A 222,917-nucleotide genomic window follows, 5' to 3' on the forward strand; every position below is an offset into this window, starting at 1 on the left:
ACCCGAACGATCCAGGCTGACACCGTCACCCACCCCACGGAGGCGGAACGAGCAACGGCCAATCAACCAAACAAAACATTTGGCATCAACAAACATGGCACACTATTGAGTTCTCAAACAACAGACCAAGAACCAGACCCCCAAGGCCCAGAACTCGAAGAAAAGAAACCGCCCAGCACCACGATTCCTCGCGGCCGCCGAAGCAACCTGTCCAGCTTATCCGTTCCGCATCCCTGCTGCAACCGGCGGTTCCCGCTCAGCGGGCACCGGCTCGTTGCGACCGGATGGGTGGTTCGCCTGGATCGGCGGCGTCGGACCGGGGCGATTTCTCGCGTCCCCTGCGGCGACTCGGAGTACATTACACACGCTCCGCGGGGGCGTCAACAGCACGGAAGGAAGCCGGGCGGCGGCCGCCGGGGGCGGCTGCGCTGCGGGGACCGCGACGGTGCTCCGGCGGCCGGCGCACGCGGTGCGCGAACGGCCCGGCCGGGACCCGGGCACGGGCCCGATCGTGCGTAGGCTGATGGAACACCGTATCCGCGACCCGAAAGGACAGCAGATGAGCACCTCACCGGAAGAACTGCCGGAGACTCCCGACACCTACGAGGGCGCCGCCGAGCTGGACCCGGACCACTGGCGCGACGACCCGCTCATCGAGGGCGAGGACGCCGAGGAGTCGGAGGAGCCGGCGCGCGTGGACCTCGACCACCCGGACGTGCCCAGCGAGCAGGAGGAGCGCGACGAGATGGAGGAGGACCGCTACGAGCAGGGGGAGGAGCAGATTCCTCCCTACGAGCCGCGGATGGGCGAGGCCCTCGCGGACCTGGACGTCCCGGAGAACCACGCCTTCGAGGACGAGATCGACTCGAGCAACGACTCGTTCCACGCCGGCGGTGACCCGCTGGACTGAGTGCCGGCGGTGCGCCGCGCGCTGCGAACGGGCGGGGCCCCCGGTCGGATCTGCCGACGGGGGGCCCCGCCCGTTCGTGCACCGGCCGCTCAGGCGAACGCGGAGAGCCCGGTGATGCTGCGCCCGATGATCAGCGCCTGCATGGTCTCGGTGCCCTCGTAGGTGTGCAGGGCCTCGATGTCCGCGAAGTGGCGGGCCACCCGGTTCTGGATGAGGATGCCGTTGCCGCCCATGAGGTCCCGGGCGTTGGCGGCGATCGATCGGGCGGCGCGCGTGGAGGTGTACTTCGCCAGTGACGCCTGCTCCCCCGTGAGGCTGCCCGCCTCCTCCCGCTCGGTCATCCGCGCCACCAGCACCTGGATCTGCGTGAGCTCGCTGAGCATCCGGGCCAGCCGCTCCTGGACGATTTGCGACGCCGCCAGGGGCCGGCCGAACTGCACGCGCTGCTTCGCGTACTGCACGGCGGTCTCGTAGCAGGCCTGGGCGTGGCCCACCGCGCCCCACGCCACGCTGATGCGGGTGGCGAAGAGGACCTCGGCGGTGTTCTTGAAGGAGCGCGCGGCGGGCAGGGCGTTCTCCGCGGGGACGAAGACGTTCTCCAGGCGGATGTGCGCCTGGTGGATGGCGCGCAGCGCGAGCTTGCCGCGGATCGTCGTGCCCGTGTACCCCCCGCTCTCCTGCGGGACGACGAACCCGCGGACCTGGCCGTCCTCGTCGGAGCGGGCCCACACCACGGTGATCCCGCCCATGGACCCGTTGCCGATCCACTTCTTCTCGCCGTTGAGCACCCAGCCCCCCTCGGCGGGGGTCGCACGGGTCTCGAGGCTCACCGAGTCGGACCCGTGGGTGGGCTCCGTGAGGGCGAACGCGCCGAGCAGCTCCCCGGTGGCCATCCGCGGCAGGTACCGCTGCCGCTGCTCCTCGGACCCGCACACGGCGATCGAGCGCATGGCCAGCCCGCCCTGGACCCCGGAGACGGTCGCGATGGAGCCGTCCCCGCGGGAGAGCTCCATGCTGACCAGGCCGGCGGCGGTCTTGGACATCGGCCCGTACCCGTCGACGGCCACGCCGTCGCGCAGCAGGTCGAGCTCCCCGAGCCGGCGCACGAGGTCGAGGGAGTACTCCGACCGGTCCCAGTGCTCGCCGATCACGGGCAGCAGGTCCTCCTGGACGAAGGCCCGGGCACGCATCCAGTGCGCGCGGTCGGCGTCGGAGATCGCGTCGAACGCCCCGGCGGCGTCGGTGCCGAGGGCCTCGCCGAGGACGTAGTCGGGCTCGACGGTGCCGGCGGGGAACAGGTTCTCGCCGGTCTCGGGGAAGGCGCTCATGTGAAGGATCCTTCGTTGTGCGGCGGTGCTGCCGTCGGGCTGCGGTGGTGGTGGTGCGGGAGCCGGTCAGTGCTGGTGGAAGCGCCGGCCGGTGACGCGCTCGGCGGCGCCCACGCGGTCGAGGTACGGGGTGATCCCGCCCAGGTGGAAGGGGTAGTTGGCCCCGAGGACCATGCACAGGTCCACGTCCTCGGGGCCGGCGACGACGCCCTCCCGCAGCATCGCGGCGATCTCCTCGGCGAGGGCGTCCTGGATGCGGACGAGCAGGCCCGCGGCGGAGCCCGGCGCGCCGGCGGCGCGCTCGGGGTGCGCCGTCCGGGTGCGCTCCAGCAGCGCGGCCGCCCCGGCCGCCAGGTAGCCGTCGGCGCCCGTGGCGGGCTCCTGCTCGGTGGGCAGGACGTGCGTGAGGCCCGCCCCGACCACGGCGTCCAGCCACGGGGAGCCGGCGAAGCGGTCGGGGTAGGCCCGGCGCATCGTCTCGCCCACGTGGTGTTGCACGGCCGGGCCCACGAAGTCGAGCAGCTGCAGCGGGGTCATCGGCAGGCCCAGGGGGTCGGGGGCGTGGTCCGCCTCGCGCACGTCCGTCCCGGCGTCGACCGCCCGGACGACGACGTCGAACAGCCGGGTCAGGACCCGGTTCACCACGAACCCGGGGGCGTCCTGCACCCGCACGGCCGTGCGGCGCAGCGTCGCGGCGAGGCCGAAGGCGGTGGCGAGCGCGACGTCGCCCGTCCGCTCCCCCGCGACGATCTCCAGCAGCGGGGTCACCTCCACCGGGTTGAAGACGTGGAAGCCGACGACGCGCTCGGGGTGCGCGAGGTCCCGGGCCATCGCGGTCACGGACAGGGAGCTGGTGTTGGTGGCGAGGACCGCGTCGGGGCGCACGAGCTTCTCCCACTGGGCGAGGACCGCCTTCTTGACCTCGAGGTCCTCGAAGACGGCCTCGATCACGAAGTCGGCGTCCGCGAGGTCCTCGGGCCGGGTCGCTCCGGTGACGAGGGCGGAGAGTTGCTCGGCCTGCTCCGCGGTGATCCGGCCCTTGGCGGCCTGGGCGGCGAAGCGGTCCCGGGTGCGCTGCACGCCGGCGGTGAGCCGGTCGTCGTCGAGGTCGGTCATCACCACGGGGATCCGGGCGCCGCCCGCGATGAGCGAGGCGAGCTGGCCGGCCATCAGACCGGCGCCGATGACGGCGGCCTTGCGGAGCGGCCGGGGCTCGGCGTCGGGCACGTCCGCGGCCCGCCGGGAACGGGTGGAGACGAGCTCGAAGGCGTAGAGGGAGGCCTTGGCGACGTCCCCGCGCACGAGCTCGGCGAAGGCGCGCACGGCCTTCCCGCCGTTCTCGGTGCGGGACTCGGTGCGGGCGTCGGCGACGAGGTCGACGGCCACGAGGGGGGCCGGGGCCGCGCCGTGCCAGGTGCGCTCCGCGCGGTCCCGGGCCCGGGCGACGGCGTCGGCCCACTCCCGCTCGCCCGTGCCGCCGGGGGTGCCGGCCCGGCGGCGGGACTCCCCCGCCTCGAGCGCCCCGAGCCGCCCGGCCACCCACTGCTGCCAGCCGGCCTCCCAGTCCTCGGTCCCGGGGGCGGCGTCGAGCACCGCGTCCACGAGGCCGAGCTCGAGCGCCTCCGGCGCCTTGAGGTGCTTGCCCCGCATGGAGTCGAAGACGATGATCCGCAGGGCGGCCGCCGGGCCGATCAGGTGGGGCAGCAGGTGCACCCCGCCCCAGCCCGGGAAGAAGCCGAGCCGGCACTCCGGCAGCCCGAGCGGTCCCGTGCGGCGGTGGGCGACGCGGTGGTCGGTGTGCAGGGCCAGCTCCAGGCCGCCGCCCAGGGCCTGGCCGGTCACCAGGGAGAACGTGGGGACGGTCGCGTCGGCCAGGAGCCCGAAGGCCTCGTGGCCCAGGCCGACGTAGCGGTCCGAGTCGCCGCCGAGCTGGGCGGAGCGGATCTCCTGGAGGTTCGCCCCGGCCCCGAACGACCGCTCGTTGCCCGTGACCACGATCGCCTCGACGGCGGACTGGTCGATGGCCCCGACCGCCTCCCGGAACCCGCGCAGCGCCTCGGAGCCCCAGATGATCAGCCCGCCCGGCGTCGTCGAGTCCAGCCGGACCAGGGCGACGGGCCGGTGGCGGCCGGGGAGGACGGGGTGCTCGACCCGGACGGTGACGGTCGAGGGGAAGGACGCGGTCTCCGCGGTGGGTGCCATGGACGGACTCCTGGTCGGCGTGTGATGGACACCACTGTCGTTGAGACTCAGTCTCATGTCAAGGCATTCAGTCTCAAAGTCCTTGTGCGGCCTCCGCCGCCGCAGGGAGGCCCGTTAGTCTGGGTGCTGATGATCGACGTGCTGCCTCCCCAGACCGAGCGCCTGGCGTTCCGCCGCTTCGACGCGGCCGACGTCGAGCCCATGTACTCCTACCAGAGCCGTGAGGACTACGCGCAGTACGCGTGGCGCGGCCCGCGCACGCGCGGGGACTGCGAACGGGCCGTGGCCGACAACAGCGGGCTGCGCCCGTGGGACCGCGACGGCGACCACGTGCGCTTCGCCGTCTCCCCCCGGGGCTCGCGCGAGCTCGTGGGCGAGATCGTGCTGACCCTGACGGACGCGGGAGCGGCCCAGGTCGAGATCGGCTGGGTCGTCCACCCGGACCACGCCGGCAAGGGCTACGCCTCGGAGGCGGCCCGCGCGGCGCTCGAGTTCGCCTTCGCCGAGCTGGGCGCCCACCGCGTCCGCGCGAGCCTGGACGCCCTCAACACCGGCTCCGCCAAGGTCTGCGAGCGCATCGGGATGCGCCGCGAGGCCACCCTGCGGCAGAGCCACCGCCAGCTGGGCCAGTGGCGGGACGAGCTGGTCTACGCGGTCCTCGCCGACGAGGTCTGAGCCCGCCCGTCCAGGGCGTCCCGCACGGAGGCCACGACCGTCTCGGTGTCGGCGCCGGGGTCCAGGACGGTGACGACGACGGCGGGGCGGGCCGCGGCCTGCCCGCTCGTCCCGGCCCGGCCCGCGGCGTCGTCGAACCCGGCCAGCAGCGTGCGGGCGAGGCGCTCGGTCTGCGCGGCGAGCTCGGCGGACGGGTCGGTGCCGGGCGCGCGCAGCCAGCCGCGCAGGTGGGCGTTGTGCACGGCCACCGCCGCCGCGGGCAGGGCCGTGGCGACGGTCTCGCGGTGCGGGCTCTCCGGCAGGACGCGGCGCAGCCAGCCGCGGAAGACGCGCTCGTAGCGGTGGGATGTGATCAGCTCGCGGTCGCGCAGCTGCGGCACCTGCCGGAGCAGGGCGTGCCGGGCCAGCGTGCGGTCACGGTGGTCGAGGTGGTGGCGGAAGACGAGCAGGACGCCCTCCCGCAGCACCGCCGCGGGGTCGGCCCCTGGGTGGGAGAGCAGCCGCTCGAGCGCCGCGAGGTTCGCCGCGTGGTCCGCGAAGACGATGTCCTCCTTGGACCCGTACTTGCGGAAGAACGTGGCCCGGCTGATCCCGGCGGCCTGGGCGAGCTGGTCCACGGTCGTGGCCTCCCAGCCCTGCTCGGCGAGCAGCCGGATCGAGTCGGTGACGACGTCCGGCGGCGGGCCGGGGGTCTGGGTCATGGTGCCTCCTCCGCTCGATCGTAGACGCCCGCACCCCGGCGACCGGCGCGGCCGGGGTGCGGGCGGGGTGCGGGCGGGGCCGACGGTCAGCCCGCGGCGCGGTCCGCGTTGGCGTGGATCGCGTCCCGCACGTACTGCGCGAGGCCGGGCTCGAGGTCCTCGTAGGTCCGGGTGAACCGGGGGTCCGCCACGTACAGGTCCCCCAGGTGGCGGTGGAACTCCGGCGTGAGGTCGTAGAAGCGCTCGTGGATCTGGCGCCGGGCGGCCTCGGCGGCGTCCATCGCCTCGGCCGAGGTCGCGGGCCGTCCCGCCCGCTTGGCCTCGGCGAACCGGCGGTTGAGGGCCTGGGCCTCCTCCGTGATCCGCCGCCAGTCCGCCTCGGTGTAGCGGGAGGCCCGACGGCGGGACTGCTCCCACGCGTCGGTGCCGCCCCACCGCTGCTCGGCCTCGGCCGCGTACTCGTCGCTGAAGCCCTCCCCGAACAGCTCGCGCTGCTCCTCCGGGGTCAGGTCGGTTCCGGTCATCTCTGCCTCCAGTGCTCGGTCGATCGCGGCGACGAGGTCCTCCAGCTCGGTGAGCCTCGCCCGGACGGTCTCGCGCTGGCGGCGCAGGTGCACGACGACGGCCTCCTCGTCCTCGGCGGCCAGGATCCGCTCGATCTCCCCGAGGGAGAAGCCCAGGCGGCGGTAGACCACGACGTGGCGCAGCCGCAGCAGGTCCGCCGCGGTGTACAGGCGGTAGCCGCCCGCCGACCGCTCGCCGGGAGTGAGCAGGCCGACGTCGTCGTAGTGGCGCAGCGTGCGCACGGTGACGCCGAAGCGCTGTGCCACCTGCCCCACGGTGAGCCTTTCGTCCGCCGCCGGTCGTGTTCCGTTCATGTCCTCCACTGTGGACCCTCCCGTGGCGTGAGGGTCAAGGCCCCGGCCGGAGCGGGGGCTCAGCCCGCGAACGGCAGCACGGGCAGTCCCGGCACGGCCACCCCCACGGCGAACAGGGAGCCGGCGGCGGGGTCCTCGTCGGCGTCCAGGTTCTCCCGGGAGGTGGTGATGTAGAGGGTCCGCAGGTCGTCTCCGCCCAGGCAGCACGCGGTGGTCTGGCGCGCCGCGACCTCCACCACGGTGTCGAGCTCGCCGTCCGCCGTGTAGCGGTGCATCTGGCCGGCGCCGTGCAGCGCCACCCAGACAGCGCCCTCGGCGTCCACGGTGAGCCCGTCGGGGTGGACGTCGCCCTCCTCCAGCTGCGGCACCACGAAGGTCCGCCGGCCGGTGAGCCCGCCGGCCTCGGACCAGTCGAGGACGTCGACCTTCCCGGTCGGCGTGTCGTTGTAGTAGGCGCGGGTGCCGTCCGGTGACCACGCGATCCCGTTGGAGACGGTGACCCCCTCGAGCACGGGCTCCCACGTGAGGTCCGGGTGCACCCGGTAGAGGGTCGCCGCGCCCTCGGCCTGGTCGTAGGCCATGGACCCGGCGTACAGGCACCCGTCGGGGCCCACGCCGCCCTCGTTCATCCGGATCCCGGGGCTGTCCCAGAGCAGCTGGGCCGGGTGCACGGTGCCGTCGGGGTCCTCGAGGGCCACGCCCCGCTCCACGGCGAGCACCGCTCCGCCGGTGGCTCGGGGCCGCACGCACGCCACGACGTCGCCCACGTGGGTGCGCAGCACCCGGCCGTCGGCCCCGAGGGACAGGACGTCCCCGGCGAGCATGTCGACCCAGCGCAGCCCGCCCCAGCGCTCGGACCAGCAGGGCCCCTCGGCGTGGTAGGCCACGGAGTCGGTGATCCGTTCGGCGGTGAGCCGCTGCACGGTCATCTCAGGACCTCCGCTCGCGCGCGGCCGGTTGGGCCGTGCCGGGGGTCCGGTCCGGGTGGGGGATGATGTCCTGGGTCGTCATGGCTCCACGATACCGAGCGGACCCGCCGGGGCCGCGGAGCGCTACAGGTCGACGACGCCGCGCGCCACCGCGCCCACGTGCCCGCCGACCCAGACGGTGTCCGCCTCCCGCCGCACCGCGATGCGCCCCGCGCGCCCGAGCACGGTGCCCTGGGCGGCGACGTAGGCGTCCGGGGTCCACCCGTTGTCGGTGAGCCAGCGGCCCATCCCGGCGTTGAGGCTGCCGGTCACGGGGTCCTCGACCACCCAGTCCCCGACGAACGCGCGGACCTCGACCGCGCACTCCGTGCCCTCCGGGTGCGCGCCGACCACGCCCAGCTTGAGCCCGTCCATGGCCGCCCAGTCGGGCCGGATCCCCAGCACGGTCGCGGCGTCGGCGACGCGGGCGCCGATCCAGCCGGGCCCGTTGTCCAGCCACGACACGTCGAGCAGCGCCGCCGGGTCCAGCCGCAGCGACCGGGCGACCCGCTCCAGCAGCCCCGGCTCCGCCACGGGCTCGTAGCGCAGCAGCGGCGGGGCGGCGAAGGCCAGCTGCCCGCCGCTGCGCCGGACGGTCACCAGCCCTGCCCCGCACTCCTGGACGAGGTCCTCCCCGGCGGGCTCGCCCCCGAGGGCCAGCCACGCGGAGGCCGTGCCGAGGGTGGGGTGCCCGGCGAAGGGCAGCTCCCCGCCCGGGGTGAAGATCCGCACGCGGTAGTCGGCGGCCGGGTCCTCGGGGTCGAGCAGGAAGGTGGTCTCGGACAGGTTGGTCCAGCGCGCGAAGCGGGCCATGGTGTCCTCGCCGAGGTCGCCGGCCCCGTGCACGACGGCGAGCGGGTTGCCGCCCAGCGGCACGGTCGAGAAGACGTCGACCCAGCTGATCTCGTGGCGGGCCACGGCTCAGAGCACCGGGCCCCGGCGGGTGCGCCGGCGCGGCCGGGCCGGCTCGGAGCGCCGGCCGTTGCGCGGGGCCGCTGCCCCGCGGGCCACGGCCCGGTCCCGGCGCAGCCGGCGCACGACCATCCCGACCAGGGCGGAGCCGGCGGTGCTCAGGACGAGGGGCAGCACGGAGCTGCGCTGCTTGCTGTTGTCGTACACGGCCGGGCCTCCTGCCGGAAGGCGGCGCGGGGCGCCGCCGGGTTCGGTGCTTGGCATCCTACGCAGGAGCGCCGGGCTCCGGCCACACACCGGCGCTGCCGCGGCGGTGGCTGCCCACCAGGTGCGTGTCCACCATGCCGACCGCCTCCATCAGCGCGTACATCGTGGTGGGCCCCACGAAGCGGAAGCCGCGGGCCCGCAGCGCCCGGGACAGTGCCTCGGACTCCGGCGAGCGCGTCGGGATCTCGGCGAACGTGCGCGGGCGGGGGGTGCGGGCCGGGCGGAAGGACCACACCAGGCCGGGCAGCCCGCCCTCGGCGCGCAGGGCGACGGTGGCCCGGGCGTTGCCCACGGCGGCCTCGATCTTGCCGCGGTGGCGCACGATCCCGGGGTCGCCCAGGAGCCGCTCGACGTCGTCCTCCCCGAACCCGGCCACCGCGTCCGGGTCGAAGCCCGCGAAGGCGGCCCGGAACGCGGGGCGCTTGCGCAGGATCGTGGCCCAGGACAGTCCGGCCTGGAAGCCCTCGAGGCAGATCCGCTCGTAGAGGCCGCGCTCGTCGCGCACGGGCAGCCCCCACTCGGTGTCGTAGTACTCGCGCAGCAGCGGGTCCGACGCCGCCCAGCGGGGGCGGGCCAGGCCGTCGTCGCCGGCCACGAGGTCGGGGGCGGGGCGGGGATCGGGGCTCATGACGGCATGGAACCACACCGGTGACCGCCGGGACACCGCACCGCCGCCCGCCCCGGGGGCATAGCATGGCCGTCATGCACCCGACGGACGGCGCGGCGGACCGGCGCGCCCTGCAGCGGCGGGTCGTGCGCGTGCTGGCCCTCGGCCAGGTGCTGGGCGGACTGGGCGTGGGCGCGACCCTGGCCCTGGGCGCGCTGCTGCTCACCGAGGTCTCGGGGTCCCCGGCGTGGTCCGGGATGGCCGCCACCATGAACACCCTGGGCGCGGCCCTGCTCGCCGTGCCCCTGGCGCGGCTGGCCCGGGCGAGGGGCCGCCGGATCTCGCTGGGCACCGGCGCCCTGGTCGCCGTGGCGGGGGCGGCGCTCACGGTCGGCGCGGCGGCGCTGGCCAGCTTCCCCGTCCTGCTGGTGGCCCTGGCCCTGCTCGGGGCGGGCTCGGCGCTGGGCCTGCAGTCCCGCTTCGCGGCCACCGACCTGGCCCGCGACGACACGCGCGCCCGGGACCTGTCCCTGGTGGTGTGGGCGACGACGCTCGGCGCGGTGGCCGGGCCCAACCTGTTCGGGCCGGGCGAGGCGATCGGCCGGGCCCTGGGGCTGCCCGGGCTCACGGGCGGGTTCGTCATCGCCCTCGTGGCCCAGGCCGCGGGCGCCCTCCTGTACTTCACGGCGCTGCGCCCCGACCCCCTGCTGGTCGCCGTCGCCGACGGGGAGGCCGCGGGGCGGGGCCGGCCGTCGTCCGCGGGAGGTCTCGCGGTGCTGCGCGCCTCCCCCGGCGCCCGCCGGGCGGTGCTCACCGTGGCGCTGAGCCACGCCGTGATGGTCGCCCTGATGTCGATGACCCCGGTGCACCTCACCGGGCAGGGGGCGTCGCTGGGCGTCGTGGGCCTGACGATCAGTCTGCACGTGGCCGGGATGTACGCGCTGGCCCCCGTGTTCGGGACGCTCGCCGACCGGGTGGGGCGGCGCCCCACCGTCCTGCTCGGCCAGGCGCTGCTCGTGGGTTGCCTGGTCCTGTCCTGGCTCGGCTCCGGCTCCCCCGTGCTGGTGACCGCGAGCCTCGTCCTGCTCGGGCTGGGCTGGTCCGCCTCCACCGTGGCGGGCTCGGCGCTCGTGGCCGAGGCCGTCCCGCCGGCGCAGCGCCCGCCGCTGCAGGGCGTCTCCGACCTGTTCATGAACCTCGCGGGCGCCTCCGGCGGGGCGCTCGCCGGTCCGGTGCTGGCGCTGATCGGCTTCGCCGGGCTCAGCGCGGCCCTGCTCGTCCTCGTGGCGGTCGTCGTGCTCGGCCACCGGGCGCGGCCGGCCGCCCCGGCCCGGGCGGCCGGCGGGTGAGCCGGTCCGGGGGCTAGCGCAGCACGGGCAGCTGCATCGGGTAGCGGTAGACCTCGCCCCGGTTGGCCTTGGCGATCGCCAGGACGTGGCACACGACGAGCGCCACGAAGGCGACGATCCACAGCACGATCGCCACCGGGATGAGCAGGATCGTCGCGAAGCACACGAACGCGGCCGCGTTGAGCAACCACATGGACAGGTTGAAGTTGAAGGACCCGGCGGCGGTGGCCCGCAGGAACAGGTTCCTGTCCCTGTGGACGAGCCACACCACGAGCGGGCCCACGAAGCCGAGCCAGCCCAGGGAGAACAGCGCGCCGACCAGTCCGGAGAGGTGGGTGAGGATCGCGATCGTACGGTCGTCGCTCTCCACCCGGTACTGCGGCTGCGGTGCTGACGGAGGCAGGTAGGACATCGGGGTCTCCTGGTCGGGAACGGGGCCGCATCGGCGCGGTGCTGCCAGCGTAGCGGGGCCCGGGGCCCGTCCGGTATGGGGGTTGACCGCACTTCGCGGGCACGGTCGCCCGCCGGGGCAGGTCCGCTCCGGGACGGGTCACCGGACCTCCCGGCGGGCGGGCGCCGGGACGGCCGTCCTGGTCTACGATTCTCGGCAGACCGTTCCCGGCCCGCCCGCGCGGGCCCCGTCCCCGAGGAGGGACCGTGGCCCTGCCGCTGCGCCCCAGCAAGCACGCCTACCGTGCCATCGTCTTGGCCGGGCTGGCCGCCACGAAGCTCTTCCGCGTGCCCGTGCTCGCGTCCGGCGAGGAGCACCTGCCCGCCGGCCAGCTCGTGCACGGGCTGACCCGCGAGGTCGTCCCGGGCCGGGGCGCGGTCGTGGCGGTCACCCACTTCGGCTACCTCGACTTCGTGTTCGCCCAGCTGGTGATCTGGCGCCGGCTGCGGGCCCACTCCCGGTTCCTCATCACCCGCAAGCACACCGGCAGCGCGTTCGTCACCGCGGTGTGCCGGCTGTGCGACCACGTCGTCGTCGACCGCGCGAACGGGGCCCCCGCGTACGCCGAGGCCGTCACGAAGCTGCGCCGCGGCGAGTTCGTCGCCGTGTTCCCGGAGGGCGGCGTCAGCCGCAGCTACACCGTGCGCCCCCTGCGCACCGGGGCCGCGCGCATGGCCGCCGAGACCGGCACCCCGATCGTCCCCGTCGCCGTGTGGGGCGGGCACCGGATGCTCACCCGCGGCCGCGGCGGGATCCGGCTGCGCGACGTGTGGCGGACCCCCGTGCGGGTGCACGTCGGCCCGGAGCTGCACGTGGGCCCGGGCGAGGACGTGCTCGCCGCCAGCGCCCGGCTGCGGGCGGCGCTGCAGGCGGGGATCGACCACTGCATCGCCACCTATCCCGAGGCCCCCCCGCCGGGCGCGTGGTGGATGCCCGCGCACCTGGGCGGCGGGGCGATCACCGTCGCGGAGCAGGTCGCCTACGACCAGCGCGAGCGCGAGTCCTACCGGACCACGGGCTGAGGCCCCCGGCGCTCACAGGGCGCGGGCGCGCAGCACCAGCTCGAGCTCGAACCTCGCCTGCGGGTCGTTGAGCGCCTCACCGAAGATCTCGCGCAGCTGGTTGACCCGGTAGCCGACCGTCTGCTCGTGGATCACCAGCTCCGCGGCCATCGCCGCGCGCTGGCCGTGGTGCTTGAGCCAGGACAGCAGGGTCGCCACCAGCCGCTCCTGCTGCGCGGGCCGCAGCCGCTCCAGCGGCGCCAGCCGCTGGGCGCCCAGGTCCTCCACCACGGTGCGCTCCCCCAGCAGGACGAGCTCCGCCAGGCGCTCCGAGACCCACAGCGGCCCCTCCCCGTCGGGATCGTGGGCCAGCAGCTCCCGGGCCATGACGGCGAGCCGCAGGGAGTCGGGGGCCGCCTGCCAGGGCCGTCCCGGGCCGACCACCGCGGCCCGCCCGGCCAGGACGCGCCCCAGCTCCTGGCGCGCCGTCGGGGAGGCGGGCTCCGGCACGACCGCCACGACGTCGCCGGGGCGGGAGGTGAGCAGCGCCCGCCGGCCCAGGCGGGAGCGCAGCCCCATGCGCCGGTCCGCGGGCAGGGTGACCACCACCACGCGCTCGGGCAGGATCCAGCCGGCCGCGTGCACGGCCGCGCGCACGGACTCCTCGTCGGCGTTGCCGCGGATCAGCATCTCCGCCACCGTGTCCAGCAGCCGGTCCCGCTCGCCCGCCCGCTCGGACTGCTCGGCGGCGTAGCCCTCGGCGCTGGCGGCGGAGAGCTCCTCGATGTAGGCGAACACGGACTCCGCCAGGCCGATCAGCACGGAGGCCTCGAAGCCGGCCTCCATGGCCACGCGGGACAGCGAGCGCAGGGTGGTGCGGGCGCCCGAGCGGTAGGCCGCGAACAATGCGTCCATGGGCCGGCCCTCGCGCACCTCGCCGCGGCCCAGTCCCTCGTAGACCCGCCGGTCCTCGTCCTGCAGCGCCGGCTGGTGCGTGCCGGGCAGGTGCAGGAAGCGGGTCAGGGCGACGTCGACGCCCTGGCGGATGCCGTCCCCGAACAGGCCCTCGAGCGGGCGGGCGTAGACCGGCACGTCCTCGCGCACGGCGTCCAGCAGCTCCTGCGTGACCTCGGCCAGGTGCGGCATGAGCAGCGGGGTCAGCGACGGCGGCAGCGACGTCCACGGCTGTTCTCGGTCCATCTGCTGCACCGTCTCCCTCTTTCATGCCCGCACGATAGTTGTTCGGCTGAAAGAGTACGCGAGACCACGAGAAATCTCCTGAGAATTGCGGGAGAGTGATCACGTGGCCCCGATACGACTGATTTCCCGCCTGGCTTCGGCCTTCACGACCCCGTTCTCGCCGGAGGACTTCCTCCGCCTCGTCGACCCCCTCGCCAGCGCCCGCCAGCTGCGGGCCCTGGTCACGGCCGTCGAGCCCGAGACGGCGGACTCGGTGACCATCCGCTTCCGCCCCGGCAAGGGCTGGAACCCGCACGAGGCCGGCCAGTGGGCGCGCATCGGCGTGGAGATCGACGGCGTGCGCCACTGGCGCTCCTACTCCCTGAGCACCGGCGCCGGCCAGGACCCCGCCATCACCGTGAAGGCGATGGGCACCGTCTCGGGCGCCCTGGTCCGCGGCACGCGGGTGGGGGACGTCCTGTTCCTCGCCCCGCCCGAGGGCGACTTCGTCCTGCCCGCGCACCCGCGGCCCCTGCTCATGCTCACCGCCGGCAGCGGGCTCACCCCCGTGATGTCGATGATCCGCACGCTGGTGCCCCGCCGCGCGGACGCCGACGTGGTGCTCGTGCACTCCTCCCGCGCCCCGCAGGACGCGCTCTTCGCCGAGGAGCTGCTGGAGCTGGCGGACCAGTTCCCCGGCTTCCGCCTCGTCCACTGGTTCACCGCCGAGCGGGGCCGCCGCCTCGACCTCACGAGCACCTCCGACCTCGACGCCGCCTGCCCGGACTGGCGCGACCGGGCCGCCTACGCCTGCGGGCCCGCCGACTTCCTCGACGCCGCCGAGTCCCTCTGGGACCGGGAGGAGGGGCAGCTGCGGGTCGAGCGCTTCGCCCCCGTCGTCGCCCCCGGCCCCGCCGGCGAGGGCGGCCAGGTGACGTTCGAGAAGTCCGACAAGGACGTGGACGCCGACGGCGCCACGACCCTGCTCGAGGCCGGCGAGGCCGCCGGCGTGCTGCTGCCCAGCGGGTGCCGCATGGGCATCTGCCACTCCTGCGTGAAGCCCCTCGTCTCCGGGCGGGTCCGCGACACCCGCACCGGCGAGGTGCACGGCGAGCCCGGGCACCTGGTCCAGACCTGCGTGTCGACCGCCGCGGGGCCCGTGAGCCTCGACGCCTGACCCGCACCCCTGCCGTCCCCCACTTCCCCGTCCCCGTTCCCGAAGGAGCGACCATGACCGTCATCACCCCCTTCCTCGTCGACGGCTCGCGCCGGCCCCGCCCGCCGAAGCCCGAGACCGCCGCCCACCTCACCGACGCGCAGATCGAGGAGCTCGGCCGCGAGCTCGACGCCGTCCGCGCCGCCGTCATCGAGGTGCGCGGCGCGGAGGACGCCGCCTACATCCGCCGCGTCATCGCCGTGCAGCGCTCCCTCGAGCTCGCCGGGCGCACCGCGCTGCTGTTCTCGAAGCACAAGCCCGCCTGGGTCGCGGGCACCGGGATGCTGACCCTCGCCAAGATCCTCGAGAACATGGAGATCGGCCACAACGTCCTGCACGGGCAGTGGGACTGGATGCGCGACCCCGACATCCACTCCACCACCTGGGAGTGGGACTTCGTGACCCCCGCCAAGGCGTGGCAGCACACCCACAACGACCTCCACCACACGTGGACGAACGTGCTCGGCAAGGACCGCGACGTCGGGTACAACATCTTCCGCGTGGACAAGGACCAGCCGTGGCAGTGGTGGAACCTCGGCAACCCGCTCTACAACGCGCTGCTCGCCCCGGTCTTCGAGTGGGGCATCGCGATCTACGACCTCGAGCTGGACGAGTACCGGGCGGGCAAGAAGCCGAAGGCCGAGCTGGTCCGGGGCCTCAAGGCCCTCGGGGCGAAGTTCGTGAAGCAGGCCGCCAAGGACTACGTGGCCACCCCGGCCGCCGCGTCCCTCACCGGCTCCGGCAGGCAGGCGCTCGCCGCGACGCTCACCGCCAACGCGGTCCGCAACGTGTGGGCCCACGCCGTCATCTTCTGCGGGCACTTCCCCGAGGGGGCGGACACGTTCACCGAGGAGCAGATCGAGGGCGAGACCCGCGGGGACTGGTACCTGCGCCAGATGCTGGGCTCCGCGAACATCTCGGGCTCCAAGCTCATGCACCTGATGACCGGCAACCTCTCCCACCAGATCGAGCACCACCTGTTCCCGGACCTGCCCTCGAGCCGCTACGCCGAGGTCGCCGTGAAGGTGCGCGAGATCTGCGGGCGCTACGGCCTGCCCTACACCACCGGCCCGCTGCCCAAGCAGGTCGGCTCCGCCTGGGCGAAGATCTTCCGCCTGGCGCTGCCCTGATCCGCCTCCCCCGCGGACGCACGCGCGAGGCCCGCACCCGATCCGGGTGCGGGCCTCGCGCGTGCCGCCCCCGGACGGGGACGGTGTCGGTGGGCGTTGGTAGGCTCGGCGCAACCGCACGAAAGGCCGGCCCGTGACCTCCTCCCCGCGCGTCCTCATCACCGGTGCGACCGGCTACGTCGGCGGGCGCCTCGTGCCCCGCATGCTGGACGCCGGCCATCCCGTGCGGGTGGCCGTCCGCTCCCCGCAGAAGCTGCGCTCCGTGCCGTGGCGGGACGACGTCGAGATCGCCGCGACCGACCTCGGGGACCTCGAGGCCGTGACGGCCGCGTGCCGGGGCGTGCACACCCTCTACTACCTCGTGCACTCCATGGGCAGCTCCCAGCACTTCGAGGAGCAGGAGGCCGCGATGGCCCGCACCGTGGCCGAGGCCGCCGCGCGGGCCGGGGTGCGCCGCATCGTCTATCTCTCCGGCCTGCACCCGCAGGGCGTGGAGCTGTCCCAGCACATGCGCTCGCGGGTGCGGGTCGGCGAGATCCTCCGGGCCGGGGAGGTCCCGGCCGTCGTGTTCCAGGCCGGGGTGGTCATCGGCTCCGGCTCGGCGTCCTTCGAGATGATCCGCCACCTCGGCGACACCCTGCCCGTGATGCCCGCGCCCGCCTGGGTGACCAACCGGATCGAGCCCATCGCCGTCCGCGACGTCCTCCACTACCTGGTCCACGCCATGGACCTCCCGGAGGGCCTGGACCGCACCTTCGACATCGGCTCCCGCGACGTGATGACGTACGCGGACGCCATGCGCCAGTACGCCCGGGTCGCCGGGCTGCGCCGGCGCGTCGTGTTCCACCTGCCCCTGCCCGCCCCGCGGCTGTCGGGCTACTGGATCGGGTTGGTGACGCCCATCCCCCTCGGGCTGGCCGTCCCGCTCGTGCAGTCGCTGCAGCACGAGGCCGTCGCGGCCGAGCACGACATCGACGCCTACATCCCGCCGCCGCCCGAGGGGCTCACCGGGTACCGGCGCGCCGTCGCCCTGGCCCTGAAGAAGATCGAGGACAACAACGTCGAGACCACGTGGGACGTCCACGCCGACCCGGCCACGACGGCCGCCGACCCCCTCCCCTCGGACCCCGACTGGGCCGGGCGCACCGTCTACGTCGACGAGCGCAGCCGGGCCGGGAGCGCGCGCCCGGAGCAGGTGTGGCAGGTGATCGAGTCCATCGGCGGGCGCAACGGCTGGTACTCCCTGCCGCTCGCGTGGCGGATCCGCGGCGCCATGGACAAGCTCGCGGGCGGGGCCGGGCTCAACCGCGGCCGCCGCGACCACACCGACCTGCAGGTGGGTGAGTACGTCGACTGGTGGCGCGTGGAGGACATGGAGGAGGGGCACAAGCTGCTCCTGCACGCCGAGATGAAGGCCCCGGGACGGGCCTGGCTCGAGCTGTCCGTGGAGCCCGAGGGCGAGGGCAGCCGGTACCGGCAGCGGGCCATCTTCTTCCCGCGGGGCCTGCCCGGGCGGCTCTACTGGTGGGGCGTGTGGCCCTTCCACGGGTTCATCTTCCCGTCCATGGCCCGCAACGTCCTGGCCCGCGCGGCCACGCTCGAGGTGCCGGAGGGCACGCCCGCGGCGGGGACCGCCGCGGGCCGGGTCCCGGACCCGCGCAGCTGATCAGGCGGGGCCCTCCACCGGCCGCGGCCCCGGGCGCCCCCACTCGCTCCACGAGCCGTCGTAGACCGCGACGTCCTCCCGCCCCGCCAGGTGGGCGCCCAGCGCGAGCACGCACGCCGTGAGCCCCGACCCGCACGTGGTCACGATCCGCTGCCCCTCCGGGGCGGCCGCGGCGATCCGCTCCCGCAGCAGCGCCGGCGGCAGCAGGCGCCCGTCCGGGCGCTGCAGCTCCGTGTAGGGCAGGCTGACCGCCCCGGGCATGTGCCCGGGGCGCAGGCCGGGCCGCGGCTCGGGCTCCGTGCCGGCGAACCGGCCGGCGGAGCGGGCGTCGAGGACGGCCGCCCCCGGGTCCTCGAGGGCGCGGGCGACGTCGTCGGCGCCCACGAAGAACCCCTCCCGGGGGACGAGCTCGACGTCGCCGGGCTCGGCGGGCGGGTCCGCGTGCGGTCCCGCGGGCCGCCCGTCGGCGGTCCAGGCGGGCAGTCCGCCGTCGAGCACCGCGACCCGCTCGAAGCCCGCCGCGCGCAGCATCCACCACACGCGCGCGGCGGCGAAGAGGCCCTTGCCGTCGTAGGCGACCACGGTGCTGGTGCGCGAGATGCCCAGCGCCCGGGCCGCCGCGGTGAGCCGGCCGGCCGGTGGCATCGTGTGCGGCAGCCCCGAGGAGGGGTCGGCGAAGGGCCCGTCGAGGTCCAGGAGCAGGGCGCCCGGGATGGCCTCGTCGGTGCGGTTGAGCGTGGAGCTGGCGTCCACCAGCACGAGCCGGGGGTCGCCGAGGTGCTCGGCCAGCCACTCGGTGCCCACCACCGGGCCGGGCGGCCCGAGCGGGGCGGGGACGTCATCGTGCTCGTGCGGGTGCGCCATGCGTCCCAGGCTAGTGCGGACGGGTCCGGCCTACGAGGAGGCGGCGAGCGCCCGCTCGAGGTCGTCGAGCTGGTCCTCCACGTCCTCGATCCCCACCGACAGCCGCACGAGGTCGGTGGGCACCGCGAGCGGGGTGCCCTTGACCGAGGCGTGCGTCATCTCGGACGGGTAGCAGATCAGGGACTCGACCCCGCCGAGGCTCACGGACAGCGAGTACAGCTCGGTGGACTCCGCGACCGTGCGCGCGGCGGCCTCGCCGCCGGCGAGCCGGAACGAGACCATGCCGCCGAACCCGCGCATCTGCGCGGCCGCGAGGGCGTGGCCGGGGTGGTCGGGCAGGCCCGGGTAGAGGACGCGGGCGACCTCCGGGCGCTCGAGCAGCCACTCGGCGACGGCCTGCGCGTTGGCCTGGTGGCGCTCCATCCGCAGGCTCAGGGTCTTGAGCCCCCGCGCCGCGAGGTAGCTGTCCTGCGGCCCGGCCACGGCGCCCGCGGCGAACTGCTGGAAGCCCACGGCCTCGGCGAGGGGGGCGTCGCGCCACTCGGCCGTCCCCACGACCACGGCGCCGCCGAGGACGTCGGAGTGCCCGCCGATGTACTTGGTGGTGGAGTGCACCACCGCGTGGGCGCCGAGGGCCAGCGGGTTCTGCAGGTACGGGGACGCGAAGGTGTTGTCGACGACGAGCAGCGCCCCGGCGTCGGCGGCGACCTGCGCCCAGCCGGCGACGTCGGCGATGCCGAGCAGCGGGTTGGACGGCGTCTCCAGCCACAGCACCTTGGTGGTCCCGGGCCGCACGGCCGCCCGGACCGCGCCGAGGTCGGTGATGTCCACCGGCGTGTGCGCGATCTCCCACGGGGCGAGGACCTTGGTGATCAGCCGGTTCGTGCCGCCGTAGCCGTCGGCGCCGAGTACGACGTGGTCGCCCGGGCGCAGCACGGCCCGGAGCAGGGCGTCCTCCGCGGCGATCCCGGAGGCGAACGCGAAGCCGCGCTCCCCGCCCTCGAGGGCCGCGAGCTGGTGCTCGAAGCCGCTGCGGGTGGGGTTGGAGCCCCGGCTGTACTCGTGGCCGGCCCGCAGGACGTTGATCCCGTCCTGGGCGAAGGTCGAGGTCTGGTAGATCGGCGGGATGACGGCGCCGGTCAGCGGGTCGGGCTCATGCCCGGCGTGGACGGCGGCGGTGGTGAAGCCCCGGTGACGGGTGCTGGTGGTGACGGGCTGGGTCATCGTGGGCTCACTTCCCGGGGGTCTGGACGGTCTCGAGGACGCCGTCGAGGGCCTGGCGCAGGTCGGCGACGAGGTCCTCGGGGGACTCGAGGCCGATCGAGAGCCGGATCGTGGTCTCGGCGATCCCGCCGGCGGCCCGCTGCTCGGGGGTCAGCCGGCAGTGGGTCATCGCGGCGGGGTGGGCCACGAGGCTGCGGGTGTCCCCGATGTTGGCCACCAGCTTGAACAGCCGGAGGCTGTCGATGAACGGGCCCACGGCGTCGCCGGGGGCGGCGAGGTCGAAGGAGAACACGGATCCGGTGCCGCGGGGGAAGTCCCGGGCCGCGATCCCCGCGCCGGGATCCCCGGGCACCGCGGGGTGGTGGACGCGGGCGACGGCGGGGTGGCCGCTCAGGAACTCCGCCACCGCCACGGCGGAGGCGGTGTGGCGGGCGACGCGCAGGTCGAGGGTCTCGGTGCCCTGCAGGATCTGGCTGGCGTTGAACGGGGAGAGGGTCGTGCCGAGGTCGTGCACGTACTTCGCCCGCACGAGGTGCAGGTAGGGGCTGGCGCCGGCGCACTTGTGGACCAGGCTCTGCCCGCCCCAGCGGGCCCGGGCCGCGGTGAACTGCGGCCACCTCCCCGGCTCGGCGGACCAGTCGAACGTCCCGCCGTCCACGACCGCCCCGGCCAGCGCGTTGCCGTGCCCGCCGAAGAACTTGGTGGCCGAGTGCACGACGATGTCCGCGCCCTTCTCCAGCGGCCGGTACAGCACCGGGGAGGCGAGGGTGTTGTCGACGACGACGGGCACGCGCGCGGCCCGGGCGACGTCGGCGATCCCGGGCAGGTCGGGGAGGGTGGCCAGCGGGTTGCCGATGGACTCCAGCAGGAACGCCCGGGTGTCCGGGCGCACGGCCGCGGCCCACGCGCCGGGGGTGGTCGGGTCCACGAAGGCCACCTCGACGCCGAGGTCGGCGAGGGAGTCGGTGAGCAGGTCCACGGTCCCGCCGTAGAGCTTCTCCGAGGCGACCACGTGCTTGCCGGAGCCCTGGCCGAGCAGGGCCAGCAGGGCGACGGCCACGGCGGACTGGCCCGAGCCGGTCGCGACGGCGCCCGCGCCGCCCTCGAGGTCGGCGATGCGCTGCTCGAGGACGGCGACCGTCGGGTTGCCGGTGCGCGTGTAGGTGAAGCCCGGCCGGGTCTGCGCGAACATCTGCTTCGCGGCCTCGTAGTCGGGGAACTCGAACGCCGCCGACTGGTAGATGGGCACCGTCAGGGTGCGCTGGGTCAGGTCGTTCTCGGTGCCGGCGTGGATCTGCCGGGTGGAGAGGTCGTGGTCGGTCACGGGGACGGACATGGCGATGCTCCTCGCACTTGCTCTTACCCGCATCGGTCACCGGCGGTGCCACCACCGGGATGCGGGCCGCTTCCTCATCCGAACCACCCAATGAGCATGGGGTTGGTGCGCGACCAAGTCGGAGCTTGGCGGTCACGTCTCGTGAAGCTGGGACAACACTATGCGCAGAGGTAATCGGCGTCGTTCCGTGACGGAAGATGACGAACATGACGCACGCCGCCGTCATGTTCCGTCCCGTCCCCGCCCCTCCTCCCCGCGGGGCGGGTCAGGACCGCGTGTCGACGTCCTCGAAGATCAGGAACGTCTGGGTGTCGACGACGCCGGGCAGCTGCTGGATCTGCTCGAAGATGACCTGGCGCAGGTGCACGGTGTCCACGGCGCGCACGAGCAGCATGACGTCGAAGTTCCCGCCCACCAGGGCGATGTGGTGCACGTCCGGGATCGCCCGCAGCTGCCCGCACAGCTCCCGCCAGGTGTTCTGCTGCAGCTTGAGCGTCACGTAGGCCGAGGCCTGCAGCCCGGCCCGCACCGGGTCGATCACGGCGCTGAAGCGCAGGATCACCCCCTCCTCCCGGAGCCGGTTGATCCGGGCGTAGGCGTGGGCCCGGGACACGTGCACGGCGGCGGCCACCGCGGTCACCGACTGTCGGCAGTCGCGGGAGAGCTCCGCGAGGATCTTGCGGTCGGTCTCGTCCAGCGGCACGGGGGTCGAGGGCACGGGAGCTCCTGGGTGGATCGGGGCGGCCGTGGCCGCCTTGAGGTGTCGGACGAATCCGTGTGTTACACCTCACATTAGTCGATTTCGTCCACGCTGATCGGGCTTCTGCGACCACTCTTCTGCACTTCCCCCGGAACCTGGATACGAACGTTCGCGGTTTCCCATACTTGGCGGACAGAACACCTCCAGCCTTTCCGCCTCCCCGGGCCGCAGCCGGTCCGGGGGACCACCGAGGGGGAACCCATGAGCCAGACCGTCGAGAACGCGGAGAACCCGATCCTGCGGGCGTGCCGGAGCTTCGGCATCACCCCGGAGCAGTACATGCTCCCCGCGCGCGGCGAGATCCGGATGGTGGACTCCGGCGGCCGCCTGCGGCCGCCGGAGGAGCAGGGCACGGGGCCCGGCCACGAGTACCCGCTGCCGCCCCGGGACGTCCTGCTGTCCGCCTACGAGAAGCTCGTGGTGGGCCGCCGGGTCAACGACCAGAACTCGGCCCTGGTGCGCCAGGGCCGGATGGCGGTCTACCCGTCCAGCCACGGCCAGGAGGCCTGCCAGGTCGCGGCGGCACTGTGCCTGGCGGAGGGCGACTGGCTGTTCCCGACCTACCGGGACACCGTGGCCGTGATGACCCGGGGCGTGGACCCCCTGCAGGTCATGTCGATCTTCCGCGGCGAGTGGCACGGCGGCTACGACCCGTACGAGCGCCGGGTGGGCATCCAGGCCACGCCGCTGACCACCCAGCTGCTGCACGCGGTGGGCGTGGCCCACGCGGCGAAGCTGCGCGGCGAGGACACCGTGGTCCTGGCCATGTGCGGCGACGGCGCCACGAGCGAGGGGGACTTCCACGAGGCCCTCAACTTCGCGGCCGTGTTCAAGCTGCCGGTCGTGTTCTTCGTGCAGAACAACGGCTATGCGATCTCCGTGCCCCTGTCCCAGCAGTCCGCCGCGCCGACCCTCGCCCACAAGGCGGTCGGCTACGGGATGGCCGGCGAGCGCGTGGACGGCAACGACCTCGTGGCCCTGCTCGCGACCCTGGGCCGGGCCGTCGACCTCGCCCGCACCGAGTCCGAGCCCCTGCTCGTGGAGGCCCACACCTACCGTATGCAGGCGCACACCAACGCCGACGACGCCACGCGCTACCGCGACGACGCCGAGGTCCAGGAGTGGATCGCGAAGGACCCCGTGACCCGGATGCGCGCGTGGCTGCGCGGCGAGGGCCTGCTCGACGACGCGGCCGAGGCGCGCATCGCCGCCGCCGCCGAGGACGTCGCCGCGGCCCTGCGGGACGGCATGAACGCCGAGGTGAGCGTCGACCCGCTGGAGCTCTTCCGCCACGTCTACGTCGAGCGGACCCCGCAGCTGGCCGAGCAGGAACAGCTCCTCGCGGCCGAGCTCGCCCGAGAGGAGACCGACCAGTGAGCACCCTCGAAGCCCCCGCCCCGGCCGCCGAGGTCCCGGCGCAGCGGCCCGTGACCTTCGCCCAGGCGCTCAACTGCGCACTGGCCGACGCGCTGGCCGCCGACGACGCCGTCGTCGTCTTCGGCGAGGACGTCGGCACCCTCGGCGGCGTCTTCCGCATCACCGACGGGCTGACCCGGCGCTTCGGCCGCACCCGGTGCTTCGACACCCCGCTGGCGGAGTCCGGGATCGCCGGGATGGCCGTGGGCATGGCGATGAACCGGATGCGCCCGGTGATCGAGATGCAGTTCGACGCGTTCGCCTACCCGGCGTTCGAGCAGATCGCCTCCCACCTCGCGAAGATGCACAACCGCACCCGCGGCGCCGTGCGCCTGCCCGTCGTCGTCCGCATCCCCTACGCCGGCGGCATCGGCGGCGTGGAGCACCACTGCGACTCCTCCGAGGCCTACTACGCCCACACCCCGGGGCTGAAGGTCTTCACCCCGGCCACCGTCGAGGACGCCTATCTGATGCTGCGCGAGGCCATCGACTCGGACGACCCGGTCGTGTTCTTCGAGCCCAAGAAGCTCTACTGGTCCAAGGCGCCGGTGGACCTGGCCGAGCTCAAGGAGCGCTACGAGCACCGGGCGCCGGAACGGCGGGAGGGCCGCGCCGTCGTGGCCCGCACCGGGGAGGACGCGACCATCCTCACCTACGGGCCCTCCGTGCCGACCGCCCTCGCCGCCGCCGCGACCGCCGCGGCCGAGGGGCGCTCGCTGGAGGTCGTGGACCTGCGCAGCATCGTGCCCTTCGACGACGAGACCGTGGCGGCGTCGGTGCGCAAGACCGGCCGCGTGGTCGTCGTCGCCGAGGCCCCGGGCTTCGCGTCCGTGGCGGCCGAGATCGTGGCCCGCGTCCAGGAGCGCTGCTTCCACTCGCTGGCCGCGCCCGTGCGCCGCGTGACGGGCTTCGACATCCCCTACCCCGCTCCCAAGCTCGAGGAGCACTACCTGCCGAGCGTCGACCGCATCCTCGACGCCGTGGACGACCTGCAGTGGGAGGACCGGCCATGACCGTGAAGACGTTCGCCCTGCCCGATCTCGGCGAGGGCCTGACCGAGGCCGAGCTCGTCACCTGGCTCGTGCGGGTGGGCGACACCGTCGCCGTGGACCAGCCGATCGCCGAGGTGGAGACCGCCAAGTCCGCCGTGGAGGTGCCCTGCCCCTTCGCCGGGACCGTGCAGCAGCTGCACGGCACCTCCGGGCAGACCATCGACGTGGGCGCGCCGCTGATCTCGGTGGACACCGCCGCCGACGGCGGCACGCCCGCACCGCAGGGCGGGGGGCCCCGCGGCGGGCAGTCCTACCGCGAGGAGGAGCGCGCGGGGGCGGATCCCGCGACGGCCGCCGAGGCCGGGACCGTGGCCGCGGGCTCCGCCGGCGGCGCGGCCGGGGAGGGCGGGTCCGGCAACGTGCTCATCGGCTACGGCACCCCCGCCGGCGGGTCCGGCGGACGCCGCCGGCGGCCCCGGCAGTCGTCCTCCGTCCCGGCCGCCGCCCCGGCAGCCGCCCCGGCAGCCGAGGCCGCCCGCGACGCCATGGCCTCGGCCCCGCGCCTGGCCCCGACCGTCATCTCCCCGATCGTGCGCAAGCTCGCCAAGGACCTCCGGCTCGACATCAGCACCGTGCGCGGCTCCGGGCCCGGGGGGCTGGTCCTGCGCCGGGACGTGGTGGCCGCGAGCACGGCCGCCGCCGCGGGGACGCCCGCGGCGCCGTCCTCGCCCGCGCCCGGGACCGCCGTGCCCGGGACCGCCGCGGGCACTGCTGCCGTGGACGCGCGCACCGGGCTGGGCGTCGCCGAGCGGGTGCCCGTGAGCGGGGTGCGCAAGGCCGTCGCCCAGGCCATGACCCGCTCGCGCACCGAGATCCCCGAGGCCACCGTCTGGGTCGACGTGGACGCCACACGGCTCGTGGAGCTGCGCGCCGCGCTCAAGGCCCAGGACCCCGCGACCGCGCCGGGGCTGATGGCCCTGGTCGGCCGGTTCGTGCTGGCCGGCCTCGCGCGCTACCCGGAGCTGGCCACGCGCCTGGAGACCCGCGAGGACGGCGGCCAGGAGATCGTGCGCTTCGACGGCGTCAACCTCGGCTTCGCCGCCCAGACGGACCGCGGGCTCGTGGTGCCCAGCATCCGGGGCGCCCACCGGCTGAGCGCGCGGGGGCTGGACGCCGAGCTGCGGCGGCTCACCGAGCTCGCGCGGGCGGGCAGGGCCTCCCCGGCCGAGCTGTCCGGGTCCACGTTCACCCTCAACAACTACGGGGTGTTCGGCACGGACGGCGCCGCGGCGATCATCAACCACCCGGAGGTCGCGATCCTCGGGATCGGGCGGATCATCGACCGCCCCTGGGTGGTGGACGGGCAGCTCGCGGTGCGCAAGGTCACCCAGCTCTCCCTCGCGTTCGACCACCGGGTGTGCGACGGCGGGACCGCCGGCGGGTTCCTGCGCATGGTGGCCGATGCGGTCGAGGACCCGGTGTCGGTGCTGGCGGACCTGTAGCGGCCCGCGGCCGCCCGGGTCCCCGGCCGGTGTTCGCCGTCGCCGGCCGGGCTCAGCGGGCCGGGGCGTCGGCGGGGCCCAGGAGGATCCTGCCGCCGGTGTCCCGGGTGATGTTCCACGCCCACTGGAGCGCGCCGGCCCGGGTGCTGGCGCGGAGGCCGGTCCACCGGGAGCCCGGGGTCCGCACCTCCCACCCGCCGTGGGGACTGGGGATCACGAGGCGGTCGGCGGACGTCGACATGGCCGGCACCTCAGTCGGTCTCCGGGCCGGAGCAGTACGGGCAGTCCTGCTCGACCTGGGCCCACCCGTGCTGCCGGCCCGCGGGGAGGCGGGACGGGTGCGTGCGGTCCGCGGTGCGCTCCGCGCGCACCGGGGCCGGCGCGGAGGGGCGGGGACGAAGATCGACGGTCATGGTGGTGTCCTCCGGGGAAGGTGGGGGCCGGCCGGTGATCGTCCGGTCCCCCCAGTATGAGACAGATCACCTGTGAGGAAAATCAATGATCCTCGACGATAACTCGTTAGTAGATCCGTTCTCTTCCGTGCGCCCGGGAGGGAGTCCGGACGGCGCGCCGGGAAACGCCCCGGAAGCGGGGGAGGACCGGTCTCAGAGAGCGGTGAGGACGTCGAGGGAGGTCCGCAGCCCCTCCTCCTCCCGGACCGCGCGTCCCAGGCGCCCCGCGCGGTCCCCGCGGGCGAGCGCCTGGCCGAGGGCGGGGACCAGCGTGTCCACCGCCAGCTTCCGGTAGGGGACCGGGGCCGCGGCGATCCCGAGCCGGTGGAGCTGCCGGCCCCAGAACGGCTGGTCGGCGAGAAAGGGCACCACCACGGACGGCACACCGGCGCGGGCCACCGCGTGCACGGTTCCGGCCCCGCCGTGGTGGACCGCCACGGCGGCGCCCGGGAGCAGGGCCCCCAGCGGCGCGGACGGCACGACCAGCACGTCGTCGCCGCCGCTGTCCTCCGGCAGGGCCAGCCCGCCCCACCCCGTGAGCAGTAGGGCCCGCAGACCGTGGGCGCGCGCGCTCTCGACGACCGCCCTCCCCCGCGCGTGCGCGTCCCCGGCCGACATGGAGCCGAAGGTCGCCACCAGGTACGGTCCGCCGCGCACGAACCTTGCCGCGGCGGGGTCCACCGGTGCGTCCGCGCCCGCCGCGTGCCAGGCGCCGGTCAGGTGCACCTTGGCCGGCCAGTCGGCAGGCCTGGGCAGCAGCTGCGGGCTGACCCCCATCAGCGTGGCCCGGGACCTCGAGGAGGGCGACGGCGCCCGGCCGCCGGGCAGCTGCCGGCACGCGTGCTCCACGCCGGCGCGGAACAGCACGGTGCCGCTGCGGGGGACCGCGTAGGTCGCCCGGTTGAACCGGCCGAGGTCCGAGGCGACCGTGGGCCCGCCGGGTGCGGAGAACTCCCGTGTGGGCGTCGCCACGGGGACGAACTCGGCCAGCACGCGGGGGACGCCGAGGGAGTCCGCCACGGCCGGTGCGGTGAGGACCAGCGGGTGGTGCAGCACCACGTCCGGGTCGAACGCCAGCGTCTCCCGCACCGCGGCGGAGAACATCTCGCGCATCCCGGGACCGACCTCGGAGCGGAAGTGGCGCACCGCCGTCCGCGGCGAGCGCCCGGGCACGCGCATCAGCCGGTGGAAGTCCACGCCGAGGCCCACGGTGTCGAGCCCGGCGAGGTCCACGCCGGAGTTCTCCGGCAGGCCCAGCCGGACCCGGTGGCCCCGGGCGGTGGCGTACCGGGCCAGGGCCGCGAACGGCTCCACGTCGCCGCGGGTTCCGGAGGTCAGCAGCATCAGGCGCACCCCCACAGTCTGCCCGTGGCGGGACGCAGCACGGAAGGACCGGCGGCTGGCGCCCGGGCCGGGCTCCGTCGCGCCGCTGCCCGAACCGACGTAGTGTGGGGCGCACCCGGGCTCCCCGGGTCACCTGTCGCCCGAGGAGGACCACCGCTGTGCCCCAGGCAGGACCCGCCCCCGCGCTCCGGAGGATCCTCCACATCTCCCGGCCGGTGCTCTGGATCAACGCCCTGGGCACGGGTGTGGTGGGCATGTGGCTCGCGGGGGCGCTCTGGCGGTGGGAGGCGCTGCCGCTCCTGCTGTGGCTCACCCTCCCGTTCAACCTGCTGATCTACGGCGTCAACGACGTCTTCGACCAGGACACCGACGCCCTCAACCCGCGCAAGGGCTCGCTGGAGGGCGCGCGGATCAGGTCTACCGAGGTGCGCACGATCCGGGCCTGGGTGCTCGTCACCAATGTGCCGTTCCTCGCCTGGTTCGCCGTCTCCCTTCCAGCGGCAGCGCTGGGCTGGATCGCGCTGTACGTCCTGGTCTTCGTGTTCTACTCGGCCCCGCCCGTGCGCCTCAAGGCCCGGGCCTTCCTCGACTCGCTGAGCAACGCCGCCTATGCGTTCCCCCTGGTCTTCGTGGCCTACGCGCTGGGAGAGACCCCGGTGTGGCCCGCGGCGCTGGGCCTGATGGCCTGGAGCGTCGCCAAGCACGCGTTCGACGCCGTCCAGGACATCGAGGAGGACCGCGCCGCGGCCATCACGACGACGGCCGTCCGGCTGGGCCCGGGCGGCGTCGCACGGTGGAGCGGTGCCTGGTGGGGCGTCTCCACGCTGTGCTTCGCGCTGGTCAGCATCCCGGTGGCCCTGGTGAACGCGCTCATCGCCGGGTGGCTCGTCGTCTGCCTGGGGCGGGACCCGACGCCGGACACCGGGCACCGGCTGTACAGGCACTCCATCGCCTTCCCCTACGTCGCCGGCGCCGTGGCCGGGGTGCAGCTGACGCTCGCGCTGTACTTCGGGCTGTACCCGTGAGCCGCGTCGTCGTCGTGGGCGGGGGCATCGGCGGGCTGACGGCGGCCGCCCTGCTCGGTCACGCCGGCCACGGCGTGACCCTGCTCGAGGCCGCCGACCACCTCGGCGGCAAGAGCCGCCGCCTGGAGGACGCCGGGCAGCGCATGGACACCGGGCCGTCGCTGTTCACGTTCCCGGGCGTGTGGGAGGAGTTCCTCCGCCGCCTGGACGGGCTGCGCGCGGCGGGCACGCCCGGCCCCGCGCCGCGTGCGCCGAGCGCCGAGGAGACCGCGGGGCTCGTGCTGGAGCGCCTCCCGGGCGTCGGCACGTACTACTACCGCGGCACCCGGTGCGAACTGCCCGTTCCGCCGGGGCATCCCTGGCACGCGGCCTGGGTCCGCTTCGAGGCCGAGCACGGCGGGCTGGGTCCCGACGTCACGCGGCTCCTGACCGCCGGGCCGCTGGAGAGGCGGTCCCACTCCGCGCTGGCGAAGCTGGGGCGGCTGTACGGGCGGCGGCTGACGACCCGCAGCTACCTCGACAGCCTCACCTGGATGCCGGACGGCCTGCGCGAGGTCATCGCCATCCACACCCTCAACGCCGGCGTCGGCCCTGCGCGCACTCCGGCCCTCTACGCGAGCATGCCCGCCGTCATGGCCCGCGACGGCGTCTGGGTCCCCAGGGGCGGGGTGTACGAGCTCGTCGAGGCCCTGCAGCGGCTGGCGGTGGGCGCCGGGGTCGAGATCCGCACCGGCGAACCGGCCACCGCCATCGCCCGCCGCCGCGTGGTCACGGACCGGGGCACCTACCCGGCCGACGCCGTCGTCAGCGGGCTCGACGCCCACCGCCTCGACGGCCTGCTCGCGGGACGGGCTCCCCGGCGGCCGCGCAGGCTCAGCTGCTCGGCGATCGCGATCTACGCCGTGCTGCGCTCCGAGCTGCCCGCCGGGACGCCCCGGCACGGCGTCGTCCTGCCCGACCGTCCCGCCGAGCTCTACGCCGGCCTCGAAGCCGGCACCGAGCCCGCGCAGACCATGGCCTTCGCGAACTACTACCCGGCCCACGGGGTCTACCCGAACAGCGCCCCCACGCTCGCCCTGCTGCTGACCGCACCGGCCAACGGGAGGTCGTACGACCTCGAGGACCCGTTCGTCGCGCGCGAGCTCGAGCGCGTGGCGCAGGTCCTCGGGCTGCCGGGCCCCGTCACGGACCGGTTCCGCAGCGCGAGGATCCTGGATCCGGCCTACTTCGCCGCGCACGGGTCGGAGGGCGGGGCCCTGTACGGCGCGGTGCGTCCGTCGTGGCGCAGCGGCCCGCTCCACGCGCCGTCCCACACGAGCCTGCGCCGGCCGTGGCTGTGGCGGGTGGGGGCCTCCGTCCATCCGGGCGGCGGCCTGCCCGCGGTGCTGGGCGGCGCCATGATCTCCACGGACAAGCTGATCAAGCACCTGCGCTAGGGCCCGGGGGCGGCACCGCCCGATCCGTGCTCGAGGATCCAGGCCCAGTTCAGCAGCAGCGTCACGAGAGCGCCGGTCACGTAGTTCAGCCACAGGAACCGCCTCCACCCCCGGTGGGCGCGCTCGCAGTCGGCGTCCGTGACGGACAGGTACGGCACGAGGTTGGCCAGGTAGGGCAGCACCAGGAGGGACGCCACCGGCCCGGGCCAGGGGACGAACAGCAGGAGCAGCCCGGCGGCGAGGTAGAACGCCGCGGCGGCCCACACCGTGGGGCGGGCGCCCAGGACCGTGGCGATCGACCCCAGTCCGGCCTCCCGGTCCGCCCTGACGTCCTGGACGGCGCCGAACGCCTGGGAGGCCATGGACCACAGGAAGAACCCGGCGCACAGGGCGACGGTGCCCGCCGAGCCGTCCGCCCCGGCGAGCACGAGGCCGTAGACGGCCGGGGACACGAAGTGCGTGGCGGAGGTCGCCGAGTCCAGGAACGGGACCTCCTTGAACCGCAGGCCCTTGAGGCTGTAGGCCGCCACCGCGAAGAGGCTGACCACGAGCACCCACGCCGCGGCGGCCCCGCCGACCGGGAACAGGAACGCCAGGAACGGCAGGGCGAGCAGCACGGAGCCCACGAGGATCATCCGGTGCTCGGAACGGTCCACGAGCGCGCCCTCGGCCCCGCCCTTGCGGGGGTTGAGGAGGTCGGACTCGTGGTCGAAGACGTCGTTGATCCCGTACATCAGGAGGTTGTAGGGGAAGAGGAAGAACAGGGTCCCGACGACGAGGGGCAGGTCCAGCCGGCCGGTCGTCATGACGTAGGCCGCCGCGAACGGGAAGGCGGTGTTGACCCAGGAGACGGGCCGGGACGTGGCCACGAGCGTGCGCACCGTGGCGGCGAGCCGTCCGCGCTCGGCCAGCCCCCACCACAGCGAGGGCAGCAGGAGCAGCCCCGCGAGCGGGTAGGCGAAGTCCTCGACCGGCACGAGGCCGACCCGCAGCCCCGTGATGTGCCCGGCCCCGTAGTCGAAGAACCCGGCGGCGATCATGAGGTTGTCGAACACCGCCGTCAGCACGGCGAGCACCGCGAAGGAGAGGCCGAGCACGGCCAGGGCCCGGCGCCGCGGGGGCGCCGGGGAAGGCTCACGGACCAGCAGGGTGGCCGGTGCCAGGGCGAGCGCGAGGAACACCGGGATGATGAGCGCGTAGGTCACGGGGCGTCCACCTCCCGGCGGGGGGGACCGGCCGCGGCGGAACGCCGCGCCAGCACCTTCTCGGTCAGCCGGACCAGGTTCATGGTGAGGTAGCACAGGAACGCCAGGAACACGACCTCCTCGACCGGTATCTGCGGGGCGAGCATCCAGCCGGTCGCGTAGCTGCTCCGGCTGTGCAGGAAGATCCCCAGGCTGATCCCGGCGAGGTCCCAGGCGAGGAAGAACGCCACCCCCGCGAGGAGCACGAGGGACGCCCGGCGGGGGTCGTGGGCGAAGAACAGCTTCTCCCGCACGTCCAGGAGCACCATCCCGGCCAGGCTGAGCAGGAGGAAGCCGAGGTACGCGAAGCTCATCCGCGCGGCACCGGTGGTTCCGCCAGGGGCCCGGTGGAGGTGTCCCCGCGCAGGTCCTTGAGCAGGATCTCCGCGCTGATCAGGCACATGGGGAGGCCGATCCCGGGGATGGTCGAGGCACCGCAGTAGTGCAGGCCGGCGACCTTCCGGCTGCGGTTGGACCCGCGGAAGAACGCGGACTGCCTCAGGACGTGGGCGGGGCCGAGCACGTTGCCGCGCCAGGCGTTGAAGTCGCGACGGAAGTCCTCGGGCCCCACGGTGTGGCGCACGACGATCCGCTCCCGCAGGTCCGGCACGCCCGCCCACGACGCCACCTGGTCGATCACCCGGTCCGCGACGGCCTCGACGGCCGGGGAGCCGGTGCCGTCGGGCCCGCCTGCGCCCAGCGACGGATCGGCGGGGACGGGGATCAGGACGAACAGGTTCTCGTGCCCGTCCGGGGCCACACTGGGGTCGGTGGCCGAGGGCTTGCACACGTAGACGGACGCGGGGTCCGGGACGCTCGTGGGCTCCTCGAAGATCGCCCGGAAGTTCGTGTCCCAGTCCTCGCTGAAGAACAGGGTGTGGTGCGGGAGCCGGGGCAGCTCACCGCGCACCCCGAGCATCACGAGCACCGCGCCCGGGCCGGACTGCCGCTTGTCCCAGTACCGCTGCGGATAGCTCTGCAGCTCGCGCGGGAGCAGCGCCGTCTCGGTGTGGTGCAGGTCCGCGGCCGAGACCACGACGTCCGCGGCGAGCTCGTGCTCCGCCCCGTCCGCGTCCCGCCACACGACACCGGTGGCCCGGACCGGGCCGTCGGGGGCCGGGGAGGTGCGGATCCGCACGACGTCGGCCTCCGTCCGGATCCGCGCGCCGTGGGAGAGGGCGAGCCGTTCGACGGACTCGACGACCCGGCGGAACCCGCCGCGCGGGTACTGCACGGAGTCGGCGAGGTCCATGTGGCTCATGAGGTGGTAGAGCGAGGGCGTCATCCGGGGCGCACTGGCCAGGAAGACGGCCGGATAGCCGAGCACCTGCCGCAGCCGGGTGTCCTGGACCGTCGCGGCGGCGAGATCGTGCAGGGACCCGGTGAGGTGGCGGGCGAGCTCCGGCAGCCGCCGCAGGACCGCCCGGGTGAGCAGCGGGGCGAACGAGGCGTAGGACGTGTAGAGGAAGTGGTCCACGGCGAGGTCGTAGGTCCGCTGCGCCGAGGCGAGGTACGTGCGGATCCGGGCGCCGGCGCCCGGCTCCACGGCCTCGAACTGCGCGACCGTGTGCTCGAGGTCGGAGCGGACGTCGAGCGGCTCGGCGTAGTTCTCGCCGTACACCCGGTAGGCCGGGTCGAGCCGGACGAGGTCGAGCTCGTGGGCGGCGCTGGAGCCCATGAGGCGGAAGAAGTGGTCGAAGACCTCCGGCATGAGGTACCAGGAGGGCCCGGTGTCGAAGCGGAAGCCGTCCCGCTCGAGCCGCCCGGCGCGCCCACCCGTCGTCGTCCCGCGCTCCAGGACGGTGACGTCCCAGCCGTCCTTCGCGAGCAGGCCCGCGGCGGCCAGGCCGCCGATCCCGGCGCCGACCACCACGGCGCGCCGGCCCGCGGGCCCGGGGGCCCGGCGACGGGCGCGCGCCTTCGCGACGGCCGCCGCGGCGAGCGCGGCCTTGCGGGGGTTGGGGACGCGGATGCGGGAGCTCAGCAGCTCCCGGGCGGGGGTGGCTCGGATGCGCACGGACAGCTCCCGGAACAGGTCGTGGGCGGCGAGGACGGCCGCGCGGGAGGAGGAGGGCAGGCCGCCGATCACCGCGCGGGCGGCGGAGAGGTCGGCGTCGATGTCGTCGAGGAGGCGGTTCTTCTCGGTCTCGGAGAACTGCCCGGGCTCCACGCCGGGGAAGTACACGCGGCCGAGCTCGCCGTAGTCCTCGGCGAGGTCGCGCAGGAAGTTGACCTTCTGGAACGCCGCGCCCAGGCGGCGCGCCCCGGCCTCGAGCTCCGCCCGCCGGGCGTCGGGGACGCTGCGCCCGGCCAGGAATACCTGCAGGCACATCAGCCCCACGACCTCGGCGGAGCCGTAGACGTACTCGTCGAGGGAGTCGGCGCTGTGCCGGTCCTCGCTGAGGTCGGCCCGCATCGACGCGAAGAACGGCCGGACGAGGTCCTCGCCGATCCCGGCGTGGCGGGCGGTGCGGGCGAAGGCGTGCACCACGAGGTTGCTGCTGAACCCGCGCCCGATCGCGGCGAAGGTCTCGGCCTCGAGGGAGTCCAGCAGCTCACGGGATCCGTCCGGGGAGATCCCGGCACCGGCGCTGGCGCCGTCGACGATCTCGTCGGCGATCCGCACGAGGGCGTAGACGGCATAGACGTGGGCGCGGATCTCCGGGCCCAGCAGCCGGCAGGCGAGGCCGAAGGAGGTGGAGTAGCGGCGGATGACGGTCGCGGCGGCCTGCCGGGCGGCGTCGTCGTAGCGGGCGGCGGCCTCGGCCGGGGACCCTGCGTGCTGGGCCGCGGTCACCGGATGCGCTCCGTGGCCCCGCCCACGATGCGGCGCAGGTCCCGTTCGAGGGCCTCGGGCAGCACCGCGCCGTCGAGCAGGGCCCGGGCCTCGGCCGCGCACTCGGCGACCATGTCCTCGACCTCCTGGCGCGCCCCGCACTGCTCCAGGAGGTCCCGGGCGCGCAGGGCCTGCTCCCCGCTGATCTCGTGGCGGCCCAGGATCGCGTCGAGCTCCTCGCCCGCGGACGTCCGCTGCGCCGCGGCGACGAGCATGGTGCGCTTGCCCTCCCGCAGGTCGCTGACCACGGACTTGCCCGTGGTTTCCGGGTCCCCGAAGACCCCGAGCAGGTCGTCCACCAGCTGGTAGGCGGTGCCCACGGTGCGGCCCAGCCGCCCGAGCACCTCGACGTCCCCGTCCGGGGCCCCGCCGAGCACCCCGCCGGCCTGCAGGGGGGTCTCGAAGGAGTAGACCGCGGTCTTCAGGCACGTGGCCGCGAGCACCTGCTCGCGGCCGGGCCGAGCCCCGGGCAGCGTGTGGTCGACGTCGAGCAGCTCCCCCGCGGCGGAGGAGAAGAGGGCCGCGTCGAGCAGGTCGAGGAGGCGGGGCAGCCGGTCGGGGGACAGCCCCGAACGGGCCACGAGCCGGTAGGCGCCGGCCAGGGCGAGGTCCCCGGCGATGACGCCCACGCTCGCGCCGTACTGGCGCGCCTGGTCGCGCCCGGAGCCCGCCGCGGACGCACGGGAGGCCGCGGCGGCGTTGATGGTGGGCTGGTGGCGGCGCTGGTCGTCCTGGTCGATGACGTCGTCGTGGACGATGAGGGCGGTGTGCAGCAGCTCGAACGCGGCTCCCACGGCCTCGACCACGCGCTCCGGCTCCGGCTCGGGATAGGCGCCGGCCACGAGGCGGACGAGCTGGGGCCGGATGCGCTTGCCGCCGGAGCTGAGCCGGGCGACCTCCCCCCACAGCCGCCCGAACCCGGGGTCCACCGCCTCGGCGCGGCCGGTGGCCTCCGCGAGGAACTCGTCCAGCACGGGGACCTCGGCGGAGCCCTTTCCACCGTCCCTCCCGGCACGTGTCCCGGTGCCCGGACGGGCGCTGGAGAATGCCGAATCGCGCGAGAAGACCGTCACCATGTCCCCATTCCACCACAGTCCTTCGAAAACCGAACCAATTTCCCCGTCACGCCGCGCTCGGAGCCGGTCCGGCCTCCGCCCGGGCCCCCTCCTCCGGCGATGTGTCCTCGGCCGCCCTCCGGCCCGCCCGGCGGACGGCCTCCGTGAGCTGGGGCAGACGCCGCCGCAGGACCTCGACCTCCTCGTCCGTGCAGTCGTCGAGCACGGCCAGGACCTCTTCGGTCATGGCCGAGAACATCCGACGGCCGGAGCGGTAGGCGTGCTCGGTGGCCCGGAGGCTGATCTCCCGCCGGTCGTGCGGATCGACCGCCCGCACCAGGTGGCCCGCGGCGACGAGGCGCTTGATGACCGTCGTGGTCGCCGAACCGCTCAGCACGAGCCGGCGGGCGATGTCCCCGGCGCGGACCGGCCGGCCCTCCCGGTTGGCCTGCATGACCTCGTTGAGCGCGTGGACGTCCTTGTGCGCCAGGCCGAAGCGGCGCCGGACCTGGTCCGCGTAGCGCTCGGCCTCGGTGCTGAAGAGCTGGAGCAGGAAGAGGACGTCGAAGCCCCTCCGCCCCCGGTGCGCGCTTGCCTCCGCACCCCTGTCCGGCACCGCGGCGCCGGGCGTGCTGATCGTGCCCTCGTCGGCCTGCATGTCCCGATTCTAGGGTGCGGGCGCGGGAGAATGGGGCCCATGACCGACAGCGAAGATGAGACCGTCCCGGCCCTCCCGCCCCCGGGGGGCCCCGGCACCCCGGCCGTGTCCGTGGTGGTGCCGGCCCGTGACGACGCCGCCCACCTGGCGCGGTGTCTGCGGCTGCTCGCGGCGCAGACCCGTCCGCCGGACGAGGTCGTGGTCGTGGACAACGCCTCGAGCGACGCCACCGCCGAGGTCGCCCGGGCCGCCGGGGCCCGGGTGGTGTTCGAGCCCGTGCGGGGCATCCCCCAGGCGGCGGCCGCGGGCTACGACGCCGCCCGGGGGGACGTCGTGGTGCGCTGCGACGCCGACAGCGCCCCCGGCCCCGAGTGGATCGCGGGTCTGCTCGCAGCGCTGGACCACCGTGCGGACGCGGTCGCCGTGGCCGGCCCGGGGCGCTTCTACGGCCTTCCCCCCGGGCTCGGCGGGCTGCTGTCCGCCCTGTACATGGGCCTGTACGTGCTCACCACGGCCGCGGCGCTGGCCCACCCGCCCCTGTTCGGCACCAACATGGCGATGCGCCGGGACTGGTGGCTCGAGGTCCGCAACCGGGTCCACCGGTACGACCCGGAGCTGCACGACGACCTCGACCTCAGCTTCCGCCTGGGCCCGGGGTGCCGCATCCTCTTCCGTCCCGGCCTGTCGGTGGGCATGTCCCCGCGGGCGCTGCGGGGAGGGCGCCCCGCCGTCCGGCGGCTGGGACGCGCGTTCCGGACCATCCGGCTCAACTGGGCCGAGGAACGCCCGTGGGAGCGCTGGCGGGCACGCCTGGGCCGCCGGGCCGGCCGGTGCCGGCCGTGAGGGGGATCGTGCTCGCGGTGCGGTGGGCCGGCCCGCTCTCCGCGCTGCTCACCGCCGTGTTCTTCGACGTCGCGGGCGCCGCCGTGATGATGCTGGTGTGCCTCGGCATCACGATCACGTGGCGGGCCCGGCTGCCGAGGGCCCTGGAGCTGGCCACCGACCTGCTCCTGCTGCTCGCTGCGTGGAGCTCCGTGTTCCTGCTCTACGAGCGGCTCGCCCACTGGGACCTGGTCGTCCACTTCGCGGCGACCGCCGTGCTGGCCGAGCTCGCGTTCCGCGCCCTGGAGCGCTGGGGCCGGCTCCGCACGCCCGGGCCGGTGACCCATGTCCTGGTGGTCACCGCCCTCGGCACGGCCCTCGCGCTCGTCTGGGAGTACGTCGAGTTCGCGGGCTACGCGATCGTCGACCCGCGCGTCCAGGTGGGCTACACGGACACCATGGGAGATCTCGCCGCCGGCAACGCGGGCTCCCTGGTGGCCGGGATCCTCGGCGCCTGGGCCCGGCTCAGGGCGGAGGCCCCGGCCGCGGGCCGCTCGGGACTCCACGCGCACGACGACGGCGCCGCCCACCCCGCGGGGTGAGCGGCGCCGTCGGGCGGGAGCCGGCGGGTCAGCCGGCGGAGGCGACCGTCCACCACTGCGCGGGCAGGGCGCCGGGGATCCAGCGGGCCTCCTGGCCGGAGGAGCGCACGATCCAGCCGGTCTCGAACTCCTGGAAGCACGGGCTGCCGCCGAGGGCGCACAGCTCGCGGGAGACCGGCTTGCCGGTGCTGGCGCCGATCCGGCCGTGGAGTCGGCCGATGACGTCGCGGGTGGTGAACGGATCGCCGCCCTGCGCCGCGATCACGGCCGAGACCGGGTCCACGATGCCCGCGCCGCAGCCGGGCGCGCAGCCGCCGGGGGCCTGGCGGGCCGTGGTGGTCAGCGCCGCGCGGACGCCGTTCGCGTCCAGGCCCGGCGCGGCCTGGCGGACCAGCGCCACGGCGCCGGCCACGGCCGGCGCCGCCATGGACGTGCCGTTGCCGTCTGTGTACGAGGCCGCCCCCGGCTCCTTGGCCCCGTCGTTGCCCGTGGAGTGGATGCCTGCCCACGGGTCGCCGCCGGGGGCCGCGACCGTCACCGAGCCGAAGTTGGAGTAGGAGGCCAGGGCGCCGGAGACGTCCGTGGCAGCGACCGAGATCACCCCGGCGCAGTTGGCCGGCGCGGACCGGGCGGCGTCGACGGCGTTGTTGCCGGCGGCCACGACCACGGAGACCCCCCGGCCGACGGCCTCGTCGATGGCCGACTGGAGCACCGGCGGGCACTGCCCCACGACGCCGAGGCTGAGGTTGATGACGGTGGCGGGCGTCGGGTTGGCGGGCGCGCCGGGCACCGCGGCGCCGGCGGCCCAGGCCACGCCCGCGGCGACGTCGGAGATGTAGCCCTGGCTGCAGGCGCCCACGACGCGCACCGGGAGGATCTTCGCCGCGGGGGCGACCCCGGAGATGCCGATCCCGTTGCCGCCCTCGGCCGCCGCGATGCCCGCGGTCTGCGTGCCGTGCCAGGTCGAGGTCGCCGGCATGGGGCTGTTCGGGCACAGCACCGCGTCGGGGTGGTCGCCCGCGTCCGTGGGGTCGGCGTCCCACCCGTTCCCGTCGCGGCCGTTCGGGGCCGCGGAGACGAAGTCGTAGCCGGGCAGGACGTTGGCGTCCAGGTCGGGGTGGGCGGTGATGCCCGTGTCCACGATCGCGATGGTCTGCCCGGCGCCGGTGGCCCGGTCCCACGCCAGGGGCATGCCGAGGCCGGCGGGGTCGTCCCACAGGCTCCACTGCCGGGCGCGGTACGAGGGGTCGTCGGGCTCGGCGGCCGTGGTGGCCAGGAGGTCCGGCTCGGCGTACTCGACGGCGGGGTCCTGCTCGAGGGCGGTGGTCAGCGCCTCGAGGTCCGCGCCCGCCAGCTTCTCCTCGGTCCGCAGGACGGTGGCCCCGCCGGCGGTGGGCGCGGCCTCCGCGAGCTGCGCCCCGGCCGTGCTGGAGCGTGCGGCGGCCTGGCCGTACACCGCCCCCGGGGAGCCGCCCGGGGCCGCCCCGTCCCGGAACTTCACGACGACGCGGTCCGTGGCCGCGCTCCCGGCGGACGCGGCGGCGGTCTCGGGGGCGGGGGCCGGGGCGGTCTGCCCGGGGTCCGCCCCCGCGACGGCGAGCGGGGCGAGCGCGAGGGCCGCCGCGAGGGCGAGGGCCGCGGCGGTGCTGCGGGTGGACGTCAAGGGTTCCTCCGGCCGGTCGGGCGGGAGCGAGCAGTGCAGCACGCGGTCCTGCCCCCCGGGGACCGGAGGGCGGGCCGGTCCCCTGCGCGCAGGCCCGGAAGCGCCTGCAGGAAAGGAGCCCCCACTCCTGTGCACTGCTCAGCGTAGGAACGGGGCCTGCGTGTTACCGAATGCGAAGCCTCCCGGTGGGACGGGGGCGCGGGCGATCCGGACCGCCACCGCGATCAGCGGCAGCTGCAGCGGCAGGCGCCCCCAGGCCACGGCCTTCCGGGCGGGCGACGCGCGGCGGGCGCGCCACGCCATGGTGAGGTTGCCCGGCCACACGGCCACGAACAGCGCGGCCGCCGCCCAGCCGCCCGCCCGCCGGGTGCGCGGGTGCAGCAGCAGCGCCCCGACACCGAGCTCCACGATCCCCGAGCCCAGGGTCCACGCCCGGGGCGGGCCGGGCAGGACGCGGGGGATCAGGCCGTCGAACGGCCGGGGGAACAGCAGGTGCAGGGCGCCGGTCCCCAGGAGCGCGGCCCCCGTGCGCACGGCGGCCCCCGGGTGCTGCGCGGCCCCGGCCACGTCAGCTCCGCACCGCGCGGTAGCGGGAGCCGTCGGCGGAGCGCTCGGCCAGGCCCGCGTCCACGAGGTGGCGCCGCAGCATCGCCACGTCGTCGTGCAGGACGACGAGCCGGTCGTTGACCCGCTCCTCCGTCAGGGTCTCGTCCCCGCGGAAGACGCGGTCCCGCACCCACTCCAGCAGCTGCACCCGGTCGGCCGGGCCGGCCGGCATCTGCACGACCCGCCCCTGGTCCAGGAACCGGTCCGGCCCGGCGGTGCGGCGCGGCGCGGCGCCCTCGGCGAGCGCCCGCCGGAACGCGGCGGGGTCCACGGCGCAGCGGCCCTCGTGCTCCACGACCACACCGAGGCGGATCCAGGACTGCAGGGCGCGCCGCTCGCGGGCGGGCCACGCCTCGGCGCCCACCACCGGGACACCCCCCAGCGCGACCCGGGCGAACACGGCCCGGGAGGCGTCGTTGGCCAGCGCGGCGAGCAGCGGCTTCCAGTCGGCGGCGGGGCTCACCGGGGCGTTCGCGTCGTCGGCGTGCATGGCGCCAGCGTACGTCGCCGGGAACGTGGCGAACACCACGTCGGGCACGGAATGGACCGGGGCACCGCGTTCGTTGGCATGTACAGATCCACATCCTTGAATCCGAAAGGACCGACATGGCCCCCGACGCCCTGCAGGACCAGCTCGCCCTCGACGCCGCCACCGCGGACCTCCTCTTCCGCGAGGCGCGCACCGCCACCGAGTTCCTCGACGAGCCCGTGGACGACGCCCAGCTGCGGGCCGTGCACGAGCTGGCCAAGATGGGCCCCACGGCCATGAACATCCAGCCCCTGCGCGTCACCTGGGTCCGCTCCCCCGAGGCCCGGGAGCGGCTCGTGCAGCACATGGCGGAGGGCAACAAGGCCAAGGTCGCCGCCGCCCCCGCCGTCGCCGTGCTGAGCTACGACGTCGACTGGCACGAGCAGCTCCCGGTGCTCTTCCCGCCGGCCGCGGGCAACCAGCAGGTGTTCGCCGCCAACGAGGAGCTGCGCGCGCAGATGGGCCGGGACAACGCCCACCTGCAGGCTGGGTACTTCGTCCTGGCCGTGCGCGCGGCGGGCCTGGCCGCCGGGCCCATGGGCGGGTTCGACCCGGCCGGCGTGGACGCGCAGTTCCACGCCGGCACGAACCGCCGCTCGGTGCTGGTCGTGGCCGTCGGCCGGCCCGCCGCCCCGCGGCACGAGCGCCTCCCCCGGCTGGACTTCGACGCCGTGACCACCGTCGTCTGAGCCGCGCCGGGCCCGTGCCGCGGCGCGGCGCGGGCCCGGCGTGGCTTTCACGCCCGCGGAGCCGGATACTGGGTGGGATGACCCCCGCACTCCTGTCCCTCGGCACGGCGGTCCCCCCGCACGTCCTCGAGCAGACCGCGGCCCGGGACCTGTACCTGGGCCAGCCCGGCACGGACCGGCTCACCGAGCGCCTCGTCCGCACCGTGTTCGGGGCCTCGGGGGTGGGCCGCCGGCACACCGTGCTGCGCGAGCTGGTCGACGACGGCGCCCGCACGGCCTCCCCCTACATCGGCCCGGGCGGGCAGATCCTCAACCCGCTCACGGGCGTCCGCAACCGCACCTACGTGAGCGAGGCCCCCCGCCTCTTCGCGGCCGCCGCCCGCGACGCCCTCGCCGGCTGCCCCGGGCTCGACCCGGCGGGGATCACCGACGTGATCACCGTCTCCTGCACCGGCTTCTTCGCCCCCGGCCCCGACTACCAGCTCGTGCGGGACCTGGGCCTGAACCCGGCCACCCGCCGGTCCCACATCGGGTTCATGGGCTGCCACGGAGCGCTCATCGGGCTGCGCCAGGCCCGCGCGATCGCGCAGGCGGACCCGGAGGCCGTCGTGCTGCTGGTCGCGGCCGAGCTGTGCAGCCTGCACCTGCGCCCGGCCCGGGACGCCGACGCCATCCGCGGGGCCGCCCTCTTCGCCGACGGCGCCGCGGCCGCCGTCGTCAGCTCGCGGCGGCCCGGCGGCGCGGAGCCGCTGCTCGGGCTCGACCGCTTCAGCACCCTCGTGATCCCCGACGGCGAGCACGACATGGCCTGGACCATCGGTGACGAGGGCTTCGAGATGGTCCTCGGCGCGGCCGTGCCGAAGGTCATCGAGGGCAACATCCACACGGCCGTCGACGCGCTCCTCGGGGGGCCCGGGGGCGCGGTGCCCCGAGGAGCGATCACCGACTGGGCCGTCCACCCCGGCGGGCGCAGCATCCTGGACAAGCTCGAGAACGCCCTCGGCCTGTCCCCGGAGGCGCTGCGGGAGTCGCGCGACGTGCTCGCCGCCCGTGGCAACATGAGCAGCGTGACCGTCCTGCACGTGCTGCGCCAGGTGATCGACGCCGCCCCCGCCGACGAGCCGCGGACGGTGTGCGCGCTCGCGTTCGGGCCGGGCCTGACCGTGGAGTCGGCGCTGTTCAGCATCCCGGTCCGGGCCGCCGGAGCGCCCGGACCGCGGCTCGAGCCGGCCGCAGCCCCCCTGTCCCGCTAGGAGGATCCCGTGGACCACGACGTCGTGATCGTCGGCGCCGGCCTCGCCGGCCTGCAGTGCGCCCGGCTGCTCGAGCAGCACGGCCTGGACGTGGTGGTGCTGGAGGCCTCCGACGGCGTCGGGGGCCGGGTGCGCACCGACGTGGTCGACGGCTTCCGCTGCGACCGCGGCTTCCAGGTGCTCAACCCCGCCTACACGGAGCTGCGCCGCAGCGTGGACGTCCCCGCCCTGGGGCTGCAGAAGTTCGACGCCGCGGCCGGCGTCCGCCGCGGCGACGGGATCGACGTCCTGGCCGACCCGCGGCGCGTGCCCTCCCGCCTGGCCGGGACCCTGGGCAGCCCGCTCGTGGAGCTGCGCCGGCTGCCCGCCCTGCTGGCGTGGCTGGCGCCCGTGCTCGACCCCCGTGCGGCGCACCGGGAGGAGCTGGACCGCCCGTGGCACGAGTCCCTCGACGCCGCGGGGGTGCGCGGGCCGCTGCGGGACCTCGTGCTCGAGCCGTTCCTGGCGGGCGTGATCCTCGAGGACGGGGGCCGGACCTCCGCGGCGTTCGTGCGGCAGCTGGTCGGCTGGTTCCTGCTCGGCACGCCCGGCCTGCCGGCCGGGGGCATGGGGGCGCTGCCCGAGTGGATCCACGACGGCCTGCGCGCCCGCGCCGTCCTGGGCGCCCGCGTCGAGACCCTCGAGCGCACCGCCTCCGGCTGGACGGTCGGCGCCGGCGGCGGCTCGTGGCGGGCCCCGTCGGTGGTCGTGGCCACGGACGGCCCCGCGGCCGGCGGGCTGCTGGACCTGCCGGCCGTGCCGATGAAGGGCGAGGCCACGTGGTGGTTCGCCCCGGACCGGGCGCCGTCGGACCTGAGGTCGCTGGTGCTGCCGGGCGAGACCACGGGACCGCTCATCGACACGGCCGTGGTCAGCAACGCCGCCCCCAGCTACGCCCCCGCGGGCCGTGCACTGGTCCAGGCGTCCGCCCTGCTCCCGCGCGGAGCCGCACTGCCCGCCGAGGCCGACGTCCGCCGCCAGCTGTCCGGGATCTGGGGCGCGGACGCGGGCGCCTGGGAGCTGCTGACGGTGCACGAGGTCCGTGACGCCCTGCCCGAGCAGCTGCCCCCGTTCGTGGCGGAGCGCCCCGCCGCCCTCGGCGACGGCGTGTTCGTGTGCGGGGACCACCGCACCACCGGCTCCAGCCAGGGAGCGCTGCGCTCCGGGCGGCGGGCCGCGGAGGCGCTGCTCGCCTGAGCCGCCGGCGAGCACGGCGACGGGCCTATCCTGCGACGCCGAGGCTGAGGATCGCGGTGACGCCCGTGAGGACCAGGCCGGTGGCGAAGATCGCCGCGACGACCATGATCACGCCCAGGGTGGCCACGGCCGTGATGCGACGGAACCGGCCGGCCACCACCACGGCCGACTGGGCGAGCAGCACCATGAGCAGCACGGCCACCGCCATCAGCACCACCCCGAAGAGGATCATCGCGCCCACCTGCCGTGGGCGCCTTCGGGCCTCGACATGGCTTCCTCCCCCGATTCCGCCCTGTCCCGGAGCCGGCCACCGCCCTGCGCCCACCCCGGGAACCGGGTTCCCGCACACCACGAGAGCACCGGGGGCGGACGCCCCGCAACGATCCATGCAAAGGCGCTATCACGAGCCGACACAATGGTGTGCCGGCGCGAAGCCCCTGGTCGCCCCGGCAGTCAGTCCCGCAGCATCTGCCCCACCCGGCGGACGCCCTCGGCGATGTCGGCCTCGGAGGCCGCCGAGTAGGCCAGCCGCAGGCTCGTGGAGGGACGGCCGTCGGCGTAGCAGGCCCCGCCCGGCACCAGCGCCACGCCGTGCTCGACGGCCCGGCGCAGCAGGTCGCCGTGCGGGAGGGCCCGGGGGTCCAGGTCCAGCCACGTGAAGAAGCCGCCGGCCGGGCGGGTCCAGCGCACCCCGTCGGGCATGTGCGCCGCGAGGGCGTCCATCATGGCCGCGCACCGGGAGCGGTACAGCGCCACCGCCCGGTCCAGCGCGGGCCGCCAGTGCTCCCCGCCCACGTACTGCGCGGCGAGCTCCTGGCCGAGCACCGAGGGGTGGATGGTCACGGCCTCCGCCGCGATCTGCAGCCGCGCCCGCACCGCGGGCACCGCGGCGATCCACCCGATCCGCAGGCCCGGGGAGAAGATCTTCGAGAAGCTGCCGAGGTGGATCACCGTGTCCGGGTCCATCGAGTACAGCGACGGCGGCCGGTGCTCCCGGTCGAAGCCGAGCAGCCCGTACGGGTCGTCCTCGAGGATCAGCACGCCCCGCTCGGCGCACACCTGGACGAGCCGCCGGCGCCGGGCCTCGGTGAGGGTCACCCCGGTGGGGTTGTGGAAGTTCGGGATCGTGTAGAGGAGCTTCACGGTGCGCCCGGCGGCCCGCAGCGCGTCGATGCGCTCGGCCACCGCCTCGGGGTCCAGGCCCTCGTCGTCGACGTCCACGTGCTCGACCTCGACCTCGTAGCTGCCGAACACACCCAGCGCCCCGACGTAGGTGGGACCCTCGGCCACCACGACGTCGCCCGGGTCGCAGAACAGCTTCGTCACCAGGTCCAGGCCTGCCTGGGACCCGGCGGTGATCTGGATCCGGTCCGGGGTGACCTCGGTGCCCTGCAGGCGCATCAGCTCGCAGACCAGCCCGGGCAGGCGGCCGATGCCCGCCCCCGAGCCGTACTGGAGCACCTCGGGCCCGCGCTCGGCCACGATCCCCCGGGCCAGCTCGGCGATGAGCTCGTGCGGGAGCACGCTCATGTCCGGGTTGCCGCCGGCCAGGGAGATCATCCCCGGCTGCAGCGCGATCTCGAACACCGCCCGCACCGGGGAGGGCCGGAACTGCCCGGAGCGCCGGGCGAAGAGGGAGGCATGGTCGGGACGGGGGGCCGCGGAGGCCCCCCCGCTCACGCGCCCTCCCGGCCCGGCCCGTCCGCTGCGTCCGCCGGCCGGCCGTAGACGTGCCCGGCCAGCCCGTAGGCGGGCCCGCCGGGGGCCGCGCCGGGGCCCATGGCCAGGAGGGTGATCAGCTCGTAGGCCACGTGCGCGGCGGCCACCCCGGTGAGCTCGGCGTGGTCGTAGGCGGGGGCGACCTCGACGACGTCGGCCCCCACCACGTTCGTCCCGCGCAGCCCGCGCAGGATCTCCAGGACCTCCCGGCTCGTCATCCCGCCGGCCTCCGGGGTCCCGGTGCCCGGGGCGTGGGCGGGGTCCAGCACGTCGATGTCCAGCGACACGTACAGCGGGCGGTCGCCGACGCGCTGGCGCAGGTGCGCGACGACGGCGTCGACCCCCAGCCGCATGACGTCGGCGGAGGAGACGATGCCGAAGCCGAAGCGGGCGTCGTCGTCGAGGTCCTCCGGCCCGTAGAGCGGCCCGCGGGTGCCCACGTGGGAGACGGCGTCGGTGTCGAGCAGGCCCTCCTCGTACGCGCGGCGGAACGGGGTGCCGTGGGTGTACTCGGCGCCGAAGTAGGTGTCCCACGTGTCGAGGTGGGCGTCGAAGTGCAGCAGCGCGACCTTGCCGTGGCGGGCGTGCACGGCGCGCAGCAGGGGCAGGGCGATCGTGTGGTCCCCGCCGATGGCCACCAGCTGGGTGGACTCCCCCATCAGCTCCTTGGCCTGGGCCTCGATGGAGGCGATCGCCTCGCCGATGTCGAAGGGGTTGGCCACGATGTCCCCGGCGTCGGCGACCTGGACCCCGGCGAACGGGGAGACGTTCTGGGCGGGGTTGTACGGGCGCAGCAGGCGCGAGGCCTCCCGGACGTGGTTGGACCCGAAGCGGGCGCCGGGGCGGTAGGAGACCCCGGCGTCGAAGGGCACCCCGACCACGGCGATGTCCGCGTGCTCCACCTCGTCGGTGCGCGGCAGGCGGGCGAAGGTGCCCAGCCCCGCCCAGCGCGGGGTCAGGGCGGCGTTGACGGGGCCGAGGACGGGGGTGCCGTCCGGGGTGGAGCCGGTGATGCGCTCGGTGGTCATGGTGTGCGGTCCTCTCGGTGGGCGGTGCGGAGCGGAAAGGGACGGAACGGGACGGAACGGGCGGGTCAGGAGCCGAGGATCCACAGCAGGACGGCGTCCTCGTCCCCGGGGTTCTCCCAGGTGTGGGGCTCGGAGCCGGGGAAGGTCACGGTGTCCCCGGCGACCAGGTCGAAGGTCCGGTCGGGGACCTTGAGCCGGAACCGGCCGCTGATCAGGTGCAGCACCTCCGTCTCGCAGTCCATGCTGTACATCGCCTCCTCCCCGCGGCCGCCGGCGGCCACGCGGGCGCGGAGGACCTGGACCTTGCGCTGGGCCGCGGGCGTGACGAGCTGCTCCTCGATGCCCTCGCCGCCGAGGTCGATGTGCGGGGCCTCCTCGAGCCGGACGAGCTCGACGTCGGCGGGCCCGGCGAAGAGGTCCCCCACGTCGATGCGCAGCACCTCGCACATGCGCACCAGCGAGTCCACGGAGGGCGAGGTGATGTCCCGCTCGACCCGGCTGACGAAGCCCTTGGTCAGCCCCGCCGCCGAGGCCAGCTGGTCGATGGTCATGTGGTTGCGCCGGCGGTGGTTGCGCAGCCGCGAGCCCACGGCGGCGGAGCGCCCGGAGCTCTCGATGGGCAGTGCTTTCACGACGACCTTCTTCCCCGCACGGCTTTACCCGCCCGTAACGGCGCGGACCTGTTCCGAAAACATGACCCACATCATACTATGTGGGACAACTTTTGTTTCTCATCGAGCAACTCGACGGGAAACACGGCGAACGACCCAGGGGTCCGCAGGGCCCCGAGGAACGAGTGACCCATGAACGTGCTGATCATCGTGCTCTACCTGGTCGCCATGGTGGCGATCGGCCTCCTGGCCAGCCGACGCGCCCACAACGCAGAGGACTACCGTGTGGCGGGACGCCGGCTCGGCCCCGGCTTCTACACCGGCACCATGGTGGCCGTGGTCCTGGGCGGGGCCTCCACCGTGGGCGGGGTGGGCCTGGGCTACACCTACGGCGTCTCGGGGATGTGGCTGGTCGTGGCGATCGCCGCGGGCCTGGCCGTGCTGAGCCTGCTCTTCGCCTCGCGCATCCAGTCCCTGAAGGTCTTCACCGTCTCCCAGATGCTCCAGCTGCGCTACGGCGAGCACGGCGGGGCCAAGGCGTCGTCGTTCGTGATGCTCGCCTACACGGTGATGCTGTCGGTGACCTCCACCTCCGCCTACGCGTCGATCTTCTCGGTGCTGTTCCCGATCGACCGGACCTGGGCGATCCTGCTCGGCGGGCTGGTCGTCGTGGGCTACTCCGTGCTGGGCGGGATGTGGTCGATCACCCTCACCGACATGATGCAGTTCCTGTTCATGACCGTGGGCATCTTCCTGGTCCTGCTGCCCTTCTCCCTCTCCGCCGCCGGCGGCTGGTCCGGGCTCACGGGCCGCCTCGACGCCACGTACTTCACGTGGAACGGGATGGGCACCCAGGCGATCATCACCCAGTTCGTCGTCTACGGCTTCGGCATCCTGATCGGCCAGGACATCTGGCAGCGCGTGTTCACCGCCCGCTCCCCGCAGGTGGCCCGCTGGGGCGGGCTGTCCGCCGCCGCCTACGTGGCCCTCTACGGGCTCGCCGGGGCCGTGATCGGCATGACCGCCGCGGCCCTGGCCCCGGGCCTGGACTCCGCCGACGACGCCTTCGCCACCATGGCCCAGCAGCACGTGCCGACCGGGCTGGGCGGGGTGGTGCTCGCCGCCGGCGTCGCGGCCATGATGTCCACCGCCTCCGGGGCCCTCATCGCCTCGGCCACCGTGGCCCGCGTCGACGTCGTGCCCACCCTGAGGTCCCTGCTCGGGCGGAGCACCGCCCCGGCCGGCGGAGGCGCGACCGCCGAGGACGAGGCCGCGGAGCTGCGCGCCGACCGGCTCTACATGCTGGTCTTCGGCGTGGTCATCACCGCGATCTCGGTCTTCGTCACCGACACCGTCACCGCCCTCACCATCGCCTACGACATCCTGGTGGGCGGCCTGCTCGTCGCGATCCTCGGGGGTCTCGTGTGGAGGCGGGGCACGGGGCTGGGCGCCGCCCTGTCGATGCTCGTCGGCTCGGTGGTCGTCCTGGCCTCCATGGCGCTCTTCGGCGTGCTGGCCAACGCCCCCATCTACCTGGGCCTGCTGAGCTCCGCGGCCGTCTACGTCGTCGTCTCCCTGCTGAGCCGCCCCACGCACGAGGGCGTGCTGCGGCACTGGAACGAGCGCCTCGCCGGCTCCCGCCCGGCCGGCGCCGACCGCCCGGAGGCCCGCCGGTGACCGGGGCGCCCGGCGCCCGCGGAGCGGACGCGGCCCCGGCGCGCAGGCCCGCTCCGCTGACCCGCGAGGAGGTCGAGCGGGCCGCCGCCGCCCTGGTCGCGGCGTTCGTCCGCACCACCACGGAGACCGGCGGCGTGGCCGAGACCACGGCCGAGCGCGAGACCATCGTCTTCCACCGGACCGCGGACGGATCCGTCAGCGCCGTCCACGAACACCTCTCGCCCGTTCCGCCGACCCCTGAGGCACGCCCATGACGACACCACGCCACACCGCCGACGGGCCCCGGTCCGCCTGGTCCCGGCTCTCGGACCACCTCGACGAGAACTCCGAGGGCTACGGCCCGCTGCGGGGCACGCTGGGGGCGGGCCGGGTCGGGATGATCTGGCTCGCGGCGAACCTGGTGGTGACCACGCTCCTGACGGGGACGCTGTTCGTGCCCGGGGTGCCCTGGTCCACGGCCCTGGGCATGATCGTCCTCGGCACGCTGATCGGCGGGGCGGTGCTGGTGCTCGTGGGCAGCATGGGCACGCGCACGGGCCTCGCCACCATGTCCCTGACCAAGGGGTCCTTCGGTCTGCGCGGCTCCTTCCTCCCGGTGGCCGCGAACGTGGTCATCCTCATGGGCTGGAGCTGGGTGCAGGCCATGCTCGCCGGTGTCACCGTGAACTTCCTGGTGGAGCAGGCGACCGGCTTCTCGAGCCCGGTGCTGTTCTCGGTGCTCTGCCAGACGCTGGTGGTGGCGCTGGCCGTGTTCGGCCACGAGGGCATCGCCCGGGTGGAGCCGTGGCTGGCGGTGGTGATCCTGGCGATCATGGCCTGGGTCTTCACGGTGGCGTTCACCTCCTACCCGGTGGCCGACTTCGCCGCGCTGCCCGCGGACCCCGCGGCGGGCTGGTCCGGCATCGCGGTCCTGGACGTGGTCATCGCCACGGCCATCTCCTGGACCGTGCTCTCCGCGGAGTTCAACCGCCTCGCCCGGACGCCGTCCGCGGGCGTGGTCGGCTCCGGCGCGGGCTACGTCCTGTCCACGGTCGCGGCCATGAGCCTCGGGGCCACGGCCGTCGCCTACGTGGTGCTCGACGGCGGGGAGGCGGTCGGCTTCGACCCGACGGTGCTCGTCGCCGCCTTCGGCGCGCCCCTGGCCGTGGTGGTCTTCCTGTCGGTCATGGCCACCAACACCATGGTCGTCTACGGCATGGTGTCCTCCGTGGTGAACCTCACGCCCTCGCGGAGACTGCGGTTCCTGCCCACCGCCCTGGTGCTGGGGGCCGTGTCGATCCTCGGGTCGACCTGGCTGGGCCTGCTGGACCAGTTCACCAGCTTCCTGGTCCTGATCGGCTCGCTGTTCATCCCGGTCTTCGCGATCATGCTGGTGGACTACTACGTGGTCAAGCGCGGCTCCTACGCAGCGGACATCCTGCGCGGGCGCGGTGGCCGGTACTGGTACCGGGGCGGGGTCAACCCCGCCGCCGTCGTGGTGTGGGTGGTCGGCGCGGCCTCCTCCCTCGTGCTCACCTACGTGCTGCCGAGCCCCGTGGGCGCGACCATCCCCACGTTCGTGGTCTCCGCGGCGCTCTACCTGGGCTGGGCCCTCGCGGCCCGCCGGATCGTGGCGGGACGCCCGGTGCAGCGCCACCTCGCCGACGATCCCGGGGCTCCCGGTGCGGCCGGTGCGCCGGCGGAGGCCGCCGATGCGCCTCGTTGACCTGAGCCACCCCGTGGAGGCCGGCATGCAGGTCTTCCCGGGGGACCCGGCCGTGGACTCCCGGCTCGCGGCGTCGTTCCCGCAGGACGGCTTCCAGGTGGCCGAGCTGCACCTGGGCACGCACAGCGGGACGCACGTGGACGCGCCCCTGCACACCGTGGACGGGGGCTCGCCCGTGGACGAGATCGACCTCTCCCGCCTCGTGGGACCGGCGCGCATCGTGCACGTGCCCGCCCTCCGGGAGCACGACCTGATCCGCTGGGAGCACGTCCGCGCGCAGCTGGAGGACCTCCGGGCCGGCACGATCGTGGTGTTCCGCACCGACTGGTCCCGGCACTTCGGCACGCCGCGCTACCTGGCGCACCCGGTGCTCGACGTGGAGATCGCCCGGCGCCTGCTGTCCGCGGGCGTGCGCGTGCTCGGCGTGGACACCCTCAACCCGGATCGCACCCCGGACGCGTCCTCGACCGGTCCGTCCGAGCTGCCGGTGCACGCGGCCGTGCTGGGAGCGGGCGGGGTGATCATCGAGAACCTGACGAACCTCCACGCCGTCACCTGGCGCGACCCGCTGCTGAGCGCCCTTCCGCTGCGGCTGCGCGGCCTGGACGGCTCCCCGGTGCGGGCGGTGGCGATGCAGCTGTGAGCCCTCACCCGCGCCCCGAACGCCCCGACGTCGTCGACGCCCCACCCCGTCCCCGAGGAGACCCCACCATGACCACTGATCCCCGCGCCACCGCCCCGTCCCCCTACCGGTCGGTCAATCCGGCCACCGGTGAGGTGGTGGCGCAGTTCCCCGCCGCCACCGACTCCCAGGTGAGGGAGGCGGTGGCCGCCGCCGACGCCGCCTACCGCTCCTGGCGTGCGGTGCCCATCGCCGAACGGGCGGCGGTCGCCGCCCGCGTGGGCGAACTGTTCGCCGAGCGGGTCGAGGAACTGGCCGCGATCGCCACCGAGGAGATGGGCAAGCCGCTCTCCGAGGCGGTCGGGGAGGTGGAGTTCAGCGCGGAGATCTTCGCCTACTACGCCGCCGAAGGCCCGGCCCTGGCCGCCGACCAGCCCCTGCCCACCCCCGCCGGCGGTCGCGCCGTGCTCCAGCGCCGCCCGGTGGGGGTGCTGCTGGGGATCATGCCCTGGAACTACCCCTACTACCAGGTCGCCCGCTTCGCCGCCCCCAACCTGGTACTGGGCAACACCATCGTGCTCAAGCACGCCGAGTCCTGCCCCCGCACCGCCCTGGCGATCCAGCAGCTCATGGAGGAGGCCGGGGTCCCGGCCGGGGCCTACACCACCCTCTTCGCCTCCCACGCCCAGGTCGCCGACATCATCGCCGACCCGCAGGTGCAGGGGATCTCCCTGACCGGCTCCGAACGCGCCGGGGCGGCCGTGGCCGAGACCGCCGGGCGGCACCTCAAGAAGGTCGTGCTCGAGCTGGGCGGCTCGGATCCCTACATCGTGCTCGACACCGACGACGTGGCGGCTTCGGCCCGGGCGGCGCTGGCCACCCGGATGGGCAACACCGGCCAGGCCTGCAACTCCAACAAGCGCATGATCGTCACCGCCGGGATCTACGAGGAGTTCGTCGCCGAGCTCACCACCCGGGCCGCCGCCCTGGTCCCGGGGGACCCGGCGGTGGACGCCCCGGGGACCTACGCCCCGCTGTCCTCCCGGGCCGCGGCCGAGGGGCTGGCCGCCCGGATCCAGGCCGCGGTGGCCGCCGGGGCGCAACTGCACACCGGCGGGGTGCTGCTGGAGGGGCCCGGGGCGTACCTGGCCCCGGCGGTGCTCACCGGGATCACCCCGGACATGGCCGCCCACCACCAGGAGCTCTTCGGCCCGGTCGCGGTGGTCTACAAGGTGGGCAGCGACGAAGAGGCCCTCGCGCTGGCCAACGACACCCCCTACGGGCTCGGCGGGGCGGTGTTCAGCACCGACCCCGAGCGGGCGCGCCGGCTGGCCGAGCGGCTCGAGTGCGGGATGGCCAACGTCAACGCCGCCGAGGCCGAGGGCGCGGGCATGCCCTTCGGCGGGATCAAGCGCTCCGGCTACGGCCGCGAGCTGGGCCCGCTGGGCATGGACGAGTTCGTCAACAAGCGCCTGCTCTACACCACCGACTGACACACCCGACCCGCACCGGAACGGACCGGCACCACCACGCCGCCCCTGCACCGCACCATCGTGCACCCCACCACCCCGAGGGAGATCCGTCCATGACCGCACGCAGGACCACGGCCCGGGCCGTGCTTGAGACGCTGAAGGGCTACGGGATCGACACGGTCTTCGGGATCCCCGGCACCCACTCGCTGGAGTTCTACCGCCCGCTGCGGGAGCTCGGCATCCGCGCGGTCACGACCCGCCACGAGCAGGGGGCCGCGTACGGGGCCGACGGGTGGAGCCAGGTCTCCGGGCTGCCCGGGGTCGTCATCACGACCTCCGGGCCCGGCCTGCTCAACTCGCTGTCCGGGGCGGCCACCGCCTACGCGGAGTCCCGGCCGATGATCGTCCTCTCCCCCGGCCGGCCGGTGGGCCACGACTTCCGGGACATCGGCTCCCTGCACGAGACCAAGAACCCGTCCGCCGCCGTCGGCGCGATCGTGGGCCGCAGCCGGCGGGTGACCAGCGGGGCCGAGGCCGTGACGATGGTCCACGACGCCTTCCGGGACTTCACCCACTCCCGCCCCCGCCCCGTGCACATCGAGATCCCGCTGGACATCCTCGAGGCGGAGTTCGACTACACCGACCGGCAGGTGGCCCCGCGCCGGCTGGGCGCCCCGCAGCCGGCACCGGCAGACGACGTCCGGCGCGCCGCCGAGGTCCTGCGCGCGGCCCGCGCCCCCGTGATCCTGGCCGGCGGCGGCTCGCTGGCCGCCGGGGAGCGGCTGCTCGAGCTCGCCGAGCTGCTCGAGGCCCCGGTCATCACCACGACCAACGGCAAGGGGGCGATCCCGGAGCGCCACCGGCTCTCCCTCGGCGCGGACCTGCGGCTGAGCACCGCCCACGAGTTCCTGCGCTCCGCCGACGCGCTGCTGGTGATCGGCTCCAAGGTGGGCGAGGCGGAGCTGTGGGGCGGGGACATCGTCCCGGCCGGGCCGATCGTGCGCGTGGACATCATGCGGGACCAGATGCTGTGCAACCTCGACCCGGACGTCGAGCTGCCCGGCAACTCCGCGGCCGTGGTGCCGCAGCTCATCGAGGCGCTCGGCCCGCCGGCGCCCCGGGCACCGCGGGACCTGAGCGAGGTCTTCGCCCGGATGGACGACGAGGGCCGCCGGTGGGCCCCCGAGCTCGCGGCCCTCAACGAGGCGATCATGGCCGTGGTGCCCGAGGACACCATCATCGGCGGGGACTCCTCCCAGGTCACCTATCTGGGCTCCACCACGTTCTTCCGCGCGCAGCACCCCCGCTCCCTGCTGTACATGGGCACCTACGCGACGCTGGGCTACGGGCTGCCGGCGTCGATCGGCGCGAAGCTCGCCGCTCCCCACCGGCCCGTGCTGTGCGTCGTGGGCGACGGCGCGCTGATGTTCTCGGTCCAGGAGCTGATGACCGCCGTGGAGCTCGGGCTGCGCCTGCCGGTCGTCTGCGTGGACAACGGGGGCTACGGGGAGATCCGGCAGAACATGGTGGAGCGGGACATCGACCCGCTCGCCGTGGACCTGCGGCAGCCGGACTGGCCGGCGCTCGCGGCGGCGTTCGGCGCCGTCGGGCTGGAGGCCACCCAGGAGACGCTCGCCGCGACGGTCGTCGAGGCGCTGGCGATCGAGGGGCCCAGCCTGATCCACCTCAGGATCTGAGCCCGCCGGCGGACCCCGGGCGGCCGGCGGAGCCGCTCAGCGCGGGACCTGGTGCTCGGGCAGCTCCGCCACGGGGGCGAGCACCACGTCCTCGATCTTCCAGTCCAGGTCCGCGCAGCGCTTCCGCGCCGCCGCGAGCTGCTCGAGCGTCGGCGTCGTCCCCGCGACCGGGACCACGAAGCCCTCCACGTGGAAGACGTGGCCCTCGTCGCGCATGCGCACGCCGGCGTCCCGGACCCACGGCTGCTGGCGCAGCACCGTCTCGACCTGCTGGACGAGCGGGTGCGGTCCCGCGTCGTCGTAGGTGGTGGGCCGGGCGTCGGCCAGTCCCGCCACGGCTCCCTTCAGGTTGGCCACCCCGTCCCTGAGGATCGACGTGGAGACGAGCAGCGCCGCCGCGGCGTCGGCCCACCACAGGCCCGCCCCGATGCCGAGGACGCCGGCGACCGTGGCCAGCCCGGTCATCCAGTCGGCCTTGTTCATGTCCGCGTCGGCGTAGAGCACCTTGTCGTGCAGCTCCTCGGCGAGCCTCATCTTCATCCGGCCCAGGACCACCGGCGGGATGCTGGTGAGGCCCATGGCGGCCACCATGAGCCACCCCGACCACACGGGCACCCCGAACAGGCTGGTGACGCCGATCGGCGGCCGCTCCCCGGTGATCAGTCCGGAACCGGAGTCGACCACCAGGAAGGTGCCCATCGCCAGCAGGGCGACCGCGGCGACGAGGTGGCCCACCCCCACCGACCGGTGGTAGCCGTAGGGGTGGCTCGGGGTGGGGCGCCGTCCGGCGATCCGGGCGGCCACGAGGAAGGCGACGGGCGGCAGGAGGGACAGCGAGTCCTCGATCCAGGCGACCTTCATGGCCTGGGACTGCCCGGCGACGAGCGCCACGACGGTCACGGTCACCAGGAGGGTGCCGATGGTGATCCTCTCCAGGCGGACCGCGCGGCCCAGGGTGCGGGCCTGGCCGTCGCTGAGCTCGGTGGACCCGAACCGCGCCTGCGCCCCGGACCGGGTCACGACCGCTCCTCCCGCTCCACGAGGAACGTCTCCAGCTCGGTGAGGAAGCCGTTCTCCCCGAGCCGGGTGGCCAGCACCATCTTCTCGGTGCGCCCGTCCGGGGTCGCGATCTCGGCGTACGGGCGGGTGAGGGCGGCGTGCTTCTCCCACGGGGCCGTCTCGGTGAGGCCCGCGGCGACGACGTCGAGCTCGCCGCTCTCGAGCGAGCGGATCAGGTGGCTCTCGCTGCCGGGGACCCACACGACCTCCGCGTCGAGGCGCCGGGCGAAGTCCTCGACGAGGTCCACCTCGATGCCGGAGGGCCGGCCGCTGTCGGGGACCTCCGTCCACGGGGGGCTCTCGACCACCCCGGCCCGCAGCTCACCGCCGCGGACGCGCTCGAGGGTGCCCTCGGGGTCCCGGGGGAACCCGGAGCCGCACCCGGCCAGCAGGACCACGGCGAGCGCGCCGGCCGCCCAGCGGCCGCCTCGGAGTCCCATGGTCGTCTCCTCCCGGCCGGGCCCGGCAGCCGGCGCCGGGACGTTGCTGGAGCGGTCGCGCTCCACGACCACTCTACGGAGGTCCGCGGCGGAGCAGCTCCGCCTCGTGCAGCCCCAGGTAGTCCCATCCGCGGCGGGCGGGGGCCGTGACCACGGGCAGCAGCGCCAGGGGTGCCGTCGCGACGAGCCAGGGGGCCGCCGCGGGGGCCAGTGCCGAGAGGGCCCACACCACGACGACCAGGGCGGGCAGGACGAGCACGAGCGCCTCGAGCTCCTCCGCGGCCCCCACCGCGCACACCCGGCGCCACGCGGGGTCCTCGGGCAGGCGCCCCTCCGCCACGGCCTGCCGGATCCGGCGCGTGACGGCGGGACGGTCCCGGGCGGAGGCCAGGGACGGCCGCCGCCGCCGCAGCGGGACGGAGACCACGAGGACGAGCACGAGGAACAGGCTCACCGTGCTCAGGGCGAAGCCCCTGATGCCGAACGTCACCTCGGCCGTCCAGTAGACGAGCGTGAAGCCGGTCGCCGTGGCCGCCCCCGTGCCCACCGCGTCGCGCAGGATGCGGTGCCGCCCCGGGAGGGGGCGCTCGCCGTGGGCGGGCAGGGGCGGCTCCGTCGCGACGGTCATGGCACCTCCTCGAGCCGCCGGCGCGGGCGTGCTGATGTGAGTCGTACCACACCGGGACCGTGGGAGGAAGGGGCCGCCGACGGCGGCCCGGGGGACCGCGCGCGGCGGGCCGGTGCCCCGGCCGGGCGGGTCCGCCACGTCCCGGAAACACGGGAAGAACCTGCTCGTAACATGACCGCCATACGGTGACGGGGACCACCCAGCGCCTGCCCGCCGTCCCCGAGGAGAACCGTGCACCTGACACCCCGCGAACAGGAGAAGCTGCTCGTCGTCGTCGCCGGCGACCTCGCGCGCCGCCGCCGGGAGCGGGGGCTGAAGCTCAACCACCCGGAGGCCGTCGCCCTGATCACCGCCGAGCTGCTGGAGGGCGCCCGGGACGGGCGGACCGTCGCCGAGCTCATGTCCTGGGGCTCCACGGTCCTCGCCCGCGAGGACGTCATGGAGGGCGTGCCCGAGATGATCCACTCCGTCCAGGTCGAGGCGACGTTCCCGGACGGGACGAAGCTCGTCACCGTCCACGACCCCATCCGCTGACCCGACGGCAACCCGACAGGAAGGAGCAGCCGTGATCCCCGGAGAACACGTCCTGCGGCCCGAGCCCGTGGTGATCAACGCCGGCCGGCCCACGGTCGCGCTCGACGTCGTCAACCGCGGCGACCGGCCCGTGCAGGTCGGGTCCCACTTCCACTTCGCCGAGGCCAACGCGGGCCTGGAGTTCGACCGGGACGCCGCCCGCGGCTTCCGCCTCGACATCCCTGCGGGCACGGCCGTGCGCTTCGAGCCCGGGGACCGCAAGCGGGTCCAGCTCGTCGCCCTCGCCGGGCGCCGGGAGGTGCACGGGCTGGCCAACCGGGTGAACGGCCCCCTGGACGACCCCGACCGCACCCCGGAGGAGCCGGCATGAGCCATGAGATGTCCCGCGCCCAGTACACGAGCCTCTACGGCCCCACCACGGGGGACCTGGTGCGCCTGGCCGACACCGAGCTGTTCCTCGAGGTCGAGCACGACCTCACGGTCCCCGGGGAGGAGGTCGTCTTCGGCGGCGGCAAGGTGGTCCGGGACGGCATGGGCCACAACGGCCGGCTGACCCGGGACGACGGCGTGGTGGACACCGTGATCACCAACGTGGTGGTCCTCGACGCCACCGGGATCTACAAGGCGGACGTCGGGCTGCGCGACGGGCGGATCAGCGGGATCGGCAAGGCCGGCAACCCCGACATCATGGACGGCGTCACGATCCTGATCGGGGCCTCCACCGAGGTGATCGCGGGCGAGGGCCGGATCCTCACCGCCGGTGGCGTCGACTCCCACATCCACTTCATCGGCGCCGACCAGATCGGCACGGCCCTGTCCTCGGGGATCACCACGATGATCGGCGGCGGCACGGGCCCGGCCGAGGGCTCCAACGCCACCACGATCACCCCGGGGGCGTGGCACCTCGCCCGGATGTTCCAGGCCCTGGACGGCTACCCCATGAACTTCGGGCTGCTCGGCAAGGGCCACGCGTCCGCGCCCGAGCCGCTCGCGGAGCAGATCCGGGCGGGGGCCGTGGGCCTGAAGATCCACGAGGACTGGGGCGCCACGACGTCGGCCATCGACACCGCCCTGGCCGTCGCCGACGAGCACGACGTGCAGGTCGCCATCCACACCGACACCCTCAACGAGTGCGGCTTCCTCGAGGACACGGTGGCCGCCATCGCCGGGCGGGTGATCCACACCTTCCACACCGAGGGCGCCGGCGGCGGGCACGCCCCGGACATCATCCGCATCGCCTCCCTCCCCCACGTCCTGCCCTCCTCGACGAATCCCACGCTGCCGTTCACGCGCAACACGGCCGAGGAGCACCTGGACATGCTCATGGTCTGCCACCACCTCAACCCGGACATCCCGGAGGACGTGGCCTTCGCCGACTCCCGGATCCGGCCCGAGACGATCGCCGCCGAGGACGTCCTGCACGACCTCGGGGTCTTCTCGATGACCTCCTCCGACTCCCAGGCCATGGGCCGCGTGGGCGAGGTCGTGCTGCGCACCTGGCAGCTCGCCGACCAGATGAAGCGGCGCACCGGCCCCCTGCCGGAGGAGACGGGCCGCGGGGACAACGCCCGGCTCAGGCGCTACGTGGCGAAGTACACGATCAACCCCGCGCTCGCGCACGGGATCGCCGACGTCGTGGGCTCCGTGGAGACGGGCAAGTTCGCGGACCTGGTGCTGTGGGACCCGGTGTTCTTCGGGGTCAAGCCGCACGCGGTGCTCAAGGGCGGGCAGATCGTCCACTCGCTCATGGGCGACCCCAACGCCTCGATCCCCACCCCGCAGCCGCAGCTGATGCGCGACGCGTTCGGCGCCAAGGGCACCGCCCCGCACGCCAACTCGATCACCTTCATGTCCCGCGCCGCCGTCGAGGCGGGCGTGGGCGAGCGGCTGGGCCTGCGCAAGCGGGTGCTGCCCGTGGGCGGGATCCGCACCCTGTCCAAGAAGGACATGCGGCACAACGACGCGACGCCGCGGATCGACGTGGACCCGCAGACCTACGAGGTGCGGGTCGACGGCGAGCTCGCCACGTGCGAGCCGGCCGCGGAGCTCGCGATGGCCCAGCGCTACTTCCTGTTCTGAGACCCCAGTTGTGACACCCCCAGTTGCGAGACCCGTGGAGGAAGACCCCGTGATCGTCGAAGCCGTCCTCGGCAACCTGGCCGAGCTCACCGAGCAGGAGCGCGCCGGCCTGCACCTGGAGCGGATCGCCCTGTCCGGCGCCGAGCTGCGCAAGCGGGTGCAGCGGGTCGTCACCGACCACGGCACCGAGGTGGGGATCCGCCTCGCGCAGCGGCACGAGCTGCGGGACGGGGACATCCTGCACCGGGAGGGCCGCAACGCCGTCGTCGTCTCGACCCTGCCCACCGACGTCCTCGTCGTCGCGCCGGCCACGATCGAGCAGATGGGCTTCGTCGCCCACTCCCTGGGCAACCGGCACCTGCCCGCCCAGTTCCTCGCCCCCGGCACGGAGGTCGAGGGCCTGCCGGGCCACGACGGGCTCATGGTCGTCCAGTACGACCACACGGCCGAAGCCTTCCTGCGGGAGACCGGCGTGCGCTTCGCGCGCGTCGAGCGGCAGATGGAGGTCCCGTTCCGCCATGCCGAGCACACCCACTGAGCCGCGCGGGGCGGTGATGCTCGCCGTCCTGCAGCTGTGCGACTCGGCCCTGCCCACCGGCGCGTTCGCCCACTCCCTCGGGCTGGAGACCTACGTCGACGACGGCACGGTGGACGACGAGGCGAGCTTCCTCGCCTGGGTCCGCCACAGCCTGCACCACCAGACGGTGCCCGCCGAGGGCTGGGCCGTGCGCGCGGTCGCCACCGCGGCCGCCGCCGACGACGTGTGGCGCGTCGACGACCTGCTGCACGCGCAGGCGCTGCCCGTCCAGGTCCGGGACGCCGCCTCGGCCATGGGCCGGCGGATGGCGGAGATCGGGGCGGAGAACTTCCCCTCCCCCCGGCTGCTGGCCTACGCGGACCGCCTGCGGGCGGGCACGAGCCGCGGCAGCCCTGCGGTGGCCTTCGCGCTCGCCGGCGCGGGCCTCGGCGTGGGCTGGGAGCCGCTGGCCAGCGCATACCTGTTCTCCACCGCCACGTCCCTGACCCAGAACGCCGTGCGCGGCATCCCGCTGGGGCAGAGCGCCGGCCAGCGCGTGCTGCGCGCCCTGCACGACGACGTCGCCCGCGGCGTCGGGCGGATCGCCCGCATGGGCCTCGACGAGTTCGGGGCGACCAGCCCCGGGCTGGAGATCGCGCAGATGCGCCACGCCTGGCAGCGGGCGCGCATGTTCATGTCCTGACCGCCCACCGTCCTGACCGCCCACCGTCCCGACCGCCCACCGTCCCGACCGCCCACCGTCCCGACGGCCCCGCCGTCCGACCCCGAGGAGTTCCCACCATGACCAGCACCGGTCCCGTCCGCATCGGCATCGGAGGCCCCGTGGGCGCCGGCAAGACCCAGCTCGTGGAGCGGGTGACCCGGGCGCTGATCGACGAGGTGTCGATGGCCGCGATCACCAACGACATCTACACGATCGAGGACGCCAAGATCCTGGCCCGCAACGGCGTGCTGCCGCTGGACCGGATCGTCGGCATCGAGACCGGCGGCTGCCCGCACACCGCGATCCGCGAGGACACCTCGATGAACGAGGCGGCCATCGCGACCCTGTGCACGGCCCACCCCGACCTGCAGATCGTCTTCGTCGAGTCCGGCGGGGACAACCTCTCCGCCACGTTCAGCCCCGAGCTCGTCGACTTCTCGATCTACGTCATCGACGTGGCCCAGGGCGAGAAGATCCCCCGCAAGGCCGGCCAGGGGATGATCCGCTCGGACCTGTTCGTGATCAACAAGATCGACCTCGCCCCGCACGTCGGCGCGGACCTCGACGTCATGGCCGCCGACTCCCGCGTCTTCCGCAAGGACAGGCCGTTCTGCTTCACCAACCTCAAGACCGACGAGGGCCTCGACGCGGTCCTCGACTGGATCCGTCACGACGTCCTCATGCTGGACATGCAGCCGTGACCCCCGCCGCGGCCCCCACCGGCCGGCTCGAGCTGGCCCTGGCGCCGCGCGGGGAGCGGACCGTGGCCGTGCACCAGTACCACTGCGGGGCGCTGCGCGTGCTGCGGCCGCACCACCTGGACGACTCCGGGCAGCCGTGCTTCGTCGTCGTCAACCCGGGCGGAGGCTACCTCGGCGGGGACCGCTACGAGCTCGACGTCACGGTCGCCGCCGGGGGGACCGCCCTGGTCACCACCCAGTCCGCGACCAAGGTCTACCGCACCCCCGCCGCGCCGGCCCGGCAGGAGGTCCGCCTGGTGCTCGGGCCCGGCGCGGTCCTCGAGTACCTCCCGGACCAGCTGATCGCCTACGAGGACGCCGACTACGTCCAGTCCACCACGGTGTCGATGGACCCCACGGCGTGCCTGGTCGCCGGCGAGGTGGTCACCCCCGGCTGGGCGCCGGACGGGACCGCGTTCCGGTACCGCAGCGTGGCGCTGCGCACGGAGGTGGAGATGGCGGGGCGGACGGTGGTGCTCGACAACCTGCGGCTGCGCCCCGCGGAGGACGCCGTCGCGGGTCTCGGCTTCCTGGAGGGCCGCAGCCACCTCGGGTCCCTGCTGGCCGTGGACCCCCGGGTGGACCGGGCGCTCGTGGACCGGGTGCAGCAGCTGCTGGCCGCCGCGGAGGACCGGGTGCCCGGCCTGCGCTGCGGGGTCTCGGAGCTGCCCGTGCCGGGGCTCGTGGTCCGGGCCCTGGGTCCCGGCTCCGACGAGCTGACCGCGCTGCTGCTGGACGTCACCGCGCTGCTGCGCGCGCAGTGGAGCGGCCGGGGACGGCCCGCGCTGCGCAAGTACTGACCCCGGAGCGGGGAGGGCGGATCCGGGCACCCCACGAGGGAGGGCGTCCGGACCCGCCGCCCGGGGCGGCGACCCCGGGCACCTCTACCTTACCGAGCAGTAGACAATTCGTCGACGCCGGGCGGAGTCCCGTTCCGGCTCCGTCTGCCGCCTCTAGTGGGGACACGCCCGCGGTTCCCCTCCGTGTGTGCACCTGCACATGATGGATCGGGGCGGGGACGGCCCCGGTCCGCGGATCGTCCAGCAGTGCCGCAGGGGGTGCGGCCGGCGACCGCGCAGCGAGGGGGAGAGCGACGTGACGGGTTCCGTGGTCCTCGACGCCGATCAGCTGGTCAAGGCCTACGGGCAGGGCGCCGACCGCTTCGAGGCCCTCCGGGGCGTGAGCGTGCGGATCGAGCGGGGCGAGTCCGTCGCGATCGTCGGGAAGTCCGGCTCCGGGAAGTCCACGCTGATGCACCTGCTCGCGCTCCTGGACGCCCCGACCGCCGGCACGGTGGCCCTGGAGGGCCGCCCGGCGGAGTGTCTGTCCGCCCGGGAGGTGAACCGGCTGCGCAACGCCACGTTCGGCTTCGTCTTCCAGCAGTTCTTCCTCACCCCGCACCAGACGGTCCTCGAGAACGTGGTGCTGCCGCTGAAGATCGCCGGCGTGGGCGGTGCCGAGCGCCGGCGCCGGGGCCTGGAGGTCCTGGAGCGGCTCGAGCTCGCGGACAAGGCCACCAGCCGGGCGGCCGACCTCTCCGGCGGGCAGAAGCAGCGCGCGGCGATCGCGCGCGCCCTGGTCAACGACCCGCTCGTGATCTTCGCCGACGAGCCCACGGGCAACCTCGACTCGGCGACCGGCGCGGTCGTCGAGGACATCCTCCTCGGCCTGCACCGGGAGCGGGGCATCACCCTGGTCGTCGTCACGCACGACGAGGACCTCGCGGCCCGCTGCGGCCGCCGGGTGCACCTGCGCGACGGGCTCGTCGTGGGCCCCGCGCCGCGCGCCACCGGGCGCGCCCCGCGCGCCGGGGAGCTGGTGCGGGCCCAGGACGCCGGCGTCCGGACCGCGGGAGTCGTGCTGTGACGGGGGCGGAGCTGCTCCGGAGCGCCGTGGGCAACACGTGGCGCGCCCGGGCCCGGGCCGTGCTCACGGTGCTGGCCGTGTTCATCGGCGCGTTCGCGCTCACCCTGACCTCCGGGATGGGCACCGGGGTGAACCGGTACATCGACGACACCGTGGCCGCCTTCGGCGACGCCGAGTCGCTCTACGTCCAGCGCTCCCACCCGCTGGTCGAGATGTCCGCCGGCTCCCGGCCCCGGGTCTACGACCCGGACACCACCCGCGTCCAGACCGGCTTCGGGGTGTCCTTCGAGGGGCTCTCCCCCGAGGACGTCGAGCTCATCGAGGCGATGGACGGCGTGGCGTCGGTGGAGCCGATGTACTCGGTCACCCCGACCTATCTGGAGTCCGCCGGCGGCGACCGGTTCCAGCTCTCCCTCGGCATCCCCGTCGACGCCGAGGGGCTGCAGATGGTGGCCGGGCGCATCCCGGCGACCGGCGAGGACGAGATCGCCGTGCCCGACAGCTGGGTCCAGGACCTGGGGTTCCCCTCGGCCGGGGCCGCCGTCGGCGCGACGGTGCAGGTCGTCATGACCAACATGGCCGAGCAGGTCCGGTCCTTCCCCGCCACGGTCTCCGGGGTCACCCGCTCCAGCCTCGCCGGCACAACCCTCTACCCCATCCCCTCCACGTCCTTCAACGAGCGCCTCCACGACTTCCAGGTCGGCGGAGGCCCGCACCCGGTGCCGGAGAGCTATCTGATGGCCACGGTCACCGTGGAGGAGCTGTCCCGCGCCGCGGAGGTCCAGGCGCGGCTGGAGGAGGAGGGCATGGTGGGCTCGACCGTGGAGGACAAGCTGGGCATGTTCCGGGCCGTGATCAACGGCATCGTGTGGATCCTCAACACCTCCGCGGTCGTCGCGCTGCTCGCGGCCGGGCTGGGGATCGTCAACACCCTGCTGATGTCCGTGCAGGAGCGCACGCGCGAGATCGGGCTGATGAAGGCCATGGGCATGGGCGGCGGCAGGGTGTTCGGCCTGTTCTCGCTGGAGGCCGTGTTCATCGGCTTCCTCGGGGCCACCCTCGGTGCGGTCGCGGGCGTCACCGTGGGCTCCTTCGCCAGCCGGGCCCTCGCCGGGGGCCTGCTCGCCGGGCTGCCGGGGCTGTCCCTGTTCGCCTTCGAGGCGGGGAAGGTCCTGCTGATCGTCCTGTCCGTCATGGTGATCGCGTTCCTGGCCGGCACGATGCCCGCCGTCCGGGCGGCCCGAAAGGATCCCATCACCGCGCTGAGGCACGAGTGAGCACGACCGCCGGCACCGGACCGCCGCAGGAGATCCCGCCGGGACCTGCCGGCGGGCGCGCTCAGACGGCCTTGCCGGGGTTGAGGATGTCGTGCGGGTCGAGGACGGCCTTGATCCGGTGCTGCAGGTCCCGGGAGAGCTCGCCGACCTCGGCGGTGAACCAGTCCCGCTTGAGCAGGCCCACACCGTGCTCGCCGGTCAGGGTGCCGCCGAGGCTCTGGGCGAGCTCGAACATCCGGGCCAGGGCGGTCTTCGGGGCGCCCTCCGTGATGGACCCGTGCGGCCCGACCACGATGACGGGGTGCAGGTTGCCGTCGGCGGCGTGGGCGATCGTGCAGATCTCCACGCCCGTCTCCCGGGCGATCTGTTGGATGCCGGTGACGGCCTCGGCGAGCCGGTTGCGCGGCACGCCCACGTCCCCGATGGAGGGCCGGCCCAGCTTCTCCAGCGAGGGGATCGCGTCCCGGCGGGCCTGGAGCAGGGCCTCGGCCTGCAGGGGGTCGTCGGCGATCAGGATCGAGTCCGCGAAGGGCTCGACGGCCCGGAGCACCACGTCGCGCTCGATCCCGGCGCCGAAGCCGTCGGTCTGCGCGAGCAGGAAGGCCTCGCCGCGCCGGCGGTGGTCGGTGCCGGTGGCGAGGTCGATGGCGCCGAGGGTCGGGCCGTCGACGAGCTCGAGCACCGAGGGCGTGGCCCGGGCCGCCACCACGGCGGAGGCGGCCGCCGCCGCGGCGCCCACGTCCCGGAAGTAGGCGGCGAGGGTGGCCGTGGCCACCGGCGCCGGGCGCAGCCGCAGCGTCGCCTCGACGACGACGCCGAGGGTGCCCTCGGAGCCGATGAACAGCGCGTTCAGGTCGTAGCCGGTCACGGCCTTGAGGGTCCGGGTCCCGGTGACCAGCACCCGGCCGTCGGCGAGGACGACCTTCAGCCCGAGCACCGCCTCGCGCGTCACGCCGTACTTGGCGCAGCGCATGCCCCCGGCGTTGGTGGCGATGTTGCCGCGGAGCAGATGGCGGTGCTGGCGGGGTCCGGGGCGTAGAACAGGCCGTGTTCGGCCGCCGCCGCGTTGAGGTCGGCGTTGAGCACGCCCGGCTCCACGACCGCGGTCTGCTCCACCGGGTCGATGCCGAGGATCCGGTTCATCCGCTTCACGTCGAGGACGATCTCGCCGGCCCGCGCGGCGGCGCCGGCGGCGAGGCCCGTGCCGGCCCCGCGCGGGACGACGGGGATGCGGTGCTCGTGGGCCAGCCGGAGGGTCTCGACGACGTCCTGGACCGACTCGGCCCGGACGACGCCGTCCGGCAGCGTCGGCGGGACGTAGCCCGACCGGTCCGTGCGCACCCGCTCGAGCTCCGCGGGCTCCTGGGTGAAGCGGGGCAGCGCGGCCAGGACCTCGGACAGGCGGTGGGCGGGGCTGTTGCTGGTCATCGGTCGCCTCCTTGCGACGACGGGCGCCGCCGCCCGGTCCCGCGGGACGCGCCGGCCGGTCAGTGCGACCGTAGGCAGTGGTGTGCTCCGGAGCAACGACCCGGCTCAGATGTGGCGCCGTGTTGCAGCCGCTCCCCCGGCCGGGACCCGGGGGCCCCGCACGGCGCCGCCCCGCAGCAGCGCCACCGCCGCGGCCGTCAGCACCGCGCCCGCCAGGACCAGGCCCGGCGAGAGCCACCAGCTGATCTGCAGGAACGGCGGGACGAAGCCGAGCAGCACCGCGAGCGCCACGCGCGGCGCGGCGGGCGCCCGGCGCCCCGGCCCAAGCGCCGTCGGGGCGCGCTCGGCGCGCACCAGGGGCACGCTGAGCGCGGCGAGCACGGCGCCCGCCGCCACGCCCAGCGGGACCCGCCAGGCCCACCAGGCGGCCGAGCCGGGCTCCGGGTCGGGACCGCCGAGGAGGAACCACCCCGCCGCCACGGCCACGATCACCGGCAGGTGCCACAGGTAGACGGTCATGGCGCGGCCGCCCACGAGCAGGGCCACGAGCTGGGCCGGCCGGGCGCGCATCAGCCGCGCGAGCGCCGGCGCGGCCACCTGCAGCAGGCACGCCTGCGCCACCCCGAGCAGCACCATGCAGACGGTGGCGGGGTTGAGGTTGGTGAGCATGTCCGGGGCGTACCAGCCGGCACGCACGAGCAGGCCGAGCGCGAGGACGCACCCGGCCGCGACGGCCAGCAGCCACGGCACGGGACGGCGCGCGAACGCGCCGTCGGCGCGGAAGAAGCCCAGCTGCTGCACGAGGGGCCACACGAGGACGAGATTGGCCAGGCCCACCCAGGCCGCGCCGGTGGTGATCCGCAGGGCGTCCACGGCCACGACCCCCGCCAGCAGCACCAGCACGGTCCCCCGCGGCGCCCGGTCGTGCCACCGGGCCGCGAGGGGCAGCAGCGCCTGGCACGCGAGGTAGGCGGCGAGGAACCACAGGGGCATGCCCACGCCCTGGAGCACCATCACCAGCAGCTCCGGCGGGGCGCCGGCCACGAGGGCGGCCCCGCAGGCGAGCGCCAGCACGGTCCACAGGACCAGCGCGGGGCGCAGGAGGCGCAGCGCCCGGAGGCGGACCCAGCCGGGGCCGCCCCCGCCGCGGGCGGCGTGCCGGCGCCAGGACAGCACCGACGCGTGCCCGCCCACGACGAAGAACAGGGGCATCACCTGGAGCACCCAGGTGGCCCACCAGTACCAGGGCTGCCGGGTGGGGACCATGACGGTGGCGGGCTCCCCGGTCGCGGGGTCGGCCGTCACCGTGACCATGAGCAGGTGGATCAGGACCACGGCCAGGAGGCATCCGGTGCGGGCGGCGTCGACGGCGGGATCCCTTTCCGCGGGCGCCTCCGCGCCCCGGGCGGAGGCGCCGGCGAGGGCGGGCTCAGCCACGCCGTCGGGCGCCGGCCGCGCCCACGACCACGGCGAGGACCGGCAGCGCGGACGCCGCGAGCGCGAAGGCCACGAGGGCGAGCAGCACGAGGACGGCGTCGCCGGGCGTGACCGCGAGCATCCCGGGCCGCTGCCCGGCGCCGGCCAGCGTGCCCGCCGGCAGCGCCGCCTGGGGCACCAGGACGGCCGTGAGGGCCACGCCCGCCCACAGCACCACCGCGGGCGCTGCGGGGCCGCGGCGCCCGTCGAGGAACGCCCAGGCGACGGCGAGCAGCCCGGCGGCGAGCAGGCCCGCCGGGAACGCGTCGACGCCCGTCCCGCCCTGCGCCGCCCCGAGCCGGCCCACGAGGGCGGCCACGGCCACGCCGGTCAGCAGGACGGCTCCGGCCTGCAGCAGCAGCCACAGCCCGGTCCGCCCGGTGCCCGCGGGGTGTCGGTGCGCGGGGGGGACGGCGCCGCCCGCCGGGAGGTCTGCCGTCATGGTGGGTCTCCTCGCCGGGGCCGACAGTGCTGAGCGAAGCATAAGCACCCGGGCGCCGTTCGCAGGAGAGAACGCGGAGAGGACGACACGCCGCCGGGTCCTGCGGACGGGCGGAGGACCGGGCGGGCACGCGGCGCCGTGCGGTGGGCACCGGCCCGCCGCACGGCGCCGTCCCCCGGGTGGACGACAGCCCCTGCGCGATCAGGTAGTGTATTCCCTCGGCTCCTGCTGGAGCCACGAATGCGGCAGTAGCTCAGCTGGTAGAGCGCCACCTTGCCATGGTGGAGGTCGCGGGTTCGACTCCCGTCTGCCGCTCTTCCCGTCCCACCGGCAGCCTTCGTCCCGCGCCCGCCCGCGGCGGACACCCCGCCCGCACGGATCCCGGCCGCGCCCGCCACGGCCCCCGGGCCCCGCAGCGGCAGGACAGGTCGCAAGCGGTGATGGAAGGCTGGTGGCATGACGGCGAGCTACCGATACGACGTGGAGGTCCTGCACCTGCTCGTGTCCCCCGCGCACGCCTACTTCGGCCGCGCCCGGGACGGCGCGGCCGACGTCCCCAGCACGGACGCCGAGCGCGTCGAGCTGGTGGCGGGCAAGGGCATCGTCGGCGACCGGTTCTTCGGCAAGGCCGCGCACATGGACGCCGCGGTCACCCTGCTGGCGGTCGAGGCGCTCGAGGCCATGGCCGGGGACCTCGGCGCCGGGCCCTTCGACCCGCTGCTGCCGCGGCGCAACGTGGTCCTCCGCGGCGCGCAGCTGGCTCCGCTGCTGGGCGAGGAGTTCGCACTGGAGTCCCGCGGGGCTCTCGTGCGGCTGCGGGGCGGGCGGCCCGCCCACCCCTGCGCCTGGATGGACCGGGTGCTGGCCCCGGGTGCGCACGCCGCGATGCGCGGGCGGGGAGGCATCCGGTGCCGACCCCTGTCGGACGGGGCCCTGCACCGCGGGCCCGCCGTGCTGCACAGCCCGGTGCCGCTCGAACCGCAGCGCGCCGGTGCCGCCGTCCTGCGCCGGCCGGAACGGCTGCCGTAGCACCCACGGCGGCGACCGGAGTCACCCCGTCCCCCGACCACGCCCACGACCACGTCCCTGCGGGAATAGCGACCGTGCCTGCACGGTTGTCCGCTGGGCACGAACGCCACAGCGGCGTCCAGCGAAAGGAACCCAAGAACCCATGGCCACCGATTACGACGCCCCGCGCGTCACGCCGGAAGACCAGCCCGCCAACGAGTCGCTCGAGGCGATCCAGGCCCAGCGCAGCGCGATCACCCAGACCGCGGTGATCGACGCCGAGGACCTCGACACGGCCGAAGGCATCGACCTGCCCGGCGCCGACCTCTCGCACGAGGAGCTCACCGTCCAGGTCATCCCCGAGCAGGAGGACGAGTTCACCTGCGCCTCCTGCTTCCTGGTGCGCCACCGCAGCCAGCTGGCCCGCAACACCGACGGGCACAAGTACTGCAGCGACTGCGAGGCCTGACCCGCCCCGCTCCCCCGGGGAGCCGTCGTCCCCCGGCCGCAGGGGCCGGCGGTGGGGAAAACCGCAGCCGTAACAGGTGGAGAACGTCGCAGTCGGGAGCAGGCCGCCGACCGTAGCGTGAGTGCCATGAGCACACCGCACGACACCCGGCCCCTGCCGCCCGCCCCGTGGAACCGCTCCGGGAGCACGGGCGCCCCCGGCGACGACGCCCACCACCCCCCGGCCGACGCCGGGCCCGCCCACGGCCCTGCCACCGGCCCCGGCGCCACCGCCGCCGGCCCCGGCGCCCCCCGCAGCGGGTTCCGCGAGTGGGGGCCGTGGTCGCCCAGGACCCTGTTCTTCGGCTCGACCGACCTCGTGGTGGACGCCGCGCTCGGCACCCTGTGGCTGACCGCGCTGTTCTCCCTGCTCGCCGCGGCCATCGCCTCCCTGCCCGTCCTGGTGGGCGTGGTCCTGCTGGTGGCGGCGGTCTACGCGGTCCGCGGGATCGAGTGGATCGAGCGCCGCCGCACGCAGGCGGCGTTCGGTCTCCACCTGCCCGCCCCCCACCGGCGCCGCTCCCCGCGCCCCGACGGCTGGCGCCACCTGCACCAGCTGTGGCTGGACGTCTCCGACGGCGCGTTCTGGACCGGACTGCTGCACCTGGCCCTGACCACGGCCCTGGGCTGGGTCGCGGTCGGCGCGCTCGCCGGGACGGGCGCGGCCGTCGCCCTGGCCTTCGCCCCGCTGTACGCCGCCGAGAACAACCCCGTGTGGCCCTCCGAGGTGCTCGGCACCTGGCCCGCCTGGGCCGTGGTCCTCACGGGGATCACCCTGGCGCTGCTCGGCCTGCTGGTCGCCCTGCTGTGCACGGCCGCCCACCGGGGGCTGTCCCGCCTGCTGCTGCGCGTGGACGAGGCCTCCGAGCTGCGCCGCCGCGCCGCGGCCGCCGCCGCCGCCCGCGAGACCGCGGTGCGCGGCGCCCGCACGGAGCGCTCCCGGATCGAGCGGGACCTGCACGACGGCGTGCAGCCCCAGCTCGTGGCCGTGGCCATGAACCTGTCGATGGCCCAGCGGCGGATCGACGACGACCCCGCCGCCGCGAAGGAGCTCATCGGCGAGGCCCACGCCACGACCAAGGCAGCGATCACCGGGCTGCGCCGCCTCGCCCGCGGCTTCCACCCCGCCGTGCTGGAGGACCGGGGCCTCGACGCCGCCCTGTCCGCCGTCGCCGCCCAGTCCCCCGTCCCGGTGGCCGTGGACGTGCAGGTGCCGCGCCTGGCCCCGGAGACCGAGGCCGCGGTGTACTTCGCGGTGGCCGAGGGCCTCGGCAACGTGGTCAAGCACGCCGGGGCCTCCGCCGCCTCCGTCCGGGTGGTCCTCGAGCACGACGCCGCGACCGGCGCCCCGCGCGTGGTCGCCCGGATCGCCGACGACGGCCGCGGCGGCGCCGTCGTGGTCCCCGGGGGCGGGCTGTCCGGGATCGCCGACCGGATCCGCTCCGCCGGCGGGCGCTTCCTCCTCGACTCGCCCGCGGGCGGGCCCACCGAGCTGACCGTCGAGCTGCCCGTCGCCCCGGGGGGTGCGTTCTGATGCGCATCGTCATCGCCGAGGACGCCGTCCTGCTGCGCGCGGGCCTCGTGCGCCTGCTCACCGAGGCCGGCCACGACGTCGTCGCCGACGTCGACACCGCGGAGGGTCTCCTGAAGGCCGTCGAGCAGCACGGCCCGGACTTCGCGCTCGTGGACGTGCGGCTGCCGCCGACCTTCACGGACGAGGGCATCCGCGCCGCCGTGCTGCTGCGCTCCCAGCACCCCCGGATCGCGGTGCTCGTGCTCTCCCAGTACGTGGAGGAGCGCTACGCCTCCGAGCTCATCGCCTCCCGCCGGGACGGGCTGGGCTACCTGCTCAAGGACCGGGTGGCGGACGTCGACCAGTTCCTGGAGTCGGTGGAGACCGTGGGCGCCGGCGGCACCGTCCTGGACCCGGAGGTGGTCTCGCAGCTGCTGGTCCGCTCCCGCCACCGCCGCGACCTCGACCTGCTCTCCCCGCGCGAGCACGAAGTGCTCGGGCTGATGGCCCAGGGCCTGTCCAACGCCTCGATCGCCGCGAACCTGTTCCTCACCGAGTCCTCCGTGGAGAAGCACATCCGCTCCGTGTTCACCAAGCTCGGCCTCGCCCACGAGGACGGCGGCAACCGCCGCGTCCGCGCCGTCCTGCGCTACCTCGGCTATCCCGACCCCGGGCCCGGCCACCCGGCCGCGCCCCACCCGATGTCCCGACCGACCGACACGACCCAGGAGTTCCGGCCATGACGTACCTTTCTCCCGCCGACCCCCGGGCCGCCGCGCCCGGCCCCTCCCGGGACACGGTCGGCGCCGGTGAGCGCACCGCCTGGCTCGTCCCGACCGCCGTGCTCGGCGGCATCGGCGCCCTGCTGCTGCTGGGCGGCGGCGGGGCGGCGATGGCCGCGTCCCTGTCGGTCGAGCAGCGCACGATCGACGCGACCGTGGCCGAGGCCGTGGACACCGTCGTGGTCGACGGGCACTCGGCCGTGGTGGAGGTCGTCACGGCGGACGTCCCCGACCTGCGGGTGGAGGCCGTGTACGCCGGGATCGGCCTCGACCGCGCCCCGGAGCCCCGGGTGCAGGACGGCCGTCTCACGGTCGACGCCCTGCCCTCCGGCCGCTGGCCGGGAACGGGCACGGGGATGCAGGTGACGGTCACCGTCCCGGCCGGGGACGAGCCCGTGGACCTGCGGCTGAGCAGCGACGCCGGCACCCTGCGCGTGGACGGGGACTTCGGCGACGTCGGCGTCACGACCGACGCCGGAGTGGTCCAGGTGAGCGGCAGCGCCCGCAGCCTCTCGGCGGTCTCGCAGGTCGGCACCGTCCTCGCCGAGGACGTGCGGGTGCGCGAGGACCTGGACGTGCACACGGAGTTCGGCGCGACCGAGGTGGAGGTCCTCGGCGACGCCCCGCGACGGTCCTCCGTGACCACGCGCACCGGCGCCATCGAGGCGGCGCTGCCCGAGGCGAACTACTGGCGGCCCACGGTCGCCGGCGCCGACGACCGGGACCCCGAGGAGCTGACGACGGCCACGGTGTGCGCCGCGGCCCCGGCGGAGCGCCCGTGCCTGTACGTGTCCTCGGCCGTGGGTGCGGTGGAGCTCACCCAGGGCGACCGGAGCCCCGCTGCCGGCGGGGAGTAGACTGGCAGCGTTGTCCGGGTCGGGCGCGCCGGGAGGGGGGACGGTGCGCACAGCCTTCGAGGACGCCCGTGAACCCCCTCACCACCTCCCGCACCCCTCCCACGGTGGAGCAGCCCGCCGCTGACCGGCCCCTGGCCGGGCGGTCCCCGGCCGCCGCTCCCGGGACCGGGCATAGCGCCCGCCGCACGGCCCCGCCGTCCGGCGGGCGCTACGCCCGGCTCCCGCAGCTGGCCGGCCGCGGCTTCCTGCCGATCGCCTTCCTCGCCCGCCTGCCGCTGGCCATGATCACCGTGGGCGCCCTGACCCTGGCGACCGCCGTCACCGGCTCCTACGCCGCCGGCGGGCTCGCCGCGGGGGCCGTGGGGATCGGCTCCGCCCTGGGCGGCCCGCTGATGGGCCACCTCGCCGACCGGGCGGGTCAGCGCGCCGTGCTGCTGGCCTCGGCCGTCGTCCACGCCGTCGCCGTCGCCGTGCTGCTGGCGGCCGCGTACGTGCCCCTGGCCCCCGGCGGCCCGGCCGTGCCGGCCCTCGTGGGCGCCTGCCTGCTCGTCGGCGCCACCTGCCCGCAGGTGAGCCCGCTCGCCCGCGTGCGCTGGCGGGCCCTCACCGGCGGCCGGCGCGAGGAGCTGGACACCGCGCTGTCCTACGAGTCCACGGCGGACGAGCTGACCTTCGTCCTGGGCCCGGCCCTCGTGGGCCTGCTGGCCTCGCTCGTCACCCCCTGGGCGCCCTTCGTCCTCGCGGGGGTCCTGACGCTGACCATGGTGGCGCTGTTCGCCGTGCACCCGACACATCTCGCGGTGCCGGCCGCCTCCCGCGAGGCCCGGCGGCGCGCGGCCGTGCGCTCCACGGCGCGGGAGCGGGTGCTCGTGCTGCTGCCGGTGCTGGGCATGGTGGCCATGGGCACGTTCTTCGGCGCCGTCCAGAACGCGCTCAACGCCTTCGGGGGCGCCCTCGGCGCGCACAGCGCGGCCGGCCTGCTCTACGCCGTGCTGGGCATCAGCTCGGCGGCGGCGGCGCTGTCCGTCGCGTGGTGGCCCCAGCGCTTCCGGCCCGCCGCCCGCTGGGTGGCCGGCGCCGCCGCCATGGCCGCGCTGAGCCCGCTGCTCCTCCTGCCCGGCGGGCTCGTCCCGATGCTGGCCGTGCTGCTGGTCGTGGGCGTGCCCGTGGGCCCCACCATGGTCACCGTCTACACGATCGGCGGGGACGTGGCCCGCCCGGAGCGGCTGGGCACGGTGATGACGCTGCTCGCGAGCGGCGTGGTGCTCGGCACGGCCGTGGGCGCGACGCTGGCCGGCGTCCTCGCCGAGTCGGCCGGGCACCGGGGCGCGTTCGCGGTGGCCGCCGGCGCGGCGCTCGCGATGACGGCGATCAGCGGGGCGGCGGCCCTGCTGGTGCGCCGGGACCGGGGGCCCGCCCTAGACGAGCGGTGACCTCGTCCGGTGCTCGGGGTTGCCGAGGCCCTCCCGGCCGTCGAAGCTGTCGACGAGCTGGCGCAGCGCCTCGAGCGAGCTCACCGTCTCCGACCAGCCCGTGACCTCCCGGATCCGGGTGGTGTCCATGAGCGGGACGGCGTCGGCCAGATCGATCCACCCGGGATCGGTGGGCTGCAGCCGCAGCCGGTAGGTGATCGCCACGAGGGCCCGCACCAGGGCCGGCGGCACGGGCAGGATCCGCTTGGCGCCCAGCACCTGGGCCACGCCGTCGGGGCCGACCACGGGCTCGGCCGCCACGTTGAAGATCCCCCCGGCCCGCTGCTGGATGACCCGCCAGAACGCGTCCGCGACGTCGTCCGTGTGCAGGACCTGGAAGCGGAACCTCTCCGGGAAGGGCAGCACGGGCAGGCGCAGCCGGGCGATCAGCCGCCGGGGCACCAGCGAGCCGAAGAAGTAGTCCCTGATCTCGGGGGCGGCGTCCGCCTGGAACAGGAACCCCGGCCGCAGCCGGGTCACCAGGACCTCGGGGTGGGCGGCCTCGAAGCGGTCGAGGATCGTCTCCGCCTCGGCCTTCTGCACGTTGTAGTGGGAGGTCTCGACCCCGCCGACGGGCCAGGACTCGTCCACGGGCCGGTCCTTGGGGCCGCGGCTGTAGGCGCCGAGGGACGAGGGGTAGACGACGTGGGGCACCCCCGCGAGCACCACGGCGTCCAGCACGTGGACCAGGCCGTCGACGTTGGCGGCGTGCATCAGCGCGAAGTCCCGGTTGGGCCTGATCAGCCAGACCAGGTTCACCACCGCGTCCGCCCCGCGCAGGATCCCGGCCAGCTCCGCGGTCGACTCCCGCGCGGCGATGTCGACGGTGTGCCACTGCACGCCGTCGTAGGGCTCACCGTCCCGCTCGGGGCCCTCGCGGGAGACCCCCACGATCTGCGTGACCTCCGGGGCGGCGTGCAGCCGGCGCAGCAGGGCGGTGCCCACGTTGCCGGTGGCTCCCAGGACGACGATCTTCACGGTGCTCTCCTCCCGTCCGGGCGGACCGGGGCCTACTGGTCCTGGACCCGGTCGCTCTTGCCCTGCAGGCGGTCGATGTGCTTGGAGGCCTCGGCCTTGGTGAGGTCGGCGGGCAGCTCCTCCCCGGCCTCGCGGGCCAGGGTGTCCAGGTAGCTGCGCTGCGCCGCGGTCATCGGCTCGTCGCCGGTGGCCCACTCGTCGGGATCGCGGTCGAGGCCGCTGCCCGGCTCGGGGCTGGACGCGCCGATGGTCTCCTGCTGGTCGGGATCCGGCGTGCCGTTCGCGTTCTCGCTCATGCGCCCATGATAGTCATATCGCTTACGATCTCTCTCGTGTTGCGGCCGGGCCCCCGGTGCGCCTGCCGCGGACCGGGCCGAGTCAGTACGCTGAGGAACCAGGCCGCAGGTCCCCCCGGACCGGCGGGGAGCGCACCGGAGGAGAAGCAGATGAGCGAGCACCCGCAGCACAGCACCGACAGCGCCGGGGCCCCCGCGGCCGCCGCGGTCCAGGCCGACAAGCTCGAGGCCTACATGCTGGGGCACTACATGGGCGCCCTGTCCGGGGTGCGGCTGTTCGACGAGGCCCGCCGGACCTGGGCGGGGACCCCGTACGAGGGCCGGTTCGCCGCGTTCGTGGAGGACATCCAGAACGACATCGTGCACCTCGAGTCCATGCTCGACCGCCTCGGCTCCTCCCGCCGGAAGCTGGTCAAGGGCCTGGGGACGGTCACCGGCGTCGCGTCCCGGCTCAACCCGCTGAGCCGGATCCGGGAGCGCGCCGGGATCGCCGCGCACGGTGAGCTCGAGATGCTGCAGTCCCTGGTGGTCGCCAAGCGCAGCATGTGGGTCACCCTCCTGGAGCTGGTCCCCGCGGAGCCGCGCCTGGACGCCGGGGAACTGCGGAAGCTGGAGTCCGACGCCGCCGAGCAGTACGACCGGCTGCGGGCCATCGCCCGGGAGACGGCGCCCGGCCGGTTCCTCGCCGGGGGCTGAGCCCCGTGGCCGAGCCCCCGCGGAGGGCGGGCGGGCCCGACGACGACGCCGGAGCCGCCGCGGCGTGGGACGAGCTGCTGGCCGGCCGCGTCCCCCCGTCCCCCGCCCGGGGAGGGGAGCTCGCGGAGCGCTACGGCCCGCTCGTGGCCCACCGGGGACCGCTCGTCATCGCCCAGCTCGGCCAGAGCCTGGACGGGTTCATCGCCTCCCGCACCGGCCACGCCCAGTTCGTCACGGGGCCCGAGGACCGGGCGCACCTGCACCGCCTGCGCGCGCTGGTGGACGCCGTGGTCGTCGGGGCGGGCACCGTGACGGCGGACGACTGCCGCCTGACCGTCCGCGCCGTGCCGGGCCCCCACCCGGTGCGGGTGGTCCTGGACCCCACCGCGAGGACGCCGCCGGCGTCGGCGGTGCTCACCGACGGCGCCGCGCCGACGCTCTGGGTGGTGGGCGAGGACGCCACCGTGCCCGGGGAGCCCGCGCCGCACGTCGTCGTCGTCCGCGTTCCCGCCCCCGGGCGGCACCTGCTCCCCGGGGACGTGCTGGCGCAGCTGGCCGCGCGCGGGCTGGACCGGGTGCTCGTCGAGGGCGGCGGGCGGACCGTCTCCCGCTTCCTCGCGGACGGCGCGCTGCACCGGCTCTACCTGACCACCGCGCCCATGCTGATCGGCGACGGCGTCCCCGGGATCCGCTTCCGCGGCACCGACCACCTCTCCGGCGCCCTGCGGGGCCCGGTGCGCCGGTTCGTGCTGGGCGAGGACCTCTGCACCGAGCTCGTCCTCCGTCCCTGACCCGCCCCGCGCGGCGGCCCCGGGCACGGCACGGGGGCGGGCTACCCTCAAGCCACTCGTACAGACCCTCAGCACGGACCACCAGCACAAGGAGGACCGACGTGCGCATCGTCGTCGCCCCGGACAAGTTCAAGGGCTCCCTCGAGGCCCCCGATGTGGCCGCGAGCCTCGCCGCCGGGATCCGCTCGGCGGATCCGTCGGCCGAGGTGGTGGTCCTGCCGGTGGCCGACGGCGGGGAGGGCACCCTCGAGGCCGCCGTCGGCGCCGGGTTCACCGCGCACGCCGTCACCGTGACGGGTCCCGTGGGGGAGCCGCTCGGGGCGCAGTTCGCCCTGCGGGGCACCACCGCCGTGGTCGAGATGGCGCTGGCCTCCGGGCTGGCGGCCCTGCCGGTGGACGAGCACGGGCAGCCCGTCCTCGACGCCCCCGGCGCGACGAGCCGCGGCACGGGCGAGCTCGTGCGCGCGGCCCTCGACGCCGGGGCGACGCGCGTGGTCCTCGGTGTGGGGGGCAGCGCCTGCACCGACGGCGGGGCCGGGCTGCTGCAGGCCCTGGGAGCCCGCCTGCTCGACGCCGACGGCGAGGAGCTCGGCCGCGGCGGCGCCGCCCTGGCCCGCCTCGCGCGCGTGGACCTCACCGGCCTGGACCCGCGCCTGACCGGGACCGAGGTGGTGCTGGCCGCCGACGTCGACCACCCGCTGCTGGGCGAGCGGGGCGCCGCGGCGGTGTTCGGCCCCCAGAAGGGCGCCTCCCCCGAGCAGGTGCGGGAGCTCGACGCCGCGCTGACCGTCCTGCGGGACCGGCTCGCCGACGCCCTCGGCGGACGGGCCCGGGACGCGGCCGAGGCGGCCGGGGCCGGGGCCGCGGGCGGCGTCGGCTTCGCCGCGCTCGCGGTGCTGGGCGCGCGGCGCCGGCCCGGCGTGGAGGTCGTCCTGGAGTTCGTCGGCCTCGCCGAGCGCCTGACCGGGGCGGATCTCGTCATCACGGGCGAGGGCAGCCTCGACGAGCAGTCCCTCGGCGGCAAGACCCCGCTGGGCGTGCTCGGCACGGCCCGCTCCGCGGGCGTGCCCGCGGTGGCCGTGTGCGGGCGGACCACGCTGGAGCCGCGGCTCCTGCGGGAGGCGGGCTTCCTGCGGACCTACGCCCTGACCGACCTCGAGCCGGACCCCCGCACGTGCATGCGCGAGGCCGGGCGGCTGCTCGAGGACGTGGGGGCCCGGCTGGTCCGCGAGCTGCCCGGGCTGCTGGCCGGGCAGCACCCCGGCCCGCAGGCGGCGGACCGCGCCCCCGGCCCCACGGCGGCCGGCGACGGCGCCCGGCAGGGCACCGCGTGACGGACGCCGCGGGCGGGCTCCCCGGCGGCTGCCCGACCCGCAGGGCCACGCCGGCGAGGCCGTCGTCCCCTACCGGGGCGGGGCACTGTCCGGGACGGTGCGCCGCACGTTCCTGCGCGGGGCCCCGGTGGACTTCACGACGCCGCGGGGCCGGCTGATCCTCCGCGGCGAGAACCGGCGCGGCTCCCGTCGCGGCCGCCGGGCGGGGCGGGCCCCGGGCCGTGGGCTCCGGTGCCCGCCGTCGGCCGCCCCGTTCCCGCACGGCGCTGCGGGGGCACGGCCCCGGGATCCCCCGGGCGCAGCCACCGGGCCAGCAGCACCGCCCCGGGCAGCGCGGAGACCAGTGCGAGCAGGCCGTAGCCGAGGGAGATCGCGAAGCCGGTCTCCGCCGGCAGGCCGTGGGCGAGCGCGGCGAGGGTCGTGCTCCCCTCACGGGGGCCCCAGCCGCCCACGCCCAGCGGCACGGACATCCCCGCCAGGCCGAGGACCGTGGTGGCCCACAGCGCGCCGGGGGCCGCGTCCGGGGCGGTGCGGAGCCCCGCCACCAGGAACAGCCCCTGGTAGCACGCCCACGCGAGCACCGACAGGGCCCACACCGCCGCCCGGTCCCGGCCGGGGGCTCCGGCCGTGGCGCGCCACGCCACCGCCCCCACCGCCAGCGCTCCGACGGCGAGCGCCACCGCGAGCCACGCCCCGACGGCCAGGGCCGGGACCACGCCCACGGCGAGCAGGATCGAGGTGCCGGCGAGCCGCTCCCCGGCGACGGCGACGCCGGCCTCCGGCAGGGTGTCCCCGCCGCGGCGGCGGCGCAGCACGCGCACGGCGTCCCCGGCCACGCCCCCGGGCAGCAGGAGATTGACGAGCCCGGCGGCCCAGCACTCGCCCAGGGCTTCCCGGAAGGGGATCCGCACGCCGCGGGCCCGCGCCACGAGCCGCCACCGCTGGGCCTGGGCCGTGGTGGCCACGAGGCCCGCGGCGAGCGCGAGGACGACGGTGGCGGGGCTGAGCACCCCCAGGGCGCCGCCGAGGGCCCCGGGGCCCAGCGCCCGGAGCAGCGCGCCGAGCACGGCCAGTCCGGCCAGGGACCGGACGACGGCCCTCAGGAGCCGGCGGCCCGGGGGGCGCCGCGGCGGGCCGGCGGTGCTCGGCACGGGCGCCGCCTACCGGCCGCGCGCGGGTGCCGCCGGCTCCGGCGCGGCCCCGAGCCGCCGGCCCACCCACCGGGCGACGGGCCCGGGCTCCCACCGGCCCACGCCGTCGACGTGCGCCACGGGCACGGCGCCCCGCAGCGAGTTGGTGACGAACAGCTCGGTGGCGCCGGCGAGCCCGTCGAGGCCCACCGGGTGCTCGTGGACGGTGCGCCCCCCGGCGCGCAGGGCGTCGATCGTGCGGGCGCGCAGCACGCCGGGCAGGATCCGCCCGTCGGCCGGCGGGGTGAGCACGCCGTCGCCGGTGACCACGAAGACGTTGGCGCGGCCGGTCTCCAGCAGCTCCCCGTCCGCCTCGACGAGCAGCGGGTCGCAGCTCGGGGACCACAGCCCCGGCGCGGGCGCCCACTCGAGCGCCCGGCGGTCCACCCACTTGTGCCCGCCGAGGCCTCCGGGCAGCACGAGGGGCACCAGCCGCCAGGCCTGCGCGGGCGAGGGGGTCAGCGCGGCCGTCGTGAGCTCCGTGCGCACCGTCCCCCCGCCGGGGACCGCGGTGATCCGCAGCCGGTGGGGCCCGGACAGCGCGTCCGCGCGGGCCCGGACCTCCTCCGGCAGTCCGGCGGGCAGCGGGGCGCCGTAGCAGGCGAGGGTGCTGGCCTCCAGACGGGCCAGGTGCCGGGCGAGGTCGACCGGCACCCCGGAGCGGATGAGCAGGGTCGTGAAGACCCCCCGCCCCGGATCCGGCGGCGGCACCGGCACCACGGGCAGCCCGCGCGCGGAAGGCTGCGAGCGCTCCGCCCACTCCGCGGCCAGCGGCGCGTCGAACCGGGCGCCGACGGCGCGCAGCAGGGGCCGGGCCTTCACGAGGGTCTCGTGGGCCTCGTCGACCGGGTCGGAGTCGGCCACGATCCCGCCGCCCACCCCCAGCCGCACCCGGTCCCCCGCGAACTCGAACGTGCGGATCGCGACGTTCAGCGCCAGCCCCGACGGGCCCGCGTAGCCGATGGCCCCCGTGTAGACCTCCCGCGCGGCGGGCTCGAGGGCGTGGATGATCTCCATCGCCCGGATCTTGGGGGCCCCGGTGCACGAGCCCGGGGGGAAGCTCGCCCGGAGCAGGTCGGCGTCGTCGAGGCCGGGGCGCAGCCGCCCGTGGACGTCGGCCACCAGGTGGTGGACACCGGTGTGGGCCTCGACCCGGGGCGTGGCCGGGGCGCGCACGCTCCCCGGGACGCAGGTGCGCGAGAGGTCGTTGCGCATCAGGTCCACGATCATGACGTTCTCGGCCCGGTTCTTCGCCGAGGCGTGCAGCGCCGCCGGGTCGGAGCTGCCGGGAGCGGTGCCCTTGATGGGGGAGCTCAGCACCTCGTCCCCGGTCCGGCGCAGGTAGAGCTCCGGCGACAGGCTCGCGACCGCGCCGCCCGGCAGCCGCAGGAAGGCCGCGAACCGTGGCCTGAGCGTCTCGTGCCCGGCGCAGAACAGGTCCAGGGGGTCACCCTCGAAACCGGCCTCCAGGCCGCGGCACACGTTGGCCTGGAAGATGTCCCCGTCGCGGATGTGGCCCAGCGCGGCGGTGACGGCCGCGGCGTGCTGCGCCCCGGAGGCGTCCGCCGAGAACGGGCCGCACCGGTAGGGCTGCGCCCCGGCGGGCGCGGCCAGCGCCGCGGCGACGATCGCCGCGCTCTCGTCCACCCGCGCGGGGTCGGCGCCGGGCAGGGCCTCGAGGACCCACTCCCCGGTGCTCGCCCGGCGGCGCAGCGCGTGGTCGTAGTGGGCGAGGTGGTGGTCGGGCAGGCCACCGGCGTGCGGCGGGGGCGGCGGCAGGACCTCGAGGCTCCCGGCCAGCTGGTAGCCGAGGTAGCCGATCCAGCCGCCGCCGAACGCCTCGCCGGCCCCGGTGCGGATCCCGTCCCGGCCCGCCGCCCCCAGGGCCGCGAACGGGTCCTCGTCGGGGGCCAGCACCCGGGTGGGGCGGAAGGCGATCAGGGCGTCGCCGTGGTGCCAGTCGCCGAGCAGCGCCGCCAGCCCGGGCTGGTCCCGCAGCGCCTGCAGCATCCGCACCGGTGTCACGGCCGCCGGGGCGACCACCCGCGGGCGCTCGGTCGGGCAGTGGTTGTCCATCGTTCCAGTCTCCCCCATCCGCCGGGTCCCGGGGAGCGGATTGACCGCCCCGCCGCGGCCCGGCCAGGATGGAGCACCCGATCCGGAGGAGGACCCGATGCCCCTGGCCCGCCCCGCCGCCCCGCGGTCCTCGGCGCGCCGGGACGGGCTGGCCGCCGTGCTCGCCACGGCGGCGGCCGTCGTGCTCCTCGCCCTCCTCACCGGCGCGGGGGCTCCCGTGGCGGCGGCCTCCGCGGTGCTGGGGCTCGCCGTGACCGGCGCGGTGGTGCGCAGCACCGTCCGCCGCCGCGACGAGCCCTACGGCCCGGCCGACCGGGTGACCGTGGCCCGCTCCGTGCTCGTCGCCGTGGCCGCCGCCCTGCTGCCGCTGGGCCTGGCCCCCGGGCCGGCCCAGGACGCGCTCCGCCCGGCCGCCGCCTGGTGCTGGGGCCTGTTCGCCGTGGCGCTGCCGGCCTGGCTGCTCGACGCGCTGGACGGCCGCGTCGCCCGCCGCACCGGCACCGCCACGCGCGCCGGGGCGCGCTTCGACCAGGAGGTCGACGCCGCCCTGATCCTGGTCCTGTCGGTGGCCGTCGCCGCGCGGATCGGGCTGCCGGGAACCGCCTGGGTGCTGGTCATCGGCGCGCTGCGCTACCTGTTCCTGCTCGCCCTGCGGCTGCGCCCCGCCTGGCGCCGGCCCCTGCCGCCCAGCGGGTACCGCCGGACCACGGCGGGGATCCAGGGCGGGGTGCTGCTCGGCGCCCTGCTCCCCCTCGTCCCGCTGCCGCTCGCCGCCGGGGCCGTGGGGCTCGCCCTGGCCCTGCTGCTCGTCTCCTTCGGCCGCGACGTCGTGTGGCTCCGGCGGCGGGCGCGACCCTGAGGGAGGAGACGGAGCGGAGCAGGACGCCTAGCCCCGGCCCTGCCCCCGGGTCGCAGCCCGGGGCAGGGCCAGCAGGTCCGCGTGCCCCACCGTCGCCCGCAGCCTCCCCCGGGCGACGTCCACCAGGCGGGTGCGCAACCACGCATGGGCCTCCGGCGTGAGGTCGGGGCGGTGCTCCACGGCGGCGTCCGCGCGGTCGGCGAGGAACCGCTCCAGGAGGGGCCGGGCCCACGGCTGGTCGGCCACCCACCACGGGGTGGGCACCACGTCCACGGCCATCCCGCACTCCCGCAGCGCGGTGGACGCCAGCCCCACCGCCTCCGGCCCGGCGAGCGCGCCGCGCTGCTGGTGGTCGTCGAAGGCGCCCAGCACGGGGGCGTCGAAGTGGTGGGGCGGGTCGAGCACGACCTCGCCGTCGACGGTGAGCGCGAACAGGCCCGGGACGCCGGCGGCGCACAGCACGCGGGCCAGCTCCCGGATCTGCTCGTGGGAGAGCAGGTCCAGCAGCGCGGAGCACGTCACGAGCCGGCGGGCGGCCGGGTGCTCGGCGAGCACCCGCTCCAGTGCCTCCACCCCCGCGAGGACGGGCACGACGTCGGCCCCCTCCTCGCGCGCGACGGCCACCGCCCGGTCGAGCAGGTCGCGGTCGTGGTCCAGCAGCACCCAGCGCTGGGGGCCCGGCAGGAGCGGGGCCAGCCACGCCCGGTTGGCGCCCGTGCCGGCCCCGAGGTCGACGACGACGACGGGCTCGGCCTCTCCCGCCGCCCCGCCCGGCCCCACCGCCGGCGCGGACTCCGTCCAGTGCCGCACGAGCCGGTCGGTGAGGAACCGCGCGTCCTCGCGGGCCTCGGCGTCGGCGGGCGCGCGCAGGGCCAGCCAGTCGCCGGCCACGGGGCGCTGCGGTCCGGCCGTGTCGTTCGTGGTGCTGTCCATGGTCGTTCTCCTCCGGTCGTGGATCGGGTCAGGGGATGTCGGCGCCGAGGGCGGCGAGGACGTCGTGGGCGGTGTCCTGCCACGTGCGCAGGCTGCTCCGGCGGACGAGGGCATTCGCCCGCCGGCACGCGCGCAGGGCGGGGTCCGTGAGCCAGGCGCGCAGGGCCCGGGTCCAGGCGGCCGGATCGGCGTCGAGCACGGCGCCGGCGCGGGCCGTCGGCGCGGGGGCCGCACCGGGGACGCCGTCGAGGGCCTCGACCGCACCCGTCCCCGCCGGCACCAGCGCGGGGATCCCGTGGGCGAGGGCCTCGGTGACGACCATGCCGTAGGTCTCGGTGGCCGAGGGCAGCACGAGCAGGTCGGTGGCCGCCCACTGCTGCTCCAGGGCCGCGCCCGTGAGCGGGCCGGTCCGGCGCACGCGTGCGGGGTCGGGGAACGCCGCGACCGCCGCCTCCAGCGCCCGGGCGTAGCCGGCGGGACCGGGGGCGCCCACGAGGTCGAGCGACCACTCCAGGTGCACCAGCGGGGCGAGGGCCTCCAGCAGCAGCGCCTGGTTCTTGCGGGGGGTCAGCGACCCCACGCAGGACAGCCGCGGCGGCACCGACCCCTCCGCCACGGGGGCCCGGCGGGTGCCGGGCACCGCCACGGCCGCGTCCCGGGTCCCGTAGCGCTCCCGCAGGTCCCGGGCGGCCCAGCGGCTGGTCACGACCACCCCGGTCGCGGCCGCGAGCGCGGCGGCCTCCCGCCGTGCCAGCAGCCCGGACTCGGCGGGGTCCAGACCGGTCTCGGCCGGCAGCGGCAGGTGCACCAGGACGTGGACGGGCACCCCGGAGCGCACGGCGTCGGCGACCACGTCCGGCGCGGCGCAGCCCACGAGGCCGTCGAGCAGGACGGTGCGCCCCGGTGCGGGCCCGCCGAGGGCGGCGCGCAGCCGGTCCCGGGCGGCCGCGTCCGGACGGGGCCAGGCGCCGGCGACGGGCACCGTGCGGGCCGAACGGCCCAGGCCCCGCAGCGCTGCCACGAGCCGGAGGTCGTAGAGGGACCCGCCGGTCGGGCGCCCGTCGTCGGGCACCACGACCTCCAGGACCCCGCCGCCCCCCGCGCGCGCGCTCATCGGGCGGTGGCCGGCCCGCCGCGCTCGCTGAGCACGGGCAGCTCGAGGGTGTAGGAGGCCCAGGCGTCGGGGGTCTCGCGCAGGGTCACGGTGAGCCGCTCGAGCCCCGCGATCCCGGAGGCGCCGGCGGCCAGGCGCTCGGCGACGTGCTGGGCGAGGACCTCCGTGGTGGTCAGCCGCCCGGCGAAGTCGGGGTGCTCGTCGAGGTTGCGGTAGCGCAGCCCGGCGAGCACCCCGGAGAGCATCTCCGTGGCGGCGCCGATGTCCATGACCACGCCGTGCTCGTCCAGGACGGGCCGGGCCCAGGTGGTCTCGACCGCGTAGGTGGCCCCGTGCAGGTTCTGGGCCGGGCCGAAGAAGGGGTCCGGCAGGCTGTGGGCGATCATGATGTGGTCGCGGACGGTCAGCGTGAACACGGGGCTCCTCGGGTCTCGGGACGGGCTCGTCAGGCGTAGGTCACCACGTGGCACAGCGCGCCCGGGGGGCCCTCGGCGAGCCGGGCCATGGTCGCGGGCAGCTCCTCGAAGGACGAGGACCCGGTGAGCAGGGCGTCGAAGCGGGGGTCGCGCAGGGCGTCCAGCGCCGCGGCGCGGCGCTCGGCGGTGCTGCGGCGGGCGCGCCGGGCGGGGGCGACGACCCCCACCTGGCTGGCGCGGATCTGCAGGCGACGGGCGTGGAAGTCGGCGCCCAGGGGAACGGCGGGGTCGTCGTCGCCGTACCAGGACATCTCGATGAGCTCGCCCTCGTCCCCGAGCAGCTCGAGCCCCCGGGCGAGCCCCGCGGCGGTCGAGGAGGCGTGGACCACGACGTCGCACTCCCCCGCCGCGCCCTCCGGAAGCACGTGCTCCACGCCCAGGCGGCGGGCGAGCTCGGCGCGGACGGGCTGGGGGTCCACGAGCTCGAGGCGGGCGAGCGGGAACCGGGCCAGCAGCGCGGCGACGCAGGCCCCGATCATCCCGGCGCCCACCACGGCCACCCGGTCCCCGAAGCGGGGCGCGGCCTCCCACAGCGCGTTGACGGCGGTCTCGACCGGGCCGGCGAGCACGGCACGGTCGTCGGGCACGTCGTCGGGCACGGGCGTCACGGCGGAGGCGGGGACGACCCAGCGGTCCTGGTGGGGGTGCAGGCCGAACACGCGCCGGCCCACCAGCTCCTCGGGACCGTGCTCGACGACGCCCACGGCGAGGTAGCCGTACTTCACCGGGCCGGGGAACTCGCCCTCCTGGAAGGGGGCGCGCATCCGTTCGCGCACCCGCTCCGGGACGAGGCCGCGGTGCACCAGCGACTCCGTGCCGCGGCTGATCCCGGAGCGCAGGGTCCGGACCTCGACGTCGTCCGGGCCCGGCGCGGGCAGGGGCCCCGTGCGCAGCTCCCCCCGGCCGGGCGCCACCGTCCAGTAGGAGCGGCAGGCCCGGTCCCCCGCAGGCAGCTGGGCGGCGTCGGTCATGGTCCCATTGTGTCCATCCCGCCGCGCGATGGACAGACGCGGCGCGCCCGCGCGGACGGTCAGGCCCTCGGGCCGGGCGGCTCGTCGTGCAGCTCGGACAGGGCACGGCGCAGCTCGCCGTAGCGCCGGGTCCCGAGCCGCGCACGCCACTCGGCCTCCACCCCGGCCACCACGCCGGCGGCCACCGCCTGGGCCGCCCGTCCCCGCTCGGCGATGGTCACGAGCCGGGCCCGGGCGTCGGCCGGATCCGGGCGGCGCGCCACGTAGCCCTCCTGCTCCATGGCCTGCACGAGCACGCTGGCGGTCTGCTTGGTCACGCGGGCCTGCTCGGCGAGGTGGACCAGGCGGGTGCCGGACGGGCCGATGCGCTGGAAGATCCGCGCCTGGGCGAAGGAGAGGTCCGCGAAGCCGGCGGCGTGCAGCGCCGCCATGACGCGGTCCTCCATGTCCCGGTAGGGGTAGTAGAGCAGCAGCCCCGTGTTCGTCGCCGCGAGCGCGTCCGCCTCGTCCTGCATGCCACCCCTTGACGTCGAGCCGCCCACGGCCGGAGAATTTAGTCAGGAAAGCTGACTGCTTGGGGGAGACTACCATGGACCGCGACGCCGTCTGGAACGCCATCCAGCAGGAGCGGGCCGCACTGGCGGACCTGCTCGAGACCCTCACCCCCGAGGAGTGGGAGCACCCGACCCTGTGCCCCGGTTGGACCGTGCGCGACGTGGCCGCCCACGTCATCTCCTCCCCGCAGGTCGGGGTCGCCGACCTGATCGTGATCCTGTGGCGGGGCCGCGGGAACTTCGACCGGTCCATGTACCTCGACGCCCGGAGCCGGGGGCGGCAGCCGGTCGAGGCGATCGTCGCCGACTACCGCCGGCTGGAGGGCTCCCGGCGCCACCCGGTGACCACCAGCATCCGCGAGCCGCTCGTGGACGTCCTCGTGCACACCCAGGACATCGCCTTGCCCCTGGGCCGGCGCCACCCGATGCCGCCGGAGGCCGCGCGCACCGCCGCGGAGCGGGTCTGGTCCACGTCCTTCCCGTTCCGGGCCCGCCGGCGGCTGCGCGGCCTGAGCCTCGTGGCCACCGACGTCGACTGGCGCGTGGGCCGCGGCCCGGAGGTCCGCGGCCCCATGGAGGCCCTGCTCCTGCTGCTGACCGGCCGCACGGCCGCCCTCGGCCGGCTGGAGGGCCCGGGGACGTCCCGCCTGGCGTCCGGGGCCCCGCAGGGCGCCCCACCGCCCGCCCCGGGCCGCGCCGGGCACCCTTGACACCCCGCGGACACGGCGGGGACGCTGGTGGACAGCGGCGCACGCCGCGGCCCCCCTCTGCCCCGAGGTGCCCCATGGTCCACCGGATCCTCTTCCTGCACGGCGCGGGCCCCCAGCCCGCCGCGAACCCGCTGCTGCAGGCCGTACGCCGGCAGTGGCCGGACGCCGACCTGATCGCGCCCGCCCTGCCCAGACCGGAGGACCCCGATCCGGACCTGTGGCAGGAGGCGATCGGCCGGGTGATCCGCGCGATCCCGGACGAGCCCTGGGTGATCGTGGGCCACTCCCTGGGCGGCTCCGAGGCCCTGCGGTTCCTCTGCCACCGCATCCCGACGCTGCTGCAGCGGGTGGTCACCGTGGCCTCCCCCGCGTGGGACCCCGAGGACCCGGGGTGGAGCGAGCCCGGGTTCGCCCTGCCGCCCACGGCGGGCCGGACCCTCGCGGACCTGGAGATCGTGGTGGTCCACGCCGAGGACGACGACGTCGTCCCGCCCGAGCACGCCCGCAGGCTCGGCGAGCGCCTGCCGTCGGCGCACGTGGTGATGCTGCCGAGCGGCGGGCACCTGCCGACCGGGTGGACCGGCCGGGGGCTGATCTGCTGACCGCGAGGGGCCTGCGGGCCGGGCCGGGCACTCAGACCGGGGTCGGCAGGACGTTGTGGTTGAGCCGGAAGAGGTTCTGCGGGTCGTAGCGGTTCTTGAGCGCCACCAGGCGGTGGTGCTTCTCCCGCCCGTAGGCCCGGCGCGCGGCCTCCACCGGGTCGTGCGCGTCCTCGGCGCCCAGGAAGTTGACGTACTCGCCGTGCTCGGCGAAAGGCTGCATCCGGGCGTAGACCTGCCGGGCGAAGGCCGTGAGCCGCTCGTCCTCCCCGGGGTCGCGCCAGAAGCCGTAGACGTTGAGCCAGAACCGCGCGGAGCGGTTGGGGAAGGCCGTGGCCTCCTCGGGTACGCGCCCGAAGGCGCCCTCGAGGTGGTGGACGTCGATGCCGGTGCCCCGCCAGGTGATCCCGGACGCGAGCTCCACGAGGACGCCGACGACCTCCTCGTCCAGCCGGGAGAAGGACACGTTCTTCCAGTAGCCGCGCGAGCCCCGCGGGAAGACGCTGTCCATCGCGGACTGCCACACCGGCCACGGCGTGGGCCCCGCTTCCTCCGCGTCCGGCGGCGCCGCGGAGCGCAGCCGGTCGACGAGCGCCAGCCCGGCCCTGTGGTCCTCGGAGATCCACGCGAAGCCCACCGTCATCCACGGATCGTCCCCCATCCCGAACTCGGGCGGCAGGACCATGAACGTGACGATGGGAGTCATCTCGTCCGGCAGCGCGTGGGCCCATCCGGCGAACGCGCTCAGGGCGCTCTCCCAGCGGGGACGGCGGTAGAAGAGGTTGCCGGCGAGCACCAGGGACGGCAGCCGGCGGGCGCGGAAGGTGAAGGAGGAGACCACGCCGAAGTTACCCCCGCCGCCGCGCAGCCCCCAGAACAGCTCGGCGTTCTCCTCCTCGCTCGCGTGCAGGTGGTCGCACGCGGCGGTGACCACGTCGGCGGAGTCGAGGTTGTCGAGGGTCAGCCCGTCGCTGCGGGTCATCCAGCCGATGCCTCCGCCCAGGGCGAGTCCCGCGACGCCCGTCGCGCTGACCACACCCGACGGGACGGCGAGCCCGTGGCGGGTGGTGGCGCGGTCGAGGTCCGCGAGGGTGGCGCCCGGCTCGACGCTGACGAGCTGGTTCGCCGGGTCGACGACGACCCCCCGCAGCTCGCCCAGGTCCAGGACGAGCCCGTCCTCGACGGTGCCGTGACCGGCGATGTTGTGCCCGCCGCCGCGCACCGCCAGCGGCAGGCCCGTGCGCTGCGCGGCGGCCAGGACGAGGTCGATGTCGCGAATGCTCCCGGCGCGCGCGACGGCCACCGGGTGGACGTCGATCATGCCGTTCCAGACCCGGCGGGCCTCGTCGTAGCCGGCGTCCCCGCGCTCGACGAGCCTCCCGGTCATGCGCTCCCGCAGCTCCTCCAACGCCCGGGCGGTCATGGCGCCCGGCCCGTCATGGTCCGTGGTGCTCATGGTCCTCGCCCCCGCGCGGATGAACCTACAGGTCAAAGCCTGATTCTAGTCCTCCCGCCCCACGGCGGCAGGTGGCCCCGGGGTCACGCCTGCGTAACTCCGGGGACCGGTTCACCCGGCCGGCGCGGGGGACGTCGATTCCGGGGCCGGAGCGGCCGGAGCCGTCGCCCCCGGGGCCGTCGTCCCCGGGGCCGGTTCCTGCTCGTCCGGCACACCGTTGCCGTCGGCGTCCGGGTCCTGGGCGTTCAGCAGGCCGTCGCCGTCCCGGTCCTCGTCCTGGGCGTTGGGGATCTTGTCCCCGTCGAGGTCGTCGTCCTCGACGTTGGGGATCCCGTCACCGTCCAGGTCCGGATCCTTGACATCGAGGATGCCGTCCTTGTCGGTGTCGCGCGTGGCGTCCGGCGTCGGCACCACCGGCTTCGGCGTCGGCACGGGCTCCGGCTTCGGCGTCGGCTCCGGCTTCGGCACGGGGTCCGGCTTCGGCGTCGGCTCCGGCTTGGGCGTCGGCACGGGCTCCGGCTCCGGCTTCGGCGTCGGCACGGGGTCCGGCTTCGGCGGCGGCACCACCACCGGCTTGGGCGTCGGCACGGGCTCCGGCACCACCACCGGCTCCGGCTTCGGCTTGGCGGCAGGCTTTTCGACCTGCTCGGCGGCTTTCTCCTTCGCCTTCTTCTCCGCTGCCTTCTGCTCTGCGGCCTTCTGCTCTGCGGCCTTCTTGGCCTGTGCTGCCTTCTGCTCGGCCGTCTTCTTGGCCTCCGCGGCCTTCTGCTCTGCGGCTTTCTTCTCTGCGGCCTTCTTCTCTGCGGCCTTCTTGGCCTGTGCAGCCTTCTGCTCGGCCGCCTTCTTCTCCGCGACCTCCTCTTCGGCCGTCTTCTGCTCGGCGGTCTCCTGCTCGGGGACCTCGAGCGAGTACTTGCTGCGGGAGGCGGGGATGACGCGCGTGCCGTCGATCCAGTCGAAGGACTGCGGGTCCACGGCCTTGCCGTTGATCCAGGTCTCGAAGTGCAGGTGCGGGCCGGTCACCCGGATCCCGGTCTGCCCCACGGACCCGAGCTGCTCGGAGGCGGCCAGCCGGTCTCCCACCTGCACCCGGACGTCGTCGAGGTGGTTGTAGGTGGTCTTCAGGCCGTCCGCGTGGACGACCTCCACCCGGTTGCCACCCCACACGTCCCAGAACACGGCCGTCACCACGCCGTCGAGAGCGGCGACGACCGGGAGCCCCTGGGCCGCGGAGACGTCGGTGCCGTTGTGGAACTCCCGCCCGCCGCGGTCGGGCGCGATCCGCCAGCCGAAGTCGCCCCCGGACAGGACGACCCCCGGGCTGGTCGGGGCGATCAGGGTGTTGACGGGCAGCTCGCCCACGTGCAGTGTCGGGGCACGACGGCCCGGACGGACGGTCGAGGCCTGCCCGCGGTCGGCGCCGTCACCACGGCCCAGCCCCTGCCGCCACGACCCGTCACCGGCGGCTCCGTCACGGACGGGGGACGGGGAGCGGCCGTCCCGCAGCGGAGCGGACGGCGGGCTCACCGGGTCCGGCCCGGCCGCGAGCAGGCTCGGTCCGGCGCCCGGCCGCTCCCCGGAGGTCACCGGGGACCCGAAGGCCGAGCCCTGGCCGGCCCCCGTCCCGGTCTGCGCCCCGGGTTCCATGCCGGAGCTCACGACCACGCTCAGGGCCACGAGAGCCGAGAAAGCGGAGAGGGCGACCACCGGCGAGGAGGCGCGGCGGCGCAGGTCGGGTCCGGATGGGCGGCGCGTGAAGTCGCGGGGCATGGCGGCATTTCCCCCAGGGAGGCGCGAGGTGCGACGGAAAGGGCGAGCAGGAGTTCGAGATGCTGGCGTCCAGCGTGCCCAGCTTAAGCGAACGCCGCATGTCGGCCGAGGAAACGTCCGTCCCCACTTCGGCGCGATGTCACATGATGACTCAATGCAGATTCAACGAAGGTGGGCGCGCGAGCGGCCGGACCACGGGGCCTGCACCGGGGCGGCCGGCACCCCGGCCACCGGGGCAGGATCAGTACGGCCCGGACCACCCGTCCTCGACCAGCCCCCGGGCGTAGGCGGCCTGGCCGACGTGCTGGGCGGCGTCGTCGACCGTGCTCACCAGCCGCACCCCCCGGGTGACGGGCGGGTCCCAGCTCCGGTCCACCACGTCGTCGAGCTGGGCGGCGGTGAGCCCGTGCACGTACGCCACGACGTGGTCGACCACGGCGTCGAGGTAGCCGCGCAGCAGCTCCGGGGAGCTGACGCGGATCCTCGCCACGTCCTCGGGCCCGTCGCCGAAGCCCGTGGGCGAGCCGGGGACGTCGAGGCCGAAACGGGCGCTCCAGCCCTGCGCGGTCCACACCTCCGGCGTGCCGGCGAGGGCGGCGACCTGGGCGTCCTGCTGGCGGGCCGCGTGCCACACGAGCCACGCGATGGAGTTGGCGGTCCCGCCCGGCATGGCGTGCAGCACCTCCGGGCGGATCCCGTCGAGGACGTGCGCCGCCACCTGGGACGGACGCCGGGCGGCGTCCTCGAACAGCTCCTGCGGGGTCATCGTGGTCGCTCCTCCGGGATCGCCGGGGCCGGGTGCCCCTCCCCCGCCGAGCCTACGTCCGGACGGGCGGCGGTGCGCCGGTCAGCGCGGAGCCGTCCGCAGCACGCGGGCGACCGTGAGCGCCGCCACCACCACGAGGCCCGTCATCACGACGGCCGTCCAGTGCATGCCCGCCGTGAACGCCGCGAACGCGGCCTCCTGCACGGCCGGGCCGAGCGCGCCGGCACCGTCCGCGACCTCGACGGCCGCGCCGAGCGTCTCGTGCGCGGCGGCCGCCGCCCCCGGGTCCAGGGCCGCCGGCAGCTCGAGGTGGCGCTGGTAGAAGGCCGTCAGCAGCCCGCCCAGGACGGCGGTGCCCAACACGGCCCCCACCTCGTAGCCGGTCTCTGAGATCGCCGACGCCGCACCCGCCTTCCGGGGCGGCGCCGCGGCGAGGATCAGGTCGTTGGAGAGGGTCTCGGCGAGCCCGATGCCGGCGCCGACCAGGCAGAACCCCCCGAGGACCACCAGGGGCCCCGCGGCGGGGTCCGCGAGGGCGACCACGAGGAACCCGGTGGCCGAGACGGCCATCCCGGCCACGATGACGGTCCGCGCCGCCAGCCGGCGCACCGCCCGCACGGCCGCGAACCCGGAGAGCACGGTCAGGGCCAGGCCCGGGACCATGGTCAGCCCCGCGGTCATGGGGTCGAGGCCCACCACGAGCTGGAGGTACTGGGTGAGCATGAACAGGAAGCCCATCAGCCCCACGTTGCCCAGCACGTTGACCGTCACGCCGCCGGTGAAGCCGGGGTGGCGGAAGAGGCCGAGGTCCAGCATCGGGTGCTCGAGCACGGCCTGCCGGCGCGCGAACAGCACGCCGAAGAGCACGCCGAAGGCCGTGCTGAGCAGGCCGTCGAAGAGCTCCCCGGAGGCGGTGAGCGCCTTGATCCCGTAGACGACCGGGGCCATGGCGAGCATGGCGAGCACCACGGAGGGCACGTCCACGGGCCCGGGCCGGGGGTCGCGGGACTCCGGGACCAGCAGGGGGCCCAGCACCAGCAGCGGGACGAGCACGGGCACGGCCATGAGGAAGACCGAGCCCCACCAGAAGTGGTTGAGCAGGAAGCCGCCGACGATCGGGCCGAGGGCCGCCCCGCCGCTGAAGCCGCCGGCCCAGACCGCGATCGCGATCCGGCGCTGGCGCGGGTCGAGGAAGATGTTGCGCAGCAGGGACAGGGTGGCGGGCATCAGCATCGCCCCGAAGAAGCCCATGGCGGCGCGCCCGGCCACGAGCAGCTCGGCGGTGGGCGCGAAGGCCGACGTGGCCGAGACGGCCGCGAAGCCGGTGCCGCCGATCAGCAGCAGCCGCCGCCGGCCGATGCGGTCGCCCAGGCTGCCCATGGGGATCAGCAGGCCCGCCAGCACGAGGGCGTAGACGTCCACGATCCACAGCAGCTGCGTGCCCGTGGGGTGCAGGGCCCGGGAGACGGACGGCAGGGCGAAGCTCAGGGCCGTGTTGTCGACCGACACGAGCAGGACGGGGAGCATCAGGACCGCGAGCGCGGCCCACTCCCGCGCACCGGCCGTGGGACGGGACGTCAGCAGAGTGGTCATGGTTCACCTCCGGGAGAACGTGGGGGACGGTCGGCCTCGATAACTGTACCGTCTAGACGGTACAGTTATCGGTCGCCTGGCACAATGGGGCAGCAGTCCGAACCAGGGAGGTCTTCCTCACATGCCGCGCCGACCCGTGGCCCGGGACAAGCTCCTGGCCGCCTTCGAGCAGATCGTCCTCGACGACGGCGAGCGCGCCGCCACCCTCGACGCCGTGGCCGCGGCCGCGGGGGTGTCCAAGGGCGGGCTGCTCTACCACTTCCCCCACCGCCAGTCGCTGGTGGACGCGACCCTGCAGCGCCTCGAGGAGCTCATGCACCAGGACCTCGAGGCGATGGCCGCCGCGCAGGACGGCGCGGCGCGGTACTTCCTCACCACGTCCCTGTTCGAGGACAGCGAGCTGGACCGGGCCCTCATCGTGGCGTCCCGGCTGGTCCAGTCCGGCGACGAGAACGCCCGGACGGCCCTGAAGCGCCTCGAGGAGGCGTGGTACGAGCTGATCCTCGCGGACGTGGGCGACGCCGTGGTCGCCACCGCGGTGCAGCAGATGGGCGACGGGCTCTACCACAACGCGTCGATCGGGCTGCTGCCCGACGGCTCGCCGGAGCGCCACGCGATCCTGACGTCCCTGCTGGCGGTCGTGGACCGGCTCAGCCCCCGGTCATGAGCGCGCCGCGGCGGCGGCCGTGCGCAGCGCGACGAGGATCCGCCGCCGGGTCTCCTCGCGGCGGTGGCCGTTGCGCAGCGACGGGTGCGGCACGCCCAGCACGGGCAGCAGCCGCGGCGGCTCCTCGACGGTGAGCAGGCGCATCATCCCGGTCAGGGCGGGGGCCCCGACGGTCACGACGACGCGCAGCTGCGGCAGCGCCCCGACCAGCGCCCGCAGGGCCGGCCCGGCCTCGACGAGGTCGTCCGTCCTCGGCGGCCGGTGCCGGCCCCCGGCGTCGCGCAGGGCCCACGGCACCACGTTCCAGCGCAGGTAGTCCCCGCGCGCGAGGCCGGAGGCCTCCCGCAGCTGCCGGAAGGCCCGGGCCGTGGGGTCGGCGTTGTCCTCGGAGCTGAAGCCGAGGTCACCGGCCGCGACGGTGGCGGGCCCGGGCGCCTCCATGAGCACGAGCACGCGGGCCGCGGTGCCGCCGCCGTCGGGGTCGATCCACGGCACGAACCGGTGCTCCGCCCGCCACGAGCGGACCAGGGCGTTGAGCGGGGCCACGTGCGCCTCGTCCACGCGGGCGCGCTTGTCGGCCGGGGAGCCCACCGGGTCGGTCGTCGGCAGGCTCACCGGGACGGTCCCCCGCGCCCCCGGTCCCACGGAGCCCGCGGTGGCGTCCGGACGTGCTCGGGACGCAGGCCCAGGCCGATGAACCGGCCGGTCAGGTGCGGCAGGAACGGCAGCGCGCGCACCAGCCCGAGCGGCACCGGAGGCTTCGGCCGGCCCCCGGACCGGGGCGGGACGAGCCGGCGCGCCAGCACCAGCTGGAACAGCTGGGTGACCCGCGCGGGCCAGGCCCGTCGGCGCTGCACGCGGGCGAGGTCCCGGTCCCGGACCTCGCCGCGCAGCAGCCGCGGCCCCAGCTCGTTCGCGGCCGCGACCGCGTCCTGGATCGCGAGGTTGATCCCCACCCCGCCGGCCGGGGACATCGCGTGGGCCGCGTCGCCCAGGAACAGCAGCCCCGGCCGCCACCAGCGGCGCAGCCGGTCCACGCGCACGCGCAGCAGCTTCACCTGCTCCCAGTCCTCGATCGCCGTGAGCCCCTCGGCGAGGGGCGGCGCCACCCCGCGCACCCGGGCGCGGAAGGCCTCCAGCCCCCCGGTCCGCAGCTGCTCGTACTGCCCCGCCGGGATGATCAGGGCGGCCTGCCAGTAGTCCGGCCGGGGCAGCACGACCACGGCACCGTCGCCCGCGTTGAACAGGGGCATCTGCTGCCCCGGCTCCCGGGGCACCCGGAACCACAGGACGTCGATCCGCGAGCGCGAGGCCACGGGCGCCAGGCCTGCGGCCTCCCGCAGCACGGAGTCCCGCCCGTCCGTGGCCAGGACCAGGTCCGCCCGCACGTGCACGGGCGTCCCGGCGCCGTCGTGCGCGACGACGCCGGCGCACCGCCCGTCCTCGACGAGCAGGCCGTCGACCGGGGTGGAGCGCAGCAGCCGGAACGCGGGCAGCTCCGCGCCGCGGTCGGCGAGGAAGTCCAGGAAGTCCCACTGGGGCATGAACGCGATGAAGGGGCACCGCACGGGGAGGCGGTCGAAGCGGCCGACGACGATCTCGCCCCCGTCGCCGGTGACGGAGATGGTCGCCCGCTCGACGCGCGTGTGCGGCAGCCGCAGGAACTCGTCGAGCCAGCCCAGCTCGGCCATGAGCTCGGTCGTGGAGGGGTGGATCGTGTCGCCGCGGAAGTCGCGCAGGAAGTCCGCGTGCTTCTCGAGCACGACCACGTCCACGCCCTGCCGGGCGAGCAGCACCCCGGCCATCAGCCCGGCGGGGCCGCCGCCCACGACGCAGCACGTGGTGGTGAGGACCGTCGGATCCACCATGAGAGCCTCCCGCCTGTGCCGGACGGACCGGTCGCCTGTGCCGACGATCGCACCACGACCCCTGGCAGATCAAGAGCCACGAGGGGCTAGACTCACCGGCAGTGGCACGGGGTGCCCGCACCGGGGTTCGGCGGCGGGCTGAGAACAGACCCGTCGAACCTGATCCAGTCAGCACTGGCGGAGGGATGTCACGCGGTGGAGGTCCGTCGTCGCGTTCGCCCCCGCCCCGTTCAAGGGAACGCCCATGCGAATCGCAGAGCAGATCGTCCTGGTCACCGGCGGCGGCCGCGGCCTCGGCCGCCGCATCGTCCAGGCCTTCGCGGCCGAGGGCGCGAAGGTGGTGATCAACCACCGGACGAGCGGGGCGGCCGCGCAGGAGCTCGCGGACCGGCTGACCTCCGAGCGGGCCGTGGCGCTGCCCGCCGACGTCACCGATCCCGGGCAGGTCTCCGCCATGCTCGAGCGCGCCCGGGACCACTTCGGCGCCCCGGTCACGACCGTGGTCAACAACGCGCTGGCGGACTTCTCCTTCAACGGCGACGCCCGGTCGGGCGCCGCGCAGATCGGCTGGGACGAGTTCGCCGCCCAGTTCTCCGGCAGCGTCCGGGGGCCCTCAACACGACGCAGGCGGTCCTGCCGGGGATGCAGGAGCAGGGCTCCGGGCGGATCGTCAACGTCGGCACCAACCTGTTCCAGAATCCGGTGGTGCCCTACCACGACTACACGGCGGCCAAGGCGGCGCTGCTCTCGCTGACCCGGACCCTGGCCAAGGACCTGGGCCGGCACGGCGTCACGGTGAACATGGTCTCCGGCGGGCTGCTGCGCACCACGGACGCCAGCGCGGCCACCCCCGAGGAGGTCTTCGACCTCATCGCCTCCTCCACCCCGCTGGGCCGCGTCACCACCCCGGAGGAGTTCGCCGACGCCGTCCTGTTCTTCGCGTCGCCCTGGGCGCGCTCGGTCACCGGGCAGAACCTGGTGGTCGACGGCGGACTGGTCATGGGGTGAGCCGGGCCCTCGTGCGCACCGATCGGCAGCTGCACCTCAACGCCTTCCTCTTCGGCGCCGGCCACCACGGCGCGGCGTGGCGGCGCCCCGGCTCCCCCGTGGAGCAGCTCGGGGACATCTCCTACTACGAACGCCTGGCCCGGACGGCCGAGCGCGGCCTCTTCGACGCCGTGTTCTTCGCCGACGGGCACAGTGCCGGTGACGTCGCCTCGGGGCCCCGCTGGTTCCTCGAGCCGCTGACCGCCCTGTCCGCCATGGCTCGCGCCACCGAGCGGATCGGGCTGGTCTGCACCGTCTCGACCACGTTCTCCACCCCGTTCCACGCCGCGCGGATGCTGGCCTCCCTCGACCACATCAGCGGGGGACGGGCGGGGTGGAACGTGGTGACCTCCATGTTCGACGAGGAGGCCCGCAACCACGGCTGGGCGGCCATGCCGCCGCGGGAGCAGCGCTACGAGCGGGCGCAGGAGTTCGTCGAGGTCGCCCAGCGGCTGTGGGACTCGTGGGCCGACGACGCCCTGGTCGCCGACCGGGACGGCGTCTACGCCGACCCGGCGCTGCTGCACCGCCTCGACCACGCCGGCGAGCACTTCCGGGTGGACGGGCCGCTGACCGTGCCCCGTCCCCCGCAGGGCAGGCCGGTGCTGTTCCAGGCCGGCGCGTCGGGCCCCGGGCGCGAGCTGGCCGCCCGGCACGCGGAGGCGGTCTACGCGGTGGCCTGCGACCTCTCCGCCGGCCAGGAGTACTACGCCGGCCTCAAGGCCCGCATCGCCGCGGCGGGACGGGACCCGCACACCGTGGCGGTCATGCCCGGGCTGGTCGCCTACGTGGGGTCCACGGAGGAGGAGGCGCGGGCCCAGCAGGCCGCCGTGGACGCGCTGCTGCCCACCGAGCAGTCACTGGCCCAGCTGGGCACGTTCGTCCAGCAGGACTGCAGCGGGTGGGAGCTCGACGCCCCGGTGCCGGTGCTGCCGTCACCGGAGGAGTTCACCGGCCCCCAGGGCCGGTACGCCACGATCCTGCGGATCGTCGAGGTCGAGCGGCCCACGGTGCGCCAGCTCCTCGGCAGGCTCGCCGCCGGCGGCGGCCACTGGACCGTGGCCGGCACCCCGGAGGGCATCGCGGACCGGATCGAGCGGTGGTTCCGCGCGGGAGCCGCCGACGGGTTCAACCTCATGCCCCCGCTGCTGCCGGACTCCCTGGAGGGCTTCGTCGACCACGTCGTCCCGGAGCTCCAGCGGCGCGGCCTCTTCCGCACCTGCTACGACGCCGCCACCCTGCGCGGGCACCTCGGGCTCGCCCGGCCGGGCGCGGGGGCCCGGGCCCGGCGGCCTCAGGCCTCCCCGGGCGTGCCCCGCACCAGCAGCCCCTCGTGCTCCTCGACGAGCTTGAGGGAGAGCTCCTTGTAGCCCACGGCCTCGAAGAGGACGGTGATCCGGTCCGGCTCGGCGCCCATCACGATCCCGGGCCCCCACTCGCGGTGCGAGACCGGGGTCTGGATCTCCCAGCCGTGGGGCGTGGCCGCCTGCCGCTGCTCGGCCTCGGCCGCGGAGCCCGCCTGGTCGCACCGGTCGCAGTTGCCGCACCAGCCGTCGGTCTCCTCGCCGAAGTAGTTGAGCAGCCAGTCCCGGCGGCACCCGTCCGTCTCGGCGTAGCCGCGCATCATCTCGATCCGCGACCTGTCGATCCGGTGCTGGCTCTCCGCCTCCGCGAGCGCGGCGGCCACGGCCTCCGCGGGCGTGGCCCCCTCGACGGCGCGGTAGCCCTCGCGCCGGGCCACGATGCCGCCGCTGTGCTCGAGCAGGTGCAGGGCCCGGGCCTGGGCGCGCGGGCCGAGCCCCGTGCGCGCGCGCAGCTCGCGGGCCCGCACGGGCCCCGCCTCGCGGACCGCCCGGAAGACCTGCTCCACGTCGCCCTCCTCGGGGGAGGCGCCGGCGAAGTACTGCTGCAGGCCCAGGTCCTCGGAGCGGTAGTGCAGCACGGCGAGGGCGGGCTGCCCGTCGCGGCCCGCGCGGCCGATCTCCTGGTAGTAGCTGTCCAGGGAGTCGGTGATGTCCGCGTGGACCACGAACCGCACGTCCGGCTTGTCGATGCCCATCCCGAACGCCGTGGTGGCCACCACCACGTCGAGCTCGCCGTCCAGGAAGCGGGCGTGGACGTCCTCCCGCTCGGACTGCTTCCGGCCCGCGTGGTAGGCCGCCGCGCGCAGCCCGCGCCCGGCCAGCTCGTCGGCGTAGGCCTCCGTCTCCTTCCGGGTCGCCACGTAGACCAGCCCGGGTCCGCCCAGGCCCGCGACCTCGTGGAGGACGGCCCGCCGCTTGTCGGCGGCCTCGTGGTGGCGCACCACCCGCAGCTCGATGTTGGGCCGGTCGAAGCTCTGCACGATCACCAGGGGCTCTCGCATCCCCAGCCGGTCGAGGATCTCGGCGCGGGTGTGCGGGGACGCCGTGGCGGTCAGCGCCACCACCGGCGGGTGGCCCAGCCGCTCGACGGTCTCGCTGAGCACGAGGTAGTCGGGGCGGAAGTCGTGGCCCCAGGAGGAGATGCAGTGCGCCTCGTCCACCACGAACAGGGAGGGCGGGTGCGCCGCCAGCCGCTCGACGGTCTCCTCGCGGGCCAGCTGCTCGGGGGCGAGGAAGAGGAACTTCGCCTGCCCGCTCTCGAGGGCCTCCCACGCCGCGCGCTCGCGGCGGGCGCCGACCCGCGAGTTGACGGCGAAGGCCCGCTCGGTGCCGAGGTCGGCGTTGATCGCCTCCACCTGGTCGTGCTGGAGGGCGATCAGCGGGGACACGACCACCGCGGTCCCCGGCAGGACCGTGCCGGGGACCTGGTAGATCGCGGACTTGCCGTGGCCGGTGGGCATCACCGCCAGCACGTCCCGGCCGGCGGCCGCCGCCTCCATGGCCTCGAGCTGCCCCTCCCGGAACTCCTCGATGCCGAAGGAGGCCGCGGCCGCCTCCCGCAGCCGCCGCACCGCGTCCGCGCCGTCCGTCACGCCGTCCGTCACGCTGTCCGTCACGCTGTTCGTCACGTTTTTCGTCACCGGCCTAGAACGGGTACCGGGCGTGCCCCTCCTCCTGGATGGTGACCCACCGCCGCTCGCTGAAGGACTCGACCCCGGCGTGACCGCCGAACTTGCCGTAGCCCGACTCCTGGATCCCGCCGAACGGGGCCTGCGGCTCGTCGGCCACGGACTGGTCGTTGACGTGCACGATGCCGGTCTTGAGCCGCTTCGCCACGGACAGCCCGCGCGCCCGGTCCTCGGTGATGACGCCCGCGGTGAGCCCGTAGTTGGTGTTGTTGGCGAACTCGACGGCCTCGTCGGGGCCGTCGACCTCGAACACGGTGGTGATGGCGCCGAAGATCTCGTCGTGGAAGATGTCCATCTCGGGGGTGACGTCCGAGAGCACGGTCGCCGGCACGAGCGCGTTCCCCAGCCGGTGGCCGCCGGCGTGCACCGAGGCGCCCTTGGCCACGGCGTCGTCGATGAGCCCGTACTGGCGCTCGGCCGACCGGGCGTTGACCGCGGGGCCGATGACCGTGGTGGGGTCCGTCGGGTCCCCGGTGGGCAGGTGCTTGACCTTCTCGGCGAAGCGCTCGGTGAACTCCCCGGCGACGCTGCGGTCCACGAGCACGCGGTCCACGGACATGCAGATCTGCCCGGCGTTCATGTACGCGCCGAAGGCGGCGGCGTCCACGGCGTAGTCCAGGTCGGCGTCGTCGAGGACCACCAGGCTGTTCTTCCCGCCGAGCTCGAGCACGGCGGGCTTGAGGTGCTGGGCCGCGAGGGTGCCGACGGTCCGGCCCACCGCGGTGGAGCCCGTGAAGTTCACGCAGCGCACCCGGTTGTCGGAGATCAGGGTGGCGACCACCTCGGCGGCGTCGGAGCGGTCGTTCGTCACGACGTTGAGCGCCCCCGCCGGCAGGCCCGCCTCGATCAGCGCGTCGGCGAGGAACAGCCCGCACGCCAGGGGGGCGTCCTCGCTCGGCTTCATGACCACCGTGTTGCCCACGGCCAGCGGCACCGCGATCGAGCGCATGCCGAGGATGAACGGGGCGTTCCACGGGGAGATGGCGGCGACCACGCCGTAGGGCTGGCGCACCGACATCGAGATCACGCCGGGCATGTCGGTCGCCAGGACCTCGCCCTGCGGCAGGGTCGTGGCCCCGGCCGCCTCGCGCAGGATGTTGGCGGCCAGGTGCGTGTTGAACTCGGCCCAGCCGCGCACGCCGCCGACCTCCTTGGCCATGATCTCGGCGCCCTCCTCGACGCGGGACTCGAAGATGTCCGCCGCGCGCAGGAAGATCCGGCGCCGGGCGCTGGGGGGCGTCGCGGCCCACTGCTCGGAGGCCGCCGCGGCGGCGTCGACGGCCCGCGTCACGTCCTCGGGCGCGCCGGCCGCGACCGTGGCGAACACCTCGCCCGTGTAGGGGTTGACGTCCTCGGTGGTCCGCCCGCTCAGGGCCGGGACGTGCTCGCCGTTGATGATCAGGTCTCGGGTGATGCTCACTGCGTACCTTCCGATCGGGGTGCGGCCCCGGAGGGGACCTCATCAGGACAGCAACCTTACTGTCCGTTGCGGGGAACGCCAATGGTCCGCCCGGCGCGGGCGGTGGCGGAGAATGGGCGCCGTGGAACTCCTCGCCGTCGCCGCGCTCGCCGTCCTCGTGGGCTCGGCCCTGCAGCGCGTCTCGGGGACCGGCGTGGGCCTCGTCGTCGCCCCGACCCTGGCGCTGCTGCTGGGCCCGGCCACGGGGGTGCTCGTGACCAACGCGACGACGACCGTCTCCGGCTTCCTGATCATGCTCTCCGTGTGGCGCCACGTCGACTGGCGCCGCTACGCGCTGATCGCCCCCGCGGCGGCCGTCGGCGCGGTGCCCGCCGCCCTGCTGGTGCGGGAGCTGCCCGCGGCCTGGCTGCAGGTCGTGATCGGGGCCGTGGTCCTGCTCGCCCTGGCCACCATGCTCGGCCTGCCCCGGCTGCCCGAGTGGCGTGGAGGGCTGCCCACCGTGCTCGCCGGGGCGATCGGCGGGTTCTTCAACACCACGGCCGGGGTGGCGGCCCCCGTGATGGTGATCCACTCCCGCCTGGCCCGGTGGGAGCAGCGCTCCTTCGCAGCCACCCTGCAACCGGTGTTCATGACGATGGGCGCCCTCTCCGTGCTGACCAAGACCGCGTTCGGGGCGGTCGGCACCGGAGGGCTGCCGCCGTGGTGGGTGGCGCCGGGCATCGTCCTCACCGTGGTGCTGGGCGTGCGGATCGGCACCCTGGCCTCCCGCCGGGTGCCCGTCGCCACGGCCCGCGCGCTCGCCCTCGTGCTGGCGGGTCTCGGCGGGGCCGTCACCCTCGGGCGCGGCCTCGTGGGAGTGCTGTGAGGCCGCCCGCGGGTCCGCGCGTCAGCTCCCCCGGGCCCTGCGCGTCGCGGCGGCGTTGGCCTTCTTGATCGCGTCGACGAGCTCCTTCTTGGTCATGTAGGAGCGGCCCTCGACGCCGAGCCGCTGCGCCACCTCGTAGAGGTGGCGCTTGGACGCGTTGGCGTCGACGCCGGCGGCGGTCCCGGCCTGCGCGTCCCGCCCGCCCTCGGCGTGCTCGTCGGAGGGACCGTACTCCTCCTTCTCCTCCCAGTGGTCGCCGACCTTCTCGTGGGTGTGCTTGAGGGAGGCGTAGGCGGTGCGGGCGGCGCGCTCCTCGTCGCCGTACTGCTCCAGCGCGGCGTCGTAGGTCTTGGCGAAGGTGTCCTGGGCCTTCTGCCCGGAGCGCTGGAGGGTGGAGGGCAGCTCGCCCTTCCTGGCGTGGTCGTCCTGGCCGGTCTTCGGCACGGGGTGCTCCTTCGGTCGGGATCCGTGGGGGATGGTGGGGGGGCGGATCAGAAGACGGGCGTCCCTCCGGTGACGCCGAGGACGGTGCCGCTGACGTAGCTGGCCTCGGCCGGGGAGGCGAGGAAGACGTAGGCGCCGGCGAGCTCGGCGGGCTGGCCGATGCGCCCCAGGGGCGTGTCCCGGCCCATGCCGGCGACGGCCTCCGGCTCCTTGGTGGCCGGCTGCAGCGGGGTCCAGACCGGGCCGGGGGCCACGGCGTTGACGCGGATCCCCTCGGGCCCCAGCTCGGTGGCGAGGCTCGCGGTGACGTTGTTGAGCGCCGCCTTGGTGGCCGCGTAGTCGATCATCGACACGGAGGGGTTGTAGGCCTGCATCGAGGTGGTGTTGATGATGCAGTCGCCGCGGCCCAGGTGCGGCAGCGCCGCCTGGGTGATCCACAGTGTGCCGTAGAGGTTGGTGCGCACGGCCCGCTCCAGGTCCTCCGTCCTCAGCCCCTTGAGCCCGTGCTCGCCGCGGGCCCAGTGGAAGCCGGCGTTGTTGACGACGACGTTGAGCCCGCCCAGGCCCTCGACGGCCCGGGCCACGATGCCCTGGCAGCTCTGCTCCTCGCGCAGGTCCCCGGGGACCAGGACGGCCGTGCGGCCGGCCTTCTCGATCCAGCCCGCGACGTCGCGCGCGTCCTCCTCCTCCTCGGGCAGGTAGTTGATGGCCACGTCGGCGCCCTCCCGGGCGAACGCGATGGCCACGGCCCGGCCGATGCCGGAGTCGCCACCGGTGATCAGGGCCCTCAGGCCCTCGAGGCGGCCGTGGCCCACCCAGGACGACTCCCCGTGGTCGGGCACCGGGTCCATCCGGGCGGTCAGCCCGGGGGGCGTCTGCTGCTGCTCGGGCATCCCTCCCTCGGCGTCGGCCATCTGCTGGGCGTGGTGGGACACGGGCGCTTCGGGCATCTCGGCTCCTTCGATCAGGGTGCTTACTTTCTCGTCGTCTCCCAGCCTAGGAGGCGCGGCCGGGCTTGTCTGCCCCCGGGATGCGGAAATTCCCGGGCGGACGCCCTCGACGCTCCACGAGTCCCGTTGATAGGTTCGCGGCACGCCCTGCCTCACGCACCGCCGAACGGGAGAGGTCCATGAGCCCCGACATGAAGCCCCGCAGCCGCCAGGTCACCGACGGCCTCGACGCGACCGCCAGCCGTGGCATGCTCCGTGCCGTCGGCATGGGCGACGACGACTGGGACAAGCCCCAGATCGGCATCGCCAGTTCGTGGAACGACATCACGCCGTGCAACCTCTCCCTGGACCGCCTGGCCCAGGGCTGCCGGGAGGGCGTCCACGCCGGCGGGGGCTATCCCCTGCAATTCGGCACGATCTCCGTCTCGGACGGGATCTCCATGGGCCACCAGGGGATGCACTTCTCCCTGGTCTCCCGCGAGGTGATCGCCGACTCCGTGGAGACCGTGATGCAGGCGGAGCGCCTCGACGGGTCCGTGCTGCTGGCCGGGTGCGACAAGTCCCTGCCCGGCATGCTCATGGCCGCGGCCCGCCTGGACCTCGCCGCGGTCTTCCTCTATGCCGGCACCATCGCCCCGGGCTGGGTGAAGCTCACCGACGGCACCGAGAAGGACGTCACCCTCATCGACGCGTTCGAGGCCGTGGGCGCGTGCAAGGCCGGGCTCATGGGCCGCGAGGACCTGGACCGGATCGAGCGGGCGATCTGCCCCGGCGAGGGCGCCTGCGGCGGGATGTACACGGCGAACACGATGGCGTCCGTGGCCGAGGCCATCGGGATGAGCCTGCCCGGGTCCGCCGCCCCGCCCTCGGCGGACCGGCGCCGCGACCAGTTCGCCCACCGCTCCGGGGAGGCCGTGGTCGAGATGCTCCGGCAGGGCATCACCGCCCGCGACGTCCTCACCCGGGAGGCGTTCGAGAACGCGATCACCGTGCTCATGGCCCTCGGCGGCTCCACGAACGCGGTGCTGCACCTGCTCGCCATCGCCCACGAGGCGGACGTGGACCTGAGCCTCGAGGACTTCGACCGGATCGGCGACCGGGTCCCCCACCTGGCCGACGTCAAGCCGTTCGGCCGCTACGTGATGAACGACGTCGACCGCCACGGCGGCATCCCGGTGGTGATGAAGCTCCTGCTGGAGGCCGGGCTGCTGCACGGCGACGTCCTCACGGTCACCGGCAGGACCCTCGCCGAGAACCTCGACGCCATCGGCCCCGGCCCGGTGGACGGCCAGGTCATCCGCCGCCTCGACGACCCGATCCACCGCACGGGCGGCATCACGATCCTGCACGGCTCGCTGGCCCCGGAGGGCGCGGTCGTGAAGTCCGCGGGCTTCGACGCCGAGGCCTTCGAGGGCCCCGCCCGGGTCTTCGAGCGGGAGCAGGCCGCGATGGACGCGCTCGAGGCCGGGACCGTCACCGCCGGGGACGTCCTCGTCATCCGCTACGAGGGCCCGAAGGGCGGGCCCGGCATGCGGGAGATGCTCGCCATCACCGGCGCCATCAAGGGCGCCGGCCTCGGCAAGGACGTGCTCCTGCTGACCGACGGCCGGTTCTCCGGCGGCACCACGGGCCTGTGCATCGGCCACATCGCCCCCGAGGCCGTCGACGCCGGGCCGATCGCCTTCGTGCGCGACGGCGACCGCGTCCGCGTGGACCTCACGGCCCGCACCCTCGAGCTGCTCGTGGACGAGGAGGAGCTGGCGCGCCGCCGCGAGGGCTGGGCCCCGCTGCCCCCGCAGTACACCGGCGGGGTGCTCGGCAAGTACGCCAAGCTGGTCCGCTCCGCGTCCCTCGGCGCGGTCACCGGCTGACCGCGCCGGGCCGCGGGCCACCGGGCGAGGGGCGGGGCGGGGATGGACTGGGCCGGCTGGGGCCTCTTCGGGCTGCTGGCCACCAGCGCCCTGACCCTGGTGATGATCACCGCGCAGATGGCCGGCCTCACCCGCCTGGACCTCCCGCTCGTGCTGGGCGCCCTCGTGACCCCGGACCCCGACCGCGCCCGGGTCGCGGGCGGCTTCCTGCACCTGGCCGCGGGGCAGTGCTTCGCGCTCGGCTACGCGGGCACGTTCGCCCTGCTCGGCCGGAGCACGTGGTGGCTCGGGGCGCTGCTGGGCCTGCTCCACGGCGCCGTCGCCCTGACCCTGGTCCTGCCGCTCCTGCCCGGGGTGCACCCCCGGATGGCGTCGCACCGTGCGGGGCCGGCCAGCACGGCCGTCCTGGAGCCGCCGGGGCTGCTCGGGCTGAACTACGGCTTCCAGACCCCCGTGGTCGCCGCCGTGGCCCACGTCCTCTACGGCGCCCTCCTCGGTCTGCTCCTCGGGCCGGGCTGAGCGGCGGAGGCGGCGGTGCCGGCGACAGGGCGGGGCGAGGACGCGCCCCCTCCCGGGGCGGTTCCTCCGCGTCCGGTGCCGATCGGCGAGCACGGGCTGCTGGGCGGCACCCGCACGGGCGCGCTCGTGACCGGCGACGGGACGATCGACTGGTGCTGCCTGCCGCGCTTCGACGGCGAGCCCGTGTTCGGGGCCCTGCTCGGCGGGCCCGGGGCGGGACGCTTCCGCCTCGGCCCCGCCGGACCCGCGGCCCCGTCGGCGCGGCGCTACCGCGGGCACACCGCCACCCTGGAGACGACCTGGGCGACCGGCTACGGCCGCCTGGTGCTCCGGGAGGCGATGGTGGCGGAGGTGTCCGGGCGGCTGCTGCCGGCCACCCTGCTGGTGCGGCAGCTGTCCGCCGAGGGCGCCCCGACGAGCGCCGTGGTCGACTTCGACCCCCGGCTGGGGGAACGGCACCGGCGCCCCCGCGTCCGCCGCGGACCGGTGCTCGTGTGCGACTTCGGCCGGCTCGCCCTGTCCCTGGGCGCCGACCCGCCCGTGGAGGTGGAGCCCGGCCGCCCGGGGACCTTCACCGTGGTGCCCGGCCGGCCGGTCACCTTCGTGCTGGCCGCCGCCCACGGCGAACCCCTCGTCCACGTCGACCCGGCCACCGCCTGGGGCCTCGTCGAGGCCGACGAGGCCCTGTGGCGGGAGTGGGCGGCGGGCATCGACCAGGGCCTGCCCTTCCGGGAGGCCGTGGTCCGCAGCATGCTCACCCTGCGCCTGCTGACCTGCTCCCCCTCCGGGGCGCCGGTGGCGGCGCCGACCACGTCCCTGCCGGAGGACCCGGGCGGGGTGCGCAACTGGGACTACCGCTACACGTGGCCGCGCGACGCCAGCATCGGGGTGAGCACCTTCCTCGGCACGGGGAAGGTGCTGGAGGCGGAGCGCTTCCTCGGGTGGCTGCTGCACGCCAGCCGTCTGGACCGGCCCCGGCTGCCCGCGCTGCTCACCCTGATGGGGTGCCGCGTGCCCGCGGAGCGGTCGCTGGCGGGGTGGCCGGGCTACGCCGGGAGCGCGCCGGTGCGCACGGGCAACGGCGCCGCCGACCAGCACCAGCTCGACGGGTACGGGTGGGTGGTCGACGCGGCGTGGACCTATGTGCAGGCCGGCCACCGGCTGAACTCGGAGGCGTGGCGGGCGATGCGGGGCTTCGCCGACCTGGTGGCCCGGCGGTGGCGGGAGCCCGACGCGGGGATCTGGGAGCTGCGGGCGGACGCGGCCCACCACGTCCACTCCAAGCTGATGGGCTGGCTCGCCCTGGACCGGGCGCTGCGGATCGGGCAGAGCCACCGCCTGGGCGAGGAGCAGCGGCGGCGGTGGCGGACCGCCCGGGACGAGCTGGCCGCCGAGGTCAGGACCCGCGGCTTCGACCCGGCCCGGGGCAGCTACACCCGCGCCTACGGCTCCCCCGACCTGGACGCGGCCCTGCTGCTGCTCCCCGCCCTGGGCTTCGAGCCCCCCGGCTCGCCCCGCAGCCGCGGCACCGTGGACGCCGTCCGGCGCGAGCTGTCGGCCGGCGGGCCTCTCCTGTACCGCTACCCGCCCGGCCGCGACGGCCTGCCCGGGGGCGAGGGGGCCTTCCTGCCCTGCTCGTTCTGGCTCGTCCAGGCGCTGGCCCGGACCGGGCGCCGCGCCGAGGCGACCGAGCTGTTCGGGGCGCTGCTCGCACGGGCCACCCCGCTCGGCCTCTACGGGGAGGAGATGGACCCGGCCACCGGCGCCCACCTGGGCAACTTCCCCCAGGCCCTCACCCACGCCGCGCTCGTCCAGGCGGTGCTCACGCTGCGCGACACCGCGCCCTAGCGGATCCGCTCGAAGTGCAGCTGCATCCACGGGGCCCAGTCGCCGCCGGCCTGGCGCTCCCACAGCGCGTCCATGGCGTCCGCGCCGGTGAGGCGCAGCGTCGAGCGCACGCCGTCTCCCGTCAGGAGCAGCACGCCCTCGCCCGCCGGGGCGAGGCGCATCTCGTCGTAGCGGCCGCTCGCGTCGAAGGCGCGCATGGCGAGCGCGCCGCGCCCGTCGGGGTCCCCGATGAGCTCGAGCGCGACGGTGCGCGCGCCGCCCACCAGCACGTCGACCCGGTGGAGCACCCACCGGCCGCCCTCCATGAGCTCGTACTCGTCGGTGCCGGCGATCGCCGCCTCCCGGGCGCCGGTCCGCGCCAGCACGTGCCCGCTCGTGCGCCAGAGCCCGAGCAGCGGGCGCAGTCCGTCCAGGGCCTCGGCGTCCACGGGTCCTCCTCGGGCGCCCCTCCCGGACGGGGCGGGAGGGGCCGGGGAACGTGACGTGCCTGTGCCCGCCGCCGGTCCGCCGCCACCGCACGGCATGTCCCGATCGTGGGGCCGTCCGGCGCCGGGGTCAAGCGGCGGCTCCCGTCGTCGACGGCGCGTGGCGGAGGAGACGCTCCTGCGCCGGGCCCCGCGCACGACCTTTCCCGCCACATCCGGGAACGATCCGCCGAACCCCTTCCGCGGCGGTCCCGCCCCGCCCACAATCGTGAACAGACCGTGCCACCGCCCTCTCACCCACCGGAAGGAGGACCGCCGTGACCGCGTCCGAGAACTCCTCCGCCCCTCCGTCCGCCACGCACTACGAGCAGGCCCTCACGGACGCCACCGAGATCCGCGGCCTCACGCCCGCCGAGAAGCTGGTGCTCCTCACCCTGGCCGCCCGCGCCAACGCCGCCCACGGGCAGCCCGTGGGCGTCATCCCGTCGGACCTCGCCGACCGGCTCGGGTACCAGCGGAAGACCATCGCCCATGCGCTCACGAAGCTCGAGGACGCCGGCTACATCAGCCGGACCCCGCAGAGCAGGCCCACCCCCAGTGGCGGGACCGTGCGCAGGGGCGAACTGGTGACCTTCCACTACGAGGTCCTGCGCGCCGCCCGCAGCACGGAGCGGACCCACCGCTGACCGCCCCCGGTGGCCGCGGGCGGCCCCGGGCCCCCGGACGGCGGGATGACAAGGGACTTTCGTCTGGTGCGGGGCATAGATGTGGGGACAGGAAAGGGCCTCCCCGCTGGTCCGGGAGCACCTAGGATGAGTCCGTCCAGTCATCCGCACCCCCCACGGACGAGTCCGCACCCCCACGGACGAGGAGGCACCCATGACCGTCGACGGCTGTTTCGCCGAGGCCCAGCGCTACCTGCAGTCCTGCTCGCCGGCGGGGCTGACCGTCAAGCGCTTCGACATCGTCGACGACATCGCGGAGCTGACCGTGGCGTTCACCCCCGAGGCGCTCGAGCGGGTCCTGGCCTCCGAGCTGCGCGCCACCGGCGGCCCCACCGACTGGGACGACCCGGAGGCGCCGATGGAGCCCGGCTCCCCCACCTGGGCCCACGCCATGGAACTGGCCGCGTTCTTCAACGACGACTACTTCAGCCAGGTCCTGCTCGCCCGCCACGAGGCGGCCCTGGGGGCCATCCTGGCCGCCCACGGGCACGAGGGGACGCCCGTGGGCGCCCGCCCCGACTACACCCCGGCCGCCCTGATGCTCTGCCTGCGGGCGCTCAAGGCCCAGCACCTGCGCGGGCCGGGTCCGGCCGCGCCGGCAGTGCACGCCGCCTGACGTCCGAGCGGCCCCGGACGGCCGGCGCTCAGCCGCCCCCGTCCAGCAGCGGCGCAACCCGGTACGGGACGACCGTGCGCAGGAACATGCTGGTGGAGGCCCGCAGGATGCCCGGGCACAGCCGGATCTCCTCGGAGACACGGTAGAGGTCCTCGGGGTCCCTGGCGACCACGCGGCACAGCAGCTCCGTCTGCCCGGCGGGGGCGAACACCTCGATCACCTGCGGGATGGCCCGCAGCCCGGCGATCGAGGCCTCGAGCTGGTGCTGGTCGAGCTCCACGGCCACGCTCGCGCCCAGGCCGCAGCCCAGGGCCGCCGGGGAGACCCGCGTGCTGTGCAGGCGCAGCGCCGGGCTGGTCCGGAAGCGATCGAGCCGCGCCGGGACGGTGCCGCGCGCCAGCCCGGTGCGCTGGGTCAGGGCCAGCACGGTCATCCGCGGGTCCGCGGGCCGGATGCTGCCCGGGGAGCCCGTGCCGGACTCAGCCCCGGGGGCCGGGGAGGCGGGGGTCGAGGAGCCGGGCGTAGGTGGCCTGGGTGCGCACGGGCACGAAGCCGACGGACTCGTAGAGGGCGCCGGCGCCGGTGGGGTTGGCGGAGTCGACGGTCAGCTCGACGGCCGACCAGGTCCCGGCGGCCGCGGCGGCGGCCACGGTCCCGAGGAGGACGGCCCGGGCGAGCCCCTGTCCCCGGGCGTCCTGGCGGGTGCCGACGGCCGCGACGTACAGGCTGCCCTCGGCCCACTGCGCGGCGAGGCAGTAGGCGAGGACCCGTCCGCTCCCGTCGCGGGCCACCCGCCAGACGTCCTTGCGGTTGGCCCGCGCGTCCACCACGTCCGTCCAGGACTCGGGGGTGCAGGGCGTGGTCCCCCAGTGGGTGGCGAAGGCGTCGTTGTGGGCGAGCCGCAGCTGCTCCGCCATGGCGTCCTCGTACGGCTCCACCCGGGCGCCCGGCGCAGGCACGGGGGCGCCGGGCAGCGGCCGGGCCATGTCCGTGAACCACCGCACCGGCGCGTAGCCGCGTCCGCTCAGCAGGGCGCGGGCGTCCGCGCCCTCGACGCCGCCGGAGGCGCGCAGCTGCACCGGCGCCCCCGGGTGCCTCTGCGCGGCGATCGCGGCGGCCCGGGGCTCCATCCGGTCGAAGAGCGCGGTGGCGATGCCCCTGCCGCGCCAGGCCGGGTGGACGCCCCCGCCGAGGTCCGCGCGGACCGGGCCCGTGGCCGTGCGCTCCATGCTCACGTGCACCTGGCCGTAGCCGACCATGGTCCCGCCCGCCCACACGCCCCACGTGTCGGCGGCGGCGTCCACCCCGGCCATGGTCAGCTCCTCGGCCAGGTCCTCGGCGGTGTACGTCTCGCCGGTGCCGTCCGCCTCGGCCAGCACGTGGGTCAGCGCGGACCACTGCGGGGTGTCCCGGGCGGTCAGGGGACGGAAGCGCGGTGCGTCGTCGGGGCTCACAGGTGCAGACGCTAGCCCACCCGCGCCCGGTGTCACGGCGACACCGCCGGTCCGGCCCGTCGATGACGGCACCGGGGCCGGGCGGGCCGGGGCGGCGGGACGCCGCTCAGTCGTCCCAGCCCTCCTGGGGACTCGCGCAGCTCTCGCGGAACACGTACTGGGAGATCCGCCGCCGCTCCCGGGAGGACCAGTCGATCGCGGGGCGGCGCTGCTCCTCGGGCACGTAGCCGAGGCGGTAGACGGCCATGAGCTCGAGCTCCTCGGGGACCTCCAGCAGCTCCACGATCTCGACCCAGCGGGCGGGGGCCTCCATGGGGAAGGAGACGAACTGGATGCCCATGCCGAGCTCCACGGTGGTCAGCCACAGGTTCTCCACCGCCGCGCCCATGGAGAACAGCGAGTAGAACCCGGACAGCTCCCCCGGCCGGTACTCGCGGCGGTCGAGCATGACGCCGAGCAGCAGGGGCGAGCCGGCCACGAGCTTCTGGTTCTCGGCGCCGAGCGTCTGCGGCACCCGCAGCCGGTTCATCATGGCCTGACCGCTCGGGGTGAAGGCCTTGCCCGTGAAGGGCCGCAGCACCGCCGGGAGCTTGTCGAAGAGCATGCCGAAGCGCTGCTCGTCCATCTCCTGCCGGCTGAAGCGGAAGTAGCGCTTGTACCGGTCGAAGAACGTCCCCTCGGCCATCACCTGCGTCATGGACTCGCCGCTGATCCGCGCGATCCGCTCGATGGTCCCCCGGTCCTCGACGACCACGAAGCGCCACGGCTGGCTGTTGAACTGGGACGGCGCGGCCGCGGCCGCCTGCAGCAGCAGCTTCTGGTGCTCGGGCGCGACCGGGTCCGGGAGGAACGGCCCGTTGGTGGTGCGGCGGCGGAAGACGACGTCGAGGAACTCCATGTGCTCTCCGGTTCGGTCGGGACGGGACGGTCAGGACGGGCCCGCCGCGCGCAGGAGCGCGGCGGCGTAGAACGGGGCCGCGGACAGGGCCGCGAGGGCGTGCCGGCGGGGGTGGCCCTGGGCGGGGGTGCCGATGTGGGGCAGGGCGGCGAGCGGCAGCAGCGCCGGGGCAAGAGCCCGGCCCGCCGCCCGCCGGGAGGGCGAGGCCGAGAGCGCGCAGCGGGCCGCGGCCAGCGCGGTCGTCGTCGTCGTGGCGACGTAGAGGGCGTGGTGGATCCAGCGGAACCGGCCGGTGCGCACCAGGCCGGAGCCCACGGACGCCCCCAGGGCGGCGTTGGCGGCCCAGCAGGCGGAGGCCAGTCCGACCCAGGGCGCGGACGGCGCTCCTGCGCCGCGAACGGGATGCCCCACGCGACCTCCCTCCGTCGGCTCCGGGTCGGGGTGCCCAGTCTACTGACGCATCCGGGCGGCGGGTCGCCCGTCGTCCGTGACGGGCGGGGCGCGCCGGGAAACAATGGGGGAATGTCCTCCGTCCCGACACGGGCCCGGCCCGACCTCTCACGCCGCGACCACGAGCTCCGGGAGCTCATGGACGACCCCGGCTGCGATCTCGCGGCGCTGCACCGCACCTACGCCCGCTTCGACCTCGTGAACCAGCTGCTCTCCGGGTGGGCGGCGACCTACCGGCGCCGGATCCGCCCCCTCGCCGAGCCGGGCCGCCCGCTCGACGTGCTGGACGTGGGCTCCGGCGGCGGGGACGTCGCCCGGTCCCTGGCCCGGTGGGCGCACCGGGACGGGGTCGAGCTGCGGATCACGGGCATCGACCCGGACGCCCGCGCGCTCGCGTGGGCTGCCGGGCGGACGGCCCGCTGGGCCGCCCGGCACCCGGAGGTCACGCCGCCGGTGTTCCGCCGGGCCGCCAGCGGGGAGCTCGTGGCGGCGGGCGAGACGTTCGACGTCGTGATCTCCAACCACCTGCTGCACCACCTGGACCCGGACGCGGTGGTGGCCTTCGTGCGGGACTCGCAGCGGCTGTCCCGCCGGCTGGTGGTGCACAACGACCTCGTGCGCAGCGCCGCCGCCTACCGGCTCTACGCGGTGGGCGTCCTGCCGCTGGCCCCCGGCTCGTTCCTGCGCACCGACGGGCTGCGCTCCCTGCGCCGCGCGTACGTCCCCGCCGAGCTGCGGGAGCTGGCCGGGCCCGGCTGGCAGGTCCTGCCCGGGTCCTTCGCCCACCAGCAGCTGATCCGTTCCCGTTCACTTGCGCTTCACACGGATCCCCCACGCTGAGACCCGGTCCTTACGGGGGCGGCGGCCGCCGCCCCGAGAACGGAGTTGAGATGAAGATCGCGATCCTCGGTGGCGACGGCTTCTGCGGCTGGCCGACCACACTGCACCTGTCGGCGCGCGGGCACGACGTCGTCGTCGTCGACAACTTCTCCCGCCGGGCGATCGGCGAGGAGCTGGGTGCCGAGTCCCTCACCCCGATCCGGTCCCTCGCCGAGCGCCGCGCCGCGTGGGAGGAGCTCACGGGCCGGAGCGTCGGCTTCGCCGGGATCGACCTCGCCCGGGACTACGAGGCGTTCCTCGACCTGCTGGTGACCGAGCGGCCGGACGCGGTCGTGCACTTCGCCGAGCAGCGCGCCGCGCCCTTCTCCATGAAGTCCCCGCGGCACAAGCGCTACACCGTGGACAACAACCTCAACGCGACGCACAACGTGCTCGCCGCGGTCGTGGAGTCGGAGCTGGACGTGCACGTGGTCCACCTCGGGACCATGGGCGTCTACGGCTACGGCACCGCCGGGATGCGGATCCCCGAGGGCTACCTCGACGTGGAGGTCACCGGGGAGGGCGGCGGCGTCGCACAGCAGATCCTCTACCCCTCCAACCCGGGCTCGATCTACCACATGACCAAGGTCCTCGACCAGACGCTGTTCGCGTTCTACGCGAAGAACGACCGGCTGCGGATCACGGACCTGCACCAGGGCATCATCTGGGGCACCAACACCCGGGAGACCGGCCTCGACGAGCGGCTGGTCAACCGCTTCGACTACGACGGCGACTACGGCACCGTGCTCAACCGCTTCCTCATGCAGGCCGCCGTCGGCCACCCGCTCACCGTGCACGGGACCGGCGGGCAGACCCGGGCGTTCATCCACATCCAGGACATGGTCCGCTGCGTGGAGCTCGCGCTGCTCCACGCCCCGGCGCGCGGCGAGCGCGTGAAGATCTTCAACCAGATGACGGAGACCCACCGGGTCCGGGACCTCGCCCGCCTCGTGGCGGAGCTGACCGGCGCGCAGGTGGAGACGGTGCCGAACCCGCGGCAGGAGTCCCCGGAGAACGACCTGCACGTGGTCCACGACGCGTTCCTGGACCTGGGCCTGCGACCCACGACCCTGTCCGAGGGACTGCTGCTGGAGGTCGAGCAGACGGCCGCCCGCTGGGCCCACCGGGCGGACCTCTCCAGGATCCCGGCCACGTCCCTGTGGACCCGGCAGCGGAGGGCCGGGATCCCCGCGTCCCGGACCGGCGCCGCGCCGGTGGGCGCCTGAGCCGCGGATGCGGATCGCGCTCGTCACCGACGTCTTCCTGCCGAAGGTCGACGGGGTCGTCACCCGCCTGCTGCGGACCCTGGACGCGCTCGGGGATCTGGGCCACGACGTGCTCGTGCTCACCCCAGGCACGCCCCCCGACCGGTACGGGCCCCACCGCGTGGCCCGCGCCCGGTCCTTCACCTTCCCGTGGTACCCGGAGATCCGGGCGGGCGTGCCGACCCCGGCGGCCGAGCGCGCGCTGACCGCGTTCCGCCCGGACGTCGTGCACGCGGTGAACCCGGTGTGGTTCGGCGCCTGGGGCGCGCTGGCGGCCCGGCGCCGGGACCTGCCGCTGCTCGCCTCCTTCCACACGGACGTGCCGCAGTACATGGACGCCCTCGGGCTGGGCCCCCTGCGCGGGACCGCGGAGCGGCTGATCCGCAGCACCCACAACCTCGCGCAGGTCAACCTGTGCACGTCCGGGCCCATGGTCGAGCGGGCCGCCGCGATGGGCATCCGCGACGTGGGCCTGTGGCCCAAGGGCGTGGACACGGCCCTGTTCTCCCCCGCGCGGTCCAGCCCGGGCATGCGCGCCCGCCTCACGGACGGGCACCCCGGGGAGCGGCTCGTGCTCTCGGTGGGGAGGCTGTCGAAGGAGAAGAACCTCGAGGCGCTCGTCGAGCCGATGCGCCGGCTGCCGCGCACGCGGCTCGCGATCGTCGGCGACGGCCCCCACCGGGCGGGGCTCGAGCGGGCGTTCGCCGGCACCCCCACCGTCCTGCCCGGCCCCCTGCACGGGGAGGAGCTCGCCACCGCCTACGCCTCCGCGGACGTGTTCGCGTTCCCGTCCACCACGGAGACCCTCGGGCTGGTGGCCCTGGAGGCCCTGGCCAGCGGCGTGCCCGTGGTGGGCGCCCGCGCCGGCGGCATCCCGTTCGCCGTCGACGACGGGCGCACCGGGCTGCTGGCGGACCCCGCCCGGCCGGGCGAGCTCGGCGAGCACCTGGCCCACCTGCTCGACGACCCGGTCCGGCGCACGCAGATGGGCGCGGCCGGCCGCGCCGAGGCCGAGCTCCACGGCTGGCGGGGCGCGACGGAGGCGCTGGTGGGCCACTACACGCGGGCGGTGGAACGGCACCGGGCGCGGTCCCGCTGAACGGGTCCGGCCTGCCCACCCGGGACGGCGGCGCCGAGCGGGCCCCTAGGCCCGCTCTAGGAGCACCATCACCTCGTAGTGGCGGGTCTGCGGGAACATGTCCAGCACGCGCGCGCGCCGCGGCACGAGCGACGGCATGGCCGCCAGGTCCCGGGCGAGGGAGACGGCGTTGCAGCTCGAGTACACGACGTGCTCCACGCCCGAGGACTCGAGCCAGCCGGCGAGCTCCGCGCCGATGCCGCGCCGCGGCGGGTTGACGACCACGAGCTCGGGCACCCGCCGGGCCCCGAGGGCGAAGGCGGTCGCGTCGCCGGCGGCGAAGTCCACGCCGGACAGTCCCGCCTCCTGCGCGCTGAGCGCGGCGCTCGCGATGGCCTCGGCGCTGGCCTCGATGCCGGTGATCTCCCGTGCCGGCCCTGCGACGTGCAGGGCGAAGCCGCCCACCCCGCAGTAGAGGTCCCACACGGAGGCGGGGCCCAGCTCGTCCGCCCATTCCCGGGCCTGGCGGTAGAGGGCCGCGGCCACGGCGGTGTTGGTCTGGAAGAAGCTGCGGGCGCGCAGGTGGAGGTTCACGTCGTTCACGCGCATCCGCAGGGTCTCCTGCTCGGTGAGCAGGATCTCCTGCTCGCCCTCGAGCACGGCCTTGTGCTCGGGCTGGATGTTGGCGGAGACCACCGCGAGCCGGGGCAGCTCCTGCTGCAGGCCGGGCAGGTGCTTGCGGATCCGCACCACGGACTCGGTGGAGCGCAGCACGAAGCGCAGCATGAGCTCGCCGTCCGGGGACTCGGTGAGGATCAGGTGCTTGAGCTCGCCGCGGCGGGCCGGGACGTCGTAGGGCACGAGGCCGGCCTGGGTGATGAACGCGGAGAGGGCGGGGAAGCACGCGGTGAGCGCGGGGGACGAGACCCCGCACCGGCGCAGGTCCACCCCGCGCCCCTGCCCGTCGAGGATGCCCAGGGTGGGGTGCCGGACCGTGCCGCCCACCACCATCTTGGCCTTGTTGCGGAAACCGGACTCCGGGCTCGCCACCGCCGGCAGCCAGGCCAGGTCCGGCCAGGCCGCCAGGAGGCTCCGGCAGTGCTCCTGCTTGTCGGCGAGCTGCTCGGCGTACGGCCGGCCCATCAGGGTGCAGGAGCGGCAGGCGCCGGCGTCGAAGTAGGAACACTGCATGGCCCACCAGTCTACGTCCCGCACCCGGCACTGCCCCCTGTTACCCCGGACGGGCCGCACCGTATAGTGGCTGTCCTGAGGTCAAGCAACGGCCGCGTCTTCACCCGTGCACGAGAACAGGTCGTCGTCGTGGAACCCATGCCCCCAGTGCCCGTCGCGGTCCCCCCGGACGGGCATCGCCTCCCCCCGGTCGTGGCTGCACGTCCCGCCGGCCTCGGCAGGCCCACCGCGTGAGCGACCGCCGTCACTCCGGCGCCGGGTCCCCGGCGAGCCCCCGCACCGGCGCCTCCGGCCGGGCCCGGCTGCGCCTGGGACCCGACGAACGGTTCCCCCTCGACCTCACCCGGCTGGACGTCGCCGAGCTGCAGGTGCTGCACAGCCGGCTCGCCCGCCAGCTCGACCACGAGTACCTCTCGGACCCCGCCGGGCCCGACCCGGTGACCCTGGACCGGCACCGCCTGCTGCTCGTGGAGCTCGACGCCCGCGAGATCATGGCCGGGCCCGACCCGGCGGAGTAGCGCGGGGGCCTCAGCCGCGGTCCCGCGCGCGCGTGCTCCCGGCCGGTCCGGGCGCGGGCGGGTCCAGGACGTCGACGAGCCGCTGGAGGTCCTGCCCCGCGGCGAGCACCAGCCGCTGCTGCACCTCGGACGGGTCCACGGGCCCGGCGTAGAGCCGGCCCAGGAGCGCGCGCACCTCGGCGGCGGGAGCTGCCGTGTCCTCGTCGTGGGCCCACGCCCGCACGCACCGGGCGCCCGCCTCCACCGCGTCGGCGAGCCCCGCGGCCACCGGCCCGGGCACCGTCCAGCCGTGCCGGTCGGCGTCGTAGAGCGCCCGCAGCGCGTCCGTGAGGTCGCGCAGGTGGAAGACCACGCGCTCGAGCTGGGCGAGGGCCGCGTAGCCCGGGTCGGTGCCGCGTGCGCGGCGGCGGAGCACCACGCGCGGATTGCCGCGGGCGCTCAGCGCCGACGCGTCCACCGCCTCCCGCACCTCTCCCGTGAGGCGGGCCAGCTCGTGGTTGCGCTGCGCCCAGTCCCGCCCCGCGGTGCTGCCCGGCGAGGCCAGCTCCCCGGCGACGTCGCCGAGGTAGTCGACGACGACGCCCTGCAGGCGGTCCAGCTGCAGCCGCGCGGTGCGGAAGTCCAGCGGGGGAAAGACCGCCACGTTGACGACCAGGCCGATCGCGACCCCCACCGCCATCTGCACGAGGTAGCCCAGGGAGTAGGACCCGGCGTCCTGGCCGCCCACGATGAGCACGAACAGCGCCGCCATGGGCACGTACTCGGCGCCGGCCCCGAGCCGCCGCACCCCGGACAGGAGCACGCCGATCCCGACGGCCAGGCCGATGGTCACGAGGTTGGGGCTGCCCACCAGCAGCACCCCGGCCGCCAGGAGGATGCCCAGGGCGAGGCCCGCCACGGTCTGCAGGCCCGTGCGCACCGAGCCCAGCACGGTGGGGTACATCGCGGAGAGCGCTCCCAGCGGGGCGTAGTAGGGGTACTCGTCGATCGTCCCGGGCATCCGCTGCGCCACCACCCACGCCAGGGACACGGCGAGCGCGGTCTTGAGGGCGAGCAGGACCCGGGGGCCGCGGAGGGTGTGCACGCGGTCATCCTACGGACCGGTGGTTAGGATCGACCCGCCGCGCTCGCCCCGGAGCGCGCCAGGACCCGCGGCGCGCCGCGCCGGGAGGAGAGCCGATGCACCGACCGCCGCACCGGAGCCCGCCGCTGGTCCTGGCCGTGGGGCTGGGCGGAGCGCTGGGCACCGGGGCCCGCTACGGCCTGACCGCCCTGCTGCCGGCGGCCGGGGGCTGGCCCGTCGCCACCCTGGCGGCGAACCTGCTCGGGTCGGTGCTGCTGGGCCTGCTCCTGGAGGCCCTGCTGCGCCGGGGCGAGGAGACCCCCCGGCTGCGGCTGCTGCGCCTGGGCCTGGGCACGGGCGCCCTGGGCGGGTTCACGACGTTCTCCTCGCTCGCCCTGGAGGTCGAGCGGCTGCTCGCGGGCGGGGCGCCGGCCCAGGCCGCGGGCTACCTGCTGCTCTCGCTGGGCGGCGGGTTCCTGGCGTGCCTCGCCGGGGTGCTCCTGGCCGCCCGGGGGCGGCGCCTGTGACCGCGCTGCTCGTGTGCCTGCTGGGCGGGCTGGGCGCCGCGGCCCGGTTCGTGGTCGACGGCGCGGTGCGGCAGCGGTGGGCCACCGCGTTCCCGGCCGGGACCGTGGTCGTCAACGTCACCGGGTCCCTGCTGGCCGGCCTGCTGTCGGGGGCCGCGCTGGCGGGGGCGCTCGGCGGGACGGCTTCGGCCGCAGCGGTCACCGGCTTCTGCGGCGGGTACACGACCTTCTCCACCGCGATGGCCGACACCGTGCGCCTGGCCCGGGCCGGGGACGGGCGCCGGGCGGTGCTCAACGCCGTGGGGACCGGCCTGCTCACCGTCGTCGCCGTGCTGGGCGGGTTGGGCGCGGCCGCGCTGCTGTTCTGAGGCTCCGGGGCAGATGATCGACATGGCCCACGCCATGCCCCAGTCCCTGGCCCCCTTCGCCGGCGCGTGGCTGCCGACCGTGGCCGTGGCCGGCGGCGAGCCGGACTACGGCCTGCTCCTGGGCGCCGCCGCGGCCGCCGTCGCCGGCGCCTTCGTCGTCCTCCCCGTCAAGAAAGCGAAGTGATCATGACCGAGCACATCCAGACCTCCGGGCGCACCTCCCTGGCGGCCTACGCCCCGCTCGTCAAGCGGCTGTCCCTGGAGGAGAAGGTCCACCTGCTCACCGGCGAGACCGCCTTCACCCTGCCGGGCAACGACCGGATCGGGCTGGCCCCGCTCGCCTTCTCCGACGGGCCCACCGGCGTGCGCGGGCTGAAGTTCGTCGGCGGCGACGCCGTGGCCCTGTTCCCCAACGCCACGCTGATCGCCGCCTCCTGGGACGACGGCATCGCCGAGGAGGTCGGGCGGATGCTCTCCGAGGAGGCCCAGCGCCAGCACATCCACGTGGTCCTCGGGCCCACCATCAACCTGCACCGCACCCCCCTGGGCGGGCGGCTGTTCGAGGCCTACTCCGAGGACCCGTACCTCACCGGGCGCACCGCCGCCGCCTGCGTGCGCGGGATGCAGGCCAACGGCACGGCCGCGTGCCTGAAGCACCTCGTGGCCAACGAGTCCGAGACGCTGCGCAACTTCGTGGACTCCCGGGTCTCCGAGACGGCGCTGCGGGAGCTGTACCTGCTGCCCTTCGAGATGGCCGTCCAGGACGCCGGGGCGTGGTCGATGATGGCCGCCTACAACGACGTCAACGGCGTGCCCGCCACCGAGCACGACCGCGTCCAGAACCGGATCGTCAAGGGCGAGTGGGGCTGGGACGGGCTGATCATGAGCGACTGGTTCGCCACCAAGCGCACCGTCGCCTCCGCGAACGGCGGCCTCGACCTGGTCATGCCCGGCCCGGACGGCCCGTGGGGCGAGAAGCTCGTCGCCGCCGTCCGCGCGGGCGAGGTGGCCGAGGAGACCGTCGACGAGCACGTGGAGCGCCTGCTGCGCCTGGCCGACCGCACCGGCGGGCTCGACCGCGGCGAGGGCCACCGTACCTGGGCGAGCCGGCTGCCCGCCCCGGACTCCGACCGCCGCAAGGAGCAGCTGCGCCGGATCGCCGCGCGCGGCATGACCGTCGTGGCCAACAACGGCGCGCTGCCCCTGGACGAGGCGGGCGAGGGCTCCGTGGCGCTGATCGGCCGGCACGGCCTCGACACCGTCGACATGGGCGGCGGCTCGGCGCAGGTCAACCCGCCGTACCAGTCCACCGTGGCCGAGGGCCTGACGGCCCTGCTCGGGGACAGGGTCACGGTGGCCGACGGCGTGGCCGTGCGCTCCCGTCCCGTCGCCGCGGACCCGTCCTTCCTCACCGACCCGGCCACCGGCACGCCCGGGCTGGAGGTCGCGCTGCTGGCCGCCGACGGCACCGAGCTCTCCCGGTACCACTCCGGCTCGTCCGCGATCTCGATCGGCTGGGACGACGACCTCGAGCGGACCCCGGCCACCGCGGTGCTCACCACGACCCTGGCCAACGAGGCCGGCCCGGTGCTGCTGGGAGCCATCGGCGGCGGGCGCTGGAGCCTGGCGGCGGGCGGGCAGGAGATCTCGGCCGAGCTGCGCTTCGCCGGCAAGGACCCGGGCGAGACCATGATCCGCCCGCCGGCCTTCGCCGAGGTCGTGGAGCTGCCGGCCGGCGCGACCGTGACCGCCACCGTGGCGCTCGAGCCGGTCGACTGGCGCGAGCTGCTCCTGGGCGACCCCTCCCTGGGGCTGGCCGGGGAGAGCCACCTGCTGGACATGTCCGCCATGGGCCTCACGGCCCTGGTGGCCGACCCGGCCCCGCGCCCCGACGACGAGCTGATCGCCGGCGCCGAAGCCGCCGCACGGGCCGCGCGCACCGCCGTCGTCGTGGTGGGGGTGACCGAGGAGGAGGAGACCGAGGCCTCCGACAAGCGGACCCTCGCCCTGCCGGGCCGCCAGGACGAACTGGTGGCCCGCGTCGCGGCCGCCGCCGAGCGCACGGTGGTCGTCGTCAACGCCGCCACCCCCGTGCTCATGCCGTGGCTGGCCGACGTGGACGCCGTGGTGGTCGCCGGGCTGCCCGGGCAGGAGGGCGGCCACGCGGTGGCCGCGGTGCTCACCGGGGAGCTGGAGCCCACCGGGCGCCTGGTCACCACCTACCCCGCCGCCGACGGGGCAGCGCCGGCCTGGAACGTGGTCCCCGGTGAGGACCTCGGCCTGTCCTACGACGACGGCACGGCCATCGGCTACCGCGGCTACCACGCCGGGGCCGCCCCGGAGCCCCTGTTCTGGTTCGGCCACGGCCTGGGCTACGGCAGCTTTGCGTACGGGTCCGCGGCAGCGGTCCGCGGCGGGGACGGCCGGCTGGGCGTGGACGTCGAGCTGACCAACACCTCCGCGCGGGACTCCCGGGAGACCGTGCAGGCCTACCTGGACCCGGCCGAGGCCGACCAGCCGATCCGCCTGGTGGGCCACCAGGGCGTGGACGTGCCCGCCGGGGCCACGGTCACCGTGACGGTCGACTGCGACCAGCGGCTGTTCCGCCGCTGGAACGAGTCCACCGGCGCCTGGGAGCAGCTCGCCCCCGGCGGTGAGCTGGTGGTCGCCCGCGGCCTGGGCGACGTCCGGGCCCGGGTGTCGTTGGGCTGAGATCCTTCGAGGAGGCGGTCGTCCCCCGCGGACGGCCGCCTCCTCCTTCCGCGCCCACCCCGTGCCAGGACACCATGGCCACCCCCGCCGCGCCACGGTCGCCCCGCCGCAGCAGCGGCCGGCCCCGGGGCGCCGACAGCGCCGCCCGCCGGGAGGAGATCCCGGCCGCGGCCGCCCGGCTGTTCTCGCAGGAGGGCTGCCGCGGCACCTCGAGGAGCGGGCTCGCCCGGGCGGCCGGGATGAGCCAGACCGGTCTGGTGCACTGCTTCCCCACGAAGGACGGCCTGCAGATCCAGTGGCTCTCCGACCCCGACCACCCGGACATGGCCACCGACTTCCAGGTGCTGCCCGACGCCCCCCGGGGCCGCTGGGAGCGCTGAGCCGGGCCCGGGCCGGCCACCCGCAGCACGGTGCCGCGCAAAGACCCTGTTCTGCCTCGTGGATGCAGGGCCGACCGCGCAGGGTCTGTGCGACCGCCAGCAAGCTTGCTATTCTTCTGGCACGCCCGAAGCGCACGAGACCCACTCGCGGGACCCCTCCGCGGGACCCACCGGAGAAAGCAGGCACCGTGGCCGACATCAATCCCGAGCAGGCGCGCAACGATCCCGAGAAGGCCCAGAAGGCCCTCAACGAGGAGACCGGCTACAGCGTCGAGGGCGACACCCCTCCCATCGCGGGCCTCGGCGTGGGCCCGCACAACCCCGACCTGGACGTCGACCACCCCGGGGACAGCTCGAAGGGCAAGATCGCCATCGCGGTCATCTTCGGCTTCGTGGTGCTCTTCGCGGTGCTGTGGTTCGTGGGCGCTCTCGTGGGCATGTTCTGAGGTCCGCCGACCCCGCCCCGGAGTAGCACCGTCAGCTCCGGGCCCGGCCGCGGCGGGCCGGGCCCGGAGCCCTGCCTGCCGCGAGGCGGGTCCCCCGGAGCACCGCGCCCCCTGCCGCCTGCCCGGGCTCAGTCCAGGTCCTGGCTCCACGAGTGGTCGTTCCAGTCCTCCGAGGACGGGCCCATCATGGCGAACCGCTCGCCGTCGGGGCCGGCCGCGAAGATCAGCTGCCCGTACCCGAACTCCTCCGGCTCCTGGACCAGCGTGCCGCCGGCGGCGACGACCCGCTCGGCGGCCGTATCGGCGTCGTCGACCTCGAAGCAGACCCACCACATCGGGGGCACCTCCTGGAGGTGGTCCACGTCCTCCGCGGGGACGCCGATCCCGCCGGCGGTGCGGTCCATGCCCGGGACCGTGAACACGGCGTACGCCTCGTGCCGGGTCCCGATGTCCTGGTAGGTGTAGCCGAAGACCGTGGCGTAGAAGCGTTCCGCGGCCTTCTGGTCCGAGGTCAGCAGGTCGCACCAGGCGATCGTCCCGTGCCGGCCGACGATGCTGAACCCGGTCTGGTCCCGGGGCTGCCACACCCCGAAGGCGGCGCCGGTCGGGTCGATCCACACGCCCATGCTCCCGAAGGTGCCGACCTCCACCGGGTCGAACAGCTGCCGCGCCCCGGCGGCCACCGCCGCCCGGCCCGTGGCCTCGATGTCGTCGGACTCCAGGTACACCGCCCAGGCGTGGGGGTCATCCTCCATCCCGGCCAGCGCCGGGGACATCCCGGCCACCGGCTCCCCGTCCACCAGGGCGTTGCAGTAGCCGCCGTGGTCCGGGTCGGACGGCGTGAACCGCCACCCGAGCACGTAGGAGTAGAAGTCCTGGGACCGCTCCAGGTCCGAGACCATGATGTCCACCCAGCACGGGGCCCCCGGGGGCCACCGGTCGACGCGCTCGGCCATGGGGATGTCCTCTCCTCGCGCGGGCGGCGTCGGCGACGCGGCCCGCCCCGGCAGTCCTGTTCCCCCATGGTCGTCCCCGCCGTCCCGGAAGGGAACACCCCGGCCCGGGATTCGCCGGCCGCAGCCCCTTCCTCGCCGCCGCCCTGCAGGGGGTGGAGCCAACGGGGCGGGGTTAACATTCGGGGCTTTCTTCCGGGCGCCCCGGGCCGTTCCTAGACTCGGGGGCAGGACAGGGGTCCCGAGTCCACGGGCCCCGCCCCGGAGGACGGACGAACGGCCGTGCGTGCTCGCTGGACGGAGGAGCCGACCCGGCCGCCGACCGGACGTTGCGCTTCGGGCACCGACGACGACCGACCACGACCGTTCCGGGGGACCCCATGACCGCGCACTCCGCTCCCGCCCACCCTGCTCCGCGCGAGCCCGCGCCCCGGACGAGGCCGGGGCAGTGGGTGCTGCTCGTGGTCGGGTCCGTCCTGACCGCCCTGGGCCTGGGGGCGGTGGCCACCGGGCTCGTCCTCGCCGGCGCCGCCGCGGCCCAGGAGGGCGGCCGCTACCTGACCGGGGGCCCCGAACGGCACCAGACCATCGCCTACGCCCTGACCAGCCCGTCCGTGGTGCTCGACACCGAGGGGGCGCCGATGCCGCAGCTGCCCTTCGTGGAGCAGCTGGCCGGAGTGCAGGTGCGCGCCACCGCGGTGGACCCCCAGCAGGAGGTCTTCGTGGGCGTGGCCGCGACCGAGGACGTGGGGCGGTACCTCCAGGGCGTCGCCCGCGCCCAGCTCGGGCCGGGCCTGCGCGACGACGAGGACGAGGACGAGGAGAGCATCGACGTCTCCGGGTCCCGCACGCCCGACCGCCCCGGGAACCAGACCTTCTGGGCCGCCTCGGACCAGGGCACCGGGACGCGGGAGGTGGAGTTCGACCTGCAGCCGGGCCGCTGGAGCCTGGTCGTGATGAACGCCGACGCGTCCCGCCCGGTGTGGGTCGAGGTGCAGGCCGGAGCGCGCTCGGACCTCGCCGGCCCGGCGGCCGCGTGGCTGCTCGTGGGCGGGCTGATCGGCCTGGTGGTGGGCGTGCCGCTGCTGCTGCTCGGCGCGGCCGGGCTGGGCCGGGACGTCGGCCGCGGGGCGCCCCCGCGGGGCACGGGCCCCGGCGCGGCGCTCGCCGCCGGCCCGGGCGGGCAGCGGGCCTGGCCCTTCGTCTACCCCGTCACGGTCACGGGGTTCCTGGACGCGAGGCTGTCGCGGGGCCTGTGGCTGGTCAAGTGGCTGCTGGCGATCCCGCACTTCCTCGTGCTGGCCGTGCTGTGGTTCGCGCTGTTGGTCACCACCGTCGCCGCCGGGCTCGCCATCCTGTTCACCGGCCGCTATCCCCGCTCCTGGTTCTCCTTCTGCGTGGGCGTGCTGCGGTGGAGCTGGCGCGTGGGCTTCTACGCCTACTCCGCGCTGGGCACGGACCGGTACCCGCCGTTCACGCTGGCCCCGGCCGAGTACCCGGCCGACCTCGACGTCGCCTACCCCGAGCGGCTCTCCCGGGGCCTGGTCCTGGTGAAGTGGTGGCTGCTGGCGATCCCGCACCTGCTCGTGGTGGGGGCCCTCACGGGCGGCGCCGGCCGGACGGGGATCGGCGCCGAGTGGGACGAGACCGGCCGGGCCACGACCGCCGGCTGGGGACCGTCCCTGCTCGGGCTGCTCGTGCTCATCGCCGCCGTCGTCCTGCTGTTCACGGGACGGTACCGCTACGAGCTCTTCGCCCTGGTCGTCGGCATCAACCGGTGGCTCTACCGGGTCGGCGCCTACGTGCTGCTGATGCGGGACGAGTACCCGCCCTTCCGGCTCGACCAGGGCCCGGTCGAGCCGCCGCCCGGGCCCGGTCCGGCCACCCGACCGGCGCCGGAGCCCCCGGAGGCCGGCCGGGCGCCGTCGCCCGCCCCGCCCGAGCAGGCGCCGCCGCCGCCCCCGCGCAGCGATCCCGGCGCCCCGCCCCCGCCCTGGGCGTGAGGCACCGGCCGGTCAGCGGAAGCGCACGCCCTCGAGCCGTGCGCGGAAGAACTCGCCCTCGTCCTGCCGGGCGGTCCCCCAGCCCCAGCCGGCGCGCAGGACCGTGGGCACGCGGACCCCGGCGACGACGGCCTCCGCGGACAGCGCCACCCCGAAGGGGTGCCGGCCGTAGCCGGTGCCCTCCGGGTCGCCCCAGCGCTGCATGCCGACCTCCTCCAGCCGGCCCTCGGGGTCGACGCACACCAGGGAGTCCTCGCGCTGCCCGCCGGGAGCCCAGGACATCACGGCGGTGTCCGCGTCCGGCCCCGCGGACCACTGCGCCCGCAGGCAGGCCGGCGGCACGAGGACGCCCTCGCCCGCCAGGCGCCCGGCGGCGCTGCGGGTCACGTCGGGCCCGGTGGCGGAGAGCACGGGGACCAGCCCCAGCAGCCGCCAGCGCATCTCCCCACCCGCGGCGCCGTAGCGGTCGAAGCCCGTGACGGGCAGCCCCAGCACCCGGGTCCGGGCGGCCCACACGAACCCGCGCGCGGGGGCGACGACCTGCTCGGCGGAGAACCGGCGCCAGCGGCCCCCCAGCCGGATCTCGCCGCGCATCGCGAGCTCCGCGGCCGTCCACGCCGGGGTGCCCGGCGGCACCGCCCGGTCCAGCCACCGCCGGGCCGGTTCCGGCAGTGCCTCCAGGACGGAGCGGTCGGCGGCGGGCGGGGCCGGAACGGGGGCAGCAGCGAGGGCCGTCCAGTCCGCGCGAGCGGCGCGCGGCACGGCACGGCAGGAGATCACATCAGGAACGAGCGCAGGGTGCGCTCGGCCGCCCGGTACGTGGAGGCGCCGATCGTCTCACCGTCCATGAACCGGTCGATCACCCGCGGGTCCACGTAGGAGCTGCGGGCGATGGCCGGGGTGTTGCCGAGGTGCTCGGCGACCTCGCGCATCGCGGCGGACACCGCCTTCTTCCGGGCGCTCGCGCTGGGCCGGGTGCCGGCGCGGGCGGCGAGCGCCAGGGCGGCGGTGACCGTGCCCTGCCACGTGCGGAAGTCCTTGGCCGTGAAGTCGGGCCCGCACTGGGTCTTCACGAAGTCGTTGAGCCGGGCGCTCGTGGTGGGCACCCACTGCCCGTCCTCGTCCTGGTGCGCGAGCGCGGGCTCGTCGGGGTCCCGCCGGAGCATGGGGGTCAGGGCGGCGGCGAGGTCGGCGTCCTGCACGGCCACCGACCACTGGTGCCCGCTCTTGCCGGGGAAGTCGAGGTGCACCCCGGCCCCGTCCACCCGCACGTGGCGCACGAGCAGGGTGGTCACGCCGTAGGAGCCGTTGGACTGGGCGTACTCCTCGTTGCCGATCCGCAGGGCCGCGACGTCCATGAGCCGGAAGGCCGCGGCGTACGCCTTCTCCTCGGTGGGGGCCTCCGAGCGCAGCAGCCGGGTCACCGCCGGGCGGGCCCGGATCAGCGTGTCGCCGAAGTCCAGGACGCGGTCGAACTTCTCGCGGTCCTTCAGCTCCCGCCAGCGGGGGTGGTAGAGGTACTGGCGGCGACCGGCGTCGTCGACCCCGGTCGCCTGGATGTGGCCGTTGGCGTACGGGCTGATCCACACGTCCTTCCACGCCGGGGGGATCGCGAGCGCCCGGATGCGCTCGAGCTCCTCCTGCTCCTCGACCCTGCGGCCGTCGGCGTGGCGGTAGGCGAAGCCCCTGCCGTAGCCGCGGCGGGTGATGCCGGGCCGGGTGCAGTTGCTGCGCCGGAGGCGGGGCCTGCGGGCGGGGCGGGACTGCGCGGGACTCTGCTGCGTGGCGGCCATGGTGTCCTTCCGGGACCGGATCCGGGGCGCTCCGATGACAGAAAGTGTACTGATCGGCGCGGTGCCCGGGCACGGCCCTGCGGCGGCGGCCTCCTCCGGCCGGCGCTCAGGCCCCCGAGCGGGTGTACGCGGCGGCGCGCACGACGTCGTCGTCCTCCAGCCCGGCCCCCAGGGCCCCGCCCACGGTGGCGAGGGTGGCGGTGAGCCAGGCGAGCTTCGCGTACTCGAGCGCGCCGACGTCCCGGCCGATCACCTCCGTGAAGACGTCCCGGTCCACGAGCAACAGGGCCCCGAGCCAGGAGAGGGCGAAGACGGCGAGGTAGAAGACGAGCACCCCGATCGCCACGGTCGCGGCGGTGGCGAGGTTGAACAGGGCCACCTGCTCGCGCTCGGCGCGCCGCCGCGGGCGCTCCCACAGCCGGGCGCCGACGACGAGCGTCCCGGTCACCGCACCGACGGCGAGCAGGCCGAGCGCCCCGAGCCGGCCCGGGCCGTACTCCGCCGCGAGCAGCCACAGGTCCGAGGCCACCAGCGTGAGCACGCCCGTGGCCACGGCCACGGCCAGCAGCCGGGACAGCCGCACCACGAGGGTCCACGGGCGGTTGGCCCGGATCATCCCCAGCAGCAGCCGCACGTTGCCGCCGAGCACGCGGGCGGTGAACTGCACGGCGTTGTCCTCCGGGCGGTCCTCGACGTCCTGGGCGCGCTGCCGGGCCCGGCGGAGCAGCTCCTCCTGCCCGTCGTCGTCGGGGTCGTAGCCGAGCAGGTCGCCGACCACGCGCACCGTGGCCTCCCGGACCTTCTGGGGCACGCGCACCGCGCCGAGGGCCGGGACGGCGACCAGCCCCACCCCGTGCACGGGGCTGAGCTGGGTGAGCACGGGGTTGCGCCCGTCCTTGAGCGGAGCGTCCGTGAGGACGACCACGAGGTCCCAGTCCTCGTCGAGCATCCGGTCGCGGGCGGCCTCGAGCAGGTCGAGGCCGTCCGCGGGCGGGACGACCAGCCGGTCCTCGACGACGGCGACGCGCCACCGCACCCCCGGGTGGCGCTCGCGGAGCAGGCCGGGCAGCTGCGCGGCGAGGTCCCGGGGCAGGAGCGGTGCGGCCTGCGGGGAGACCACGAGGCCGAGCAGCAGCTCGGGCAGGGGTTCGGGCAGGGGTTCGGTGGCGTGGGGGGAAGGAGCGTCGGGCACCGGTCAATCCTGGGGCAGGACGCCCGCGAACGCCACTCGCCGGGGGCGGAGGGGGCTATCGGTCGGCGTCGTCCTGCGCGGGCGCGGGGGGCGGGGCCGCGGGGCGGCCGAGGGCGGTGCTGCTGACGTCCTGGTGGGCCAGCCGGCGCAGGGCCGCCAGCACGGGCTCGTAGACGGCGGTGCCGAGCACCGCGTACTCGACGGCCGCGCCCGCGTCGTGCGCCGGGACCCCGTCGATGTCGATCCGGGCGATGGCGTGCACGTGCTCGCCGTAGCCGCGCAACCGCTGCTCGTCGATGGGCAGGCCGACCGACTCGGCGGCGGCGAGGGCGTGCTCGAGCTGGGCGACCGCGGGGTAGTGGGGGTCGTAGAACCAGCCGAGCGCCTGGATCGCCGCGCGGGCGCGGGGGTGGTCCCCGCCGGGCTCCTCCGCGTAGGGCGGCAGCGCCGCGACGGCCCGGCCGAGGGCGGCGAACAGGTCCTCGGGCGAGGAGTCGACGAGCCCGAGCACCGTGCGCGTCCTCGCCACGCTCAGGCCCACCACGTCCGTGAGCGCCCGGATGAGGGCCAGCCGGTGCAGGTGCCGCTCGCCGTACTGGGCCTGGGTCGCGCTGGTGGCCTCCCCGGGCGGGAGCAGCCCCTCGCGGAGGTAGTACTTGATGGTCGCGACCGGCACGCCCGACCGCTCGGCGAGGGAGGAGATGCGCACGGGAACCCCTTGATCGGATAGTCAAGGTATCCAATAATGGATACCACGGCTATCCAATAGTAGCCGGTCGTCCTGCCGAGGAGCCGTCATGAGCGCGACCGCTCGCCCTTCCCGCCCGCTGCCGGTGCCGCCGCCCGCCTCCGTGGGCCTGCACCGGCCGCTGCTGGTCCTGGCCCTGGCCATGGCGGTGCTCGCGCCGGTCAGCGCCGCCGGGCTGGTCGTGGACCCGCGGGAGCTGGCGGGGGCGCCCGTGTGGGCCAAGCCGCTGAAGTTCTCCCTCTCCGTGCTCGTCTACTCGGTGTCGCTGGCCTGGCTGCTCACCCTGCTCCAGCGGGGCCGGCGGATCGCGTGGTGGGCCGGCACCGCGACCGCCGTCCTGCTCGGCGTCGAGATGGTGATCATCGTCGGCGCCGCGGCCGCGGGCGTGCGCAGCCACTTCAACGTCTCCACCCCGCTCGCGACGACGCTGTGGATCGCGATGGCGGCGTCCATCGCCGGCGCCTGGGTGGCGGCCCTGCTGGTCGCGGCCCTGCTGCTCCGGGCGCCCCTGGGCGACCGGGCGCGCACCCTCGCCGTGCGCGCCGGGCTGCTGATCGCCCTGCTCGGCATGGCGCTCGGGTTCCTCATGACCAGCCCCACTCCCGCGCAGCTCGCGGACTTCCGGGGCGTGGCCGGGGCGCACACGGTGGGGGCGGCCGACGGCGGGCCCGGCCTGCCTCTGGTGGGCTGGAGCACCGTGGCCGGGGACCTGCGCATCCCGCACTTCGTCGGGATGCACGCCCTGCAGGTCCTGCCGCTGGCCGCGCTGCTGCTCGAGCGGGCGGCGCGCCGGGTGCCCGCGCTGCGCCAGGAGGCCGCGCGGGCGGGCCTGCTGTGGGTGGCCTCGGGCTTCTACCTGGGACTGCTGGGCCTGCTCACCGCCCAGGCCCTCGCGGGTCAGCCGCTGCTGCGCCCGAGCGGGGCCGTGCCGGCCTGGTGCTGGTGCTCAGCGGGCGGGCACCGGCGCCGCGACCGGGTTCTCCAGCGTCCCCGCGTACTGCAGGGACGCCGCCTGGTCGGAGAGGTCGACCATCTGCAGGGTGTTGAGCAGCTGCAGCCGGTTGAGGCAGGAGTGGCGGAACCGGGGGGCGAGGAGCGGGTAGCGCTCCGCGGACTCCGGGTCCGCCGCCGCCAGCTCCTGCAGGCATTGCGCGGTCACGGCCCAGAACCGCTCCACCGGCAGGAGGTCCTCGGTGTCCAGGATCCCGGCGAGGTGGCGCAGCACGCCGTCGAAGACGTCGGTGTGCACGGACAGCGCCGCGGTCGCGGGGTCCACGACGTGGCGGATCCGCTCCAGCCGCTGGGGCAGCGGCCGGTCGGCGACGACGGCGGCCTCCTCCCCGATGTCCTTCATGATCACCCGCCGCGGGACGTGCTCGTGCAGCACCAGGACCACGTTCTCCCCGTGCGGCATGAACACGAGGTCGTGCGCCAGCAGGCACCGGGCCACCGGGACCAGGTAGGCGTCCAGGAGCCGGCGCAGCCACTCCTCGGCCGGGAGCCCGGACGCCCGCACGTGCTCGGCCGCGAGGGGGACCCCGCACGCGTCGACGTGCAGGAGGGAGGCCAGCGTCGCCAGCCGCTCCCCCGGGCCGGTGCGGGCCACCGGGCTCTCCCGCCACAGGGCGGCGAGCATCTTGGTGTGGGGTCCCTCCTCCGCGTGCCCGGCCGCCGCGGCGCGGTGGTAGGCGTCCCCGGTGTAGCCGATCGCCGCGACCTCCCGCAGGACGGAGAACCCGGAGGCGGTGAGCACCGGGTCGGAGGCGACGACGTCGGCCACCCAGTCGTTGATCGCCGGGGTGTCCCGCATGTAGCGCGGGGAGAGCCCGCGCAGGAAGCCCATGTTCTGCACGGCCAGGGCGGTCTTCACGTAGTGGCGGTCGGGGCGGGAGGTGTTGAAGAAGGTCCGGACCGACTGCTGGGCCCGGTGCTCGTCGCCCGTCTCGCCCAGCAGCACGAGATCGCGGCGGGCGAGGTCGGGGGCGAAGGTCACGGTGACCCGGTGCTCCCACTGCCAGGGGTGCACCGGCAGGAAGCGGTAGTCGCGCGGGTCCAGCCCGAGCCCGCTCAGCCGGGACCGGAAGCGGTCGACGGTCCCGCGACCGAGCTCCCCGGCGTGGAGCGCGTCCTCGTCGAGGCCGCGCCCGGCGTCGAACCGGCTCAGCCGCCGGCGCGCGGCGAGCCACACGAGGCGCACGGGGCGGGCGGCCTCGGGGGCGTACCGGTCGTGCTCGGTGACCCCGAGGCCGATGCGGCCGTTGTTGGCCACGAACCCGGGGTGGCCCTCGGTCATGGCGCCCTCGACCTCCTGGAAGCCGGCGCCCGCGAGCGCCCGGGAGGGCCGCGTCCGGTGCACGAGCTTGTAGGCCGCGGAGGCGAGGGTGCTCGCGATCTCCTCGAGATAGGTGGCCAGCAGGGACCGGGGGATGCCGAGCTCCGGGGCGAGCTCGGTGACCAGGGCCTGGGCGTCCGGCTCGGCGGCGGCGCCGTCGACGGTGCGGCGCAGCGAGCCCTCGTCGAGGACCCAGTGCTCGAGCGGGTCGCGGCGGGCGCGGAACCGGTAGCGCACGCGGCCGCCGTCGGCGCGGACCTCGAAGACGCCCGCGCCCACGGGATCGGGGTGCAGGAGGCGCTCGTGGGCGAACTCGGCGAGGGCCTTGCAGCACAGGTGGCGGTGGGCGATCCGCATCGGGTGCCGGCCGAGGTGCACGGCCGGCGCGGGGCCGCTCCCGCCCTGCGGCGCGGCGGGCGGGAGCTCGCGGGCGAGCCCGCCCAGCTCGGAGTCCGCGAACTGCTCCTGCGTGCAGGTGCTGAGCAGGGCGGTCTTGCCCGGCAGCCCGAGCCGGGCGTCCACGGTGAACCCGGCACGCTCGTTGAGCCGGTGGACGGCCGCGTTGCGTGCGTCGGGCTCGACGACGACGCGGCGCACGTGCTCCCGCCCGAACAGCCGGCACAGGGTGGCGGCCATGAGGGCGGCGCTCGTGCCGGGCACGGGGGTCCGCGCGGGGGCGAGGAGCAGGTGCATCCCGACGTCGCCCTCGCGGTGGTCGTAGCGGCCGGCGAGCAGGACCGCGGCGGGGTCGTAGGTCTCCACGAGCCCGAGCGGCACGCCGTCGAGGCGGGCGAACCACGCGTCGGCGTGCGGGTCGGCGGCGAGGTCCTCGTAGGCGCGGCGCACCCGGCCGGGGACGGCGTCGAGCATGCCCCAGAACCGGGAGCGGGGGTGGGTGAGCCAGGCGTGCACCAGCTCGACGGTCGGGTCGTCGGGGACCAGGGGCTCGAGGGTGAGGACGCCGCCGGGGGTGGCGAGACGGGCGGGGGGCACGGCGTGGGGGTTCATGCGGTCTCCTGGGGGATGCCGAAGGTCTGGAAGGCGATGGCGGGCTCGATCGGGTAGACCTCCCGTCCCATGACGGCCCGGAGGATGACGCTGTTGCGGTAGGCGCCCATGCCGAGGTCGGGCGCGGTCAGCCCGTGGGTGTGCACCTCGGCGTTCTGCACCCAGATCCGGGAGCGCTCGTGGTCGACCGCGTAGTCGCGCGAGACGTCGTAGCGGCCGGAGGCGTCGCGGGCGATGCGGTCGAGCACGGGATCGAGGAAGGCGGGGATCTCGGCGCGGTAGCCGGTGGCCAGGACCACGGCGCCGGTGGTGTGCCGCCAGGGGCGCTCCAGCTCGTCGTCGTGCAGCTCGAGCGCGAACTCCCGCCCGTCCCAGCGGGCACCGGTGAGGGTCGTGTTCGTGGTGAGCAGCCCCGCGGGGTGCCCGTGCACGGCGCGGCGGTAGAGCAGCTCGTGGATCTCGTCCACCAGCGTCGAGCTGATGCCCTTGTAGAGCGTTGCGTGCTCGCGGTTGAGCCGCTCCCGCCGGGGCAGGTCGAGGCCGTGGAAGTGGTCGACGTACTCGGGCGAGGTCATCTCGAGGGTGAGCTTCGTGTACTCCATGGGGAAGAACCGGGGGGAGCGGGTGATCCAGTCGACCCGGGGCCCGTCCCTCCCGGAGCGCTCGAGCAGGTCGCGGTAGACCTCCGCGGCGGACTGGCCGCTGCCCACCACCGTGACGCTCTGCCGGGCCAGCAGCTCGTCGCGCCGGGGCAGGTAGTCGCCGGCGTGCAGGACGGGCCCGGCGGCGAGGTCCACGCACGCGGGCGGCGCGGGCACCGTGCCGACGCCCAGGACCAGGCGGCGGGTCCGCCACTGCTCCGTCCCGGCGGCGGTCTCGGCGGTGACCACGTAGGCGTCCGCGGCGGGGTCGTGCTCGACGGCGACGACCTCCCGGCCCCAGCGCAGGCTGCGGAGCTGCTCGCTCGCCCACCGGCAGTAGGCGCTGTACTCGGCCCGGAGGGGATTGAAGTCCTCCCGGATGTAGAACGGGTACAGCCGGCCGGTGTGCTTGAGGTAGTTCAGGAACGAGTAGGGGGACGTGGGGTCGGCCATGGTGACGAGGTCGGCGAGGAACGGCACCTGGATCGTGGCGTCCTCGAGCATCAGCCCGGGGTGCCAGGCGAAGCCGTCCCGGGCGTCGAGGAACACGGCGTCGAGGTCCTCGAGCGGGTCGGCGAGGCAGGCCAGCCCGAGGTTGAAGGGGCCGATCCCGATGCCCAGCAGGTCGTGCACGGCTCCGGTCGCGGGGGCCATCAGCGGCTCCCCGCCGCGGCCTCGAGGGTCCGGGGGGCCGCGTCGCGCGCGGCGGCCCGGATCAGCTCGAGCACCCGCTCCACGTCGGCCGCCGTGGTCCCCGGGTTCAGGAACGTGAACTTCAGGCACCGGCGCCCGTCGAGCACGGTCGAGGCGACCAGGGCGCGGCCGGAGTCGAAGAGCGCGGTCCGGACCACCTCGACGATCCGGTCGGCCTCGTCGTCGCCGGTGCCCGGGGGCCGGTGCCGGAACAGGACGGTGGAGAGCACGGGCTCGGCCACGAGCTCCATGTCGGGGGCCTCGTCGACGATCCGCCCCGCCTCCCCGGCGAGGTCCAGCACCCGGTCGAGGGCGCGCCCGATCTCCTCGGCGCCGACGGTGCGCAGGGTCATCCACAGCTTCAGGGCGTCGAAGCGGCGGGTGGTCTGCAGGGACTTGTCCACGAGGTTGGGGCGCACCGCGTGGCGGGGGTTGAGGTACTCGGCGCTCCAGGTGGAGAAGCGCAGGTTGCGCCCCTCCCGCAGCAGCAGGGCGGAGGCGGCCACCGGCTGGAACCAGGACTTGTGGAAGTCCACGGTCACGGAGTCGGCCCGCTCGATGCCCGCCAGCAGGTGCCGGCGCGTCGGGGAGACCAGCAGGCCCCCGCCGTAGGCGGCGTCGACGTGCAGCCAGGTCCCGTGCTGGCGGCACACCTGCGCGACCTCGGGCAGGGGGTCGATCACGCCGAGGTCCGTGGTGCCGGCCGTGGCGACGACGGCCGCGACCTCGTCGCCGGCCGCGGCGAGCTCGTGCAGGGCCCGCTCGAGGGCCACGACGTCCAGCCCGCCGCCGCGGCCGGCCGGCACGGTGACCACCGCGTCGGCGGGCAGGCCCAGCAGGTGCGCGGCCTTCGCCACGCTGAAGTGCGCGTGCTCGCCGGCGACGACGCGCAGGCGGGCCAGCCGCTCCTGGCGGGAGCCCGCGCGGGGGTGCGACAGCCGCTCCTCGCGGGCCGTGAACAGGGCCTGCAGGTTGGACTGGGTGCCGCCGGAGGTGAAGACCCCGTCCGGCTCCCCCGCCGGGAGGAACCCGATCCGCTCCGCCGTCCAGTCCACGAGCCGCTGCTCCACCAGGGTCGCGGTGGTGCTCTGGTCCCACGTCTCGACGGCGGTGTTCACGGCGGCCGTGAGGGCCTCGGCGGCCACCGCCGGGATCGCCACCGGGCAGTTGAGGTGGGCCATGTAGCCGGGGTCGTGGAAGTGCACGGCGTGGTCCAGGTAGAGCCGGCGCGTCTCGTCCACGACGGCGTCGAGGTCCCCGAGCGGGCGGTCGAGGTCGACGGCCGCGACCAGGCCCTCGAGCTGCTCCGGGGTCGCCGCCGAGCGGGGGGCCCGGGTGCCGGCGAGGTGGACGGCCACGGTGTCGACGGCGGTGTGCAGGGCGCGGGCGTACTGCGCCGGGGTGTCGCGGGTGAACAGGAAGTCGCTCATGGGCTCCTCGCAGGGGGTCGGTGGGGCTGCCGTTGCTTAGGCAAGCCTTACCTAACCACATTGCGCCCCGGATTACATCATGCCCGTGTTGCGTATTCCTCCGCTCACACCCTAGGGTGAGGCGTGTCCTCCGGTTAGGCAAGCCTTGCCTGACCTGCCGATCCGCACCGACGGCCCCGCCGTTCCGTTCGAAAGGGTGGCCCGTGGCCCCTGTCCTCCCCCGCGCTCCGCGCCCGCTGCTCCCCGCCCCGTCCTCCGCGCCGGTCCGCGCCCGCCGGGCCGCCCTGGTCCCCGTCGTCCTGGTCGCCGGAGCCCTGGCCCTGACGGGGTGCTCCACCGGCGCCGCGGGCGGGGAGGCCGCGGAGTCCTCCGCCGCGGGCGGGGCCACCGGGGAGTTCCCCCGCACGGTCCAGCACGTCTACGGCGAGACGACCATCGAGGAGGCCCCCGAGCGCGTGGCCACGGTCTCGTGGGTCAACCACGACGTCGCGACCGCCCTCGGCGTGGTGCCGGTCGGGATGCCGAGCACGGACTTCGGCGCCAACGGGAGCGGCTCGACCGACTGGTTCGACGCCGCCCTGGCGGAGTCCGGGGCGGAGGCCCCGCAGACCTACTCCGAGACGGACGGGATCGACTACGAGGCGATCGCCGCCCTGGAGCCGGACGTCATCCTCGGCGCCTACTCCGGGCTGACCCGGGAGGAGTACGACAAGCTCTCCGAGATCGCCCCCGTCGTCGCCTACCCCGAGGACGCCGTCGCCTACGGCACCTCCTGGCAGGACTCCACCGAGCTCATCGGGGAGGCCCTGGGGCGGGAGGAGAAGGCCCAGGAGGTGGTCGCGGACGTCGAGCAGCAGATCGAGGACACCGCCGCGCAGCACCCCGAGCTGGAGGGCACCTCCTTCGTCTACGGCACGATCGACCCCGCCGCCGCCGACCAGATCTACGCGTACACCGAGGTGGACAACCGCCCGAAGCTGCTGGGCGCGCTCGGCATGGTGCACTCGGAGGCCGTCACGAAGGCCGCCGAGGGCAAGGAGGGCGAGTTCGCCATCACCTGGTCCCCCGAGAAGGCCGACGCGCTGACCTCCGACGTGTTCGTCAGCTGGGCCGCCGACGAGGGCGTGCGCGAGGACATCGAGAAGGACCCGCTGCTGAGCCGGATCCCCGCCGTCGCGAACGGCGGCCTGGTGCTGCAGACCGACGCCCAGGAGGTGCTGTCCGTCTCGGCCGCGTCCCCGCTGAGCATCCCGTGGGCGCTCGAGAACGTGGTCCCGGAGATCGCCGAGGCCGCCCGGGCCGCGAAGTAGCACCGGAGCCCCGTTGAGCACCACCGGCACGGCTCCCCGCGCCCCCCTCGCCCCCCGGTCCCCCGGGTCCCCCGGGTCTCCCGGCGCCGCCCCCCGGCGCCGGGGGGCCGCCCTCGCCGTGGCCGTGGTGCTCCTGGCGGCCTCCGCGGCGGCGTCGCTGTTCTGGGGCGCCCGTCCGGTGGACCCGGCCACGGTCCTCGCCGTGCTCGCCGGGCTGCCCTCGGCGCTGCTCGACGGCGGCTGGTCGCAGGTCTCCGCCGGGCTGGGCATCGACGCCGCCGTGGTGCACAGCCGCATCCCCCGCACCCTCACCGCCGTCCTGGCCGGGGCGGCGCTCGCCGTCGCCGGGGCGGGGATGCAGGGCGTCAGCCGCAACCCGCTGGGCGACCCCGGACTGCTGGGGCTCACGGCGGGCGCGGCCGGCGCGGTGGTACTCGGCATCGGCTGGCTCGGCGCCGCCACGACGTGGCAGTTCGCCCTCCTCGCCCTGGCCGGCTCCGCGGTCGCCGCCGCGCTGGTCTTCGGCGTGTCCCGGCTCGGCGGCGGCTCCCCCACCCCGGCGGGCCTGGCCCTGTCCGGGGCCGCCGTCAACGCCGGGTGCACGGCGCTGACCTCCTCCGTGGTCCTGGCGCTGCCGGCCGTGCTGGACCGGTTCCGGTTCTGGAACATCGGCTCGGTGACCCGCGCCGGGCTGGCGGACGTCGCCGTCCTCGCCCCGCTCGTGCTCCTCGGCGTGCTCCTGGTCCTCGGCGGGGCCTCCGGGCTCAACGCCATGGCCCTGGGCGACGAGCTCGCCCACGGCCTGGGGGTGGACCTGGGCCTGCAGCGAGGCCTGGTCTTCACCGGCGTCGTCCTGCTCTCCGGCGCGGCCACCGCGCTCGCCGGGCCGATCGCCTTCGTGGGCCTGCTCGTCCCGCACGCCGTGCGGCGCCTGCTGGGCGGGGACCACCGCTGGATCGTGGTCCTCAGCGCCGTGCTGGGGCCCGTGCTGCTCCTGCTCGCCGACGTCGTGGGCCGGGTGCTCACCCCGCCGCAGGAGATCCACGTGGGCGTCACCACCGTGGTGCTGGGCGTGCCGGTGCTGCTCGTGCTGCTGCGCCGGGGCCGGAGCGTGACCCTGTGAGCGCCGTCGCCGCCCGCCCCGCGGGCACGCCCGGACCGGCCGGGGCCCCCGGAGCGGTGGCCGCCGTCCGGGCGGTCCGCCGCGCCCGGGCCCGGCGCACCCGCCTGGCCCTCGCCCTGCTGGTGCTCGGGCTGCTCGCGGCCCTGGCCGTGCGGGTCCTGCTGGGCCGCTACACCGTGACGGTCCCCGACTTCGTCGCGATCCTGGCCGGGGAGCGGATCCCCGGCGCGAGCTTCATCGTGCTCCAGGAGAAGCTGCCCCGGGCCGTGCTCGGCGCGCTCGCCGGGACCGCCCTCGGCTGCTCCGGTGCCCTGTTCCGCCGGGTGCTGCGCAACCCCCTCGCGAGCCCCGACGTCCTCGGCATCACCTACGGCGCCGCCGCCGGGGCCGTCGCGGGCACGGCCGTGTGGGGGCTGCGGGGCACCGCCGTGTCGTGGGCCGCCCTGGCCGGGGCGCTGCTGGCCGCGGCGCTGATCGCCCTGGCGTCCGTCCGGCTCCGGGGCGGCGCCGGGATCGTGGGCGAGCGGTTCCTGCTCGCCGGCATCGGCACGGCCTCCCTCGCCCAGGCGCTCACTGCTGCGCTGCTGGTGCGGCTGTCCCTGAACTCCGCCCAGGACGCGGCGCTGTGGACGGCCGGATCGCTGGGCGCGGCCGCGTGGGACCGGATCGGGGTGCTCGGCGCGTGCCTGGTCGTGGCGGTGCCCGCCGCCGTCGTCGTCCACCGGGCCCTGGAGCCGGCGGAGCTCGGTCCCGAGCTCGCCGCCGGCCTCGGCGCGCACCCGGCCCGGACCCGGGCGCTGGCCCTGGGACTGGGCACGGTGCTGGCCGCGGCCGCCACCGCGGCGACCGGTCCCCTCGCGTTCGTGGCCCTGATGGCCACCCCGATCGCGACCGCCCTCACCCGCGGGCGCACCTCCGTCGTGGCGTGCGCGCTGGTGGGCGCCGTGGTCGTCGTCGCCGCGGACGCCGTGGGCTCGGACCTGCTCGGGGACGTGCGGCTGCCCGCCGGGATCGTCACCGGGGCGGTCGGGGCGCCCGTGATGCTGTGGCTGCTCGTGCGGCAGCGGAGAGGAGACTCGGCATGACCCCCGCCTTCCACCTGCGGGGCGTGAGCCTCGGCTACGGCTCCCGCCCCGTGGTGCACGAGGTCGACCTCGACATCGCCCACGGCTGCACCACCGTGCTCATCGGCGCCAACGGCTGCGGCAAGTCCACCCTGCTCAAGGGCCTGTCCCGGCAGCTGCGCCCCTCCGCGGGCGTCCTGGAGGCCGGGGGGCGCGCCGTGCGCGACTGGTCCTCCCGCGAGTACGCGCGCTCCGTGAGCCTCCTGCCGCAGTCCCCGGTGGTGCCGGAGGGGCTCACGGTCGCGGAGCTCGTCGAGCGCGGCCGGCACCCGCACCGGAAGTGGTGGGGCGCGCCCTCCCCCGGCGACGACGCCGCGGTGGCCCGGGCCCTGGAGCTCACCGACCTCGCCGCGCTGGCGGGCCGGCCGGTGGAGGAGCTCTCCGGCGGGCAGCGCCAGCGGGCGTGGATCGCCCTGACCCTCGCCCAGGGCGCGCGCACGATGCTGCTGGACGAGCCCACGTCCTTCCTGGACCTCGCCCACCAGGTGGACCTGCTCGACATGCTCCACGGCCTGCGGCACCCGGACGGCACCCGCGCTACCGTCGTCGCCGTCCTGCACGAGCTGAACCTGGCCGCGCGCGTCGCGGACCGGGTCGTGGCGATGGCCGGGGGACGCGTCGTCGCCACCGGCCCGCCCCACGAGGTGCTCACGCCCGAGCTGCTGGCCGCGGTCTTCGGCCTGCACGCGGACGTCACCCACGACCCCGTGGGCGGGCACCCCGTCGTCCTGCCCCGCGGCCGGGTCCGCGAGGGCTCGTCCCCCGCCGTCCCGCCCCCGCCCGTCCCGCTGCCCGTTCCCGCCGCCCGACCCTGAGGACTCCGCCGTGACCGCTCTCCGAAGCGCCGGGACCACCCCGGCCGCCGACCCCGTCCTGTGCGTCGAGGCCGCCGTCACCTCCGTGACGCGGCTGTGCCCGTCGTTCCGCCGCATCACCCTCGCCGGCCCCGAGCTGGCCAGCCTCTCCCCCGCCCTGATCGGGGAGGGCGGCCCGGCCCGGTGCCGCGACGCCTACGTGAAGCTGCTCGTCCCGCCGCCCGGGCGCGCCCCCGAGCGGGCGGACCTGTCCCGCGGCCTGCGGGAGGGCTGGTTCGCCCGGCCCGCCGAGGAGCGCGGGTGGATGCGCACCTACACCGTCCGCGGCGTGCACCGCACGACCTTCTGCGGAGCGGTGGTGCCCGAGCTCGTGCTCGACGTCGTGGTGCACGGCGGGCACGGCCAGGACGGACCGGGCAGCCGGTGGGCCCGCACCGTGGCACCCGGCGAGCGCGTGTACCTGCTGGGCCCGGGCCCGCAGGAGCGGCCGTGGGCGGCGTGGGACCACGGCGGCGCGCGGCGCGTCGTGGCGGTCGGGGACGAGACCGCGGCCCCGGCGCTGATGTCGGTCGCGGAGGAGTTCGCGGACCAGGTCGGGGACAGCGCCCCGGCCACCGGCGGGGCGCGCCCCCGGCTCGACGTCGTGCTCGAGGTCCCCCACGCCGGCGACGTCGAGGTGCACCGGCTGCCCGCCGAGCGGCCCGGCGTGCGCCTGCACGTCCTGCCCCGGGCCGGGCGGGGCCCCGCGGCCGGGCACGGGCACCGGGCCGCGGTGCGGCTGGCGGGCCTGCTCGGGCTGCCGGGGACGGCGGTCGACGACGTGCTGGCCGGGCGCCGCCCGGAGCGCGGGCTCCCGGCCCTGGCCCTCGCCGAGGACCCCACCGAGCCGCGGGCGTGGTCGGTGGCCACGCCGGCGCGCGGTGACGTGCCGTACGTGTTCCTGGCCGGGGAGTCCGGGACGGTCAAGGCGCTGCGCCGGCTGTGCGTGGACGCCGCCGGGATCCCCAAGGACCACGTGTCGTTCATGGGGTACTGGCGGCAGGGGCAGGCCGAGTCCTGAGCCGGCGCGCCGCTGCGCCGTCCCCGGCCCGCCGCTTGGGAGGATGGTGGGCGTGAGCCCCCGTCCTGACGCCGTGCTGTCCGTCCGGGACCTCGCCTGCGGCTACGGCGGCGCCGCGGTGGTCACCGGGCTGAGCTTCGACGTGGCCCCGGGCGAGGCGCTGGTGCTCACCGGGCCGAACGGGGCCGGGAAGTCGACGGTCCTGCGCACGGCCGTGGCGCAGCAGCCGGCCCTCGTCGGCGAGCGGCTCCTCCACGGCGGGCCGGTGGTCGAGACGTCCCTGCCCTACCGCCGCGCCGTGAGCAGCCTCTTCGACGAGGACGCGTTCCTGCCGGGGGTCGCGGTGCGCCAGCACCTGGAGCTGGTCGCCCGCGGCCACGGACTGCGGGAGCCCGGGGCCGCCGTGGCGGACGCCCTGGAGGAGTTCGGCCTCGCCGGGCGCGCCGACGCCTCCCCGTACGACCTCTCCTCGGGGCAGCGGCGGCGCACGCTGCTGGCCGCCGCCCTGCTGCGCCCCTTCGACCTGCTGGTGCTGGACGAGCCGGAGCAGCGCCTCGACGCGACGATGCGGGACCGGCTGGCCCGCCGGCTGGTGGCGGCCCGGGAGGGCGGCGCGGCGCTGCTCGTGGCGGCCCATGACCCGGTCCTGTCCCGGGCGGTCGCCACCGCGACCCTGGAGCTGGCCGCGGAGCCCTCCGCCGGCGCGGCCGGGGACCCGGCCCGGGACGGGCCCGCGCGCGAGCCCGGGCCCGGCCGTGGCCGCTGACCGGCCGGCCGCCGCGGGCCCCGGCGCCGCGGCCCTCCACGGCGCGGACTTCGACGCCGCGCGCTTCGTCCGGGCGGCCCGCGCCGCGGGGCGCGCCCGGGTGCCGCGCTCCGAGCGCTTCGTCGACGCCTACGTCCTGGTCGTGGCGGTGCTGGTCGTGGGCGCCTGGATCTACGGCGGGACGAGCGGTCTGGGCGCGCAGCTCGGCGCGGTGCTGGCCGCGGGCGGGCCGGGCGGGGCCCTGGAGCGTGAGCCGGCGGCGTGGCTGGGCCCCGGCGTTCCGCTGCTCGGCTCGACCGCCCTGCTGGCGCTCGCCTGGGCCGGGCTGGTGCGGACCCTGCTGGTGCTGGGCCCGGTGGGGATCGCCCCGGACCGGGCGTTCTGGCTGTGGCGGCTGCCCCTCGGGGAGGACCGGGAGCCGGCCCGCGCCGTCCGCCGCGCCGCCCTGACCACCGGCGCGGCGTCGGCGGGGGTGGGCGGGGGCGCCGCCGTGGCGGCGTGGTGGGCGGGCGTCCTGTCCGCCGGCGAGGGGAGCGCGGTGCACGCCGCCGCTCTGGCCGGGTGCGCCACGGCCCTGGGCGTGACGGCGGTCGGAGCGGCCGCCCTCCTGCAGGCGGGCACGGCCGGCACCGGGTGCTCCTCCCGGCGCGGGCGCCGGGTCCGGGCAGCGCTCGCGGTGCTCCTCGCGGCCCCGGTGGCGTGGACGCCGGCCGTGGCCACCGCGCCGCCTGCCACCGCACTCGCGCTGGCGGGGCTCGCGGCGGTCGCGGCCGCCGGCGCCGTCGTCGCCGGGGCCCGCGCGGCGCGCTCCCTCACGGGCGACGAGCTGCGCCGGGCCGGCGCCCGGGGGCGGCACCTGGTGAACGCCGTGCGGCTGATGTCGACGGCCGACCTGCGCCACTGCCTGACGGGCACCGACCAGGGCGCGGTGCGCCGCCCGTCCGCGCCGATCCCGCGGTGGGTCCGCGGACCGCGGCGGGTGGTGCTGTTCGCGGCGCTCACCGCGGAGGCCCGCACGGCGTGGCACGGGCGGGCCCTCGTGGACCTGGCCGTCGTGGCGCTGCTGCTCGTGGCGTTCCCCGGGGCGGTGGTTCCGCTCGCGTGGCTGGCGCTGCTCGTGGTGGCCGCGCGCGGGCTCGGCCGGGGGGTCGCCTACGTCGTGGCGGCGCGCGCCGGCAGCGCGGCAGAGCGCCAGCTGCCTCTGGCGGGCGCGGCCGCGGCCCGGGTCCGCCTGGTGGTGCCGTGCGCGGCGAACGCCCTGGTGGTGGGGGCCGCGGCCCTGCTGGCGGGTCTCGCGGCGCAGGCCCCGCCGGGGCCGTGCCTGGCGGCGGGTCTCGTCGCCGGGACCGGGATCGGCGCAGCGGCCGTGCACCGGGTGCTCGGCCCGGAGCCGGACCTCACGCAGCCGCCGATCGACAGCCCGCTCGGGCCCATCCCCCACGCCCAGGTGGCGGCCTACGGGAGGGGCCTGCTGCTCGTGCCCCTGTTCGCGGCCGGGCCCGCCGCCGTCGTGGCCCTGCCGGCGTGGTGGCCGGGGGTCCTCGGCCTGCTCGCACCGGCGGCCCTCGTGGCGGCCGCCCTGGCGGTCGGGGCGGACGAGCGGGCCTGAGCCGGCGGGTCCGCGCTCGGGAGGTCAGCCCCGGGGAGTCACCCGCAGGACCGCGTCATCGTCGCCGTTGGAGGTGGTCACCCACAGCGCGCCCTCGGCGTCGAGGGCCAGCGAGCGCAGCCGGCCGTGGGCGTCCTCGAGCTCGGCCATGCGCGTGGTGCCGGTGATCCGGGTGCCGTCGACCTGGTGGACGCCGACGCCCGTGTTCTTCAGCTCCGCGACGGCCAGCGCACCGTCCCACGCCCCCCACTGCTCGCCCTCGAGGAACACGGCCCCGCTGGTGGCCGCGGTGGGGCGCCCGGAGGACCACACCGCCTCGACGGCGTCCGGGAACTTCTCCCGGTCGGTCATCGGCACCGATTCGTCGTAGCCGGGCACCGGGTCCCACCCGTAGTTGCCGCCGGGCTCGAGCACGTTGATCTCGTCGTCGACGTCGGGGCCGTGCTCCACCGACCACAGCGCACCGGTGCCGGGCTGCACCGCGAGGCCCTGCACGTTGCGGTGCCCCAGGGTGTACACCAGCGCGCCGCCCCCCTCCCGGTCGGCGAAGGGGTTGTCCCGCGGGACCGTGCCGTCGGGGTGCACCCGCAGCGTCTTGCCGCCCAGCGACTGCGGGTCCTGGGGGTGCTCGCCCACGGCCGCGTCACCGGTGCCGACGTGCAGGGCGCCGTCCGGGGCGAAGCGCAGCCGGCAGCCGCTGTGCCGGCCCGAGCTGATCGGCAGGCCGTCGACGACCGTGCCGGTGCGCTCGGCACCGGCCGCATCGTCGGAGAGGCGCCACCGCGTGACCCGCACGTCCTGCGGCTGCCCGCCGTCCTGCGTCGCGTGGCACAGGAACAGCTCCCGGGTGCGCGCGAAGTCCGGGGACACCGCCAGGCCCATCAGCCCGGCCTCGCTGCCGACGAACAGGTCGCCCAGATCGGCCTCGACCTCGCGGGTGCCCCGGTCGTCGTGGGCGAACAGGCGCCCGCCGCGCTCGGTGATCAGCGCGGTGCCCTCCGGGGTGAGGGCCACGTCCCACGCGACGTCCAGGCCGTCGAGGACCACCTCGACGTCCAGGGCGGGCCCGTCCGTGGCGGAGCCCGGCGCCCCCGCCGCGGAGGCGCCCCCGGTGGCGGGTGGGGACGGCGCGTCCGCGGCGCAGCCGGACAGCAGCACGGCGGCGGCGGCGGCGACCACGATCAGCGGACAGGCGCGGTCCTTCATGCGGGCAATCTATCCCGGATCGCCCACGGGCACACCCGCCCCGGCGTACTGTGGCGTCACGGTGCGGCGGGCAGCACATCGACCGGCACACCGACCAGGAACACCGAAGAGGAACACCGGGCGGGAACACCGGGCGGAACGGGGGCGGGCATGGACCAGGACCGGGCCGGGCACGCCCGGCTGATCCTGCTGGGGGCCGTGGCGCCGGTGGTGTGGGGCACGACCTACGCGGTCACCACCGAGCTGCTGCCCCCGGGCCGGCCGATGACCGCGGCGCTGCTGCGGGCCCTGCCGGCCGGGCTGCTGCTGCTCGCCCTCACCCGGCAGCTGCCCCCGGCGCCCTGGTGGGGCCGGCTGGCGCTGCTGGGCCTGCTCAACTTCGGCGCGTTCTTCCCCCTGCTGTTCCTCAGCGCCTACCGCCTGCCCGGGGGCCCGGCCGCCGTCGTGGGCTCCGCCCAGCCGCTGGTCGCCGCGGCGCTGCTGTTCGTGCTCTTCCGCCAGGGCACGCCCCTCCGCCGGCTGCTGTGGGCGCTGGCCGCCGTGGCCGGGGTCGCCGTGGCTGTCCTCGGGGGCACCGTCGCCCTGGACGCCGTGGGCCTGGCGGCCGCCGTCGCCGGCACCACGACGATGGCCGCCGGGGTGGTGCTGACCCGCCGCTGGGGCCTGCCGGAGGGCATGAGCGGGCTGACCGCGACCGGGTGGCAGCTGGTCCTCGGCGGCCTGATGATCGCCCCGCTGGTGCCGCTGCTGGACACGGGCCCGTTCGTCCTCGACGCGGGGGCGGTGGCCGGCTACGCCTGGCTGGCCCTGCCCGGGGGCGCGATCTCCTACGCCGTGTGGTTCCACGCCGGCCGGCGGCTGCCTCCCACGAGCCTGACCCTGCTGCTGCCGCTCACCCCGGTCACGGCGGCCCTGCTGGGCTGGGCGCTGCTGGGCGAGGCGCTCACCGGGGTCCAGGCCGCGGGGTTCGGCCTCGCCCTCGTCGCCGCGCTGGGCGGGCAGCTGCCCGCCCCGTCCCGCGTCCGCCGCCGGGGAGGCGTCCGGGGCGCTCCTGACCGGGAGCGGGATCGGCGCTAGGATCTCGGCACGGGACCACGACGATCGGACACGTCATGGCGAGAGCTGCGATCATGTGGGTCCGGCCCACGGAGTCCACCCACCGGGTCACGACCCTCGAGCTGTTCTTCGACCTGGTCTTCGTCTTCGCCTTCACCCAGGTCACCCGGCAGATGACGGACGACCCCACGGTGGTGGGAGCGGCGCGCGGACTGGTGCTGATGGCGCTGCTGTGGGGGGCCTGGAGCGCCTACGCCTGGCTCGGCAACCAGGCTCGGGCCGACGAGGGAGTGGTCCGCGTCGCCTTCGTCGGGGCCATGTTCGCGATGTTCGTGGCGGCCCTGACCATCCCGGAGTCCTTCGCCGACCTGCCCGGCGGGCTGTACGCCCCCCTGGTGTTCGCCGTCTGCTACACGGCGGTGCGCCTGGGGCACCTGGTGTGCCACTTCGTGGCGGCGGGCGGCGACGCCGGGGAGCGGCGTCAGCTGCTCCTGACCGGGGCCCCCATCACCGTGGCCTGCGCCCCGCTCGTCGTGGGCGGCGCCCTGGGGCCGCCCCGGCAGACGGTGCTGTGGACCCTGGCCGTGGTCGTGAGCTACGGCGGGGTCTGGTTCTCCGGCACCGCGGGCTGGCGGTTGCCCAGCCCGGGGCACTTCGCCGACCGGCACGGGCTGATCCTCATCGTGGCCCTGGGCGAGTCCCTGATCGCCATCGGGACGGGTGTCGCGACGCAGCCGATCTCGGTCCCCGTGGTCGTCGGCTCGGTGCTGGGGTTCAGCGTGGCCGTGAGCCTGTGGTGGCTGTACTTCGACGTCGTCGCCCACGTGGCCGAGGGCGTGCTCCACCGGGTCCCGGAGGCCGAGCGGGCCGCCCTGGCGCGGACCTCCTACTCCTACCTGCACTTCCTCATCGTCGTGCCCGTCATCTTCATCGCCGTGGGCCTGGAGAAGGTCCTGGAGCACGCCTCCGACGCGACCGCCCACGAGCTGGCGGAGCCGCTGACCGGCGTGCCGCTGGTCTGCCTCTACGCCGGCGTGGCGGTGCACCTGCTCGGGCACATCGCGTTCCGCCGCCGCGAGGTTGGCGCCTGGAACGCCGAGCGCGGCGTCGCCGCCGTCCTCCTGCTCCTGCTCCTGCCCGTGGCGTGGCGGCTGCCCGCCCTGGCGTCACTGGGCGTCGTGGCGGCCCTGCTGGCGGCGCTGGTGAGCTACGAGCTGCTGCACTTCTGGCAGTTCCGCGACCGGGTCCGCCACTCCCCCGACCCCCTGGCCGACATCGCCCAGCTGATCTGCGGGCCCGGCGCGGACCTCGGGCGGCGGCACCGGCGCTGAGGTGCGCCCGGGTCACGGTCCGTCATCTCCGCTCCCGCGCCGCAGGCCCGCCTGCGGGACGGGAAATCGAGGGGTGAACCGTGACCCACCCCTCAGTAGGATGAGGCGGAGCCATCAGAACTTCCCGAGATCCTGGTGGCCGGGCCGGTGCGGGGGACCTCTCCTCGTGCCGGCCGCTCTCTGGGCGCCGCGTGCGGATCCCGGAGCGGCCGCCTTCTTCCTCAGCACACCGCCCCCTCCGCCGGCAGGGTGCCCCGGAGCAGGAACTCGTCGACCGTGGCGTCGATGCACTCGTTGGCCCGCAGGTACGACCCGTGCCCCTCGCCGACCCGCGTGAGCAGCCGGGCCGTCTCCAGCTGGTCGGCCAGGGCCTCCGCCCAGGCGTAGGGCGTGGCGGTGTCGCCCGTGCCCCCGATCACCAGGATGGGTGCGGCGCCCTGCGCCTGGACCGGCTCCCGGGGTGGCACGGGCTCGTCGACCAGCGCACCGCAGAAGACCTCCCCGTGGCTGAAGTAGTCGCCGAACGTCGGTGACACCTCCTGCAGCCGGGCGTCCGCGGCGGCCATGGCCGCAGGGTCGGTGTTCGCCGGGGTGTCCAGACAGTCGATCGCCCTGTGGGCCTCCCTGGAGTTGGAGATGTACTTCCCGCCGGGCCCCCGTCCGTACGCGAGATCGGCGAGGGCCATCAGCCCCGTGCCGTCGCCCCGCTCCAGGGCCGGGACCAGGGCCGAGGTCAGCCGCCACCAGGCGCGCTCCTCGTACAGGGGCAGGATGATCGCGGAGACCGCGTCGTCGACGGTGAGCGGGCGCCCGTCGGCCGTGGGCAGCGGCTCCGCCGCGATGCCGTCGATGAGGGCCCCGATCTGGGCGACGGCCTCGTCCACCGTGCCCTCGAGCGGGCACCCGTCCTGGGGCAGGCACGAGGCGGCGTACACCCGGATGGCGCGTTCGAAGCCGCCGGCCTGGTCGATGCTCTCCTGCGCGTAGTCCAGGGTCGGGTCGACCGCCGCGTCCAGCACGAACCGGCCGGTGTTCTCCGGGAACAGGTCGGCGTAGACGGCGCCGAGCTCGGTGCCGTAGGAGTACCCCAGGTAGTCCAGGTCCTCGTCCCCCAGGACGGCGCGCAGCACGTCCAGGTCCCGGGCCGCGCTGAGCGTGTCGACCTCGCCGAGCAGCGCCCCGGTGCCGGCCCGGCAGCCTGCGGCGAACTGCTCGGCCAGCGTGGTGAGCGCGGCGAGCCCCGCCGCGGTGTCCGGGTCGATCGGGGTGGCCCGCATCGCGTCCATGGTGGCGTCGTCCACGCACTCCACGGCCGTGGAGGCGCCCACCCCGCGCGGGTCGAACCCCACCACGTCGTACGCCGCGAGCACCGCGGGGTCGAGGCCTTGGGCCCAGGGCTCCACGGACGCCGTCCCGGAACCGCCCGGACCGCCGAAGTTGACGAGCAGCGGCTCCTGAGGCGCTGCCGCCGCGGGGCCGGCCACCCGCTTGAGGGCGAGGGTGATCTCCGCACCGGCCGGGGCGTCGTAGTCGAGCGGGACCCGCATCAGGGCGCACTCGGCCGCCGCACCGCACGGCGTCCACGCGAGCGTCTGGGCGTAAAACTCCTCGAGCCCGGCGGGGACCGGCGGAGCGGTCTCCACCGCCGTCGACGCAGCCGCTGGGCCCGCGGCGAGGAGGGCGGCCAGCGCGAGGGCGCCGGCCGTCCGGCGCCCTCGGCGCCGAGGCTCGGAGGTGGAGGCACTGTCGGAGAGGTGCATGACCCACTGCTTTCGGTCGGCGGGACCGGGATCCGGTGGAGCGCGTGCCCGCGGCACGCGCGGCGAGGCCGGTGCTCCACCGGCCTCGCGGGCGGCCCGGCGGCACGGCGTCCCGGCATGCCGCCGCCCCGGCCGCCCGCGACGAACTGCCGCTGACAAGGGGCTTCAGGGTAGGAGGAGCCCGGCGGACGGGTCAAGGGCGTTGCGCCGGGCGGCGGACCACCACCGCGGACAGTGCTCCGCCCGCCACCAGCAGGGCGGCGCAGGCCCCCATCACCGTGGCGTAGCCGTCGCGCACGCGCTCGGGGTCGGTCAGCCCTGTGCCGCCCAGCCCGCCGACGAGCGGGACGGCCGCGACGGCGAGCAGGCTCCCCGTCCTCGCCACGGCGTTGTTGGCCCCGCTGGCCAGGCCCGCCTGCTCCACGGGCACCGCCGAGAGGGCGGCCGCGGTCAGGGGCGTCACGAGCAGGGTCAGGCCGGCGCCGAACACGGCGGCGGGCAGCAGGACGTCCAGGAGGTAGTCGGAGCCGGGACCTGCCCGGCTCAGGAGGGCCACCCCGAGCCCCGCCACCAGGGGCCCGGCCGTCATCGGCAGGCGGGGGCCCACCCGGCTCGTCAGCACCCCTACGGACGGGGAGAACACCAGCATCAGCACGGTGACCGGCAGCAGCGAGAGGGCCGCGGCCAGCGGGGAGAACCCCGCCCCGACCTGCAGGCCCACCACGACGACGAAGAACACCGCCCCCAGCGCGGCGTAGAGCACCAGGGTCACGGCGTTCACGGCGAGGAAGGGCCCCGCCACGAGCACGGCGGGCGGCACCAGCGGCGAGACCGCGCGGCGTTCCCGCACCGGGAAGGCCGCCAGCAGGAGCGCCCCCGCGGCGAGCGCGGCGCCCGCGGCGGGCCAGCCCACCCCGCCGCCCCAGGCCGTCAGCCCGTAGCTGAGCGCGCCCAGTCCTCCCACCAGCAGCGCGGCACCGGGCACGTCCAGCTGGGGGCAGGCCGCCGGGTTGCTCGACTCCGGCACGTGCCGGCGGGTGATCACCACGACCGCCACGGCGACCGGGACGTTGACGAGGAACACCCACCGCCAGGACGCGGCCTGGACCAGCCACCCGCCCGCGAACGGCCCGATCGCCGACGCCACCCCGGTGAGCCCCGACCAGGCGCCGATCGCCCGGGCCCGGTCCTGCGGGCCGAAGGACGTCTGCAGGATCGCGAGGCTCGTGGCGGTCAGGAGGGCCGCGCCGACGCCCTGCACCGCCCGCGCCAGGACGAGCACGGCCGCCCCGCCGGCCAGGCCGCACGCCGCGGAGGCCGCGGCGAAGACCACCACCCCCAGGAGGAAGATCCGCCTGCGCCCGTACCGGTCCCCGAGGGACCCGCCGAGCAGCACGAGGGCGGCCAGGGCCAGGGTGTACGCGTTCACGACCCACGTCAGCGCAACCGACCCCGCCGCGAGGTCCGCGCCCACGGCGGGCAGGGCGACGCTGACGACGGTCCCGTCGATGAACGTCAGCGCCGAGCCGAGGACCGTGGCGGCGAGCACCCACCACGCCCGCCGCTGCCCCCAGGCCAGCGGCTCCGGTGGCGGTCCGGCCGTCCGGGGGAAGGTCACGGCGGTGCTCCCGGCGCGGGCGAGCGGGCCGGGGTCATCGCCGGGCGGCCATCGGCCGGGAGTCCCGGCGGACCCCCGCGGCGCCGACCGTGAGCAGCAGCGCGGCCAGGCCGATGGCGGCCGCCGGGCGGTCCGCGCCGAAGCCGCCGAGCCCCAGCAGGCCGAGCAGCACCGCGAGCGCCGCCAGCAGCGCGAAGGAGCCGCGGGCCGAGGCGTGCAGCGCCGCGATCGCACCGCAGAAGAGGGCGGTGCCCAGCAGCAGCGCGCGCACCGCGGCCGCGCCGTCCGCGCCGTGGCCGCCCACGGTGGCCACCGCCTGCTCCACGCCCGCGGCGGCAACCACGATCCCGGCGACCAGGGGGAAGTGCAGATAGGTGTAGGCGCCGACGGCCACGCGGACCCGGGCGACGCCCTTCACCCCCGCCAGGCAGCGCTCAAGCTCGTCCGCGTCGAGGCGGAAGTACGTCCACCACATGGCCGTGGACAGCAGGACGCCGAGGACCGCGGTGCCCAGCAGCCGGACGTCGGTCACCGACGCCGAGACGGCACCGACCCCGATGGAGAACACCGACTCCCCGAGGGCGAGGATGACCACGAGGGCGAAGCGCTCCGCGAAGTGCCCGCTGCTGCGCAGCCGCCACCCCTGCAGCCGCCGGGCGAGCCACCACGTCAGGAGACCGTCCAGCGCCACCGCCCCGGTCCACCACCAGACGCGCTCCCCGGCCGGGACGGCCGCCCCCACCGCGAGGAGGACGACGCTGGCCGCGGCGCCGACGGAGGTGTCCAGCACCTGCCGGCGCAGCGCGGCGTCCCGGTCCAGGAGGGCCGCCAGGACGTACAGGGCGGCGTGGACCGCGCGCACGACGGCGTAGGCCGCCACGAGCACGGCCGCGGCACCGCCGCCGGGGTCGGCCCAGACCTCCCGGAGGCTCAGGCCGATCACGAACACGGCCGTCATCGCGACGACCATGCCGACCAGCATGACCCCGGCGTCGGCACGCAGGTGGTTGCCGAGCCAGGCGTAGCCGACCCACGTCAGCCACAGCAGGCCCAGGACCACGAGGCCCTGGACGGCCCCGAGCACGGTGTGCTCGTGGGCGATCCACGTGGTCACCTGGGTGAACGCGAAGACGTAGACCAGGTCGAAGAACAGCTCCCACGTCGTGACCCGGTGCGCGGCGGAGTTCGCCCCGGGGCGCCACCAGCCGCGGGCATGGCTCGGCATCAGAGGCTCGCGACGCGCAGGGCGGCGCCCGGCGCGGCTGGTTCATGACGCGTCCGTGACGTCATCGGTGGATGAGCTGCTGCCAGTCCGGGGGAACGGCTCCCCGGGGTCCGGGGACGGGCTGGTCCTCCGGGCGGTGCTGCGGCGGGGCGAGCTCGGGGCCCTCCACCATCCGCCGGGTGCGGAAGTCCCAGTACCAGGACTCGCCCGGCTCGAAGCTGCGCGCGTAGCGGTGGCCGGTCTGCCGGTGGTGGGCCGTGGCGTGCTGCGCGGGCGAGGTGTCGCAGCAGCCGATGTGCCCGCACCGGGCGCAGCGGCGCAGGTGCACCCACCACCCCCCGCCGGCCAGGCACTCCGCGCACCCGGTGCCGCTCGGGGGAACCCCCACGTCGATTCCGTCCATGTCCATGCTGCTCACCTCGCACAGGTCCGTTCGCCGCGCCGCGGCGCCGGCAGGGGGCCCGCGCCGGGCCCGCGATCGCTGCCGCCACCACTGTCGCACTTCGGCGGCTCCTGGCCCACCCCTGGACGCGGCGCCGGGGCCTCCGCACACTGAAGGGCAGGAGGCACCGATGACCCGCTCCGCTCTGCCCGCGATCCCGTACGGGTCCTGGCGCGACACCCTGGACACCGTCCACCGGTTCGCCCAGGTGGTCGGCAAGGTCCGGCTGGCGGCCGCCCCGCGCCGCAACCACTGGTGGAACGTCCCGTTCCACCTCACCGGCCGGGGCATCACCACGCGGCCCATGGGGCGCGACCCGATCTTCGCGGTCGACTTCGACTTCCTCGACCACCGTCTCGACGTCAGCACCGTCACCGGCCTCCGGCACTCCTTCGCCCTGCCCGGCCTGTCCGTCGCCGACTTCCACGCCCGGCTGACGGACGGCCTGGAGGCGGTCGGCGTGGCCGTGGACGTCGCCCGGCCGCACCCCTTCGGCCTGCCCGACGCCGCGCGGCCGTTCGCCGCCGACACCGAGCACCGCGCCTACGACCCCGCCGCGGTCACCCGCTACTGGCGGGTGCTCAGCGAGGTGAACCTGCTGCTCGAGGAGTTCGCCGCCGGCTGGTCCGGCAAGACCAGCCCGGTCCACCACTTCTGGCACACCTTCGACATCGCCGTCACCCGCTTCGCCGACACCCCCGTCGACCACCCGCCGAGCACGGACCCGGTCACCCGCGAGGCCTACTCCCGCGCGGTCGTCAGTTCCGGGTTCTGGTTCGGGGACGACGCGTTCCCCGAACCGGCCTTCTACTCCTACACGTTCCCCGAGCCCGACGAGCTGGCCGACGAGCCCCTCCGGCCGGACGGGGCCGCGTGGGTCGCGCGCGGCGCGAGCCACCTCGCCGTGCTGCGCTACGACGACGTCCGCGCGCGGGAGGACCCGCGCGCTGCGGTCCTCGACTTCTACGAGAGCGCCTTCCGGGCCGGGGCCCGCCGCGCCGGGTGGGACCTCGACCGGCACGCCTCCCCCGGCGGGGTCACCGACCCGCGGGGCTGAGCGGGGCCCGCTGCTCCCCACGCGCCGGGGGCCCTCCGTGCGAGCCCCCGCCCCGGGAGGGGCGGGGGCTCGCACGGACGGACGCGGGCGTCAGTCGATGACCAGCTCGCCCATCCGGTTCCAGTCCTGGGCCGTGATCTGCTCGCTGATGATCTGCGGCGTCTCCACGAGAGCGGGCCGCATGCTCTCCAGCCCCTTCGCGAAGTGCTCGCTGTTGACGTGCGCCGCCGCGGCGTCGTCCCGGAACGCCTCCACGAGCACGTACTCGTTCGGGTCCTCGACGCTGCGCGACCAGTCGAACCAGAGGTTGCCCGGCTCGTTGCGGGTGGCCTCCGTGAAGTCCCGGGTGAGCTCCGTCCACCGGTCGGCGTACTCCGGCTTCACCTTGTACTTGACGACGATGAAGATCATGCCTGCTCCCTTCTCCGCGGCATCCCTGCCATGTTCGTGCGGCACTTCCGTGACGGGCCCGCCGGTGCGGGCCACCGCGGACAGTCTGATGGTTCGGGGCGGAGGACGGCCACGCCGGGCGGTCCGGTCAGCTCTGGGCGTAGGCGGTGCGCCAGCCGCCGTGGTACTCCTTCCGCGCCACCTCGGAGTACGGCACCGGGCTGACCACGGCGCGCACCTCGAGCTGATCGTGCGGCTCGACCGTCGTCTTGCGGGTGCCGCCGCCGGGCTCACCCCAGACCACCTTGAGCTCGGTGCCCTCCGGCACGTTCGCGTCGACGGTGGCCAGGGACAGGGCCCTGCGCTCGTTGGAGCTGTAGCCGGTGAACATCGACAGCCCCACGGTGCGCCCGTCGGCGTCCACCACGGCGTCGTAGTTCGAGGAGCCGTAGTTGGCCAGGGGCAGGTCGAAGTACTTGTAGTTCGGGCCCTCGGTGTCGAAGAGGGACGCGAAGATCTTTGCCATGTCCTCGGCGTTCCAGGCCAGGGTGGCCTTACGGCGCTGGGCCGAGGGGTCCATCGCCTCCAGGGCGTCGCGGCCGATGAAGTCGTGGTCGAACTTCACGAACGACCCGTAGCCCAGCTCCCACGGCGTGAGGTAGTAGTCCTCGATGTCCTCGGAGACGAAGCTGCCCGCGAGCGCGTTCGTCGCCTCGTAGCTGTCGGCGCCGAGCCACCGCCGGTAGGCGGCCGTCCCGTCGCCGGTGTAGACCGCCGGGAGCGGGGACGGGATCCAGCCGGACTCCAGGGTGTTGGAGGGATAGGCGCGGGCGCCCACGGGCACGATGCCGAACTCGGCGCCGGCTTCGAGGATCGTGGCCCGGACCTGCTCGTAGGACTCGTAGGGGCCCCAGATCTCGAGCCCCGGGGCGCCGGCCATGCCGTGGCGCAGGGTGCGCACCTGGGCGCCCGCGACGTTCATGACGTCCATGGTGAAGAACTTCAGCTGCTCGAGCGGTCCGCCGTGGAGCTTCTCGATGATCTGCCAGGCGCGGGGCCCCTGGATCTGGAAGCGCCAGTACTTGCGCACCACCGGCTTGCCCATGGGCCGGGACGGGGAGCGGCGGTCGACCTCGATGTCGACGTCGTAGCCGCCGGTCTCGCCGTGGAAGAGCAGCCAGTTGGCGGCCGGGGCGCGGCCGACGTAGACGTACTCGTCCTCCTCCTGGCGGAAGAGGATGCCGTCGCCGATGACGTGGCCCGCCGGGGTGGTGGGGACGTACTGCTTGGCCTTGTTCACGGGGAACGTCGCGGTGCTGTTGACCGCGGTGTCCGAGATCAGCTTCAGCGCGTCCCTGCCCCGGATGAACAGGTTGTCCATGTGGTGGGTCTGGTCGAAGAGCACGGCGGTCTCCCGCCAGGCCCGCTGCTCGTTGCGCCAGTTGTGGAACTCCGGTGCCACGACGGGATAGACGTACGCCCCGATCTGCGAGTTGCGCAGCAGCTCGACGGTGCTGCCGGAGGCGTCGAGGACGTCCTGGAGAGTGCTGGGTGCCACGGTGTACCTCTTTCCTGGTGGTGGGAACGGTCTGCGGGGCTCGGGGCGGGGCTAGAAGACGATCGTCTGCCGGTGGTGGCGGATCACCCGGTCCTGGCAGTGCCACAGCACCGCGCGGGCGAGCACCTGGCGCTCGACGTCCGCGCCCCGCCGGGCGAGCTCCTCGGCGGTGTCCCGGTGGGAGACCCGCACGACGTCCTGCTCGATGATCGGGCCCTCGTCGAGGTCCTCGGTGACGTAGTGGGCCGTGGCCCCGATGAGCTTCACGCCCCGCTCCTTGGCCTTGCGGTACGGCGCGGCGCCGATGAAGGCGGGCAGGAAGGAGTGGTGGATGTTGATCACCGGGGCCCCGACCGCCTCGAGGAACGGCGAGGAGAGGATCTGCATGTACCGGGCGAGGACCACGAGGTCGACGTTGCCCTGGAGCAGGCGCAGGTGCTCCGCCTCCGCGGCGGCCTTGTCCTGGGTGGGCACGTAGAAGAACGGGATCCCGAAGCCGCGGACGTCCCCGGCCACGTCCGGGTGGTTGGACACGACCATGGAGACGGTCATGGGGATCTCGCCGCGGCGCTGCCGCCAGACGAGGTCGAGCAGGCAGTGGTCGTCCTTGGAGGCGAAGATCGCCACGCGCTTCGGCACGGACAGGTCGGTGAGCCGCCACCGGAGGTCGAAGCCGTTCCCGAGGGCGGTGCGCAGGTCCTCCGCCACCGCCGGGTAGCACGCCCTGTAGTTGGCGAGGTGGAAGACCGTGCGCTGGAAGAAGGCGCTGCCCGCGGGCTCCTCCGAGTGCTGGTCGAGGGCCACGATGTTGGCCCCGTGACCGGCGAGGACGGAGGTGACGGCGGCGACGATGCCCGGCTGGTCCCGCCCCTGCACGACCAGGCTCGCGTGGTCCGGGCGGAGGAGGGACCGGTGCACGGGGATCACCGCGTCCCCTGGCCGGTGGGAGCGAAGCCACGGACCCACTCGGCCGTGGCCCGCAGACCGCCGAAGGTGTAGAAGTGCAGCTGGACCTGGCCGTGCACGGACGGGTCGTGCCCGGCCGCGAGGTCGTGGAGGAACCGGTCGGGGCCCGCGGTGCCGAGCAGGTTGGTCAGGGAGAACCCGTACTTCTGGACGATCCCTGCCGAGGTGGACACCCCGAAGCGCCGGGCGTAGCCGAGCAGTCGCTTGATGCCGGCCGGGCCGGGGACCCCGATGCGCACCGGGGCGTCGACCCCGCGGCGGCGGACCTCGGCCAGCCACTCCAGGACGGGGTCGGTGTCGAAGCCGAACTGGGTGATGACGGTCGGCTCCAGGCCCTGCGCGCGGATCGCGGCGACCTTCCCGGTCAGGGCTGACCACAGGGCGTCGTCGTCGATGCCGGGGTGGCCCTCGGGGTAGCCGCTGACGCTGACTCCGCGCACCCCGTGCTGCTGGAGCAGGCCGGTGCGGACCACGGACAGGGAGTCCTCGTAGGGGCCCTCGGGGGTCTCGGGGTCCCCGCCCACCACGAACACGTGCTCGGCGGCGCCCACCTCCGCGAGCGCGGCGAGGAACTCCTCGAGCTCCCGCTGGGAGCGCAGCCGTCGGGCGGAGAGGTGCGGCACGGGGACGAACCCGTGGGCGCGCACGGCCCGCGCGGCGGCCACACGCATCGCCAGGTCCTCGTTGGCGAGGAAGGTGACGTTGATCCGGGTCCCGGGCGGGATCACGGGAGCCGCCTCCTCGAGGGCGGGGACGTCCTTGCCCGTCATCTCGAGGGAGTAGTCGGACAGCAGCCGCAGGAGGGCGGGACCGTCGGCGGGCGTGTCGATCGGCATTGATCAGGTCCTTTCCGACGCACGGGCCCGGGCAGGGATCCGTGTGCGTGGTGGAGAGCGTCCTCGCCGCCAGTGTCTCAGGTCACAATATCTATGTACAGAGTGCTTCGGGAGGCCACCTCTTCCCCGGCGGCCCCCGGTGGGCCCCGGTCGCACACGGCCGCACCTGGACCGGACCACCCCGGCCGAGCAGTTCCCCCGCAGCCGCCGCGGCGGCACGCCGCGCCGGCTGCGGCGCCGAGGTCGACACGCCCGGCCTGGAGGTCGTGGCCGGGACGAGCACGCCGCCGGCCGGATCGTGCGGCCCGAGAGCGCCTGACGGGAGCCCGCGCGGCCGCCGACGTACTCTGGAGCCTGCCCGGGGAGCCGACGTCGTGCCCGCCCGGACCGCGAGCGAGCCAGGAGGAGACCGTCCAGTGCAGACCCCGCACGCCGACCAGCACGCCGTCCCCCCGTCCCGCCGGGCGCTGGTCCACCTGGGGGTGTGCGTGGTCCTGGTCGGGCTGAACCTGCGCACGGTCTTCTCGAGCTTCTCCGCGATCCTGCCGGAGATCACCGCCGCCGCCGGCCTGCCGTCCTGGGCGGTCACCGCCCTGACCACGGCCCCGGTGACGCTGCTCGGGGTCTTCGCCCCCCTCGCCCCGCGGCTGGCCCGCCGGTTCGGGGCGGAGCACGTGCTGCTGGGCGCCATGGCGCTGCTCGCCCTGGGGCTGGCCCTCCGCGGGCTGCCCCTGCCGGGGGCGGGTGCCGTGCCGCTGCTGCTGGCCGGGACGGTCGCGTGCGGGGCCGCGATCGCCCTGGGCAACGTGCTGCTGCCCTCGCTCGTCAAGCGCGACTTCGCCCACCGCCTCGGGCTGATGAGCGGGCTCTACACCACCGCCATCTGCGCCTCCGCGGCCCTCGGGGCGGGCCTGACCTACCCGGCGCTCCAGGCGACCGGGTCCTGGCGGGCGTCGCTGGGGCTGTGGGCGGTGCCGGCCGTGGCCGTCGTGGCCCTGCTGGTCCCGGTGGCGGCCCGCCACCGGGCGGCAGCACCAGGGGCACCGGCCGGCGGAGGGCCGGGCCCGTGGCGCTCCCCGGTGGCCTGGCAGGTCACCGGGTTCATGGTCTTCCAGGCCATGATGTCCTTCAGCGTCTTCGCCTGGCTCGCCCCCATCCTGCGGGACCGCGGGATCGACGGGGCCACTGCGGGGCTGATCGTGGCGGTGTCCATCGTGCTGCAGATGACGGGCTCCCTGTTCGCCCCCGCGCTGGCCGTGCGGCTGCGCGACCAGCGGGTGCTCAACGCCGCGCTCGCCCTGATGGCCGGCGGCGGCTTCGTGCTGTCGATCTTCGGGCCCCTCCCGCTGATTTGGGTGTGGACCGGTCTGCTGGGGCTGGGCCAGGGCGCCCTGACGGCCGTGGCCCTGACGATGATCGCCCTGCGCACCCGCAGCCCCGCCATGGCCGTGCGGCTGTCGGGGATGATGCAGGGCGTCGGCTACGGCCTGGGCTCCTCCGGCACCTTCCTGGTGGGGCAGCTGCTGGACGCCACCGGCGGCTTCGCGGCCGCGGGGGCCCTGTTCGCGGTGGTCGGCACGCTGGCCGCCGTCTTCGGCTGGCAGGCCGGACGGGCCCGTCTCATCCGGGAGTAGCCCCGCCGGACCCGCCCGGCGGCCTCACAGGGGTGCGGTGGAGGCCCGTTCCACGAGGGAGGTCTGCAGCTGGATGGGATGGGCCCGCCGGGAGGACCCGGTGAGCATGCCCAGCGCCCGCTCCACGGCCATCTCGCCCATGGCCTGCAGGGGCTGGCGCACGGTGGTCAGCTTCGGCGACGCCCACCGTGCCACGAGGGTGTCGTCGAAGCCCACCACGCTCAGGTCCGCGGGAATCTGCAGGGACGCCTGCCGCGCCGCCTCGAAGGCCCCGAGGGCGGCCTCGTCGGACGCCGCGAACAGGGCGGTGGGACGCGGCTCGAGGCCCAGCAGGTGCGCGGCGGACCCGAAGCCGTCCTCGTAGCTGAAGCCGTCCCCCACCACGAGCGCCGGGTCGTAGGCGATGCCAGCGGCCTCCAGGGCGCTGCGGTAGCCCGCGAGCCGCTCGCCCGCCGGGACGGAGCCCTCCGGCCCGCGCAGGTGCCCGATCCGTCGGTGGCCGAGCCCGATCAGGTGGTTCGTCGCCTCCAGCCCCCCGGCCCAGTTCGTCGACCCGATGCTGGGCACGGCCGGCGGGAGGCTGTTCACCGGGTCGATCGCGAGCAGCGGCACGCGCGCCCGCGCGGCCGCCGCGATCTGCTCCTCGCCCAGCGGCGTGGTCACCGCGATGACCGCGGTGGCTCCGTCCCGCCCGCAGTGGGCGAACCACTCCTCCGAGAACGGCGGGACGTCCCCCTTCTCGAGGGCGGGCAGCGTGTTGAGCAGCAGGTCGGCGCCGGCGCGCCCGCAGGCGTCGACGGCGCCCGCCATGACTTGCAGCGAGTAGTTGCTCTCCAGGGTGTCGAAGACCAGCACGATCGCCGAGCGCGGCTGCCTGCTCGCCGCCGCGGTGTAGCCCAGCGCGGCCGCGGCGGCGCGGACCTTCTCCCGGGTGCTCTCGCCCACGTCCGGACGCCCGTTGAGCACCTTCGAGACGGTCCCCTTGGAGACTCCCGCGTGGACGGCCACCTCGGTCAGCGTCGTCCTCTTCATGGCATCAGTCTCCTCGTTCGGGGCCCGGGGGTCTCGTGCCGCCGCGCTGGTGGGCGAAACTTTTCGGCGGACCGATTCCCGTAATCCAGATCACAGAGGACTATTGACGACCGGGGAAGGCCCCACCTACTCTGCTTGCAACGAAACATTATTCGAAACGTTTCGAAACTGCAATGCCCCACTCAACGACGAGGACATCGCCATGACGACTTCCCGTACCTCTCGCTCCTCCTTCGCCGACGTGGCCCGGACCCCCCTCTCGCGGCGCTCGCTGGGCCGCTTCGCCTTCGTGGGGGCCGCGGCCGTGGCCCTCGCCGGGTGCGGCGGCGGCGCCCGGCCCGCCGGCGCCGGGGGCACCGGGGCCACCGCGTGGACCCTCACCGGAGGAGCGGAGGACATGTTCCGCGCGTCGTTCCAGGCGTGGAACGACGCGCACCAGGACGCGCAGATCGCGGCGGAGTACTTCGCCAACGACGCCTTCAAGGAGAAGATCCGCACCAGCGTCGGCTCCGGCAACGCTCCCACCCTGATCTACGGCTGGGGCGGCGACGGGCTGAAGGACTACGTGGAGAACGACAACGTGGTCGAGCTCACCGGGAAGGTCCCGCAGATGGAGGAGCGCGCCCTCGACTCCGTCCTGCAGACCGGCATGGTCGGCGGGAAGCTCTACGCCGTCCCGAACAACAACACCCAGCCGGTCATCCTCTACTACAACACCAAGCTCTTCGAGGAGCAGGGCGTCGAGCCCCCCGCCACCTGGGACGAGCTGATGGACGCGGTGCAGAAGTTCAAGGCCGCGGGGATCACCCCGATCTCCGTGGCCGGCGCCAGCCAGTGGCCGTACCTGATGTGGATCCAGTACCTGACCGACCGGATCGGCGGCCCGGAGGCGTTCCAGGCGGTCGTGGACGGCAAGCCGGACGCGTGGTCGAACCCCGCGATCAAGGAGGCCCTGGAGAGGATCCAGGAGCTCGTCGCGGCCGGCGGCTTCGGCGAGGCCTACGGCTCGGTGGTGGCCGACGCGAGCGCCGACGTCGCCCTCGTGCACACCGACCAGGCGGCCATGATGCTGCACGGCAGCTGGGTGTACACCAGCTTCCTCACCGACGCCCCCGAGTGGACCGCCGAGGGCAACCTCGGCTACGCCGCGTTCCCGAGGGTCGAGGGCGGGAAGGGCGACCCGAAGAACATCGTGGGCAACCCGGCGAACTTCTGGGCCGTGTCCGCCGACGCGAGCCAGGAGCAGCAGGACATCGCGTTCCGCTACCTCAACGAGATGAACCTCGACGACACGGCCGTCGACACCCTCTTCGGCGCCGGGCTCATCCCCGCGGTCGACGGGGTCGAGGACCGGATCGCCGCGACGGAGCACCCCGAGTACCTCCGGTTCGCCTACTCGATGGTCCAGGACGCCCCGCACTTCCAGCTCTCCTGGGACCAGGCGCTGCCCGCCGAGCAGGCGCAGGCGCTCCTGACCAACCTCAGCCAGGTGTTCCAGCGGGAGAAGACCCCGGCCGAGTTCCAGTCCGCGATGAACGGGACGCTGTGATGCTGATGCGGGCACCGGCCAGGCGGGCGTCCCGGACGGGGGCGCGGCCCAGTGGCTGGCTCCTCGCCCCGGCCCTCGTCTTCTTCGGCCTGTTCTCCCTCGGGCCGCTGCTGGGGGTGTTCGTCCTGTCCTTCATGCAGTGGGACGGGCTGGGCACCCCTGCGTGGACGGGGCTCGACAACTGGGCGGCGGTCTTCGACGACCCCGTCTCCCGCGACGCCATGTGGCTGACGCTGAAGATGACGCTGCTCAGCTACGCGGTGCAGTTCCCGCTGAGCCTCCTGCTGGGCGTGTTCATGGCCGGGCGCCAGCGGTACCGCGAGTTTCTCTCGGTGCTGTACTTCCTGCCCATGCTCTTCTCGGCCGCAGCGATCGGCATCGCCTTCAAGGCCCTGCTCGACCCCAACTTCGGGCTGTCGAAGGCGTTCGACGCCGCGTTCCTGCGGCAGGACTGGCTGGGGTCCCCGGACCTCGCCTTCTACGTGGCCGTGTTCGTCATCTCCTGGTCCTTCATCCCGTTCCACTCCCTCCTCTACCAGGCCGGGGTGCGGCAGATCCCGCAGACGATGTACGAGGCGGCGACGCTCGACGGGGCCGGGACGGTGCGGCAGTTCTTCTCCATCACGCTCCCGCAGCTGAAGTACACGGTCGTGACGTCGTCGACCCTGATGCTGGTGGGCTCCCTGACCTACTTCGACCTGGTCTTCAGCCTCACCGGCGGAGGACCCGGCACGGCGACGCGGATCCTGCCGCTGGACATGTACCTCACCGGATTCCGCAGCAACCAGATGGGCGAGGCCAGCGCGCTCGCGGTGATCCTCGTCGTCGTCGGCCTCGCCCTGTCCCTCGGTCTCCAGAAGCTCTCCGGCGCCGACCGGATGGAGAGCCAGGCGGAAGGTGCCTAGTCCCATGACCTCACGTCTCACCACCCGCAACATCCCGGCGGCGGTCGGCGGGTGGCTGTGGCTGGCCGCCATCATCGTGCCGATCTACTACATGGTCATCACGAGCACGAAGCCGCGCTCCGACTACTACTCCACGAACCCCCTGGTGCCCTCGGCCCCGACCTTCGCGCCGTACGCCGCGGTGCTGGAGAACGACTTCGTCCGGTACTTCACGAACAGCCTGGTCGTGGTGGTGTGCACCGTGGCCGGCATCGTGTTCCTGTCCCTGCTCGCGTCCTACGTGATCGTGCGCAGCCGCTCAGCGGTGGCGGTGCTCTCCAACCGGCTGTTCCTGCTGGGCATCGCCATCCCGATCCAGGCCACGATCATCCCGATCTACCTGATCATCATCCAGCTGGGGCTCTACGACACCCTCGCGGCACTCGTGCTGCCGGGCATCGCCTCGGGGATCCCGATCACCGTCCTGATCCTCACGAACTTCATGCGCGACGTCCCCAACGAGCTCTACGAGTCGATGACCCTCGACGGCGCCGGGCACTGGAAGATCTTCCGCTCCCTCGTCCTGCCGCTCAGCATGCCCGCCGTCACCACGGTGGCGGTCTACAACGCGCTCAACAGCTGGAACAACTTCCTGTTCCCGCTGATCCTCACCCAGAGCGCCGACCGCCGCACGCTGCCCCTGTCCCTGTGGACCTACCAGGGGGAGTTCCAGGCGGACATCCCCGCGGTGCTCGCCGCCGTCGTCCTCTCGGCGGTGCCCATCCTCGTCCTCTACGTCTTCGGGCGGCGCCAGCTCGTCGCCGGCCTCACCGCCGGCTTCGGCAAGTGACCGTCCCGCCCCTCCACGAAAGAAGCCCATGACAGACCGACCCGTGACCCAGCCCTGGAACGACCCCTCCCGCCCGGTCGCCGAACGCGTCGACGCCCTCCTGCAGGAGCTCACCCTCGAGGAGAAGGCCGGCCAGCTCGGCAGCTACTGGCTGCGCCCGGACCCCGAGGACGCGGCCCCCGGCGCCGCCCCGATGGAGGCCGCCTTCGCCGGGGACCGCTCCACCTTCGAGGCCGCCATCGCCCACGGCCTCGGCCACATCACCCGGGCCTTCGGCAGCGCGCCAGTCTCCTCCGCCGAGGGCGTCGAGCACCTGCGCACCCTGCAGGGCCAGGTCGTGGCCACCTCCCGGCTCGGGATCCCCGCGATCGCCCACGAGGAGTGCCTCACCGGGTTCACCACCCTCGGCGCCACGTGCTACCCCGCCGCCATCGCGTGGGGCGCGGCCTTCGACCCCGCGCTCGTCCGGGAGATGGCCCGGCGCATCGGCACCGACATGCAGGCCGTCGGCGTCCACCTCGGCCTCTCCCCCGTGCTCGACGTGGTGCGCGACTACCGGTGGGGCCGCGTGGAGGAGACCGTGGGCGAGGACCCCTACCTCGTCGGCTCCGTGACCACCGAGTACGTCCGCGGCCTCCAGGAGGCGGGCGTCGTCGCGACCCTCAAGCACTTCGCCGGCTACTCGGCCTCCCGCGCCGGGCGCAACCACGCCCCCGTCTCGATCGGCCCCCGCGAGTTCCGCGACGTCGTGCTCGTCCCCTTCGAGATGGCCGTGAAGCTCGGGCGGGTCGGCGCGGTCATGAACTCCTACGCCGACGTCGACGGCGTGCCCCCCGCGGCCGACCCCGAGCTGCTCACCGGGCTGCTGCGGGAGAGGTGGGGCTTCGAGGGCACGGTCGTCTCCGACTACTGGGCCGTGAGCTTCCTGGAGTCGATGCACCGTGTGGCCGGGAGCGCCCGGGAGGCCGGAATCCGCTCGCTGGCCGCCGGGATGGACGTCGAGCTGCCGGAGACCGGGTGCTTCGCCGACCTCGCCGCCGCGGTGCGCGCGGGAGAGCTCGAGGAGTCCGTGCTGGACCGCGCCGTGCGCCGGGTGCTCACCCAGAAGGTCGAGCTGGGCCTGCTGGACGAGGGCTTCGACCCCGCCGTCGCGGGCGAGGCCGTCGACCTCGACTCCCCGGCCAACCGCGCGCTGGCCCGGCGGATGGCCGAGGAGTCGGTCGTGCTGCTGAAGAACGAGGGCGTCCTGCCGCTGGCCGGACCGCGCCGCGTCGCCGTGATCGGCCCGAGCGCCGCCCAGCCCCGGTCCTTCCTGGGCTGCTACAGCTTCACCAACCACGTCCTGTCCCGCTTCGGCGAGGGCGGCACCGGCATCGAGATCACCTCCGTGGTCGACGCGCTCGCCGAGGAGTTCGCCGGGCAGGACGTCGAGCTGCGCCACTCCCGCGGCGTCGACTTCACCGACCCGGACGTCAGCGGCATCGCGGAGGCCGTCGCGGCCGCCGAGGCCGCCGACGTCGCGGTCGTGACCGTCGGCGACCTCGCCGGGCTGTTCGGCACCGGGACCTCCGGGGAGGGCTGCGACGTCGTCGACCTGTCCCTGCCGGGCCGGCAGGCCGAGCTGGTCGAGGCGGTGCTGGCCACCGGCACCCCGGTCGTGCTCGTGCTGATCACGGGCCGCCCGTACAGCATCGGCGCGTTCGACGACCGCTGCGCCGCCGTGGTGCAGGCGTTCATGCCCGGCGAGGAGGGCGGTCACGCCGTGGCCGGGGTGCTCTCGGGCCGGGTCAACCCCTCGGGCCGGCTGCCCGTCGGGATCCCCCGCCACGTCGGGGGCCAACCGGGGACTTACCTGGCCCCGCCGCTGGGCGGCTGGTCGGAGGGCGTGTCCAACCTCGACCCCCGGCCCCTGTACCCCTTCGGCCACGGCATCGGCTACTCGCGCTTCGCATACGCCGACCTGGAGCTCTCCGCGACGGAGATCGCCACCGACGGCGAGGTCGAGGTCGCCGTGACCGTCACCAACACCTCCGGCCGGGCCGGCCAGGAGGTCGTCCAGCTCTACCTGTCCGATCCGGTGGCGCAGGTGGTGCGGCCGGTGAAGTTCCTCACCGGCTTCGCCAAGATCGTCCTCGACCCGGGCGCGAGCGCCCGGGTGGCGTTCACCGTCCACGCCGAGCGCGCCGCGTTCACCGGCCGGGACATGCGGCGGGTCGTCGAGCCCGGCGAGATCGTCGTGCGCGTGGGCTCCTCCAGCGAGGACCTGCCCCTGGAGGCCTCCTTCGCCATCACCGGCGAGGTGCGCGACGTCGAGGACGTCGAGCGCGTCCTCACCACGCCGGTCTCCACCGCCCTCACCGCCCCGGTCGGGACGGCCTGAGCACCCCGGTTCCCCCATCCCCTCGTTCCCCTCGTTCCCCTCGTTCTCCCCGCACCATCCCCTCCCCCACAGAACGGACCCCGAGATGACCACGCGAACAGCCCTCCTGCGCACCGGCGCCGCCACGGCCCTCGCCGCCCTGTCCCTCACCGCGCTCCCCCAGGCCGCGGTGGCCGACCCCGGCACCACGCCCCCCGGCCTGGCGAAGCAGGACACCCTGCGCTGGAACGCCCCGAAGGACTTCTACATCGGCAGTGCCGTGGCGGGCGGCGGCCACCACACGACGGCCGACTACCCCGAGCCGTTCCCGTCCGACCCGCGGTACCGCTCCGTCCTGGCCGCCGAGTTCAGCTCCCTCACCCCCGAGAACCAGATGAAGTGGGAGTTCGTCCACCCCGAGCCGGGCGTCTACGACTTCGGCCCCGCCGACGACATCGTCGACTTCGCCGAGGCCAACGGGCAGGTCGTGCGCGGGCACACCCTGTTCTGGCACAGCCAGAACCCCGACTGGCTCGAGAGCGGCGACTACACCCCGGAGGAGCTGCGCGCCATCCTCAAAGACCACGTGCAGACCGTGGTCGGCCGCTACGCGGGCCGCATCCAGCAGTGGGAGGTCGCCAACGAGATCTTCGACGACAGCGGACAGCTGCGCACGCAGGACAACATCTGGCTGCGGGAGCTGGGCCCGTCGATCATCGGGGACGTCTTCCGCTGGGCGCACGAGGCGGACCCGGAGGCCAAGCTGTTCTTCAACGACTACAACGTCGAGGGGACCAACGCGAAGGCCGACGCCTACTACGCCCTGATCCAGGACCTGCTCGCCCAGGGCGTGCCCGTCCACGGCTTCGGCATGCAGACCCACCTCGGCCTGCAGTACGGCTTCGACGGGCGGATGCAGGCCAACCTGCAGCGCTTCGACGACCTCGGGCTGGAGACGGCCGTCACGGAGATGGACGTCCGCGGCCCGGTCGGGGCGGACGACCGGATGAGCGAGGAGCTGCGGCAGAAACAGGCGGAGTGGTTCCGCAGCGCGCTCAGCGCGTGCCTGGCCGTGGAGGACTGCAACTCCTTCACCGTGTGGGGCGCCCTGGACGAGCACTCCTGGGTGCCGAACACCTTCCCCGGCTACGGCGACGCCCTGACCATGGAGGGCGACTACGAGCGCAAGCCCGCCTACTACGCCCTGCAGCGCACGCTGGCCGAGGCCAGCCCCGGTGGCGCGGCGCGCCTGGCGCACCACCCGGCGCTCCGGAAATGACCCGTGCCGTCCGGCACCGCCCGGACGGCACGGCGACGGGGCCCGCTCGCACCGAGCGGGCCCCGTCGCCGTGCCCGGCCTCAGCCGCGGGCGATCCACCACGCCGGGGAGGCGAAGATCGGCTCCAGGGCGGTCGTGGCCGCCCCGGTCAGCGAGGGCCGGTCGTCGGCCGCGGCCTGCTCGATCCGGACGGGCCCCGCCTCCGCCGTGAGCGCGTGGGCCTCGACGACCTCCCGCAGCACGGGCTCCAGCTCCTGCGCGATGGGCCCGAAGTAGCCGGAGAGCACCACCGTGGACAGGTCCAGGACGTTCATCGAGTTCGCCAGGACGGCGCCGAGGGGGCGGCCGAGCATCTCCACGACGGCCTCCCGGCTGTGCAGCCGCCGCGCCATGGCCTCCACGAGGTCCTCGATCCGCACGTCCTCGGGCAGCCCGGTCCTCCCGCGCAGGGCGTGGTAGCTGACGTAGGCCTCCAGGCAGCCCCGCCGCCCGCACCGGCACGGCTGTCCGCCGGGCTCGATCGTCACGTGCCCCAGCTCCCCCGCCCAGCCGTGCTCGCCGCGGTGGATCCGGCCCTCGAGGACCACGGCGCCGCCGATCCCGGTCTGCCCGTGCAGGAAGAGGAAGGACTCCCCGGGCCGGCGCAGCACCTCCGTGCCGGCCGCGAGCATGCTGTCGTTACCGGCCGTCAGCAGGGCGCCCCGGAAGGACGGCAGCCGCCGCAGCCGCTCCAGCAGGGGCACGGCCCGCCAGGCCAGGTTGGGGGCGGAGAGCACCGTCTCCCGGTCGGTGGACAGGCGCCCGGGGACGGAGACGCAGACCCCCGCCACGCGCGCCTGCGCCACCGCCGCCAGGGCCTCGTCGAGCAGGTGCGCGAGCTCCCCGGCCACGGCGTCCACCGGGGCGCCGACGAAGGAGCCGAACCGTGAGCCCTCGTGCAGTACCTCCCCGTCCAGGCCGGTCACGAGACACGCCACGTGGTCCGCGGCGATCTCCAGGCCCACCCCGGCCACGCCGCCGCGCGCCAGGCTCAGCGGGATCACCGGTCGGCCGGCGGCTCCGCTGGCGGCCTGCGCGCCCTCCACCACCAGGCCCGCGTCGAGCAGCTCCTGGACCAGCTTGGACACGGTCGGCTTGGTGAGGCCGCTGCGCTTGGCGAGGCCGGCCCGCGAGACGGGGCCGTCGGCCTCCGCCACGGCGCGGAGCACGGTGGAGAGGTTGTGCTCCCGCAGATCGGTGGACTGCACGGGCATCTCTCCGTCGGATCGAGGGGACGCGGGCCGGGGGACCCGCACGGGGGCGGGACCGGCCGGCAATTCCGGCGCAGCCCTTCCCCCAGACTACCGCGCTCCCTATAGTAAGTAACGGTAACTAACTCATACTGAGAAAGGACCTCCGATGTCCACCACCGCTCCCGCCACCTCCCTCGCCGCCTCCCTCACGCCCTCCCCGGAGGACCGGTTCTCCTTCGGCCTGTGGACCGTCGGCTGGGCCGCCCGCGACCAGTTCGGCACCGCATCCCGCCCGGACCTCGACCCCCTCGCCTCGGTGCGCAAGCTCAAGGAGCTCGGCGCGTGGGGCTTCACCTTCCACGACAACGACCTCATCCCGTTCGACGCGACCGAGGCCGAGCGCGAGCGGCTGATCGGGGAGCTGAAGCGGACCATGGACGACACCGGCATGGTCTGCGAGATGGTCACCACCGACACCTTCGCCGAGCCGGTCTTCAAGGACGGCGCCTTCACCTCCAACGACCGGCGGGTCCGCCGCTACGGGCTGCGCAAGGTGCTGCGCAACGTCGACCTCGCGGCCGAGCTGGGCGCCACCACGTTCGTGATGTGGGGCGGGCGCGAGGGCTCCGAGTACGACTCCTCCAAGGACCTTCTCGCCTCCCTCGAGCGCTACGCCGAGGGCATCGACACCGTGGCCGGCTACATCAAGTCGCAGGGCTACGACCTGCGCATCGGCCTCGAGCCGAAGCCGAACGAGCCCCGCGGCGACATCTTCCTCCCCACCGTGGGCCACGCCCTCGCGTTCATCGAGCGCCTCGAGCACGGCGACGTCGTGGGCGTGAACCCCGAGACCGGGCACGAGCAGATGGCCACCCTGAACTACACGCACGGCCTCGCCCAGGCGCTGTGGGCCGAGAAGCTCTTCCACATCGACCTCAACGGCCAGAACGGGCCCATGTACGACCAGGACCTGGTCTTCGGGCACGGCAACCTGATCAGCGCGTTCTTCACCGTCGACCTGCTCGAGAACGGCTTCCCGTCGAGGCCGGGGGCCTACCAGGGCGCCCGCCACTTCGACTACAAGCCCTCCCGCACCGAGCACCTCGACGGCGTGTGGGACTCCGCGGCCGCGAACATGCGGATGTACCTCGCCCTCAAGGAGCGTGCCGTGGCCTTCCGCCAGGACCCCGAGGTCCAGGAGGCCCTGGAGCAGGCCGGGGTCCTCGAGCTCGCCGAGCCGACCCTCGCCGAGGGCGAGGACCTGCAGTCCTTCCTCGCCGACCGCGGTGCCTACGAGGACCTCGACCTCACCGGCCCCTCGGAGCGCAACTACGGCTTCGTGCGCCTGCACCAGCTCGCCGTCGAACACCTCATGGGCGCCCGCGGCTGAGGCCCCGCCCGCCGCCCGGCCCCGGGCGGCGGGCCCGGCCGGGCGCGCACCCCGCGCGCCCGGCCCCCCGTCCCCCATCCGCGGTGCCCCGGCACCTGTTCGTCAACGAGGACCTTCATGGCACGCACCACCGTCCTGGGCATCGACTCCTCCACCCAGTCCACCAAGGCGCTCCTGGTCGACGCAGAGACCGGCGAGGTCCTCGACGCCCGCCGCGCCCCCCACCCGGAGGGCACCGAGGTCGACCCCCGCGCCTGGCTCGCGGCGCTCGACGACGCCGCCGGCCCCTTCCTCGAGGAGGTCTCCGCCGTGGCGGTCGGGGGCCAGCAGCACGGCATGGTGGCCTTCGACGAGCACGACGACGTCGTGCGCGACGCCCTCCTGTGGAACGACACCCGCTCCGCCGACCAGGCCGAGGCCCTGGTCGAGGAGATGGGCGGGCCGGCCGCGTGCGCCGAGGAGCTCGGCAGCGTGCTGGTGGCGTCCATGACCTCCACCAAGCTGCGCTGGATGGCCGAGCACGAACCCGGCAACGCCGCCCGGACCCACCGGGTGCTGCTGCCCCACGACTACCTCTCGTGGCACCTCAACGAGGACCGCTCCTCCTTCTTCACCGACCGCGGCGACGCCTCCGGCACCGGGTACTGGTCGCCCCGGACCGGGGACTGGTGCCCCGACCTCGCCCGCCGCGCGCTCGGCCACGACGTCGCGCTGCCCGGGCTCGCCCCCCGCCCGAACGCCGTGATGGGCCGCACCGTCCACGGGGCGGCGCTGGCCGCCGGCACCGGGGACAACATGGCCGCGGCGCTGGGCGTCGCCCTCGGGCCCGGGGACGTGTCGCTGTCGATCGGCACCTCGGGGGTGGCCGCCATGGTCTCGGAGACCCGTGCGGCGGACCCGACCGGGCTGGTCACCGGGTTCGCCGACGCCACCGGCCGCTACCTGCCCATGGCCACGACCCTCAACGCCGCGCGGGTCCTGGAGTTCGGCGCCCGCGTGCTCGGCGTCGACCACGCCGGTCTCGCCGAGCTCGCGCTCGCCGCCCGCCCGGGGGCGGGCGGGGTCGCCCTGCTGCCCTACCTCGACGGCGAGCGCACGCCCAACCGCCCGCGGGCCCGCGCGACCCTGCACGGGATGTCCACGCGCACCACGCGCGAGGACGTGGCGCGCGCCTGCGTCGAGGGGCTGCTGTGCTCGCTCGCCGACGGGATGGCCGCGCTGGAACGGGCCACGGGCGCCACCGTGGAGCGGGTCGTCCTGATCGGCGGCGGGGCCCGGTCCGAGGCGGTGCGCCGGCTGGCCCCCGCCGTGCTCGGCCGCCCCGTCCTGGTCCCCGCCCCGGGCGAGTACGTGGCCCTGGGCGCCGCCCGGCAGGCGGCCTGGGCCTTCACCGGCGCCGGCGAGCCCCCGGCCTGGGCGCTGCCCGGCCTCCAGGAGTACGGCGCCGAGCCCACCCCGCAGGTGCTGGAGGCCTACCGGGAGCTGCGCGACCGCACCGGGACCTGGGCGTGAGGCCGGACCGGACCGTGCCCGGGCCGCCCGGCCCCCGGTCCTTCGGGACGCTGCCCGACGGCCGGGAGGTCACCGTCCACACCCTCACGGCCCCGAACGGCCTGGAGCTGCGGGTCCTTGACCTCGGCGCCGCCGTGCAGGCCCTGCGCGTGCCCGGTCCGGACGGCACGGGTACGAACGTGGTGCTGGGCCATCCCGACGCGTCCGGCTACGCCGAGCACGCGGACGCGTACCTGGGCTCGGTCGTGGGCCGCTACGCCAACCGGATCGGCGGCGCGCGCTTCGCCCTCGACGGCGAGGACTTCACGCTCAGCGCCAACGAGGGCCCGACCTGCCTGCACGGCGGGGCCGACGGGTTCCACCGGCGGATCTGGCGGACGGTCCGCGCGAGCCGCACCTCGCTGGTCCTGGAGCTGGTCAGCCCCGCCGGGGACCAGGGCTTCCCCGGGGAGGTCGTCCTGCAGGCCCGGTACACCGTCGCGGACGACGTCGTGGCCCTCGAGCTGGAGGCGCGCACCGATGCGCCGACCGTGCTGGGGCCTGCGAACCACGCCTACTTCAACCTCGCGGGCGAGGGCTCCGGGACCGTGGACGAGCACCTGCTGCTCGTCGAGGCGGACCACTACCTCCCGGTGGGCCCGGACTCCCTGCCCCTCGGCGGGCTGGCGGCCGTGGCGGGCACGCCGTTCGACCTGACCGCCCCGGCACGGCTGGGCGAGCGGGTGCGCTGCGGCCACCCGCAGGTGAGCGCGGTGGGCGGGATCGACCATTCCTTCCACCTGCGGGGCTCGGGCCTGCGCCGGGCGGCGCTGCTGGAGCACCCGGCGAGCGGACGGTACCTGGAGCTGTTCACGGACCGCCCCGCCCTGCAGGTGTACACCGGCAACTCCCTGGACGGCACCGCGCCGGGCACCTCCGGGCGCCGGTACCGGCAGGGCGACGGCGTGGCCCTCGAGGCCCAGGCGCATCCCGACTCCCCCAACCGGCCCTGGCTCTCGGACGCGGTGCTGCGCCCGGGGCAGGTCCACCGATCGCGCACGCAGTGGCGGTTCGGCCTGCGCACCGGCCCGGCGGGGGCCGTCCGGGGATAGGCGCCGGCCCGCGGCCTCCGCCCCCGCCCCCCAAGGGTCATCCGAGCAGGTCGCGGGCGAGCGCGAGCGCGCCCCGCACCCCGGAGTCGTCGCCCAGCTCCGGGCGCACCACGTACCCGCTGCCGGGATCGGCGCAGGGGTGGTCGTCGAGGGCTCCCGCGACGAGCCGGGCCAGCTCGGCCCGCACCGCCTCCAGCAGGCCCCCCGTCTTGGCCACGCCCCCGCCGAGGACGATCCGCTCGGGCGCGACCGTGTAGGTGACGGCGGCCAGCAGCTGGGCCACGTAGTGGGCGCCGAGCTCGACCGCCCGCGCCCTGTCCGCGCCCAGGTCCGGGCCCGGCCGCCCCCACCGCCCGGCGACGGCCGGACCGGCGGCGAGGCCCTCCAGGCAGTCCCCGTGGAAGGGGCAGCTCCCCTGGTACCGGTCGTCGGGGTGGCGGCGCACGAGGAGGTGGCCGGCCTCGGGGTGCGCCCGGCGGGACAGCGGCCGGCCGTCGACCAGGAAGCCCGCGCCCACGCCCGTGCCCACGGTGACGTAGGCCAGGTCGCGCACGCCCCGGCCGGCCCCGAGCCGGTGCTCGCCGACCGCGGAGCCCGTGACGTCGGTGACGACCGCCGTCGGCGTGCCCCGCAGCCCGAGGCCCGCCAGCAGGTCGACGTCCTGCCAGCCGGGCTTGGGCGTGGCGGTGATGCGCCCGTACCGCGCGGCGAACGGGTCGACGACGACGGGCCCGAAGGAGGCCAGCCCGACCGCCTCCAGCGGGCCGTCGGCGTGCGCGGCCAGGAACGCCCGGACCGCACCGAGGGTCCGCTCCGGGGTGGTGGTGTCGATCCGCGCCGAGTGCAGCACGGCGGCCGGGTCCTCCGCCGCCGCGAGGGCGCACAGGACCTTGGTCCCCCCGGTCTCGATCCCCGCGATCACGGCGGCCTCCCTCTCCGGTGGAACGGCCGGTGGTGCCGCTCTCCGCGAGTCTAGGACGCCGGAACGTTGCGCATGGATTGTTGAACAATCCCTCGGAAGGGTGCATCCTGGAGTTCCCGACGTGACAAGGAGCACAGCATGCCCCTCTCCGAGATCGACCTCAACGCGGACTGCGGCGAGTCCCTGTCCGCCTGGGCCATGGAGGGCGACGAGGCCGTCCTGGGTGTGGTCAGCAGCGCCAACGTGGCCTGCGGCTTCCACGCCGGCGACCCGACCGTCGCCCGCCGCACGTGCGCCGTCGCCGCCGAGCACGGCGTGGCGGTGGGCGCCCAGGTCTCCTACGACGACCTCAAGGGCTTCGGCCGCCGGTTCATCGCGGTCCCCCGGGCCGAGCTGACGGACCAGATCGTCTACCAGATCGGCGCCCTGCAGGCGCTCTCCCGCGCCGCCGGCACGGGCGTCGGCTACGTCAAGCCCCACGGGGCCCTCTACAACGCGATCGTCCACCACGAGGAGCACGCGGGGGCCGTCGTCGACGCCGTGCGCGCCGTCGACGACGGGCTCCCGCTGCTCGTGCTGCCCGGCTCCGAGATCGAGCGCCAGGCCGGTGCCGCCGGGCTGCGCACGGTCCGGGAGGCCTTCGCCGACCGCGGCTACACCCCGCAGGCCACGCTCGTGCCCCGCACCGAGGCCGGGGCCGTGCTGCACGACCCCGACCGGATCGCCGAGCGCGTGGTGCGGATGGCCCTCGAAGGCGTCGTCGAGGCGGTCGACGGCTCGCTCGTGGCCGTGGAGCCCGAGAGCATCTGCGTGCACGGCGACACCCCCGGGGCCCTGGCCATCGCCGAGCGGGTGCGCGCCGCCCTGGAGGACGCCGGCATCGACGTCCGCAGCTTCCTGTGAGCGGGCGAGCGGTGCGGCCGGAAGCAGCGCGGGAACCGCAGGAGCCGGCCCGGCGGGTGCGCCCGATGGGCCCGCTCGCCGCGCTGGTGGAGTGCGCGGACCTGCACGACGCCGTGGCCCTGCACGCTCGTCTCACCACGGCCGGCCTGCCGGGCCTGGTGGACTGCGTGGCCGGTGCGCAGACCGTCGTCGTGCGCGCGAGCACGCCCGCGGCGCTGCGCCGGACCGTCACGGCCGCCCTCGCCGCCCCGCGCGGAGCCGCCGGGACCGGCGGCGGGCGGGTCGTGCCCATCGACGTCGTCTACGACGGCGAGGACCTCGCGGCCGTCGGGGAGCTCACCGGCCTGGGCGCCGACGGCGTGGTCCGGGCGCACGCGGGGCAGGAGTGGACCGCGGCGTTCGCGGGCTTCGCCCCCGGCTTCTTCTACTGCGTCGGCGGCTCCGGGGCGCTCGACGTCCCCCGGCGGGAGACCCCGCGCACCGCGGTGCCGCCGGGCTCCGTGGCGCTCGCGGGCCCCTTCTCGGCCGTCTACCCGCGCCGCTCCCCGGGCGGGTGGCAGCTCATCGGCCGCACCGCGGAGGTCATGTTCGACATCGACCGCGCCGAGCCGGCCCTGCTGCGCTCCGGGGACCGGGTGCGCTACCGCCCCGTGCGAGAGCTCGTCGAGCTCCCGCCCCGGCCGGCCGCCCCGGCCCCCGCCGCCGCCGGGCCGCACCTCGTCGTGGCGGCCCCCGGGCTGCAGACCCTCGTCCAGGACCGCGGCCGCCCCGGCTCCGCCGCCCTGGGCGTCGCCCCCTCGGGCGCCCTCGACGACGTCGCGGCCGCCGCCGCCAACCGTCTCGTCGGCAACGGGCCGGACGCCGCCGTGCTGGAGAACCTCCTGGGCCGCCTGACGCTCACCGCCGCCGGGGACCAGGTCCTCGCGGTGACCGGCGCCCGGGCGAGCCTCGACGTCCCCGGGGTCCCCGGCTGGCGGCCCGCCCACGGCGTCCCGTTCGCCCTGCGCGACGGCGAGCAGCTGGTCGTCGGCGCGGTCGAGACCGGCGCCCGCGTCTACGTGGGCGTGCGCGGCGGGCTCGCGGTGCCCCCCGTGCTGGGCAGCCGCTCGGCCGACACCCTCGCCGGCCTCGGCCCCGCACCGCTGGCCGCCGGGGACGTCCTGCCGGTCGGCGCGGACCCCGGCACGGCCGTCCAGGCCCCCGCGCCGGAGCCCCGGCTCCCGGCGGTGCCGTCGGTGCGCGTGGTGCCCGGCCCCCGCGACGACTGGTTCCCGCCCTCCTCGCTGGAGGCGTTCCTCGCCCAGGAGTGGGAGCTGAGCCCCGACTCCGACCGCGTGGGCGCCCGGCTCGCCGGCGCACCGCTCGAGCGGACCCGGACCGGGGAGCTGCCCAGCGAGGGCACGGTGCCCGGCAGCGTCCAGGTCCCGCCCTCCGGCCTGCCCGTCGTGTTCCTGCGCGACGCCCCCACCACCGGCGGCTATCCCGTCCTCGGCGTGGTCCACCCCGAGGACCTCACCGTGCTCGCCCAGCTGCGCCCCGGGCAGCGGCTGCGCTTCACCCGCTGCCCGGCGCCCGAGCTCGGCACCGAGCTCGACGACATCGAGCCCGACACCGACGTCCCCGACACCTCCCAGGAGCCGTAACCGTGCACAAGGTCCTGATCGCCAACCGCGGCGAGATCGCCGTCCGCGTCGTCAAGGCGTGCGCCGAGGCGGGCCTGGCCTCCGTGGCCGTCTACGCCGACCCCGACGCCGACGCCCCTCACGTGCTCCTCGCCGACGAGGCGTACGCCCTCGAGGGCAGCTCGGCCACCGAGACCTACCTGGACGGCGGGAAGATCCTCGCGATCGCCCGCCGCGCCGGGGCCGACGCCGTGCACCCGGGCTACGGCTTCCTGTCCGAGAACGCCGGCTTCGCCCGGGCCGTGCTCGACGCGGGCCTGACCTGGATCGGCCCCTCCCCCGGGACGATCGCGCTGCTCGGCGACAAGGTCGCGGCGCGCGAGATCGCCCGCCGCGCCGGGGCCCCGCTCGTGCCCGGCAGCGACGGGCCGCTGGACTCACCGGCGGAGGCCCGCGCCTTCGCCGAGGAGCACGGGCTGCCGGTGATCATCAAGGCCGCCCACGGCGGCGGGGGGCGCGGGATGCGCGTGGTGCGCGAGCTGGAGGGCGTCGAGGAGGCCTTCGCCTCCGCCGCCCGCGAGGCGAAGGGCGCCTTCGGACGCGAGGAGTGCTTCATCGAGCGCTTCCTGGACCGCCCGCGCCACGTCGAGGCGCAGGTGGTGGCCGACGCCCACGGCCACGTCGTCGTCCTCGGCACCCGGGACTGCTCCCTGCAGCGCCGGCACCAGAAGCTCGTCGAGGAGGCCCCGGCCCCCTTCCTCACCGAGGACCAGCGGGAGCGCATCCACGCGGCGGCCGCGGCCATCGTCCGGGAGGCCGGCTACGTCGGCGTGGGCACCGCGGAGTTCCTCGTGGCCGAGGACGGGCTGATCTCCTTCCTCGAGGTCAACACCCGCCTGCAGGTCGAGCACCCGATCACCGAGCAGGTCTACGGCGTGGACCTCGTGCAGGCGCAGCTGAGCGTCGCCGCCGGCGAGGCGCTGCCCGTCCTCGAGACCCCGCCCGCGCGCGGGCACGCCTTCGAGTTCCGGATCAACGCCGAGGACCCGGGCCGCGGCTTCCTCCCCTCCGGCGGCACCGTCGAGGCCGTCGACGCCCCCACGGGCCCGGGCGTGCGCGTGGACTCGGGGATCCGCAGCGGCTCGCGCGTGGCGACGGCGTTCGACTCCCTCCTGCTCAAGCTCGTGGTCAGCGCCCCCACCCGTGAGCAGGCCCTCGTGCGCGCCCGCACGGCCCTGCGCGAGCTGGAGGTCCGGGGGGTCGCCACCACCACCCCCTTCCACCGCGCCGTCCTCGACGACCCGGCCTTCGCCGGGGGCGACGGCCTGGGCGTGTGGACCACCTGGATCGAGGAGCAGTTCACGGACCGGCTCACCCCGGACGCCGCCTACGCGCGCGCGGGCGAGCAGGGCCGCACCCGGTTCACCGTGGACGTGGACGGCCGCCGCGTGCGCATCGGGCTGCCCGACGCGCTCGCGGCCGCCCTGAGCTCGGCCCCGGCCGGCGCCCCCGCACCGGGCCCCGCCGCCGCCGACGACGGCGCCGTCACCGCCCCCTTCGCGGGCACCCTCGTCGCGTGGCTGGTCTCGGCGGGCGAGACCGTCGAGGCGGGCCAGGACGTCGTCGTGCTGGAGTCCATGAAGACGGAGACGCGCGTCGCCGCCCCGCGGGCCGGGACCGTCGAGGAGCTCGCGGCCGCCCCCGGCGACGCCGTGGCCGCCGAGCAGGTCCTCGCCCGCCTCGCCTGAGCGGGCCCGCAGTGCCCGGCCACCCCGCGTCCGGCCACCCCGTGGCGCGTCCCGCCGGCCGGCAGTGCCAGGATGGGGATCGATGAACGCCGTCGACGACTCCGCACTGCAGTCCGCCGCCGCCGGGGCCGGCCCCGCCCCGCAGGGCGAGGCCACCCCCTGGGCGGCCGAGGTCCTGCGCCGGGGCATCACCGCCGGCCGGCTGCTGCCCGGGACCAAGCTCTCCGAGGCCCAGGTGAGCCGGGTGCTCGGGATCTCCCGCAACACCCTGCGCGAGGCCTTCGCCGCTCTGGCCGACGAGAACCTGCTCACCCGCGTGCCCAACCGCGGGGTCTTCGTGGCGCGCCCGGGCGCGGACGAGGTGCAGGAGGTGTACCGGGTGCGCCTGGCCCTCGAGACCTCCGCGCTGCGCTGGGCGCAGCCGGGACCGCAGCCGGAGCTGCAGGCCGCGGTGCGCGCGGGCCGGGCCGCCCGGGAGCGCGGCGACGTGCGCGGCATGGCGGACGCGAACCAGCGCTTCCACCGGGCCGTGGTGGGCCTGGCGGGCTCGGCCCGGCAGGACGAGCTGATGGACCGAATCCTGGCGGAGATGCGGCTGGTGTTCTTCAGCATGCGGGAGGACCCGTCCTTCCACGAGCCCTACCTCGAGCGCAACGCCCGGATCCTCGCGCTGTTCGAGTCCGGTCACCGCGAGGAGGCGGCCCTGGAGATGGAGGACTACCTGCGGGCCTCGCGGGAGCAGCTGCTCGGCGCGCTGGAGGAGCGCCCCGCGGCGCGCACCGGCGCCGGGAGCTGGTCCCGGGGCGTCCCCGGGGCGCTGCCCGGCGGCGCCCCGGGGACCGTCGCAGGGTCCGTCACGGCACCTGGTACTGCCAGTTCGGGACGTCCGTGACGAGCATGTGGCCGGGGGCGTGCCCGAGGGCGAACGGCACCCCGGACGCGAGCACGGCCGCCTGCGGGGTCACGCCGCAGGCCCAGAACACGGGCACGTGCCCGGCCGGGATCTCCACCGCGTCCCCGTAGTCGGGCGCCGCCAGGTCCCGGATGCCCAGCTCCTCGGGGGCCCCCACGTGCACCGGGGCGCCGTGGACGGCCGGGTAGCGCGCGGTGATCCGCACGGCGTCGGCCACCCGGGACGCCGGGACCGGGCGCATGGAGACCACCAGCGGTCCCGACAGGCGGCCGGCGGGCTCGGCCGGGACCGTCGTGCGGTACATCGGGACGTTGACGCCCTGGTCGATGTGGGCCACCGGGATCCCGGCCTCCTGCAGCGCCGCCTCGAAGGTGAAGCTGCAGCCGATGACGAAGGTGACGAGGTCCTCCCGCCACACGTCCAGCAGGTCGGTGCGGGTGCCGGCCGCCTCGCCGTGCTCGTAGACGGTGTAGAGCGGGGCGTCGGTGCGCACGTCGCCCCCGCGCAGGAGCGGCCCGGTCACCTCCCCCGCCTCGAGCACCCCCAGCACCGGGCACGGCCTGGGGTTGCGCTGGGCGAACAGCAGCACGTCGAAGGCCCAGTTCCTCGGGACCACGATGAGGTTGGCCTGCGCCCACCCGTCGCACCAGCCGGAGGTGGGCGTGACCAGGCCGTTGCGGAACAGGGCGCGGGCGGCCCCCGGCGTCAGCGCGGCGCGGTCCTGGCGGGTCTGCGCCCCGGCGCGGGCCGCGGCGCTCTCGGGGCTCGTGCCGTTCCCGTCGCCCACGGGGCTCATGCCCACAGGGCGGCGATGCCGCTGAGGGACTGCACGCCGAGGTAGATGGTGAGCAGCCATACCACGGTGCCGAGGATCGCGAGCCACTTCGGGTAGCGGTAGCCCCCCAGCAGGTCGCGGCGGCGCCAGGCCACCCACAGCAGGACGGCGAAGCCGAGCGGCAGGATCAGCCCGTTGACCGCGCCCGCCACGATGAGCAGGGTGGACGGGGCCTGGCCGAGGAGCACGAACACCGTGGCGGAGACGAGGATGAACACCACGGTCAGCAGGTTCCGGGTCCGAGCTCTCGTCCGGGACGTGGTGACGAAGGAGACCGAGGTGTACGCCGCGCCGATGACCGAGGAAATGGAGGCCGCCCACAGGATCAGGCCGAACAGGCGCAGGCCGATCTCCCCGGCCGCGCTCTGGAACGCCTGGGCGGCGAGGTTCTCGCCCGCCAGCTGGGCCCCGCCGGCGACCACGCCCAGGATCGCCAGGAACAGCAGGAACCGCATCACGCCGGTCGTCACGATGCCGACCACGGAGCTGCGGGAGATGTCCTTGACGCTCTCCACGCCGGTGATGCCCGCGTCCACGATGCGGTGGGCCCCGGCGTAGGTGATGTAGCCGCCCACGGTGCCGCCGATGAGCGTCGTGATGACCAGGAAGTCCACCTGCTCGGGGAGCACCACGTTGCGCAGGGCCTCGCCCACCGGCGGCCGCGAGACGAAGGCCACGTAGGCGGTCACGAGGAGCATCACCACGCCGAGCAGCACCACGATGCGGTCCAGCGCCACGCCGGCCCGCTTGCTGACGAACACGCCGACGGCGAGGAGCGCGGTGAGGATGCCGCCCCACGTGGGGTCCAGGCCCAGCATCGCGTCAAGACCCAGGCCGCCGCCGGCGGTGTTGCCGATGTTGAAGACGAGACCGCCGAGCGCGACCAGCCCGGCGATGAACCAGCCGAGCCCCGGCAGCACGCGGTTGCCGAGCTCGTGGGCCTTGAGCCCGGAGACCCCGATGATCCGCCACACGTTCAGCTGCACGGCGATGTCCACGAGGATCGAGACGACGATGGCGAAGGCGAAGGCCGCCCCGAGCCGCACGGTGAAGTTCGCGGTCTGGGTGATGAAGCCGGGACCGATGGCGCTGGTGGCCATGAGGAACAGGGCGCCGAGCAGGGCCGACCTGTTCACGGCCCGCATGGCGGCGGGGCTGTCCGCGAAGCCGTGCCCCTCCGGGGCGGGCGGGACGGGGGCGGAGCTGGACATGTCGGGCCTCCTCGGAGCGGGAGCGACCTGCGTCCGACGACGCCGGCCACCCACGACGTGGCCCCGGTCACTTGCGAGCCAGTGTAGTGATTGTTGAACAATCTCCACAACAGTTCGCCGCCGGATGTCGCGGCGCACCCCCGGAGGAGTGGGCACCGGGTGACCCAGGGGTCCGGGTGGCCCAGGGGTCCGGGTGGCCCAGGGGGTCAGGGTGGCCGCAGGACCACGGGACCATGGGCGGACGCCCTCGACGAGGCGTGAGCGCGGCCCCTAGGACGCGCGCAGGGCGGAGGCCAGCGCCTCGTCGAGGGCGTCGAGCGTGCGCAGCAGGACGCGCAGCTCCTCGTCGTCGAGGTCCTCCAGCACGGCACCGACGGCGTCCCCGGCGGGCCCCAGGATCTCCTCGGCGATCTCGTGCCCGCCGGCTGTGACGTGCAGGGAGATCCTGCGCCGGTCGTCGGGGTCGGGGCGCCGCTCGACCAGCGCGCGGGCCTGCAGCCGGTCCAGCACCGTGGTGGTGCCGGCGGTCGTGAGGGCGAGCGCGTCGGCGAGCTGGGTGGCGCTGAGAGGCCGGCCCCGGTCCTCGGCGTCCAGCACGAGCAGCAGCGCCTCGGCGTCGGTGGGGCCGAGGCCGTGGCGGCGGGCGACGGTGTCGTTGACGGTGCGGAGCACGCCCGGATAGCGGCGAAGGCCGCCCAGGACGCGCTCGAGCAGGCCGGAGCGCTCGTCGCGGCGCCCGATCACGGCCGGTCCCCCGCGCCGCCGGCGACGGCTCCCTGGTCGGTGTCAGACAGCGGTCGCCAGCTCCTCGCGGAGGACGGCGGCCGCCGCAGGGTGCTCACCGTCCGTCCCGTCGAGCACGGCCCGGACGTCTTCGACCTCGAGCGCGCAGGTGCGGGCGAGGGACTCGAGGGGGACGCCGTGCTGCGCGGCGCTGCGCAGTTCGGCGTTGAGCCCGCTGACCGCCTGGTCCAGGGCCCAGCGGGCGGACTCCAGGGCACCGTCGAGGGGCGCGACGTCGAGGCCGATCCCGATCTCGGCGTCGCTCTCGGCCGCGTCGCCGAGCACGCGGTCCAGCATCCACTCCGCCGACTCGACCTCGCCCGCGGCGGTGAGCACCCGCTGGGTGAACCAGGAGTGCAGGAAACGCGGATCCGAGCCGCAGGCGGGGCGCTCGGCCTCGACGTGCAGCTCGGGGGCCGGGGGGAGCAGGGGGACGTGGACGGCCTCGACCGACCAGGCCGTCGACTGCTGGGGCTGCGGGGACACTGCCTTGCTCATCTTCGAACCTTTCTCGAGTCTTCCTGGTGCCGGTCCGGGGTGGCGGGGAAGCCACGGCGGGGGGCCGGCCTGTGTCCCATGCAACCCGAAAACCGCTAGAATGTCTAGCTATCAGCATCGTTGGTTGTACGATCGACGAGATGCCGGCCGGAACCCCCGGTTCCCGGTCCACTTCCCACTCCACCACTCGCCGCTGTCGTTTTTCTAGGATGTTCCGGTGAACAATCTCCCGCCCGCTCCGTCCTCGGGCTACTGGTACGGCCGCGACGCCGCCCGCCGCGAGGCCGTGCGGGTGCTCCAGGCGCTGCGCGACTACCGGACCGCGGAGGCCGCGATGCGGCGGCGGACCAAGGACTCGATGGGCATGGGCGAGACCGACCTGCTGGCCCTGCGCTACCTGCTGGAGGCGCAGCGCACGGGCAAGCCCCTGGGCCCGCGCGATCTCGCCGCCCGGCTGGGCATCTCCTCGGCCTCCACCACCACGCTGCTGGACCGTCTCACGAAGAGCGGGCACGTGCGGCGGGAGCCCCATCCCACGGACCGGCGGGCCCTGATCATCACGGCCACCGACGACTCCGACCACGAGGTGCGGGCCACCCTGGGAGCCATGCACCAGCGCATGCTGGAGGCCGCCGAGTCCCTCACGCCCGAGCAGGCCGAGACCGTGGTGGGCTTCCTGAACGCGGTCCGGGACGCGGTGGACGGGATCGGGACCGGCCACGGGAGCACGGCCGGCCCGGCCTGAGCCGGCCCGGGGCCGGCGTCCGGGGCCGGCGGGCAGTGCTCCGCCGGTCAGCCGCCGATCCGCACCCGGACGCCCTCGACCGGGCGGCGCACCCCGTAGAGGGCGGCGCAGTTGAGCACGGTGTTCCACACCGCGACCCGGACCTCCGTGTCGGTCAGGGCGGGGCTGTGCTCCGAGACGGTCACGCACCACTCCCGCCCGTCGAACAGGGTGGTGATGGTCGCGGCGGTCACGCCCTGGAGCGCGAGAGCGTTGATCACCTCCGTCCGCACCGCGGCATCGTCGGTGTCGGCACGGGTTCCATGGGCAGTGGTGGTCATGGCGAACATCCCCCTGGTCGCGGATCGAGACGAGCTCTCATCTCTATTCATCCGCATAAGGGTGCGGAAGCAAAAGCCCCACTTTGCCCGACAGGGGTCGACGGGCTCCGTCCGTCACCGTCCCCCGGGCCACGAACCCTCAGGCAGCGAGGGGGGCAGGGATGCTACGCCGCAGGGCCGGCCTAGGAGCGGAGCTGCCGGAGGCGCTCCACGGCCTGCGGGAGCACCTTCCTCAGGTCGCCCACGATCCCGAGGTCGGCGATCTCGAACACGGGCGCCTGCTCGTCCTTGTTGACCGCGACGATCACCTTCGCCGTCTGCATCCCGGCGCGCTGCTGGACGGCCCCGGAGATCCCGCAGGAGACGTAGAGCTGCGGGGAAACGGTGCGCCCGGTCTGGCCGACCTGCGCCTCGGGGCCGACCCAGCCGGCGTCCACGGCCGCGCGGGAGGCCCCGATCGCCCCGCCCAGGGCGTCGGCGAGCTCCTCGAGCGGGCCGAAGTCCCCGCCGGTGCCGCGCCCGCCGGCCACGACCACCCGCGCCTCCTCGAGCGACGGGCGGCCCGAGGGCGGCCGTTGCGCGCGGCCGACCACCCGGGCGGCGGGCGCGGTGTCCTCGACGGGCAGGACCCGCACCTCGGGCAGTTCGGCCCCGGGATCCCGGCGTGCGGGGACGTCCACGGAGTTCGGCCGGACGGTGGCCACGAGCGTGGAGGTCCTGGCCCGGCACCGGGTGCGCCAGCCGCCGGCGAGCACGGACTTGGTGGCGACGAGGTCGGCGTCGAGCGCCACGACGTCCGTGATCACCCCGGCCTCGAGCCGCACGCCCAGGCGCGCGGCGACCTCCTTGGCCTCAGGGGTGCTGCCCAGCAGCACCACCCGGGGGCGGACGGCGCGGGCGGCGGCCTCCGCGAGCGCGACCGCCGGAACGGTCAGCCGCTCGTCCGCCCCGCCCTCGGGGGCGTGGACGGCGGCCACCGCGTGGGCGGCCAGCTCGCGCAGCAGGGCGCCGCCGGGCGCCACCGGGACGACGACGTGCGTCTCGCCCAGGCCACCCGCGAGCACCAGCAGCTCCCGGTCGCTGCCGCGCAGTGGCTGCGTGCCGTCCAGCACCACCAGGGCCACCGGGGTCTCCGGGGTCGTGGTCATCTCTGTCCTCCTCCTGCCCGGGGACCGGGCGAACGATCGGATCGGCCGGGGCTGTTCAGACGAGCTTCTGCGCGACCAGGAACTCGGCGAGGCGGATCCCGCCCTCGCCCTCGTCCACGACGACCTGCCCGGCCGGCCGCGGCGGGCCCGGCACGGCCTCGAGCACCTCCGTCAGCGAGCCGGTGAAGCCCACGGCGGCGGCGTCCAGGCCGAGGTCGGCGACCGACCAGGTCTGCACGGGCTTCTTCTTGGCCGCCATGATCGCCTTGAAGCTGGGGTAGCGCGGGGTGTTGGTCCGGTCCGTCACGGACACCAGGGCGGGCAGCTCGGCGACGAGCTGCAGCACCTCCGATCCGGCGTCCCGGGTCGCCGTGACGGCCCGGCCCTCCTCGTCCAGGGCCAGCGAGGCGGCGAAGCCGATCTGGGCCAGGCCGAGCCGCTCGGCCAGCTGCCCGGGCACCAGCGACGTCTCCCCGTCCGTGGAGGCCATCCCGGTGAGCACGAGGTCCACGGGGGACCCGCCGGTCGCGGCGATCCTCTCCACGGCCGCGGCGAGCACCCGGGCGGTGACCCAGGCGTCGGAGCCGGCGAGGGCGTCGTCGAGCACGTGGACGCCCTCGCCGGCGCCCATCTGCAGGGCGCGCTTGAGGGCGCCGGCGGCCTCTGCGGGGCCCATGGTGAGGGCGAGCACCCGGTGGCCGGCGCCGGCGCCGCCGTGCGCCTCGACGAGCTGCAGGGCGGCTTCCACGGCGTATTCGTCGAGCTCGGAGAGGATCCCGGGGCCCCGCGCCAGCACGGGGGGTTGCCCGGCGAGGGAGCGCTCCTGCTGGGCGTCGGGCACGTGCTTGAGCGGAAGCACGATGGTCAGGGGTCGGGTCATGGTCTCCTCCGGAGGAACTGGGGCGGCGGGCGGGTCAGGCCTCGGCGCGGCGCACGAGCCGCTCGGCGTGGCGGATCAGGGGCTCGTCGACCATCCGCCCGCGGAACGCGAAGACGCCGGTGGCGCCCCCGGCGGCCTCGAGCAGCTCGCGGGCCTGGCGCAGCTCCTCCTCGGTGGGCCGGTAGGCGTCCCGCACGACCTCCACCTGTCCGGGGTGGATGCAGGCGGTGGCGGTGAAGCCGCTGGCCGCGGCGTCGCGGGCCTCCTCGCGCAGCCCGTCGAGGTCGCCGAGGTCGAGGTGCACGGCGTCGATCGCGGGCTTGCCGGCGGCACCGGCCGCGAGCAGGACAGCCGAGCGGGCGTGCCGGGCCACGTCCCAGTAGCCGCCGTCCGGGCGCCGGGACGAGCTGCCCCCGAGGGAGGCCACGAGGTCCTCGGCGCCCCACATGAGGGCCGCCACGTTCTCCGCCCGGGCGATCGCGGGGGCGTTGACGATCCCCTGGGCGGTCTCGCACAGCGCGACGACGGCGCGGAGCCCGAGCTCGGCGGCCCGGTCCATCTGCTCGCCGGAGGCGGCCTTGGGCAGCATGACCGTCCGGTACGCCGTCCGGCGCAGCGCGGCGACGTCGAGGAGGAAGTCCTCGGTGTCCACGGCGTTGACGCGCACGACGGTGCGGCGGGGGTCGACCGGGGTCCGCACGAGGGCCTCCCGGGCCGCGGCCTTGGCCTCCGGGGCCACGGCGTCCTCCAGGTCGAGGATCACCGCGTCGGCGCGGCCGGCCGCCTTGGCGTAGCGCTCGGGCCGGTCGGCGGGGCAGAAGAGCAGGGCCGGGCCCAGGCCGAAGCCACCGGTCACGGGGTCCTCCCCGCCGTCGTCTCCGTCGCCACGGTCGTCCTCCTCGCCGTCGTCACTGCGGGGCCGCGCCGCGGGACCACACGAGCACCGAGCGGGTGCACTCGGCGACCACGACGCCGTCCTGGTTGCGCCCGGTGTGCCGGATCCGGACGATCCCCTGCCCCGGCCGGGAGGCGGAGAGCCGCTTGCCGAGGATCTCCGAGGAGCAGTACAGGGTGTCGCCGTGGAAGAGCGGGTGCGGGAACGCGACCCCCTCGAGGCCGAGGTTCGCCACGATGGTGCCCTGCGTCAGCTGCGCCACCGACGCCCCCACCAGGGTGGCCAGGGTGAACATCGAGTTCACGAGCCGCTGCCCGAACGGCTGGTGCTGCGCCCACGCGGCGTCCAGGTGCAGCGCCTGGGTGTTCATGGTCAGGGTGGTGAACAGGACGTTGTCCGCCTCCGTGACGGTCCGGCCCGGGGCGTGCTCGTAGACCGTGCCCTCCTCGAACTCCTCGAACCACAGCCCGCGCTGGCGGACCACCCTGCGGCCCTCCTCCCGCTCCGGCATGCCCGCCCCCGTCACAGCCCGAGCTCGCGGGCGATGAGCATGAGCTGCACCTCGGTGGTGCCCTCGCCGACCTCGAGGATCTTGGCGTCGCGGTAGTGGCGGGCCACGCGGAACTCGTTGATGAACCCGTAGCCGCCGAAGACCTGGGTGGCGTCCCGGGCGTTGTCCATCGCGGCTTCCCCGGCCACGAGCTTGGCGATCGCCGCCTGCGCCTTGAAGGGCCTGCCGGCGAGCATCCGGGAGGCGGCGTCGTAGTAGGCCAGGCGGGCGGTGTGCGCGCGGGCCTGCATGCGGGCGATCTTGAAGGAGATCGCCTGGTTGACGCCGATCGGCCGCCCGAAGGAGGTGCGCTCCTTCGCGTAGCGCACGGACTCCTCGACGCAGCCCTGGGCCGCGCCGGTGGCCAGCGCGGCGATGGCGATGCGGCCCTCGTCGAGGATCGACAGGAAGTTGGCGTAGCCGCGCCCCTCCTCCCCCAGCAGGTTCGCCTCGGGGACGCGGACGTCCTGGAGGGACAGGGGGTGGGTGTCGGAGGCGTTCCAGCCGACCTTGTCGTAGGCCTTCTCCGCCCGGAACCCGGGGGTGTCCGTGGGGACGATGATCGTGGAGATCTCCTTCCCGGTCCGCCCCTCCGGGAGGGGCACGGTGCCGGTGACCGCGGTGACGCTGACCAGGCGGGTGATGTCCGTGCCGGAGTTGGTGATGAACTCCTTGGCCCCGTTGACCACCCACTGCCCGTCCTCGCGCCAGGCGGTGGTGCGGGTGCCCCCGGCGTCGGAACCGGCCTCGGGCTCGGTCAGCCCGAACCCGGCCAGCGCACGGCCCGAGGCCAGCTCGGGCAGCCACTGCTGCCGCTGCTCCTCGGTGCCGAAGCGGAAGATCGGCATGGCCCCGAGGGACACCCCGGCCTCGAGGGTGATGGCCACGGACTGGTCCACGCGGGCGATCTGCTCGAGCGCCAGGCACAGCGCGAAGCTGTCCCCGCCCATCCCGCCGTACTCCTCGGGGAACGGCAGGCCGAACAGGCCCAGCTCCCCCATCTGCGCCACCACCTCGTAGGGGAACGAGTGCTCCGCGTCGTGGCGGGCGGAGACCGGGGCGATCACCTCGTCGGCGAAGTCGCGGACGGTGTCGGAGAGGTCCTGGTACTCCTCGTCGAGCTCGAGGTTCATGCCGTGCGCTCCTGGGGGCTCGGGTCCGGGTCGGGACGGGGGTCGGTGGGCCCGGGGGCGCCGTCGGGGGCCACCCGGGCGAGCAGCTGGTGGAGCCGGACCCGGTCGCCGGCCCGCACGACGACGTCGACGGTGCCGGCGGTGGGGGCGACGAGGCGGTGCTCCATCTTCATGGCCTCGACCACGACGACGGTCTGGCCCTGGGCGACCCGGTCGCCCGCGGCCACCGGGACCGCGACGACGGTGCCGGGCATCGGCGAGTGCAGCTCGGGGGCGGCGGGCCCGGTCTGCCGCCGCAGGCCCGCCAGGGTGCGCTCGAGCTGCTCCTCGCGGGAGAGCACGGCGAGCTCGACGGCGAACCCGTCCTCGCCCACCCACACGCTCGCCCCCGAGGGGTCCGCGGCGAGGTGGACGGTGCGGCTCGCGCCGCCCGCCGCGAGCAGGTGCGCGCCGGGCCGGCCGGGCAGGGGGACCAGGCGCACGGCGCCGTCGACGACGGTGCGCCGCGGCTCCTCGAGGCCGTGGGCGAGCACGACCGCGGGGTGGGCCCGGCCGGTGGGCCGCCACCCGGCGGCCCGGCCCCAGGGACCCCGGCCCGCCGGGGACGAGGCCCCGTGCAGGAAGGCGGCCGCGGCGGCGAAGTGGGTCTCGTCGGGGGCGGTGAACTCGAGCTGCGGCAGCCGGCGCTCGATGAGCGTGGTGTCCAGCTCGCCCGCCCGGACCGCCGGGTCGTTGACCAGGGCGCGCAGGTACTCCGTGTTCGTGCCCACGCCGAGGACCACGGTGTCCGCGAGCGCGAGGTCGAGGCGGTCGAGGGCCTGCTCGCGGTCGGGCGCCCACGCGACGATCTTGGCGAGCAGGGGGTCGTAGTCGGAGCCCACGGCCAGGCCCGGGGCCAGCGACGAGTCCACGCGCACCCCGGGGCCGGCCGGCTCCTCGAGAACCAGCACGGTCCCGGCCGTGGGCAGGAAGCCCCGGGCGGGGTCCTCGGCGTAGAGCCGGGCCTCCACGGCGTGGCCGGTGAGCACGACGTCCTCCTGGGACAGGGCGAGGGGCTCCCCCGCGGCCACGCGCACCTGCTGCTCCACGAGGTCCACGCCCGTGACGAGCTCGGTGACGGGGTGCTCCACCTGCAGGCGGGTGTTCATCTCCATGAAGAAGAAGGTCTCCGGCCGGTCCGCGGGAACGAGGAACTCCACGGTGCCGGCGCCCGTGTAGCGCACGGACCTGGCGACCCGGCACGCGGCCTCGCCGATCCGGGCGCGGGTGGCGGCGTCGAGCAGCGGCGAGGGGGCCTCCTCGACGACCTTCTGGTGCCGGCGCTGCAGGGAGCACTCGCGCTCGCCGAGGTGGACCACGGTGCCGTGGGTGTCGGCGAGGACCTGGACCTCGATGTGGCGGGGCCGCTCGACGAGCTGCTCGAGGAACAGGGTGTCGTCCCCGAACGCGGCGGCCGCCACGCGGCGGGCGGTGGCGAGGGCCTCGGGCAGCTCGCCCGGGGCGCGCACCGCGTGCATGCCCTTGCCGCCGCCCCCGGCCGAGGGCTTGATCAACAGCGGGTAGGCCATCCCGGCCGCGGCGGCCACCAGGGCGTCGTCGTCGAGGCCGGGCCGGGCGACCCCGGCGACCGTCGGCACCCCGGAGGCGGCCACGGCGTTCTTGGCGCGGATCTTGTCGCCCATGAGCTCGAGGGCCTCGGCGCCGGGGCCGATGAAGACGATCCCGGCCGCGGCGCACGCCCGGGCGAAGGCCGCGTTCTCGGAGAGGAAGCCGTAGCCGGGGTGGACGGCCTGCGCGCCCGTGGCCTGCGCGGCGGCGACGACGGCGTCGATCCGCAGGTAGCTCTCGGCGGGGGCGGCCGGGCCCACGCACACGGAGAGATCGGCCTGGCGCACGTGCAGGGCGTCCCGGTCGGCCTCGCTGTGGATCGCGACCGAGCGGATGCCCAGCGCCCTCAGCGTGCGCAGGATGCGGCAGGCGATCTCTCCGCGGTTGGCCACGAGGACCGTGCCGAACAGCTTGGCGGTCATGGCCTCACATCCTGAACAGGCCGAAGGCGGGCTCGGGCAGCGGGGCGCGGGAGCAGACCTCGAGGGCCAGGCCCAGCACCTCGCGGGTGTCGGCCGGGGCGATGACGCCGTCGTCCCACAGCCGGGCGGTCGAGTACCAGGGGCTGCCCTGCTCCTCGTACTGCCGGCGGATCGGGGCCATGAACGCCTCCCGCTCCGGCGCGTCCCACTGCTCGCCGCGGGCGGCCATCTGCTCGGCCCGGACCGTGGCCAGCACAGACGCCGCCTGCGTCCCGCCCATCACCGAGATCCGGGCCTGGGGCCACAGGAACAGGAAGCGCGGGGAGTAGGCCCGCCCGCACATCGAGTAGTTGCCGGCACCGAACGAGCCGCCGATCACCACCGTGAGCTTCGGGACGCGGGTCGTGGCCACGGCGGTGACCATCTTGGCGCCGTGCTTGGCGATGCCGCCGGCCTCGTAGTCGCGGCCCACCATAAAGCCGGTGATGTTCTGCAGGAACAGCAGCGGGATCCCGCGCTGGTCGCACAGCTCGACGAAGTGCGCGCCCTTCAGCGCCGACTCCGCGAACAGCACCCCGTTGTTGGCCACGATCCCCACCGGGTGCCCGTGGACGTGGGCGAAGCCGGTAACGAGCGTGGTGCCGTACCCGGCCTTGAACTCGGCGAAGCGGCTGCCGTCGACGAGCCGGGCGACGACCTCGTGCACGTCGTAGCCGGCGTTGGGGTCCACCGGCACCGCGCCGGGCAGCTGGTCCTCGGCCACGGCGGGGGCCTCAGCCTCCCGCACCGGCCAGGCGCGCGCGGCGGGCGGGGGCAGCGTCGCCACGATGTCGCGGACGATCTCCAGGGCGTGCTCGTCGTTCTCGGCCAGGTGGTCGACCACCCCGGAGACGGTCGCGTGCAGCTCGCCGCCGCCGAGCTCCTCGGCGGTGACCTCCTCGCCGGTGGCGGCCTTCACGAGCGGGGGGCCGCCCAGGAAGATCGTGCCCTGCTCGCGTACGATCACGGTCTCGTCGCTCATCGCCGGCACGTAGGCGCCGCCGGCGGTGCAGGAGCCGAGCACGGCGGCGATCTGCGCGACGCCCGCCGCGGAGAGGTGCGCCTGGTTGTAGAAGATCCGCCCGAAGTGCTCCCGGTCCGGGAAGACCTCGTCCTGCAGCGGCAGGTAGGCGCCGCCGGAGTCCACGAGGTAGACGCACGGCAGGCGGTTCTCGAGGGCGATCTCCTGGGCGCGCAGGTGCTTCTTGACGGTCATGGGGTAGTAGGTGCCGCCCTTGACCGTGGCGTCGTTGCACACGACCACGACCTGCCGCCCGTGCACCAGGCCGATCCCGGCGATCACGCCGGCCGCGGGGCACTCGTCGTCGTACATGCCCTCGGCGGCCAGGGCGCCGATCTCCAGGAAGGGACTGCCGGGGTCGAGCAGGCGGTCGACGCGCTCGCGCGGCAGCAGCTTGCCGCGGGCCACGTGCCGCGCCCGTGACCGCTCCGGCCCGCCCCGCGCCACGCGCGCCAGGCGCCGGCCGAGCTCCTCGGCGAGCGCGGCCTGGGCGGCCGCGTTGGCGCGGAACTCCACACCGCCCGGATCCACGCGGGTGCTCAGCACGCGCATCCGCCCCTCCGTCCGGACCGGGCACCCGGGGGTGCGATTTCGGTTAACCTGGACTAACTTGAATGCCAGGTTAGTAGCCACTAACTAGGATGTCCAGGGACCGACCCCTCCCGAGAGAAGGCTCCATGCCCCGAACGGACCCCCGTCCGGCCCCGCCCACCACGGTGCGCGGCCGGGCCAAGGCCCAGCGCCGCCAGGACCTGCTCGCCGCCGCGGCGACGCTCTTCGCGGAGCGGGGCTTCGCCGGGGTCTCGATCGACGACATCGGCGCCGCCGCAGGCGTCAGCGGCCCGGCGGTCTACCGGCACTTCGCGAGCAAGCAGGCGGTGCTGGGGGCGGTCCTGCTCGAGGTCAGCTCCGACCTGCTCGACGGCGGCCGGGAGGTCGCCGCCCGCTCCACCGACCCGGCCGCGCGGCTGCGGGCGCTGATCGCCTTCCAGGTGGAGTTCGCCCTCACCCAGCCCGCGGTGATCGTGGTGCAGGACCGGGAGCTGCCGAACCTCGCCGAGGAGGACCGCCGGAGGGTGCGCGCCCTCCAGCGCGGCTACGTGGCCCTGTGGGCGCAGGCCCTGGGGGAGCTCGCCCCCGCGCACGACACCGCCGACCTCGCCCTGCGCGCCCAGGCCGCCTTCGGGCTCATCAACTCCACCCCGCACTCCCTCCGCGCCGCGCGCTGGCTGCGCGCCCCGCAGGAGGCGGACCGGCTCGACGCCGCCCGCACCGCCCTCGAGGAGATGGCCTGGGCCGCCCTGGCCACGGCCCGCACCGCACCGACCAACCCCTCCCCGACCAGCCCCTCCCCGACCAGCGCCGGAGGCACGCCATGACCGCATTCCCGCCCACCGGGTCCTTCCCGCTCGGCGACTCCGCCTTCTACGAGGAGGAGCACGAGGAGTTCCGCGAAGTCGCCCGCGAGTTCGCGGCCCGGGAGCTCGCGCCCCACTACGCCGAGTGGGACGCCCAGCACATGATGCCCCGCAGCATGTGGACCGCCGCCGGCCAGGCGGGCCTGCTGGGCCTGGCCGTGCCGGAGGAGTACGGCGGCATGGGCCTGGCCGACTACCGGTTCCGCGCCGTGCTCGACGAGGAGCTGGTGCGCGTGGGCGCCCTCGGCGCGGCCCTGGCCCTGCACCTCACCGACGACTGGGTGCTGCCCCACCTGCTCGCCCACGGGACCCCCGAGCAGAAGGAGCGGTGGCTGCCGCGGATCCTCACCGGCGAGCTCGTCGCCTCCGTGGCCTGGACCGAGCCCGGCGCCGGGTCCGACCTGCGCGGGGTGCGCACCCGGGCGGTGCGCGACGGCGGGGACTGGCTGCTCAACGGGCAGAAGACCTTCATCGGCAACGGGATCAGCGGGGACGCCGCACTCGTGCTCGCCCGCACCGACGGGCGCGGCGACCGCGCCGGGGAGGGCAGCTTCAGCCTGTTCCTGGTGCACAAGGCCGACTCCCCCGGCTACACGACGGGCCGCCGGCTCGACAAGATGGGCCTGCACGCCTCGGACACCGCCGAGCTGTTCTTCGAGGACGTCCGCGTGCCCAGCGCCCACCTGATCGGGACGGAGGGGTCCGGCCTGGCCCAGATCCGCCGGCAGCTGCCGCAGGGCCGGCTCGCGATCGCCGTGGCCGCGGCCGCCCTCGCCCGGGCCACCCTCGAGACCACACTGGCGTACACCAGGGACCGCACGGCGTTCGGCACGCGGGTGCTCGACTTCCAGCACTCCCGGTTCGAGCTGGCCGACCTGCTGGTCGAGGTCGAGGTCACCGAGGCCTACGTCCGGCGGGCGGTGCACGCCTTCAACGCCGGCGCCCTCGACGTCGTGGGCGCCTCCAAGGCCAAGTACTGGGCGGCCGAGCGGGCGAAGACCGTCACGGACCGGTGCCTGCAGCTGCACGGCGGCTACGGCTACATCCTCGACTACCCCGTGGCCCAGGCGTACCTGGCGGCGCGGCTGCTGACGATCTTCGGGGGCACCAGCGAGATCCTCCGGGAGACCGTCGGGCGGGCCGTGGCGCAGGACTGAGCACGTCACGCGCTGCGGGACGTGACGGCCACCACGTAGAATGGCACCCATCAGTTGATCGCCGCCAATCGGATCGGCCGGCCGCACCGACCGGCCGGGCTGGGGGAGCACCCGTGGAGATGCCGATCGACGACCTGTCCTACGCCGCCGGGGAGACCGCCCCGCCGCTGCTGACGCGGACCGTCGCCCAGGACCTCGAGCGGACCGCCGCACGGTTCCCGGACCGTGAGGCCCTGGTGGACGTCGCCGCCGGCCGGCGGTGGACCTACGCCGAGTTCCGCCGGGACGTCCGCCGGCTGGCCACGGGCATGCACGGACTGGGGGTGCGCACGGGGGACCGGGTGGGCGTGTGGGGTCCCAGCACCTGGGAGTGGGTGCTCGTGCAGTACGCGACGGCCGAGCTCGGCGCGCTCCTCGTCACCCTCGACCCGGCCTACCGCCCCCACGAGCTGGCCTACGTCCTGCGCCGGGCCGGGATCACCACGGTGGTGGCCCACCCGCGGTTCCGGGGCTCCGACCACCCCGCCATGCTGGACCAGGTCCGCGGCGCGTGCCCCGGGCTGCGGCACGTCGTGGTCATGGGCACGCCCGGGTGGGAGCAGCTGGCGGCCGCCGAGGCCGACGACGCCCTGCTGGAGAGGATCGGGGCCCGCCTGGACCCCGAGGACGCGATCACCGTCCAGTACACCTCCGGGACCACGGGCTTCCCCAAGGGGGCCACGCTCAGCCACCGCAACATCCTCAACAACGGGTACTTCGTCGGCGAGCTCCTCGGCTACACCGAGGCAGACCGGGTGTGCCTGCCCGTGCCCCTCCACCACGGCTTCGGCATGGTCATCGGCAACCTCGCGTGCACCTCCCACGGCTCCTGCACGGTGCTCCCCGCCCCGGCCTTCACCCCGGAGTCGGCCCTGCGCGCGGTCGAGCAGGAGCGGTGCACGAGCCTCTACGGCCTGCCCACGATGTTCGCCGCCGAGCTGGGCCTCGGCGGCCTCGGCGCGTTCGACCTCTCCAGCCTGCGCACCGGCGTCATCGCCGGCGCCACGTGCCCGGCCTCCGTCGTGGGCGCGGTGATGGAGCGGCTGAACATGGCCGGGGTCAGCATCTGCTACGGCATGACCGAGACCTCGCCCGTGTCCACCCAGACCCGTTACGACGACCCGTTCGAGCGCCGCACCACCACCGTGGGCCGCGTGGGCCCGCACCTGGAGGTCAAGGTCGTCGACCCCGCCACGGGAGGGACCGTCCCGCACGGGACCGCCGGCGAGCTGTGCACCCGGGGCTACAGCGTCATGAAGGGCTACTGGGACGAGCCCGAGAGCACCGCACTGGCCATCGACAGCGAGGGCTGGATGCACACCGGCGACCTCGCCGTGATGGACCGGGAGGGCTACGTGCAGATCACCGGCCGGGTCAAGGACATGGTCGTGCGCGGCGGCGAGCACGTCTACCCGCGCGAGGTCGAGGAGTTCCTGCTCACCCACCCGGACATCGTCGACGTGCAGGTGATCGGCGTGCCCGACGAGACCTACGGGGAGGAGGTCATGGCCTGGGTGCAGCTGCGCGACGGCGCGGCGCCCATGACGGCCGCGACGTTGCGGGCGTTCTGCGAGGGCCGGGTCTCCCGGCACAAGATCCCGCGCTACGTCCACGTCGTGGAGGAGTTCCCCGTGACGGTGACCGGCAAGGTGCGCAAGGCCGAGCTGCGCGAGGAGGCCCTGAGGCTCCTGGACCTCGAGCGCTGAGCCCGCAGGACCGCGGGTCCGTGCGGTCACCCCCGGAAGGACGCGATCATTCCCTGCAGCTGCCGGTGCTCCTGCGACCGGGCGCACTCCTCGGCCTCGTCCGGGGTGCAGGACTTCCGCTGCACCCGGAGGATGACCACCCCGCGCGAGTCGCCCCGACCGGGACCGGGGTCCGGAACCGCCTGCCCCAGCCCGTGCATGAGGTGCGCGAGCATGGCCTCCGGCGCCGTCGCCGGGCATGGTGCTGAGGACTGCAATCCACCCGCGTCAGCAGGCGCCGGCGACGCTTCGCAGGCTCGCCCGGCGAATCGTCGCGGAAGGGCGAGTTCCTCGTGGGAGCCGGGTGGTCCGAGGGGGACAGGCTCTGGGCGGCGCCGGAGGCCCTGGGTACGCTCGGAGGACACGGCTCCGCTCCCGGAACCGTGCGGGGACGGGAGAACGACCATGGACCTGAACGGCGCGAGGATCCTCGTGGTGGGGGCGACCGGGGTGCTCGGGCAGCGGCTGTGCGAGCGGCTGAGCGAGCGCACCACCCGGATCGCGGTGACCGGCCGCTCCGCCGCGGCGGCCGAGGAGCTGCGGCGCCGGCTGGGCCTGCGCTCGGCCCACGCCCTGGACCTCGTGGACCACGACGCGGCCGCCGCGGTGGTCCGCGCGGCCGCGGCGGAGCTCGGCGGGCTCGACGCCGTGGTGGTCGCCACCGGCGTCGCCGCGTTCGGTCCGGCCGCCGAGGAGGACGAGGCGGTGGTCGAGGAGCTGTTCGAGGTCAACGCCCTCGGCCCGATGGCCGTCATCCGGGCGGCGCTGCCCCACCTGTCGGAGGGCGGGGCGATCGCGGTGCTCACGGGCGTGGCCGCGGAACTGCCGCTGGCCGGGATGGCCGCCTACGCCGCGAGCAAGGCCGCCATGGCGTCATGGCTGGGGTCGCTGCGCCGGGAGCTGCGGCGCCGCCGGATCGCGGTGGTGGACGCCCGGCTGCCGCACATGGACACCGGGCTGGTGGACCGGGCGCTGGCCGGCCTGCCGCCCGCGCTGCCGCCCGGCCACGACATCGACGACGCGCTGGCCGCCCTCGAGCGCGGCATGGAGCGCGGTGTGCACGAGGTGCGGATCGGCTAGGGCCGCCGAGCCCCACCCCCCTCACGCCGGCCCCCCAGGGAGACGTCGATCCCCCACGCGGCTTCGTGGGGGATCGACGTCGAGCTGGGGACTCGGCGAGGGAGAATCCCGCCGCGGGTCACTCAAGCATGCGCACGATCGGCTTGACCACCGCCCCGGACTTGCTGTCGGCCAGGGCCTGCTCGATCTCGTCGAGGCCGTAGTACCGGACGAGCTCGTCGAACGGGAAGCGGCCCTGCTTGTGGAGGTCGATCAGGGCGGGGATGAACCTGGTGCTGCGGCTGCCACCGCCCAGGACCCCGACCACGCGCTTGCCCCACAGCGTGCGCATGTGGTCCAGGCTGAAGCGGGCCTGGGCCGGGGCGCCGCCGATGAGCACCAGCGTCCCGAGCATGCCCACGCACTCGGCCGCCTGCTCCACAACGGGGACCACCCCGGTGCACTCGAAGGCGTAGTCCGCCGAGCCCCCGGTGATCCGGGCGACCTCCTCCAGCACGTCGGCTCGGGAGGAGTTGATCGTGTGAGTGGCCCCGTAGCGGGTGGCCAGCTCGAGCCGGGAGTCGTGCAGGTCCACGGCGATGATCGTGGTGGCAGCGGTGGAGCGGGCGGCCATGATCGCCGCCAGGCCCACCGCGCCCACGCCGAAGACCACCAGGGACGAGCCGGGCTCCGGGCGGGCCTCGTTGAGCACCGCCCCCGCCCCGGTGCCCAGCCCGCAGGCGAGGGGCCCGAGCAGCTCGAGCGGCACGTCGTCGGGAGCCCTGACCAGGGCGTCGGCCAGGGCGATCGAGTAGGTCGCGAAGGAGGACTGGCCGAAGAAGTGCCCGGAGACCTCTCCCCTCCCGCCGCGGGTGTAGGCAGAGGTCCCGGCCGCCTCGCCGAGGAAGCGGCGGCCCGAGACGAGGGCCTCCCCGGTGCGCAGGCAGTACCGGGGCTGGCCGTCGAGGCAGTTCCTGCACCGGCCGCAGGAGGGCCAGCCCAGGATCACCTTGTCCCCGGCGGCCACCGTCGTCACCCCCGGGCCCACCCGCTCGACGACCCCGGCGCCCTCGTGGCCGAGGATCCCGGGCAGCGGCAGGGGCATGTCGCCGTCGCGGGTGATGGCGTCGGTGTGGCAGACCCCGGACGCGACGATGCGGACCAGGACCTCACCCGGCTCGGGCTCGGCCAGCTCCACGTCCTGGAGCTGGAACGGGGCGCCGATCTCCTCGACGACGGCGGCTCGGATCTTCATGGCGCTCTCCTCTGCGGTGACGTGGACCACGGGCTGTGCTCCGCAGTCTAGGGCCGGGCCCGGGTGCGTCCCAGAGGATCAGGGGCGGGCCCGGAGCACCCCCGCCATCAGCACGGCCACGAGCGCGAAGACCGGGACGACGACGAGCGCCCAGCGCAGCCCCGCCGCGTCGGACAGGGCCCCGACCGCCGGGGAGAGGCTGAGGAAGCTGATCCGCATCAGCCAGCTCACCAGGGCCAGCCCGGTGCCGGGCTTCAGGCCGGGGAGGTCGTCGGCGGCGTGGTAGGCCGCGGGCACGAGGGTCGCGCAGCCGAAGCCGGCGAGCGCGAAGCCGGCCACGGCCGCCGCCGGGCCGGGGGCGAGCACCACCAGGAGCATGCCGGCGGCGCTCAGCGCCGCCCCCGCCCGGGCCACGGCGACGCGGCCCCACCGGTCGGTCATGGGGTCCCCGAGCATCCGGCCCACGAACTGCGCCGCCATCATGGCCACGAGCCCCAGCCCCGCGGCGGCCAGGGGCGCGCGCAGCTCCGCGGTGAGGTAGACCGCCGACCAGTTCGCGCCCACGTCCTCGATCATCACCCCGGCGATGGCGATCACCGCGACCGGGAGCAGGCGCCCGACGACCACGCGCCCCGCCCCGCCGCGGCCGGCCCCGGCGGGCACCGGATCGCCGGCGGGCCGGGAGTCGCCGGGCGCCGCCGTCGTCGTCGCGTCCGGCTCCACGGTGCGCAGGGCGGTGCCCTCGGCGCGGGTGAGGGCGGAGCGCAGCGCGACCAGGGCCACCGCGCTCCACAGCAGCCCGCTGCCCAGCAGGTGCCAGGCGAGGGGCACCCCGAGCACGAGGGCGGCCGTGCCCATGAGGCCGCCGGCCACGGCCCCCAGGCTCCACAGGGCGTGCAGGGAGTTGATGATCGAGCGGCCGCGGGCGCGCTGGACGTCCATGCCCTGGGCGTTCTGCGCGGTGTCGACGTGGGCGTCGAGCGCCCCGCCCAGGAACATCGCGACCAGGAAGACCCCGAGCCCGATCCCCGTGCCCGCCCCGGGACCGGCGCCGGCCCCGGCCGCCGCGACGCACGCGCAGAGCAGGACGGTGCCGAGGCCCGCCACCGGGCCGGAGCCGAACCGGCGGATCGCCCGCGCCGGGAGGGCGCCGATGAGGATCGCCCCGAGCGGGAACGCGACGACCGCCAGGCCGTAGAGGGTGTTGGAGAGCCCGAACGCGTCCTTGACCTCGGGGAAGCGCGGCAGCAGGTTGGCGTAGAGGGCGCCGTTGGTGAGGAAGAACGCCGAGACGGCGATCCGGGCGCGGCGAACGCGGGCGGGGGCGAGGCCGGCCCCCGCGGTGCTCAAAGCCACTTCTTCCACTTGAACACCCCGTAGAGGGCCACGCCCATGACGAGCATCAGCAGCAGCGCGAACGGGTAGCCCAGCGCCCAGCCGAGCTCGGGCATGTGCTCGAAGTTCATCCCGTAGACGGTGCCGACCAGGGTCGGGGCGAAGAGGATGGCCGCCCAGGAGGAGATCCGCTTGACCTCCTCGCTCTGGGCGAGGGCGGACTCGCTGAGCCGCTGCATCTCGTCGTTCTGCCGCTGTCCCACGAGGGTCGCGTGCACGGTGAGCGCGTTCTGCAGCAGGGCCCGGTAGGCGTCGGCGCGCTCCGCGGCCCGGATCGCGTGGTCCTCCACGTCCCGCAGCCGCCGCTGCAGCTCGACGTCCAGCTGGTACTTCTCCGACCCGCGCTGGAGGGCCTGCATCATGGCCACGAGCGGGTGGACCGCGCGCTGGAACTCGATGACCTCCCGCGAGAGCTCGTAGACGCGGCGGGAGACGTCCCGGTCCGCGCCGAAGATCTCGTCCTCGATCTCGTCGATGTCGTTCTCCAGCCCCGCCAGCACGGGGGCGTAGCGGTCGACCACCTCGTCGAGGATCCCGTACAGGACCGCCTGCGGGCCCATGGCCAGCAGCTCCGGGGAGGCCTCCATCCGGCTGCGGACCGCCGCCAGGTCGGGGGACTCGGCGTGCCGGACGGTGACCACGAAGTCGGCGCCCACGAAGACGTGCAGCTCCCCGAACTCGACCTTCTCGACGTCGTCCAGGTAGCGGGCCGGGCGCAGCACCACGAACAGGGTCTCCCCGAAGCGCTCGAGCTTGGCCCGCTGGTGGCCCTTGAGGGCGTCCTCCACGGCGAGCTCGTGCAGGCCGAACTCCGCCGCCACGGACTGCACCTCCGCGGGCTCGGGACGGTACATCCCGATCCAGGCCATCCCGCCGCGGTCGCGCATGACCTCGTAGGTCTCGTCGAGGTCGTGCGGGCTCGAGGTCCGCACCCCGCCCACGTACACCGCGTTGTCCACCAGGGTCACCGCGCACCCGCCTCCCGTGCTCTCGTGCTGCCGCCGATCGTTCCCGCCCCATCATGGCAGGACGCGGCGGGCCCGCCCGGCGCCGGCGGGCTCAGCGCACCGTGAACGTCCGCTCGTGCAGGCCGGAGGCGCCGTCGGGAGCGGGCGGGGCCTGCTCGGCGGTCTGGACGGTGCCGTCCCGGTCGACCGCCCGCACCCGCACCACGTGCTCCCCGGCGGGGAGGTCCGGGCGCCGGAGCACCCACTGCCGCCAGGTGTCGTCGGAGGTCGCCGCCCCGAGCCGCGCCTCCTGCCAGTCGCCGCCGTCCACGCTGACCTGTACCGCCGCGATCCCGACGTGCTGGGCCCACGCGGTCCCCGCGAGCACCACCTGCCCGGCGTCGACGCCCGCCCGGTCCCGGGGCACCTCGATGCGGGAGCTGAGCTTGACCGGCCCGCGGGCCGACCAGCCGCGGGTGGTCCAGTAGGCCTGGGCGCGGTCGAAGCGGGTGACCTCGAGGTCCACCACCCACTTCGTCGCCGAGACGTACCCGTAGAGCCCCGGCACGACCATCCGCACGGGGTAGCCGTGCTCGAACGGCAGCGGCTGCCCGTTCATGCTCACCGCGAGCAGGGAGTCCCGGTCCGGGTCGGTCAGCGCCTCCAGCGGGGTGCCGGCGGTGAACCCGTCCTGGGAGGTGGACAGGACCATGTCCGCCCCGGCCTGCACCCCGGTCTCGGCCAGCAGCTCGCGCAGCGGCACGCCGCTCCACACGGCGTTGCCCACGAGGTCCCCGCCCACGGGGTTCGACACGCACGCCAGCGTCACGGCGCGCTCGAGCAGCGGCCGTGCCGTGAGGTCCTCGAAGCCCAGGGTGAGCTCGCGGTCCACCAGCCCGTGGATCCGCAGCCGCCAGTCGGCGACGTCGATGCGCGGGACGGCGAGCGCGGTGTCGATGCGGTAGAAGTCCTCGGCGGGGGTCAGCCACGGCGCCACCCCGTCGACACCCACGTCCGTGCCGGCCGGCACGCGCTCCCGCACGGCCGGGGCGGGGATCCGCAGCAGCTCGCGGGCGGCGGGGACCCGCGCGGCCGCCGCGCTCGCCCACCGTCCGGCGACCCCCGCGGCCGTGCCCAGCACGGCCGCGGCCGCGGCCAGGCGCACGAAGCCGCGGCGGTCGAGGCCCGGGCCCCCGTCCCGGACCGCGGCCCGGCGGGTGAGCTGTGCCAGGAAGAGCGCCCCGGCGCCCGTGCCGACGACGACGGGTACCAGGTCCGCCACGGACGCCCCCGCGCGCGTGAGCACCGCGATCAGGCCGAGCAGGCCCAGCACGCCCAGCAGCACCACGCCCATGGGCCGGTTGGCCCGCTGGGCGGCGCCAATGCCCGCGCCCAGCCCGATCAGGCCGGCGGCCATCACCAGGACGAGCACGAGCTTGTCGGCGGTGCCGAACAGGGCGATCGCCGCGTCCTTGACCGGCGCGGGGACCGCGTCCACGACCACCCCGCCCACGGCGGTGAGCGGGGCGCCGACCGGGCCGGTCACCCACGCGAGCAGCTCGGCCAGGCCCACGGCCAGCGCGGTCGCGGCGATGCCGACCAGCAGCCACGGGCCGAGCCCCGCCGGTGGGCGCCCGCGGGCCGGGATGCGGGCCGGCGCGCCGGCCGGTGAGCTCGTCATGGGCCCCAGGCTAGGACCCGCCCCTGACAGCCGGCCGCGAGCGCCCGGAGCGCTGCGCGGGGTCCGCCGGCGTCATGATCGCGAAGCTCTCCCGGTCCGGTCCGCCGACGACCGCCAGCCGCCCGTACTCGACGTCGAACGGCTCCTCCAGCACCGAGCCCCCCGCCTCGCGCGCGCGCTGCACGGCGGTCCCGACGTCGTCGCTCCGGAAGCACACCGACCAGACGGCCACGGCGTGTCCCGCCCCGGGGTCCGTCCCGCCGATGCCGCCGCCGGGAGCGTCCCCGCCGGGGACCGTGAACACGGCGTACGGGGGGCCGTCCCGGCCGGCGTCCTCGTAGTTGTAGCCGAAGAGCTGGGCGTAGAAGTCGCGGGCCGTGGCGACGTCGGGGGTGACGAGGTCGCACCAGGTGACCGCGCCCGGCACGTCGGTCACCGTGAACCCGAGGTGCTCGCCGGCCTCCCACGTCCCGAAGGACGCCCCGGTGGGGTCGGTGTAGAGGCCCATCGTGCCGAGGGGGCCGACCTCCGTGGGCTCCATCAGCTGCGTGGCGCCGGCGGCGACGGCCCGCTCCCCGCAGGAGCGGGCCTCCCGCGCGGCGAGGTAGACCTGCCACACGTGCGGGACGTCCTGCAGGTCGGGCACCGCCGGGGAGAGCCCCGCGACCGGCCCGCCCTCCACGAGGGCGGTGCAGTAGCCGCCGTGCTCGGGCCGGGGCGGGCCGTACTCCCAGCCGAGGACCGACCGGTAGAACTCCTGGGTGCGGCCGAGGTCGGTGACGGCGAGGTCCACCCAGCAGGGCGTCCCGGCGGGCCAGGGCTTGTTGCGCTGCGCCATGACGGGCTCCTTCCGACACGCTCCACGCTACGCCGGGGCTGCGGGCCCCGCAGGGCCGCGGCGGGGATCGTTACCCACCCGCGAGGTCGCGGCTCCTCCCCCGCCGAGTCACCCGTGCCGGCGGCCGCGGACGCGGACTCACCGGCACGGACGACTCGGCCCGGACGAGCTCGGCCCGGGCGGCCGGGGCCGCCGGACGAGGCTCAGCGGGAGCGGAGGATGTCGAAGACCACGGAGTCGTCGTGCCGGCCGTGGCCCTCGCGGCGGCCCCGCACGTAGAGCTGCTCGGCGGCCGAGGCCAGCGGCACCGGCTGCTCCACCGCCCGCGCCGCGTCGGTGACCAGGCCCATGTCCTTGACGAAGATGTCCAGGGCGGAGCGGACCTCGGCCTCCTCGCCCTGCAGCATGCGCGGGCCGCGGTCCTCGAACATGAAGGACGTGGCCGCGCCGGTCGAGAGCACCTCGAGGCACTGCGCCGGGTCCAGGCCCATGGAGTCCGCCAGGGCCAGCGCCTCCCCCGCCACCGCGATGTGCACGCCGCACAGCAGCTGGTTGACCACCTTGAAACGCTGCCCGTCGCCCACCCGGGGCCCGACCACCGGCGCGTTGGCGGCCATCGCGTCGAGCAGGGGGCGCACCGCGGCGACGTCGGCCTCCGCGCCGGAGACCATGACGAGCAGGTCCCCGGTGGCGGCGCGGGCCGTCCCGCCGGAGACCGGGGCGTCGACGACGCGCACGCCGCGGCCCTCGAGCCCCTGCGTGCCGGCCTCCAGGGCCTGGGGGCCGACGGTCGCCATGACGAGCAGGACCGTGCCCTCCCCGAGCGCGTCGGCGATCCCGCGCTCGCCGAAGAGCACGTCCTGCAGCTGGGCGCCGGTGGCGACCATGACGACGACGACGTCCACGCCGGTCGCCGCCTCACGGGGGTCGTCGAGGACCTCGACGGCGTCGCCCACGTGCTCCTTGGCGCGGGGCGAGACGTCGAAGCCGCGGACGGGGAAGCCGGCGCGGGCGAGGGTGAGGGCCATGGGGGCGCCCATGGCGCCGAGGCCGAGGAAGCCGACGGACAGCAGCGTGCTCATGACTGGTTCTCCTGGGACTGGGAATCGGTGGATCGGGGCCCGGCCGGCCGGGTGCGTGCGGTGGCCCGGTCGAGGACGTCGACGACCTCGGCCAGGGCGGACTCGGTGCCCACGTTGCCGGGGAAGACCACGTAGGGCCCGCCCCGGGTGGAGGCCGGGGCGTCGACGGGCTGGAACAGGGAGATCTGGCCCGGGAAGAACTGCCCGACCACCGTGGCCCGGCGGATGCCCAGGGCCCGGTGGGCGACCTCGTGGGAGGTGATCCCGCCCTTGGCCACCACCCACGCGGGGCGGTGCTGGGCCACCCCGTGCACGACCTCCACCACCGCGTCGGAGACCGACCGGGCGATGGCCAGCGACTCCTCGGGGTCGGTGGTGCGCACCAGCTGGCGGCTGGTCCACAGCACCACGTCGGTGGCCGCCAAGGCCTCGACGATCTGCGCGACGGCGTGGGCCACGTGGGCGGGCCGGGACTCGGCCTCGAGCAGGGCGGGCACGTCCAGCTCGACCTCGTGCAGGTCCCGCCGGGCGCGCAGCTGCTCGAGCTGGCGGTTGGTCAGGCCCACGTGGGAGCCCACGGCCACGAGCCCGTGGGGCAGCCGGTGCGGGCCCACCTCGATGTCGGCCGGGCCCAGCGGCGCGGTCGCGTCGAGCCCGGCGAGGGGGCGGACGAAGGACGGCCCGCACCGGGTGACGAAGGTCCTCCCCTCGGCCTCGAGCACCGCCAGGGCGGCGGCGACCGCCTCCAGGTCGGCGTAGTCGGTGGCGTTGACGACCACCCACGCCCGGTCCTTCGCCCGGCGCAGGATCGCCGCGACCGCCGCCACCCCGCCGTCGCGGATGTCCGCCAGGCCGATCGAGAGAATCGACTCCCGGGCGATCGCCCCGCCGGAGCGCTCCACGAGGAAGTCCTTGAGGTCGGAGGAGGTGTAGCCGAAGGTGGCGTCGGCGGCGAAGTCGGTCTCCCCCACCGGCATCGGCTCCCCCTGCAGCACCGCGTAGTGCACGTCGTTCTCGGTGTAGCGCCCGGCCTCGATCATGGCCGGGGCGAAGAGGAACCCGTCGACGGCCACGCCCAGCCCCGCCAGCGCGTCGGCCAGGGCCGTGGGCTCGGCGATCACGTGCCCGCGCAGCGTGGAGTCGCTGCGGGAGACCAGGTGGGGCAGGGGCCGGCCCTCGGCGGCGAGGCCGGCCAGCACCGCCGTCACGAGCCCGGTGTTGAGCGCCACCGCCTCGGCCTCGGGCCGGGCGCGGGAGTTGGTGAGCACGAAGCAGGTGCGCCCGGGGTGCCGGAGGACCTCCAGCACAGGGGCCGGGTCGAGCTCGAGGACCACGTCGACGTCGTGCACGCACTGAGACCCGGTGGGGTCGTCGTCGAGCACGAGCAGGGTGCGGTTCATGCGCGGGGCTCCTTCCGGAAGGGGCGGGTCAGGACAGGCCCGAGAGGGCGAACCAGAGGATTGACACCACCACGAAGCCGACCACGGACGTGGCCGTGCACAGCACGGTGTAGGTGCGCAGGGCCACCCCCGTGGGCACCTGGAAGTAGCGGCTCCAGACCCAGAACAGGGAGTCGTTGACGTGGCTCAGGGCCATGGAGCCTACGCCGATCGCGAGCGCGAGGATGGCGGTCTGCACCGGGGTCAGGCCCTGGGCCGCGGCCAGCGGGGCCATCAGGGGCGCCGTGGTGAGGATCGCGACGGTCGCCGAGCCCTGGGCGGCCCGGATGAGCGCGGCCATGATGTAGGCCAGCAGGACGATCGGCAGGCCGGTGCCGCCGAGGACGTCGGCGACGGCCTCGGAGACGCCCGTCTCGCGCAGCACGTAGCCGAACATGCCGCCGGCGCCGGTGATGAGGATGACGGCGGCCACCGGGGGCAGGGCGGAGTTGATCACGTGCTCGGTCTCCTCGCGGCCCCAGCCGCGGCGGTAGCCCAGCAGGATCGAGGCCAGGATCACGCCGATCAGCAGCGCCATCGGCGAGGCCCCGACCATGGACAGCAGGGTCCGGACCGGGTTGCCCTCGGCCAGCACGAGGGCGCTGGTGGTCTGGAGCATGATCAGCAGCAGCGGCAGGGCGATCATGGAGAGCACGAGCCCGGTGCTGGGCGCCTTCGTCATCACCACGCCGGTGTGGCCGGAGCCGCCCACGCTCTGCAGGACGTCGTCGTGCGTGATCTCGACGTGGGCCTTGCGGGACAGGCGCATGGCCAGCCAGTGGCCGAACAGCCACATCGGGATCGCGGGGATGAAGGACAGCAGCAGCACCAGGCCGATGTCGGCCCCCAGCAGCTCGGAGCCGCCCACGATGCCCGGGTGCGGCGGGACGATGACGTGCACGGTCAGCATCGCGATGACGATCGGCAGGGCGTAGGCGAGCATGTTGCCGCCGAGCCGGCGGGCGACGCCGAAGACGATGGGGATGAGCACGATCAGCCCGACGTCCACGAACACCGGGATGCCGAAGATGAAGCCGGTGGCGCCCAGGGCGAAGGGGGCGCGCTTCTCGCCGAACTTGTCGAGCAGCCAGCGGGCCAGCACGTCGGCGCCGCCGGAGACCTCGATGATCCGGCCCAGCATGGCGCCGAGGGTCACGATCAGCGCGACGCTGCCCAGGGTGTTGCCCATGCCGGTGGTCAGCGTGGGAACGACCTCCCCGAGAGGGATGCCGCCGGCCAGGGCGAGGGCGGCGGCGGCGATCATCAGGGCGAGGAACGGGTGCACCTTGCCCTTGATGATCAGGCCGAGGATGACCGCGACGGCGGCGAGCCCCAGCAGCACGAGTGTGGTGGTGGTCATGGAGTCCTCATCGATCTCCGGGAGCCGGGGCTCCTCTGTTGTCAGATATCAGATATCATGTGTGATGCAGGACACGTCGTCAAGAAGGGGCGCCGGAACGGCGCACTAGACTGGCACGGTCACCTCCGAGACCAGGACGGGCATCGAGCAATGAGCACGCGGCGAGCCGACGACGCCGCCAGGGACCTCCTGGCCGCCATCACGGACGGGGAGTTCCCTCCGCGCACGGAGCTGCCGCCGGAGCAGCAGCTGGCCGAGCGCTTCGGCGTCTCGCGCCTGACGGTGCGCGAGGGCATCCGGGCTCTGGCGGGCCACGGGGTGCTGTCCGTGCGGCACGGCAAGCGCAGCCTCGTGAACCCGCCCGAGGAGTGGTCCCCGCTGGACGCCGAGGTGCTCCGCGCCCGCGGCCGGCTCAGCGGTGACGGGCTCGAGCTGCCCACCCAGCTCGTCGAGGCGCGGCGGGCCATCGAGGTCGAGGTGGCCCGGCTCGCCGCGACCCGGGCCACCGACGAGGACCTCGCCGTCCTCGCCGGGACCCTGACGGCCATGGAGGAGTCCCGGGACGACCCGGGGCCGCGCTTCGCCGAGGCCGACCTCGCCTTCCACGCCGGCGTGGTGGCCGCCGCCCGCAACGTCTACCTCGCCGCGGCGTACCGCCCGCTGGAGCAGGTGCTGCACGTCGTGCGCCTGGAGACCTCCCGCGATCCGCAGATCCGGGAGCACGCCATGCACTGGCACCGGAGGATCTTCGACGCGATCCGGGCCCACGACACCGAGGGCGCCGCCCGGCAGATGCTGGGCCACATGCAGCAGACCCTCGACGACATCGCCGAGAAGGTCGGCGGGTCGGCCTTCCGCTGAGGGCTCCCGCGCGGGAGCCGCGGAGAGCCGAGGCTGCGGAGAGCGGGGGCCTAGGAGATCTGCAGGCCGCCGTTGATGTCGTAGGTCGCGGCGGTGATGATCCCGGCGTCCGGGCCGAGCAGGAAGCAGATCAGCGCGGCGACCTCCTCGCGGCTGGCCACGCGCTTCATGAGGGAGTCCGCGGACAGGGCCGTCTTGCGCTCGTCGGAGAGGGTGCCGCCCATGATGTCGGTGTCGACGGGCCCGGGCGCCACCGCGTTGACCGTGATCCCGTGCTCGCCCACCTCCCGCGCCACGGCCCGGGTGAAGCCGATGATGCCGGCCTTCGCCGCGCTGTAGGCGACCTTCGAGAAGGTGCCGCCGCCGCGCTGGGCGGAGATGGAGGACAGGTTGACGATCCGCCCGGTCCCGGCCTCGATCATCGCGGGCAGGGCGCGCTGGGTGACCAGGAAGGCGCCCTTCACGTTGACCTCGAAGACGCGGTCCCACTCCTCGGGGGTGATTTCGAGGAACGGCGTCGGCGAGGCGATCCCGGCGAGGTTCACCAGCCCGGTGGCCGGGGGCAGCTCCGCCTCGACGCGGCGGTAGGCGGCGTCGACGGAGGCGGCGTCGGTGACGTCCACGCTCAGCCCGAGGGCCGGCACCCCGGCCTCCTCCGCGATCGCCGCGGCGGCCTCCTCGGCGCCCCGCACGTCGAGGATCGCGACGGCGGAGCCCTCGGCGGCCAGCCGGCGGGCCACGGCCAGGCCGATCCCGCGCGGGGAGGCGGCGCCGGTGAGCACCACGGTGCGGGCAGGAGTGGGGGCGGTGGTCATTGTGTCCTCCTCGACAGGTCCGTCGGCAGTGGAGATCAGATATCTGATCTCTACGGAGTGTAATCTGCGTCACCGAGCACGACAAGGGCGGCCGCCGGGTCCGCGGACGAGTAGCGTCGGCACCGTGACGACCCGTCGCGCTGTTCTGGCGGCCGCCGGCCACGCCGGGCTGGTGGCCCTGCTGTGCGGGTGCGCTGAGTGGAGGATCCCCATGGACGGTTCCGGAGACCGCGCCGCGCTGACGGCCCGCCCCGGCGACGTGCCGAGCGCGGCCCCGCCCGCGGCGGGCAGCCACGCGCTGGAGGTGGAGCGGAGGCGGGACTCCCTGCTCTACGTCCCGCCCCGGGTGGGCCCGGCGGCGGCGCCGCTGCTCGTCGTGCTGCACGGCGCGGGCGGCCACGCCGAAGGGGCCGTGGCGCTGCTGCGGGGCGTCGCCGACCTGCACGGGCTGGTCCTGCTCGCCCCGGCCTCGCGGGAGTCCACGTGGGACGGCGTCCGCGGCGCGTACGGCCCCGACGTGGACGTGCTCGACCGGTCGCTGCGGCGGGCCTTCCACCTGGCCGCCGTGGACCCCGAGCGGGTCGGCGTGGCCGGGTTCTCCGACGGCGCCTCCTACGCCCTGGGCGTGGGCCTTGCCAACGGCGGGCTGTTCCGCAGCGTCCTGGCGTTCTCGCCCGGCTTCGTCCCGCCCGCCGGGCGCACGGGCCGCCCGCGGATTTTCGTCTCCCACGGCACGGCCGACGAGGTCCTGCCCGTCGGCCGCACCAGCCGGCGGATCGTGCCCGCGCTGGAGGAGGACGGCTACGAGGTGGAGTACGCGGAGTTCGAGGGGGGCCACACCGTGCCCCGGGACGTCGCGCTGCGGGCCGTGGAGTGGCTCGGCTGGACCCGTCCCGCTCCCTGATCGGCCCCGGCTCCCGCATGATGGGAGGGCGCGACCGACCCTCGACCCTCCCGGAGGCCCCTGTGACCACGCTGCACGACTTCACCGCCACCACCCTCGACGGCCGCGAGCAGGCCCTGGCGGAGTACGCCGGGCAGGTGGTGCTCGTGGTCAACACCGCGAGCAAGTGCGGGTTCACGCCGCAGTACGCCGGGCTCGAGGAGCTGTGGAGGACGTACCGGGACCAGGGCCTCGTGGTGCTGGGCTTCCCGAGCAACCAGTTCGGCGCTCAGGAGCCGGGCACCGAGGAGGAGATCGGGGCGTTCTGCAGCCGCAACTACGGCGTCTCGTTCCCCCTGTTCGCGAAGGTCGACGTCAACGGCGCCGCCGCCCACCCCCTGTGGACGTGGCTGCGCGAGGAGAAGGGCGGTGTGCTCGGCGACGCGGTCAAGTGGAACTTCACGAAGTTCCTCGTGGGCCGGGACGGGCAGGTGATCCGCCGCTACGCCCCGACGACGACGCCGGCCCAGCTCGCCCCGGAGGTCGAAGCGGCGCTGACGCACTGACGCACCGGACGCCCTGACGCACCGGACGCCCTGACGCACCGGACGCGCTCGACGGCAGGAGCCCCCGGCCGTGGACAGGGCGCCCCGCGACCCGTCACCATCGGTCTCGGGGCCCTCGGCGGGCACGCCCCTCCCGACACCGCAGCGGCGCGGCCCGTGCGCCCCGATCCACAGGAGCAGCCATGGCCCCGCACTTCGCCGCGTTCGACATCCAGGTGGTCCCCGTGCCGGGGGCGGTCGTCCACGCCCACACCGCCGGGGAGGGACCCCCGGTGCTGCTGCTCCACGGCTATCCGCAGACCTCGCACATGTGGCACCACCAGGCGCCCGTGCTGGCGCGGGAGCACACCGTCGTCGCCGCCGACCTGCGGGGCTACGGCCACTCGCGCGCGCTCGGCGAGGACTTCACCTTCCGCGCCATGGCCGCCGACCAGGTGGCGATGATGCGGGAGCTCGGCCACGAGCGCTTCCACGTGGTGGGCCACGACCGCGGCGCCCGCACCGCCCACCGGATGGCGTTCGACCACCCGGACGCGGTGCTGTCCGTGGCCCTGCTCGACATCCTCCCCACCCTGGACGTGTGGCGGTCGATGGACGCCTGGATGGTGCAGCGCTACTACCACTGGGCGTTCCTCGCGCAGGGCGGCGGGCTGCCGCAGACGCTGATCGGCCACGACCCCGTGTACTTCGTGCGCCGGACGCTGCAGGGCCTCAGCGGCACGGAGGTGGCGTTCGACCCGGACGCGCTGGCGGCCTACGAGGACGCGGCACGGCACCCCGAGGTCGTGGACGCGTGGTGCCGCGACTACGCGGCCGCCGCCGGGCCCGACGTGGAGATCGACCGGGCCGACGAGCACGAGCAGCGCGACGTGCCGGCCCTGGTCCTGTGGGGCGCCAGGGGCCGGGTCGGGGCCCGGGAGGACCCGATCGAGCTGTGGCGGCGGCACTTCCCGCGCACCACGGGCCGCGCGCTGGAGGCCGGGCACTTCCTCGCGGAGGAGCGGCCGGCGGAGGTCACCGAGGCGCTCGTGGAGCACCTGCGCGACGGGAGGTGACCGCCTCCCGTCGGCCACGGTGGTGGCCGCCCGCACGTCCCCGCACAGGGCGGGGGCGGGCTCAGAGCTCCGCGAGCGCCACCACGGGCAGGGTGGGCGACGCGGAGCCGCCCGCCGGCTCGACCGTCATGGCCACCGCCGCGGCGTCCGCCACGTCGCCCTCCAGCCAGGTGCGGACCTCGCCGCCGGCGAAGTGCACGTCCGGGACGGGCACGTCGTCCTGCATCAGCCACAGCTGGTACTCCCGGCCCTCGCCGGGGTCGGGCAGGCCGGCGGAGACGACCAGGGCCGCGCCCGCCTGCTGCGAGGCCACCACCGTGGCGGTCCGCCCGTCGAGCTCCAGGGTGCGGGTCACGACGTCGGGGGCGGCCAGCAGCTGGTTCTCCCGGGCCTGCTCCTGCTGGGCCTGGGCGGCGAGCTGCTCCTGCTGGCGCTGCTCGCCGCGGACCCCCAGCGCCCAGCCGCCCAGGGCCACGGAGGGCACCAGCACGGCCGCCGCGGCGGCGGTCAGCCAGCGCCCGGGCCGGCGCCCGGGGCGGCGTCGCCGCTCCTCCAGGGACACGACCGGGGCCGTCGCGGCGGACGGGGCAGGCGCCGGCAGGGGCGCGGTGCCCCGGATCCCGGCGAGCACATCCTCCCGCAGCGAGGGCGGCGGCTCCTGGGCCACCGCCCCGGCCAGGTGCGCCCCCACCTCGGCGTACTCGGCCACCTCCCGGCGGCAGGACGGGCACTCCCGCAGGTGCTCCTCGACCCGGGCGCGCTCCTCGGGCTCGAGCGCGTCCACCGCGTAGAGCGCCGCGGAGTCGTGGACGTCGTGGCTCTCGTTCATCGCTGCACCCCCAGTGCCGTGCGCAGGCTGCTCAGGCCGTCCCGGATCCGGGCCTTCGCCGTGCCCAGCGGCACCTCCAGCCGCTCGGCCACCTCCCGGTGGCTGCACCCCTCGTAGTAGGCCAGGGAGACGGCCTCCCGCTGGATCGGCGTGAGCGCGCCGAGCCCCGCGCGGACCTCCTGCGTCTCCATGGCGTGTTCGACTCCTTGCCAGGTCTCGTCGGCGGGGATCTCCGCCCGCCCGCTCTCGTACTGCTGCTCGCGGTCGCGCTCGCGCTGGACCTGGCGGACGCGGTCCACCGCGCGGCGGTGGGCCATGGTGCACAGCCAGGCGAGCACCGTGCCGCGCTCCGGGTCGAAGCGCGCGGACTGCTGCCAGGCCATGAGGTAGACCTCCTGGACCACCTCGGCCGCGAGCTCCGGGGACCGGAGGACCCGCACCGCCAGGCCGTACACCTTGGCCGACGTCAGGTCGTAGACCTGGGCGAACGCCGCCTCGTCCCCCGTGCCGCTGCGCCGCAGCAGGTCCCCGAGGTCCGGGCCCTCCTGCGGGACGGCGCGGTCCGGCAGCCCGCAGGGCGTGCGGCCCTCCCGGCCGATGCCGGTTCCTCGTTCAGTCATCCGTTCTCGCTGTCCGTTCCGGGTGCCGCGACGCGGCGGAGCAGGTGTCCCCAGCACTGTGCCACATCCGGGAACACCGTGCGGCGGGACGCGCGGCCGCTCCTGCGCCCCGCCGGCGTCAGGCCTCGAGGGAGGCGTAGACCACGTAGTTGTCATCGAACAGGCCCGTCGCCGGGTCGTAGCCGTCGCAGGTGATGAGCCGCAGCTCCGCGCCCGCCGTGTTGCCGTAGACCTCCAGGGTGGGGAAGTCGTCCTTGGCGTGCTGCTGTCCCCGGTCGACGACGAAGACCGCCGTGCTCCCGTCCTCCCGGGCCACCTCGATCCGGTCCCCGGGAGCCAGCGAGCGCAGCCCGGCGAAGACCCCGGGCCCGCCGCCGGTGGCGTTGACGTGGCCCAGCAGCACCGCCGGCCCGCGCTCCCCCGGCGTCGGGGAACCGGCGTACCAGCCGGCCGGGGAGCCCGGGCCCTCGGGCGGGACCTCCAGGGACCCGTTCTCGCGCAGGCCCAGGTGCAGCAGCTCGGTCCGGGTGGACGTCGCCGGGATCTCCAGCGCCACGGGCTCGGAGGCCTCCAGCACGCGGGGTCCCGGCGCGGCCCGGACGCCCGGCGCCGCGGACGGCGGGCCGGACGCTGGACCGGACGGCGAACCGGACCGGGCATCGGCGGCGGGCGACGCCGGCACCGGTGCGGCCGGGGACGTGGTGCCGGGAGCCGCCGCGGTGCCGTCGCCGGGCCCGGCGGCGCAGCCCGTGGCGAGGAGGGCGGCGGCCGCCGCGCAGGTCATCCGGCCTGCGCGGCGGCCGGAGCGGGATCCCGTCATGGCAGGAACCGTGCCGTGGGATCAGGCCCGGGCGGCGCGACGGCGCAGCGCCCAGGCGCCACCGGCCACGGCGGCCAGCAGACCGCCGCCGAGGGCCACGGCCTCCGTGGTGGAGCCGGTCTCCTGGGCCACGCCGGTGTCGGCCCCGCCCTCGGGCATGGCCCCCATCTGGGTGGAGGTCAGGGTGCCGCAGGCGGCGGGCAGGGTCGCGGCCGCGGGCAGCGCCGGGTCCAGGTCGGACATCTTCTCGGCCGCGGCGGCGGGCATCCTGGCCGGGTCCACGCCGTGGACGACGATCACCGCGGTGCCGGCCTTGAGGGCCTCGCTGGTGGCCGCGTCGAGCTCGAAGGTCCGCTCGTAGGAGTACGCGCTGCCGCCGGGGAAGCGCTCCACGGCCAGCCCGGAGTCGGGGCTGGTGTCGCCCTCGGTGGTCAGCGAGGTGCCGATCATGCCGTAGGAGGGGTGGCCCTCGGTGGTGTTGACCACCCCGTCGCCGTCGGTGTCGGCCTCGGGGCCCGGGCAGGTGCCCTGGCCGTGGATGTGGATGTGCTGGGCGTGCGGGAAGGGCCCGTCCATGAAGGTCTCGGCCGCGCCGGTGACGTCCACCGTGACGGTGGCCTGGGTGCCGTGCACCTCGACCATGGCCTGGCCGGTGGTGCCGGAGTCGTTCAGGGTGTTCAGGGTGGCCTGGGTCGACCACATGTCGGACTCGTGGGCCATGGCCGGGGCGGCCTGCAGCGCCAGGGCGCCCAGGGCCAGGGTGGGAACGGCGAGCAGACGCATCTTCGTGTTCATCAGGGGCCTCTTCCGTAGTGCCGGTGGTGCACGTCGACGACGTGCGTATCCCCTGTTCGGCACCATGGGGGCGGTGGACGGGTCGGATTCCGAAGTTTTTCGCGCGGGGTTCCACCGGCAGGCGGAGGTTCAGGCGACGAGCCTGGCGTAGACCACGTAGTTGTCGTCGAACAGGCCCGTCGCCGGGTCGTAGCCGTCGCACGTGATCAGGCGCAGCTCCGCGCCCGCCGTGTTGCCGTAGACGGCCTGCGTGGGGAAGGCGTCCTTCGGGTACTGCTCCCCCCGCTCGACGGCGAAGACCGCCGTCGAGCCGTCCTCCCGGGCCACCTCGATCCGGTCCCCGGGAGCCAGCGAGCGCAGGCCGGCGAAGACCCCGGGCCCGCCGTCGGTGGCGTTGACGTGGCCGAGCAGCACCGCCGGCCCGCGCTCGCCCGGGGTGGGCGAGCCGGTGTACCAGGAGGCCGGGGCGCCGGGAAAGGTCGGGGGCACCTCCAGGGAGCCGTCGGCGCGCAGGCCGAGGCTCAGCAGCACGGATTCGGTGCCGGTGGCGGGAATGCGCACGGACACGGGCGCGGCGGCGGCCAGGACGGGCAGCCGGGCGTGCGGCGTCGAGGGGGGCGCGGGAGCCGGCGGCGCGGGAGCCGGCCCGGGAGGTGCGGCGGTCGAGGACGCCGGTGCCGGGGACGCGGAGGTCCGGAACGGGGCGGGCGAGGGCGGCGCGGCCGTGGTCGCGACCGGCTCCGCCGAGGCCGCGGTCGGGGCAGGGTCGGTGCCGGCGCAGCCGGTCAGCAGGAGCACGACCGCCGCAGAGGCCAGGAGGCCCCTGCGGCGGTCACCGGTCGGGGTCAGCACGGCGGGGAACCTGTCCGGTCGGCCCGGGCGGGGCGACTACGCCGGGGCGCCGCGGCGGCGGACCGCCACGGCCGCGCCCGCGGCGAGCAGCAGGCCGCCGACGGCGGCGGGACCGCTCAGGTCCGAGGAGCTCTCCACGGCCGCGCCGGTGTCGGCGCCGCCGAGGGGCACCTCCCCCATCTGGGAGTACGGGCCCGCGCCGGGCACCCAGTCGTAGATGTGGTGCTGGTACACCCCGGGGCTGATCTCGACGGGGATGCGCGTGGGGTCGAAGGGGAAGTCCGCGCTCTCGCAGACGATGCCGTCGGCGTCGTCGTCGAGGTGGGCGCCGTAGCTGGGCGAGTCGGCGGGGATGTTGTGGACGCCGTACGCGGCGGCCTGGGAGCAGTCGGTGAAGGCGAAGGCCGCCGTGGCCGGGGTCGCCGACAGGGCGCACAGCCCCACCCCCGCCGCCAGTGCCACGTCCGCTGCGCTGCTGTTCATGGAGTCCCCCCGCGATCTCTCGGAATGAGCGTTTGCAGGCGCATCGTAAAGCGTTGGCGACTGCAATGTCAGTAGCCGGATCGTGACCTCGAGGTGCGGGTCCGTGTCGAGGGAGCACTTCCCGCGCAGAACCGGGCCACCGCGGCCCGACGGGGCACGTCCGAACGCGGCGGACCGGTCCGTGCGTCCCGATGTGACGGACCCCAGCAGGCCGCCATAACGATCGGGGGTCGCTCCCGCCCACGCCAGGACCCCGCGCCGGACCCGGTGGGACACTGGCCGCGGAGCCGCGGGAATGCTCATCCGCCCCTCCCACCCACTCCACCGCCGCGGGACACGGGTCCGCGCGTCCCCTTCCGGGACCGCCACGGGGCGTGGTCCCCGGCGACCAGCCGGGAAGGACTTCCGCCATGCACACCACCCAGCGCATCCTGGGCGCCGCCGCCGTCGCGCTCGTCGCCGTCGCCGGGCCCGCCGCCTCCGGCGCGGTCGCCCAGGAGGACTGGCCGCCGCCCTCGACCCACGGCCGGTTCGTGCCGGTCCCGGCCGACGCCGCCGCAGCACAGACCTCCGCCGTCTGCGACGACGAGGTGACGCTCGCCCCCGGCGACGTCAGCGAGCTGGAGTCCCGCGTCCTCGTGACCGAGGAGGGCGAGACTGTCATCGAGACCCGCGGACGGGCCACGGCCGACATCACCCGGGCCTCCGACGGCGCCACGCTCGACGAGTTCGGCGCGTTCGTGCACGTCTTCGAGACGTACTCCGCCGACGGCACAACGGTGACGTTCGACGCCCGAGGAACGGGCATCGTGCTGCCCTTCGACGACGTGGAGGCCGCCGCGTTAGCCGAGGCCGGCCTGCCCGAGGCGTTCGTCTTCCTCACCGGAACCTTCGAGGAGACGGTCACCTTCGAGTCCCCCCTCGGCCAGAGCGAGGAGATCCCCCCGGTGGTGTCGGCGGAGATGACCGGGACCCCCACGCAGTACGTCTTCGACCTGTGCGACCTCCTGGACCAGGCGGCCGCCGGGCAGCAGTCCTCCTGACCCACCGGAAACAGGAATCGCCACCCGGCCGGCGGCCGGGTGGCGATTCCTGGTCGACGTCGCGGCTGATCAGATCAGCACGGCGCCGGAGGCGTCAGAGCGACATCACGCAATCACGGTGATGTTCGCGGCCTGGGGGCCCTTGGGGCCGTCCTGGGTCTCGAACTCGACGCGGTCGTTCTCGTTGAGGGCGCGGAACCCGCCGGAGTTGATGGCCGAGAAGTGCGCGAACACGTCCTTGGAGCCGTCCTCGGGGGTGATGAAGCCGAAGCCCTTGTCAGCGTTGAACCATTTGACGATGCCAGTAGTCATGTTGGACCTGTCCTTCTGAAAAGCGGAGCGTCCCCGGATCTCGGGGTGCTCGGGCGTTGCGATGCCTGCCAAAACGTCTTCTCAGAAAAACTGCTGCGCCCGGACCGGGCGAACTGCTTGAAATGCAAAAACGAAACTTCAACAACTGCTGACGACTGTACACGGGGCCGCCGGAAAGCACAGTGACGGGGAACACCCCCGCACCGGTGCGTCCCCGGGACGTCGTCCCGGGAACGCACTATCGTCGTGCCCAGGGCATGCCGCCCGACGACCTCTCCACCGATCGCGGAACGGGAACTCGAACATGGAACAACGCACGCTGGGCAGAACCGGACGGACCGTCTCCACCGTGGGGCTGGGCACCTGGCAGCTGGGCGCCGACTGGGGCGACGTCGACCCGGCGGAGGCCACCGCGGTCCTGCAGGCGGCCGTGGAGTCCGGGGTGACGTTCTTCGACACCGCCGACGTCTACGGCGACGGGCGCAGCGAGCAGACCATCGGCGCGTTCCTGCGGGACCACCCGGAGCTGGACATCACGGTGGCCACGAAGATGGGCCGCCGCGTCGAGCAGGTCCCCGAGAACTACACGCTGGCGAACTTCCGGCAGTGGGTGGACCGCTCCCGGAAGAACCTGGGCACCGACACCCTGGACCTGGTCCAGCTGCACTGCCCGCCGACACCGGTCTACAGCGACGACGAGGTCTACGACGCGCTGGACACCCTCGTCGAGGAGGGCGCCGTCCGCAGCTACGGCGTCAGCGTGGAGCGCACCGACGAGGCGCTCGCGGCCATCGCCCGCGGCAGCACCGCCACCGTCCAGATCATCCTCAACGCCTTCCGGCTCAAGCCGCTGGACGCGGTGCTGCCGGCGGCCCGGGACGCCGGGGTCGGGATCATCGCCCGCGTGCCGCTGGCCTCGGGACTGCTGTCCGGGAAGTACTCCAAGGACACCCGGTTCCCCGAGAACGACCACCGCAACTACAACCGCTCAGGCGAGGCCTTCGACGTCGGCGAGACGTTCTCCGGCGTGGACTTCGAGCAGGGGCTCGAGGCCGTCCGGGAGTTCTCCGGACTGCTCCCGGAAGGGGTGACCACCGTCCAGGCGGCGATCGCCTGGATCATCGCCCAGGATGGGGTCAGCACGGTCATCCCGGGCGCCCGCAACGTCGAGCAGGCCCGCGCCAACGCCTCCGCCGCGGACACCGGGGACCTGGGGCGGCAGCTGGACGACGGGGTCCGCCGGATCTACGACAAGTACTTCCGGGAGAGCGTCCACCCCCGCTGGTGAGCCGCCCGGCGGGGCGGGCACGGCGGCGACGCCGTCCGTGCCCGCCCGCTCAGCCGACGAGCTTCGCGTAGACCACGTAGTTGTCGTCGAACAGCCCGGTGGCCGGGTCGTAGCCGTCGCACGTGATCAGGCGCAGCTCCGCGCCCGCCGTGTTGCCGTAGACCGACAGCGTCGGGAAGGCGTCCTTGGCGTACTGCTCGCCGCGGTCCACGGCGAACACCGCCGTGGTGCCGTCCTCACGGGTCACCTCGACGGTGTCCCCGGCCCGCAGCTCGCGCAGCCTCGCGAACACGCCCGGGCCGCCGTCGGTGGCGTTGACGTGCCCGAGCAGGACGGCCGGGCCCCGCTCCCCGGGGGTCGGAGAGCCGGTGTACCAGGAGGCCGGGGCCCCGGGATCGCCCGGCGGCACCTCGAGCGAACCGTTCTCCCGCAGGCCGAGCCGGAGCAGCTCGGACTCGGCGCCGACGGAGGGGATGCGGACGGACACCGGCTCGGACTCCGCCATGACCGCCGGCTGCCCGGCGGACGTGGGAGCGGCGGACGGCGACCGGCTGGGCCTCGGCGTCCCCGCGGGGGTCGGGGTCGCCGACGAGGTCGGCGAGGCCGTAGCCGACGCCGAGGGCGTGGCGGACGCGGTCGTGGCCGGACCGGAGGACGCCTCGGACTGCACGGTGGCGGTGCCGGAGCACCCGGTCAGCAGCAGGAGCGCGACCGCCGCAGAGGCCAGGCGGCCTCTGCGGCGGTCGGCGGATGAACTTCTCACGGGGAGAAATCTATCCGTTCGATCCGGGGAACGGGACTACGCCCGGGCGGCGCGACGACGCACCACGACCGCCGCACCGGCAGCCGCGGCCAGGGCCAGACCGCCGCCAGCGGCGAGGCCGCCCGCGGTGGAGGACTCCTCCACAGCCACACCGGTGTCGGCGCCGCCGACCGGGACCTGCCCCATCTGGTCGTACTGGCCGGTGTTCCACTCCGCGGGCACCCAGTCGATGATCTCGTGGAACGAGATGCCGTCGTCGGTGCCGTCGGCGTCGCAGCCGAAGCCGTCGCGGTCCGCGTCCAGGTGCAGGCCGTAGGCCGGGTCGCCGACGGGGATGTTGACGCGCCCGGCGGCGCGGGCCTCGGTGCAGTTGTCGAAGACGGCGTCATCGGACTGACCAGGCGCGACCGGAGCCACCGGGGCGACATAGCCGGGCACGCGAGTGGCGTCGAAGGCGATGTCACCCTCGCACGCGACCCCGTCGCCTCCACGGTCCAGATCGGGGCTGTAGGCGGGGGAGGTCACCGGGATGTTGTAGAGACCCGCGTTGTTGGCCTCGGTGCAGTTCTGGAACATCTGCGCGGCCGAGGCCGGAGCCATCGACAGGCCGGTGAACCCGGCGGCGGCCAGCACGGCCATTCCTGCTGCCATCTTCTTCATGGTGTATCCCCTTCGCATGTGCGGATCAGTTGCAAATGCATCATAAGAAGTGCATCCACTGTTTGGGGGACAACCGGCGCGAGCCCCCGGCCCGGCCGCGAAAAAGCCCGGTATTCCGGGGCGGAAGCGTCCCGTCCCGGAGCCTCTCCAGGCGCGGGAGGATCACGGATCAGACCCACGGGAGTTCCGGTATCCCCCGGGTGAGGGACCTCACGTCACCCCGGCAGCGCTCACGGCTCCAGCCCACCGACGGCATCGAGCTGTGCGGCGGCGTGCTCCACCACCGGCCCGAACTGCCGCGCGGAGGCCTGATCCGCGGCGAGGACGCCCACCAGCAGCGCCGCCCAGGCGGCGGCGCGGGCCCACACGGCGTCGTCGTACGTCCCGGTGGCGTCGACGACGGCGCGGAACGCCGCGCGCTGCGGGCCGTCGAGGGTCAGCCAGGCGGTGGCGAGGTCGGAGGCGGGGTCTCCCCCGCAGACGTCCCCGAAGTCCACGACGCCCGCCAGCCGCCCTTGCCGCTGCACGAGGTTCCACGGGTGCGGGTCGCCGTGCAGCCACACCGGCGGCCTTCCCCACGGCTCGGCGCGCAGCCCTCGCTCCACGACGGCCCGCAGCTGCCCGGTCCGCTCCGTCCCGATCCGCTGCGCGACCGCCGGCCACCGGGGACCCACCGAGGCGATCCGGTCGGCGAGCGGGACGCCGCGGTAGGGGTTCCGCGGGGCGGCGGCCGGCGCGGGACGGTGCAGGGCGGTCAGGGCCCCCGCCAGGTCGCCGGCGATCCGGCCGCGCTCCGCCACGGGCAGGGTGGCGACGGCCTCGCCCTCGATCCAGGGCGTGACCAGCCAGGGCCACGGGTAGCCGGCGCCGGGCCGGCCGCCGAACACCGGCCGGGGGGCGGCGATGCCCAGGGCGTCCAGCGGCGCGCTGACCTCGGCCGTCCACCGCATCTCGTGGAGGAGGCACGGCACGGACGCGCGGCGCACCGGCAGGCGCACGGCGTGGGACGGCCCGAGCCGGAACATGGCGTTGTCCCACCCCTGTGCAGCCGGTTCCAGGCGTGCCTCGGCGAGCGCCCGCAGGGATGAGGGCAGCTGGTCCCGCAGCAGGCGGCGCACCTGCGCCGTCGTGGGCCGGAGCTCTGGAGAGGGCACGGCGTCAGCGTACGGCGCCGGCCCCCGCCCTGCGTCACGGCGGGGCGGGGGCCGCGCCGGTGCTCGCGCACCGGCTCCGGCGGTCAGCGCTGCGCCGGCAGCACGTACCGCCCGGTCCGGTCCGTGGCCAGTGCCAGGGAGGAGATGTACTGCTTCTCCCCGTTCGGGCCCGGCTCGGCCGAGAGGAGCATGTCGGGGCGCTCGAACTCGAGGCCGCTGACGTGGCACAGCAGCCTGGCGTCGGAGGGGTTGCCGTCGGCGTCGAACATGGGCAGGTCGATGCCGTCGTCGGTGCGCCGCAGGTAGTAGCGGCCGCGGGTGGCCACGGCCAGCAGGGGCGGGCAGAGCAGGGCGATGCCGACGGCGAACATCGGGGAGTACGGCTGCACGCCAGCCCCGAAGGCGCCGAAGAACACGGCGATCGAGATCCCGGCGGAGAGCAGCATCGAGACGAAGCCCACGGGGTTGACGGCGTAGAGCATGCCGCGGCGGAACTCGGGGACCTTCGGAGAGAGCTTGAGCAGGTACTTGTTGAGCACGATGTCGGCCGCGACGGTCACGACCCAGGCCATGGCGCAGTTGGCGTAGAAGCCCAGGATCGCGTTGAGGAAGTCGAACATGTTCGCCTCCATCAGCACCAGGGCGATGGCCAGGTTGACGAGCACGAAGACCAGCCGGCCGGGGTAGTGCCGGGTGAGGCGGGTGAAGCTGTTGGTCCAGGCCAGGGAGCCGGAGTAGGCGTTGGTGACGTTGATCTTGATCTGGGAGATCACCACGAGCACCACCGCCAGGGACAGGGCGAGCCAGGTGGGCATCATCTCCTCGTAGACGCCCAGGAACTGGTGCACCGGCTGGTTGGCGGTCGCGGAGGCGGCCGGGTCCAGCTTGGCCAGCAGGTAGACGGTGATGAACAGGCCGATGGCCTGCTTAAGCGCGCCGAAGACCACCCAGCCCGGACCGGCCAGGACCACGGCGGTCCACCAGGAGCGGCTGTTGGCGGCGGTCTTGGGCGGCATGAAGCGCAGGTAGTCGATCTGCTCGGCGATCTGGGCCATCAGGGACAGGCACACGCCGGCCGCGAGCATGACCGCGGCCAGGCTGACCTGCCCGTCCCCGCCCTGGCCCTGGTAGGCGAAGAAGTTCGTGACGGACTCCGGGTTGGCCAGCACCAGGTACACCAGGGGCACGACCATGAGCAGCAGCCACAGCGGGGTGGTCCACACCTGCAGCTTGGCCAGGGTGTTCATCCCGTAGATCACCAGCGGGATCACCATCAGCGTGGAGACGGCGTAGCCGACGGGCAGCGGGATGCCCAGTCCCAGCTCCAGGCCCTGGGCCATGATCGAGCCCTCGAGGGCGAAGAAGATGAAGGTGAAGGTCGCGAAGATGATGTTCGTGACCACCGACCCGTAGTAGCCGAAGCCGGAGCCGCGGGTGATCAGGTCCAGGTCGATGTTGTACCGGGCCGCGTAGTAGGCCAGCGGCAGGCCGGTGGTGAAGATGATGACGGCGGCCACGAGGATGCCCAGCAGCGCGTTGGTGGTGCCGTGGGCCATGCCGATGTTGGCGCCGATGGAGAAGTCGGCCAGGTACGCGATGCCGCCCAGCGCGCTGGTGGCCACCACCCCCGGGCCCCACTTGCGGTAGGAGCGCGGGGCGAACCGCAGCGTGTAGTCCTCCAGGGACTCCTTGGTGGCCTGGGAGACGTCCCGGTCCGGGGCGGCCGGGACGGAGGAGCCCGCGGTGGCGGGGGCGGTGGGTGGAGGCAGGAGCTTTTCGGACATGGCGGCTTCTTTCGGTGGGCGGGGTTCGGTGACGAACCTAGGAGGGCCGTGATGCCGCCCGGTGTCGGCACTGTTTCGCGCCCGTAAAGCCGTGGGCGGCGGCCGTGCACCTCCCGCCCCGCCGGCACGTGTGACGTCCTGCGGGTGGAGGCGCTCAGGCGGGCCGGGCCTCGGGCAGGCGGCGCAGGCGGTAGTCGTCCAGCGGGATGAGCTTCTTCGTCCCGGTGCCGGACTCCACGATCCACAGCACCCGCAGGTGGGGCGCCACCTCCGCCACGGTCCCGACGTGCCGGACGCGCCTGCCGTCCCACGCCTCGACCCGGTCCCCGGGCCGCGCCCGCGCCGTTCCGCAGATCCACCGGCTGCTCATGATCCACCCCCTGCTCCCCGCCGCACCGCGCGGCGCTCCCAGGATGCCCGCCGGATGTGCCCACCACGTTTCCGGGCGGTGGAGATCTTGTGTCCTCATGGACCCGACCCTCGCGGGGCGCCCTGGACCGGCTTCGTTCCACGCACGTAACGGACCGGCTTTTACGCCCCGGGGGGCGCCGTACCCGTTTCCGTGGCCGCGCCGCGTTCCTACCCTTGAGCATGGTCACCTCACCGAGCCGACCCACCGTCAACTCCGACATGGGCGAGGGCATCGGCCTGCACCGCTTCGGCAACGACCCGGAGCTGCTCCAGATCGTGGACCTCGCCAACGTCGCGTGCGGCTTCCACGCCGGGGACCCGGACATCATGTCGGCCACCGTCGCCGCCGCCGTGGGCCACGACGTGCGGATCGGGGCCCACCCGTCCCTGCCCGACCAGTGGGGCTTCGGCCGCCGGGCCATGGTCCTCACCGCGGAGGAGGTCGAGTCCCTGGTCCGCTACCAGGTCGGCGCGCTCACCGGCTTCCTCCTCCAGCACGGCGCCGAGCTGCACCACATCAAGCCCCACGGCTCGCTCTACGGCATGGTCGCCCGCGACGCCGCCCTCATGGAGTCCGTCGCCGCCGTCGCCGCCGACTACGGGGTGGCCGTGCTCGGCATGGCCGGCACCGCCCACGAGGCCGTGTGCGCCGAGCGCGGGGTGCCCTTCGTCGCCGAGCTCTACGTGGACCTGGACTACAACGCCGAGGGCGGGCTGATCATCCAGCGCACCCCGCATGCCACGGACCCGCAGGCCGCGGCCGAGCGGGTCACCCGGGCCCTCACCACCGGGGCCGTCGCCGCCGAGGACGGCACGCCGCTGCCGATGCGCTTCGACTCCGTGTGCGTGCACTCCGACGCCCTCGGCGCCCCGGCCGTCGCCCGCGCCGTCCGCGAGGCGATCGACGCCCACCTGGCAGCCGCCACCCGCTGACCCACGATCCCCGTCTGCCCGTTCCGCTCGAAAGGACACACCATGGCCGAGATCCAGTCCCCGCTGCCGGGCGTCTTCTACCGCAAGCCCGGCCCCGACAAGGACCCGTACGTCCAGGAGGGCGACCGCGTGGAGGCCGGCCAGGTCATCGGCATGGTCGAGATCATGAAGCAGTTCACCGAGGTCCACTCCGACGCCGCCGGCACCCTGGAGCGCTTCGTCATCGAGGACTCGGCGATGGTGAACCCCGGGGACACCATCGCCGTCGTCGCCGAGGGCTGAGCCGTGGCGATCTCCTCGCTGCTCGTCGCCAACCGCGGCGAGATCGCGGTGCGCATCCTGCGCTCCGCCCAGGACCTGGGCCTGCGCACCGTGCTGGCCGTCAGCGAGATCGACCGGCAGTCGATGGCGGCCGAGCTCGCCGACGAGGTCGCCGTCGTCGGCCCCGCCCCCGCCCAGGCGTCCTACCTCAACGCCGAGGCCATCGTGGCCGCCGGCACCAAGGCCGGCTGCGACGCCGTCCACCCCGGCTACGGGTTCCTCTCCGAGAACGCGGCGTTCGCCCGCCGCGTCCAGGACGCCGGCATGACCTGGGTGGGCCCCGACCCCGACGTCATCGACCTCATGGGCCACAAGACCCGCGCTCTGGAGGCCGCCGTCGCCGCGGACGTCCCCGTCCTCCCCGGCTCCAACGGGCCCCTCACCGGCGACGACGACGCCGTGCTCGCCCTGGCCCGGCAGGTCGGCTACCCGCTCGTCATCAAGGCCTCGGCCGGCGGCGGCGGGCGCGGCATCCGCCTGGTCCGGGCGGAGGAGGACCTGCTCAAGACCGTGGACGTCGCCAAGGCCGAGGCCTCCGCGAGCTTCGGGGACCCAACGGTCTACCTCGAGCGCTTCGTCGAGCGCGCCCGGCACGTGGAGGTCCAGGTGCTCGGCGACGGGCGGACGTTCCTGCACCTGGGCGACCGCGACTGCTCCCTGCAGCGGCGCTCGCAGAAGATCGTCGAGGAGGCCCCGGCCCCGGACCTGCCCGACGCCGTGCGCGAGCGCGTCCGCGCCTCGGCCGTGAACCTCGCCCGGCTGGCGAAGTACAAGGGTGTGGGCACGGTCGAGTACCTCTACGACCCCGTCCGGCACGAGGCGGCGTTCATCGAGATGAACACCCGCCTGCAGGTCGAGCACCCGGTGACCGAGTTCGTCACCGGCGTGGACCTCGTGGCCGAGCAGCTGCGCATCGCCTCGACCGGGCGCACGGAGCTGCGCCAGGAGGACATCCGCTTCGACGGCCACGCCATCGAGTGCCGGATCAACGCCGAGGACCCCGAGCGCAACTTCCTGCCCAGCCCCGGCACGCTCACCCGCCTGGACTGGCCGCAGGGCGGGGACTACCGCGTGGACACCGGCGTGCGCTCCGGGGACACCGTCGCCCCGTTCTACGACTCCCTGCTGGCGAAGCTCATCGTCCACGGCCACGACCGGCAGGAGGCCGTGCGGCGGATGAGCGAGGGGCTGGCCGCCACGCACATCGAGGGAATCAGGACCACGGTGCCGCTGCTGGCGCGGCTCGTGACGGACCCGCGGTTCGCGGCCGTGGAGCACTGGACCACCTACATCGAGACCGAGATGCTGAGCACGGGGGGCGCACGATGACCGGACAGGCGACCGAGACCTTCTACCTGCCCACCGCCCGGTACACCTGGGGCGGGGACGAGTTCCTGTTCGTGGAGTTTGACGAGGCCATGAACCTCACGGCCAACTACCTCGCCACGACGGTCGCCCACGGACTCGAGCAGCTGGCCCTGGACGGCGTCGTCGACGTCTGCCCCGCCAACGCGTCCCTGCTGGTGCGCTTCGACCCCGACGTCCTCGACGCCGGGGACCTCAAGCGCCGCACCCAGGAGCTCGAGGCGCAGGCCCGCACCTCCACGCGGCACACGGTGGAGACCCGGA

At 75.2% G+C, this 222,917-nt stretch carries 216 protein-coding genes, 1 tRNA gene, 2 pseudogenes and 2 riboswitches (1 of these 221 running past the window's edge); of the genes and pseudogenes, 103 read left to right on the forward strand and 116 right to left on the reverse strand.

What is annotated here, in order from left to right; translation table 11 throughout:
- The first annotated feature begins 559 nt into the window (after window positions 1-559).
- Window positions 560-910, forward strand: coding sequence for a hypothetical protein (locus tag M3185_RS02445; protein WP_251332086.1), 351 nt, complete (start codon window positions 560-562; stop codon window positions 908-910).
- 89 nt (window positions 911-999) lie between these two features.
- Here the strand turns inward: M3185_RS02445 and M3185_RS02450 are convergent, their stop codons facing one another.
- Together M3185_RS02450 and M3185_RS02455 are read right to left on the reverse strand one after the other, a co-directional pair.
- Window positions 1,000-2,238: an acyl-CoA dehydrogenase family protein gene (locus M3185_RS02450; protein ID WP_251332087.1), complete on the reverse strand. Its 1,239-nt coding sequence runs from the start codon at window positions 2,236-2,238 to the stop codon at window positions 1,000-1,002.
- Window positions 2,239-2,304: 66 nt separating this feature from the next.
- On the reverse strand, window positions 2,305-4,440 hold the full coding sequence (locus tag M3185_RS02455) for a 3-hydroxyacyl-CoA dehydrogenase NAD-binding domain-containing protein (RefSeq protein WP_251332088.1): 2,136 nt from the start codon (window positions 4,438-4,440) through the stop codon (window positions 2,305-2,307).
- Window positions 4,441-4,569: 129 nt separating this feature from the next.
- Here M3185_RS02455 and M3185_RS02460 point away from each other — a divergent pair, with 129 nt between their 5' ends.
- A complete protein-coding gene (locus M3185_RS02460; protein ID WP_251332089.1) occupies window positions 4,570-5,115 on the forward strand; it encodes a GNAT family N-acetyltransferase in 546 nt (181 codons plus the stop codon).
- Here M3185_RS02460 and M3185_RS02465 read toward each other — a convergent pair.
- The 6 genes from M3185_RS02465 to M3185_RS02490 all read right to left on the reverse strand — a co-directional run bounded on the left by M3185_RS02465 (window position 5,088) and on the right by M3185_RS02490 (window position 9,469).
- Window positions 5,088-5,816, reverse strand: coding sequence for a TetR/AcrR family transcriptional regulator (locus M3185_RS02465; protein ID WP_251332090.1), 729 nt, complete (start codon window positions 5,814-5,816; stop codon window positions 5,088-5,090). The genes M3185_RS02460 and M3185_RS02465 overlap by 28 nt on opposite strands.
- Before the next feature lie 86 nt (window positions 5,817-5,902).
- Window positions 5,903-6,694 (reverse strand): MerR family transcriptional regulator, encoded by a 792-nt coding sequence (locus M3185_RS02470; RefSeq protein WP_251332091.1) that lies wholly within the window; start codon window positions 6,692-6,694, stop codon window positions 5,903-5,905.
- 59 nt (window positions 6,695-6,753) lie between these two features.
- Entirely contained in the window at window positions 6,754-7,623 is an 870-nt protein-coding gene (locus M3185_RS02475) for an SMP-30/gluconolactonase/LRE family protein (protein ID WP_251332092.1), read from the reverse strand.
- A 123-nt stretch (window positions 7,624-7,746) separates the two neighbouring features.
- On the reverse strand, window positions 7,747-8,580 hold the full coding sequence (locus M3185_RS02480; RefSeq protein ID WP_251332093.1) for a PhzF family phenazine biosynthesis protein: 834 nt from the start codon (window positions 8,578-8,580) through the stop codon (window positions 7,747-7,749).
- A 3-nt stretch (window positions 8,581-8,583) separates the two neighbouring features.
- The gene (locus M3185_RS02485) at window positions 8,584-8,781 is read right to left on the reverse strand and encodes a hypothetical protein (RefSeq protein WP_251332094.1); all 198 of its coding nucleotides are present in this window, start codon (window positions 8,779-8,781) and stop codon (window positions 8,584-8,586) included.
- Window positions 8,782-8,839: 58 nt separating this feature from the next.
- Window positions 8,840-9,469: a DNA-3-methyladenine glycosylase I gene (locus M3185_RS02490; protein ID WP_251332095.1), complete on the reverse strand. Its 630-nt coding sequence runs from the start codon at window positions 9,467-9,469 to the stop codon at window positions 8,840-8,842.
- A gap of 65 nt (window positions 9,470-9,534) precedes the next feature.
- On the opposite strand from M3185_RS02490, the gene M3185_RS02495 reads away from it, so the two are divergent.
- Complete coding sequence (locus M3185_RS02495) at window positions 9,535-10,797, forward strand: MFS transporter (RefSeq protein ID WP_251332096.1); 1,263 nt, start codon at window positions 9,535-9,537, stop codon at window positions 10,795-10,797.
- A 13-nt stretch (window positions 10,798-10,810) separates the two neighbouring features.
- On the opposite strand, the gene M3185_RS02500 is transcribed toward M3185_RS02495, so the two are convergent.
- Window positions 10,811-11,209 carry a DUF4870 domain-containing protein gene (locus M3185_RS02500; RefSeq protein ID WP_251332097.1) on the reverse strand — a complete coding sequence of 133 codons (399 nt, stop codon included), beginning with the start codon at window positions 11,207-11,209 and terminating at the stop codon, window positions 10,811-10,813.
- 245 nt (window positions 11,210-11,454) lie between these two features.
- On the opposite strand from M3185_RS02500, the gene M3185_RS02505 reads away from it, so the two are divergent.
- The gene (locus tag M3185_RS02505; protein WP_251332098.1) at window positions 11,455-12,270 is read left to right on the forward strand and encodes a lysophospholipid acyltransferase family protein; all 816 of its coding nucleotides are present in this window, start codon (window positions 11,455-11,457) and stop codon (window positions 12,268-12,270) included.
- Window positions 12,271-12,282: 12 nt separating this feature from the next.
- On the opposite strand, the gene M3185_RS02510 is transcribed toward M3185_RS02505, so the two are convergent.
- Window positions 12,283-13,449: a helix-turn-helix domain-containing protein gene (locus M3185_RS02510; RefSeq protein WP_251332099.1), complete on the reverse strand. Its 1,167-nt coding sequence runs from the start codon at window positions 13,447-13,449 to the stop codon at window positions 12,283-12,285.
- Window positions 13,450-13,552: 103 nt separating this feature from the next.
- Between M3185_RS02510 and M3185_RS02515 the strand changes: the two genes are divergently transcribed.
- The 3 genes from M3185_RS02515 to M3185_RS02525 all read left to right on the forward strand — a co-directional run bounded on the left by M3185_RS02515 (window position 13,553) and on the right by M3185_RS02525 (window position 17,440).
- Entirely contained in the window at window positions 13,553-14,605 is a 1,053-nt protein-coding gene (locus M3185_RS02515; RefSeq protein ID WP_251332100.1) for a ferredoxin reductase, read from the forward strand.
- A gap of 53 nt (window positions 14,606-14,658) precedes the next feature.
- Entirely contained in the window at window positions 14,659-15,774 is a 1,116-nt protein-coding gene (locus M3185_RS02520; RefSeq protein ID WP_251332101.1) for a fatty acid desaturase family protein, read from the forward strand.
- 133 nt (window positions 15,775-15,907) lie between these two features.
- The gene (locus M3185_RS02525; RefSeq protein WP_251332102.1) at window positions 15,908-17,440 is read left to right on the forward strand and encodes an SDR family oxidoreductase; all 1,533 of its coding nucleotides are present in this window, start codon (window positions 15,908-15,910) and stop codon (window positions 17,438-17,440) included.
- On the opposite strand, the gene M3185_RS02530 is transcribed toward M3185_RS02525, so the two are convergent.
- From M3185_RS02530 to M3185_RS02545, 4 genes are all read right to left on the reverse strand, one after another.
- The gene (locus tag M3185_RS02530; protein ID WP_251332103.1) at window positions 17,441-18,304 is read right to left on the reverse strand and encodes a sulfurtransferase; all 864 of its coding nucleotides are present in this window, start codon (window positions 18,302-18,304) and stop codon (window positions 17,441-17,443) included.
- A 30-nt stretch (window positions 18,305-18,334) separates the two neighbouring features.
- Complete coding sequence (locus M3185_RS02535; protein WP_251332104.1) at window positions 18,335-19,528, reverse strand: cystathionine gamma-synthase; 1,194 nt, start codon at window positions 19,526-19,528, stop codon at window positions 18,335-18,337.
- 7 nt (window positions 19,529-19,535) lie between these two features.
- Window positions 19,536-20,864, reverse strand: coding sequence for an O-acetylhomoserine aminocarboxypropyltransferase/cysteine synthase family protein (locus M3185_RS02540; RefSeq protein ID WP_251332105.1), 1,329 nt, complete (start codon window positions 20,862-20,864; stop codon window positions 19,536-19,538).
- 14 nt (window positions 20,865-20,878) lie between these two features.
- Window positions 20,879-21,011, reverse strand: a riboswitch (SAM riboswitch).
- Window positions 21,012-21,129: 118 nt separating this feature from the next.
- Window positions 21,130-21,582, reverse strand: coding sequence for an Lrp/AsnC family transcriptional regulator (locus tag M3185_RS02545; protein WP_251332106.1), 453 nt, complete (start codon window positions 21,580-21,582; stop codon window positions 21,130-21,132).
- A 243-nt stretch (window positions 21,583-21,825) separates the two neighbouring features.
- Here M3185_RS02545 and M3185_RS02550 point away from each other — a divergent pair, with 243 nt between their 5' ends.
- From M3185_RS02550 to M3185_RS02560, 3 genes are read left to right on the forward strand one after another with little or no spacing between them, the layout of a single operon-like run.
- Window positions 21,826-23,001 (forward strand): thiamine pyrophosphate-dependent enzyme, encoded by a 1,176-nt coding sequence (locus M3185_RS02550; protein ID WP_251332107.1) that lies wholly within the window; start codon window positions 21,826-21,828, stop codon window positions 22,999-23,001.
- Window positions 22,998-24,053: an alpha-ketoacid dehydrogenase subunit beta gene (locus M3185_RS02555; RefSeq protein WP_251332108.1), complete on the forward strand. Its 1,056-nt coding sequence runs from the start codon at window positions 22,998-23,000 to the stop codon at window positions 24,051-24,053. Before M3185_RS02550 ends, M3185_RS02555 begins: the two co-directional genes overlap by 4 nt.
- Window positions 24,050-25,534 carry a dihydrolipoamide acetyltransferase family protein gene (locus M3185_RS02560; RefSeq protein ID WP_251332109.1) on the forward strand — a complete coding sequence of 495 codons (1,485 nt, stop codon included), beginning with the start codon at window positions 24,050-24,052 and terminating at the stop codon, window positions 25,532-25,534. The genes M3185_RS02555 and M3185_RS02560 overlap by 4 nt, the downstream gene beginning before the upstream one ends.
- A gap of 52 nt (window positions 25,535-25,586) precedes the next feature.
- Here the strand turns inward: M3185_RS02560 and M3185_RS02565 are convergent, their stop codons facing one another.
- The 3 genes from M3185_RS02565 to M3185_RS02575 form a co-directional block, all read right to left on the reverse strand.
- Entirely contained in the window at window positions 25,587-25,775 is a 189-nt protein-coding gene (locus M3185_RS02565) for a DUF2188 domain-containing protein (RefSeq protein WP_251332110.1), read from the reverse strand.
- A 10-nt stretch (window positions 25,776-25,785) separates the two neighbouring features.
- Entirely contained in the window at window positions 25,786-25,947 is a 162-nt protein-coding gene (locus tag M3185_RS02570) for a hypothetical protein (protein ID WP_251332111.1), read from the reverse strand.
- Window positions 25,948-26,139: 192 nt separating this feature from the next.
- Window positions 26,140-27,330 carry a glycosyltransferase gene (locus tag M3185_RS02575; protein ID WP_251332305.1) on the reverse strand — a complete coding sequence of 397 codons (1,191 nt, stop codon included), beginning with the start codon at window positions 27,328-27,330 and terminating at the stop codon, window positions 26,140-26,142.
- Window positions 27,331-27,488: 158 nt separating this feature from the next.
- On the opposite strand from M3185_RS02575, the gene M3185_RS02580 reads away from it, so the two are divergent.
- Both M3185_RS02580 and M3185_RS02585 read left to right on the forward strand, forming a co-directional pair.
- A complete protein-coding gene (locus M3185_RS02580) occupies window positions 27,489-28,355 on the forward strand; it encodes a UbiA family prenyltransferase (protein ID WP_251332112.1) in 867 nt (288 codons plus the stop codon).
- Window positions 28,352-29,791 carry a phytoene desaturase family protein gene (locus tag M3185_RS02585; protein ID WP_251332113.1) on the forward strand — a complete coding sequence of 480 codons (1,440 nt, stop codon included), beginning with the start codon at window positions 28,352-28,354 and terminating at the stop codon, window positions 29,789-29,791. Before M3185_RS02580 ends, M3185_RS02585 begins: the two co-directional genes overlap by 4 nt.
- On the opposite strand, the gene M3185_RS02590 is transcribed toward M3185_RS02585, so the two are convergent.
- From M3185_RS02590 to M3185_RS02615, 5 genes are all read right to left on the reverse strand, one after another.
- Window positions 29,788-30,996 carry a prenyltransferase gene (locus M3185_RS02590; RefSeq protein ID WP_251332114.1) on the reverse strand — a complete coding sequence of 403 codons (1,209 nt, stop codon included), beginning with the start codon at window positions 30,994-30,996 and terminating at the stop codon, window positions 29,788-29,790. The genes M3185_RS02585 and M3185_RS02590 overlap by 4 nt on opposite strands.
- The gene (locus M3185_RS02595) at window positions 30,993-31,349 is read right to left on the reverse strand and encodes a lycopene cyclase domain-containing protein (RefSeq protein WP_251332115.1); all 357 of its coding nucleotides are present in this window, start codon (window positions 31,347-31,349) and stop codon (window positions 30,993-30,995) included. Before M3185_RS02595 ends, M3185_RS02590 begins: the two co-directional genes overlap by 4 nt.
- Window positions 31,346-33,832, reverse strand: a complete 2,487-nt coding sequence (crtI, locus tag M3185_RS17300; RefSeq protein ID WP_308222170.1) for a phytoene desaturase family protein — start codon at window positions 33,830-33,832, stop codon at window positions 31,346-31,348. The genes M3185_RS02595 and crtI overlap by 4 nt, the downstream gene beginning before the upstream one ends.
- Complete coding sequence (locus M3185_RS02610) at window positions 33,829-34,845, reverse strand: polyprenyl synthetase family protein (RefSeq protein WP_251332116.1); 1,017 nt, start codon at window positions 34,843-34,845, stop codon at window positions 33,829-33,831. Before M3185_RS02610 ends, crtI begins: the two co-directional genes overlap by 4 nt.
- A gap of 148 nt (window positions 34,846-34,993) precedes the next feature.
- Entirely contained in the window at window positions 34,994-35,584 is a 591-nt protein-coding gene (locus tag M3185_RS02615; protein ID WP_251332117.1) for a MarR family winged helix-turn-helix transcriptional regulator, read from the reverse strand.
- Window positions 35,585-35,623: 39 nt separating this feature from the next.
- Here M3185_RS02615 and M3185_RS02620 point away from each other — a divergent pair, with 39 nt between their 5' ends.
- Complete coding sequence (locus tag M3185_RS02620) at window positions 35,624-36,427, forward strand: glycosyltransferase family A protein (RefSeq protein WP_251332118.1); 804 nt, start codon at window positions 35,624-35,626, stop codon at window positions 36,425-36,427.
- Window positions 36,424-37,008, forward strand: coding sequence for a hypothetical protein (locus tag M3185_RS02625; RefSeq protein ID WP_251332119.1), 585 nt, complete (start codon window positions 36,424-36,426; stop codon window positions 37,006-37,008). The genes M3185_RS02620 and M3185_RS02625 overlap by 4 nt, the downstream gene beginning before the upstream one ends.
- Before the next feature lie 28 nt (window positions 37,009-37,036).
- Here M3185_RS02625 and M3185_RS02630 read toward each other — a convergent pair whose 3' ends face one another.
- The 3 genes from M3185_RS02630 to M3185_RS02640 all read right to left on the reverse strand — a co-directional run bounded on the left by M3185_RS02630 (window position 37,037) and on the right by M3185_RS02640 (window position 39,767).
- Window positions 37,037-38,671, reverse strand: coding sequence for a S8 family serine peptidase (locus M3185_RS02630; protein ID WP_251332120.1), 1,635 nt, complete (start codon window positions 38,669-38,671; stop codon window positions 37,037-37,039).
- A 138-nt stretch (window positions 38,672-38,809) separates the two neighbouring features.
- A complete protein-coding gene (locus tag M3185_RS02635; RefSeq protein WP_251332121.1) occupies window positions 38,810-39,238 on the reverse strand; it encodes a DoxX family protein in 429 nt (142 codons plus the stop codon).
- Window position 39,239: 1 nt separating this feature from the next.
- Window positions 39,240-39,767, reverse strand: coding sequence for a DUF2087 domain-containing protein (locus M3185_RS02640; protein WP_251332122.1), 528 nt, complete (start codon window positions 39,765-39,767; stop codon window positions 39,240-39,242).
- A 116-nt stretch (window positions 39,768-39,883) separates the two neighbouring features.
- Here M3185_RS02640 and M3185_RS02645 point away from each other — a divergent pair, with 116 nt between their 5' ends.
- The 3 genes from M3185_RS02645 (at window position 39,884) to M3185_RS02655 (ending at window position 42,984) form a co-directional block, all read left to right on the forward strand.
- Window positions 39,884-40,495 carry a malonic semialdehyde reductase gene (locus M3185_RS02645; RefSeq protein WP_251332123.1) on the forward strand — a complete coding sequence of 204 codons (612 nt, stop codon included), beginning with the start codon at window positions 39,884-39,886 and terminating at the stop codon, window positions 40,493-40,495.
- Between the two features lie 77 nt (window positions 40,496-40,572).
- Entirely contained in the window at window positions 40,573-41,748 is a 1,176-nt protein-coding gene (locus M3185_RS02650; protein WP_251332124.1) for a type III polyketide synthase, read from the forward strand.
- 9 nt (window positions 41,749-41,757) lie between these two features.
- The gene (locus tag M3185_RS02655; protein ID WP_251332125.1) at window positions 41,758-42,984 is read left to right on the forward strand and encodes an NAD(P)/FAD-dependent oxidoreductase; all 1,227 of its coding nucleotides are present in this window, start codon (window positions 41,758-41,760) and stop codon (window positions 42,982-42,984) included.
- A gap of 25 nt (window positions 42,985-43,009) precedes the next feature.
- Here the strand turns inward: M3185_RS02655 and M3185_RS02660 are convergent, their stop codons facing one another.
- The 4 genes from M3185_RS02660 to M3185_RS02675 form a co-directional block, all read right to left on the reverse strand.
- Window positions 43,010-43,225 (reverse strand): hypothetical protein, encoded by a 216-nt coding sequence (locus M3185_RS02660; protein ID WP_251332126.1) that lies wholly within the window; start codon window positions 43,223-43,225, stop codon window positions 43,010-43,012.
- Window positions 43,226-43,437: 212 nt separating this feature from the next.
- Complete coding sequence (locus tag M3185_RS02665; protein ID WP_251332127.1) at window positions 43,438-44,664, reverse strand: aminotransferase-like domain-containing protein; 1,227 nt, start codon at window positions 44,662-44,664, stop codon at window positions 43,438-43,440.
- The gene (gene speB, locus M3185_RS02670) at window positions 44,661-45,731 is read right to left on the reverse strand and encodes an agmatinase (RefSeq protein ID WP_251332128.1); all 1,071 of its coding nucleotides are present in this window, start codon (window positions 45,729-45,731) and stop codon (window positions 44,661-44,663) included. Before speB ends, M3185_RS02665 begins: the two co-directional genes overlap by 4 nt.
- Window positions 45,732-45,796: 65 nt before the next feature.
- Complete coding sequence (locus M3185_RS02675) at window positions 45,797-46,363, reverse strand: helix-turn-helix domain-containing protein (protein ID WP_251332129.1); 567 nt, start codon at window positions 46,361-46,363, stop codon at window positions 45,797-45,799.
- Window positions 46,364-46,534: 171 nt separating this feature from the next.
- On the opposite strand from M3185_RS02675, the gene M3185_RS02680 reads away from it, so the two are divergent.
- From M3185_RS02680 to M3185_RS02705, 6 genes are all read left to right on the forward strand, one after another.
- Window positions 46,535-48,019: a sodium:solute symporter gene (locus tag M3185_RS02680; protein ID WP_251332130.1), complete on the forward strand. Its 1,485-nt coding sequence runs from the start codon at window positions 46,535-46,537 to the stop codon at window positions 48,017-48,019.
- Window positions 48,016-48,273, forward strand: coding sequence for a hypothetical protein (locus M3185_RS02685; RefSeq protein WP_251332131.1), 258 nt, complete (start codon window positions 48,016-48,018; stop codon window positions 48,271-48,273). The genes M3185_RS02680 and M3185_RS02685 overlap by 4 nt, the downstream gene beginning before the upstream one ends.
- Window positions 48,270-49,724 carry a purine-cytosine permease family protein gene (locus M3185_RS02690; protein WP_251332132.1) on the forward strand — a complete coding sequence of 485 codons (1,455 nt, stop codon included), beginning with the start codon at window positions 48,270-48,272 and terminating at the stop codon, window positions 49,722-49,724. The genes M3185_RS02685 and M3185_RS02690 overlap by 4 nt, the downstream gene beginning before the upstream one ends.
- The gene (locus M3185_RS02695; protein WP_251332133.1) at window positions 49,711-50,367 is read left to right on the forward strand and encodes a cyclase family protein; all 657 of its coding nucleotides are present in this window, start codon (window positions 49,711-49,713) and stop codon (window positions 50,365-50,367) included. The genes M3185_RS02690 and M3185_RS02695 overlap by 14 nt, the downstream gene beginning before the upstream one ends.
- A 68-nt stretch (window positions 50,368-50,435) precedes the next feature.
- Complete coding sequence (locus tag M3185_RS02700; protein ID WP_251332134.1) at window positions 50,436-51,839, forward strand: NAD-dependent succinate-semialdehyde dehydrogenase; 1,404 nt, start codon at window positions 50,436-50,438, stop codon at window positions 51,837-51,839.
- Window positions 51,840-51,931: 92 nt separating this feature from the next.
- The gene (locus M3185_RS02705) at window positions 51,932-53,515 is read left to right on the forward strand and encodes a thiamine pyrophosphate-binding protein (RefSeq protein WP_251332135.1); all 1,584 of its coding nucleotides are present in this window, start codon (window positions 51,932-51,934) and stop codon (window positions 53,513-53,515) included.
- Between the two features lie 36 nt (window positions 53,516-53,551).
- Here M3185_RS02705 and M3185_RS02710 read toward each other — a convergent pair whose 3' ends face one another.
- The 3 genes from M3185_RS02710 to M3185_RS02720 form a co-directional block, all read right to left on the reverse strand.
- Entirely contained in the window at window positions 53,552-54,535 is a 984-nt protein-coding gene (locus M3185_RS02710; RefSeq protein ID WP_251332136.1) for a cation transporter, read from the reverse strand.
- Complete coding sequence (locus M3185_RS02715; RefSeq protein ID WP_251332137.1) at window positions 54,532-55,014, reverse strand: transporter substrate-binding domain-containing protein; 483 nt, start codon at window positions 55,012-55,014, stop codon at window positions 54,532-54,534. The genes M3185_RS02710 and M3185_RS02715 overlap by 4 nt, the downstream gene beginning before the upstream one ends.
- A gap of 73 nt (window positions 55,015-55,087) precedes the next feature.
- A complete protein-coding gene (locus M3185_RS02720) occupies window positions 55,088-55,642 on the reverse strand; it encodes a hypothetical protein (protein WP_251332138.1) in 555 nt (184 codons plus the stop codon).
- 231 nt (window positions 55,643-55,873) lie between these two features.
- Between M3185_RS02720 and M3185_RS02725 the strand changes: the two genes are divergently transcribed.
- The 9 genes from M3185_RS02725 to M3185_RS02765 all read left to right on the forward strand — a co-directional run bounded on the left by M3185_RS02725 (window position 55,874) and on the right by M3185_RS02765 (window position 63,379).
- Window positions 55,874-56,176: an urease subunit gamma gene (locus M3185_RS02725; protein WP_251332139.1), complete on the forward strand. Its 303-nt coding sequence runs from the start codon at window positions 55,874-55,876 to the stop codon at window positions 56,174-56,176.
- Window positions 56,177-56,207: 31 nt separating this feature from the next.
- Complete coding sequence (locus M3185_RS02730; RefSeq protein WP_251332140.1) at window positions 56,208-56,546, forward strand: urease subunit beta; 339 nt, start codon at window positions 56,208-56,210, stop codon at window positions 56,544-56,546.
- A complete protein-coding gene (gene ureC, locus M3185_RS02735; protein ID WP_251332141.1) occupies window positions 56,543-58,255 on the forward strand; it encodes an urease subunit alpha in 1,713 nt (570 codons plus the stop codon). Before M3185_RS02730 ends, ureC begins: the two co-directional genes overlap by 4 nt.
- Before the next feature lie 49 nt (window positions 58,256-58,304).
- Window positions 58,305-58,793, forward strand: a complete 489-nt coding sequence (gene ureE, locus M3185_RS02740; RefSeq protein ID WP_251332142.1) for an urease accessory protein UreE — start codon at window positions 58,305-58,307, stop codon at window positions 58,791-58,793.
- Window positions 58,774-59,475, forward strand: coding sequence for an urease accessory protein UreF (locus M3185_RS02745; protein WP_251332143.1), 702 nt, complete (start codon window positions 58,774-58,776; stop codon window positions 59,473-59,475). Before ureE ends, M3185_RS02745 begins: the two co-directional genes overlap by 20 nt.
- A 98-nt stretch (window positions 59,476-59,573) precedes the next feature.
- Entirely contained in the window at window positions 59,574-60,197 is a 624-nt protein-coding gene (gene ureG / locus M3185_RS02750) for an urease accessory protein UreG (RefSeq protein WP_251332144.1), read from the forward strand.
- A complete protein-coding gene (locus M3185_RS02755; protein ID WP_251332145.1) occupies window positions 60,194-61,036 on the forward strand; it encodes an urease accessory protein UreD in 843 nt (280 codons plus the stop codon). Before ureG ends, M3185_RS02755 begins: the two co-directional genes overlap by 4 nt.
- 295 nt (window positions 61,037-61,331) lie before the next feature.
- Entirely contained in the window at window positions 61,332-62,102 is a 771-nt protein-coding gene (locus M3185_RS02760) for an ABC transporter ATP-binding protein (RefSeq protein ID WP_251332146.1), read from the forward strand.
- Entirely contained in the window at window positions 62,099-63,379 is a 1,281-nt protein-coding gene (locus tag M3185_RS02765; RefSeq protein WP_251332147.1) for an ABC transporter permease, read from the forward strand. Before M3185_RS02760 ends, M3185_RS02765 begins: the two co-directional genes overlap by 4 nt.
- Window positions 63,380-63,440: 61 nt before the next feature.
- Here the strand turns inward: M3185_RS02765 and M3185_RS02770 are convergent.
- From M3185_RS02770 to M3185_RS02780, 3 genes and pseudogenes are all read right to left on the reverse strand, one after another.
- A pseudogene (locus M3185_RS02770) lies at window positions 63,441-64,807 on the reverse strand (FAD-binding oxidoreductase).
- Between the two features lie 105 nt (window positions 64,808-64,912).
- Window positions 64,913-66,244 (reverse strand): acyltransferase family protein, encoded by a 1,332-nt coding sequence (locus M3185_RS02775; RefSeq protein ID WP_251332148.1) that lies wholly within the window; start codon window positions 66,242-66,244, stop codon window positions 64,913-64,915.
- Window positions 66,237-66,725, reverse strand: coding sequence for a hypothetical protein (locus M3185_RS02780; RefSeq protein ID WP_251332149.1), 489 nt, complete (start codon window positions 66,723-66,725; stop codon window positions 66,237-66,239). Before M3185_RS02780 ends, M3185_RS02775 begins: the two co-directional genes overlap by 8 nt.
- Before the next feature lie 242 nt (window positions 66,726-66,967).
- Between M3185_RS02780 and M3185_RS02785 the strand changes: the two genes are divergently transcribed.
- The 7 genes from M3185_RS02785 (at window position 66,968) to M3185_RS02815 (ending at window position 72,825) form a co-directional block, all read left to right on the forward strand.
- A tRNA-Gly gene (locus M3185_RS02785) sits at window positions 66,968-67,040 on the forward strand.
- A gap of 141 nt (window positions 67,041-67,181) precedes the next feature.
- Window positions 67,182-67,754, forward strand: a complete 573-nt coding sequence (locus tag M3185_RS02790; RefSeq protein WP_251332150.1) for an MOSC domain-containing protein — start codon at window positions 67,182-67,184, stop codon at window positions 67,752-67,754.
- Window positions 67,755-67,896: 142 nt separating this feature from the next.
- Window positions 67,897-68,202 carry a DUF4193 domain-containing protein gene (locus M3185_RS02795; RefSeq protein ID WP_251332151.1) on the forward strand — a complete coding sequence of 102 codons (306 nt, stop codon included), beginning with the start codon at window positions 67,897-67,899 and terminating at the stop codon, window positions 68,200-68,202.
- Between the two features lie 126 nt (window positions 68,203-68,328).
- A complete protein-coding gene (locus tag M3185_RS02800; RefSeq protein ID WP_251332152.1) occupies window positions 68,329-69,774 on the forward strand; it encodes a sensor histidine kinase in 1,446 nt (481 codons plus the stop codon).
- Window positions 69,774-70,496 (forward strand): response regulator transcription factor, encoded by a 723-nt coding sequence (locus M3185_RS02805; RefSeq protein ID WP_251332153.1) that lies wholly within the window; start codon window positions 69,774-69,776, stop codon window positions 70,494-70,496. The genes M3185_RS02800 and M3185_RS02805 overlap by 1 nt, the downstream gene beginning before the upstream one ends.
- A complete protein-coding gene (locus tag M3185_RS02810; RefSeq protein WP_251332154.1) occupies window positions 70,493-71,392 on the forward strand; it encodes a DUF4097 domain-containing protein in 900 nt (299 codons plus the stop codon). The genes M3185_RS02805 and M3185_RS02810 overlap by 4 nt, the downstream gene beginning before the upstream one ends.
- 68 nt (window positions 71,393-71,460) lie before the next feature.
- Entirely contained in the window at window positions 71,461-72,825 is a 1,365-nt protein-coding gene (locus M3185_RS02815) for an MFS transporter (RefSeq protein ID WP_251332155.1), read from the forward strand.
- Here the strand turns inward: M3185_RS02815 and M3185_RS02820 are convergent.
- The gene (locus M3185_RS02820; protein WP_251332156.1) at window positions 72,811-73,842 is read right to left on the reverse strand and encodes an NAD-dependent epimerase/dehydratase family protein; all 1,032 of its coding nucleotides are present in this window, start codon (window positions 73,840-73,842) and stop codon (window positions 72,811-72,813) included. The genes M3185_RS02815 and M3185_RS02820 overlap by 15 nt on opposite strands.
- 32 nt (window positions 73,843-73,874) lie before the next feature.
- The gene (locus tag M3185_RS02825) at window positions 73,875-74,138 is read right to left on the reverse strand and encodes a DUF3072 domain-containing protein (protein ID WP_251332157.1); all 264 of its coding nucleotides are present in this window, start codon (window positions 74,136-74,138) and stop codon (window positions 73,875-73,877) included.
- A 150-nt stretch (window positions 74,139-74,288) separates the two neighbouring features.
- On the opposite strand from M3185_RS02825, the gene M3185_RS02830 reads away from it, so the two are divergent.
- The 3 genes from M3185_RS02830 to M3185_RS02840 all read left to right on the forward strand — a co-directional run bounded on the left by M3185_RS02830 (window position 74,289) and on the right by M3185_RS02840 (window position 76,959).
- Window positions 74,289-74,834, forward strand: a complete 546-nt coding sequence (locus tag M3185_RS02830) for a hypothetical protein (RefSeq protein WP_251332158.1) — start codon at window positions 74,289-74,291, stop codon at window positions 74,832-74,834.
- Between the two features lie 5 nt (window positions 74,835-74,839).
- A complete protein-coding gene (locus M3185_RS02835) occupies window positions 74,840-75,625 on the forward strand; it encodes a RibD family protein (protein ID WP_251332159.1) in 786 nt (261 codons plus the stop codon).
- Window positions 75,626-75,726: 101 nt separating this feature from the next.
- A complete protein-coding gene (locus M3185_RS02840; RefSeq protein ID WP_251332160.1) occupies window positions 75,727-76,959 on the forward strand; it encodes a glycerate kinase in 1,233 nt (410 codons plus the stop codon).
- A gap of 134 nt (window positions 76,960-77,093) precedes the next feature.
- On the opposite strand, the gene M3185_RS02845 is transcribed toward M3185_RS02840, so the two are convergent.
- Entirely contained in the window at window positions 77,094-78,110 is a 1,017-nt protein-coding gene (locus tag M3185_RS02845; RefSeq protein WP_251332161.1) for a lysylphosphatidylglycerol synthase domain-containing protein, read from the reverse strand.
- A 9-nt stretch (window positions 78,111-78,119) separates the two neighbouring features.
- Entirely contained in the window at window positions 78,120-80,225 is a 2,106-nt protein-coding gene (locus tag M3185_RS02850; protein WP_251332162.1) for a bifunctional anthranilate synthase component I family protein/class IV aminotransferase, read from the reverse strand.
- A gap of 97 nt (window positions 80,226-80,322) precedes the next feature.
- Here M3185_RS02850 and M3185_RS02855 point away from each other — a divergent pair, with 97 nt between their 5' ends.
- Window positions 80,323-81,084, forward strand: coding sequence for a CDP-alcohol phosphatidyltransferase family protein (locus M3185_RS02855; RefSeq protein ID WP_251332163.1), 762 nt, complete (start codon window positions 80,323-80,325; stop codon window positions 81,082-81,084).
- Between the two features lie 27 nt (window positions 81,085-81,111).
- On the opposite strand, the gene M3185_RS02860 is transcribed toward M3185_RS02855, so the two are convergent.
- The 5 genes from M3185_RS02860 to M3185_RS02880 are packed head-to-tail and all read right to left on the reverse strand — an operon-like array spanning window position 81,112 to window position 85,093.
- Complete coding sequence (locus M3185_RS02860; RefSeq protein WP_251332164.1) at window positions 81,112-82,017, reverse strand: methyltransferase domain-containing protein; 906 nt, start codon at window positions 82,015-82,017, stop codon at window positions 81,112-81,114.
- Between the two features lie 28 nt (window positions 82,018-82,045).
- Window positions 82,046-83,131 (reverse strand): glycosyltransferase family 4 protein, encoded by a 1,086-nt coding sequence (locus M3185_RS02865; RefSeq protein ID WP_251332165.1) that lies wholly within the window; start codon window positions 83,129-83,131, stop codon window positions 82,046-82,048.
- Window positions 83,128-83,547, reverse strand: coding sequence for a 6-pyruvoyl trahydropterin synthase family protein (locus M3185_RS02870; RefSeq protein ID WP_251332166.1), 420 nt, complete (start codon window positions 83,545-83,547; stop codon window positions 83,128-83,130). Before M3185_RS02870 ends, M3185_RS02865 begins: the two co-directional genes overlap by 4 nt.
- Window positions 83,548-83,576: 29 nt before the next feature.
- A complete protein-coding gene (locus tag M3185_RS02875) occupies window positions 83,577-84,578 on the reverse strand; it encodes a zinc-dependent alcohol dehydrogenase (RefSeq protein WP_251332167.1) in 1,002 nt (333 codons plus the stop codon).
- A 59-nt stretch (window positions 84,579-84,637) separates the two neighbouring features.
- Window positions 84,638-85,093 (reverse strand): MarR family winged helix-turn-helix transcriptional regulator, encoded by a 456-nt coding sequence (locus M3185_RS02880; RefSeq protein WP_251332168.1) that lies wholly within the window; start codon window positions 85,091-85,093, stop codon window positions 84,638-84,640.
- A 74-nt stretch (window positions 85,094-85,167) separates the two neighbouring features.
- Between M3185_RS02880 and M3185_RS02885 the strand changes: the two genes are divergently transcribed.
- Both M3185_RS02885 and M3185_RS02890 read left to right on the forward strand, forming a co-directional pair.
- Entirely contained in the window at window positions 85,168-85,842 is a 675-nt protein-coding gene (locus M3185_RS02885; protein ID WP_251332169.1) for a maleylpyruvate isomerase family mycothiol-dependent enzyme, read from the forward strand.
- 74 nt (window positions 85,843-85,916) lie between these two features.
- Window positions 85,917-86,444 carry an alpha/beta fold hydrolase gene (locus tag M3185_RS02890; RefSeq protein ID WP_251332170.1) on the forward strand — a complete coding sequence of 176 codons (528 nt, stop codon included), beginning with the start codon at window positions 85,917-85,919 and terminating at the stop codon, window positions 86,442-86,444.
- A 31-nt stretch (window positions 86,445-86,475) separates the two neighbouring features.
- Here the strand turns inward: M3185_RS02890 and M3185_RS02895 are convergent, their stop codons facing one another.
- The 4 genes from M3185_RS02895 to M3185_RS02910 form a co-directional block, all read right to left on the reverse strand.
- Window positions 86,476-87,828, reverse strand: a complete 1,353-nt coding sequence (locus M3185_RS02895) for an FAD-binding oxidoreductase (protein ID WP_251332171.1) — start codon at window positions 87,826-87,828, stop codon at window positions 86,476-86,478.
- A 180-nt stretch (window positions 87,829-88,008) separates the two neighbouring features.
- A complete protein-coding gene (locus M3185_RS02900; RefSeq protein WP_251332172.1) occupies window positions 88,009-89,667 on the reverse strand; it encodes a peptidoglycan DD-metalloendopeptidase family protein in 1,659 nt (552 codons plus the stop codon).
- Window positions 89,668-89,908: 241 nt separating this feature from the next.
- Window positions 89,909-90,433, reverse strand: a complete 525-nt coding sequence (locus tag M3185_RS02905; RefSeq protein WP_251332173.1) for a mycothiol transferase — start codon at window positions 90,431-90,433, stop codon at window positions 89,909-89,911.
- Between the two features lie 81 nt (window positions 90,434-90,514).
- Window positions 90,515-92,026 (reverse strand): MFS transporter, encoded by a 1,512-nt coding sequence (locus M3185_RS02910; protein ID WP_251332174.1) that lies wholly within the window; start codon window positions 92,024-92,026, stop codon window positions 90,515-90,517.
- 121 nt (window positions 92,027-92,147) lie between these two features.
- Between M3185_RS02910 and M3185_RS02915 the strand changes: the two genes are divergently transcribed.
- Window positions 92,148-92,693, forward strand: a complete 546-nt coding sequence (locus M3185_RS02915) for a TetR family transcriptional regulator (RefSeq protein ID WP_251332175.1) — start codon at window positions 92,148-92,150, stop codon at window positions 92,691-92,693.
- Here M3185_RS02915 and M3185_RS02920 read toward each other — a convergent pair.
- Entirely contained in the window at window positions 92,688-93,308 is a 621-nt protein-coding gene (locus M3185_RS02920) for a uracil-DNA glycosylase (RefSeq protein ID WP_251332176.1), read from the reverse strand. The genes M3185_RS02915 and M3185_RS02920 overlap by 6 nt on opposite strands.
- Entirely contained in the window at window positions 93,305-94,561 is a 1,257-nt protein-coding gene (locus M3185_RS02925) for an FAD-dependent oxidoreductase (protein WP_251332177.1), read from the reverse strand. Before M3185_RS02925 ends, M3185_RS02920 begins: the two co-directional genes overlap by 4 nt.
- A gap of 97 nt (window positions 94,562-94,658) precedes the next feature.
- A riboswitch (TPP riboswitch) is annotated at window positions 94,659-94,764 on the forward strand.
- A gap of 41 nt (window positions 94,765-94,805) precedes the next feature.
- Between M3185_RS02925 and M3185_RS02930 the strand changes: the two are divergent.
- Together M3185_RS02930 and M3185_RS02935 are read left to right on the forward strand one after the other, a co-directional pair.
- Window positions 94,806-95,569, forward strand: a pseudogene (locus M3185_RS02930) (3-oxoacyl-ACP reductase).
- Entirely contained in the window at window positions 95,566-96,978 is a 1,413-nt protein-coding gene (locus tag M3185_RS02935) for an LLM class flavin-dependent oxidoreductase (protein ID WP_251332178.1), read from the forward strand. Before M3185_RS02930 ends, M3185_RS02935 begins: the two are co-directional and overlap by 4 nt.
- On the opposite strand, the gene M3185_RS02940 is transcribed toward M3185_RS02935, so the two are convergent.
- Together M3185_RS02940 and M3185_RS02945 are read right to left on the reverse strand one after the other, a co-directional pair.
- A complete protein-coding gene (locus M3185_RS02940) occupies window positions 96,903-98,588 on the reverse strand; it encodes a RecQ family ATP-dependent DNA helicase (protein WP_374238457.1) in 1,686 nt (561 codons plus the stop codon). The genes M3185_RS02935 and M3185_RS02940 overlap by 76 nt on opposite strands.
- A gap of 28 nt (window positions 98,589-98,616) precedes the next feature.
- On the reverse strand, window positions 98,617-100,080 hold the full coding sequence (locus tag M3185_RS02945) for an aldehyde dehydrogenase family protein (protein WP_251332179.1): 1,464 nt from the start codon (window positions 100,078-100,080) through the stop codon (window positions 98,617-98,619).
- A gap of 112 nt (window positions 100,081-100,192) precedes the next feature.
- On the opposite strand from M3185_RS02945, the gene M3185_RS02950 reads away from it, so the two are divergent.
- Window positions 100,193-100,945, forward strand: coding sequence for a sulfite exporter TauE/SafE family protein (locus M3185_RS02950; RefSeq protein WP_251332180.1), 753 nt, complete (start codon window positions 100,193-100,195; stop codon window positions 100,943-100,945).
- 21 nt (window positions 100,946-100,966) lie between these two features.
- Here the strand turns inward: M3185_RS02950 and M3185_RS02955 are convergent, their stop codons facing one another.
- Window positions 100,967-101,389, reverse strand: a complete 423-nt coding sequence (locus tag M3185_RS02955) for a ChaB family protein (RefSeq protein WP_251332181.1) — start codon at window positions 101,387-101,389, stop codon at window positions 100,967-100,969.
- A 47-nt stretch (window positions 101,390-101,436) separates the two neighbouring features.
- On the reverse strand, window positions 101,437-102,339 hold the full coding sequence (locus M3185_RS02960; protein ID WP_251332182.1) for an SDR family oxidoreductase: 903 nt from the start codon (window positions 102,337-102,339) through the stop codon (window positions 101,437-101,439).
- Between the two features lie 179 nt (window positions 102,340-102,518).
- Between M3185_RS02960 and ilvD the strand changes: the two genes are divergently transcribed.
- From ilvD to M3185_RS17310, 3 genes are all read left to right on the forward strand, one after another.
- Window positions 102,519-104,210: a dihydroxy-acid dehydratase gene (ilvD, locus tag M3185_RS02965; protein ID WP_251332183.1), complete on the forward strand. Its 1,692-nt coding sequence runs from the start codon at window positions 102,519-102,521 to the stop codon at window positions 104,208-104,210.
- A 42-nt stretch (window positions 104,211-104,252) separates the two neighbouring features.
- Window positions 104,253-104,729, forward strand: a complete 477-nt coding sequence (locus M3185_RS02970) for a hypothetical protein (RefSeq protein ID WP_251332184.1) — start codon at window positions 104,253-104,255, stop codon at window positions 104,727-104,729.
- Between the two features lie 75 nt (window positions 104,730-104,804).
- Window positions 104,805-106,577 carry a glycoside hydrolase family 15 protein gene (locus tag M3185_RS17310; RefSeq protein ID WP_251332185.1) on the forward strand — a complete coding sequence of 591 codons (1,773 nt, stop codon included), beginning with the start codon at window positions 104,805-104,807 and terminating at the stop codon, window positions 106,575-106,577.
- On the opposite strand, the gene M3185_RS02980 is transcribed toward M3185_RS17310, so the two are convergent.
- Window positions 106,574-107,005, reverse strand: coding sequence for a hypothetical protein (locus M3185_RS02980; RefSeq protein ID WP_251332186.1), 432 nt, complete (start codon window positions 107,003-107,005; stop codon window positions 106,574-106,576). The two genes, M3185_RS17310 and M3185_RS02980, sit on opposite strands and share 4 nt — an antisense overlap.
- A 314-nt stretch (window positions 107,006-107,319) precedes the next feature.
- On the opposite strand from M3185_RS02980, the gene M3185_RS02985 reads away from it, so the two are divergent.
- On the forward strand, window positions 107,320-107,688 hold the full coding sequence (locus M3185_RS02985; RefSeq protein ID WP_251332187.1) for a helix-turn-helix domain-containing protein: 369 nt from the start codon (window positions 107,320-107,322) through the stop codon (window positions 107,686-107,688).
- 193 nt (window positions 107,689-107,881) lie between these two features.
- Window positions 107,882-108,343 carry a hypothetical protein gene (locus tag M3185_RS02990; RefSeq protein ID WP_251332188.1) on the forward strand — a complete coding sequence of 154 codons (462 nt, stop codon included), beginning with the start codon at window positions 107,882-107,884 and terminating at the stop codon, window positions 108,341-108,343.
- Between the two features lie 28 nt (window positions 108,344-108,371).
- On the opposite strand, the gene M3185_RS02995 is transcribed toward M3185_RS02990, so the two are convergent.
- The 4 genes from M3185_RS02995 to M3185_RS03010 form a co-directional block, all read right to left on the reverse strand.
- Window positions 108,372-108,776 (reverse strand): Lrp/AsnC family transcriptional regulator, encoded by a 405-nt coding sequence (locus M3185_RS02995; protein ID WP_251332189.1) that lies wholly within the window; start codon window positions 108,774-108,776, stop codon window positions 108,372-108,374.
- A 46-nt stretch (window positions 108,777-108,822) separates the two neighbouring features.
- Complete coding sequence (locus M3185_RS03000; RefSeq protein WP_251332312.1) at window positions 108,823-109,797, reverse strand: GNAT family N-acetyltransferase; 975 nt, start codon at window positions 109,795-109,797, stop codon at window positions 108,823-108,825.
- 106 nt (window positions 109,798-109,903) lie between these two features.
- A complete protein-coding gene (locus M3185_RS03005) occupies window positions 109,904-110,695 on the reverse strand; it encodes a nitroreductase family protein (RefSeq protein WP_251332190.1) in 792 nt (263 codons plus the stop codon).
- A gap of 30 nt (window positions 110,696-110,725) precedes the next feature.
- Window positions 110,726-111,106 (reverse strand): hypothetical protein, encoded by a 381-nt coding sequence (locus M3185_RS03010; protein WP_251332191.1) that lies wholly within the window; start codon window positions 111,104-111,106, stop codon window positions 110,726-110,728.
- Window positions 111,107-111,217: 111 nt separating this feature from the next.
- Here M3185_RS03010 and M3185_RS03015 point away from each other — a divergent pair, with 111 nt between their 5' ends.
- From M3185_RS03015 to M3185_RS03025, 3 genes are read left to right on the forward strand one after another with little or no spacing between them, the layout of a single operon-like run.
- A complete protein-coding gene (locus M3185_RS03015; protein ID WP_251332192.1) occupies window positions 111,218-111,985 on the forward strand; it encodes a methyltransferase domain-containing protein in 768 nt (255 codons plus the stop codon).
- Between the two features lie 50 nt (window positions 111,986-112,035).
- Window positions 112,036-113,250 (forward strand): NAD-dependent epimerase/dehydratase family protein, encoded by a 1,215-nt coding sequence (locus M3185_RS03020; RefSeq protein ID WP_251332193.1) that lies wholly within the window; start codon window positions 112,036-112,038, stop codon window positions 113,248-113,250.
- A gap of 7 nt (window positions 113,251-113,257) precedes the next feature.
- Entirely contained in the window at window positions 113,258-114,388 is a 1,131-nt protein-coding gene (locus M3185_RS03025) for a glycosyltransferase family 4 protein (protein WP_251332194.1), read from the forward strand.
- Window positions 114,389-114,433: 45 nt separating this feature from the next.
- Here M3185_RS03025 and rlmC read toward each other — a convergent pair whose 3' ends face one another.
- Window positions 114,434-115,558, reverse strand: a complete 1,125-nt coding sequence (gene rlmC / locus M3185_RS03030; protein ID WP_251332195.1) for a 23S rRNA (uracil(747)-C(5))-methyltransferase RlmC — start codon at window positions 115,556-115,558, stop codon at window positions 114,434-114,436.
- Window positions 115,559-115,788: 230 nt separating this feature from the next.
- On the opposite strand from rlmC, the gene M3185_RS03035 reads away from it, so the two are divergent.
- Window positions 115,789-116,076 (forward strand): hypothetical protein, encoded by a 288-nt coding sequence (locus M3185_RS03035; RefSeq protein ID WP_251332196.1) that lies wholly within the window; start codon window positions 115,789-115,791, stop codon window positions 116,074-116,076.
- Window positions 116,077-116,086: 10 nt separating this feature from the next.
- Here the strand turns inward: M3185_RS03035 and M3185_RS03040 are convergent, their stop codons facing one another.
- Window positions 116,087-117,160, reverse strand: coding sequence for an FUSC family protein (locus M3185_RS03040; protein ID WP_251332197.1), 1,074 nt, complete (start codon window positions 117,158-117,160; stop codon window positions 116,087-116,089).
- Between the two features lie 95 nt (window positions 117,161-117,255).
- On the opposite strand from M3185_RS03040, the gene M3185_RS03045 reads away from it, so the two are divergent.
- The 6 genes from M3185_RS03045 (at window position 117,256) to M3185_RS03070 (ending at window position 121,572) form a co-directional block, all read left to right on the forward strand.
- On the forward strand, window positions 117,256-117,666 hold the full coding sequence (locus tag M3185_RS03045; protein ID WP_251332198.1) for a CrcB family protein: 411 nt from the start codon (window positions 117,256-117,258) through the stop codon (window positions 117,664-117,666).
- On the forward strand, window positions 117,663-118,034 hold the full coding sequence (locus M3185_RS03050) for a fluoride efflux transporter FluC (protein WP_251332199.1): 372 nt from the start codon (window positions 117,663-117,665) through the stop codon (window positions 118,032-118,034). Before M3185_RS03045 ends, M3185_RS03050 begins: the two co-directional genes overlap by 4 nt.
- A 13-nt stretch (window positions 118,035-118,047) precedes the next feature.
- Window positions 118,048-118,218, forward strand: a complete 171-nt coding sequence (locus M3185_RS03055) for a hypothetical protein (protein WP_251332200.1) — start codon at window positions 118,048-118,050, stop codon at window positions 118,216-118,218.
- Between the two features lie 2 nt (window positions 118,219-118,220).
- On the forward strand, window positions 118,221-120,746 hold the full coding sequence (locus M3185_RS03060) for a glycoside hydrolase family 3 protein (RefSeq protein ID WP_251332201.1): 2,526 nt from the start codon (window positions 118,221-118,223) through the stop codon (window positions 120,744-120,746).
- Between the two features lie 74 nt (window positions 120,747-120,820).
- Window positions 120,821-121,126 carry a TetR/AcrR family transcriptional regulator gene (locus M3185_RS03065; protein WP_251332202.1) on the forward strand — a complete coding sequence of 102 codons (306 nt, stop codon included), beginning with the start codon at window positions 120,821-120,823 and terminating at the stop codon, window positions 121,124-121,126.
- A 188-nt stretch (window positions 121,127-121,314) separates the two neighbouring features.
- Entirely contained in the window at window positions 121,315-121,572 is a 258-nt protein-coding gene (locus tag M3185_RS03070; protein WP_251332203.1) for a hypothetical protein, read from the forward strand.
- 128 nt (window positions 121,573-121,700) lie between these two features.
- On the opposite strand, the gene M3185_RS03075 is transcribed toward M3185_RS03070, so the two are convergent.
- Window positions 121,701-122,528: a VOC family protein gene (locus M3185_RS03075; RefSeq protein ID WP_251332204.1), complete on the reverse strand. Its 828-nt coding sequence runs from the start codon at window positions 122,526-122,528 to the stop codon at window positions 121,701-121,703.
- Between the two features lie 377 nt (window positions 122,529-122,905).
- On the opposite strand from M3185_RS03075, the gene M3185_RS03080 reads away from it, so the two are divergent.
- A complete protein-coding gene (locus tag M3185_RS03080) occupies window positions 122,906-124,528 on the forward strand; it encodes a DUF4389 domain-containing protein (RefSeq protein ID WP_251332205.1) in 1,623 nt (540 codons plus the stop codon).
- Window positions 124,529-124,540: 12 nt separating this feature from the next.
- Here M3185_RS03080 and M3185_RS03085 read toward each other — a convergent pair whose 3' ends face one another.
- The 8 genes from M3185_RS03085 to M3185_RS03120 form a co-directional block, all read right to left on the reverse strand.
- Complete coding sequence (locus M3185_RS03085) at window positions 124,541-125,290, reverse strand: DUF6544 family protein (RefSeq protein ID WP_251332206.1); 750 nt, start codon at window positions 125,288-125,290, stop codon at window positions 124,541-124,543.
- Between the two features lie 14 nt (window positions 125,291-125,304).
- A complete protein-coding gene (locus tag M3185_RS03090) occupies window positions 125,305-126,321 on the reverse strand; it encodes a DNA topoisomerase IB (protein WP_251332207.1) in 1,017 nt (338 codons plus the stop codon).
- 106 nt (window positions 126,322-126,427) lie between these two features.
- The gene (locus M3185_RS03095; RefSeq protein ID WP_251332208.1) at window positions 126,428-127,513 is read right to left on the reverse strand and encodes a hypothetical protein; all 1,086 of its coding nucleotides are present in this window, start codon (window positions 127,511-127,513) and stop codon (window positions 126,428-126,430) included.
- A gap of 55 nt (window positions 127,514-127,568) precedes the next feature.
- Window positions 127,569-128,222, reverse strand: coding sequence for a MerR family transcriptional regulator (locus tag M3185_RS03100; RefSeq protein WP_251332209.1), 654 nt, complete (start codon window positions 128,220-128,222; stop codon window positions 127,569-127,571).
- A 291-nt stretch (window positions 128,223-128,513) separates the two neighbouring features.
- Window positions 128,514-128,831 carry a hypothetical protein gene (locus M3185_RS03105; protein ID WP_251332210.1) on the reverse strand — a complete coding sequence of 106 codons (318 nt, stop codon included), beginning with the start codon at window positions 128,829-128,831 and terminating at the stop codon, window positions 128,514-128,516.
- A 376-nt stretch (window positions 128,832-129,207) separates the two neighbouring features.
- Window positions 129,208-131,601 carry a GNAT family N-acetyltransferase gene (locus M3185_RS03110; RefSeq protein ID WP_251332211.1) on the reverse strand — a complete coding sequence of 798 codons (2,394 nt, stop codon included), beginning with the start codon at window positions 131,599-131,601 and terminating at the stop codon, window positions 129,208-129,210.
- A complete protein-coding gene (locus M3185_RS03115) occupies window positions 131,598-132,896 on the reverse strand; it encodes a lysine N(6)-hydroxylase/L-ornithine N(5)-oxygenase family protein (protein WP_251332212.1) in 1,299 nt (432 codons plus the stop codon). Before M3185_RS03115 ends, M3185_RS03110 begins: the two co-directional genes overlap by 4 nt.
- Window positions 132,896-134,365, reverse strand: coding sequence for a pyridoxal phosphate-dependent decarboxylase family protein (locus M3185_RS03120; RefSeq protein WP_251332213.1), 1,470 nt, complete (start codon window positions 134,363-134,365; stop codon window positions 132,896-132,898). Before M3185_RS03120 ends, M3185_RS03115 begins: the two co-directional genes overlap by 1 nt.
- Window positions 134,366-134,568: 203 nt before the next feature.
- On the opposite strand from M3185_RS03120, the gene M3185_RS03125 reads away from it, so the two are divergent.
- Genes M3185_RS03125 through M3185_RS03155 form a run of 7 tightly spaced genes read left to right on the forward strand, consistent with a single transcriptional unit; the run spans window position 134,569 to window position 142,172 of the window.
- Window positions 134,569-135,675: an iron-siderophore ABC transporter substrate-binding protein gene (locus tag M3185_RS03125; RefSeq protein ID WP_251332214.1), complete on the forward strand. Its 1,107-nt coding sequence runs from the start codon at window positions 134,569-134,571 to the stop codon at window positions 135,673-135,675.
- 13 nt (window positions 135,676-135,688) lie between these two features.
- Window positions 135,689-136,798 (forward strand): FecCD family ABC transporter permease, encoded by a 1,110-nt coding sequence (locus tag M3185_RS03130; RefSeq protein ID WP_251332215.1) that lies wholly within the window; start codon window positions 135,689-135,691, stop codon window positions 136,796-136,798.
- On the forward strand, window positions 136,795-137,883 hold the full coding sequence (locus tag M3185_RS03135) for a FecCD family ABC transporter permease (RefSeq protein WP_251332216.1): 1,089 nt from the start codon (window positions 136,795-136,797) through the stop codon (window positions 137,881-137,883). Before M3185_RS03130 ends, M3185_RS03135 begins: the two co-directional genes overlap by 4 nt.
- Complete coding sequence (locus M3185_RS03140) at window positions 137,880-138,737, forward strand: ABC transporter ATP-binding protein (protein ID WP_251332217.1); 858 nt, start codon at window positions 137,880-137,882, stop codon at window positions 138,735-138,737. Before M3185_RS03135 ends, M3185_RS03140 begins: the two co-directional genes overlap by 4 nt.
- Window positions 138,738-138,747: 10 nt before the next feature.
- On the forward strand, window positions 138,748-139,797 hold the full coding sequence (locus M3185_RS03145; RefSeq protein WP_251332218.1) for a siderophore-interacting protein: 1,050 nt from the start codon (window positions 138,748-138,750) through the stop codon (window positions 139,795-139,797).
- A 52-nt stretch (window positions 139,798-139,849) separates the two neighbouring features.
- Window positions 139,850-140,563: an ABC transporter ATP-binding protein gene (locus M3185_RS03150; RefSeq protein ID WP_251332219.1), complete on the forward strand. Its 714-nt coding sequence runs from the start codon at window positions 139,850-139,852 to the stop codon at window positions 140,561-140,563.
- Entirely contained in the window at window positions 140,553-142,172 is a 1,620-nt protein-coding gene (locus tag M3185_RS03155) for a hypothetical protein (protein ID WP_251332220.1), read from the forward strand. Before M3185_RS03150 ends, M3185_RS03155 begins: the two co-directional genes overlap by 11 nt.
- Window positions 142,173-142,196: 24 nt before the next feature.
- Here M3185_RS03155 and M3185_RS03160 read toward each other — a convergent pair whose 3' ends face one another.
- A complete protein-coding gene (locus M3185_RS03160; protein ID WP_251332221.1) occupies window positions 142,197-143,378 on the reverse strand; it encodes a PQQ-dependent sugar dehydrogenase in 1,182 nt (393 codons plus the stop codon).
- 150 nt (window positions 143,379-143,528) lie between these two features.
- Here M3185_RS03160 and M3185_RS03165 point away from each other — a divergent pair, with 150 nt between their 5' ends.
- Together M3185_RS03165 and M3185_RS03170 are read left to right on the forward strand one after the other, a co-directional pair.
- Window positions 143,529-144,455 carry a DMT family transporter gene (locus tag M3185_RS03165; RefSeq protein WP_251332222.1) on the forward strand — a complete coding sequence of 309 codons (927 nt, stop codon included), beginning with the start codon at window positions 143,529-143,531 and terminating at the stop codon, window positions 144,453-144,455.
- A gap of 35 nt (window positions 144,456-144,490) precedes the next feature.
- Window positions 144,491-145,765, forward strand: a complete 1,275-nt coding sequence (locus tag M3185_RS03170; RefSeq protein ID WP_251332223.1) for a low temperature requirement protein A — start codon at window positions 144,491-144,493, stop codon at window positions 145,763-145,765.
- A gap of 221 nt (window positions 145,766-145,986) precedes the next feature.
- Here M3185_RS03170 and M3185_RS03175 read toward each other — a convergent pair whose 3' ends face one another.
- From M3185_RS03175 to M3185_RS03190, 4 genes are all read right to left on the reverse strand, one after another.
- Complete coding sequence (locus tag M3185_RS03175; RefSeq protein ID WP_251332224.1) at window positions 145,987-147,525, reverse strand: alpha/beta hydrolase; 1,539 nt, start codon at window positions 147,523-147,525, stop codon at window positions 145,987-145,989.
- 193 nt (window positions 147,526-147,718) lie between these two features.
- The gene (locus M3185_RS03180; RefSeq protein WP_251332225.1) at window positions 147,719-149,143 is read right to left on the reverse strand and encodes an MFS transporter; all 1,425 of its coding nucleotides are present in this window, start codon (window positions 149,141-149,143) and stop codon (window positions 147,719-147,721) included.
- Window positions 149,144-149,177: 34 nt separating this feature from the next.
- Entirely contained in the window at window positions 149,178-150,368 is a 1,191-nt protein-coding gene (locus M3185_RS03185) for a low temperature requirement protein A (protein ID WP_251332226.1), read from the reverse strand.
- A 61-nt stretch (window positions 150,369-150,429) separates the two neighbouring features.
- Window positions 150,430-150,777: a UBP-type zinc finger domain-containing protein gene (locus M3185_RS03190; protein ID WP_251332227.1), complete on the reverse strand. Its 348-nt coding sequence runs from the start codon at window positions 150,775-150,777 to the stop codon at window positions 150,430-150,432.
- A 163-nt stretch (window positions 150,778-150,940) separates the two neighbouring features.
- On the opposite strand from M3185_RS03190, the gene M3185_RS03195 reads away from it, so the two are divergent.
- Complete coding sequence (locus M3185_RS03195; RefSeq protein ID WP_251332228.1) at window positions 150,941-151,867, forward strand: DUF5996 family protein; 927 nt, start codon at window positions 150,941-150,943, stop codon at window positions 151,865-151,867.
- A 90-nt stretch (window positions 151,868-151,957) separates the two neighbouring features.
- Here M3185_RS03195 and M3185_RS03200 read toward each other — a convergent pair whose 3' ends face one another.
- The 4 genes from M3185_RS03200 to M3185_RS03215 all read right to left on the reverse strand — a co-directional run bounded on the left by M3185_RS03200 (window position 151,958) and on the right by M3185_RS03215 (window position 155,617).
- Window positions 151,958-152,278: a putative quinol monooxygenase gene (locus M3185_RS03200; protein ID WP_251332229.1), complete on the reverse strand. Its 321-nt coding sequence runs from the start codon at window positions 152,276-152,278 to the stop codon at window positions 151,958-151,960.
- Window positions 152,279-152,405: 127 nt separating this feature from the next.
- Complete coding sequence (gene ligM, locus M3185_RS03205; protein ID WP_251332230.1) at window positions 152,406-153,815, reverse strand: vanillate/3-O-methylgallate O-demethylase; 1,410 nt, start codon at window positions 153,813-153,815, stop codon at window positions 152,406-152,408.
- A 51-nt stretch (window positions 153,816-153,866) separates the two neighbouring features.
- On the reverse strand, window positions 153,867-154,742 hold the full coding sequence (gene purU, locus M3185_RS03210; RefSeq protein ID WP_374238455.1) for a formyltetrahydrofolate deformylase: 876 nt from the start codon (window positions 154,740-154,742) through the stop codon (window positions 153,867-153,869).
- Window positions 154,739-155,617, reverse strand: coding sequence for a methylenetetrahydrofolate reductase (locus tag M3185_RS03215; protein WP_251332231.1), 879 nt, complete (start codon window positions 155,615-155,617; stop codon window positions 154,739-154,741). Before M3185_RS03215 ends, purU begins: the two co-directional genes overlap by 4 nt.
- A 416-nt stretch (window positions 155,618-156,033) precedes the next feature.
- On the opposite strand from M3185_RS03215, the gene M3185_RS03220 reads away from it, so the two are divergent.
- The gene (locus M3185_RS03220) at window positions 156,034-157,251 is read left to right on the forward strand and encodes an MFS transporter (RefSeq protein ID WP_251332232.1); all 1,218 of its coding nucleotides are present in this window, start codon (window positions 156,034-156,036) and stop codon (window positions 157,249-157,251) included.
- A gap of 24 nt (window positions 157,252-157,275) precedes the next feature.
- Here the strand turns inward: M3185_RS03220 and M3185_RS03225 are convergent, their stop codons facing one another.
- Window positions 157,276-158,283: a LacI family DNA-binding transcriptional regulator gene (locus M3185_RS03225; protein ID WP_251332233.1), complete on the reverse strand. Its 1,008-nt coding sequence runs from the start codon at window positions 158,281-158,283 to the stop codon at window positions 157,276-157,278.
- 202 nt (window positions 158,284-158,485) lie between these two features.
- Here M3185_RS03225 and M3185_RS03230 point away from each other — a divergent pair, with 202 nt between their 5' ends.
- The 5 genes from M3185_RS03230 to M3185_RS03250 all read left to right on the forward strand — a co-directional run bounded on the left by M3185_RS03230 (window position 158,486) and on the right by M3185_RS03250 (window position 165,204).
- The gene (locus M3185_RS03230; RefSeq protein ID WP_251332234.1) at window positions 158,486-159,832 is read left to right on the forward strand and encodes an extracellular solute-binding protein; all 1,347 of its coding nucleotides are present in this window, start codon (window positions 158,486-158,488) and stop codon (window positions 159,830-159,832) included.
- Window positions 159,832-160,737 carry a carbohydrate ABC transporter permease gene (locus M3185_RS03235; protein WP_251332235.1) on the forward strand — a complete coding sequence of 302 codons (906 nt, stop codon included), beginning with the start codon at window positions 159,832-159,834 and terminating at the stop codon, window positions 160,735-160,737. The genes M3185_RS03230 and M3185_RS03235 overlap by 1 nt, the downstream gene beginning before the upstream one ends.
- Before the next feature lie 4 nt (window positions 160,738-160,741).
- Window positions 160,742-161,566, forward strand: coding sequence for a carbohydrate ABC transporter permease (locus M3185_RS03240; protein WP_251332236.1), 825 nt, complete (start codon window positions 160,742-160,744; stop codon window positions 161,564-161,566).
- Window positions 161,567-161,594: 28 nt separating this feature from the next.
- Complete coding sequence (locus M3185_RS03245; RefSeq protein WP_251332237.1) at window positions 161,595-163,946, forward strand: glycoside hydrolase family 3 N-terminal domain-containing protein; 2,352 nt, start codon at window positions 161,595-161,597, stop codon at window positions 163,944-163,946.
- An 85-nt stretch (window positions 163,947-164,031) separates the two neighbouring features.
- Window positions 164,032-165,204, forward strand: a complete 1,173-nt coding sequence (locus tag M3185_RS03250; RefSeq protein WP_251332238.1) for an endo-1,4-beta-xylanase — start codon at window positions 164,032-164,034, stop codon at window positions 165,202-165,204.
- Window positions 165,205-165,284: 80 nt separating this feature from the next.
- On the opposite strand, the gene M3185_RS03255 is transcribed toward M3185_RS03250, so the two are convergent.
- Entirely contained in the window at window positions 165,285-166,457 is a 1,173-nt protein-coding gene (locus M3185_RS03255) for an ROK family transcriptional regulator (protein WP_251332239.1), read from the reverse strand.
- Window positions 166,458-166,602: 145 nt separating this feature from the next.
- Here M3185_RS03255 and xylA point away from each other — a divergent pair, with 145 nt between their 5' ends.
- The 3 genes from xylA (at window position 166,603) to M3185_RS03270 (ending at window position 170,429) form a co-directional block, all read left to right on the forward strand.
- Entirely contained in the window at window positions 166,603-167,826 is a 1,224-nt protein-coding gene (gene xylA, locus M3185_RS03260) for a xylose isomerase (RefSeq protein ID WP_251332240.1), read from the forward strand.
- 117 nt (window positions 167,827-167,943) lie between these two features.
- Window positions 167,944-169,338 (forward strand): xylulokinase, encoded by a 1,395-nt coding sequence (gene xylB / locus M3185_RS03265; RefSeq protein ID WP_251332241.1) that lies wholly within the window; start codon window positions 167,944-167,946, stop codon window positions 169,336-169,338.
- A gap of 14 nt (window positions 169,339-169,352) precedes the next feature.
- Window positions 169,353-170,429 (forward strand): aldose epimerase family protein, encoded by a 1,077-nt coding sequence (locus M3185_RS03270; RefSeq protein WP_251332242.1) that lies wholly within the window; start codon window positions 169,353-169,355, stop codon window positions 170,427-170,429.
- 37 nt (window positions 170,430-170,466) lie between these two features.
- Here M3185_RS03270 and M3185_RS03275 read toward each other — a convergent pair whose 3' ends face one another.
- Window positions 170,467-171,351: an ROK family protein gene (locus M3185_RS03275; protein WP_251332243.1), complete on the reverse strand. Its 885-nt coding sequence runs from the start codon at window positions 171,349-171,351 to the stop codon at window positions 170,467-170,469.
- 138 nt (window positions 171,352-171,489) lie between these two features.
- Between M3185_RS03275 and M3185_RS03280 the strand changes: the two genes are divergently transcribed.
- The 4 genes from M3185_RS03280 to M3185_RS03295 all read left to right on the forward strand — a co-directional run bounded on the left by M3185_RS03280 (window position 171,490) and on the right by M3185_RS03295 (window position 176,516).
- Window positions 171,490-172,254: a LamB/YcsF family protein gene (locus tag M3185_RS03280; RefSeq protein ID WP_251332244.1), complete on the forward strand. Its 765-nt coding sequence runs from the start codon at window positions 171,490-171,492 to the stop codon at window positions 172,252-172,254.
- A 65-nt stretch (window positions 172,255-172,319) separates the two neighbouring features.
- Complete coding sequence (locus M3185_RS03285; RefSeq protein ID WP_251332245.1) at window positions 172,320-173,897, forward strand: 5-oxoprolinase subunit B/C family protein; 1,578 nt, start codon at window positions 172,320-172,322, stop codon at window positions 173,895-173,897.
- A gap of 2 nt (window positions 173,898-173,899) precedes the next feature.
- Entirely contained in the window at window positions 173,900-175,624 is a 1,725-nt protein-coding gene (locus M3185_RS03290) for an acetyl/propionyl/methylcrotonyl-CoA carboxylase subunit alpha (protein ID WP_251332246.1), read from the forward strand.
- An 82-nt stretch (window positions 175,625-175,706) separates the two neighbouring features.
- Window positions 175,707-176,516, forward strand: coding sequence for a GntR family transcriptional regulator (locus tag M3185_RS03295; protein WP_251332247.1), 810 nt, complete (start codon window positions 175,707-175,709; stop codon window positions 176,514-176,516).
- Here the strand turns inward: M3185_RS03295 and M3185_RS03300 are convergent.
- The 4 genes from M3185_RS03300 to M3185_RS03315 form a co-directional block, all read right to left on the reverse strand.
- Entirely contained in the window at window positions 176,479-177,333 is an 855-nt protein-coding gene (locus tag M3185_RS03300; protein ID WP_251332248.1) for a putative hydro-lyase, read from the reverse strand. The two genes, M3185_RS03295 and M3185_RS03300, sit on opposite strands and share 38 nt — an antisense overlap.
- Window positions 177,330-178,583 (reverse strand): NRAMP family divalent metal transporter, encoded by a 1,254-nt coding sequence (locus M3185_RS03305; protein WP_374238456.1) that lies wholly within the window; start codon window positions 178,581-178,583, stop codon window positions 177,330-177,332. Before M3185_RS03305 ends, M3185_RS03300 begins: the two co-directional genes overlap by 4 nt.
- A gap of 270 nt (window positions 178,584-178,853) precedes the next feature.
- Window positions 178,854-179,327: a MarR family transcriptional regulator gene (locus M3185_RS03310; protein WP_251332249.1), complete on the reverse strand. Its 474-nt coding sequence runs from the start codon at window positions 179,325-179,327 to the stop codon at window positions 178,854-178,856.
- A 42-nt stretch (window positions 179,328-179,369) separates the two neighbouring features.
- Window positions 179,370-179,864 (reverse strand): hypothetical protein, encoded by a 495-nt coding sequence (locus tag M3185_RS03315; protein ID WP_251332250.1) that lies wholly within the window; start codon window positions 179,862-179,864, stop codon window positions 179,370-179,372.
- Between the two features lie 217 nt (window positions 179,865-180,081).
- Between M3185_RS03315 and M3185_RS03320 the strand changes: the two genes are divergently transcribed.
- Window positions 180,082-180,609, forward strand: coding sequence for a MarR family winged helix-turn-helix transcriptional regulator (locus M3185_RS03320; protein ID WP_251332251.1), 528 nt, complete (start codon window positions 180,082-180,084; stop codon window positions 180,607-180,609).
- Window positions 180,610-180,656: 47 nt separating this feature from the next.
- Here M3185_RS03320 and M3185_RS03325 read toward each other — a convergent pair whose 3' ends face one another.
- The 8 genes from M3185_RS03325 to M3185_RS03360 form a co-directional block, all read right to left on the reverse strand.
- Window positions 180,657-180,929, reverse strand: a complete 273-nt coding sequence (locus M3185_RS03325) for a hypothetical protein (protein ID WP_251332252.1) — start codon at window positions 180,927-180,929, stop codon at window positions 180,657-180,659.
- A gap of 182 nt (window positions 180,930-181,111) precedes the next feature.
- A complete protein-coding gene (locus tag M3185_RS03330) occupies window positions 181,112-182,077 on the reverse strand; it encodes an electron transfer flavoprotein subunit alpha/FixB family protein (protein WP_251332253.1) in 966 nt (321 codons plus the stop codon).
- A gap of 55 nt (window positions 182,078-182,132) precedes the next feature.
- Window positions 182,133-182,957 carry an electron transfer flavoprotein subunit beta/FixA family protein gene (locus M3185_RS03335; RefSeq protein ID WP_251332254.1) on the reverse strand — a complete coding sequence of 275 codons (825 nt, stop codon included), beginning with the start codon at window positions 182,955-182,957 and terminating at the stop codon, window positions 182,133-182,135.
- A gap of 34 nt (window positions 182,958-182,991) precedes the next feature.
- Window positions 182,992-183,813 carry an HpcH/HpaI aldolase/citrate lyase family protein gene (locus M3185_RS03340; protein ID WP_251332255.1) on the reverse strand — a complete coding sequence of 274 codons (822 nt, stop codon included), beginning with the start codon at window positions 183,811-183,813 and terminating at the stop codon, window positions 182,992-182,994.
- A gap of 52 nt (window positions 183,814-183,865) precedes the next feature.
- Window positions 183,866-184,363, reverse strand: coding sequence for a MaoC family dehydratase (locus tag M3185_RS03345; protein WP_251332256.1), 498 nt, complete (start codon window positions 184,361-184,363; stop codon window positions 183,866-183,868).
- A gap of 11 nt (window positions 184,364-184,374) precedes the next feature.
- A complete protein-coding gene (locus M3185_RS03350; protein ID WP_251332257.1) occupies window positions 184,375-185,535 on the reverse strand; it encodes an acyl-CoA dehydrogenase family protein in 1,161 nt (386 codons plus the stop codon).
- Window positions 185,532-187,565, reverse strand: a complete 2,034-nt coding sequence (locus M3185_RS03355) for an acetyl/propionyl/methylcrotonyl-CoA carboxylase subunit alpha (RefSeq protein ID WP_251332258.1) — start codon at window positions 187,563-187,565, stop codon at window positions 185,532-185,534. The genes M3185_RS03350 and M3185_RS03355 overlap by 4 nt, the downstream gene beginning before the upstream one ends.
- 4 nt (window positions 187,566-187,569) lie before the next feature.
- The gene (locus M3185_RS03360) at window positions 187,570-189,177 is read right to left on the reverse strand and encodes a carboxyl transferase domain-containing protein (RefSeq protein ID WP_251332259.1); all 1,608 of its coding nucleotides are present in this window, start codon (window positions 189,175-189,177) and stop codon (window positions 187,570-187,572) included.
- Between the two features lie 125 nt (window positions 189,178-189,302).
- Here M3185_RS03360 and M3185_RS03365 point away from each other — a divergent pair, with 125 nt between their 5' ends.
- The 3 genes from M3185_RS03365 (at window position 189,303) to M3185_RS03375 (ending at window position 192,945) form a co-directional block, all read left to right on the forward strand.
- The gene (locus M3185_RS03365; protein WP_251332260.1) at window positions 189,303-190,004 is read left to right on the forward strand and encodes a TetR/AcrR family transcriptional regulator; all 702 of its coding nucleotides are present in this window, start codon (window positions 189,303-189,305) and stop codon (window positions 190,002-190,004) included.
- The gene (locus tag M3185_RS03370; protein ID WP_251332261.1) at window positions 190,001-191,200 is read left to right on the forward strand and encodes an acyl-CoA dehydrogenase family protein; all 1,200 of its coding nucleotides are present in this window, start codon (window positions 190,001-190,003) and stop codon (window positions 191,198-191,200) included. The genes M3185_RS03365 and M3185_RS03370 overlap by 4 nt, the downstream gene beginning before the upstream one ends.
- Before the next feature lie 119 nt (window positions 191,201-191,319).
- The gene (locus M3185_RS03375; protein WP_251332310.1) at window positions 191,320-192,945 is read left to right on the forward strand and encodes an AMP-binding protein; all 1,626 of its coding nucleotides are present in this window, start codon (window positions 191,320-191,322) and stop codon (window positions 192,943-192,945) included.
- Window positions 192,946-192,971: 26 nt separating this feature from the next.
- Here the strand turns inward: M3185_RS03375 and M3185_RS03380 are convergent, their stop codons facing one another.
- Window positions 192,972-193,160 (reverse strand): hypothetical protein, encoded by a 189-nt coding sequence (locus M3185_RS03380; RefSeq protein ID WP_251332262.1) that lies wholly within the window; start codon window positions 193,158-193,160, stop codon window positions 192,972-192,974.
- A 229-nt stretch (window positions 193,161-193,389) separates the two neighbouring features.
- Between M3185_RS03380 and M3185_RS03385 the strand changes: the two genes are divergently transcribed.
- Window positions 193,390-194,064, forward strand: a complete 675-nt coding sequence (locus M3185_RS03385) for an SDR family NAD(P)-dependent oxidoreductase (protein ID WP_251332263.1) — start codon at window positions 193,390-193,392, stop codon at window positions 194,062-194,064.
- A 118-nt stretch (window positions 194,065-194,182) separates the two neighbouring features.
- Here the strand turns inward: M3185_RS03385 and M3185_RS03390 are convergent, their stop codons facing one another.
- The 8 genes from M3185_RS03390 to M3185_RS03425 all read right to left on the reverse strand — a co-directional run bounded on the left by M3185_RS03390 (window position 194,183) and on the right by M3185_RS03425 (window position 204,040).
- Complete coding sequence (locus tag M3185_RS03390) at window positions 194,183-195,298, reverse strand: NAD(P)-dependent alcohol dehydrogenase (protein WP_251332264.1); 1,116 nt, start codon at window positions 195,296-195,298, stop codon at window positions 194,183-194,185.
- Window positions 195,299-195,376: 78 nt separating this feature from the next.
- Window positions 195,377-196,654, reverse strand: a complete 1,278-nt coding sequence (locus M3185_RS03395; RefSeq protein WP_251332265.1) for an MFS transporter — start codon at window positions 196,652-196,654, stop codon at window positions 195,377-195,379.
- Window positions 196,645-197,661 (reverse strand): magnesium and cobalt transport protein CorA, encoded by a 1,017-nt coding sequence (locus M3185_RS03400; protein WP_251332266.1) that lies wholly within the window; start codon window positions 197,659-197,661, stop codon window positions 196,645-196,647. The genes M3185_RS03395 and M3185_RS03400 overlap by 10 nt, the downstream gene beginning before the upstream one ends.
- 91 nt (window positions 197,662-197,752) lie before the next feature.
- Complete coding sequence (locus M3185_RS03405) at window positions 197,753-199,321, reverse strand: molybdopterin-dependent oxidoreductase (RefSeq protein WP_251332267.1); 1,569 nt, start codon at window positions 199,319-199,321, stop codon at window positions 197,753-197,755.
- A gap of 10 nt (window positions 199,322-199,331) precedes the next feature.
- A complete protein-coding gene (locus M3185_RS03410; protein WP_251332268.1) occupies window positions 199,332-200,159 on the reverse strand; it encodes a VOC family protein in 828 nt (275 codons plus the stop codon).
- A gap of 203 nt (window positions 200,160-200,362) precedes the next feature.
- Window positions 200,363-201,241: an NAD(P)-dependent oxidoreductase gene (locus M3185_RS03415; protein ID WP_251332269.1), complete on the reverse strand. Its 879-nt coding sequence runs from the start codon at window positions 201,239-201,241 to the stop codon at window positions 200,363-200,365.
- Window positions 201,238-202,641: a four-carbon acid sugar kinase family protein gene (locus M3185_RS03420; protein ID WP_251332270.1), complete on the reverse strand. Its 1,404-nt coding sequence runs from the start codon at window positions 202,639-202,641 to the stop codon at window positions 201,238-201,240. Before M3185_RS03420 ends, M3185_RS03415 begins: the two co-directional genes overlap by 4 nt.
- Before the next feature lie 28 nt (window positions 202,642-202,669).
- The gene (locus M3185_RS03425) at window positions 202,670-204,040 is read right to left on the reverse strand and encodes a GntT/GntP/DsdX family permease (protein WP_251332271.1); all 1,371 of its coding nucleotides are present in this window, start codon (window positions 204,038-204,040) and stop codon (window positions 202,670-202,672) included.
- 150 nt (window positions 204,041-204,190) lie between these two features.
- Here M3185_RS03425 and M3185_RS03430 point away from each other — a divergent pair, with 150 nt between their 5' ends.
- A complete protein-coding gene (locus M3185_RS03430) occupies window positions 204,191-204,901 on the forward strand; it encodes a FadR/GntR family transcriptional regulator (RefSeq protein ID WP_251332272.1) in 711 nt (236 codons plus the stop codon).
- A 50-nt stretch (window positions 204,902-204,951) separates the two neighbouring features.
- On the opposite strand, the gene M3185_RS03435 is transcribed toward M3185_RS03430, so the two are convergent.
- Entirely contained in the window at window positions 204,952-205,716 is a 765-nt protein-coding gene (locus M3185_RS03435; RefSeq protein WP_251332273.1) for an SDR family NAD(P)-dependent oxidoreductase, read from the reverse strand.
- 124 nt (window positions 205,717-205,840) lie between these two features.
- Here M3185_RS03435 and M3185_RS03440 point away from each other — a divergent pair, with 124 nt between their 5' ends.
- The 3 genes from M3185_RS03440 to M3185_RS03450 all read left to right on the forward strand — a co-directional run bounded on the left by M3185_RS03440 (window position 205,841) and on the right by M3185_RS03450 (window position 208,220).
- Window positions 205,841-206,620 (forward strand): alpha/beta hydrolase, encoded by a 780-nt coding sequence (locus M3185_RS03440; protein ID WP_251332274.1) that lies wholly within the window; start codon window positions 205,841-205,843, stop codon window positions 206,618-206,620.
- A 62-nt stretch (window positions 206,621-206,682) separates the two neighbouring features.
- On the forward strand, window positions 206,683-207,165 hold the full coding sequence (locus M3185_RS03445) for a glutathione peroxidase (RefSeq protein ID WP_251332275.1): 483 nt from the start codon (window positions 206,683-206,685) through the stop codon (window positions 207,163-207,165).
- Window positions 207,166-207,347: 182 nt separating this feature from the next.
- Window positions 207,348-208,220: an alpha/beta fold hydrolase gene (locus M3185_RS03450; RefSeq protein ID WP_251332276.1), complete on the forward strand. Its 873-nt coding sequence runs from the start codon at window positions 207,348-207,350 to the stop codon at window positions 208,218-208,220.
- A gap of 61 nt (window positions 208,221-208,281) precedes the next feature.
- On the opposite strand, the gene M3185_RS03455 is transcribed toward M3185_RS03450, so the two are convergent.
- From M3185_RS03455 to M3185_RS03480, 6 genes are all read right to left on the reverse strand, one after another.
- On the reverse strand, window positions 208,282-209,049 hold the full coding sequence (locus tag M3185_RS03455; RefSeq protein WP_251332277.1) for an anti-sigma factor: 768 nt from the start codon (window positions 209,047-209,049) through the stop codon (window positions 208,282-208,284).
- Entirely contained in the window at window positions 209,046-209,669 is a 624-nt protein-coding gene (gene sigK, locus M3185_RS03460) for an ECF RNA polymerase sigma factor SigK (protein ID WP_251332278.1), read from the reverse strand. The genes M3185_RS03455 and sigK overlap by 4 nt, the downstream gene beginning before the upstream one ends.
- Before the next feature lie 118 nt (window positions 209,670-209,787).
- On the reverse strand, window positions 209,788-210,246 hold the full coding sequence (locus tag M3185_RS03465; RefSeq protein ID WP_251332279.1) for a class F sortase: 459 nt from the start codon (window positions 210,244-210,246) through the stop codon (window positions 209,788-209,790).
- A 264-nt stretch (window positions 210,247-210,510) separates the two neighbouring features.
- Complete coding sequence (locus M3185_RS03470; RefSeq protein WP_251332280.1) at window positions 210,511-211,284, reverse strand: hypothetical protein; 774 nt, start codon at window positions 211,282-211,284, stop codon at window positions 210,511-210,513.
- Between the two features lie 129 nt (window positions 211,285-211,413).
- Window positions 211,414-212,136, reverse strand: a complete 723-nt coding sequence (locus M3185_RS03475) for a class F sortase (RefSeq protein WP_251332281.1) — start codon at window positions 212,134-212,136, stop codon at window positions 211,414-211,416.
- Between the two features lie 36 nt (window positions 212,137-212,172).
- Window positions 212,173-212,619, reverse strand: a complete 447-nt coding sequence (locus M3185_RS03480) for an excalibur calcium-binding domain-containing protein (protein WP_251332282.1) — start codon at window positions 212,617-212,619, stop codon at window positions 212,173-212,175.
- Window positions 212,620-213,029: 410 nt separating this feature from the next.
- Between M3185_RS03480 and M3185_RS03485 the strand changes: the two genes are divergently transcribed.
- On the forward strand, window positions 213,030-213,662 hold the full coding sequence (locus M3185_RS03485) for a hypothetical protein (protein ID WP_251332283.1): 633 nt from the start codon (window positions 213,030-213,032) through the stop codon (window positions 213,660-213,662).
- 105 nt (window positions 213,663-213,767) lie between these two features.
- On the opposite strand, the gene cspE is transcribed toward M3185_RS03485, so the two are convergent.
- Window positions 213,768-213,974 carry a transcription antiterminator/RNA stability regulator CspE gene (gene cspE / locus M3185_RS03490; protein WP_251332284.1) on the reverse strand — a complete coding sequence of 69 codons (207 nt, stop codon included), beginning with the start codon at window positions 213,972-213,974 and terminating at the stop codon, window positions 213,768-213,770.
- Between the two features lie 304 nt (window positions 213,975-214,278).
- On the opposite strand from cspE, the gene M3185_RS03495 reads away from it, so the two are divergent.
- Complete coding sequence (locus M3185_RS03495; protein WP_251332285.1) at window positions 214,279-215,262, forward strand: aldo/keto reductase; 984 nt, start codon at window positions 214,279-214,281, stop codon at window positions 215,260-215,262.
- A gap of 49 nt (window positions 215,263-215,311) precedes the next feature.
- On the opposite strand, the gene M3185_RS03500 is transcribed toward M3185_RS03495, so the two are convergent.
- From M3185_RS03500 to M3185_RS03520, 5 genes are all read right to left on the reverse strand, one after another.
- Window positions 215,312-215,767 (reverse strand): class F sortase, encoded by a 456-nt coding sequence (locus tag M3185_RS03500; RefSeq protein WP_251332286.1) that lies wholly within the window; start codon window positions 215,765-215,767, stop codon window positions 215,312-215,314.
- 294 nt (window positions 215,768-216,061) lie between these two features.
- On the reverse strand, window positions 216,062-216,685 hold the full coding sequence (locus M3185_RS03505; RefSeq protein WP_251332287.1) for an excalibur calcium-binding domain-containing protein: 624 nt from the start codon (window positions 216,683-216,685) through the stop codon (window positions 216,062-216,064).
- 230 nt (window positions 216,686-216,915) lie between these two features.
- Complete coding sequence (locus tag M3185_RS03510; protein WP_251332288.1) at window positions 216,916-217,839, reverse strand: aminoglycoside phosphotransferase family protein; 924 nt, start codon at window positions 217,837-217,839, stop codon at window positions 216,916-216,918.
- Between the two features lie 83 nt (window positions 217,840-217,922).
- The gene (locus M3185_RS03515) at window positions 217,923-219,623 is read right to left on the reverse strand and encodes a purine-cytosine permease family protein (RefSeq protein ID WP_251332289.1); all 1,701 of its coding nucleotides are present in this window, start codon (window positions 219,621-219,623) and stop codon (window positions 217,923-217,925) included.
- A gap of 154 nt (window positions 219,624-219,777) precedes the next feature.
- Window positions 219,778-219,993, reverse strand: coding sequence for a hypothetical protein (locus tag M3185_RS03520; RefSeq protein WP_251332290.1), 216 nt, complete (start codon window positions 219,991-219,993; stop codon window positions 219,778-219,780).
- Window positions 219,994-220,214: 221 nt separating this feature from the next.
- Here M3185_RS03520 and M3185_RS03525 point away from each other — a divergent pair, with 221 nt between their 5' ends.
- The 4 genes in view from M3185_RS03525 to M3185_RS03540 are tightly spaced (at most 42 nt apart) and all read left to right on the forward strand, a layout consistent with a single transcriptional unit that may run on beyond the window.
- On the forward strand, window positions 220,215-220,967 hold the full coding sequence (locus tag M3185_RS03525) for a 5-oxoprolinase subunit PxpA (protein ID WP_251332291.1): 753 nt from the start codon (window positions 220,215-220,217) through the stop codon (window positions 220,965-220,967).
- A 42-nt stretch (window positions 220,968-221,009) separates the two neighbouring features.
- Entirely contained in the window at window positions 221,010-221,249 is a 240-nt protein-coding gene (locus M3185_RS03530) for an acetyl-CoA carboxylase (protein ID WP_251332292.1), read from the forward strand.
- Between the two features lie 3 nt (window positions 221,250-221,252).
- On the forward strand, window positions 221,253-222,617 hold the full coding sequence (locus tag M3185_RS03535; RefSeq protein WP_251332293.1) for an acetyl-CoA carboxylase biotin carboxylase subunit: 1,365 nt from the start codon (window positions 221,253-221,255) through the stop codon (window positions 222,615-222,617).
- Window positions 222,614-222,917, forward strand: the 5' end (the start) of a protein-coding gene (locus M3185_RS03540) for a 5-oxoprolinase subunit B family protein (RefSeq protein ID WP_251332294.1). 617 nt of this gene lie beyond the right edge of the window; the window shows 304 of its 921 coding nt (coding positions 1-304); it begins with the start codon at window positions 222,614-222,616; the stop codon falls past the right edge of the window. Before M3185_RS03535 ends, M3185_RS03540 begins: the two co-directional genes overlap by 4 nt.

The organism is Kocuria rosea (genome assembly GCF_023715525.1).
Taxonomy (GTDB): domain Bacteria; phylum Actinomycetota; class Actinomycetes; order Actinomycetales; family Micrococcaceae; genus Kocuria; species Kocuria rosea_A.

Excerpts from the sequence above, each read along its gene's own strand:
- M3185_RS03370 (WP_251332261.1), top strand. The coding sequence starts at position 190,001 with ATGACCGCATTCCCGCCCACCGGGTCCTTCCCGCTCGGCGACTCCGCC.
- M3185_RS02455 (WP_251332088.1), bottom strand. The coding sequence starts at position 4,440 with ATGGCACCCACCGCGGAGACCGCGTCCTTCCCCTCGACCGTCACCGTC.
- M3185_RS02445 (WP_251332086.1), top strand. The coding sequence starts at position 560 with ATGAGCACCTCACCGGAAGAACTGCCGGAGACTCCCGACACCTACGAG.
- M3185_RS03115 (WP_251332212.1), bottom strand. The coding sequence starts at position 132,896 with ATGGCCCCCGCGACCGGAGCCGTGCACGACCTGCTGGGCATCGGGATC.
- M3185_RS03280 (WP_251332244.1), top strand. The coding sequence starts at position 171,490 with ATGCCCCTCTCCGAGATCGACCTCAACGCGGACTGCGGCGAGTCCCTG.
- M3185_RS03140 (WP_251332217.1), top strand. The coding sequence starts at position 137,880 with ATGACCCCCGCCTTCCACCTGCGGGGCGTGAGCCTCGGCTACGGCTCC.
- cspE (WP_251332284.1), bottom strand. The coding sequence starts at position 213,974 with ATGACTACTGGCATCGTCAAATGGTTCAACGCTGACAAGGGCTTCGGC.
- M3185_RS02915 (WP_251332175.1), top strand. The coding sequence starts at position 92,148 with ATGCCGCGCCGACCCGTGGCCCGGGACAAGCTCCTGGCCGCCTTCGAG.
- M3185_RS02695 (WP_251332133.1), top strand. The coding sequence starts at position 49,711 with ATGCGCCTCGTTGACCTGAGCCACCCCGTGGAGGCCGGCATGCAGGTC.
- M3185_RS03285 (WP_251332245.1), top strand. The coding sequence starts at position 172,320 with ATGGGCCCGCTCGCCGCGCTGGTGGAGTGCGCGGACCTGCACGACGCC.
- M3185_RS03325 (WP_251332252.1), bottom strand. The coding sequence starts at position 180,929 with ATGACCACCACTGCCCATGGAACCCGTGCCGACACCGACGATGCCGCG.
- M3185_RS02540 (WP_251332105.1), bottom strand. The coding sequence starts at position 20,864 with ATGTCCGTCCCCGTGACCGACCACGACCTCTCCACCCGGCAGATCCAC.
- M3185_RS03345 (WP_251332256.1), bottom strand. The coding sequence starts at position 184,363 with ATGCCGGAGCGGGAGGAGGGCCGCAGGGTGGTCCGCCAGCGCGGGCTG.
- M3185_RS02650 (WP_251332124.1), top strand. The coding sequence starts at position 40,573 with ATGACCCCCGCACTCCTGTCCCTCGGCACGGCGGTCCCCCCGCACGTC.
- M3185_RS02465 (WP_251332090.1), bottom strand. The coding sequence starts at position 5,816 with ATGACCCAGACCCCCGGCCCGCCGCCGGACGTCGTCACCGACTCGATC.
- M3185_RS03060 (WP_251332201.1), top strand. The coding sequence starts at position 118,221 with ATGACCGAGCACATCCAGACCTCCGGGCGCACCTCCCTGGCGGCCTAC.
- M3185_RS03470 (WP_251332280.1), bottom strand. The coding sequence starts at position 211,284 with ATGAACACGAAGATGCGTCTGCTCGCCGTTCCCACCCTGGCCCTGGGC.
- M3185_RS03075 (WP_251332204.1), bottom strand. The coding sequence starts at position 122,528 with ATGGCCGAGCGCGTCGACCGGTGGCCCCCGGGGGCCCCGTGCTGGGTG.
- M3185_RS03405 (WP_251332267.1), bottom strand. The coding sequence starts at position 199,321 with ATGACGAGCTCACCGGCCGGCGCGCCGGCCCGCATCCCGGCCCGCGGG.
- M3185_RS03425 (WP_251332271.1), bottom strand. The coding sequence starts at position 204,040 with ATGACCACCACCACACTCGTGCTGCTGGGGCTCGCCGCCGTCGCGGTC.
- M3185_RS03360 (WP_251332259.1), bottom strand. The coding sequence starts at position 189,177 with ATGCGCGTGCTGAGCACCCGCGTGGATCCGGGCGGTGTGGAGTTCCGC.
- M3185_RS03315 (WP_251332250.1), bottom strand. The coding sequence starts at position 179,864 with ATGAGCAAGGCAGTGTCCCCGCAGCCCCAGCAGTCGACGGCCTGGTCG.
- M3185_RS03450 (WP_251332276.1), top strand. The coding sequence starts at position 207,348 with ATGGCCCCGCACTTCGCCGCGTTCGACATCCAGGTGGTCCCCGTGCCG.
- M3185_RS03520 (WP_251332290.1), bottom strand. The coding sequence starts at position 219,993 with ATGAGCAGCCGGTGGATCTGCGGAACGGCGCGGGCGCGGCCCGGGGAC.
- M3185_RS03495 (WP_251332285.1), top strand. The coding sequence starts at position 214,279 with ATGGAACAACGCACGCTGGGCAGAACCGGACGGACCGTCTCCACCGTG.
- M3185_RS03120 (WP_251332213.1), bottom strand. The coding sequence starts at position 134,365 with ATGAGCGACTTCCTGTTCACCCGCGACACCCCGGCGCAGTACGCCCGC.
- M3185_RS03200 (WP_251332229.1), bottom strand. The coding sequence starts at position 152,278 with ATGATCTTCATCGTCGTCAAGTACAAGGTGAAGCCGGAGTACGCCGAC.
- M3185_RS02830 (WP_251332158.1), top strand. The coding sequence starts at position 74,289 with ATGAGCGAGCACCCGCAGCACAGCACCGACAGCGCCGGGGCCCCCGCG.
- M3185_RS02460 (WP_251332089.1), top strand. The coding sequence starts at position 4,570 with ATGATCGACGTGCTGCCTCCCCAGACCGAGCGCCTGGCGTTCCGCCGC.
- M3185_RS02780 (WP_251332149.1), bottom strand. The coding sequence starts at position 66,725 with ATGACGGCAGACCTCCCGGCGGGCGGCGCCGTCCCCCCCGCGCACCGA.
- M3185_RS03515 (WP_251332289.1), bottom strand. The coding sequence starts at position 219,623 with ATGTCCGAAAAGCTCCTGCCTCCACCCACCGCCCCCGCCACCGCGGGC.
- M3185_RS02495 (WP_251332096.1), top strand. The coding sequence starts at position 9,535 with ATGGCCGTCATGCACCCGACGGACGGCGCGGCGGACCGGCGCGCCCTG.
- ureC (WP_251332141.1), top strand. The coding sequence starts at position 56,543 with ATGAGCCATGAGATGTCCCGCGCCCAGTACACGAGCCTCTACGGCCCC.
- sigK (WP_251332278.1), bottom strand. The coding sequence starts at position 209,669 with ATGACTGAACGAGGAACCGGCATCGGCCGGGAGGGCCGCACGCCCTGC.
- M3185_RS03215 (WP_251332231.1), bottom strand. The coding sequence starts at position 155,617 with ATGCCGATCGACACGCCCGCCGACGGTCCCGCCCTCCTGCGGCTGCTG.
- M3185_RS03230 (WP_251332234.1), top strand. The coding sequence starts at position 158,486 with ATGACGACTTCCCGTACCTCTCGCTCCTCCTTCGCCGACGTGGCCCGG.
- M3185_RS02645 (WP_251332123.1), top strand. The coding sequence starts at position 39,884 with ATGGCCCCCGACGCCCTGCAGGACCAGCTCGCCCTCGACGCCGCCACC.
- M3185_RS02720 (WP_251332138.1), bottom strand. The coding sequence starts at position 55,642 with ATGACCGTCGCGACGGAGCCGCCCCTGCCCGCCCACGGCGAGCGCCCC.
- M3185_RS02900 (WP_251332172.1), bottom strand. The coding sequence starts at position 89,667 with ATGCCCCGCGACTTCACGCGCCGCCCATCCGGACCCGACCTGCGCCGC.
- ureG (WP_251332144.1), top strand. The coding sequence starts at position 59,574 with ATGACCAGCACCGGTCCCGTCCGCATCGGCATCGGAGGCCCCGTGGGC.
- M3185_RS03195 (WP_251332228.1), top strand. The coding sequence starts at position 150,941 with ATGACCCGCTCCGCTCTGCCCGCGATCCCGTACGGGTCCTGGCGCGAC.
- M3185_RS03225 (WP_251332233.1), bottom strand. The coding sequence starts at position 158,283 with ATGAAGAGGACGACGCTGACCGAGGTGGCCGTCCACGCGGGAGTCTCC.
- M3185_RS03160 (WP_251332221.1), bottom strand. The coding sequence starts at position 143,378 with ATGAAGGACCGCGCCTGTCCGCTGATCGTGGTCGCCGCCGCCGCCGCC.
- M3185_RS02865 (WP_251332165.1), bottom strand. The coding sequence starts at position 83,131 with ATGAGCGCGCGCGCGGGGGGCGGCGGGGTCCTGGAGGTCGTGGTGCCC.
- M3185_RS02995 (WP_251332189.1), bottom strand. The coding sequence starts at position 108,776 with ATGACCGTGCTGGCCCTGACCCAGCGCACCGGGCTGGCGCGCGGCACC.
- M3185_RS02960 (WP_251332182.1), bottom strand. The coding sequence starts at position 102,339 with ATGCCCGAAGCGCCCGTGTCCCACCACGCCCAGCAGATGGCCGACGCC.
- M3185_RS02805 (WP_251332153.1), top strand. The coding sequence starts at position 69,774 with ATGCGCATCGTCATCGCCGAGGACGCCGTCCTGCTGCGCGCGGGCCTC.
- ilvD (WP_251332183.1), top strand. The coding sequence starts at position 102,519 with ATGAGCCCCGACATGAAGCCCCGCAGCCGCCAGGTCACCGACGGCCTC.
- M3185_RS02925 (WP_251332177.1), bottom strand. The coding sequence starts at position 94,561 with ATGGTGGATCCGACGGTCCTCACCACCACGTGCTGCGTCGTGGGCGGC.
- M3185_RS02880 (WP_251332168.1), bottom strand. The coding sequence starts at position 85,093 with ATGCAGGACGAGGCGGACGCGCTCGCGGCGACGAACACGGGGCTGCTG.
- M3185_RS03175 (WP_251332224.1), bottom strand. The coding sequence starts at position 147,525 with ATGCACCTCTCCGACAGTGCCTCCACCTCCGAGCCTCGGCGCCGAGGG.
- M3185_RS03020 (WP_251332193.1), top strand. The coding sequence starts at position 112,036 with ATGAAGATCGCGATCCTCGGTGGCGACGGCTTCTGCGGCTGGCCGACC.
- M3185_RS03485 (WP_251332283.1), top strand. The coding sequence starts at position 213,030 with ATGCACACCACCCAGCGCATCCTGGGCGCCGCCGCCGTCGCGCTCGTC.
- M3185_RS02690 (WP_251332132.1), top strand. The coding sequence starts at position 48,270 with ATGACGACACCACGCCACACCGCCGACGGGCCCCGGTCCGCCTGGTCC.
- M3185_RS03480 (WP_251332282.1), bottom strand. The coding sequence starts at position 212,619 with ATGAACAGCAGCGCAGCGGACGTGGCACTGGCGGCGGGGGTGGGGCTG.
- M3185_RS02475 (WP_251332092.1), bottom strand. The coding sequence starts at position 7,623 with ATGACCGTGCAGCGGCTCACCGCCGAACGGATCACCGACTCCGTGGCC.
- M3185_RS02490 (WP_251332095.1), bottom strand. The coding sequence starts at position 9,469 with ATGAGCCCCGATCCCCGCCCCGCCCCCGACCTCGTGGCCGGCGACGAC.
- M3185_RS03305 (WP_374238456.1), bottom strand. The coding sequence starts at position 178,583 with ATGTCCAGCTCCGCCCCCGTCCCGCCCGCCCCGGAGGGGCACGGCTTC.
- M3185_RS02860 (WP_251332164.1), bottom strand. The coding sequence starts at position 82,017 with ATGGACAGCACCACGAACGACACGGCCGGACCGCAGCGCCCCGTGGCC.
- M3185_RS02715 (WP_251332137.1), bottom strand. The coding sequence starts at position 55,014 with ATGGGACTCCGAGGCGGCCGCTGGGCGGCCGGCGCGCTCGCCGTGGTC.
- M3185_RS02895 (WP_251332171.1), bottom strand. The coding sequence starts at position 87,828 with ATGACCGGGAGGCTCGTCGAGCGCGGGGACGCCGGCTACGACGAGGCC.
- M3185_RS02550 (WP_251332107.1), top strand. The coding sequence starts at position 21,826 with ATGAGCCAGACCGTCGAGAACGCGGAGAACCCGATCCTGCGGGCGTGC.
- M3185_RS03045 (WP_251332198.1), top strand. The coding sequence starts at position 117,256 with ATGCACCGACCGCCGCACCGGAGCCCGCCGCTGGTCCTGGCCGTGGGG.
- M3185_RS03190 (WP_251332227.1), bottom strand. The coding sequence starts at position 150,777 with ATGGACATGGACGGAATCGACGTGGGGGTTCCCCCGAGCGGCACCGGG.
- M3185_RS02850 (WP_251332162.1), bottom strand. The coding sequence starts at position 80,225 with ATGGACAACCACTGCCCGACCGAGCGCCCGCGGGTGGTCGCCCCGGCG.
- xylB (WP_251332241.1), top strand. The coding sequence starts at position 167,944 with ATGGCACGCACCACCGTCCTGGGCATCGACTCCTCCACCCAGTCCACC.
- M3185_RS03235 (WP_251332235.1), top strand. The coding sequence starts at position 159,832 with ATGCTGATGCGGGCACCGGCCAGGCGGGCGTCCCGGACGGGGGCGCGG.
- M3185_RS03380 (WP_251332262.1), bottom strand. The coding sequence starts at position 193,160 with ATGCTCGCGCACCTCATGCACGGGCTGGGGCAGGCGGTTCCGGACCCC.
- M3185_RS03165 (WP_251332222.1), top strand. The coding sequence starts at position 143,529 with ATGGACCAGGACCGGGCCGGGCACGCCCGGCTGATCCTGCTGGGGGCC.
- M3185_RS02795 (WP_251332151.1), top strand. The coding sequence starts at position 67,897 with ATGGCCACCGATTACGACGCCCCGCGCGTCACGCCGGAAGACCAGCCC.
- M3185_RS02575 (WP_251332305.1), bottom strand. The coding sequence starts at position 27,330 with ATGCTGCTGACCTCCGGAACCCGCGGCGACGTGGAGCCGTTCGCGGCC.
- M3185_RS02825 (WP_251332157.1), bottom strand. The coding sequence starts at position 74,138 with ATGAGCGAGAACGCGAACGGCACGCCGGATCCCGACCAGCAGGAGACC.
- M3185_RS03525 (WP_251332291.1), top strand. The coding sequence starts at position 220,215 with ATGGTCACCTCACCGAGCCGACCCACCGTCAACTCCGACATGGGCGAG.
- M3185_RS02800 (WP_251332152.1), top strand. The coding sequence starts at position 68,329 with ATGAGCACACCGCACGACACCCGGCCCCTGCCGCCCGCCCCGTGGAAC.
- M3185_RS02570 (WP_251332111.1), bottom strand. The coding sequence starts at position 25,947 with ATGACCGTCGATCTTCGTCCCCGCCCCTCCGCGCCGGCCCCGGTGCGC.
- M3185_RS03390 (WP_251332264.1), bottom strand. The coding sequence starts at position 195,298 with ATGAAGATCCGAGCCGCCGTCGTCGAGGAGATCGGCGCCCCGTTCCAG.
- M3185_RS02705 (WP_251332135.1), top strand. The coding sequence starts at position 51,932 with ATGACCGCACGCAGGACCACGGCCCGGGCCGTGCTTGAGACGCTGAAG.
- M3185_RS03500 (WP_251332286.1), bottom strand. The coding sequence starts at position 215,767 with ATGGCGGAGTCCGAGCCGGTGTCCGTCCGCATCCCCTCCGTCGGCGCC.
- M3185_RS03355 (WP_251332258.1), bottom strand. The coding sequence starts at position 187,565 with ATGACCGCCAAGCTGTTCGGCACGGTCCTCGTGGCCAACCGCGGAGAG.
- M3185_RS03025 (WP_251332194.1), top strand. The coding sequence starts at position 113,258 with ATGCGGATCGCGCTCGTCACCGACGTCTTCCTGCCGAAGGTCGACGGG.
- M3185_RS03365 (WP_251332260.1), top strand. The coding sequence starts at position 189,303 with ATGCCCCGAACGGACCCCCGTCCGGCCCCGCCCACCACGGTGCGCGGC.
- M3185_RS03005 (WP_251332190.1), bottom strand. The coding sequence starts at position 110,695 with ATGGAGTTCCTCGACGTCGTCTTCCGCCGCCGCACCACCAACGGGCCG.
- M3185_RS03240 (WP_251332236.1), top strand. The coding sequence starts at position 160,742 with ATGACCTCACGTCTCACCACCCGCAACATCCCGGCGGCGGTCGGCGGG.
- M3185_RS03420 (WP_251332270.1), bottom strand. The coding sequence starts at position 202,641 with ATGAACCGCACCCTGCTCGTGCTCGACGACGACCCCACCGGGTCTCAG.
- M3185_RS03455 (WP_251332277.1), bottom strand. The coding sequence starts at position 209,049 with ATGAACGAGAGCCACGACGTCCACGACTCCGCGGCGCTCTACGCGGTG.
- M3185_RS02535 (WP_251332104.1), bottom strand. The coding sequence starts at position 19,528 with ATGACCCAGCCCGTCACCACCAGCACCCGTCACCGGGGCTTCACCACC.
- M3185_RS02640 (WP_251332122.1), bottom strand. The coding sequence starts at position 39,767 with ATGCACGCCGACGACGCGAACGCCCCGGTGAGCCCCGCCGCCGACTGG.
- M3185_RS03255 (WP_251332239.1), bottom strand. The coding sequence starts at position 166,457 with ATGCCCGTGCAGTCCACCGATCTGCGGGAGCACAACCTCTCCACCGTG.
- M3185_RS03170 (WP_251332223.1), top strand. The coding sequence starts at position 144,491 with ATGGCGAGAGCTGCGATCATGTGGGTCCGGCCCACGGAGTCCACCCAC.
- M3185_RS02470 (WP_251332091.1), bottom strand. The coding sequence starts at position 6,694 with ATGAACGGAACACGACCGGCGGCGGACGAAAGGCTCACCGTGGGGCAG.
- M3185_RS02700 (WP_251332134.1), top strand. The coding sequence starts at position 50,436 with ATGACCACTGATCCCCGCGCCACCGCCCCGTCCCCCTACCGGTCGGTC.
- M3185_RS02745 (WP_251332143.1), top strand. The coding sequence starts at position 58,774 with ATGCCGAGCACACCCACTGAGCCGCGCGGGGCGGTGATGCTCGCCGTC.
- M3185_RS02510 (WP_251332099.1), bottom strand. The coding sequence starts at position 13,449 with ATGGACCGAGAACAGCCGTGGACGTCGCTGCCGCCGTCGCTGACCCCG.
- M3185_RS03245 (WP_251332237.1), top strand. The coding sequence starts at position 161,595 with ATGACAGACCGACCCGTGACCCAGCCCTGGAACGACCCCTCCCGCCCG.
- M3185_RS03185 (WP_251332226.1), bottom strand. The coding sequence starts at position 150,368 with ATGCCGAGCCATGCCCGCGGCTGGTGGCGCCCCGGGGCGAACTCCGCC.
- M3185_RS03295 (WP_251332247.1), top strand. The coding sequence starts at position 175,707 with ATGAACGCCGTCGACGACTCCGCACTGCAGTCCGCCGCCGCCGGGGCC.
- rlmC (WP_251332195.1), bottom strand. The coding sequence starts at position 115,558 with ATGCAGTGTTCCTACTTCGACGCCGGCGCCTGCCGCTCCTGCACCCTG.
- M3185_RS02905 (WP_251332173.1), bottom strand. The coding sequence starts at position 90,433 with ATGACCCCGCAGGAGCTGTTCGAGGACGCCGCCCGGCGTCCGTCCCAG.
- M3185_RS02875 (WP_251332167.1), bottom strand. The coding sequence starts at position 84,578 with ATGACCGACGCCGCCCAGCTGCCTGCGGGGGACCGGGCCTGCCGCTCC.
- M3185_RS02595 (WP_251332115.1), bottom strand. The coding sequence starts at position 31,349 with ATGAGCTTCGCGTACCTCGGCTTCCTCCTGCTCAGCCTGGCCGGGATG.
- M3185_RS03335 (WP_251332254.1), bottom strand. The coding sequence starts at position 182,957 with ATGACCCGACCCCTGACCATCGTGCTTCCGCTCAAGCACGTGCCCGAC.
- M3185_RS02790 (WP_251332150.1), top strand. The coding sequence starts at position 67,182 with ATGACGGCGAGCTACCGATACGACGTGGAGGTCCTGCACCTGCTCGTG.
- M3185_RS02890 (WP_251332170.1), top strand. The coding sequence starts at position 85,917 with ATGGTCCACCGGATCCTCTTCCTGCACGGCGCGGGCCCCCAGCCCGCC.
- M3185_RS03110 (WP_251332211.1), bottom strand. The coding sequence starts at position 131,601 with ATGAACCCCCACGCCGTGCCCCCCGCCCGTCTCGCCACCCCCGGCGGC.
- speB (WP_251332128.1), bottom strand. The coding sequence starts at position 45,731 with ATGACCACCGAGCGCATCACCGGCTCCACCCCGGACGGCACCCCCGTC.
- M3185_RS03350 (WP_251332257.1), bottom strand. The coding sequence starts at position 185,535 with ATGAACCTCGAGCTCGACGAGGAGTACCAGGACCTCTCCGACACCGTC.
- M3185_RS02520 (WP_251332101.1), top strand. The coding sequence starts at position 14,659 with ATGACCGTCATCACCCCCTTCCTCGTCGACGGCTCGCGCCGGCCCCGC.
- M3185_RS03415 (WP_251332269.1), bottom strand. The coding sequence starts at position 201,241 with ATGAGCACGCTGCTGTCCGTCGGCTTCCTCGGCCTCGGCGCCATGGGC.
- M3185_RS02885 (WP_251332169.1), top strand. The coding sequence starts at position 85,168 with ATGGACCGCGACGCCGTCTGGAACGCCATCCAGCAGGAGCGGGCCGCA.
- M3185_RS03080 (WP_251332205.1), top strand. The coding sequence starts at position 122,906 with ATGACCGCGCACTCCGCTCCCGCCCACCCTGCTCCGCGCGAGCCCGCG.
- M3185_RS03055 (WP_251332200.1), top strand. The coding sequence starts at position 118,048 with ATGATCGACATGGCCCACGCCATGCCCCAGTCCCTGGCCCCCTTCGCC.
- M3185_RS02990 (WP_251332188.1), top strand. The coding sequence starts at position 107,882 with ATGACCGTCGACGGCTGTTTCGCCGAGGCCCAGCGCTACCTGCAGTCC.
- M3185_RS02450 (WP_251332087.1), bottom strand. The coding sequence starts at position 2,238 with ATGAGCGCCTTCCCCGAGACCGGCGAGAACCTGTTCCCCGCCGGCACC.
- M3185_RS03505 (WP_251332287.1), bottom strand. The coding sequence starts at position 216,685 with ATGAAGAAGATGGCAGCAGGAATGGCCGTGCTGGCCGCCGCCGGGTTC.
- M3185_RS03330 (WP_251332253.1), bottom strand. The coding sequence starts at position 182,077 with ATGACCACGACCCCGGAGACCCCGGTGGCCCTGGTGGTGCTGGACGGC.
- M3185_RS03410 (WP_251332268.1), bottom strand. The coding sequence starts at position 200,159 with ATGGCGCAGCGCAACAAGCCCTGGCCCGCCGGGACGCCCTGCTGGGTG.
- M3185_RS02530 (WP_251332103.1), bottom strand. The coding sequence starts at position 18,304 with ATGGCGCACCCGCACGAGCACGATGACGTCCCCGCCCCGCTCGGGCCG.
- M3185_RS03105 (WP_251332210.1), bottom strand. The coding sequence starts at position 128,831 with ATGCCGAGCAGGGCGATCAGCAGCCCGGCGCGCACGGCGAGGGTGCGC.
- M3185_RS02855 (WP_251332163.1), top strand. The coding sequence starts at position 80,323 with ATGCCCCTGGCCCGCCCCGCCGCCCCGCGGTCCTCGGCGCGCCGGGAC.
- M3185_RS03430 (WP_251332272.1), top strand. The coding sequence starts at position 204,191 with ATGAGCACGCGGCGAGCCGACGACGCCGCCAGGGACCTCCTGGCCGCC.
- M3185_RS02810 (WP_251332154.1), top strand. The coding sequence starts at position 70,493 with ATGACGTACCTTTCTCCCGCCGACCCCCGGGCCGCCGCGCCCGGCCCC.
- M3185_RS03375 (WP_251332310.1), top strand. The coding sequence starts at position 191,320 with ATGCCGATCGACGACCTGTCCTACGCCGCCGGGGAGACCGCCCCGCCG.
- M3185_RS02680 (WP_251332130.1), top strand. The coding sequence starts at position 46,535 with ATGAACGTGCTGATCATCGTGCTCTACCTGGTCGCCATGGTGGCGATC.
- M3185_RS02615 (WP_251332117.1), bottom strand. The coding sequence starts at position 35,584 with ATGCAGGCCGACGAGGGCACGATCAGCACGCCCGGCGCCGCGGTGCCG.
- M3185_RS03065 (WP_251332202.1), top strand. The coding sequence starts at position 120,821 with ATGGCCACCCCCGCCGCGCCACGGTCGCCCCGCCGCAGCAGCGGCCGG.
- M3185_RS02910 (WP_251332174.1), bottom strand. The coding sequence starts at position 92,026 with ATGACCACTCTGCTGACGTCCCGTCCCACGGCCGGTGCGCGGGAGTGG.
- M3185_RS03090 (WP_251332207.1), bottom strand. The coding sequence starts at position 126,321 with ATGGCCGCCACGCAGCAGAGTCCCGCGCAGTCCCGCCCCGCCCGCAGG.
- M3185_RS03300 (WP_251332248.1), bottom strand. The coding sequence starts at position 177,333 with ATGAGCCCCGTGGGCGACGGGAACGGCACGAGCCCCGAGAGCGCCGCG.
- M3185_RS03385 (WP_251332263.1), top strand. The coding sequence starts at position 193,390 with ATGGACCTGAACGGCGCGAGGATCCTCGTGGTGGGGGCGACCGGGGTG.
- M3185_RS03530 (WP_251332292.1), top strand. The coding sequence starts at position 221,010 with ATGGCCGAGATCCAGTCCCCGCTGCCGGGCGTCTTCTACCGCAAGCCC.
- M3185_RS03015 (WP_251332192.1), top strand. The coding sequence starts at position 111,218 with ATGTCCTCCGTCCCGACACGGGCCCGGCCCGACCTCTCACGCCGCGAC.
- M3185_RS03250 (WP_251332238.1), top strand. The coding sequence starts at position 164,032 with ATGACCACGCGAACAGCCCTCCTGCGCACCGGCGCCGCCACGGCCCTC.
- M3185_RS02970 (WP_251332184.1), top strand. The coding sequence starts at position 104,253 with ATGGACTGGGCCGGCTGGGGCCTCTTCGGGCTGCTGGCCACCAGCGCC.
- M3185_RS02500 (WP_251332097.1), bottom strand. The coding sequence starts at position 11,209 with ATGTCCTACCTGCCTCCGTCAGCACCGCAGCCGCAGTACCGGGTGGAG.
- xylA (WP_251332240.1), top strand. The coding sequence starts at position 166,603 with ATGTCCACCACCGCTCCCGCCACCTCCCTCGCCGCCTCCCTCACGCCC.
- M3185_RS02565 (WP_251332110.1), bottom strand. The coding sequence starts at position 25,775 with ATGTCGACGTCCGCCGACCGCCTCGTGATCCCCAGTCCCCACGGCGGG.
- M3185_RS02560 (WP_251332109.1), top strand. The coding sequence starts at position 24,050 with ATGACCGTGAAGACGTTCGCCCTGCCCGATCTCGGCGAGGGCCTGACC.
- M3185_RS02950 (WP_251332180.1), top strand. The coding sequence starts at position 100,193 with ATGGGCGCCGTGGAACTCCTCGCCGTCGCCGCGCTCGCCGTCCTCGTG.
- M3185_RS02620 (WP_251332118.1), top strand. The coding sequence starts at position 35,624 with ATGACCGACAGCGAAGATGAGACCGTCCCGGCCCTCCCGCCCCCGGGG.
- M3185_RS03435 (WP_251332273.1), bottom strand. The coding sequence starts at position 205,716 with ATGACCACCGCCCCCACTCCTGCCCGCACCGTGGTGCTCACCGGCGCC.